Source organism: Microbacterium gorillae (assembly GCF_000826185.2).
GTDB lineage: Bacteria > Actinomycetota > Actinomycetes > Actinomycetales > Microbacteriaceae > Microbacterium > Microbacterium gorillae.
The window spans coordinates 1,464,330-1,689,368 of the sequence record NZ_LN648875.1; the positions used below are offsets into that span (position 1 = coordinate 1,464,330).

212 protein-coding genes, 3 tRNA genes, 2 pseudogenes and 1 riboswitch (2 of these 218 running past the window's edge) are annotated in these 225,039 nt (G+C 69.6%); of the genes and pseudogenes, 125 read left to right on the forward strand and 92 right to left on the reverse strand.

The features are described from left to right. Positions 1-672, forward strand: partial view of a sensor histidine kinase gene (locus BN1193_RS16495; protein WP_230206533.1) — the 3' portion only. 438 nt of this gene lie to the left of the window's left edge; 672 of the gene's 1,110 nt are visible here — the last part of the coding sequence; its start codon lies off the left edge, out of view; the stop codon is at positions 670-672. Here BN1193_RS16495 and BN1193_RS16500 read toward each other — a convergent pair. Further along, positions 657-1,106 (reverse strand): VanZ family protein, encoded by a 450-nt coding sequence (locus BN1193_RS16500; protein WP_040168050.1) that lies wholly within the window; start codon positions 1,104-1,106, stop codon positions 657-659. The genes BN1193_RS16495 and BN1193_RS16500 overlap by 16 nt on opposite strands. Before the next feature lie 260 nt (positions 1,107-1,366). Between BN1193_RS16500 and BN1193_RS16505 the strand changes: the two genes are divergently transcribed. Further along, a complete protein-coding gene (locus BN1193_RS16505) occupies positions 1,367-1,771 on the forward strand; it encodes a YciI family protein (RefSeq protein ID WP_040168051.1) in 405 nt (134 codons plus the stop codon). Next, positions 1,768-2,919, forward strand: coding sequence for an RNA polymerase sigma factor (locus BN1193_RS16510; RefSeq protein ID WP_230206534.1), 1,152 nt, complete (start codon positions 1,768-1,770; stop codon positions 2,917-2,919). Before BN1193_RS16505 ends, BN1193_RS16510 begins: the two co-directional genes overlap by 4 nt. A 343-nt stretch (positions 2,920-3,262) precedes the next feature. Here BN1193_RS16510 and BN1193_RS16520 read toward each other — a convergent pair whose 3' ends face one another. Both BN1193_RS16520 and BN1193_RS16525 read right to left on the reverse strand, forming a co-directional pair. Continuing rightward, positions 3,263-3,982 carry an alpha/beta fold hydrolase gene (locus tag BN1193_RS16520; protein WP_094770589.1) on the reverse strand — a complete coding sequence of 240 codons (720 nt, stop codon included), beginning with the start codon at positions 3,980-3,982 and terminating at the stop codon, positions 3,263-3,265. Continuing rightward, positions 3,979-5,076: an epoxide hydrolase gene (locus tag BN1193_RS16525; protein WP_052460894.1), complete on the reverse strand. Its 1,098-nt coding sequence runs from the start codon at positions 5,074-5,076 to the stop codon at positions 3,979-3,981. Before BN1193_RS16525 ends, BN1193_RS16520 begins: the two co-directional genes overlap by 4 nt. A gap of 47 nt (positions 5,077-5,123) precedes the next feature. Between BN1193_RS16525 and BN1193_RS16530 the strand changes: the two genes are divergently transcribed. Next, positions 5,124-5,567 carry a MarR family winged helix-turn-helix transcriptional regulator gene (locus BN1193_RS16530; RefSeq protein WP_052460895.1) on the forward strand — a complete coding sequence of 148 codons (444 nt, stop codon included), beginning with the start codon at positions 5,124-5,126 and terminating at the stop codon, positions 5,565-5,567. A 444-nt stretch (positions 5,568-6,011) separates the two neighbouring features. Here the strand turns inward: BN1193_RS16530 and BN1193_RS16535 are convergent, their stop codons facing one another. Next, complete coding sequence (locus tag BN1193_RS16535) at positions 6,012-6,659, reverse strand: isochorismatase family protein (protein WP_040168053.1); 648 nt, start codon at positions 6,657-6,659, stop codon at positions 6,012-6,014. Between the two features lie 111 nt (positions 6,660-6,770). Here BN1193_RS16535 and BN1193_RS16540 point away from each other — a divergent pair, with 111 nt between their 5' ends. From BN1193_RS16540 to BN1193_RS16555, 4 genes are all read left to right on the forward strand, one after another. Continuing rightward, positions 6,771-7,763: a GlxA family transcriptional regulator gene (locus tag BN1193_RS16540; protein WP_040168054.1), complete on the forward strand. Its 993-nt coding sequence runs from the start codon at positions 6,771-6,773 to the stop codon at positions 7,761-7,763. A gap of 74 nt (positions 7,764-7,837) precedes the next feature. Then, on the forward strand, positions 7,838-8,152 hold the full coding sequence (locus BN1193_RS16545) for a hypothetical protein (RefSeq protein WP_040168055.1): 315 nt from the start codon (positions 7,838-7,840) through the stop codon (positions 8,150-8,152). A gap of 82 nt (positions 8,153-8,234) precedes the next feature. Continuing rightward, complete coding sequence (locus BN1193_RS16550) at positions 8,235-8,702, forward strand: winged helix-turn-helix transcriptional regulator (RefSeq protein ID WP_040168056.1); 468 nt, start codon at positions 8,235-8,237, stop codon at positions 8,700-8,702. Continuing rightward, positions 8,699-9,982 (forward strand): MFS transporter, encoded by a 1,284-nt coding sequence (locus tag BN1193_RS16555; RefSeq protein ID WP_052460896.1) that lies wholly within the window; start codon positions 8,699-8,701, stop codon positions 9,980-9,982. The genes BN1193_RS16550 and BN1193_RS16555 overlap by 4 nt, the downstream gene beginning before the upstream one ends. 9 nt (positions 9,983-9,991) lie before the next feature. Here the strand turns inward: BN1193_RS16555 and BN1193_RS16560 are convergent, their stop codons facing one another. Further along, complete coding sequence (locus BN1193_RS16560) at positions 9,992-10,906, reverse strand: D-2-hydroxyacid dehydrogenase family protein (RefSeq protein WP_040168057.1); 915 nt, start codon at positions 10,904-10,906, stop codon at positions 9,992-9,994. 176 nt (positions 10,907-11,082) lie between these two features. On the opposite strand from BN1193_RS16560, the gene BN1193_RS16565 reads away from it, so the two are divergent. Next, positions 11,083-12,576, forward strand: a complete 1,494-nt coding sequence (locus tag BN1193_RS16565) for an MATE family efflux transporter (protein WP_052460897.1) — start codon at positions 11,083-11,085, stop codon at positions 12,574-12,576. Between the two features lies 1 nt (position 12,577). Here the strand turns inward: BN1193_RS16565 and BN1193_RS16570 are convergent, their stop codons facing one another. Then, on the reverse strand, positions 12,578-13,411 hold the full coding sequence (locus tag BN1193_RS16570) for a LysR family transcriptional regulator (RefSeq protein ID WP_052460898.1): 834 nt from the start codon (positions 13,409-13,411) through the stop codon (positions 12,578-12,580). A gap of 98 nt (positions 13,412-13,509) precedes the next feature. Between BN1193_RS16570 and BN1193_RS16575 the strand changes: the two genes are divergently transcribed. Beyond that, positions 13,510-14,499: a DMT family transporter gene (locus tag BN1193_RS16575; RefSeq protein WP_040168059.1), complete on the forward strand. Its 990-nt coding sequence runs from the start codon at positions 13,510-13,512 to the stop codon at positions 14,497-14,499. Then, positions 14,423-15,193, forward strand: coding sequence for a thioesterase family protein (locus BN1193_RS16580; protein WP_040168061.1), 771 nt, complete (start codon positions 14,423-14,425; stop codon positions 15,191-15,193). The genes BN1193_RS16575 and BN1193_RS16580 overlap by 77 nt, the downstream gene beginning before the upstream one ends. 6 nt (positions 15,194-15,199) lie before the next feature. Here the strand turns inward: BN1193_RS16580 and BN1193_RS16585 are convergent, their stop codons facing one another. After that, entirely contained in the window at positions 15,200-16,297 is a 1,098-nt protein-coding gene (locus BN1193_RS16585; RefSeq protein WP_052460899.1) for a DUF4349 domain-containing protein, read from the reverse strand. A 240-nt stretch (positions 16,298-16,537) separates the two neighbouring features. On the opposite strand from BN1193_RS16585, the gene msuE reads away from it, so the two are divergent. Further along, a complete protein-coding gene (msuE, locus tag BN1193_RS16590) occupies positions 16,538-17,161 on the forward strand; it encodes an FMN reductase (RefSeq protein WP_052460965.1) in 624 nt (207 codons plus the stop codon). 30 nt (positions 17,162-17,191) lie between these two features. On the opposite strand, the gene BN1193_RS16595 is transcribed toward msuE, so the two are convergent. Continuing rightward, positions 17,192-18,034 (reverse strand): SDR family NAD(P)-dependent oxidoreductase, encoded by an 843-nt coding sequence (locus tag BN1193_RS16595; protein WP_040168063.1) that lies wholly within the window; start codon positions 18,032-18,034, stop codon positions 17,192-17,194. A 92-nt stretch (positions 18,035-18,126) separates the two neighbouring features. Between BN1193_RS16595 and BN1193_RS16600 the strand changes: the two genes are divergently transcribed. The 4 genes from BN1193_RS16600 (at position 18,127) to BN1193_RS16615 (ending at position 20,956) form a co-directional block, all read left to right on the forward strand. Then, positions 18,127-18,927 carry an acyl-CoA thioesterase gene (locus BN1193_RS16600; protein ID WP_040168511.1) on the forward strand — a complete coding sequence of 267 codons (801 nt, stop codon included), beginning with the start codon at positions 18,127-18,129 and terminating at the stop codon, positions 18,925-18,927. Positions 18,928-18,960: 33 nt separating this feature from the next. After that, positions 18,961-20,136, forward strand: coding sequence for a trans-sulfuration enzyme family protein (locus tag BN1193_RS16605; RefSeq protein WP_040168065.1), 1,176 nt, complete (start codon positions 18,961-18,963; stop codon positions 20,134-20,136). Positions 20,137-20,228: 92 nt separating this feature from the next. After that, the gene (locus BN1193_RS16610; RefSeq protein WP_094770591.1) at positions 20,229-20,645 is read left to right on the forward strand and encodes a Fur family transcriptional regulator; all 417 of its coding nucleotides are present in this window, start codon (positions 20,229-20,231) and stop codon (positions 20,643-20,645) included. Between the two features lie 29 nt (positions 20,646-20,674). Beyond that, positions 20,675-20,956 (forward strand): YgaP-like transmembrane domain, encoded by a 282-nt coding sequence (locus BN1193_RS16615; protein ID WP_040168068.1) that lies wholly within the window; start codon positions 20,675-20,677, stop codon positions 20,954-20,956. Positions 20,957-21,093: 137 nt separating this feature from the next. Here the strand turns inward: BN1193_RS16615 and BN1193_RS16620 are convergent, their stop codons facing one another. After that, on the reverse strand, positions 21,094-23,034 hold the full coding sequence (locus tag BN1193_RS16620) for an AMP-binding protein (protein ID WP_040168512.1): 1,941 nt from the start codon (positions 23,032-23,034) through the stop codon (positions 21,094-21,096). Positions 23,035-23,246: 212 nt separating this feature from the next. Here BN1193_RS16620 and BN1193_RS16625 point away from each other — a divergent pair, with 212 nt between their 5' ends. Beyond that, entirely contained in the window at positions 23,247-24,017 is a 771-nt protein-coding gene (locus tag BN1193_RS16625; RefSeq protein WP_052460901.1) for a tyrosine-protein phosphatase, read from the forward strand. A gap of 61 nt (positions 24,018-24,078) precedes the next feature. On the opposite strand, the gene BN1193_RS16630 is transcribed toward BN1193_RS16625, so the two are convergent. Further along, positions 24,079-24,675 (reverse strand): TetR/AcrR family transcriptional regulator, encoded by a 597-nt coding sequence (locus BN1193_RS16630; protein WP_040168069.1) that lies wholly within the window; start codon positions 24,673-24,675, stop codon positions 24,079-24,081. A gap of 80 nt (positions 24,676-24,755) precedes the next feature. Here BN1193_RS16630 and BN1193_RS16635 point away from each other — a divergent pair, with 80 nt between their 5' ends. Next, the gene (locus BN1193_RS16635; protein ID WP_040168070.1) at positions 24,756-25,958 is read left to right on the forward strand and encodes a hypothetical protein; all 1,203 of its coding nucleotides are present in this window, start codon (positions 24,756-24,758) and stop codon (positions 25,956-25,958) included. A gap of 124 nt (positions 25,959-26,082) precedes the next feature. Here the strand turns inward: BN1193_RS16635 and BN1193_RS16640 are convergent, their stop codons facing one another. Beyond that, the gene (locus BN1193_RS16640) at positions 26,083-26,655 is read right to left on the reverse strand and encodes a TetR/AcrR family transcriptional regulator (protein ID WP_230206535.1); all 573 of its coding nucleotides are present in this window, start codon (positions 26,653-26,655) and stop codon (positions 26,083-26,085) included. A gap of 95 nt (positions 26,656-26,750) precedes the next feature. Here BN1193_RS16640 and BN1193_RS16645 point away from each other — a divergent pair, with 95 nt between their 5' ends. Beyond that, positions 26,751-27,752, forward strand: a complete 1,002-nt coding sequence (locus tag BN1193_RS16645; protein WP_040168071.1) for an SDR family NAD(P)-dependent oxidoreductase — start codon at positions 26,751-26,753, stop codon at positions 27,750-27,752. Between the two features lie 56 nt (positions 27,753-27,808). Here the strand turns inward: BN1193_RS16645 and gnd are convergent, their stop codons facing one another. Further along, positions 27,809-28,870, reverse strand: coding sequence for a phosphogluconate dehydrogenase (NAD(+)-dependent, decarboxylating) (gene gnd, locus BN1193_RS16650; protein WP_040168072.1), 1,062 nt, complete (start codon positions 28,868-28,870; stop codon positions 27,809-27,811). A 142-nt stretch (positions 28,871-29,012) separates the two neighbouring features. On the opposite strand from gnd, the gene BN1193_RS16655 reads away from it, so the two are divergent. Further along, positions 29,013-29,696: an acyl-CoA synthetase gene (locus tag BN1193_RS16655; RefSeq protein WP_230206536.1), complete on the forward strand. Its 684-nt coding sequence runs from the start codon at positions 29,013-29,015 to the stop codon at positions 29,694-29,696. Continuing rightward, on the forward strand, positions 29,689-30,057 hold the full coding sequence (locus BN1193_RS16660; protein WP_040168073.1) for a hypothetical protein: 369 nt from the start codon (positions 29,689-29,691) through the stop codon (positions 30,055-30,057). The genes BN1193_RS16655 and BN1193_RS16660 overlap by 8 nt, the downstream gene beginning before the upstream one ends. Positions 30,058-30,116: 59 nt before the next feature. On the opposite strand, the gene pnuC is transcribed toward BN1193_RS16660, so the two are convergent. The 4 genes from pnuC to BN1193_RS16680 form a co-directional block, all read right to left on the reverse strand. Next, the gene (pnuC, locus tag BN1193_RS16665) at positions 30,117-30,806 is read right to left on the reverse strand and encodes a nicotinamide riboside transporter PnuC (RefSeq protein WP_040168074.1); all 690 of its coding nucleotides are present in this window, start codon (positions 30,804-30,806) and stop codon (positions 30,117-30,119) included. Between the two features lie 77 nt (positions 30,807-30,883). After that, positions 30,884-31,011: riboswitch (FMN riboswitch) on the reverse strand. 110 nt (positions 31,012-31,121) lie between these two features. After that, entirely contained in the window at positions 31,122-31,964 is an 843-nt protein-coding gene (locus tag BN1193_RS16670) for a phosphotransferase (RefSeq protein ID WP_040168516.1), read from the reverse strand. A gap of 65 nt (positions 31,965-32,029) precedes the next feature. After that, positions 32,030-33,409 carry an adenylosuccinate lyase gene (purB, locus tag BN1193_RS16675; RefSeq protein ID WP_040168075.1) on the reverse strand — a complete coding sequence of 460 codons (1,380 nt, stop codon included), beginning with the start codon at positions 33,407-33,409 and terminating at the stop codon, positions 32,030-32,032. Between the two features lie 178 nt (positions 33,410-33,587). Next, positions 33,588-34,094 (reverse strand): low molecular weight protein-tyrosine-phosphatase, encoded by a 507-nt coding sequence (locus BN1193_RS16680; protein WP_040168076.1) that lies wholly within the window; start codon positions 34,092-34,094, stop codon positions 33,588-33,590. A 121-nt stretch (positions 34,095-34,215) separates the two neighbouring features. On the opposite strand from BN1193_RS16680, the gene BN1193_RS16685 reads away from it, so the two are divergent. Together BN1193_RS16685 and BN1193_RS16690 are read left to right on the forward strand one after the other, a co-directional pair. Continuing rightward, a complete protein-coding gene (locus BN1193_RS16685; protein WP_040168077.1) occupies positions 34,216-34,473 on the forward strand; it encodes a hypothetical protein in 258 nt (85 codons plus the stop codon). Then, complete coding sequence (locus BN1193_RS16690; RefSeq protein ID WP_141396717.1) at positions 34,473-35,729, forward strand: hypothetical protein; 1,257 nt, start codon at positions 34,473-34,475, stop codon at positions 35,727-35,729. The genes BN1193_RS16685 and BN1193_RS16690 overlap by 1 nt, the downstream gene beginning before the upstream one ends. A gap of 5 nt (positions 35,730-35,734) precedes the next feature. On the opposite strand, the gene BN1193_RS16695 is transcribed toward BN1193_RS16690, so the two are convergent. Together BN1193_RS16695 and BN1193_RS16700 are read right to left on the reverse strand one after the other, a co-directional pair. Continuing rightward, the gene (locus tag BN1193_RS16695) at positions 35,735-36,133 is read right to left on the reverse strand and encodes a phage holin family protein (protein ID WP_040168078.1); all 399 of its coding nucleotides are present in this window, start codon (positions 36,131-36,133) and stop codon (positions 35,735-35,737) included. Positions 36,134-36,235: 102 nt separating this feature from the next. After that, complete coding sequence (locus tag BN1193_RS16700; protein WP_040168079.1) at positions 36,236-36,877, reverse strand: alpha/beta fold hydrolase; 642 nt, start codon at positions 36,875-36,877, stop codon at positions 36,236-36,238. 71 nt (positions 36,878-36,948) lie between these two features. On the opposite strand from BN1193_RS16700, the gene BN1193_RS16705 reads away from it, so the two are divergent. From BN1193_RS16705 to BN1193_RS16730, 6 genes are all read left to right on the forward strand, one after another. Further along, positions 36,949-38,040 carry a histidinol-phosphate transaminase gene (locus BN1193_RS16705; protein ID WP_040168080.1) on the forward strand — a complete coding sequence of 364 codons (1,092 nt, stop codon included), beginning with the start codon at positions 36,949-36,951 and terminating at the stop codon, positions 38,038-38,040. Between the two features lie 101 nt (positions 38,041-38,141). Then, complete coding sequence (locus BN1193_RS16710; RefSeq protein ID WP_407662120.1) at positions 38,142-39,308, forward strand: thiamine pyrophosphate-dependent dehydrogenase E1 component subunit alpha; 1,167 nt, start codon at positions 38,142-38,144, stop codon at positions 39,306-39,308. After that, positions 39,305-40,285 carry an alpha-ketoacid dehydrogenase subunit beta gene (locus BN1193_RS16715; protein WP_040168081.1) on the forward strand — a complete coding sequence of 327 codons (981 nt, stop codon included), beginning with the start codon at positions 39,305-39,307 and terminating at the stop codon, positions 40,283-40,285. Before BN1193_RS16710 ends, BN1193_RS16715 begins: the two co-directional genes overlap by 4 nt. Before the next feature lie 11 nt (positions 40,286-40,296). Further along, positions 40,297-41,595 carry a dihydrolipoamide acetyltransferase family protein gene (locus BN1193_RS16720; RefSeq protein WP_040168082.1) on the forward strand — a complete coding sequence of 433 codons (1,299 nt, stop codon included), beginning with the start codon at positions 40,297-40,299 and terminating at the stop codon, positions 41,593-41,595. A 57-nt stretch (positions 41,596-41,652) separates the two neighbouring features. Further along, complete coding sequence (locus tag BN1193_RS16725; protein ID WP_040168083.1) at positions 41,653-42,036, forward strand: DUF2255 family protein; 384 nt, start codon at positions 41,653-41,655, stop codon at positions 42,034-42,036. Positions 42,037-42,141: 105 nt separating this feature from the next. After that, entirely contained in the window at positions 42,142-42,831 is a 690-nt protein-coding gene (locus BN1193_RS16730) for an aspartate/glutamate racemase family protein (RefSeq protein ID WP_040168084.1), read from the forward strand. A gap of 24 nt (positions 42,832-42,855) precedes the next feature. Here the strand turns inward: BN1193_RS16730 and BN1193_RS16735 are convergent, their stop codons facing one another. Beyond that, complete coding sequence (locus BN1193_RS16735; RefSeq protein WP_040168086.1) at positions 42,856-44,130, reverse strand: ATP-binding protein; 1,275 nt, start codon at positions 44,128-44,130, stop codon at positions 42,856-42,858. A gap of 189 nt (positions 44,131-44,319) precedes the next feature. On the opposite strand from BN1193_RS16735, the gene BN1193_RS18365 reads away from it, so the two are divergent. Next, complete coding sequence (locus tag BN1193_RS18365; protein ID WP_230206537.1) at positions 44,320-44,970, forward strand: hypothetical protein; 651 nt, start codon at positions 44,320-44,322, stop codon at positions 44,968-44,970. A gap of 21 nt (positions 44,971-44,991) precedes the next feature. On the opposite strand, the gene BN1193_RS18500 is transcribed toward BN1193_RS18365, so the two are convergent. Continuing rightward, positions 44,992-45,609 carry a TetR family transcriptional regulator gene (locus BN1193_RS18500; RefSeq protein WP_052460903.1) on the reverse strand — a complete coding sequence of 206 codons (618 nt, stop codon included), beginning with the start codon at positions 45,607-45,609 and terminating at the stop codon, positions 44,992-44,994. A gap of 112 nt (positions 45,610-45,721) precedes the next feature. Between BN1193_RS18500 and BN1193_RS16750 the strand changes: the two genes are divergently transcribed. Next, complete coding sequence (locus BN1193_RS16750; RefSeq protein ID WP_040168089.1) at positions 45,722-47,155, forward strand: DHA2 family efflux MFS transporter permease subunit; 1,434 nt, start codon at positions 45,722-45,724, stop codon at positions 47,153-47,155. Between the two features lie 25 nt (positions 47,156-47,180). On the opposite strand, the gene BN1193_RS18505 is transcribed toward BN1193_RS16750, so the two are convergent. The 3 genes from BN1193_RS18505 to BN1193_RS16760 form a co-directional block, all read right to left on the reverse strand. Next, positions 47,181-47,645: a GNAT family N-acetyltransferase gene (locus BN1193_RS18505; RefSeq protein WP_326845061.1), complete on the reverse strand. Its 465-nt coding sequence runs from the start codon at positions 47,643-47,645 to the stop codon at positions 47,181-47,183. 84 nt (positions 47,646-47,729) lie between these two features. Beyond that, entirely contained in the window at positions 47,730-47,972 is a 243-nt protein-coding gene (locus BN1193_RS18510; RefSeq protein ID WP_326845059.1) for a hypothetical protein, read from the reverse strand. A 55-nt stretch (positions 47,973-48,027) separates the two neighbouring features. Then, a complete protein-coding gene (locus tag BN1193_RS16760) occupies positions 48,028-49,374 on the reverse strand; it encodes a uracil-xanthine permease family protein (RefSeq protein ID WP_040168090.1) in 1,347 nt (448 codons plus the stop codon). Positions 49,375-49,559: 185 nt separating this feature from the next. Between BN1193_RS16760 and BN1193_RS16765 the strand changes: the two genes are divergently transcribed. After that, positions 49,560-50,237: a hypothetical protein gene (locus BN1193_RS16765; protein WP_141396718.1), complete on the forward strand. Its 678-nt coding sequence runs from the start codon at positions 49,560-49,562 to the stop codon at positions 50,235-50,237. Between the two features lie 25 nt (positions 50,238-50,262). Here BN1193_RS16765 and BN1193_RS16770 read toward each other — a convergent pair whose 3' ends face one another. Next, positions 50,263-51,153 (reverse strand): phosphoribosylaminoimidazolesuccinocarboxamide synthase, encoded by an 891-nt coding sequence (locus BN1193_RS16770; RefSeq protein WP_040168092.1) that lies wholly within the window; start codon positions 51,151-51,153, stop codon positions 50,263-50,265. A 35-nt stretch (positions 51,154-51,188) separates the two neighbouring features. Here BN1193_RS16770 and BN1193_RS16775 point away from each other — a divergent pair, with 35 nt between their 5' ends. Continuing rightward, positions 51,189-51,464, forward strand: a complete 276-nt coding sequence (locus BN1193_RS16775) for a hypothetical protein (RefSeq protein ID WP_040168093.1) — start codon at positions 51,189-51,191, stop codon at positions 51,462-51,464. Positions 51,465-51,487: 23 nt separating this feature from the next. Beyond that, positions 51,488-51,907 (forward strand): ASCH domain-containing protein, encoded by a 420-nt coding sequence (locus BN1193_RS16780; RefSeq protein WP_040168094.1) that lies wholly within the window; start codon positions 51,488-51,490, stop codon positions 51,905-51,907. A 7-nt stretch (positions 51,908-51,914) separates the two neighbouring features. Here BN1193_RS16780 and BN1193_RS16785 read toward each other — a convergent pair whose 3' ends face one another. Both BN1193_RS16785 and BN1193_RS16790 read right to left on the reverse strand, forming a co-directional pair. Beyond that, positions 51,915-52,244: a TfoX/Sxy family protein gene (locus BN1193_RS16785; protein WP_040168097.1), complete on the reverse strand. Its 330-nt coding sequence runs from the start codon at positions 52,242-52,244 to the stop codon at positions 51,915-51,917. Positions 52,245-52,405: 161 nt separating this feature from the next. Beyond that, positions 52,406-53,206, reverse strand: coding sequence for a siderophore-interacting protein (locus tag BN1193_RS16790; protein ID WP_040168099.1), 801 nt, complete (start codon positions 53,204-53,206; stop codon positions 52,406-52,408). Positions 53,207-53,302: 96 nt separating this feature from the next. On the opposite strand from BN1193_RS16790, the gene BN1193_RS16795 reads away from it, so the two are divergent. Both BN1193_RS16795 and BN1193_RS16800 read left to right on the forward strand, forming a co-directional pair. Continuing rightward, positions 53,303-53,896: a PadR family transcriptional regulator gene (locus BN1193_RS16795; RefSeq protein WP_040168101.1), complete on the forward strand. Its 594-nt coding sequence runs from the start codon at positions 53,303-53,305 to the stop codon at positions 53,894-53,896. Next, complete coding sequence (locus tag BN1193_RS16800; RefSeq protein WP_040168103.1) at positions 53,893-55,371, forward strand: MFS transporter; 1,479 nt, start codon at positions 53,893-53,895, stop codon at positions 55,369-55,371. Before BN1193_RS16795 ends, BN1193_RS16800 begins: the two co-directional genes overlap by 4 nt. A gap of 79 nt (positions 55,372-55,450) precedes the next feature. On the opposite strand, the gene purD is transcribed toward BN1193_RS16800, so the two are convergent. The 3 genes from purD to BN1193_RS16815 are packed head-to-tail and all read right to left on the reverse strand — an operon-like array spanning position 55,451 to position 57,835. Next, positions 55,451-56,719, reverse strand: a complete 1,269-nt coding sequence (gene purD / locus BN1193_RS16805; RefSeq protein WP_040168105.1) for a phosphoribosylamine--glycine ligase — start codon at positions 56,717-56,719, stop codon at positions 55,451-55,453. A gap of 22 nt (positions 56,720-56,741) precedes the next feature. Next, positions 56,742-57,482 (reverse strand): HAD hydrolase family protein, encoded by a 741-nt coding sequence (locus BN1193_RS16810; protein ID WP_040168107.1) that lies wholly within the window; start codon positions 57,480-57,482, stop codon positions 56,742-56,744. After that, positions 57,479-57,835, reverse strand: a complete 357-nt coding sequence (locus tag BN1193_RS16815; protein ID WP_052460904.1) for a sterol carrier family protein — start codon at positions 57,833-57,835, stop codon at positions 57,479-57,481. Before BN1193_RS16815 ends, BN1193_RS16810 begins: the two co-directional genes overlap by 4 nt. 48 nt (positions 57,836-57,883) lie before the next feature. Here BN1193_RS16815 and BN1193_RS16820 point away from each other — a divergent pair, with 48 nt between their 5' ends. Further along, the gene (locus BN1193_RS16820; RefSeq protein ID WP_040168109.1) at positions 57,884-58,987 is read left to right on the forward strand and encodes a variant leucine-rich repeat-containing protein; all 1,104 of its coding nucleotides are present in this window, start codon (positions 57,884-57,886) and stop codon (positions 58,985-58,987) included. 276 nt (positions 58,988-59,263) lie between these two features. Continuing rightward, positions 59,264-59,620: a hypothetical protein gene (locus tag BN1193_RS16825; protein WP_141396719.1), complete on the forward strand. Its 357-nt coding sequence runs from the start codon at positions 59,264-59,266 to the stop codon at positions 59,618-59,620. 141 nt (positions 59,621-59,761) lie between these two features. Here BN1193_RS16825 and BN1193_RS16830 read toward each other — a convergent pair whose 3' ends face one another. After that, a complete protein-coding gene (locus BN1193_RS16830; protein WP_052460905.1) occupies positions 59,762-61,408 on the reverse strand; it encodes a MinD/ParA family ATP-binding protein in 1,647 nt (548 codons plus the stop codon). Positions 61,409-61,569: 161 nt separating this feature from the next. Between BN1193_RS16830 and BN1193_RS16835 the strand changes: the two genes are divergently transcribed. The 3 genes from BN1193_RS16835 to purF all read left to right on the forward strand — a co-directional run bounded on the left by BN1193_RS16835 (position 61,570) and on the right by purF (position 64,650). After that, positions 61,570-61,890 (forward strand): hypothetical protein, encoded by a 321-nt coding sequence (locus BN1193_RS16835; protein WP_040168111.1) that lies wholly within the window; start codon positions 61,570-61,572, stop codon positions 61,888-61,890. A gap of 157 nt (positions 61,891-62,047) precedes the next feature. Then, entirely contained in the window at positions 62,048-63,166 is a 1,119-nt protein-coding gene (purM, locus tag BN1193_RS16840; protein WP_040168113.1) for a phosphoribosylformylglycinamidine cyclo-ligase, read from the forward strand. 26 nt (positions 63,167-63,192) lie between these two features. Next, entirely contained in the window at positions 63,193-64,650 is a 1,458-nt protein-coding gene (purF, locus tag BN1193_RS16845; protein WP_040168114.1) for an amidophosphoribosyltransferase, read from the forward strand. A 113-nt stretch (positions 64,651-64,763) separates the two neighbouring features. Here purF and BN1193_RS16850 read toward each other — a convergent pair whose 3' ends face one another. Beyond that, complete coding sequence (locus BN1193_RS16850; RefSeq protein WP_040168115.1) at positions 64,764-64,952, reverse strand: DUF3073 domain-containing protein; 189 nt, start codon at positions 64,950-64,952, stop codon at positions 64,764-64,766. A gap of 180 nt (positions 64,953-65,132) precedes the next feature. Between BN1193_RS16850 and BN1193_RS16855 the strand changes: the two genes are divergently transcribed. Next, a complete protein-coding gene (locus BN1193_RS16855; RefSeq protein ID WP_230206538.1) occupies positions 65,133-65,666 on the forward strand; it encodes a universal stress protein in 534 nt (177 codons plus the stop codon). Between the two features lie 95 nt (positions 65,667-65,761). Here the strand turns inward: BN1193_RS16855 and BN1193_RS16860 are convergent, their stop codons facing one another. Both BN1193_RS16860 and BN1193_RS16865 read right to left on the reverse strand, forming a co-directional pair. Then, the gene (locus BN1193_RS16860; protein ID WP_040168116.1) at positions 65,762-66,370 is read right to left on the reverse strand and encodes a PadR family transcriptional regulator; all 609 of its coding nucleotides are present in this window, start codon (positions 66,368-66,370) and stop codon (positions 65,762-65,764) included. 1 nt (position 66,371) lies between these two features. Further along, the gene (locus tag BN1193_RS16865) at positions 66,372-67,190 is read right to left on the reverse strand and encodes a DUF4097 family beta strand repeat-containing protein (RefSeq protein ID WP_040168117.1); all 819 of its coding nucleotides are present in this window, start codon (positions 67,188-67,190) and stop codon (positions 66,372-66,374) included. A gap of 203 nt (positions 67,191-67,393) precedes the next feature. On the opposite strand from BN1193_RS16865, the gene BN1193_RS16870 reads away from it, so the two are divergent. Continuing rightward, positions 67,394-68,152, forward strand: coding sequence for a MerR family transcriptional regulator (locus tag BN1193_RS16870; protein ID WP_040168118.1), 759 nt, complete (start codon positions 67,394-67,396; stop codon positions 68,150-68,152). A 92-nt stretch (positions 68,153-68,244) separates the two neighbouring features. Here BN1193_RS16870 and BN1193_RS18080 read toward each other — a convergent pair whose 3' ends face one another. Together BN1193_RS18080 and BN1193_RS18205 are read right to left on the reverse strand one after the other, a co-directional pair. Continuing rightward, on the reverse strand, positions 68,245-68,403 hold the full coding sequence (locus BN1193_RS18080) for a hypothetical protein (protein WP_154670792.1): 159 nt from the start codon (positions 68,401-68,403) through the stop codon (positions 68,245-68,247). A gap of 63 nt (positions 68,404-68,466) precedes the next feature. Further along, complete coding sequence (locus BN1193_RS18205) at positions 68,467-68,628, reverse strand: hypothetical protein (protein ID WP_195907887.1); 162 nt, start codon at positions 68,626-68,628, stop codon at positions 68,467-68,469. 112 nt (positions 68,629-68,740) lie between these two features. Between BN1193_RS18205 and BN1193_RS16875 the strand changes: the two genes are divergently transcribed. The 4 genes from BN1193_RS16875 (at position 68,741) to BN1193_RS16890 (ending at position 73,614) form a co-directional block, all read left to right on the forward strand. Further along, positions 68,741-69,133: a fluoride efflux transporter FluC gene (locus BN1193_RS16875; RefSeq protein ID WP_230206539.1), complete on the forward strand. Its 393-nt coding sequence runs from the start codon at positions 68,741-68,743 to the stop codon at positions 69,131-69,133. Next, positions 69,130-69,498, forward strand: a complete 369-nt coding sequence (locus tag BN1193_RS16880; protein ID WP_040168120.1) for a fluoride efflux transporter FluC — start codon at positions 69,130-69,132, stop codon at positions 69,496-69,498. Before BN1193_RS16875 ends, BN1193_RS16880 begins: the two co-directional genes overlap by 4 nt. A 76-nt stretch (positions 69,499-69,574) precedes the next feature. Beyond that, positions 69,575-72,802 carry an efflux RND transporter permease subunit gene (locus BN1193_RS16885; protein WP_040168524.1) on the forward strand — a complete coding sequence of 1,076 codons (3,228 nt, stop codon included), beginning with the start codon at positions 69,575-69,577 and terminating at the stop codon, positions 72,800-72,802. A gap of 5 nt (positions 72,803-72,807) precedes the next feature. After that, positions 72,808-73,614, forward strand: a complete 807-nt coding sequence (locus BN1193_RS16890; protein WP_040168121.1) for an acyl-CoA thioester hydrolase/BAAT C-terminal domain-containing protein — start codon at positions 72,808-72,810, stop codon at positions 73,612-73,614. A gap of 72 nt (positions 73,615-73,686) precedes the next feature. Here BN1193_RS16890 and BN1193_RS16895 read toward each other — a convergent pair whose 3' ends face one another. Beyond that, the gene (locus BN1193_RS16895; RefSeq protein WP_040168525.1) at positions 73,687-74,598 is read right to left on the reverse strand and encodes an aldose 1-epimerase family protein; all 912 of its coding nucleotides are present in this window, start codon (positions 74,596-74,598) and stop codon (positions 73,687-73,689) included. A gap of 82 nt (positions 74,599-74,680) precedes the next feature. On the opposite strand from BN1193_RS16895, the gene BN1193_RS16900 reads away from it, so the two are divergent. The 4 genes from BN1193_RS16900 to BN1193_RS16915 all read left to right on the forward strand — a co-directional run bounded on the left by BN1193_RS16900 (position 74,681) and on the right by BN1193_RS16915 (position 78,846). Beyond that, positions 74,681-75,511, forward strand: coding sequence for an LLM class flavin-dependent oxidoreductase (locus BN1193_RS16900; protein WP_040168122.1), 831 nt, complete (start codon positions 74,681-74,683; stop codon positions 75,509-75,511). Between the two features lie 157 nt (positions 75,512-75,668). Further along, on the forward strand, positions 75,669-77,681 hold the full coding sequence (locus BN1193_RS16905; protein ID WP_040168123.1) for a DEAD/DEAH box helicase: 2,013 nt from the start codon (positions 75,669-75,671) through the stop codon (positions 77,679-77,681). A gap of 65 nt (positions 77,682-77,746) precedes the next feature. Beyond that, on the forward strand, positions 77,747-78,145 hold the full coding sequence (locus BN1193_RS16910) for a nitroreductase family deazaflavin-dependent oxidoreductase (protein WP_040168124.1): 399 nt from the start codon (positions 77,747-77,749) through the stop codon (positions 78,143-78,145). 155 nt (positions 78,146-78,300) lie between these two features. Further along, on the forward strand, positions 78,301-78,846 hold the full coding sequence (locus BN1193_RS16915; RefSeq protein WP_040168127.1) for a YceI family protein: 546 nt from the start codon (positions 78,301-78,303) through the stop codon (positions 78,844-78,846). A gap of 126 nt (positions 78,847-78,972) precedes the next feature. On the opposite strand, the gene BN1193_RS16920 is transcribed toward BN1193_RS16915, so the two are convergent. Beyond that, entirely contained in the window at positions 78,973-80,010 is a 1,038-nt protein-coding gene (locus BN1193_RS16920) for an Rv2578c family radical SAM protein (protein WP_040168128.1), read from the reverse strand. A gap of 58 nt (positions 80,011-80,068) precedes the next feature. Then, the gene (locus BN1193_RS17960; protein WP_040168129.1) at positions 80,069-81,004 is read right to left on the reverse strand and encodes an NADP-dependent oxidoreductase; all 936 of its coding nucleotides are present in this window, start codon (positions 81,002-81,004) and stop codon (positions 80,069-80,071) included. A gap of 66 nt (positions 81,005-81,070) precedes the next feature. On the opposite strand from BN1193_RS17960, the gene BN1193_RS16935 reads away from it, so the two are divergent. The 6 genes from BN1193_RS16935 (at position 81,071) to BN1193_RS16960 (ending at position 87,087) form a co-directional block, all read left to right on the forward strand. Then, complete coding sequence (locus BN1193_RS16935; RefSeq protein ID WP_052460908.1) at positions 81,071-82,018, forward strand: M15 family metallopeptidase; 948 nt, start codon at positions 81,071-81,073, stop codon at positions 82,016-82,018. A 165-nt stretch (positions 82,019-82,183) separates the two neighbouring features. Further along, positions 82,184-83,341, forward strand: coding sequence for an acyl-CoA dehydrogenase family protein (locus tag BN1193_RS16940; RefSeq protein ID WP_040168130.1), 1,158 nt, complete (start codon positions 82,184-82,186; stop codon positions 83,339-83,341). Positions 83,342-83,418: 77 nt separating this feature from the next. Then, the gene (locus BN1193_RS16945) at positions 83,419-83,790 is read left to right on the forward strand and encodes a nuclear transport factor 2 family protein (protein ID WP_141396721.1); all 372 of its coding nucleotides are present in this window, start codon (positions 83,419-83,421) and stop codon (positions 83,788-83,790) included. 32 nt (positions 83,791-83,822) lie between these two features. Then, positions 83,823-84,692, forward strand: a complete 870-nt coding sequence (locus BN1193_RS16950) for an NmrA family NAD(P)-binding protein (RefSeq protein WP_052460909.1) — start codon at positions 83,823-83,825, stop codon at positions 84,690-84,692. Continuing rightward, the gene (locus tag BN1193_RS16955) at positions 84,685-85,308 is read left to right on the forward strand and encodes a nucleotidyltransferase domain-containing protein (RefSeq protein ID WP_040168132.1); all 624 of its coding nucleotides are present in this window, start codon (positions 84,685-84,687) and stop codon (positions 85,306-85,308) included. The genes BN1193_RS16950 and BN1193_RS16955 overlap by 8 nt, the downstream gene beginning before the upstream one ends. A gap of 357 nt (positions 85,309-85,665) precedes the next feature. Continuing rightward, complete coding sequence (locus BN1193_RS16960; protein ID WP_052460910.1) at positions 85,666-87,087, forward strand: HNH endonuclease signature motif containing protein; 1,422 nt, start codon at positions 85,666-85,668, stop codon at positions 87,085-87,087. Positions 87,088-87,263: 176 nt separating this feature from the next. Here BN1193_RS16960 and BN1193_RS16965 read toward each other — a convergent pair whose 3' ends face one another. The 7 genes from BN1193_RS16965 to BN1193_RS16995 all read right to left on the reverse strand — a co-directional run bounded on the left by BN1193_RS16965 (position 87,264) and on the right by BN1193_RS16995 (position 93,493). After that, complete coding sequence (locus tag BN1193_RS16965; protein ID WP_040168134.1) at positions 87,264-88,388, reverse strand: DUF4232 domain-containing protein; 1,125 nt, start codon at positions 88,386-88,388, stop codon at positions 87,264-87,266. A 37-nt stretch (positions 88,389-88,425) separates the two neighbouring features. Continuing rightward, entirely contained in the window at positions 88,426-89,250 is an 825-nt protein-coding gene (locus BN1193_RS16970; RefSeq protein WP_040168136.1) for an energy-coupling factor transporter transmembrane component T family protein, read from the reverse strand. Then, complete coding sequence (locus BN1193_RS16975) at positions 89,247-90,956, reverse strand: ABC transporter ATP-binding protein (RefSeq protein WP_052460911.1); 1,710 nt, start codon at positions 90,954-90,956, stop codon at positions 89,247-89,249. Before BN1193_RS16975 ends, BN1193_RS16970 begins: the two co-directional genes overlap by 4 nt. Before the next feature lie 87 nt (positions 90,957-91,043). Beyond that, on the reverse strand, positions 91,044-91,547 hold the full coding sequence (locus BN1193_RS16980; protein ID WP_040168138.1) for a GNAT family N-acetyltransferase: 504 nt from the start codon (positions 91,545-91,547) through the stop codon (positions 91,044-91,046). Next, the gene (locus tag BN1193_RS16985) at positions 91,540-92,091 is read right to left on the reverse strand and encodes an ECF transporter S component (protein WP_040168139.1); all 552 of its coding nucleotides are present in this window, start codon (positions 92,089-92,091) and stop codon (positions 91,540-91,542) included. The genes BN1193_RS16980 and BN1193_RS16985 overlap by 8 nt, the downstream gene beginning before the upstream one ends. A gap of 44 nt (positions 92,092-92,135) precedes the next feature. Further along, the gene (locus BN1193_RS16990) at positions 92,136-93,128 is read right to left on the reverse strand and encodes a pirin family protein (protein WP_040168140.1); all 993 of its coding nucleotides are present in this window, start codon (positions 93,126-93,128) and stop codon (positions 92,136-92,138) included. Continuing rightward, complete coding sequence (locus BN1193_RS16995; RefSeq protein WP_230206540.1) at positions 93,128-93,493, reverse strand: GNAT family N-acetyltransferase; 366 nt, start codon at positions 93,491-93,493, stop codon at positions 93,128-93,130. Before BN1193_RS16995 ends, BN1193_RS16990 begins: the two co-directional genes overlap by 1 nt. Positions 93,494-93,648: 155 nt before the next feature. Between BN1193_RS16995 and BN1193_RS17000 the strand changes: the two genes are divergently transcribed. Together BN1193_RS17000 and BN1193_RS17005 are read left to right on the forward strand one after the other, a co-directional pair. Then, positions 93,649-95,919, forward strand: a complete 2,271-nt coding sequence (locus tag BN1193_RS17000) for a carbon starvation CstA family protein (RefSeq protein ID WP_052460912.1) — start codon at positions 93,649-93,651, stop codon at positions 95,917-95,919. 1 nt (position 95,920) lies between these two features. Further along, on the forward strand, positions 95,921-96,148 hold the full coding sequence (locus tag BN1193_RS17005) for a YbdD/YjiX family protein (protein WP_052460913.1): 228 nt from the start codon (positions 95,921-95,923) through the stop codon (positions 96,146-96,148). A gap of 104 nt (positions 96,149-96,252) precedes the next feature. Here the strand turns inward: BN1193_RS17005 and BN1193_RS17010 are convergent, their stop codons facing one another. Continuing rightward, on the reverse strand, positions 96,253-96,894 hold the full coding sequence (locus BN1193_RS17010) for an HAD family hydrolase (protein WP_040168141.1): 642 nt from the start codon (positions 96,892-96,894) through the stop codon (positions 96,253-96,255). A 43-nt stretch (positions 96,895-96,937) separates the two neighbouring features. Beyond that, complete coding sequence (locus BN1193_RS17015; protein WP_040168142.1) at positions 96,938-98,110, reverse strand: benzoate/H(+) symporter BenE family transporter; 1,173 nt, start codon at positions 98,108-98,110, stop codon at positions 96,938-96,940. 172 nt (positions 98,111-98,282) lie between these two features. Between BN1193_RS17015 and BN1193_RS17020 the strand changes: the two genes are divergently transcribed. From BN1193_RS17020 to BN1193_RS17035, 4 genes are read left to right on the forward strand one after another with little or no spacing between them, the layout of a single operon-like run. Continuing rightward, positions 98,283-99,452, forward strand: coding sequence for a sensor histidine kinase (locus BN1193_RS17020; protein ID WP_040168143.1), 1,170 nt, complete (start codon positions 98,283-98,285; stop codon positions 99,450-99,452). 1 nt (position 99,453) lies between these two features. Next, entirely contained in the window at positions 99,454-100,164 is a 711-nt protein-coding gene (locus BN1193_RS17025; protein ID WP_040168144.1) for a LytR/AlgR family response regulator transcription factor, read from the forward strand. Then, positions 100,161-100,535, forward strand: coding sequence for a hypothetical protein (locus BN1193_RS17030; protein WP_040168145.1), 375 nt, complete (start codon positions 100,161-100,163; stop codon positions 100,533-100,535). Before BN1193_RS17025 ends, BN1193_RS17030 begins: the two co-directional genes overlap by 4 nt. Next, positions 100,532-101,986 (forward strand): sodium/solute symporter, encoded by a 1,455-nt coding sequence (locus tag BN1193_RS17035; protein ID WP_040168147.1) that lies wholly within the window; start codon positions 100,532-100,534, stop codon positions 101,984-101,986. Before BN1193_RS17030 ends, BN1193_RS17035 begins: the two co-directional genes overlap by 4 nt. 2 nt (positions 101,987-101,988) lie before the next feature. On the opposite strand, the gene BN1193_RS17040 is transcribed toward BN1193_RS17035, so the two are convergent. Continuing rightward, on the reverse strand, positions 101,989-102,498 hold the full coding sequence (locus BN1193_RS17040) for a GNAT family N-acetyltransferase (protein WP_052460914.1): 510 nt from the start codon (positions 102,496-102,498) through the stop codon (positions 101,989-101,991). A 107-nt stretch (positions 102,499-102,605) separates the two neighbouring features. On the opposite strand from BN1193_RS17040, the gene BN1193_RS18515 reads away from it, so the two are divergent. The 8 genes from BN1193_RS18515 to BN1193_RS17080 all read left to right on the forward strand — a co-directional run bounded on the left by BN1193_RS18515 (position 102,606) and on the right by BN1193_RS17080 (position 112,206). Then, complete coding sequence (locus BN1193_RS18515) at positions 102,606-104,951, forward strand: ROK family protein (RefSeq protein WP_052460915.1); 2,346 nt, start codon at positions 102,606-102,608, stop codon at positions 104,949-104,951. Between the two features lie 9 nt (positions 104,952-104,960). After that, positions 104,961-105,887, forward strand: coding sequence for an ABC transporter permease (locus BN1193_RS17050; protein ID WP_040168148.1), 927 nt, complete (start codon positions 104,961-104,963; stop codon positions 105,885-105,887). Then, positions 105,880-106,776, forward strand: a complete 897-nt coding sequence (locus BN1193_RS17055) for an ABC transporter permease (RefSeq protein ID WP_040168149.1) — start codon at positions 105,880-105,882, stop codon at positions 106,774-106,776. The genes BN1193_RS17050 and BN1193_RS17055 overlap by 8 nt, the downstream gene beginning before the upstream one ends. Further along, positions 106,773-107,771, forward strand: a complete 999-nt coding sequence (locus BN1193_RS17060; protein WP_040168150.1) for an ABC transporter ATP-binding protein — start codon at positions 106,773-106,775, stop codon at positions 107,769-107,771. The genes BN1193_RS17055 and BN1193_RS17060 overlap by 4 nt, the downstream gene beginning before the upstream one ends. Beyond that, positions 107,752-108,852 (forward strand): ABC transporter ATP-binding protein, encoded by a 1,101-nt coding sequence (locus BN1193_RS17065; protein ID WP_094770596.1) that lies wholly within the window; start codon positions 107,752-107,754, stop codon positions 108,850-108,852. The genes BN1193_RS17060 and BN1193_RS17065 overlap by 20 nt, the downstream gene beginning before the upstream one ends. Further along, positions 108,849-110,489 (forward strand): ABC transporter substrate-binding protein, encoded by a 1,641-nt coding sequence (locus BN1193_RS17070; protein ID WP_230206541.1) that lies wholly within the window; start codon positions 108,849-108,851, stop codon positions 110,487-110,489. The genes BN1193_RS17065 and BN1193_RS17070 overlap by 4 nt, the downstream gene beginning before the upstream one ends. A gap of 75 nt (positions 110,490-110,564) precedes the next feature. Then, the gene (locus BN1193_RS17075) at positions 110,565-111,644 is read left to right on the forward strand and encodes a DNA polymerase IV (RefSeq protein ID WP_040168151.1); all 1,080 of its coding nucleotides are present in this window, start codon (positions 110,565-110,567) and stop codon (positions 111,642-111,644) included. Positions 111,645-111,675: 31 nt separating this feature from the next. Continuing rightward, positions 111,676-112,206: a DUF1697 domain-containing protein gene (locus tag BN1193_RS17080; protein WP_040168152.1), complete on the forward strand. Its 531-nt coding sequence runs from the start codon at positions 111,676-111,678 to the stop codon at positions 112,204-112,206. Between the two features lie 21 nt (positions 112,207-112,227). Here BN1193_RS17080 and BN1193_RS17085 read toward each other — a convergent pair whose 3' ends face one another. Both BN1193_RS17085 and BN1193_RS17090 read right to left on the reverse strand, forming a co-directional pair. Beyond that, positions 112,228-114,228: an ATP-dependent helicase gene (locus BN1193_RS17085; RefSeq protein WP_195907889.1), complete on the reverse strand. Its 2,001-nt coding sequence runs from the start codon at positions 114,226-114,228 to the stop codon at positions 112,228-112,230. A 53-nt stretch (positions 114,229-114,281) separates the two neighbouring features. Beyond that, a complete protein-coding gene (locus BN1193_RS17090) occupies positions 114,282-115,517 on the reverse strand; it encodes a class I SAM-dependent methyltransferase (protein WP_052460917.1) in 1,236 nt (411 codons plus the stop codon). A 243-nt stretch (positions 115,518-115,760) separates the two neighbouring features. Between BN1193_RS17090 and recQ the strand changes: the two genes are divergently transcribed. Further along, positions 115,761-117,653, forward strand: coding sequence for a DNA helicase RecQ (gene recQ / locus BN1193_RS17095; RefSeq protein ID WP_094770651.1), 1,893 nt, complete (start codon positions 115,761-115,763; stop codon positions 117,651-117,653). On the opposite strand, the gene BN1193_RS17100 is transcribed toward recQ, so the two are convergent. After that, positions 117,637-118,830, reverse strand: a complete 1,194-nt coding sequence (locus BN1193_RS17100; protein ID WP_052460918.1) for a TetR/AcrR family transcriptional regulator — start codon at positions 118,828-118,830, stop codon at positions 117,637-117,639. The genes recQ and BN1193_RS17100 overlap by 17 nt on opposite strands. 581 nt (positions 118,831-119,411) lie before the next feature. Between BN1193_RS17100 and BN1193_RS17105 the strand changes: the two genes are divergently transcribed. Next, positions 119,412-121,517 (forward strand): acyl-CoA dehydrogenase family protein, encoded by a 2,106-nt coding sequence (locus BN1193_RS17105; RefSeq protein WP_052460919.1) that lies wholly within the window; start codon positions 119,412-119,414, stop codon positions 121,515-121,517. 775 nt (positions 121,518-122,292) lie between these two features. Continuing rightward, positions 122,293-123,684, forward strand: a complete 1,392-nt coding sequence (locus BN1193_RS17110; RefSeq protein WP_040168154.1) for an HNH endonuclease signature motif containing protein — start codon at positions 122,293-122,295, stop codon at positions 123,682-123,684. Positions 123,685-124,437: 753 nt separating this feature from the next. Here the strand turns inward: BN1193_RS17110 and BN1193_RS17115 are convergent. After that, positions 124,438-126,780 carry a YhgE/Pip domain-containing protein gene (locus BN1193_RS17115; protein ID WP_094770601.1) on the reverse strand — a complete coding sequence of 781 codons (2,343 nt, stop codon included), beginning with the start codon at positions 126,778-126,780 and terminating at the stop codon, positions 124,438-124,440. Between the two features lie 255 nt (positions 126,781-127,035). Here BN1193_RS17115 and BN1193_RS17120 point away from each other — a divergent pair, with 255 nt between their 5' ends. The 4 genes from BN1193_RS17120 to BN1193_RS17135 all read left to right on the forward strand — a co-directional run bounded on the left by BN1193_RS17120 (position 127,036) and on the right by BN1193_RS17135 (position 131,938). After that, complete coding sequence (locus tag BN1193_RS17120) at positions 127,036-127,614, forward strand: DNA-3-methyladenine glycosylase I (protein WP_195907890.1); 579 nt, start codon at positions 127,036-127,038, stop codon at positions 127,612-127,614. Between the two features lie 114 nt (positions 127,615-127,728). Beyond that, a complete protein-coding gene (locus tag BN1193_RS17125; protein ID WP_040168156.1) occupies positions 127,729-129,951 on the forward strand; it encodes an LLM class flavin-dependent oxidoreductase in 2,223 nt (740 codons plus the stop codon). A 38-nt stretch (positions 129,952-129,989) separates the two neighbouring features. Beyond that, complete coding sequence (locus BN1193_RS17130; protein ID WP_052460920.1) at positions 129,990-131,207, forward strand: RDD family protein; 1,218 nt, start codon at positions 129,990-129,992, stop codon at positions 131,205-131,207. Next, the gene (locus BN1193_RS17135) at positions 131,204-131,938 is read left to right on the forward strand and encodes a PP2C family protein-serine/threonine phosphatase (protein ID WP_094770602.1); all 735 of its coding nucleotides are present in this window, start codon (positions 131,204-131,206) and stop codon (positions 131,936-131,938) included. The genes BN1193_RS17130 and BN1193_RS17135 overlap by 4 nt, the downstream gene beginning before the upstream one ends. Positions 131,939-131,981: 43 nt before the next feature. Here the strand turns inward: BN1193_RS17135 and BN1193_RS17140 are convergent, their stop codons facing one another. Both BN1193_RS17140 and BN1193_RS17145 read right to left on the reverse strand, forming a co-directional pair. Continuing rightward, complete coding sequence (locus BN1193_RS17140) at positions 131,982-132,425, reverse strand: recombinase family protein (RefSeq protein ID WP_040168157.1); 444 nt, start codon at positions 132,423-132,425, stop codon at positions 131,982-131,984. Between the two features lie 56 nt (positions 132,426-132,481). Next, positions 132,482-134,221 (reverse strand): cation:proton antiporter, encoded by a 1,740-nt coding sequence (locus BN1193_RS17145; RefSeq protein ID WP_094770652.1) that lies wholly within the window; start codon positions 134,219-134,221, stop codon positions 132,482-132,484. A gap of 136 nt (positions 134,222-134,357) precedes the next feature. Here BN1193_RS17145 and ypfJ point away from each other — a divergent pair, with 136 nt between their 5' ends. Then, positions 134,358-135,221: a KPN_02809 family neutral zinc metallopeptidase gene (ypfJ, locus tag BN1193_RS17150; RefSeq protein ID WP_040168158.1), complete on the forward strand. Its 864-nt coding sequence runs from the start codon at positions 134,358-134,360 to the stop codon at positions 135,219-135,221. Then, on the forward strand, positions 135,218-136,189 hold the full coding sequence (pip, locus tag BN1193_RS17155; protein WP_094770603.1) for a prolyl aminopeptidase: 972 nt from the start codon (positions 135,218-135,220) through the stop codon (positions 136,187-136,189). The genes ypfJ and pip overlap by 4 nt, the downstream gene beginning before the upstream one ends. A 216-nt stretch (positions 136,190-136,405) precedes the next feature. On the opposite strand, the gene BN1193_RS17165 is transcribed toward pip, so the two are convergent. The 4 genes from BN1193_RS17165 to BN1193_RS17185 all read right to left on the reverse strand — a co-directional run bounded on the left by BN1193_RS17165 (position 136,406) and on the right by BN1193_RS17185 (position 141,253). Beyond that, positions 136,406-138,280 carry an aldehyde dehydrogenase family protein gene (locus tag BN1193_RS17165; RefSeq protein WP_230206542.1) on the reverse strand — a complete coding sequence of 625 codons (1,875 nt, stop codon included), beginning with the start codon at positions 138,278-138,280 and terminating at the stop codon, positions 136,406-136,408. Between the two features lie 24 nt (positions 138,281-138,304). Continuing rightward, complete coding sequence (locus BN1193_RS17175; RefSeq protein WP_040168160.1) at positions 138,305-139,723, reverse strand: MFS transporter; 1,419 nt, start codon at positions 139,721-139,723, stop codon at positions 138,305-138,307. Positions 139,724-139,873: 150 nt separating this feature from the next. Next, positions 139,874-140,137: a glutaredoxin family protein gene (locus tag BN1193_RS17180; protein WP_040168161.1), complete on the reverse strand. Its 264-nt coding sequence runs from the start codon at positions 140,135-140,137 to the stop codon at positions 139,874-139,876. Between the two features lie 63 nt (positions 140,138-140,200). Then, positions 140,201-141,253 (reverse strand): glycosyltransferase, encoded by a 1,053-nt coding sequence (locus tag BN1193_RS17185; protein WP_040168163.1) that lies wholly within the window; start codon positions 141,251-141,253, stop codon positions 140,201-140,203. Between the two features lie 283 nt (positions 141,254-141,536). Between BN1193_RS17185 and BN1193_RS17190 the strand changes: the two genes are divergently transcribed. Beyond that, positions 141,537-142,658, forward strand: coding sequence for a glycosyltransferase (locus BN1193_RS17190; protein WP_040168164.1), 1,122 nt, complete (start codon positions 141,537-141,539; stop codon positions 142,656-142,658). Positions 142,659-142,826: 168 nt separating this feature from the next. On the opposite strand, the gene BN1193_RS17195 is transcribed toward BN1193_RS17190, so the two are convergent. Next, positions 142,827-143,483, reverse strand: coding sequence for a GntR family transcriptional regulator (locus tag BN1193_RS17195; protein WP_040168165.1), 657 nt, complete (start codon positions 143,481-143,483; stop codon positions 142,827-142,829). Positions 143,484-143,568: 85 nt separating this feature from the next. On the opposite strand from BN1193_RS17195, the gene BN1193_RS17200 reads away from it, so the two are divergent. The 3 genes from BN1193_RS17200 (at position 143,569) to BN1193_RS17215 (ending at position 148,678) form a co-directional block, all read left to right on the forward strand. Next, positions 143,569-146,370, forward strand: coding sequence for an FAD-binding and (Fe-S)-binding domain-containing protein (locus BN1193_RS17200; RefSeq protein WP_040168166.1), 2,802 nt, complete (start codon positions 143,569-143,571; stop codon positions 146,368-146,370). Between the two features lie 343 nt (positions 146,371-146,713). Next, positions 146,714-148,084 (forward strand): HNH endonuclease signature motif containing protein, encoded by a 1,371-nt coding sequence (locus tag BN1193_RS17205; RefSeq protein ID WP_195907891.1) that lies wholly within the window; start codon positions 146,714-146,716, stop codon positions 148,082-148,084. A gap of 252 nt (positions 148,085-148,336) precedes the next feature. After that, entirely contained in the window at positions 148,337-148,678 is a 342-nt protein-coding gene (locus tag BN1193_RS17215; protein WP_040168167.1) for a hypothetical protein, read from the forward strand. On the opposite strand, the gene BN1193_RS17220 is transcribed toward BN1193_RS17215, so the two are convergent. Continuing rightward, entirely contained in the window at positions 148,675-149,259 is a 585-nt protein-coding gene (locus tag BN1193_RS17220) for a dihydrofolate reductase family protein (RefSeq protein ID WP_040168169.1), read from the reverse strand. The two genes, BN1193_RS17215 and BN1193_RS17220, sit on opposite strands and share 4 nt — an antisense overlap. A 57-nt stretch (positions 149,260-149,316) precedes the next feature. Between BN1193_RS17220 and BN1193_RS17225 the strand changes: the two genes are divergently transcribed. From BN1193_RS17225 to BN1193_RS17240, 5 genes and pseudogenes are all read left to right on the forward strand, one after another. Beyond that, complete coding sequence (locus BN1193_RS17225; RefSeq protein ID WP_195907892.1) at positions 149,317-149,922, forward strand: TetR/AcrR family transcriptional regulator; 606 nt, start codon at positions 149,317-149,319, stop codon at positions 149,920-149,922. 70 nt (positions 149,923-149,992) lie between these two features. After that, on the forward strand, positions 149,993-151,321 hold the full coding sequence (locus BN1193_RS17230) for an acyltransferase family protein (protein WP_052460923.1): 1,329 nt from the start codon (positions 149,993-149,995) through the stop codon (positions 151,319-151,321). Next, complete coding sequence (locus tag BN1193_RS17235) at positions 151,318-151,962, forward strand: hypothetical protein (RefSeq protein WP_040168171.1); 645 nt, start codon at positions 151,318-151,320, stop codon at positions 151,960-151,962. The genes BN1193_RS17230 and BN1193_RS17235 overlap by 4 nt, the downstream gene beginning before the upstream one ends. Positions 151,963-152,098: 136 nt before the next feature. Next, positions 152,099-152,158: pseudogene (locus BN1193_RS18390) on the forward strand (hypothetical protein); the annotation flags it as partial. Between the two features lie 144 nt (positions 152,159-152,302). Continuing rightward, positions 152,303-153,019: a hypothetical protein gene (locus tag BN1193_RS17240; RefSeq protein ID WP_040168173.1), complete on the forward strand. Its 717-nt coding sequence runs from the start codon at positions 152,303-152,305 to the stop codon at positions 153,017-153,019. Here the strand turns inward: BN1193_RS17240 and BN1193_RS17245 are convergent. The 4 genes from BN1193_RS17245 to ald all read right to left on the reverse strand — a co-directional run bounded on the left by BN1193_RS17245 (position 152,943) and on the right by ald (position 155,543). Next, positions 152,943-153,686, reverse strand: coding sequence for a DUF6596 domain-containing protein (locus BN1193_RS17245; RefSeq protein WP_040168174.1), 744 nt, complete (start codon positions 153,684-153,686; stop codon positions 152,943-152,945). The two genes, BN1193_RS17240 and BN1193_RS17245, sit on opposite strands and share 77 nt — an antisense overlap. Next, positions 153,626-153,976 (reverse strand): hypothetical protein, encoded by a 351-nt coding sequence (locus BN1193_RS17250; RefSeq protein WP_040168175.1) that lies wholly within the window; start codon positions 153,974-153,976, stop codon positions 153,626-153,628. Before BN1193_RS17250 ends, BN1193_RS17245 begins: the two co-directional genes overlap by 61 nt. Next, positions 153,973-154,350: a YciI family protein gene (locus tag BN1193_RS17255; protein ID WP_040168177.1), complete on the reverse strand. Its 378-nt coding sequence runs from the start codon at positions 154,348-154,350 to the stop codon at positions 153,973-153,975. Before BN1193_RS17255 ends, BN1193_RS17250 begins: the two co-directional genes overlap by 4 nt. 116 nt (positions 154,351-154,466) lie before the next feature. Next, the gene (ald, locus tag BN1193_RS17260) at positions 154,467-155,543 is read right to left on the reverse strand and encodes an alanine dehydrogenase (RefSeq protein ID WP_040168179.1); all 1,077 of its coding nucleotides are present in this window, start codon (positions 155,541-155,543) and stop codon (positions 154,467-154,469) included. Positions 155,544-155,677: 134 nt separating this feature from the next. Here ald and BN1193_RS17265 point away from each other — a divergent pair, with 134 nt between their 5' ends. The 4 genes from BN1193_RS17265 (at position 155,678) to BN1193_RS17280 (ending at position 158,937) form a co-directional block, all read left to right on the forward strand. Next, positions 155,678-156,184, forward strand: coding sequence for an Lrp/AsnC family transcriptional regulator (locus tag BN1193_RS17265; protein ID WP_040168181.1), 507 nt, complete (start codon positions 155,678-155,680; stop codon positions 156,182-156,184). Between the two features lie 74 nt (positions 156,185-156,258). Continuing rightward, positions 156,259-157,269 carry a YeiH family protein gene (locus BN1193_RS17270; RefSeq protein ID WP_040168182.1) on the forward strand — a complete coding sequence of 337 codons (1,011 nt, stop codon included), beginning with the start codon at positions 156,259-156,261 and terminating at the stop codon, positions 157,267-157,269. 285 nt (positions 157,270-157,554) lie between these two features. Continuing rightward, positions 157,555-158,112: a phosphorylase family protein gene (locus BN1193_RS17275; protein WP_040168549.1), complete on the forward strand. Its 558-nt coding sequence runs from the start codon at positions 157,555-157,557 to the stop codon at positions 158,110-158,112. Between the two features lie 216 nt (positions 158,113-158,328). After that, the gene (locus BN1193_RS17280; RefSeq protein ID WP_040168184.1) at positions 158,329-158,937 is read left to right on the forward strand and encodes an antibiotic biosynthesis monooxygenase; all 609 of its coding nucleotides are present in this window, start codon (positions 158,329-158,331) and stop codon (positions 158,935-158,937) included. 38 nt (positions 158,938-158,975) lie between these two features. Here the strand turns inward: BN1193_RS17280 and BN1193_RS17285 are convergent, their stop codons facing one another. After that, positions 158,976-159,839 carry a DsbA family protein gene (locus BN1193_RS17285; protein ID WP_040168186.1) on the reverse strand — a complete coding sequence of 288 codons (864 nt, stop codon included), beginning with the start codon at positions 159,837-159,839 and terminating at the stop codon, positions 158,976-158,978. A gap of 184 nt (positions 159,840-160,023) precedes the next feature. On the opposite strand from BN1193_RS17285, the gene BN1193_RS17290 reads away from it, so the two are divergent. From BN1193_RS17290 to BN1193_RS17325, 8 genes are all read left to right on the forward strand, one after another. Beyond that, positions 160,024-161,049, forward strand: a complete 1,026-nt coding sequence (locus BN1193_RS17290; protein WP_040168187.1) for a LacI family DNA-binding transcriptional regulator — start codon at positions 160,024-160,026, stop codon at positions 161,047-161,049. Positions 161,050-161,141: 92 nt separating this feature from the next. Further along, a complete protein-coding gene (locus tag BN1193_RS17295) occupies positions 161,142-162,014 on the forward strand; it encodes an ROK family protein (protein WP_052460924.1) in 873 nt (290 codons plus the stop codon). Then, on the forward strand, positions 162,011-163,849 hold the full coding sequence (locus tag BN1193_RS17300) for a class I mannose-6-phosphate isomerase (protein ID WP_230206543.1): 1,839 nt from the start codon (positions 162,011-162,013) through the stop codon (positions 163,847-163,849). The genes BN1193_RS17295 and BN1193_RS17300 overlap by 4 nt, the downstream gene beginning before the upstream one ends. An 83-nt stretch (positions 163,850-163,932) precedes the next feature. Then, positions 163,933-165,204: an ABC transporter substrate-binding protein gene (locus BN1193_RS17305; protein ID WP_040168188.1), complete on the forward strand. Its 1,272-nt coding sequence runs from the start codon at positions 163,933-163,935 to the stop codon at positions 165,202-165,204. A 4-nt stretch (positions 165,205-165,208) separates the two neighbouring features. Then, positions 165,209-166,084 carry a carbohydrate ABC transporter permease gene (locus tag BN1193_RS17310; protein WP_040168189.1) on the forward strand — a complete coding sequence of 292 codons (876 nt, stop codon included), beginning with the start codon at positions 165,209-165,211 and terminating at the stop codon, positions 166,082-166,084. A gap of 1 nt (position 166,085) precedes the next feature. Further along, the gene (locus BN1193_RS17315) at positions 166,086-166,970 is read left to right on the forward strand and encodes a carbohydrate ABC transporter permease (protein WP_094770607.1); all 885 of its coding nucleotides are present in this window, start codon (positions 166,086-166,088) and stop codon (positions 166,968-166,970) included. Between the two features lie 13 nt (positions 166,971-166,983). After that, positions 166,984-169,104 carry a glucosidase family protein gene (locus BN1193_RS17320; protein ID WP_040168191.1) on the forward strand — a complete coding sequence of 707 codons (2,121 nt, stop codon included), beginning with the start codon at positions 166,984-166,986 and terminating at the stop codon, positions 169,102-169,104. A gap of 33 nt (positions 169,105-169,137) precedes the next feature. Beyond that, complete coding sequence (locus tag BN1193_RS17325) at positions 169,138-170,289, forward strand: DUF4185 domain-containing protein (RefSeq protein WP_040168192.1); 1,152 nt, start codon at positions 169,138-169,140, stop codon at positions 170,287-170,289. 139 nt (positions 170,290-170,428) lie between these two features. On the opposite strand, the gene BN1193_RS17330 is transcribed toward BN1193_RS17325, so the two are convergent. Further along, positions 170,429-171,583 carry an AI-2E family transporter gene (locus BN1193_RS17330; RefSeq protein WP_040168193.1) on the reverse strand — a complete coding sequence of 385 codons (1,155 nt, stop codon included), beginning with the start codon at positions 171,581-171,583 and terminating at the stop codon, positions 170,429-170,431. Between the two features lie 94 nt (positions 171,584-171,677). Between BN1193_RS17330 and BN1193_RS17335 the strand changes: the two genes are divergently transcribed. Beyond that, positions 171,678-172,214, forward strand: coding sequence for a GNAT family N-acetyltransferase (locus BN1193_RS17335; protein WP_052460966.1), 537 nt, complete (start codon positions 171,678-171,680; stop codon positions 172,212-172,214). A gap of 134 nt (positions 172,215-172,348) precedes the next feature. Here BN1193_RS17335 and BN1193_RS17340 read toward each other — a convergent pair whose 3' ends face one another. From BN1193_RS17340 to pepN, 4 genes are all read right to left on the reverse strand, one after another. Then, positions 172,349-175,141, reverse strand: coding sequence for a DEAD/DEAH box helicase (locus tag BN1193_RS17340; RefSeq protein WP_040168195.1), 2,793 nt, complete (start codon positions 175,139-175,141; stop codon positions 172,349-172,351). A gap of 12 nt (positions 175,142-175,153) precedes the next feature. Next, positions 175,154-175,765 carry a GNAT family N-acetyltransferase gene (locus tag BN1193_RS17345; protein WP_040168197.1) on the reverse strand — a complete coding sequence of 204 codons (612 nt, stop codon included), beginning with the start codon at positions 175,763-175,765 and terminating at the stop codon, positions 175,154-175,156. A gap of 123 nt (positions 175,766-175,888) precedes the next feature. Further along, positions 175,889-176,908, reverse strand: coding sequence for an aggregation-promoting factor C-terminal-like domain-containing protein (locus BN1193_RS17350; RefSeq protein WP_052460926.1), 1,020 nt, complete (start codon positions 176,906-176,908; stop codon positions 175,889-175,891). Between the two features lie 196 nt (positions 176,909-177,104). After that, complete coding sequence (gene pepN / locus BN1193_RS17355) at positions 177,105-179,525, reverse strand: aminopeptidase N (RefSeq protein ID WP_052460927.1); 2,421 nt, start codon at positions 179,523-179,525, stop codon at positions 177,105-177,107. Between the two features lie 115 nt (positions 179,526-179,640). Here pepN and BN1193_RS17360 point away from each other — a divergent pair, with 115 nt between their 5' ends. Next, on the forward strand, positions 179,641-180,177 hold the full coding sequence (locus BN1193_RS17360; protein ID WP_141396724.1) for an NUDIX hydrolase: 537 nt from the start codon (positions 179,641-179,643) through the stop codon (positions 180,175-180,177). 291 nt (positions 180,178-180,468) lie between these two features. On the opposite strand, the gene BN1193_RS17365 is transcribed toward BN1193_RS17360, so the two are convergent. From BN1193_RS17365 to BN1193_RS17390, 6 genes are all read right to left on the reverse strand, one after another. Next, entirely contained in the window at positions 180,469-180,912 is a 444-nt protein-coding gene (locus tag BN1193_RS17365; RefSeq protein WP_040168198.1) for an adenylyltransferase/cytidyltransferase family protein, read from the reverse strand. A 148-nt stretch (positions 180,913-181,060) separates the two neighbouring features. After that, complete coding sequence (locus BN1193_RS17370; protein ID WP_040168199.1) at positions 181,061-181,996, reverse strand: glycosyltransferase family 2 protein; 936 nt, start codon at positions 181,994-181,996, stop codon at positions 181,061-181,063. After that, a complete protein-coding gene (locus BN1193_RS17375) occupies positions 181,993-183,018 on the reverse strand; it encodes a glycosyltransferase (protein ID WP_040168200.1) in 1,026 nt (341 codons plus the stop codon). Before BN1193_RS17375 ends, BN1193_RS17370 begins: the two co-directional genes overlap by 4 nt. Further along, positions 183,015-183,698, reverse strand: coding sequence for an acyltransferase (locus BN1193_RS18520; protein ID WP_052460929.1), 684 nt, complete (start codon positions 183,696-183,698; stop codon positions 183,015-183,017). The genes BN1193_RS17375 and BN1193_RS18520 overlap by 4 nt, the downstream gene beginning before the upstream one ends. Before the next feature lies 1 nt (position 183,699). Next, positions 183,700-184,434 carry a CDP-alcohol phosphatidyltransferase family protein gene (locus tag BN1193_RS17385; RefSeq protein ID WP_040168201.1) on the reverse strand — a complete coding sequence of 245 codons (735 nt, stop codon included), beginning with the start codon at positions 184,432-184,434 and terminating at the stop codon, positions 183,700-183,702. Between the two features lie 72 nt (positions 184,435-184,506). Beyond that, complete coding sequence (locus BN1193_RS17390; protein ID WP_052460930.1) at positions 184,507-185,556, reverse strand: glycosyltransferase family 4 protein; 1,050 nt, start codon at positions 185,554-185,556, stop codon at positions 184,507-184,509. Positions 185,557-185,625: 69 nt separating this feature from the next. Between BN1193_RS17390 and BN1193_RS17395 the strand changes: the two genes are divergently transcribed. The 5 genes from BN1193_RS17395 (at position 185,626) to BN1193_RS17415 (ending at position 195,038) form a co-directional block, all read left to right on the forward strand. Next, entirely contained in the window at positions 185,626-186,537 is a 912-nt protein-coding gene (locus tag BN1193_RS17395) for a glycosyltransferase family 2 protein (protein ID WP_040168203.1), read from the forward strand. Positions 186,538-187,076: 539 nt separating this feature from the next. Next, entirely contained in the window at positions 187,077-187,409 is a 333-nt protein-coding gene (locus tag BN1193_RS17400; RefSeq protein ID WP_096788229.1) for a hypothetical protein, read from the forward strand. A 14-nt stretch (positions 187,410-187,423) separates the two neighbouring features. Next, complete coding sequence (locus BN1193_RS17405) at positions 187,424-192,340, forward strand: PKD domain-containing protein (RefSeq protein WP_052460932.1); 4,917 nt, start codon at positions 187,424-187,426, stop codon at positions 192,338-192,340. Between the two features lie 53 nt (positions 192,341-192,393). Next, entirely contained in the window at positions 192,394-193,665 is a 1,272-nt protein-coding gene (locus BN1193_RS17410; RefSeq protein ID WP_040168205.1) for a hypothetical protein, read from the forward strand. Continuing rightward, positions 193,662-195,038, forward strand: a complete 1,377-nt coding sequence (locus BN1193_RS17415; protein WP_040168206.1) for a polysaccharide biosynthesis tyrosine autokinase — start codon at positions 193,662-193,664, stop codon at positions 195,036-195,038. The genes BN1193_RS17410 and BN1193_RS17415 overlap by 4 nt, the downstream gene beginning before the upstream one ends. 89 nt (positions 195,039-195,127) lie before the next feature. Here BN1193_RS17415 and BN1193_RS18090 read toward each other — a convergent pair whose 3' ends face one another. Further along, positions 195,128-196,426 (reverse strand): hypothetical protein, encoded by a 1,299-nt coding sequence (locus tag BN1193_RS18090; protein WP_154670793.1) that lies wholly within the window; start codon positions 196,424-196,426, stop codon positions 195,128-195,130. A 131-nt stretch (positions 196,427-196,557) separates the two neighbouring features. On the opposite strand from BN1193_RS18090, the gene BN1193_RS17425 reads away from it, so the two are divergent. Together BN1193_RS17425 and BN1193_RS17430 are read left to right on the forward strand one after the other, a co-directional pair. Further along, positions 196,558-197,214 (forward strand): arsenate reductase/protein-tyrosine-phosphatase family protein, encoded by a 657-nt coding sequence (locus BN1193_RS17425; protein ID WP_040168207.1) that lies wholly within the window; start codon positions 196,558-196,560, stop codon positions 197,212-197,214. Positions 197,215-197,298: 84 nt separating this feature from the next. Further along, positions 197,299-198,243: a DUF6492 family protein gene (locus BN1193_RS17430; RefSeq protein ID WP_141396725.1), complete on the forward strand. Its 945-nt coding sequence runs from the start codon at positions 197,299-197,301 to the stop codon at positions 198,241-198,243. Positions 198,244-198,302: 59 nt separating this feature from the next. Here the strand turns inward: BN1193_RS17430 and BN1193_RS17435 are convergent, their stop codons facing one another. Both BN1193_RS17435 and BN1193_RS17440 read right to left on the reverse strand, forming a co-directional pair. Continuing rightward, positions 198,303-199,523 carry a DUF1972 domain-containing protein gene (locus BN1193_RS17435; RefSeq protein ID WP_052460934.1) on the reverse strand — a complete coding sequence of 407 codons (1,221 nt, stop codon included), beginning with the start codon at positions 199,521-199,523 and terminating at the stop codon, positions 198,303-198,305. Beyond that, positions 199,523-201,058, reverse strand: a complete 1,536-nt coding sequence (locus BN1193_RS17440) for a sugar transferase (RefSeq protein WP_040168209.1) — start codon at positions 201,056-201,058, stop codon at positions 199,523-199,525. Before BN1193_RS17440 ends, BN1193_RS17435 begins: the two co-directional genes overlap by 1 nt. 318 nt (positions 201,059-201,376) lie before the next feature. Here BN1193_RS17440 and BN1193_RS17445 point away from each other — a divergent pair, with 318 nt between their 5' ends. The 6 genes from BN1193_RS17445 (at position 201,377) to BN1193_RS17470 (ending at position 208,185) form a co-directional block, all read left to right on the forward strand. Then, the gene (locus BN1193_RS17445; protein WP_040168210.1) at positions 201,377-202,180 is read left to right on the forward strand and encodes an IclR family transcriptional regulator; all 804 of its coding nucleotides are present in this window, start codon (positions 201,377-201,379) and stop codon (positions 202,178-202,180) included. A 154-nt stretch (positions 202,181-202,334) separates the two neighbouring features. Next, positions 202,335-204,002: an FAD-dependent oxidoreductase gene (locus BN1193_RS17450; RefSeq protein ID WP_040168211.1), complete on the forward strand. Its 1,668-nt coding sequence runs from the start codon at positions 202,335-202,337 to the stop codon at positions 204,000-204,002. Next, on the forward strand, positions 203,999-204,292 hold the full coding sequence (locus BN1193_RS17455) for a Dabb family protein (protein ID WP_040168212.1): 294 nt from the start codon (positions 203,999-204,001) through the stop codon (positions 204,290-204,292). The genes BN1193_RS17450 and BN1193_RS17455 overlap by 4 nt, the downstream gene beginning before the upstream one ends. A gap of 18 nt (positions 204,293-204,310) precedes the next feature. Further along, positions 204,311-205,669 (forward strand): MFS transporter, encoded by a 1,359-nt coding sequence (locus BN1193_RS17460; protein ID WP_052460935.1) that lies wholly within the window; start codon positions 204,311-204,313, stop codon positions 205,667-205,669. 51 nt (positions 205,670-205,720) lie between these two features. Then, the gene (locus BN1193_RS17465) at positions 205,721-207,436 is read left to right on the forward strand and encodes an FAD-dependent oxidoreductase (protein WP_040168213.1); all 1,716 of its coding nucleotides are present in this window, start codon (positions 205,721-205,723) and stop codon (positions 207,434-207,436) included. After that, the gene (locus BN1193_RS17470; protein ID WP_040168214.1) at positions 207,433-208,185 is read left to right on the forward strand and encodes a glucose 1-dehydrogenase; all 753 of its coding nucleotides are present in this window, start codon (positions 207,433-207,435) and stop codon (positions 208,183-208,185) included. Before BN1193_RS17465 ends, BN1193_RS17470 begins: the two co-directional genes overlap by 4 nt. A gap of 93 nt (positions 208,186-208,278) precedes the next feature. Here BN1193_RS17470 and BN1193_RS17475 read toward each other — a convergent pair whose 3' ends face one another. Genes BN1193_RS17475 through BN1193_RS17500 form a run of 6 tightly spaced genes read right to left on the reverse strand, consistent with a single transcriptional unit; the run spans position 208,279 to position 212,706 of the window. Then, entirely contained in the window at positions 208,279-208,530 is a 252-nt protein-coding gene (locus BN1193_RS17475) for a hypothetical protein (protein WP_040168215.1), read from the reverse strand. Then, positions 208,527-208,892, reverse strand: coding sequence for a hypothetical protein (locus BN1193_RS17480; protein WP_040168217.1), 366 nt, complete (start codon positions 208,890-208,892; stop codon positions 208,527-208,529). Before BN1193_RS17480 ends, BN1193_RS17475 begins: the two co-directional genes overlap by 4 nt. 1 nt (position 208,893) lies before the next feature. Next, positions 208,894-209,154 carry a hypothetical protein gene (locus BN1193_RS17485; protein WP_040168218.1) on the reverse strand — a complete coding sequence of 87 codons (261 nt, stop codon included), beginning with the start codon at positions 209,152-209,154 and terminating at the stop codon, positions 208,894-208,896. 14 nt (positions 209,155-209,168) lie between these two features. Next, the gene (locus BN1193_RS17490) at positions 209,169-209,627 is read right to left on the reverse strand and encodes a hypothetical protein (RefSeq protein ID WP_040168219.1); all 459 of its coding nucleotides are present in this window, start codon (positions 209,625-209,627) and stop codon (positions 209,169-209,171) included. Beyond that, positions 209,624-212,266, reverse strand: a complete 2,643-nt coding sequence (locus tag BN1193_RS17495; protein ID WP_040168221.1) for an FtsK/SpoIIIE domain-containing protein — start codon at positions 212,264-212,266, stop codon at positions 209,624-209,626. The genes BN1193_RS17490 and BN1193_RS17495 overlap by 4 nt, the downstream gene beginning before the upstream one ends. Further along, positions 212,263-212,706 carry a hypothetical protein gene (locus tag BN1193_RS17500; RefSeq protein WP_040168222.1) on the reverse strand — a complete coding sequence of 148 codons (444 nt, stop codon included), beginning with the start codon at positions 212,704-212,706 and terminating at the stop codon, positions 212,263-212,265. Before BN1193_RS17500 ends, BN1193_RS17495 begins: the two co-directional genes overlap by 4 nt. 276 nt (positions 212,707-212,982) lie before the next feature. On the opposite strand from BN1193_RS17500, the gene BN1193_RS17505 reads away from it, so the two are divergent. From BN1193_RS17505 to BN1193_RS17520, 5 genes are all read left to right on the forward strand, one after another. Continuing rightward, on the forward strand, positions 212,983-213,630 hold the full coding sequence (locus BN1193_RS17505) for a metallophosphoesterase (RefSeq protein WP_052460936.1): 648 nt from the start codon (positions 212,983-212,985) through the stop codon (positions 213,628-213,630). A gap of 60 nt (positions 213,631-213,690) precedes the next feature. After that, positions 213,691-214,347, forward strand: coding sequence for a DsbA family oxidoreductase (locus BN1193_RS17510; protein WP_040168223.1), 657 nt, complete (start codon positions 213,691-213,693; stop codon positions 214,345-214,347). Beyond that, positions 214,340-214,465 (forward strand): hypothetical protein, encoded by a 126-nt coding sequence (locus tag BN1193_RS18460; RefSeq protein WP_268259560.1) that lies wholly within the window; start codon positions 214,340-214,342, stop codon positions 214,463-214,465. The genes BN1193_RS17510 and BN1193_RS18460 overlap by 8 nt, the downstream gene beginning before the upstream one ends. Positions 214,466-214,573: 108 nt before the next feature. After that, positions 214,574-215,224, forward strand: coding sequence for a hypothetical protein (locus BN1193_RS17515; protein WP_040168224.1), 651 nt, complete (start codon positions 214,574-214,576; stop codon positions 215,222-215,224). A 96-nt stretch (positions 215,225-215,320) separates the two neighbouring features. Continuing rightward, complete coding sequence (locus tag BN1193_RS17520) at positions 215,321-216,082, forward strand: dienelactone hydrolase family protein (protein WP_040168225.1); 762 nt, start codon at positions 215,321-215,323, stop codon at positions 216,080-216,082. A 104-nt stretch (positions 216,083-216,186) separates the two neighbouring features. On the opposite strand, the gene BN1193_RS17525 is transcribed toward BN1193_RS17520, so the two are convergent. Then, the gene (locus BN1193_RS17525) at positions 216,187-217,323 is read right to left on the reverse strand and encodes an acyltransferase family protein (RefSeq protein WP_052460937.1); all 1,137 of its coding nucleotides are present in this window, start codon (positions 217,321-217,323) and stop codon (positions 216,187-216,189) included. 364 nt (positions 217,324-217,687) lie between these two features. Here BN1193_RS17525 and BN1193_RS17530 point away from each other — a divergent pair, with 364 nt between their 5' ends. Next, a complete protein-coding gene (locus BN1193_RS17530) occupies positions 217,688-219,007 on the forward strand; it encodes a hypothetical protein (protein WP_040168227.1) in 1,320 nt (439 codons plus the stop codon). 118 nt (positions 219,008-219,125) lie between these two features. Further along, positions 219,126-220,303, forward strand: a pseudogene (locus BN1193_RS17535) (IS3 family transposase). Positions 220,304-220,487: 184 nt separating this feature from the next. Here BN1193_RS17535 and BN1193_RS17540 read toward each other — a convergent pair. From BN1193_RS17540 to BN1193_RS17555, 4 genes are all read right to left on the reverse strand, one after another. Next, complete coding sequence (locus BN1193_RS17540) at positions 220,488-221,378, reverse strand: hypothetical protein (protein WP_040168229.1); 891 nt, start codon at positions 221,376-221,378, stop codon at positions 220,488-220,490. A gap of 232 nt (positions 221,379-221,610) precedes the next feature. Further along, a tRNA-Phe gene (locus tag BN1193_RS17545) sits at positions 221,611-221,683 on the reverse strand. Between the two features lie 66 nt (positions 221,684-221,749). Then, positions 221,750-221,823: transfer RNA gene (locus tag BN1193_RS17550), tRNA-Asp, on the reverse strand. A 22-nt stretch (positions 221,824-221,845) separates the two neighbouring features. Further along, positions 221,846-221,918: transfer RNA gene (locus BN1193_RS17555), tRNA-Glu, on the reverse strand. Positions 221,919-222,146: 228 nt separating this feature from the next. Here BN1193_RS17555 and BN1193_RS18395 point away from each other — a divergent pair. Both BN1193_RS18395 and BN1193_RS18400 read left to right on the forward strand, forming a co-directional pair. Then, positions 222,147-223,670, forward strand: coding sequence for a coiled-coil domain-containing protein (locus BN1193_RS18395; protein ID WP_230206545.1), 1,524 nt, complete (start codon positions 222,147-222,149; stop codon positions 223,668-223,670). Further along, complete coding sequence (locus tag BN1193_RS18400) at positions 223,643-223,927, forward strand: M23 family metallopeptidase (RefSeq protein WP_230206570.1); 285 nt, start codon at positions 223,643-223,645, stop codon at positions 223,925-223,927. Before BN1193_RS18395 ends, BN1193_RS18400 begins: the two co-directional genes overlap by 28 nt. 114 nt (positions 223,928-224,041) lie before the next feature. Here the strand turns inward: BN1193_RS18400 and BN1193_RS17575 are convergent, their stop codons facing one another. Together BN1193_RS17575 and BN1193_RS17580 are read right to left on the reverse strand one after the other, a co-directional pair. After that, a complete protein-coding gene (locus BN1193_RS17575; RefSeq protein ID WP_040168231.1) occupies positions 224,042-224,575 on the reverse strand; it encodes an inorganic diphosphatase in 534 nt (177 codons plus the stop codon). Positions 224,576-224,617: 42 nt separating this feature from the next. Continuing rightward, positions 224,618-225,039, reverse strand: the 3' portion of a protein-coding gene (locus BN1193_RS17580; RefSeq protein WP_230206546.1) for a TMEM175 family protein. The gene runs 250 nt beyond the window's last position; only the last 422 of its 672 coding nucleotides appear in the window; its start codon lies off the right edge, out of view; the stop codon is at positions 224,618-224,620.

Genomic DNA, 225,039 nt, shown 5'->3' on the forward strand with positions numbered 1-225,039 from the left:
GAGCGCCGCTTCGCTGCGAACGCCTCGCATGAACTGCGCACGCCGACCGCGATCATCCGCACGATGGTGGAGGTCGCGCAGGCCGACCCGGACCACCGCGATATCGACACGGTGCTCGCGCGCATCGGCGCGACGAATGACCGCGCCGCGGACATCATCGAATCACTCCTGGTCCTGTCCCGGGTGGAGCACGGTGTGGCGCTGTCCTTCGCGCCCGTGGACCTTGCCGCCGTCGCCGCGGACGCGTTCGATGACATCCACGTGGACGCGGACGCGCGCGGCATCAGCCTCGATCGTTCGGGGGAGTCGGCCGTGATCGCGGGCGATCGCCGGCTGGTGGAGCGCCTCGTCGGCAACCTCGCCCGCAACGCCGTCACGCACAACCACGAGGGCGGCGTGGTCCGGGTGTCCACCCGCATGACGTCGGGGGGTGGCGAACTGTCCGTGACGAACAGCGGTCCGATCCTGGCCCCGGCGCACCTGGCGACACTCACCGAGCCCTTCGTTCGCGGCGGCGGCAGGGTGCGACGCGGCGGCATGGACGGGGCCGGACTCGGGCTCGCGATCGTGGCGTCGATCGTCCGCGCGCACGGCGGCGTTCTCGACTTGGCGGCGCCGGCCGCCGGCGGGTTGCAGGTCCGGGTGACCCTGCCGGCTCACCCCGCGCGCTGAGTCGCGCGACGCTGCCGCAGTCCTCTGACGAGCATGACCACGAGCGCCCCGACCGTGCCGCCCACCGTGTTCCAGAGGATGTCCTGAACATCCGGTACGCGGCCCGGAATCCGGGCCTGCAGATTCTCCACCGTGAACGACAGCGCGAACGCCAGGACCGGCGCGAGGATCCACCAGCGCCGACCCACGAGCACGGCCAACGCGACGCCCAGCGGGACGAACATCAGGGCGTTGAGGCCGCTCTCCACTTCGGCGTAGCTCAGGGGCGCGGCGACCGAACCCGGGGCAGCGTGGAGCAGTTCCATGAACGCTTCGCGTGCCGGCGTGACGATCCACCACGGAGAGAGGGTGAGTGCGAGGACGGCGATGGCCGCGACGATCGCGACCCAGAGCCGCACCGCGACGGGTGAGGTGTTGCGTGAGGTGGACGTCATCCCTCCACTTCACCCGGCGCGGTGTTGCGTGGGCATATGCTCCGGACCAAGAACGCGTTCACCGCTCCACCGGCCATCGACCCCGCGCCCATCGCGACCATCAGCATCTTCAGCGTGTCCGGGGAGCGGATTCACACGCATTCCCCCGGCGAGTGAGAACGTCCGGAAGAATTTCTGGGGCCGATGTCGAGAATGCGGGATCGGCTCCGTCACCCTGAGGAACGCGGCGAGAACGGCCGCGTCGGACAGAAGGAGTCACCATGCCGAAGTACCTGATGCTCAAGCACTACCGCGGAGGTCGCGCGCCCCTGAACGACGTGCCCATGACGCAGTGGTCGCCGGCGGAGTTCGCCGCGCACGTGGCGTACATGCAGGACATGGAGCGTCGCCTGCTCAGCACCGGAGAGCTCGTCTCCAGCGAGGGCCTGGCGATGGACGGAGTGTGGGTCCGCTACGACGGCGAAGGCAAGCCGCCGATCACGGACGGGCCGTTCGCGGAGACGAAGGACCTCATCGCCGGCTGGATGCTGGTGGACGTGGAATCGTACGAGCGGGCCCTCGAACTCGCCGGGGAGCTGTCCGCCGCCCCCGCCGCCGGCGGACGTCCGCTCGGCGAATGGCTGGAGCTGCGCGAGGTGATGGACGCCCCGCCGGCCGACCTGTGACCCTCGACGCCGACGACCTCCGGACCCTGCGTGCGCAGATCCCGGTCGTCGTGGCGATCCTCGTCCGGCGCGGCGCCGATTTCGCGTCGGCCGAGGACGCCGTGCAATCCGCCCTCGTCGCCGCTCTCGAGAGCCCCACAGTGCCGCGAGACCTGCGGGCCTGGCTGGTGACCGCCGCCTGGCGGAAGTTCCTCGACGAGGTCCGCAGCGCCACCGCCCGCGGGGCTCGCGAAGCACGGGACGCGGACGCGCCCGCGGCGGGGGAGGTGTCCGAGCGGGACGACACCCTGTGGCTCTACTTCCTGTGCGCGCATCCGACACTGACGTCGACCTCCGCGGTGGCCCTCACGCTGCGGACCGTCGCCGGACTCACCACGCGCGAGATCGCCGACGCGTACCTCGTGCCGGAATCGACGATGGCTCAGCGCATCAGCCGGGCGAAGCAGCGGATCGCCGGTGTCCGGCTGGACGAACCGGGCGATGTGGCTACCGTGCTGCGCGTGCTCTACCTGATGTTCACCGTCGGGCATTCCGGATCGGTGGACCTGGCGCAGGAGGCGATCCGCATCACGCGACAGTTGCGCACGCTGCTGAACGAGCCCGAGGTCTCCGGGCTGCTCGCGCTCATGCTCCTGCACCACGCCCGCCGCCGCGCCCGCTCCGACGAGCACGGCCGGCTGATTCCCCTGGACGAGCAGGATCGCTCGCGGTGGGACCGGGCCCTCATCGCTGAGGGGGTGCACCTGCTGCAGCGGGCGCTCGGCCGGCAGCGACGGGGCCCGTTCCAGGTGGAAGCGGCGATCGCCGCCCTGCATGCCGACGCCGCCACGGCCGCCGAGACGGACTGGCCTCAGATCGTGGCCTGGTACGACGACCTCCTGGCTCTCGCGCCGACGCCCGTCGCGCACCTGAACCGCGCGGTGGCGGTCGGTCGGGCCGACGGTCCGCAGGCCGGACTCGCCGCCCTCGCGACCGTTGCGACGGATGTCCCGCGCCGCACGGCCGTCGCGGCGTACTTCCATGAACGCACCGGCGAGACCGCGCTCGCGGCCGAGGAGTACGCCGATGCCGCCGCCCGCGCGACGAACCTCGCGGAGCAGGACCACCTCGCCCGGCAGGCCGCCCGCCTGCGCGGGACATCGGGCTGAACGTGCGGGTGGGCGTCCGACCTTCGGACGCGCACCCCGGGGTCACTTCTTTTTGCCGCCCGTGTTCCAGATCGCGTCACGGATGTCGTGCGACTGCGCCTCGAGAGACTCGTTGACAGTGCGGTTCCCGACGCAGGAGTACTGCGCCTGATCCCCGTCGGAGCCGTGCGGGTGGGCTGGCCGTAGCCGGTGTTCGGGAAGACGTAGGAGCGGAAGAACTCCTGCGATCCGTAAGGCTGGGAGCAGTTCGCGGCAGAAGGGCCGCCGAAAGCGTCTACGAGCGCCGTCGTGGTGCGACTCCCTTGGTGCCCGAGGCTGAGGTTTCGGAACAGTGCGACGTAGTTCATGGGTTCTCGACCACCTCGATGATCTGTCGCGCCACGTCCTCGGGTGCGGTGATCATTGGCCAGTGGGAGCTATCGATCGTGCTCATCGTCCACCCGGTGCTGCTGCTCGTGTCCGGTGCGACGGGAGGACGCGTACGCAGGCACTTCACGTAGTGCAGGCGCACGCCTGTTGCGAGGGTCTGGATGGGCTGCTCGATCGCGGGCTCGGCGTAGGTGCCGATCGGTTGCGGGGTCACATGCTCATCGAGCCACGCGAGATCCCGATCGGTGATTCCGTTGCGTGGGTACATCTGGTCGAGCTGATCGCGCGTGAACCAGGGCGTTGTGCCGTCGCGAGCGATGCTGCGCATGAAGCTCTCGGTTTGCGCACCCATGACATCGAACCAAGATGCGCCGGGCTGCGGGAGCACCGCGTCGAGAAAGATCACCGAGCGCAGATGCTGGGCGATCCGGCTCAGCGCTCCGGCCGCAACATATCCGGCGAAGGAGTGCGCCACGAGGGTGGCGTCATCCAGACAGCTCACCTCGATGGCGAGGTCATCAATCCAGTCGGAGAGCGTGACGGAGGCAGGAGGAGTCTCGTCGTCGCCGGTAGCACGCAGTTGCGGCGTGACAACGGTCAGCCCACGTTGCTGGAGCAGCGGAGTGACCCGGCTCCATGCCCAGGGTCCGAGTCCGCCGCCACCGACAAGAACGATAGAGCCGGGGGTATTCACGAGTGTGCTCCTAACTGCGTTATCCGCTGCATGAAAACGCTGAGGTCGTTGACCAGTTCTGTCGGCGAGTCGAGTGCGGCCATGTGTCCGCCGGTGCCGTGCTCATACCACCCGACGAGGTTGTTGTACCGTTCCGAGACGGCGTGCGAAGCGAAGTCGGTCACGCCGAACCTGCTCACGGCAGTAGGCACCGGCGAGAAGACAGGAGTTGCGTCCGGCCTGCTCGTCGCGAACAGCCGCATACTGGTGGCCGCGCTGTTGGTGAGCCAGTACAGGGTGGCATTGGCGAAGATGAAGTCGTCTTCTATGCCGAAATCGGTTCCGAGCGCGGCCTGCCACAGGCTGTACTTGTCGAGTTGCCACGCGAGAATTCCTACCGGTGAGTCAGCGAGAGCGAATGCTAGCGAGTCCGGCCGCTCTGCCTGGAGACGGAGGTAGGCGCTACCGTTCATCGCATAGCGCTGTAAGTCGCGCCATGCTTGGTCCTCATCCGTGCCATCCGCGAGAAACCCGTGGAGCCCGGCGCTGACATGTACACCAGCGACTCGATCCGGGGCGAGGGTGCCCATGGCGCGGGCGACCACGGAGCCCCAGTCCTCGCCGTGCACCGCAAAGAGGTCGAATTCGAGCGCTTCCATCATCTTCAGCAGCAGCTTGGAAGAGTCCAAAGCAGACCAGGAGGCTCGCGGCAACGGGGATGTGCCGAAGCCCGGCATCGAGACCAGTACCAGCTCAGAACACACCGCGCGCAGCCCGCCGATGACGCGATGGAACATCAGAAACGATGTCGGCCAGCCATGAACAAGCAGCAGCGGGAGAACACCCTCACCCGAAATGCGCAAGACATGCAGGTCAATACCGTCGACTTGTACCATCGCGTGCGACTCGACTCCCGCGGCGCGCTCCGTTGGTTCGAGCCAGTCAATCCATCGCGTCACTGCCTCAGCAACGACGAGGTGGCTCGGACCGTAGTCGCCGTCGACCAGGGACGCGGTGGCGGGAAGCCGCGACGCGCGCAGCCGAGTGCGCAACTCGCCTGCCGCCCAGTCGAGATCGGGCAGAACGCCCGACAGGGATTGGTAGCATGCTGTCATATCTAGAGACTAACGCAGCATGACAGTATCCTGTCAATCGGAGGAGCATGGAGCAGGACATCGACGCAACGCTGCACGCCATATGGGAGGCCAATCGTCTACTCCGCGACGAAGGCGAACGCATGGCAGCATCGGTGGGGCAGACCCATGCACGCCGGATGGTTCTTCAGACAGCCGGGTCGGGCGCCACCGTTCCCGACATCGCCCGTCGATTACGCTTGCAACGCCAGAGCGTTCAGCGGGTAGCAGACCAGCTCGTCGAGGAAGGGTTCGCCTGCTACCAGGACAACCCCCGCCACCGGAGGTCAAAGCGGCTCCTGACGACACCAGCAGGTGATGACGTCCTGGGCCGGCTGGCAGACGTCCACGACGACTGGATTCGCGAGATCGGTGAGCTAGTTCCCTCCGCGCCCTGGGGCGATATGCGTCGAGGCCTCGAAGCACTGGTCGACGCACTCAAGACGAAGAAACCAGAAACGCAGAACGAATAGCACTCCGCCAGGCGGTTGCCCAGCTCCGTGGCGCGTCGGGCGGCGATCAGGGTTTCGACCAACGGCGCAAGGTGCGGGCGTCCGCTGAACTCCGCGACCCCCCAAGATGACGAGCGCACGCGTCCCAGCGCACAGCTCGCCACTGGTGGGCGGTTCTGGGGATGCAAGGCCCGCGCCGAGCAGCGCGCCGCGACCGAGCGTACCCGCGCCGTGGGGGCGCAGGTACGCGACAGTTGAGATGCTGAACCGCCCCACACCATCGAGGCGCTCCCCGGATGGGCAGCCCACGCAACGGCACGACGAGCCGAGAACGACCCCCGTCTGGCCGATGCTGGCCGCACCGTAGAGGGCGCCAACGCTGACCATGAGGCGATGGTGCATTGACCGTCGCGGGACCGCGATAGGTCTATGAGGCTCATGTGCCGCGTGCGAGCGTCGCTCCTTTCAGTCTGTGGAGCCCCGAGCGTCTGCATTTTCCCCGTAGCTGGCGGAGGAAATGAGGTTGCTCTTGGCGCAAGGAATCCCGTTGCGCACGTTTTTCGCCCACGCCGTGGTGGTGGTCACAGCCGCGAGGTTGGAGTGCAGCAGCGTCATGAGGGTCTCGTGCACCTGCCGGGCAGGTGCGGTGCCGATCTCGTTGCTCAGGTTGATCGCACCGGTCGCGTCGGAGAGCACTTCGATGGCGAGATCGTGCGGTCCGCCTGCTGCGGCGGTGGCGAGGATGCAGTTGTTGGTCATATATCCGACGAGAGTGAGCGTGTCGGCCTCACGCTCCTGACACCAGTTCGCCAGCGTCGTGCCGTCGAAAGCGCTGGCGAACCGCTTGACGATGCGCGTGTGCTCAGAGCGCAGTCGTTCAGCCAGCTTCGGATGGAGCTCTTGACGGGCGGAGCCAGAGGCGAACGCGGCGGCCTCAGCAGGGTTCTCGTGCTGGACGACAACGACAGGAATATCGCGCTCCTCGGCAATCCCGAGTGCGTCAAGGATGCGCTCGAGTGACTCTTCACGGGGTGGGTACTGGATCGTCAACGGACCGTGGAAGTATTCCTGTTGGACGTCGATAATCACCAGCGCGCGACGGGGTGAAGGCATGAGACGGCTCCTTGCGAAACGTGCGGATTGTCTGTCGTCATCGATCCTTTCGAGTCGGGCAGTAGGATCGTGAGTGGCCCTAATGACTACTTTCGATGAGATTAGGACAAAGTGCGGATTGCGATTTACGCCTTCGACGGCATCACGATGTTCCATCTCTCGATACCGTTGGCTGTCTTCGGAGAGGTCGCCCGCCTCGGCCTGGCTGACTGGGAGACGTGCGTGTGGAGTGAGGATGGCAAGCCCGTTCGGACGGAGGGCGGGCTGGAGATCGCGGCCCTGAGCGGCAGCGAGTCGGTCAGTAGCGCCGATGTGCTGGTGATACCTTCGTGGCCGTCCGAGTTGCCGGAGGCAAATGATCAACTCCTCGAGCTCATCCGACGGACCCATGATCGCGGGGCGGCGGTCGTCGGGTTGTGCCTCGGAGCCTTCGCGGTCGCTCAAGCCGGGCTCCTGGATGGGCGGAGCGCGGTCACGCACTGGGTGCGCACGGCAGACCTTGCCATCCAGTATCCAGGCCTCAACGTCGAGCCATCGGCGCTGTACATCGATCACGGCGATGTACTCACTTCGGCAGGCGCCGCATCGGCACTCGATGCCTGCGTGCATCTCGTGCGTGCCCGCCTCGGTTCGAGCGCAGCCGCTACGGTGGCGCGGCGACTGGTCATCGCACCGCATCGCGAAGGCGGGCAGGCCCAGTACATCGAACGCCCGGTTCCCACCGCGACAGGCGGGATCATCGGCGCTGTCACGGATTGGGCATTGACCCGTCTCGATCAGCCGCTCTCCGTGGAAGACCTCGCGCAACGGGCACAGATGAGCCCCCGCAACTTCACGCGCCGTTTCCGTAAGGCCACAGGAACAAGCCCGGCACGGTGGCTACTCACCCGTCGGCTCGACGAAGCACGACGTCTACTGGAAACCACGGAGCAGCCGATCAGCCGCATCGCCGAAGCATGCGGATTCGTCAGCCCCGTCACCCTCCGCCAGAACTTCATCGGAACCTACTCGACGACTCCAACGGCATACCGCCGACAGTTCAACGACAAAGAGACACCCCACCGCCGTGCTCCCGCCACGGCGGGCGAGAAACTCCACCGTTGACAACAGGACATTGCGGAAGAAGCAGCAATCCGCTCAGGTGGTGGACACGGACGTCCGTAGTCAGGGCTGCGGGCGTGGCTTCGGGCCGGACGGAACTCCGTGGGCCACCCGACGCACAGGCGGGTACCGATCACGCGCTCTTCGCCGCCATCCGGGCGCGCTGGGTCGCCTTCGTGCATGATCCGCGACGTGGTCTGGCATCGGCGGCCGTCGCCGTCGCGGTGCCGCGCGGGCCGGCCTTCGTCGCGCTCGTCATCGCCGGACGTCCGGACGAGGTGGCGGATCCGGAGGCACAGAGCGCGTTGTGCCGGATCGGCTTCGCGGCATCTGCCGCATTCGCGCCGCTCGGCACGCGGACGCCGGCTTCTGCCGCGCTTCGTCCGGCGTGAGCGAGCCACGTGGCCGGATCGCGGCGAACGATGGCCGGATGTCGACTTGACGGGAGCTACTTTCTTCAAGAAAGTAGTGCTCATGCCACTTCGCTCTGACTGGTCGCACTCGACCTGCTCCATCGCGCACGCCGCCGACGTGCTCGCCGACCCGTGGGTGCTGCTCGTCCTGCGCGAGTTGTTCTCCCATCGCACCGGGTTCGATGAGATCCGGGACGCCACCGGGGCCGCGGACAGCGTGCTCGCGCGGCGGCTGCGGACCCTCGCCGAGCACGGGCTCGTCGTGCGCCGCGTGGGCGGTGGCTACGACCTGACCGAGGCGGGGCGGGCGACTCTGCCCATCCTGCACGCGTACGCGCGCTTCACCGCCGCCACCGACCCGGACGGGCCGTGGGGCCTGCGCATCGCGTGCGCGCTGTGCGGTTCCGAGGCCGTCACGGCGGACTGGTGCCCGGCCTGCGCGGCGCCGTTGACCGCGGAGACGACCACCTGGTCCCGGCCCAGCATGGGCGGAGAACCGTTCCGGCTCGTCGCCGAGGTGGCCGCATGAGTCCGCGGCGCATCCACCCGGCCTGGTTCGTCGCGGCCGCCGCGCTCATCGCGCTGATCGGAGCGGCCGGCTTCCGGGCCGCGCCCGGTGTGCTGATGATCCCGTTGCACGAGGAATTCGGCTGGTCGATGACCGAGATGAGCATCGCCATCACGGTCAATCTCCTGCTCTACGGCCTGACCGCGCCGTTCGCCGCGGCGCTGATGCAGCGCTTCGGCGTGCGCCGCGTCACGACGGCGGCGCTGCTGCTGATCGCCGCCGGGTCCGCCCTGACCGTCCTGGTCGGTTCCGCCTGGCAGCTGCTGTTCACGTGGGGCCTGCTCATCGGTCTCGGGACGGGCTCCATGGCGCTCGTGTTCGCCGCCACGATCACGGACACGTGGTTCGTGAAGCGACGTGGTCTGGTTTCGGGCGTGCTCACCGCCGGCAGCGCCGCCGGACAGCTCGTCTTCCTCCCGATCATCGCGACCGCCGCGGAGACCACGGGGTGGCGGTGGGCGTCCCTCATCATCGCCGGGGGTGCCCTCGTCGTCGTGCCCGTCGTCGTGTTCCTGCTTCGCGACCGCCCGTCGGACATCGGCGTGCTGCCCTACGGTGCCGACCCGGCGCAGCCGCCGACTACGCCGGCTCCGAAGACCAACGCCGCTCGTACCGCCCTGACCGCGCTGCGCGAGGCCAGCCGCAGCCGGGCGTTCTGGGCGCTCGCGATCGGCTTCGCCATCTGCGGGGCCACGACCAACGGACTCGTCGGCACTCACTTCATCCCGAGCGCGCACGACCACGGCATGCCGCAGACCACCGCGGCCGGTCTCCTGGCGGTCGTGGGCATCTTCGACATCGCCGGGACCGTCCTGTCCGGGTGGCTCACGGACCGGGTCAACCCTCGTATTCTGCTCGCGGCATACTACGGCCTGCGCGGGGTGAGCCTGATGCTGCTGCCGAGCCTGCTCTCCGCCGCGATCCAGCCCAGTCTCGTCGTCTTCATCGTGATCTACGGTCTCGACTGGGTCGCCACGGTGCCCCCGACGATCGCGCTGTGTCGCGAGCTGTTCGGCGACCGCGGGCCCCTGGTGTTCGGGTGGGTGTTCGCCGCCCACCAGGTCGGTGCGGCGCTCGCGGCCACGCTCGCGGGCATCGTGCGCGACCAGACCGGGCAGTACACGGTGGCCTGGTTCACCGCGGCCGTGCTCTGCGTGGTGGCCGCACTCGTCAGCGGCACGATCCGGCGCCCCCGCACGCCCGAACCCGACGCCGACCCGGAGCGGGTCACCGTCCCCTGACCGGCGGGCTCAGGTGTCCAGGCGACGGATCGGCGCGCCGGCCCGGAAGGCGCGGATCGCCTCCGTCGCACCGGCGTAGAACGCGCGGAACGCGTCGACGGTCACGTAGCCGCGGTGGCCGCTCAGCAGCAGATTCGGCACCGCGAGCCACGGGGAATCAGGCGGGAGCGGCTCCTCGGGGAACACGTCCACCGCGGCGCGAGCGATCCGTCCCTGCGTGAGCGCCGACTCGAGTGCCCCCGGCTCCACCAGCGCGGCCCGAGCGGTGTTGATGAACCACGCGGACGGGCGCATGCGGCCGAGGTCGGCGGCGGTGACGACGCCCTGCGTCTCGGGGGTGAGCTTCAAGTGCACCGAGACGACGTCGGCTGCGGCGAAGAACTCGGCACGAGGGACATACGGCGCCGGTGCGTCATCACCCCGGCGAGGACTGAACGCGATCACGCGCATGCCGAGGGCCTCGGCCACCGCCGCCACGGTGCGACCGATCGAGCCGAGCCCGATGATCCCGAGCGTCCGCCCGGCCAATGTCACGCCCGCGGAATGCCCCCACCGACCCGCGCGCACGGCGGCGTCCTCGGCGCCGGCGCCACGCGCCATTTCCATCAGCAGTGCGATCGTGATCTCCGCCGCGGGTTGGGATGCGCCCGGGGTGCCGCACACCACCACACCGTGCTCCCGCGCCGCGGCCATGTCGATGTGCGCGGTGCCCAGGCCGGTCGAGACGAGCAACCGGAGGTGCGGCAGGGCGGCGAAGACATCCGCGGTGAAGCGCGTTCGTTCCCGCATCGCGACGACCACGTCGAAGTCCGCCAGAGCCGGCAGGGGAGCATCCGGGAAGAAGACGGTCTCCGCATCGAGGGCGGCCCAATCCGCACTGTCGGCGGCCAGCGCCTCCGTGTCATCGATCACGGCGATTCGCATGGCTGTCCCTTCGTCGCGGCGTCGTCGCGATGAGTCTACGGATCCCGGCGCGGACGGTGGATGTCCAGCCACCACGGTGTAATCTCGAATCGATTCGAACATCCCTCGACATCGAATCCCCGCCCCGCCGATGTGCGGGGCGCTGTCATTGCCGTCCTCGTCCCGGAGCCCCCACCATGTCCACCACCCTGACCACCGGCAGTGCCTGGCGCGTCATCCTGCGTTTCTCGGTCCCGCTGCTCATCGGCAACGTGGTCCAGCAGCTGTACCAGTTCGTCGACGCCGTCGTGGTGGGACGGACCCTCGGGGTGGACGCGCTCGGCTCGGTCGGCGCGACCGGGTCCCTGCTGTTCCTGCTGCTCGGATTCGCGTGGGGCATGACCAGCGGCTTCGCGATCCCGACGGCCCAGGCGTACGGCGCCGGCGACATGACGGCGGTGCGCCGCTCGGTCGCGTCCGGCGCCATCCTCTCGCTGATCACCAGCGTGGTCCTCACGATCGCGGCACCGCTGTTGGCCCGGCCCGGCCTCGAGCTCCTCGGCACCCCGCCGGAGCTGCTGGACGGCGCGACCGTGTTCGCGCAGGTCAGTTTCCTCGGCACCGCCGCGCTGATGCTGTTCAACTTCCTCTCCGCGGTGATCCGCGCGATCGGCGACTCCCGCACGCCGCTGGTGTTCCTCACGATCTCCTGCGCGCTGAACGTCGTGCTCGTGCTGCTGATCGTCGCGATCTGGAATGGCGGTGTCGGCGGTGCGGCCCTCGCCACCGTGATCTCGCAGGCCGTGTCCGTGATCCTCTGCCTGGTCTACGTCCGTCGCCGACTGCCGGTCCTGCACGTGCGCCGCGAGGACTGGAAGGTCACGCGCGGTGAGCTCCTGCTGCACCTGCGCCTCGGTCTGCCCATGGGATTCCAGGCTTCGATCATCGCGATCGGCGCCCTGGCGGTGCAGGCCGCGCTGAACGGACTCGGTGCGGACGCGGTCGCCGCCTACACGACCGGATCGCGCGTGGACGGTCTCGCCGTCGCCCTGCTGCAATCGCTGGGGCTCGCGGTGTCGATGTACGTCGCGCAGAACTACGGCGCCGGTCGCCCGGACCGCATCCGTCGCGGCGTCGTCCAGGCGCTCATCATGGGCGTCATCGGCGCGGTCGTCCTCGGCGCGCTGCTGATCGCGTTCGGCTCGTTCATGGTTCGGCTGTTCGTCGGCGACGGGTCGGACGAGGTCGTCGAGATGGCGCACCTGCTCCTGATCGTGAACGGCGCGACGTACGTGATCCTGGCGGTGCTGTTCGTGCTGCGCGGTGCGCTGCAGGGTCTCGGACGAACCCTCGTCCCGACCGTGACCGGATTCATCGAGCTGATCATGCGCGTCGGCGCCGCGGTGATCGCGGGCGGCCTGTTCGGCTACGTCGGCGTCGTGTTCGGCAACCCGCTCGCGTGGATCGGTGCGGTCATCGTGCTCATCCCGACGTACATCGGCGCCCGGCGCGCGCTCGCCGAGTTGCCGGTCACCCCGGCGGACGGTGTGATCACCGACACCATGCCGATCTCGATCGGACTGGTTCCGGACAACGAGGCCGTGGTCGGCACCATGCTGCCGCAGCCGGTCACCGGCGCGATCATGCTGACGCCGCCGTCCCCGCGGCGTCGTCCGCGCGCGAAGCGCTGATTCACCCGGCCGCGACTCGGACGGGTTCGCCCCGCAGCTCGCGAGCGAGCGTGCGGGTGGTCTCGCGGGGGACGCGCGAGGACACCACCATCGACAGGTGCAGATCACGCGGTGCGGGCAGGTCGGTCAGTTCGCGCAGACCGCTTTCGCCGCGATGCGTCACCGGGAGTGCGGTGATGCCGACGCCACTGCGCACTGCGGTGAGGACGCTCGTGAGGTCCAGGCACTCGCGCACCACCGCGCGCTGCCGACCGATGGCGGAGTCCACGATCGCCTCGCGCAGCAGGCACGGCGCGGTGAACAGGACGAGTCCGGGTCCGGAGGCCACCGTGGAGGACGCGAACCACGCCACCGGCACGTCGCCGAGCGCGATCGTGTCCGGGCCGAGCGGTCCCAGCCCGATGATGATGTCCATCTCGTGGGACTGCGCGAACTCGCGCAGCTTGTCCGTGCGGTGGAAGCGAAATCGGGACGGCTGGTCCGGGTGCAGCGTCCGCAGCACGCGGGACACGGTGTGCAGGGTGGCGGCGGATGCCATGTCCGTGGACGCCACGCGGAACGCGTCCGGCTCGGACGCCGCGAGATGGTCGATCGCCTCGTCGTGCAGCGCGATGAGGCGGTACGCGTCGCGGACGAGCTCCTCGCCGGCGGCCGTGAAGGCGATGCTGCGGCCGTGCCGGCGGACCAGAGCGACGCCCGTCTCCGACTCGAGCTGACGCAGGTGCGCGCTCACGGTCGGCTGCGCCAGGTGCAACGCCTCGGCGGCGCGGCCCACGCCCGCGAACGCCGCAACCGCGATGAGCGAGCGGAGCTCGGTGATCCCCAGCGTTCTCATCTCCCGATGATCCCATCGTCGGCCGCGCGCGTGACGTGATTCATCAGAGATCGTGATGGGTGCGTGCGACGATGGCGAGAACAGCGCATCGTGGCGGAATGTCACGGAGCTCTCGATCCCCCGTCGCCGTCACCGTGGTCGCGGCCTACGCGGCCAACTACGTCCTGACCACGCTGTGCCTGCACCAGGTCTCCCCCTTCCTCATGCTCACGATCCGCTTCGCCCTCTCCGCAGCGATCCTCTGGCCGATGGCGCTGCTGACCCGCCGTCGCCTCCCCGTGGGACGCGTGCTCGGGCACGCGATCGGCGCCGGACTGCTCGTCCAGGGTGCGCAGTTCGTCGGAACCTACTGGGCGGTTCACGCAGGCGTCGGCGCGGGGTTCACCGCGCTGGTGATCGCCATGAATCCGGTGGTCACGGCCGTGCTCACCGCGCTGGTGCTGCGGCGACCGGACTCCGCGCTCGGCGTCGGTTCGGTGATCGTCGGGGCTGCGGCGGTGATCATCGCCTGCGTACCGCGCATCATCGGCGACGCACGCCTGGGCCCTGCGATCATCGCGGTCGTCGCGGCGATGCTCGGCCTGGCGGTGGGTTCCCTGTGGCAGGCGCAGCGGCTCGGATCGGTGGATCCGATCTCGTTCACCGCGATCGGGGTGACGGCGTCGCTGCCGGTCTCGGCCGCCCTGATCCCGTTCGAGCACGTGATCATGCCGGAGGGACCCACGTGGTTCCTCGTCGTGGCGGTGGCCGCGATCGGAGTGGTGGGCACCGTCGGCTACGCCTCCCTCGTGCGATCCGTCGGGGCACGGTCGGCCTCGGTCGTCTTCGCCGTCATTCCGGCCGCCACCGCGCTGATCGCCGGGCTCGTCCTGGGAGAGCCGGTCACGGTCGCCGGACTGCTCGGGCTCATCGCGGGCGCCGCGGCCTGGGCGATGCGGTTCCGCGCCCGGCCGGCGGGACCGGAGGCCGCGGCGAGTGGGGGAGCCCACCCGGGGCGCATACGATCGAGGGATGACGACCTACTTCGAGCGGATCGACGAGCAGCGCTTCATCGCGACGGAGGCCGTGCAAGGGGCCTGGAACACTGACGAGCAGCACATCGCACCCGTCCTCGGGCTCATCGCCCATGTGATCGAGCGGGACCGCATCGCGCGAGCGGGCGACGGCCTGCGACTCTCGCGCATCTCGTATGACATCCTCGGGGTGCTGCCGATCGCCGAGGTCGAGATCGCGGTCCGCGTGCTGCGTCCGGGACGCACGATCGAACTCGTCGAGGCGACGCTCAGTCATGACGGCCGTCCGGCCGTGCTGGCCCGCGCCTGGTTCCTCGCCGCCGGTGACACCACGCAGATCGCCGGATCCGCGTTGCCGCCGTTTCCCGCCGACGGATTCCAGCCGTGGGATGGCAGCACGGTGTGGCCGGGTGCGTTCATCGGCGAGGCGCAGGTGGACTGGATTCCGGACGAGCCCGGGCGCGCGCGCTTCCGGGTGCATCCGACCGTGCCGCTGCTGGCGGACGAGCCGGTCAGCGCGACGGCGCGCACGCTGGGCTTCCTCGACATCGCGAACGGCATCTCGCCGCGCCTGCGACCCGAGGACGCGCACTACCCGAACGTGGACCTCACCGCGCACCTGTTCCGCGAACCGTCGGGCGCGTGGATCGGCTATGACACCGCCGTGTCCTTCGGGCCGGACGGACGCGGACTGACGCACACGGTGCTGCACGACGAGCACGGGCCGTTCGGGACGTCGTCGCAGAGCCTCACCGTCCGTCCGCGCTGACCCGGCTCACCCCGGCGGACGGGTCTCACCGCGCGGGGCATCGGGTGCCGGAGGCGCGCTCCGCGGCGCTGAGCCGGGTGCCGCGGTCGGACTCTGCGAAGGCGGAGGCGTCACTCGTGGCGCAGCTGCCGGCGCGGCAGCGGGTGTCGGTGTCGGTGTCGGTGTCGGTGTCGTTGTCGGTGCAGCGGTGGGTGCCGGGACGACGGGAGCGACGGTCGGTCGCATCCCGGCGGCCGGGACTCCGGCGACGGCCGGTGTCCGACGCCGATAACGGCGCATGAACCAGAGGGCCACGACCGCGAGCAGCGCGAGCAGGATGAGCCACGGCAGCGCCACGCTCAACCCCAGCAGCACGGCGTTCCAGAACGCGGCGAACCCGTTCCACCCCATCGCGAGAGCGGTGAGGACCGTGTCGGGCTTGTCCTCCTCCGGAGCTGCGGGCGTCGTCGAGATCGTCAGCGTGATGGTGGACATCGACACCTGGTCCTTGAGTTCGCGCAGCTGCGCCTCGATCTCCTCCAGCTTCGTCTGGCGGTCGCTCAGCGATTCCTCGAGCGAGACCAGGTCGGCCGGCTTCGTGGCGGCCTGCAGCCACGCCGTGTATCGCGCGAGCGACGCGCGGAGGGTGCCGGCGCGCGCCTCGAGGTCTCGCTGCGTGCCCCCGACCGCCGCGCTGTGCAGCGAGGTCTGATCGATCGAGGCGATCTTCGCGAGCTCGGCGCGCACGGCGTCCAGCTTCTTCGCGGGAATCCGCGCCACGAGGGCCGCGCGTCCGGTGCCGTGCCCGTCGTCGGCGTACTCATCGCGCCCATCGATGCGGCCACCGGCGTCGCCGACGAGCTTCGTCGCACGCTCGGCGATGGCGATCGGGTCCTTCCCGGAGAGCCAGATCTCGCCTGTGATCACGACGGCGTCACCCGGTGATTCCGCGGTTCCGTCCGCCGCGGACTGAGCTGTGCCGTCCGCGCTGCCCTGCGCCTCTGCGACGTGCTGCGGCTGCGCGGCGGAACCGCCCGCGCCGCCGGCGGCCGAGCACCCGGCGAGCAGGAGTGCGGCGGCGAGGAGAGTCGTGGCCCACGCGATCGTTCGTGACTTCGCTGTCATGGCGCCAACCTATGAGGCTCCCGTGCGCAGCAGAAGGGCTTCCGATCACGATCCGATGACCATCGGATCACGCTTCGGACACGGCCCTCCGGAGCGAGTCAGGGCTGGTGAGAGGCCGCTTTCGCGCGGAGCTCTCGGTCATGCCGCCACCCCGGGAATGCGCGGCGGACGGAGGGGACGTGTGTCGCCGCGTGACGCACGCAGATGGTGTCCGGACGCCGTCGGGCATACCGTCGTCGCATGTCCGACACGATCGCTCCGCCCGCCGCGGCCGCCTCCGGCACCGAGGCGCCCACGCCGCTGCGCGTCGTCGCGGTGTCCGGTTCCCTGCATGAGCCGAGCAAGACGACGGCGCTGGTGTCCTCGATCCTGGACGCGGTCAGCAGCCGGGCGAACGTCGAAACGCGGCTGATCGAACTCTCCCGTGTCGGACCGCTGTTCGCCGGAACGCTCTCGCGTGATCAGCTGCCCGCCGAGGTCGAGGAGATCCTGCAGGCCATCGAAGGGGCCGATCTGCTCGTCGTGGCGAGCCCGGTCTACCGCGCCTCGTTCACCGGACTGTTCAAGCACCTGTTCGACTTCGTCGGCCAATACGCGCTGATCGGAGCGCCCGTTCTCCTGGCGGCGACCGGAGGCGGCGAACGCCACGCCCTGATCCTCGATCACCAACTGCGGCCGCTGTTCAGCTTCTTCCAAGCGCTCACCCTTCCGCTCGGCGTCTACGCCAGCACGAACGATTTCGACGGTTACGTCCTACGCGAGGGCCCGGTGCGCGAACGCGTCGACGAGGCCGTGAACCGCGCGCTGCCGCTGATCGAGCAGGCCGCGCGGGTGCGGGTTTCCGACCGCGTGTCCGCCTTCTGACTCCGGTGTTCTGACTCGAGGCGTTCGGCCTCAGGCTCCGGGGCGCCCGGTGAAGTGATCCATCGACGAGTAGACGTGGAACACCCGGTCTGCGATGACGTCCCACAGCGGGGTCGGCAGGACGCCGCGCAGAGCCATCGCGAGCTTCACCGTCCAGGGCTTGGTGACCATCGCGCGACCCGCGATCATCCCGTCCCACGCCGCACGTGTGGCCTGACGCGGGGTCATGATCGGGGTCAGCAGCGGTCCGCGGGCGCCGGCGAACATGCCCGTGGAGACGTAGCTGGGGCAGAACGTGGTGACCTTCACGTGGCGGTGACCTTCACGACCGAGCTCCAGGCGGACGGAGTCGCTCCAGCCGATCATCGCCCACTTGCTGGCGGCGTACACGCTCATGTGCGGGTTCGCGAGGGTTCCGGCGGCGGAGGCGACGTTGAGGATCCGCTTCGGCCGGGACGTGTCGGCGATCATGCCGGGCAGGAGCTCGCGGGTCAGCCACATCGCCGCGAGGGTGTTGATCCGCATCGTGAGTTCGATGTCGCGCTCCGGGTCGTGCTCCCAGAACAGCGAGCCGCGCACGATGCCGGCGTTGTTGATCAGGACGTCGACGCGATCGAAGTCGGCCAGCGTCCGGGCGACGCCGTCGCGGACGTCCTCCGATCGCGAGACGTCGACGCGGTACGCGCGCGCATCCGTCCCGGAGCGGGAGAGCTCGGCCGCCAGTGCCGTGGCGGTCGCCTCATCCACGTCCCACAGGGCGATGCGTGCGGCGCCCGCTGCGACGGCACGGCGTGCGTACAGCTCGCCCATGCCGCGTGCGGCTCCGGTGATCAGAACGGTCGATCCGGCGATGACGTCGCGAGTGTTCGGCATGGTGCTCCTTGTTCGACCTCCCCATTGTGCACTCTGAGTCGCCATCGATGACACTCAGTCCCACGGGTCGGCGCGTCGGGCAGAATCAGGTCATGACGCTTTTCGACGACGCCATCGCCCTCACGCCGGACGGCGAGAACGCCGTCACCGCGCACACCCATCCGGCCTGGGGGAACATGGTCGGTCCGTTCGGCGGCATCACCGCCGCGACCGCGCTCGCGGCGGTGCAGGCGCACCCCGACGCGATCGGGGAGCCGGCGGCGCTCACCGTGAACTTCGCCGGGCCGCTCACCGAGGGTCCGTGGCGCCTGCGGGTTCGACCGGTGCGGACGAACCGCTCCAACCAGCACTGGTTGATCCTCGGTGAACAGGACGGGCAGACGGTGCTCACCGGAACGGCACTGCTCGCCCTCCCGCACCGCGGCTGGGAGGCACAGGATGCGGTGATGCCGGTCGTGGACGCCCCGGAGGCCTATCCGGTGGCGGAGATCGAACGAACGTCGGAGTGGCTGAACCGCTACCGGATGCGCTTCGTCAGTGGGGGACTGCCGGGACCGACGCCGACCGGCGACGCGGAGAGCATCTGCTGGCTGTCCCAGACCGAGCTCCGCCCGTGGGACCACGCCGCGATCGCCGCCGCGGCCGATGCGTCCTTCCCGCGGATCTTCCTGCACACCGGGATGCGAGCCGCGACCGGGACCGTGTCGATGACGACCTACTTCCACGACGACGCGGAGGTGCTGGCCGGCACTCCGGAGCAGCTGCTGCTGCAGGCCGCCGCGTCGCGGTTCTCGGAGGGGATGTTCGATCAGCACGCGCGACTGTTCGCTCCGGACGGACGACTGGTCGCCACCTCGCACCAGACGGTCTACTACAAGGTTCGGGAGCCCTGACGCCGCAGCCGGTCGGTGGGGCATGATCGGGGGATGATTCCGGACGACATGCAGTTGGACACCCTCGCCGTGCACGCCGGTCGTGCTGACCTCGCCGCGCAGGGTGTGCACGCTCCGCCGATCGACCTGTCCACCACGAATCCGCTGCCATCCCTGCTCGCCGGCGGAGACGCCTACGAGGCCCTCGCGACCGGCGGGCGTCCGCTCGCCGACGGCGGTCTGGTCTACCAGCGCCTGTGGAATCCGACCGTGGCGCGCTTCGAGGACGCGCTCGCCGCGCTGGAGCATGCCGAGGCGGCCGTGGCGTTCGCCTCGGGCATGGCGGCGATGACGGCCGCCATCCTCGCCGCCCGTGCCGACGGGCGCCCCGGCGTCGTGGCGGTCCGGCCGCTGTACGGCGGGACCGACCATCTGCTGGACTCGGGGCTCCTCGGCACCGACACCGTCTTCGTCGAACCGAGCGGTGTCGCGGACGCGGTCGGGCCGGGCACCGGACTGATCGTGATCGAGACGCCGGGAAATCCGACCCTTGAGCTCGTCGACATCGCCGCGGTGGTCGCCGCGGCCGGAGAGGTGCCGGTCGTCGTCGACAACACGTTCGCGACCCCCGTCCTGCAGAATCCGCTGGATCTCGGGGCCGCGATGTCGCTGCACAGCGCGACGAAGTACCTCGGCGGCCACGGCGACGTCATCGGTGGTGTCATCGCGTGCGCGGAGCCGATGGCCGTCCGGTTGCGTCAGGTGCGCGCGATCACCGGGGCGCTGATGCACCCGCTGTCGGCCTACCTGCTGCATCGCGGACTGCAGACGCTGCCCCTGCGGTTGCGGGCCCAGCAGGAGAGCGCGCGGATCATCGCCGCGCACCTGGCCGATCATCCCGCCGTCGCGGCGGTCCACTTCCCGGGCCTCGATCCGGACCCGGCCGGCCTCCTGCAGCGGCAGCAGCGCGGACCCGGCGCCATGCTCGCGGTCCGCCTCGCGGGCGGGTACGACGCCGCGGCAACAGCGGTGGAGCGCGTTCGTCTCTTCACGCACGCGGTGTCCCTCGGCGGGGTGGATTCACTGATCCAGCATCCGGCCGCGCTCACCCATCGGCCGGTCGCGCCGGAGGCCCGTCCGTCCGCCGACGTGCTGCGCCTGTCGATCGGGCTCGAGGCCGTCGAGGACCTCATCGCCGACCTGGACCAGGCGCTGGACGCGCGCACCTGAGGGAATTGTTCGACGCGATCCGGCAATTCGTGCCGACACGCCGCGAAAGAGGTTAATGACTTACAACGGTGAATGATTTACAGTGATGAATCATGAACAGTTCACCTATCATGGAGGTCATGTCGACCGTCCAGACGAGGGCTGTGCTCATGGCGCTGCAGCGCCTCGGCCACGCGACGAATCTCGAGCTCCACGAGGCCTTGGCCGCGGACCTGCCCGAGCTGTCGCTGACGTCGATGCACCGCATCACCGCCCGCCTGATCGAGAGAGGCGAGATCGGAACGGTCGCCACCGACGCACGCACGGTCGTGCTCGATGCCCGTCCCGAGACGCACGACCACTTCGTGTGCACGAAGTGCGGCGGCGTCGTCGACATCGAGATTCCGGACTCGGCGATCAACGCCATCCAGCAGCAGCTCGGCACCCACCTCGCAGACGCCGGAGTCGTCGTGCGCGGTGTGTGCGCGGTGTGCCGTACCCGCGAGGGGTCGGCGCAGCGCTCGTCGTAACGGGTGGACTCCGAAAGAAGGAGGACATCATGCGATTCGCACAGTTCATGGCGACGCCGTTCGGACGCGGCATCCGCATCGTGGCGGGGATCATCCTGATCGGGGCCGGCATCATCACGGTCGCCACGGGCGGTACCGCGGTGGTCGGGATCATCCTGGTCGCCGTGGGCGCACTCTTCGCCACCGTCGGGGCGCTCAACGTGTGTCCACTCGCGCTGCTGTTCCGTGGACCGTTCTCGGGCCGCGCGGCGTTGGCGGCACGGGACGCGGCGGACGGGGCGGCGCGCGAGACGTCGGCGGCGTCCGCCTGAGGCCACCCTGGACCGGGCCGGTCGACGCGAGGGGCCGCAATCGTGGGTTCGGGACTCCTCGCGTGGAGACCCCTCGGCCCGGACGCGGCGGACCCGCACCATCCGAGGATGCGTGCGGGTCCGCCGTGCTCCGCGGGTCAGCTCATCGAGGCGCGCAGGCGCTCGGACGCCTCGCGGATGTCGTCGATCACGGCCGGTTCCTCGATGGTGGCCGGGATCCGCACGTCCGGATCACCGTCCACGATCTGTCGGATCGTCTTGCGCAGAACCTTCCCCGAGCGGGTCTTCGGCAGGCGGGGGACGACCACCGCGTGCCGGAACGCCGCCACGGCACCGATATCGCCGCGCACCTGGGCCACGAGTTCGTTGACGAGCTGGTCCTCGGGGATGTCCACGCCGGCCTTGAGCACCACGAAGCCGACCGGGACCTGCCCCTTCAGCTCGTCCTTGGCGCCGACCACGGCCGCCTCGGCGAGGGCCGGGTGCTCGAGCAGCGACTGCTCCATGGAGCCGGTGGACAGACGATGCCCGGCGACGTTGATGACGTCATCCGCCCGCCCCATCACGAAGACGTAGCCGTCCTCGTCGACGTAACCGGAATCACCGGTGGCGTAGTAGCCCGGGATCGCGTTCGTGTACGAGCTCTCGAAGCGCTCGTCGCCGCCCCACAGGGTCGGCAGCGCGCCCGGCGGCAGCGGCAGTCGGATCGCGATGTTGCCCTCGGTGCCGGCCGGAACCGGCTTGCCGTTCCCGTCCAGCACCTCCACCCGGTAGCCGGGCACCGGAACGGACGGGGAGCCGGCCTTCAGCGGCATCGGGTCGAGCCCGCGCAGGTTGGCACAGATCGCCCACCCCGTCTCGGTCTGCCACCAGTGATCGATCACCGGCTTGCCGAGAAGGTCCCCGGCCCAGCTCCAGGTCTCCGGGTCCAGTCGCTCGCCGGCGAGGAAGAAGCTGCGCAGCGCGGACAGGTCGCGTCCGGCGGCGAACTCGCCGTCCGCGTCGACGCGGCGGATCGCGCGCAGCGCCGTGGGGGCGGTGAACAGGGCGTTCACGCGATGCTGCTCGGCCACGCGCCAGAACGCACCGGCGTCCGGCGTGCCGACCGGCTTGCCCTCGTACATGATCGTCGTCGCGCCGGCGAGCAGGGGGGCGTAGACGATGTAGCTGTGGCCGACGACCCAGCCGATGTCGCTGGCCGTGAACCAGACATCGCCCGGATCGATGTCGTAGATGTTCTTCATCGACCACTGCAGCGCGACAGCGTGTCCGCCGTTGTCCCGGACGACGCCCTTCGGGGTGCCGGTGGTTCCGGAGGTGTAGAGGATGTACAGCGGGTCCGTGGCGCGGACCGGGATCGCGGGGTAGGGCGTCGTGGGGATCGACCGGCTCGCCCAGTCCCACCACTGCGTGCCGGGGGTCGTGCCCTCGAACTCCGCCGCCGTTCCGGGGATCTCCGGGCGGTCCTTGACCACGACGGTCTCGACGCGGTGCTCGGCGGTCTCGATCGCCTCGCGCACGGTGGGCAGATACTCGATGACGCGGTTCGGCTCGATTCCGCCGGACGCGGTGATGATCACCTTCGGCCGTGCGTCATCGATGCGAACCTTCAGCTCCTTGGCCGCGAAGCCGCCGAAGACCACCGAGTGCACGGCGCCGAGACGGGCGCAGGCGAGCATGGCCACGACGGCCTGCGGGATCATCGGCATGTAGATCAGCACGCGGTCACCCTTGGCGACGCCGGCGTCGGCGAGCACGTGCGAGAAGCGCGCGACACGGCTGAGCAGGTTCTCGTAGGTGTACTCGCGCACCTTGCCGACGACGGGGGAGTCGTAGATCAGCGCGACCCGGTCACCGTGGCCGGCCAGCACGTGGCGGTCCAGCGCGTTGTAGCTGGTGTTGAGTTCGCCGTCCGGGAACCAGCGGCCGTAGGGGCCGGAGTCCGGGTCGAACGCCTGCGTCGGTTCGCGGTACCAGTCGATTCCCTGAGCGGCCTCGAGCCAGAAGCCTTCCGGGTCGGTCATGCTGCGTTCGAACGCCGCGGCATAGCGCGCGCCGGTCTGAGCGGTCGTGTTCATCTCCATCACCCTCGATCTCGACGTGAAACGTGGGGCGATTCAAGCACACCCCTCGGCGCTGTGTATCCATACAGGCGGTATCGACAGGGTCGAGTACCGACTTTCGGGGGTAAGTACATGCACAATGTATACGCTGTCCCGCCCCACACGAAGCGGGCACGCGATGCGGTCAAGCGATGCGCGAGCGCGCCCGCGATCGATAGCGTGGCGTCATGACACTGCAGCTGGATTCGATCGACAACTTCCGCGACGTCGCCGGAGACCCGCCGTACACGGCGGGCGCCACGCGTCTGCGGCCGGGAGTGGTCTGGCGCTCGTCCGCGCTCACGCTCGATGACGCCGATCAGGCGGCCCTCGAGGCGCTCGAACCGGCACTCGTGATCGACCTGCGCTCCGCGGCCGAGATCGCGCAAGCCCCGGACGTCGACGTCCGCGGCGCGGTGACGGCGCGCGTCGACATCATCGGCGAGGCGGAGGACTCGCGCCTGCTGGATGCGTCCCGAGCGGGCGGACTCGGCGCCGTCGGGCTGGCGGAGGAGCACGATGTCGGGCTCCTGATGTACCGGACCTTCGTCACCGACCCCGGGGCCGCGCGTGCGTTCGGTCGAGCGGCGCGCATGATCGCGGACGCTCCGGGTCCGGTCGTCATGCACTGCACCGCCGGGAAGGACCGCACCGGTTGGTTGGCTGCGGTCGTGCAGACCGTGGCCGGCGTTTCGGACGAGGACGTGATGCGGGACTACCTGCTCAGCAATGAGCGGTTGGCACGGGTCATCGCGCGGCTGCGCGAGCAGATCGAGGCGGCGGTCGGGCCGGAGAAGGCCGCCGCGTTCGCGGGCCTTCTCGGGGTCGCACCGCGCTTCCTCGACGCCGCGCGAGCCGCGGTCGCCGAGCAGTACGGTGACATGCGCGGCTACCTGCGCGACGGCGGCGGGCTCTCCGACGCCGACATCGATCGACTGGTGGCTCGCATCACCGTCTGAGTCGCTTCCGCTTCCCTCACCTCTGCAGCGTCACTCCCGCCGGGAACAGGAGGGCGTCGGGTCAGGAGCGAGGGTCGATGCCGAGCGCCAGATCGATGCCGTCGAAGTAGGCGTCCTGGTCGAAGTCGTCCAGCATCGCGCTGAACAGGATGAAGCCGGGACCGAAGCTCGCGATCGCGAGGGCGACGCGGGCGGACCAGTCCGCGGAATCCGGCACGCGGCCCGGATTCTGCGCGCCCCACATCTCGAGCGCCTCGCGGATCGTGCCGCGGAGGCGCTCGAAGACCTCGTGCACGGTGCTGCGGATGCTCGGGTCCATCGTCGCCTCCGCCCACAGCTGCACGAGGATCTTCGGTGGAACCTCCTTCGACACGGCGGTGAAGAAGGAGCGGATCACCTCGGACGGGCGCGGGGCCTGGCCCTCCGCCGCCTCGCGCAGCGCGCGACCCCGCTCGCCGAGCACGCGCTCGGCCGCCGCGCGCAGGAGATCCTGTTTGCCGCTGAAGTAGCCGTAGATCGCCCCGGCGGACAGTCCGGACTCGGCGATGACGTCCGCCATGGAGGTTCGCGCGTAGCCGTTGCGCGCGAACGCCCGCAGCGCGGCTTCGATGATCTCTCCGCGTCGCGCGGCTCGGTGCTCGTCCGTCACCTTCGGCATGTCGACCTCCCCGTGTTGACAACTCTAACCGCCCCGCGCACAATACAGAACGAATATTCGTTTTTCTAAAGAAGGTGTCCATGTCGTCGTCCGGCTCCGCGTCCGATACGCGTTTCCACACTCCCCTGGCGCGCGTGCTCGCCATCGCTGTCGCCCTCTCTGTCGTGGTGGGGGTCGTCCTGCTCGCCTTCGCGTGGCCGAGCGTCACCGCCTCACCGAAGGACATCCCGGTCGGCGTGGTCGGTCCCGCCGCACAGCTCGACACCGTGAAGAAGCAGGTCGCCGACAAGGCTGACGGTGCCGTCAAGCTCACCGAATACGATGACCGCGCAGCGGCCGTGACGGCGATCGAGAAGCGGGACGTGTACGGGGCTATCGTGCTCGGCACCGAGGCGACCGACGCCCCGGAGGTCCTGATCGCGACCGCCGCGAACTCCTCGATCGCGCAGATGCTGCAGGGCATCGCCACGCAACTGCAGGCGGGCATCGACGCACAGATCCGAACGCAGGTCGAGGCGGGTGTCGCGCAGGCGCAGGAGAAAGCCGCCGAGCAGATGAAGACGGTGCTGCAGCAGGCGCTCGCGGCCGCGGCCGCCGGGCGGCAGCCGACGATCCCGGACACCGGAGCCGCCGGCACCCCGTTCACGATTCCGACGGTCACGGTGAAGGTCACGGACGTGGTCCCGCTCGCGGACACCGACGAGCGGGGCACCGGTCTCGCCGTCGCCGCATTCCCGCTCGTCCTGGGTGGACTCCTCGGCGGCGTCCTGCTGTCGCTGCTGGTCAAGGGCGCGTGGCGTCGGCTCTTCGGCGTCGTCGTGTATTCGGCGGTCGCCGGATTCCTCCTCGCCGGTGTGCTGCAAGGCTGGTTCGGTGCGCTGCAGGGCTCGTACCTCGTCAACGCGCTCGCCCTGGCGCTCGCGGTCGGCGCGATCTCGGCCACGGTGACGGGACTGTACGGTCTGATCGGCAAGGTGGGCATCCCGCTCGGCGCCGTTGTCATGATGCTGTTCGCGAACCCCCTGTCCGCGGCGACCGTGCCGGTGGAGTTCTTGCTTCGGCCGTGGGGTGCGATCGGTCAGGCGTTCCCGCCCGGAGCGGCCGGTACGCTGCTGCGTGATCTGTCCTACTTCCCGGACGCGGACACCTCCGGTCCGTGGACGGTTCTCGTGATCTGGACCGTCGCGGGTCTCGTGCTCACCGTGCTCGCCGGTATTCGCGAGCACCGGGCCGCCCGTGTCGCCGTCACGGCGAGTGCGGCACCGGAAGCCGTCGCCGCCTGACCCGTGTCGCTCCCGCGATCTGCACTTCCACACGCCGGGATCTGCCGATCGTGGGAGCGACCCTGCGCTCGCTCTCGCTGGAGGCAGTTCCGGACCCCGGAAAGTGTCGGAGGTGGGAGCGAGGTCAGTCGGTGGTGATGCCGTGCAGCAGGGATCCCACGATGGCGTCGATGTGGGCTGTGGTGAGCGGGCGGCCCTGCAGCGCTGAATAGGACGTGATGGCGAGCAGGACGTCCGCCAGGGCCGTGGCGTCCGTGTCGGAACGCACCTCGCCGACCGCCTTCGCCGCTTCGATGCGTCGCGCGACGGCGGCGACGATCGGTCCGGCGAAGCGGCGGTTCAGTGACTCACCAACCGTGGGGTTGGTCGCCGTCACCGCGATGAGGGCACGGGCCAGTTGCGTGTTGGCGGTCATGGCCAGGTGATCCGTGGACATCGAGAGCCAATTGCGCAGGTCCGCTGAGAGATCATCGGTCGTCGCGAGGGCATCCGTGAAACCCGGCAGTTCGCCCTCGAGCAGTGCTTCGCCGAGGATCTCGGCCTTCGACGGCCACCAGCGATAGATCGTCTGCTTCGACACCCCGGCGCTCGCGGCGATCCCCTCCACGGTGATCGCGTCGTATCCGTCGCGCGCCAGCATCGTCCGCATCGCGCCGAGCACGGCCTGACGGGCTTTTTCACTGCGTGGACGGGCCATTGCTCCAGGGTAGTCCTGTACACTCGAAGATAAGTGGACGCAACGTTGCGTAACTTCTCGGCGGGTACCCCCGCCCCTGTCCGAAGGAGATTCAGATGGCACTGACCGCACAATCCAGCATCGGCGACTGGCTCGATGACCCCACCGGAGGTGAGCTCATCCGCGGACTGCTGGCGCAGACCGGAGCGAATCCGGACCAGCTCGCGCCCGTTCGCAACCTGCCCCTGCAGCAGCTCGTCGTGATGAGCCAGGGCGCGATGCCGCAGTCCGTCGTGGATGACCTCGTCCGCGCCGCCAACGGCGGCGAGATTCCGGAGGACGACGCGTCCGCCGGGTGGAACGAGCAGGTCACCGCGGGCCGCTTCGCAGGCAAGACCGTGATCGTCACCGGCGCCGCGTCCGGCATCGGGCGCGCGACCGCGTCGCGCATCGCTCGTGAGGGCGGCCGTGTCGTGGCCGTCGACATCGCCGCTGACAAGCTCGACGCCTTCAAGAACGCACTGCCGGACGCCGACATCGTCACCGTTGCCGGCGACCTCACCGAGCAGGAGTCCGTGGACGCCGTCGTGGCCGCCGCGGGCGAGCGCATCGACGGTCTCGCGAACGTCGCCGGCATCAACGACGACTTCTCGCCCGCGGGCGAGACCAGCGACGCCACCTGGGACCGCGTCATCGCGATCAACCTGACCGCGCCGTTCAAGCTCATGCGCGCGGTGCTTCCGGCGATGACCGCGGCCGGCCGCGGCTCGATCCTGAACGTCACGAGCGAGGCGGGCCTGCGGGGCAACGCATCCGGCAACGCGTACACGTCCTCCAAGCACGGCGTGGTGGGTATGACCAAGTCCGCGGCGTTCATGTACGGCCCGCAGGGCATCCGCGTGAACGCCGTCGCCCCGGGCGGAGTCGCCACCGGCATCCCGATGCCGCCGAACATGTCGCAGGCCGGCTCCGCTCGCCTGGCGCCGTTCCAGGGCGCGATCCCCACGATCGCGACCGCGGAGGAGCTCGCCGCGTCGATCACGTTCCTGCTCTCGGACGACTCCGTCAACATCAACGGCGCCATCCTCGCGTCGGACGGCGGCTGGTCCGTGCAGTGACCTCGCACTGACGAGGGGGCGCCGGACCGAGTCCGGCGCCCCCTCGTCGTGGTGCGTCAGCTCTCCGGTTTGTCGGCCTTCTTGCCACCGGCTTCCAGCACGTCACCTGCGGGAAGCTCCTGGTGGCCACCGAACTGCTGGCGCATGGCGGAGAGCAGCTGGTTGGCGAAGTGGTCCTCGCCGCGGGAGGCGAAGCGCTCGAACAGCGCCGCCGCCAGCACCGGAGCGGGAACGCCCACATCGACGGCGGCCTTCACCGTCCACCGTCCCTCACCCGAATCGGACACTCGTCCGGCGAGGCCGTCCAGCTCCGGATTCTGCTCCAGCGCCGCGGCGGTGAGATCCAGCAGCCAGGACGAGACGACCGAACCGCGACGCCAGAGTTCGGCGACCTTCGGCACGGGAATGTCGAACTGGTAGTACTGCGGCTCCTCCAGCGGGGCGACCTCGGCGGAGTGCTCGGTCTCGTCCTTTCCCGCATCGGCGTGCTCGAGGATGTTCAGTCCCTCCGCGAACGCCGCCATGATGCCGTATTCGATGCCGTTGTGGACCATCTTCACGAAGTGACCCGCCCCGGTCGGTCCGCAGTGCAGGTAGCCCATCTCCTCGGGGCTGAGGGGTCCGGAACGGCCGGGTGTGCGCTCCAGGTCGCCGGCTCCCGGTGCGATCGTCCGCAGGATCGGGTCGATGTGCGCGACGGCGTCGTCCGGTCCACCGATCATCAGGCAGTAGCCGCGGTCCAGGCCGAACACGCCACCCGAGGTGCCGATGTCGATGTAGCTCAATCCGTCCTTGGCGTACTTCGCGCCTCGGCGGACATCGTCGCGGTAGTTCGAGTTGCCGCCGTCGATGATGATGTCGCCGGGCGACATCAGTGCGGCGAACTGCTCGACGACCTGGCCGGTGAGTCCGGCCGGGATCATGAACCAGCTCACCCGCGGCGTCCGCAGTGCCGCGACGAACTCCTCGGGCGTCTTCGTGCCGGTGGCGCCTTCCGCCGCCAGTGCGTCCACGGAGTCCGCGTTCACGTCGTAGACGACGCACTCGTGACCGCCGCGCATCAGGCGGCGCACGATGTTGGCACCCATCCGGCCGAGGCCGACCATTCCGATCTGCATCCTGTCCCCTTTCAGACGTACCCATCTTGCTCCGCTTCGGAGCGCTGTGGGTGCTCGCGCGTGCACGACGTTCTCCCATCCGCCCCCCAGCGCACCGGACGATAGACTGAGTGGGTCCGCGCCTGCCGTTCTGAGGAGAGCCATGCCTGCCGCCTCGACCCCGACGTACACCGTCCGTCATGTCGCGCTCGCTCGTGCTCTGTTCGCGGCCATCGCCGCGATCATGATCACCTTCACGTCGGACCATTCCGCCGCCGTCGGGCTGTCGGTGTTCGGCGGTTTCGCCATCGCCACGGCGCTGGTCTGGGGGCTCGCGGTCTGGCTGGTCTATCCGGCCGGCCGCCGGACCGCGCCGATCCTGCTGGCCCTGATCTCCTTCGTCGCCGGCATGGTCGCCAGTGCACCGCTGCTGCGGCACGATGTGACGTTCTTCGTCGTGGTGATCTCGTGGGCGGCTCTGAGTGGCCTCGTCGAGCTGATCTGGGGGCTGCGCGAGCGCCGCATCGATGCGCTTCGCCCGCAGGCTCGCGATGCCGTGACGCTCGGTGTGATCACGCTCGTCCTGACCGCCGCGACGGCCGTGGTCCCGGTGGGGTACGACCTGCCGTACTACGTCAAGGACGCCGATCAGGAGTTCTCGCTCACCGGCATCATCATCGCGGTGGGCATCTTCGGTGGCTATGCCGCCGTCATCGCCGTGTACGAGGCGATCAGTGGTTTCTCGCCCCAGCGTCCGGCCGCGGTCCCCGCAGCCGACGGCGTCACGGCGGCGGACATCAGCGCGACCCACTCCGCCGCGCTTTCCGGGAAGGCGGACAATGACTGACGAGAAGAAGCCGACGACGCGTCGCGAACTGATGCGTCCGGCTCAGCTGCTGGGCCTGGCGTTCATCGCGGCCGTATTCGCGGGGGTCGTCACCGCGGTCTCCCTCGGTCTGTTCCAGGGCCGGGGAAACGCGAGTCAGAACGCGCAGACCGTGGCGCACGCGCTCATCGTCGGCGGCATCATGGCGGGCATCGTGTTCATCGTCGTACTGCTCGGCATCTCGATGCTGCTGCTGGCGATCAAGCCGGCCGACGTGACCAAGACCGTCGACCATCCGGTGCTCTACGACTCCGACCACAAGCACGACAAGCACGACAAGCACGACAAGCAGAACGGTGGGTCCGGCGCGTCAGCGCCGTGATCTGACACGCCGAATCAACGGAGCCCCGCGGACGCGTCCGCGGGGCTCCGTCGGTCAGCTCAGACGTTCTGAACGGCCGGGTCGCTCTCCCGCGATCGCCGAATGGTCTGCCGTGACCACACCACGAAGCCGATGAGGGTGAAGACGCCGTAGAACACGTACATCAGCCCGGTCGCGTAATAGCCGGCGCTGAACAGCAGCGGCACGCCGACGATGTCCACCGCCACCCAGATCAGCCAGAACTCCGTCCACCCCTTCGCCATGCCCCAGGTGGCCAGCAACGAGCCGACGAACGTCCAGGCGTCCGCCCACACCGGAGCGTAGGAACCGAGGGCGGCGAACAGCGGCGTGAGCGCGGCCGTCCCACCGAACAGGACCACGATCAGCACGATGCGCGTCGGCCAGCTGGCCCAGCGCGGTTCCACCGCTGCGCCGGTCTGCTCCTTGGTCTGACGCCAGCGCACCCAGCCGTAGATCGACACCGCGATGAACATCACCTGTCGACCCGCCTGGCCGAGCAGATGCGGCAGAGACGAGCTCGGGTCGATGATCGTGCCGAGGAAGACGCTCAGCAGCAGCAGGTTGCCGATGATGCCGACCGGCCATGCCCAGACCTTGCGCCGCATGCCGCCGAGGGCGGATGCCAGACCGAAGATGTTTCCGACCACTTCTCGCACCTGCAACGTCTGACCGTTGCCGAGTTCGATGTGCGAATTGAAGATGTCGATGAGCCACCGCAGGATATCCATGCTCTCCCTTTCCGTTTGCGGCGGCTCCGGGGGGAACATGGGGTGCGCTCATGCGTTTGCGAAAGCGTCACTCCACATCCGTGCTTCTCCCATCCAGACTTTGACTGTCGGTTCTGGAATTCCACCAGATCAACCTCGATCGCAAGGACCTCGGGTCGCGGACTATCACCGCCGGTTCGGACTTTCACCGACCCCGGAGCACGTTGTGTGTACAGGGACATCATGGCACCACTTTTCGGATCCGCGAACACGAATGTCACTCAGCGGAACAACGGGATGGCTCTGACCAGGTGCGAGGGTGGGGCGACGGGAGCGTCAGAAGCGGGCGAGGGCCTCGGTGAGCATGCGCAGTCCCTGGGCCTCGAAGGGCTCGTCGCCCACCTGGTGCGCCCAGACGGCCGTGCCGACCGCCTCGTGCAGCTGCGCATAGCGCCACATCTCACCCTCGCGAGGATCGGAGCCGTATCCCGCCAGGAACGCCGCCTCGAGGTCCGGACGTTCACGCCACTGCTGTGCGGCGAGGCGAACGAAGTCCGTGGCGGCCGGACGGAACGCGAAGCGGCCGAAGTCGATCACCCGCACCCGGTCACCGTCGATCAGCCAGTTGCGCGGCTGCCAGTCCCCGTGCGTCGGCACCAGGGTCGCCGGCTCGGCACGGCGATTCGTGAGCAGGCGCCGCACCCGAGCCGCGTCGGCGGACGGGACCCGGTGCTCACCGGCGAGCCAGGCCAGCGCCTTCGCGTCGGCGGCGCGGTCGTACTCGGCGTCCACGCGTTCGGGCTGGTCGTGCAGGGCGTGCAGCAGCGCACCGGCCTGCCGGTGGACCTCCGGCGACAGCTCCGCCTCGGTCCCTTCGACGAGCACGCCCGGTTGGAAGTCGAACACCAGCACGTTGGCGTCCCGATCCGCGTGCCGCAGGCGGGCGGCCGCGTCCCGCGCGAGCAGGGGTCCGGTCGCCGACTCGTGCGCGGTGAGCTCTCGTCGGATGTGGTGGTTTCCCTGCCCGCCGGCCTTCACCACGACCTCGCCTGCCGGCGTTCGAACGTGCAGCACGGTGGTGTCGATCCCGGGCCAGGACATGTCCGCGACGAGTTCCGCGTCCGGCAGCCACGACCGGACGGCCTCGGCCTGCGCAGGGGAGAGGCGGGGCAGGGTCATGAGGTCCGACACTACCGGGAATGACGATGGGGACGAACCGGCCGGTCCGTCCCCATCGCCGTGACTCAGATGCCGTGCGCGAGTGTCTCCGCGACGCCGGTGTAGGTCTGCGGGGTCAGCGCGAGCAGACGGGCCTTGGCCTCGTCGCCGATCTCCAGTCCCTGCACGAACGCGCGCATCTCCGCGGCGCCCACCTTGTGGCCGCGGGTCAGTTCCTTCAGCAGCGCGTACGGGTCCGAAATGGTGGACCGGCCCGCGACGACCTCGGCGCGCACGACGGTCTGGATCGCCTCGCCGAGCACCTCCCAGTTGTGGTCCAGGTCCGCCAGGAGCACGTCGCGGCTGAGGGAGACCTCGCCGAGGCCGCGGCGGAGGTTGTCGATCGCGAGCATCGAGTGGCCGAATGCGACGCCGATGTTGCGCTGGGTGGACGAGTCGGTGAGGTCGCGCTGCATGCGGCTGGTGACCAGCGTGGTGGACAGCGAGTTCAGCAGCGCGCCGGAGATCTCGAGGTTCGCCTCGGCGTTCTCGAACCGGATCGGGTTGATCTTGTGCGGCATGGTCGACGAGCCGGTGGCGCCCGCGACCGGAATCTGGGCGAAGTACGCCATCGAGATGTACGTCCACATGTCCGTGGCGAGGTTGTGCAGGATGCCGCCGGCGTGACGGACCTTGTCGTACAGCTCGACCTGCCAGTCGTGCGACTCGATCTGCGTGGTGATCAGGTTGAAGCCGAGCCCCAGACCCTCCACGAACTCGCGCGCGACGGTCGGCCAGTCCACGTCCGGGTCCGCCACCACGTGCGCGGACCAGGTGCCGGTCGCGCCGGAGAACTTGCCGAGGAACTCGTTCGCCTCGACCTGGCGCGCGACGCGGTCCAGACGCCAGGCGAACACGCCGAGCTCCTTGCCCATGGTCGACGGCGTAGCCGGCTGACCGTGCGTGTGCGAGAGCATCGCCGCGTCGGCGTGCTCGTGCGCGAGCTCACGCAGACGCTCGATCACCGTCCGCAGGGCGGGCAGCCAGACATCCAGGGCGGCGCGCTTGACGACCAGGGCGTAGGAGAGCGAGTTGACGTCCTCACTCGTGCAGCCGAAGTGCGTGAGCTCCGCGATCGCGTCCAGACCCAGCTGGGAGAGGCGGTCCCGGACGAAGTACTCCACGGCCTTCACGTCGTGGCGGGTGACCGCCTCGCGCTCGCCGAGCCAGTCGATCTCAGCCTGGCCGAAGTCACGGTAGGCGCCGCGCAGCGCCTCCTTCTGCTCGTCCGACAGCGCCTGCGTGCCGAACAGACCGCGGTCGGTGAGGGCGATGATCCACTCCACCTCGACCTCGACGCGAGCGCGGTTCAGACCCGCTTCGGAGAGGAATTCGCCGAGATCTGCGACGGCGGCGCGGTAACGCCCATCGAGGGGGCTGAGCGGCTGAGGAGGCAGAGAGGTCACGGCTTACTCCAGATCGTGTGCCAGGAATCGGTCGGAACACGCGCCAGAGCGCGGACGTCGACCCCTCGATCATACCGACCGGACGTCGCTGACCTTCGGCCGCGCAGGATGAGCGCCGGACTGACCGGCGACCGCATCCGGAGCCCGGTTCCGGCGAGTCAGTGCCGGACGCGGCCGCTCAGCGTCCGGAGCTGAGACCCGGGCGCACCTGCCGGAACAGGGCCGCCGTCGCGCTCTCGATCATGGTGAGCACCTCGTCGAACATCTCCGGACCGGCGTAGTAGGGGTCCGGGACGTCGGGGGTCCCGGCCGCCTGCGGGTCGAACGAGGTCAGCAGGACGACCGCGTCATGCTCCGCGGGGGTCGATGCCCAGTTCTGCAGGATGCGCTCATGGCTGCGATCCAGGGCCACGATGAGGTCGCTGCGCTCGAAGTCCTCAGTGGTGAACTGCCGCGCGCGGTGGGAAGACCCGTCGTACCCGCGCCGGGCGAGGCTGTCCAGCGTCCGGCGGTCCGCGCGTTCACCCACGTGCCAGTCCCCGGTGCCCGCGCTGCGCGACGCGACGCGATCGCCGTATCCGGCCGCCGCGACCTGTGCGCGGAAGACGACATCGGCCATGGGTGAGCGACAGATGTTTCCGGTGCACACGAAGACGACGCGGAACGGGTCGTCACTCGTGGCCATGGGTCCATTCTGCACACTCGGGGCCGCTGTGGTTCCTCCCCAGCGGTGGTCGACGCGGTGAGACCGTCCTCTCCGACCTCTCGCCCCGCGGCGTCGGCGATGCCGGCGCACAGTGATGGACATGACGACGACGATGGATGAGGCGATGGTGCGCGACGCGGCACATGCGGCGGCCTGGGCGGCGGAGCTTCTGGAGGGCGCGATGCGCAGTCTCGGCGGGCTGGCGGACGCGACGGCCTGGCAGTCCCCGACGGCCCTGACGTTCGAGGGCCGGGCGTTCGACCTCGCGCGGTCCGCCGGTGCGGCCGCGCGCCAGGCGGGGGACTACGCACGCACTCTGACCGGTGCGATCGACCTCGTCGCGGAGGGGTGCGCCTGATGGGCGAAGATCTCACGATCAGCTCCGGCGGGCGGCTGGCGGTCGACAGCGAGTCCATCCTGCTCGCCCATCAGCAGGCGCTCGCCTGCCGCGGGCAGGTCCGGCACGCGCGGAGCGAAGTCCACCGTGCGTTGGCCCAGGTGCGCGGCGTGTGCCTCATGGTGCGCCCGCTCGGGGGAGAGGAACTGGTGGCGCGGCTCGATCAGCTGGCCGAGCAGATCGACGCCACCGCGCGCGATCTGGCGACCGTCGCGGACATCTACGCGACCGTCGAACTGCGGCTCAGGATCGGCACCGCGGGTGCCGACGATGCCGCACTCCGCGCTGCGATGCATCGACTTGCTCAGAAGTATCCTCCGGGATTTCTGACCCTGGCCGCGACCACCGCGATGGGCGACCCGGGTCTGCCCGGCAACGCGTGGGAGCAGATTCCTCTGCTCGCCGGAGGGTTGGCGCTCGGCGCAGGCGTCGGCGGTGCCGTGCTGGCCATGCTGGGTGTCATCAACCGGCAGGGGCACCTTCCCACCGGTCCTGCGCTGGCCGGAGCGCTGCCCGGCGCGGCCGTCGCGGAGGTCTCCCGGACGAAAGTGACCGCGCCGTCCACGCTCGAGCAACTGCAGGTCCGCATCCCCGGGGGCGCAGGCGACGCGCGCGTGGTCGTGGAGCGGTACGAACGCCCGGGCCAGCGCCCCGCGTTCGTCGCGTACGTGTCCGGGACGGTGCTCGGCAGCGGCCCGCGGGAGGCGTTCAGCGGAGCCGCCGATGTCGATCTCTACGAGGGACGACCCACCGCGTCCTACGCGGGAACGCTGGAGGCGTTGCGCTCGGCCGGGATCAAGCCGGGCGACGACCTGATCCTCGCGGGCTACTCCCAGGGCGCGATGGTCACCGAGAACATCGCTCAGGTCAGTCCGTACCACGTGGTCGGGGAGTACGCGATGGGTTCGCCGGTCGCCGCCGCGCTCGGCAAAGGGGTCGTGCACGTCATGGTGCAGCACTCCGATGACCTGGTTCCGCAGCTGCAGGGCCCCGGTCTCGCCGGTCAGAACGGCGGCCACGGCAGTGTGATCATCGAGCGCGCGGTGCCCGACTCATCGGGTATCGACACCCACCGGGCCGACCACTACACCGAGACGGCGGCGATGACCGATGCGAGCCGGGATCCGCGCCTGGGCGAGATGAAACAGCAGCTGCGGGATCTCGGCGCGCTCGGTGAGGGCGTCGCGACCGCGTACAGCGTGCAGACCGAGCCGTGAGCGAGTCAGCGCCGCGCCTTCTTGCGCTGCGGGCGCAGGATGATGCCGAAGATCCAGTTGATCACCGTGATCACGAGCGCGGCCACGACCCCCCACCAGAAGTCGCCGATCGACAGACCCCAGCCCCAGAAACCGGTGATCCAGGCTGTGATGTACAGCAGCAGGCCGTTGATCAGCAGGCTGACGAGGCCGAGCGTGAGGATGTACAGCGGCAGTGCGATGATCTTGATCACCGTGCCGATGATCGTGTTGACCAGCGCGAAGACGGCGGCGATCGCGAGCAGCGTGATCACGAGCGGCACGCTGCCCTCGGCGTACGCGGTCACCTTCACCGTGAGCAGCGGGATGAGCGTCACGACCCAGATCGCGAACGCGTTGACGACGACACGGATGATGAAACGCATGGTCCGATCAGTGTCCCACGCGGGCCGCCGCGGAAGCATCAGCCGAGCGGATGACGTGGGCACCCGAATGCGCGGTCCGGGTGGTGCGTCGGAGCCTGCGTGTCAGGTGCCGCGGAACGCCGTGACCATGTCGGCGAAGTCCGGGTGGTCCTGCGCGCGGTGATCGTGTCCCGGCAGGGTCCGGTGGTGCGCTCCGAGACCGACGAGACGTTCCGCGATCGCCTCGTACTCCGGGTTCCAGCCACCGGTGATGACGAGCGTCGGCACACGGCCGATCACGGCAGTGGGCAGATCGTGACCCCACGGGAGCGTACGGGCGGCGAACGCCCGGGCGGCGGGCTCCTCCTCCGCCCACCTGGCGGCTTCCAGCGGGCCGCCGAACATCAGCGGACGCAGCACCTCCCAGTACCCGCGGATGTCACCGCCGGCGAGATGCCGGCGGGCTGCGGTGACGGTGTCGATGTGCTGGGCGACGGACGCGTCGTCCCGAGCGAGGTCGTAGAACGCCGGTTCCACGAGGACCAGCGCTGCGACCGGACGCCGGCCCGCGGCGAGCAGCGCCGGGACCGCCGTGTAGGAATGCGCGAAGATCGTGGTGTCCGCGGTGAGGTGATCCGCGATCACGGTGGCCGCATCGGTCGCCGGTGCGGTCAGATCGATGGCTGCGACGGAGCCCGGTCCGGCGAGGCGATGGGGCCAGGCCTGCTGCGGGTCGCGTCGTGCATTCGTGACGTAGACGTCCATGACCCGAGGGTAGGGCCGGACGGGCCGGTGGACGGTGCCATCCGGCACGACCCGGCCGTACAGTTGAGCCTGTGACCGACACCGCTCCCGCTCCCGTCCGCATCCGTCCGGAGATCGCCTCGCTGCCGCCATACAAGCAGGGCAAGCAGGCGGGTGCCGACGCGTTCAAGCTGTCGAGCAATGAGAACCCGTTCGACCCGCTGCCGTCGGTGGTTGAGGCGCTGCAGCGGGAGATCACGATCAACCGCTACCCGGACGCCACGGCCGCCCGACTGCGCGAGCGCATCGCGGAGCGGTTCGACACCACGCCGGACGGCGTGCACATCGCGTCCGGTTCCGTCGCGATCATCGCGCAGCTGCTGCTCGCCGTGACCGCGCCCGGCGACGAGGTCGTCTACGCGTGGCGCTCCTTCGAGGCCTATCCGGGACTCGCGCTGGTCGCCGGTGCCCGCAGCGTGCAGGTGCCGTTGACCGCTGATTTCCGCCACGACCTGCCCGCGATGGCCGCGGCCGTCACCGACCGGACGCGCGCGATCATCCTCTGCACCCCGAACAACCCGACCGGAGGCGTCCTCACGCGCGCCGAGGTCGAGGAGTTCCTGGCCGCCGTGCCGTCCGATGTCCTGGTGATCCTGGATGAGGCGTACGCCGAGTTCGTCACGGTCCCGGACGCCGTGGACGGTCGCGCGCCGGGCTTCCTCGCCGCGCATCCGAACGTCGTCATGCTGCGCACGTTCTCCAAGGCCTACGGCCTCGCCGGACTCCGCGTCGGCTATGCGGTCGGACACCCGCGGATCCTCGACGCCGCGCGCTCCACCGCCATCCCCCTGTCGGTCACCGCGCAGGCCGAGTCCGCCGCGCTGGCGAGCCTCGACGCCGAGGACGAGCTGCTCGAGCGCGTCGGCCACCTCGTCGAGCGTCGTGGTCGCCTGGTCGCCGCCCTCCGCGAGACTGGGTGGACGATCCCGGACACCGAGGCCAATTTCGTCTGGCTGCCCGCCGGGGAGGCGACCCTCGCGGTCGCGCAGGTCTTCGAGGACGGCGGCGTGGTGGTCCGCCCGTTCGCCGGCGACGGCATTCGCATCTCCGTGGGCGAGGACGAGTCCCTCGACGTGGTGACCGCTCTGGCCGCCCGAGCCCTGCCGCTGCTCACCTCCGCCTGATTCCCCGGGGGGCACTCCGGGGGATACGTGGACGTGCAAGCACTTTCGCGGGCGTGCGAGTGATGCGGGATGGTGCATGCGGGCGACCGTAGGCTGACGGGGTGACTGACATCCTGGACCCGTCGGATCGGACGGGAGCAGTACCGGAGGACACCGCCGACCTGGTGCGGATCCTGAACACGGACGGCACGCTGGCGCCCACCCCCGCGGGCGAGGCCTTCCTGTCGCTGATCGAAGCGCTGAGCGACTTCGACCTGGAGGAGTTCTATCGCGACATGGTGGTGAGCCGCGCCCTCGACGTGCAGGCCACCAACCTGCAGCGGCAGGGTCAGCTCGCCCTGTGGCCGCCCTCGTTCGGGCAGGAGGCCGCGCAGGTCGGGTCCGCGCACGCGGCCCGGGCGCAGGACCACCTGTTCCCGTCCTACCGTGAGCACATCGTCACGAAGATCCGCGGCGTGGACCCGGTGGACATCATCCGCCTGATGCGGGGTCTCTCCCACGGCGGGTGGGATCCGACGGATCCGAAGAACGGCAACACGAACATCTACACGCTCGTGCTCGGCAGCCAGACCCTGCACGCCACCGGTTTCGCGATGGGTCTGACCCTCGGCGGCCGTGCCGGAACCGGCGACCTCGAACGTGATGAGGCCGTCATCGTCTACTACGGCGATGGCGCTTCCAGCCAGGGCGACGTGCACGAGGCGATGGTGTTCGCCGCCAGTTACCGGACGCCGGAGGTCTTCTTCCTGCAGAACAACCAGTGGGCCATCTCGGTGCCGGTGCGGCGTCAGTCCCGGAGCCCGCTGTACCAGCGTGCCGCCGGCTATGGCATGCCCTCCTACCAGGTGGACGGCAACGACGTGCTGGCCAGCTTCGCCGTCACGCGTCAGGCGCTGGACGAGGCGCGCGCCGGCGACGGTCCGCGCGCGATCGAGGCGGTCACCTACCGCCGCGGTGCGCACACCACGAGCGATGACCCCACGAAGTACCGCACCTCGGAAGAGGAAGAGGCGTGGGCCGAGCGCGATCCGATCACCCGGATGCGGGCGTTCCTTCAGGCTCGCGGGGCCTCGGAGGCGTTCTTCGAGGACGTCGAGGAGGAGGGCCGGAGCGTCGCCGACGACCTCCGCACCCGCACCACGCAGCTGGAGGCTCCGGACGCGCCGTCCATGTTCACCCACGTCTACACCGACGACCATCCGCTGATGGCGGAGCAGCGCCAGTGGCTCGCGGACTACGAGGCGAGCTTCGAGGAGGGCCGAGCATGACCGAGCTGATGACCTTCGGCAAGGCCCTGAACGCCGGGCTGCGTCGCGCGATGGCGGAGGACGACCACGTCCTCCTGATGGGCGAGGACATCGGACCGCTCGGCGGTGTCTTCCGCATCACCGAGGGGCTGCAGGACGAGTTCGGTGAGAGCCGGGTGCTGGATACCCCGCTGGCCGAGTCGGGCATCGTCGGCACCGCGATAGGTCTGGCGATGGCGGGTTTCCGTCCGGTCGTGGAGATCCAGTTCGACGGCTTCGTCTTCCCGGCGTTCGACCAGATCACCAGCCAGCTGGCCAAACTGACCAATCGCCTGGGCGGTGCGCGCTCCTTCCCCGTCGTCATCCGCATCCCGTACGGCGGACACATCGGCGCGGTGGAACACCACCAGGAGAGCCCGGAGACGTACTTCGCGCACACGCCGGGTCTGCGCGTGATCTCGCCGTCCACGCCGAACGACGCGTACTGGATGATCCAGCAGGCGATCGCCGGCAATGACCCGGTGATCTTCCTGGAACCCAAGAGTCGGTACTGGCCCAAGGGTGAGGTCGACACGGAGGCTCCCGCGCTCCCGACGCCGTACCGGTCCCGGGTCGCGCGCTCCGGAACCGATGTCACCCTCGTCGGCCACGGTGCCATGGTGACGGTGCTGCTGCAGGCGGCCGCGCAGGCGGAGTCCGAGGGCATCAGCTGTGAGGTCATCGACCTGCGTTCGCTGTCGCCGATCGACTACGAGCCGGTGCTGGAATCCGTTCGCAAGACCGGACGCATGGTCTACGGCCAGGAGGCACCGGGCCATGTCAGCGTGGGCAGTGAGGTCGCCGCGACCGTCATGGAACGTGCCTTCTACTCCCTCGAGGCCCCCGTGCTGCGGGTGTCCGGGTTCGACACCCCGTTCCCACCCGCGAAGCTCGAGGGCGTCTATCTTCCCGATGCCGATCGCGTCCTCGACGCCGTCGACCGGTCCCTGGCCTACTGAAACGAGGCGCCATGCAGACGTTCAATCTCCCCGATGTCGGTGAAGGCCTCACCGAGGCCGAGATCGTGCAGTGGCGCGTCGCACCCGGTGACACGGTCGCCGTGAACGACGTGCTGTGCGAGATCGAGACGGCGAAGTCGCTCGTGGAGCTGCCCTCGCCGTTCGCCGGAACCGTCGGTGAACTCCTCGTCGAAGAGGGGCGGACCGTCGTGGTCGGCGCCCCGATCATCACAGTGGACGACGGCTCCGTCCCCGCCCCGGCACCTGCCGCGGCGCCTCCGGTTGAGGAACCCGGGGGCTCGGTCCTCGTCGGTTACGGCACCGGCGGCGAGGTGCGCTCGCGTCGCCGCAAGGTCGCAGCGCCCGTGGTGAAGGCCGTCGGCGTGGTGGCGAAGCCCCCGATTCGCAAGCTCGCTCGCGACCTCGGCGTGAATCTCGCTGACGTGAATCCGTCCGGCGAGGCGGGCGAGGTTCTGCGGGAGGACGTCATCAAGCACGCCGAGCAGGCCAGCGTCTTCCGCAACATCGAGACGCCGGAGTGGTCCGCGGTGCGGGAGGAGACCATCCCGGTCACGCCGCCCGCCTCGCCCGACCCGATCGAGGTGGGTGACCGCGAGGAGGCCATTCCGGTGCGCGGCGTGCGGAAGGTCACCAGCGCCGCGATGGTGCAGTCGGCCTACACCGCCCCGCACGTCACGGTCTGGAAGGACGTCGACGCCACGCGCACGATGGAGCTCGTCAAGCGGATGAAGGCGTCCCCCGACTTCGCCGATGTCCGCGTTTCGCCGCTGCTGATCGTGGCTCGTGCGGTGATCTGGGCCGCTCGGCGCACACCGATGGTGAACGCCGCGTGGGTCGAGGGCCCCGACGGCGCGTCGATCGTGGTGCGCAACTACGTCAACCTCGGCATCGCCGCGGCGACCCCGCGGGGACTGATCGTGCCGAACATCAAGGACGCGCAGGACCTGTCCATGCGCGAACTCGCTCGGGCGCTGGAGAACCTCACCCTGACCGCTCGCGAGGGGAAGACGACGCCCGCGGACCAGCAGCGCGGCACCATCACGATCACCAACATCGGGGTGTTCGGAATGGATGCCGGGACGCCGATCCTCAACCCGGGTGAGGCCGGGATCATCGCGTTCGGCACGATCAGTCAGCGCCCGTGGGTCGTCGACGGCGAGGTCCGTCCGCGCTACGTCACCACCGTGGCGGGCTCGTTCGATCACCGCGTCGTGGACGGCGACGGCATGAGCCGCTTCATCGCGGATGTGGCCTCGATCCTGGAGGAGCCCGCGCTGCTTCTGGACTGAGGGCGGTTCCGCCGGCGGCGACCGGCCGCTATCGTCGGTCGCGAGCGAGGGGATGACATGGCTTTCTGGGAACAGGACACGCTGGCGGCGCTGGATGGCGGCGACGAGATCGACATCACGCCACGGCGGACGGACGGCACGTTGCGAGCACCCGTCATCATCTGGGCGGTGCGTCTCGGTGACGGCCTCTACGTCCGGTCCGCGCGCGGTCCCGAGGGTGGCTGGTACCGCCATGTGCTGGCATCCGGCGAGGCCGTGGTGGCGGCGCGCGGCGCCGGCGCGGACGTGACCGTCGAGCACCTGCCGGCGGGCGACGCGCGCCACGCCGAGCTCGACGCGGCGTACCACGCGAAGTACGACCGCTACGGGCCCGCGATCGTCGGCGCTGTGGTGGGTCCGGATGCCGCCGAGGTCACCCTGCGTCTGGTTCCGACGGCGTGACCGCCGCGGAGGATGCGCTGCTGCCCGGATTCGAGCGCCTCGGGGTCAGCGAGCTGCTCGAGCCCGGACGCGGATCGGCCGTCGGAGACTTCTAGGCTGGCCGACATGAAGACCATCGGGTTGCTCGGCGGGATGAGCTGGGAGTCGTCGCTGGAGTGGTACCGGCGTGCGAACGAACTCGTGCGCGACCGGCTCGGCGGATTTCACTCCGCCCGGATCCTGCTGGACTCGCTGGATTTCGCCGAGATCGAAGCGCTGCAGGCCGCCGGTGATTGGGACACGGCCGGAGTGGTGCTGGCGCGGCACGCGGCGGCGCTCGAGGGCGCGGGCGCGGACCTGATCGTCCTCTGCACGAACACCATGCACCTGGTCGCGCCCCAGATCGAGGCGGCGATCACGATCCCGTTCCTGCACCTCGCCGACGTGACCGCGGATGCGGTCCGCGACGCGGGAGTGGATGCCGTGGGGCTGCTCGGCACGGCGTTCACGATGGAGGAGCCGTTCTACCGCGAACGGCTGGAGTCGCACGGGCTGACGGTTCTCGTCCCGGACGCCGCCGATCGCGCGACCGTGCACCGGATCATCTACGACGAACTCGTGCACGGTGTCGTCACGGAGGCGTCTCGCACGCACTACCGCGGCGTCATCGCACGCCTGGTCGCATCCGGCGCTCGCGGTGTGATCCTCGGCTGCACCGAGATCGAGCTGCTCGTCCGGCCCGAGGACAGCCCCGTGCCGATCTTCCCGACCACGGCCCTGCACGTCACCGCCGCCGTGGACGCCGCTCTCGCCTGACTCGCGCAGCTCGGCGGTGCGGGGCTACAGACGGGCGAGGGTGGCGATGTCGTCGGTGAACTCCGCGATGGCGTCCGGGGAGACGGTGGCGCGAGTGTTATCCAGTGCGCGGACGTAGTCGGCGGTGGACAGCCCGGTGCCGGCGTCCGTCTCGTCGCGCAGCGAACGCGCCAGCGCTTCCTGGGAGGCGCGCCGGGCGGCGTACTCGATGTCCGCGGGAGTGAGGCCGTCGCTCTCGCCGACCAGGAGGTCCAGGTCGATGCCGGCGGCGTCGTCGGAGGGGATGTAGCGACCCCAGATCGCCCGGCGAGCGTCGGCGTTGGGCAGTCCGATCGGCAGGACGTAGTCGAAGCGGCCGTGGCGCAGGAAGGCCGCGTCCAGGGCCCGCACGAAGTTGGTCGCGCAGATCAGCAGCTTGCCCTCGCTCTCGCGGAACTCGGCCACCTGCTTGAGCAGCTCGTTCGTCACACCCTGGGTCGGCGAGGGCGGGGTGCCGCCGCGCTGCGCCGCGATCTCCTCCACCTCGTCGATGAACACCACGGCGTGCTCCAGCTCGCCGATCGCCTCGAAGCTGGACCGCAGTGCGCCCGCGAGCCCACCACCGTCCGCCAGGCGGGAGGGGAACAGCTCGACGAACGGCCAATCCAACCGGGACGCCACCGCACGCGCGAACGTCGTCTTGCCGGTGCCGGGCGGACCGAACAGCATCACCGCGCGCGGTGGCACCACGCCGAAGCGCTCGGCGAGGTCCGGGCGGGACAGGGGAGTGACCAGCCGCTCCTCGAGCAGCGTCTTCTCGCGCGTCATTCCGGCGACCTTGCGCCAGAGGTTGCGCGGCAGGATGCGTCCGCCGACCTCCTTCAACGCCTCGAGCTCGCGGCGCTGCACGGGCATGTCCCGCTCCAGGTACCGGACCGCGTGATGCACGGCGAACGAGTTGTCGGTGAAGCGGTCGATCACGCCGTCCTCGGGGAGCAGGACGGACAACTTGGACAGCCCGAGGGACGCCATCCGTCGCTCCAGGGCGTCCAGCAGTGCGGCGTGCAGCGCACCGTCCTCGTCCGGCACGTCCACCCCGAAGAACACGATCCACCCCTGTGCGTGCGCCGCGCGACCGACGGCGGCGCCCACGATCTCGGTCCCGCGGACGGCGACGACGGCGTGATCGGCCTGGCAGGACGCGATCACCTCGGCGAGCGAGTAGATCGGAGTGTCGGCGTCCCGGGTGACGTGCCCCCAGAGCCGGACGAGCTGGTCGAGGTCATCACCGTGGAACTCACGGATGTGCGTGCGGGTCATGTCGTCTCCGGTCGTCGGGTCCCTCACTGTAACGAGGCCGCGCCGGCGGAATCGGTGGAACCGGCGCCCGGCCGCGAGAAATCCACACGTTCTTCTGCCGTTCGCAGAACTTCCGCTCCTTCGCCGTCTCGCGAAGCGTCCGGCAGGAAGTTCCGGACGCGGCGGGGGCCACGCCGCTACCATCGGGGCATGGACGCACCAGGACAGGGGGACGGCAACGGACCGCTGCCGTCCGCGCACTCGCCGTCGCCGGACGCCGCGCAGCAGCCGGGTTATGTGCAGCAGCCCGGCTTCCCGCAGCAACCCGCTTATGGGCAGCAACCGGGATATCCGCCGCAGCAGCATCCTTTTTCGCAGGGTCACCCGCAACAACCGGCGGGCTATCCGCAGTCCGGCTACCCGCAGCAGCCGGGTTACCCGCAGTACCAGGGTTCCGTTCAGCAACCGGGCTATCCGCAGCAGCCGGGCTATCCGCAGTACCAGGGCTATCCGCAGCCGGGCTACCCGATGCAGCCGGGGTACGCACCCCAGGCGACCTCCCCTGGCACGGCGCGTCCCGGCGGACGGCTGCCCGTGGGTGCGGCGATCGGTATCGGCATCGCGGTCGGCGTCGGGGCTCTGCTGTTCCTCGGTCTCGGCGGCCTCTATCTGTCGTTGGCGTTGGGCAGCAATCTGCCGGTGATCGTCGCGTTCGTCGCGTTCGTGGTGCTCGTGGTCGGACTGCTCGTCCTGCCCCGCACCCGCATGATGGGTGTCGGCGTGCTGATCCCCCTGGTCCCGGTGCTCGCGCTCTACGGGGTCTCCCTTCTCCGCGGGCTGGGGGCCGTCACCGGTTACTGACCCCGGAGCCCGTGGCCCGGGTCAATCGTCGGCGGCGAGGAAAGGGACGATCGCGAGGAACGCGTCGCGTGACGCGGCGAAGCTCGTCAGCGGTGAGGCGTCGTCATCGCGTTCCAGCTCCGTGCCCCAGTTCCACCAGGAGGTGCGCCAGACGGCGTTCAGCATCTCGATGAGCGCGCGCACGCGGACGGGCGACTCATCCGGCAGCGCCGCCGCCACCGCGTCGTGCAGGGTCTGGGCCAGCACGGCCTCGCGGGTCGCGGCAATGGCGTGCAGGTGCGGCGCGTCGTGGATCAGCTTGGCGATGCGACGATGGTCGTCCTGGACGTCGTCCTCTCCGACAGCGGCGCGCTCCATCAGGCCCAGGATCTCGGCGCAGACGCCGGCCAGGTCGGTCGCCGCCGGGGTGTAGGCGTCCACCGCCTCCTGCAGGCGTCGCTGGGCCGGGAGGGCGGCGGCCTCCTTGGAGTCGAGGTAGCGGAAGAAGGTCCGCGTTCCCACACCTGCGCGGGCCGCGATCTCCGGGATCGTGGTGGCCTCGAAGCCGCGCTCCTCGAACAGGTCCAGGGCCGCGCGCTGGATGGCGGCGGTCGTCTCGCGGCGCCGGCGCTCGCGCAGACCCTCAGGGTGCTCGGTCATGGCTTCATCCTACCCATGCCAACATGGCGTTTTGCGCCAAAATGGCATGGCGTGCCATAATGATGCGTTCCCTTCGACGGAACCCGCTCTCGTTTTCGAATGGTGTCTTCGCTTGTCGACTGATCTGTCCACTTCCCCCGCCTCGACCACCCTGTCCGCACCGCGTCCCCGCACCGGTCTCGTCCTGACCGCCCTCATGCTCGCGGCGTTCCTTGCGATCCTCAATGAGACGGTGCTGAGCATTGCCCTGCCGCAGCTCATGGTGGACTTCTCGATCACCGCCGCCACCGCGCAGTGGTTCACGACCGGGTTCCTGCTGACGATGGCGGTCGTCATCCCGACCACCGGGTTCCTCCTGCAGCGATTGAGCCGGCGGACCCTGTTCATCGTGGCGGTCGTGACGTTCCTGATGGGGACCGCCCTGGCAGCCGTCGCCACCGGATTCGCGATGATGCTCGTCGCTCGGGTGGTGCAGGCGATCGGAACCGCGATCATTCTCCCGCTGCTGATGAGCACCACGCTGATGCTCGTCGCCACGGAGCGTCGTGGCGTGATGCTCGGCATGAATCAGGTCGTCATCGCCGTCGGACCGGCGCTCGGCCCGACCCTGGCGGGCGTCGTGATGCACGCGCTCAGCTGGCAGTGGATCTCCCTCCTGATGCTGCCGCTGGGTCTTGCCATCCTGATCTTCGGCGCGATCGTCGTCCGCGTTCCGGGCGGATCCGGCGCCGGTGCGCTGGACATGCTCTCCGTCGTCCTCAGTGCGCTCGGCTTCGGAGGCCTGGTGTACGCCCTCGCCGGCATCCAGGCGATCGTCGCGGGGGACCTCGTCACGATCCTCGCCGCCGTTGTCGGCGCGATCGCGCTGGTCGCGTTCGCGTGGCGCCAGCGGAAGCTCGCGGCGTCCGGCCGTGAGCCGCTGCTGAACCTGCAGCCGTTCACCGTGCCGGTCTTCCGCCGTTCGGTCTGGGTCATCGCGTTCTCGTTCGGCACGATGCTCGGCATGGTCGTCGTGCTGCCGATCTACCTGCAGGACGGTCGCGAGCTCGATGTGCTGGTCGCCGGACTCCTGCTGCTTCCGTCCGGAGTGCTGCAGGCCATCGTCTCGCCCCTGTTCGGCGCGGTGTTCGACAAGTACGGTGCCGCGCCGTTGCTGATCCCGGGCGCGGTGCTGATGACGGCCGGCGCGTGGCTGCTGGCGTCCACCGACGTGGCCACCCCGCTCGCGCTGGTCGTGGTCTTCCAGCTCGTGTTCATGCTCGGGCTGGGCGGGGTCATGACCTCGCTGATGACCGGATCTCTCGGGGCGCTCCCGCCGCAGCTCTACGGGCACGGATCGGCGATCGTCAGCACCGTGCAGCAACTCGCCGGTGCTGCCGGCACCGCCCTGCTGGTGGCCGGACTGAGCATCGGCGCGGCGGGTGTGGTGCCGGCCTCGGCGGGCGTGGTGGCGGGTTCGCGGGTGGCTTTCGCGGTCGCCGGTGTGGTCACACTGATCGGCCTGATCGTCGCCTGCACCATCCGGATCCGACCCGTCCGCCACTGACGCGGTCCGGTGATCGCGCCCGGGGTCAGCGGGTCCAGGTCCAGGGGGTGGTCTCGGACACCTTCACCAGGCCGGAGCGCTCCAGGATCGGCCGGGAGTCCTCCGTCGAGTCGGAGTGGATGTACCGCACGCCGTGGCGCATCACGGATTCGACGCGAGCGGACGTGAGGGCGCGGTAGATCCCACGACCGCGGTACTCCGGCCGGGTCGCGCCGCCCCGGATCCCGGCGACGTCCGTGCCGGGGATCGGGTCGATCCGACCGGCGCTGACGATGTGTCCGTCCGCCTCTGCCGCCCACATCTCGAGCGGATCGCCGGCGGCGATGCGGCGCGCCAGGTCGTGGGCCAGGGTCTCCGCGATTCCCGGTCCGCCGAAGACCTCGTCCGCCATCCGCGCGGCCGCCAGCATGTCGGCCTCGTCGGTCAACCGGCGGATCAGAACGCCGTCCGGGGCGCGCACGCCCATCAGGCCGGCGGCCTCGCCGATCATCACGGACTCGGGCTCCGCCGGCGCGAAGCCGGCCGCGCGCAGTGCGTCCTCGAGGCCGGGAGCGTCATCGTGCGCGCGCGTCTTCTACTCGACCTCGGTCAGGTCGGGGTGCGCGGCGATCCACGCGGACGCGTGCGCGACCAGCTCACGCACGGACTGCGCCGTCGGTTCCGGACCGAGGTCGCGATACGTGATGAAACCGCGTGTGCCGGTCATCTCCGCCAGCAGCAGCGCTCCGATCCGGTCCACGTGCACAGCGGATCGCACTTCGGCGTCGGTGCGCAGCTGATCGTCGTAGATCGCGCGCAGGGTCATCAGGTCCACCACGGAGCCGAGCATAACCGTCGGCCCCGGTGCCGGAGCACCAGGGCCGACGTGGGACTCAGTCCTCCGGGTCGCCGCCGAGAGGACCGACGACCGGCAGCGGACCGCCGTCATCGGCACCGGTGTGGCGCAGGCGGGCGATGAGATTGCCCACGTGGTAGATCACCAGCACGGCGATGGTCGCGATCACGATCGCTCCGAGCTCGAAGCCACCGGGACCGGTGATGGAGAAGCCCGCGATCGCGATGACCAGACCGACCGCGGCGGTGAGCTGGTTGACCGGACGGGACAGGTCGATGCGGTTGTCCACCCAGATCTTGATACCGATCACGCCGATCAGGCCGTACAGCGCCGTCGTGACGCCGGCGAGAACGCCGCCCGGGATCGAGTTGATCACCGCGCCGATCTTCGGCGACAGGCTGAGCAGGATCGCGAAGATCGCGGCCACCCAGTAGACCGCGGTGGAATACACGCGGGTCGCGGCCATGACGCCGATGTTCTCGCCGTACGTCGTGGTTCCGGAACCGCCGAAGAAGCCGGCGACGGTCGTCGAGATGCCGTCGGCGAGCAGGGCGCGACCGGTGGTGTCATTCACCGAGTCATCGTTCGTCATCGCGGCGACGCCGCGGACGTGCCCGACGTTCTCCGCGATCAGCACGAGGACCACCGGCAGGAACATCAGGATGCCCGCCCAGCTCGATGCCGAGACGAAATCCGGGAAGTGGAAGTCGGGCAGGCCGATCCACGCCGCCTCGCCCACGGCGCTGAAGTCGATCTCACCGCGGATGAGGGCGACGAGGTAGCCCAGCACGACGGCCAGGAAGATCGAGATGCGGCCGAGGAATCCGCGGAACACGACACTGAACAGCACGACCGCGGCGAGGGTGACCGTTGCGGTGACCGGGAAGTCCTGGAAGCGTCCGCCGTTGCCACCGTTGTTCCACACCAGCGGGGCGAGGTTGAAGCCGATGAGGGCGACGATCGTGCCGGCGACGACGGGCGGCATGAGCCTGTTGATCCAGCCCAGACCGACGATGTTCACGATGAGTCCGACGATCGCCAGCAGCACACCGACGGCGACGATGCCCGCCAGAGCGGAGCCGAAGCCGCCGATCGCCATCGCGGCGGTGACGGGGGCGATGAAGGCGAACGACGAGCCGAGGTAGCTGGGCAGGCGGTTGCGCGTGATGATCAGGAACAGGATCGTCCCGACACCGCTGAACAGCAGCGTCGTGGGGATCGGGAATCCGGTCAGGAACGGCACCAGGAACGTCGCGCCGAACATGGCGATGACGTGCTGGGCGCCCATCGCGATGGTGGCGGGCCAGTTCAGGCGCTCGTCCGGCTTGACGACATCGCCGGGGGCGACCGTGCGTCCGTTGCCGTGGATCTTCCACAGGGGCATGGCGGAACTCCTCAGAGGGGTGTGGGGGCGGCGAGGACCGCCGGAGGACACGATACCGATCCTGTGCGTTGCCTGAATGCATTCGCGCACGTGTGATTCCGTTTCCTGCGCGGGTGAGCGAGCACAGAAACGAGGCGTAACGTGAAGAGGTGGTTTCCTACGCATCCCTCACAGACCATGCGGCCGTGGAGGCCGCATTCGCCGACTTCGACAAGCTCGGCCGCGAGCTCTTCCTCCTCAAGCATGGTTTCAAGCCCGTGAACGAGGCCTTCGTGCGCTTCGGCACCGGACGTTATGACGTTCGCGCCGTATTCGCCGCCGCCTACGCCAACGAGCATCCGGACGAGGAACCGCTGTCCCAGCGCCAGGTCGCCGGCGGCATGAACGGTGCAGCCGGCGCGCTCGCCGCGCTCGGCTTCGTCGTGGTCGGTGCCGGTGATCAGGCCGACGCGCAGCGTTTCGACACCTTCGAGGAGGCGCTCGGACGCATTGACTTCCCGATCGAGAACCTGCCCATCATCCGCGACTTCCTCAGCGTCCGGAACTACCGCGAGTTCTTCGTGCCGGCCAGCAAGGCCTACGTCGGTGCGAAGCCGCGCTCGGGCAAGCCCGCACACCTGATCGGACGCGGCTACATCTCCTACACCGAGGAGGACGGCCGCGTCCGCGGCATCGAGCTCCCCGTGCGCACGGTGCGACCGATCGCCCCGTTGCTGCCGATCCGCGAGCAGCCGGCGGCCCGGACGCGCACGCCCGCCGCGCCTCGCGCGGTCCGCAAACCCGTCGTGGAGCGTGAGGAGAAGTTCTGCCCGACGTGCTTCCTGGCGCTTCCCGCCACGGGTGTCTGCGCCAACTGCGGCTGACGCAGACCGCCGGCGTTCCGGGGCGTCAGCCGCGCAGGCGGGTGAGCAGCTCGCGGTAGCGGTCCGCGGTCCGCGTGACGATCTCCGCCGGAAGCTCCGGGGGCGTGCCGGTCTGGTCCCAGTTCGCCGCCAGCCAGTTGCGCACGATCTGCTTGTCGAAGCTGGCCATGCGGTCGGCCGGGTCGGTTTCTGACTCCCACGCGACCTTGTCCCAGTACCGCGAGGAATCGCTGGTGAGGACTTCGTCGCCGAGGGTCAGCACGCCGTCCTCGTCACGGCCGAACTCGAACTTCGTATCGGCGAGGATGAGGCCGTGCGCCTCGGCGGTGGCCGCCGCGCGACGGTAGATCGCCAGCGAGATGTCGCGGAGGTCCGACGCGAGCTCCTCGCCCACGAGCTCGGTGGCCCGCTCGAACGTGATGTTCTCGTCGTGCTCGCCCATCGGGGCCTTGTACGCCGGGGTGAAGATGGGTTCGGGCAGGCGGTCGCCGTCGTGCAGTCCGTCCGGGAGCTCGACGCCGCAGACCGCACCGGTGGCCCGGTACTCCTTCCACCCCGACCCGGTCAGGTATCCGCGCACGACGCACTCGATCGGGATCATGGTGAGCTTGCGGGCGATCGTGGCGCGTCCGGCGACGACGTCCGGGACCGTCGCACCGGTGAGGTGGTTGGCGACGGGCTCGCCGCCGTCGGCGCCGGAGAGCTGGTCGAACCACCAGTCGCTCAGGGCGGTCAGCAGTGCGCCCTTCTCGGGGATCCCGGGGGAGAGAACGACGTCGAACGCGCTGACCCGGTCGGACGCGACCACCAGCATGCGATCGGCCGGGCCGTCCGCGGGCTCGTAGAGGTCCCGGACCTTTCCGGAGTAGACGTGGTTCCAACCGGGGACCTCTGCGGGGTTGCTCACGCCCCCCATTATCCCGGCTCGCGCGCGGACGCGATAATGGGGACATGGCCGACTCCTCTCAGACCTCCTCACCCGCGCGGCGGCGAATCATCGCGATCGGCTGGACGCTGGTGGTGATCGTTCTCGTCGCGGTGCTCATGTTCCCGCTCATGCAGGTGGGCAACTGCACCGACGGCGCCACGAGCGGCAGCTGCGAAACCCTCACGACCTCGGCCGTCGGAATTCCGACGTCGATGACGGCATGGTTGGTGACGACCGGGATCGCGGTGGTCGCGCTGTGGATCGGCCTGCTCACTCGCGGGCCGCGCGCCACGCACTGACGCGCGCCGTCTACAGTTGCCAGGTGAGCGCCGTCGCAGACCTGCCCCGGGAGGAGTTCGCCTTCCCCGGACCGCTGCGCGACACCCTCGTCGCTGCGATCCTCTCCGGCGCCAAGACGTCCACGAGTTCGCTGGTGCGCGAGTACGAGCACGAGGGTGAGCCGCTGCCGGAGCCGCATCGCGGGGTCCTGATCGACTCGGACGGCCGCCCGGTCGCAATCCTCCGCTACTCCGACGCTGTCGTGGTGCGCTGCGGTGACGTCCCGCTCGCGCACGCGATCACGGAGGGGGAGGGCTACACGTCCGTCGCCGAGTGGCGGGCCGGACACGAGTCGTTCTGGCACTCGGCCGAGTTCCGCGCCGAACTCGGGGACCCGGACTTCCGCGTCACGGATGACGAACTCGTCGTGCTGGAGAGGTTCGTCCTGGAACGCGTGCTCTGACTCGGGGTCAGCGGGGCGTGATGGTGTCGACGTGATCACACGCCTCACGCATGAGGTCGCGCCACAGGTCGTGGTGCTCGATCTGGACCGACAGCCACTCGGACATCGGACGGCCCCGCATCACCTTCGCCTCACCGACACCGTCCGCGGAGGCGCTGGCCACGCGGTCCGCGCCGACCTTCACGACGAGGTCACCGGTGTTGCCGATGAAGGCGAAGATCTTGCCCCGGACGCCGAGGCCCACCGTGCCGAACATGCGCCCGAGCGCGACGTCCGGCAACGCCTCGAACTCGGGGGCCAACCCGTCGAAGAGGTGATGTGCGCGCTCGTGAACCATGGCCGAACAGTACGCCCCGACCGCCGTGCGGGGTAGGGGTGCGTCCGGCCTCTCATGCACACGGGCGGGTCCCGGAACCGAAGCGCCGTCGGGGCGGTCCTTCGGCGCGGCGTGGCGCGCCTCAGCCCCGCCGCCGTGCGTCGGGCAGCAGCGGGCGGCGGTCAGTCGGCGTCGGGTTCGGACGGGTCCAGGGGGGCGTGGTGGTCGAAGTCGGCGGCACCACGGCGCCAGTAGCCGTCCACGGACACCTGCTCCTTGGGCAGACCGAGCTCGCGGCGCAGGTAGCGGCGCACCGGGATCAGCTCGGTCGCCTCACCGGCCGCCCAGACGAACGTGTCCTCCGCGACGCCGAGCTCCGTCAGCACCGCGATGACCTCGTCGGCGGACCGGCCGAGCACCCGCAGATCCTCCGGGGCGCCGAGGTAGTCCGACACCCACGCACCGTCGTCGCCGACCATCGCGATGATCGTGGCGGGCACACCGGCGGCGAGTTCGCGCCAGCGGCGGACGGACGGCAGCGCGGTCTCGTCCGCGATCAGGATGAGTCGGCCGACACCGGACGGCACACCGCGCGAGCCGCGGGGGCCCGCCACGCGCGCCGCGTCACCGGGCTGCACCGACAGGGCCCAGGACGCCGCCGGGCCCGGGTTCTCGTGCGTGTAGAAGTCGAGGTCCAGCGAACCGTCCTCGCGGGGGAGGGGCGTGAAGTCGCGGACCAGGACCGGTCCGGTCGGCTCGGTGCCCGGCAGGCGCGTGTGGATGACGCCGGTCTCCGGATCGGGCAGGAAGAGCTTGACGTGGTCGGCCGGTCCCGTGCTGGTGAACCCGGCGAGCTCGTCGCCGGCCACGGTGACGCGGATCATCTCCGGGGCCACGCGCTCCACGGCGCTGACGATGAGGGCACGGCTGGCGAGCTCATGGCGCACGAGCGGGCGGTGGAAGCGAGGCGTGGGGTCGGTCATACGTCCACCTTAGGTCACCCTAAGTTCTCGAGATTCCACTCGCGCATCGATTGATCCTGTTGTATAGTCCATCTGGACTAATCGGAACGGAGCATCATGGACCCCCTCGCGATCCGCCCCCTCGGGATCATGATCCTCGCGCTGCTGCGTGAGGGGGACATGCATCCGTACGAGATGATGCGGCTCCTGCGCGAGCGTCGGGAGGACCGCCTCGTCACGATCCGCAACGGCACCTTCTACCACCAGGTGAGTGCGCTCGAGCGGGACGGATTCGTCGCCGAGGTCGGCATCGACCGCGACGGGAACCGGCCCGAGCGCACGAGCTACACCGTGACCGACGCCGGCCACGATGCCGTGTCGGCCTGGGTCCGGAACCGGCTGCCGCGGATCGATCGACCCGCCGAGTTCCCGGTCGCCATCGCCGAGGCGCACAACCTGTCCGCCACCGAGGTGATCGACCTGCTGACGCAGCGTGACCACACCCTGCAGGCACGGCTCGACGAATATCACGAGGGCCTGGCCGCGGCACTCGATCGCGGCGTCGAGCGGCAGTACCTCGTCGAGGTGCATCGAGCCATCGCCCTCATGACGGCGGACATCACCTGGAGCGCGAACCTGCGCTCCGACCTCGCGGACGGGTCCTTCCCCTGGGGCCGACCCGCGGACATCACCAGAAAGGACGACGCATGAGCGCGTCAGTCACCACCGGATCCCTCCGGGTGAAGAGCCCCTGGCCCGCGCTGTGGGCGCTGGTCATCGGCTTCTTCATGATCCTCGTCGACACGACCATCGTGTCCGTCGCCAACCCGGCGATCAAAGCGGCGCTGGATCCGACCACGAACAATCTCGACAACGTGGTGTGGGTCACCAGCGCCTACCTGCTGACGTACGCCGTTCCGCTCCTCGTGACGGGGCGCCTCGGTGACCGCTTCGGTCCGAAGAACGTCTACCTCGTCGGCCTCGTGATCTTCACCGGGGCCTCGCTCTGGTGCGGACTGTCCGACTCCCTCGGCATGCTCATCGCGGCCCGCGCCGTGCAGGGCCTCGGTGCGGCGCTGATGACGCCGCAGACCATGTCCGTGATCACCCGGCTCTTCCCGCCGCAGAACCGCGGAGCGGCGATGGGGCTGTGGGGAGCGACCGCCGGCGTCGCGACGCTCGTCGGCCCGCTGGCCGGTGGCCTGCTGGTCGACGGCCCGGGATGGGCGTGGATCTTCTTCGTCAACGTGCCGGTCGGCATCATCGCGTTCATCGCGGCCGTCGTGCTCGTGCCGAAGTTCCCCACTCACAAGCATTCGTTCGACATCCCCGGCGTGATCGTCTCGGCCGCGGCGCTGTTCCTGATCGTGTTCGGCCTCCAGGAGGGCGACCACTTCGACTGGGACGGCTGGATCTGGCTGATGATCGTCGCGGGAGTCGTGCTGCTCGTGGTCTTCGTGCTGCTGCAGCGGCGGACGAAGGAACCGCTCGTGCCGCTGTCGCTGTTCCGGGACCGGAACTTCTCGGTCGCGAACATCGGGATCGCGACCGTGGGTTTCTCGATCACGAGCATGACGGTGCCGCTGATGTTCTTCCTCCAGCTCGCCCGCGGCCTTGACCCCACGCACGCCGCCCTGCTCATGATCCCGATGGCGGTGCTCTCCGGCGTGCTCTCGCCGTTCGCCGGCAGGCTGCTGGACCGCACGGATCCACGGTTCCTGCTGGTCCCGGGACTGCTGCTGGTGTCGGTGTCGATCTTCCTGTTCGCCTGGACCATGAACGCGGACACCCCGATGTGGGTCTACCTGATCATCTCCGGCATCATGGGCATCGGCCAGGCCGGCATGTGGGGGCCGCTCGCGACGACGGCGAACCGCAACCTCCCGCCGCGGCTGGCGGGTGCCGGGTCCGGCATCTACAACACCACGCGGACCGTCGGATCGGTCGTCGGTTCCGCCGCGATCGCCGCGCTGATGCAGTCGCGCCTGACGGCGGAGCTGCCCGGGGCGTCCACGCACTCCGGAGGATTCGGGTCCGGCCAGCTCCCGGAGCAGATCGTGCCGCAGTTCTCCGCCGCCATGGGCCAGTCCATGCTGCTGCCCGCCGCCGCGCTGCTGGTCGGCGTCGTCGCGGTCATGTTCATGCAGCGTCCGACGAACCTCGCGACCTCCCCTTCCACTCCCTGACGCCCAAACACCCAGGCACGTCCGAGACACCCCGCATTGCGCGAGGTCTCGGCCGTGCCTGGGTGTTTCGCGAGGGCGCTCAGTCGGTGGCGACGCGGGCGGCGATGTCGTGACGGTAGTGCGAGCCGGCGAGCTCGATGCGCTCGATCGCGGCGTACGCGGCGTCGCGAGCGGCCGTGAACGTGTCACCGGTCGCGACGACGTTCAGCACACGGCCGCCGGTGGCGACGAGGGCACCCTGGTCACTCGTGGCGGCGTGTGCGATGTGAACTCCGGGAACCTCGGCCGCCGACGCGAGACCGTGGATCTCGCGTCCGGTGACCGGGTTCGTCGGATATCCCTCGCTCGCGAGGACGACGGTGACGGCCTTCGCGTCCGAGAACTCCGGACACGGCTCGTCCTCAAGGGTGCCGACCGCGGCGGCGAGCAGCAGCTCGGACAACGGCGTGACCAGGCGCGGCAGGACCACCTGCGTCTCCGGGTCCCCGAAGCGCGCGTTGAACTCGATGACCTTGATGCCGTCCTCGGTGAGGATCAGTCCGGCGTAGAGCAGCCCGATGAAGGGCGTGCCGTTGCGGTCCAACTCGCGGATCACGGGCAGCGCGATACGCTCGGTGACTTCGTCCACGAACGCGGCCTCGCTGCCGAACTGCTCGGCCAGCCACGGCAGCGGCGAGTACGCGCCCATGCCGCCGGTGTTCGGACCCTCGTCGCCGTCGCCGGCGCGCTTGAAGTCCTGTGCGGGGCTGAGCGGACGAACCGTGTCACCGTCGGCGAGGAAGAACAGGGACACCTCGGGCCCGGCGAGGAACTCCTCGATGAGCACCGGGCCGGACGGCAGATACGCCTCGGCGTGCGCGACGGCCTCGTCACGGTCGCTCGTGACGATGACGCCCTTGCCGGCGGCCAGACCATCGGCCTTCACGACGTACGGTGCGCCGAACTCGTCCAGAGCAGCGGTGACCTCGGTGACACTGCCGGCGCGCACGGCACGCCCGGTGGGGACGCCCGCCGCGTCCATGATCCGCTTCGCGAAGGCCTTCGAGCCCTCCAGTGCGGCGGCGGCCTTACCCGGACCGAACACGGGCACACCGGACTCGCGAAGCCGATCGGCGACGCCGGCGATCAGCGGCGCCTCCGGTCCGACGACGACGAGGTCGATGCCGTACTCCAGCGCGTAGGAGGTCACCGATGCGGGGTCGTTCGCATCTAGGGAGACCACGGTCGCGTCCTGGGCGATGCCGGCGTTGCCGGGTGCCGCGAACAGCTCGTGATCGGCCTCCTCGGCACGGAGGGCGAGGATGATGGCGTGCTCGCGGGCACCGGAACCGAGGACGAGGATCTTCACGCGCCCAGCCTATCCGGCCGTTTCAGAGCTCGCGGATGGCGGCGGCCGCGCCGTCCGGCATCACGGTGCGCGTCGCGAAGCGGAGCTGTGGATGCACTCCGACGCGGATGGACGGCCGTGCGCCGCGCAGCAGGGCGACGTCGTTCGCGTCATTGCCCAACGCGGCGTAGCCATCCGAAGCCACGCGGACCGCTGCCAGCGCCGACGCCTTGGTGATGCCGAACGGTGAGACGTCGATCGCGTCCTCATCCGGGTGCACGCTCATCGTCACCGGGAGGACGCGGACGGCGGCGACCACTTCCGGCGCGGCGGACAGGATCAGCACTTTCGCGTAGCCGTCCAGCTCGTCGAACGGCCGATCCCGCGCTGTCCGGAGCGGGTCGACGCCGGCACGCATCGGATGATCCGGGTTCCCGCTCCAGCAGTAGTCGCCGTTCGTGGCGCCGTCGCGCAGGGCACCGACGCCGAAGTCGGCGATGATGCGGTCCAGGCTCGCACGCACCTCGTCCGGAAACGTGGTTGCGAACGATTCACCCTCCGCGGCGCGCGTGAAAGCGCCGTTTCCTCCGATCAGGTCGACGTCGGCGAGCGCATCCGGCAGCGCCGGGACGAGATCGCGCAGCGGTCGGGCGGACGCGATCACGAGGCGTCCGCGTCGGCGCACGTCGACCAGCGCGTCCACGATGTCCGGCGCGATGGACACGCCGTCGAAGCAGATGGTGCCGTCGAGGTCGGTGACGAGGGTTCCGGTGAAGCCGGTCACGGGCGCACCGGCAGCAGCGGCGAGATGTCGGCGCGCACGCCGGACGCCGAGATGAGTCCGGCGTCGCGCAGCTCGTTCCACGTCTGCGCGCCGGTGGCGAGCGCGATCCACGTGTCCGCGTCCGTCTCGACCACGTTCGGCGGCGTGCCGCGCGTGTGCCGCGGACCCTCGATCACCTGCACCGCACCGAACGGCGGCACCCGGACCTCGACCGAGTTGCCCGGAGCCTTCTCGGCCAGCAGCTGCAGCAGGTACCGGACGGCGGTGGCGCGGTCCGGCCGCGCGGTGGACCCGTCCAGGACGGCGTTCAGCGCGCGGCGTCCGGTGACGGTGTCGATCTTGGGGAGGGGCACCCGTTCACGCTACTCCGCCGGATATCGGTCCTGACCTACCATCGAGTCATGACGGGGCCGGTGCACGATCTCGATCGGATGGCCGCGGGGGATCCGTCGATCGATCCGCGACGCCTGGCCGACATCGCCGCCCGGCGCTGGGATCTGCACGGGATCATCGACGCCAACCCGCGTGCGTATCCGGGACTGCGGAAGTGGATGGCGGACGTGCATCGCGCGCAGGCGACGCCCGCTGCGGCGGTGCAGCCGATGGCACCACGGCCCGTCGGTGCCCCGGTCGCCGTCCCGCCCCCGCGACGCAGCGGGCTCGGCTGGGTGCTCGGCGGCTGCGGCTGTCTCGGGGTGATCGGCGTCTTCCTCGTCCTCGCCGTGCTGGTCGGTGGGGTCGGAGCCGTCACATCGGGCAGTGGACGGCAGGATCCGCCCGCCACCGCGCCGGACATCCAGACGCATCTCGACACCATCGCCACCGAGGCCGCGGAATACCACCGGCTCGCCGCCCAGCTCGACGGCAACCCGGTCGCCGCGCTCGTGACCAAGCCCGCGCGATTCGCGTGGCTGGAGGAGAGCGTCGCGGATGAAATCACCTACGAGCCCGTCGCCGCTGACCTGGCGCAGAAGGCCACCGAGTACCGGCAGGAGCTCGAGCAACGGATCCAGGAGGCCGAGGGGCGCAAGGCGAACGCCTCGGGCACCCTCGCCGAGTCCCTGGTTGACGCGGCCGGCCAGGGGTTCATCGGGATCGACTGGGACGCATCCACGCAGTGCGCAAAGGCGACGAAGCCCGGACACACCACGGCCGGTTGTGTGTCCGACGACCCGATCGTGGTCCACATTCTCCCGGCCGGGACGCTCGGCGGCGGTGACTGGGGTGTCCGCCTGACCGTGCTCCACGAGCTCGCGCACCTGTACGTCCGCGCCGAGAACGATGCGCTGCCACCGAGCCAGTACGGTCAGGCCACACAGCTCGTCCAGCAGGGAATGTTCGAGGGCAGCTCGGAGAAGTTCGCCGACTGCTACGCCCTCACCTACACGAACGGGTGGACGCTGGAGGGTGGCGGCATCATCAGCGGTTACGGCTACGTGTGCAACGAGAAGGAGCGCCAGGCCGTCCGGGCCTGGGCCGCCGGCATCGGCGCCCCCATGCCCTGATCGCTCCCACCTTCCGCACTTTCCCGCACCTGAACCTGCGGAGTTCGAGAGCGAGCACGGTTCGCTCTCGAACTCGACAGAATGCGGCGCGCGGAAGTGTCGAAAGGCAGAGCGACGCGGGGTGGTCCCGCACAACGATTCGGACACCGGAGTTCCCGCGTGCGTCGGCGCGAGCGATGATCACGGCATGGGTCTTCGTCGGTGGGCGCTCGTGGTGCCGACGCTCGTCGCGCTCTCCCTCACCGGCTGTGCCGGCGCCGTGACGACAGCGCTCGGTTGTCCGGACTGGGTGGCGTAGCGGCGGACATCGTGGTGCTCGGACGCATCCAGGAGCAGGTCGGAACCACGGACGCCGCCGGTTTCACGGATCTGCGTGAGTACCGCGTCCGCGTTGACGAGTGGATCGTCCGCTCCGGTGCGAACTCCGTGACCATCGTGTCGTCGCCCCCGGGATGCGCCGATGCGCCGTATCTTTCGGGCGAGTACTTCGCAGACGCCGCGGCGGAGGGTCTCACCGTCGCCGTGTTCGCAGTAAGGGACGACAGCGGTGCGCTGATCGGCCTGGCCCCGGGCCGGCAGGTGATCGTTCTCGGCCCGGACGGCGCGATTCCGGACACCTGGCCCAAACCCTGATGCCGATCGCTCTCACGCTCAGCAGTTCCCGGCGCGTGGATCTGCCGCGGGTGGGAGCAATGCACGCGTCGCTCCCACCCGCGGCAGGAATCTTCGCGGGGAAGTGCCGGTGGTGGGAGCGACGAAAAGGGGGCCGGCGGGTTACAGCCCGGCGGCGACGGCGGAGGCGGCGGCGAGCCAGGCGCGCTGCGTGTCCGGCTCGAGGGCGTCGAAGGTCAGACGCCCGGCCCGCATCGAGCGGTCGAACGGGATCACCGCGGTCGCGCGCGCCATCGGACGGAAGCCGTCGGCCACGCGCTGGGCGGCCGCGACGCCACCCTTGTGGTCGGCCTGGGAGACCACCACGACGGCGTTGCGCGCGAGGTCCGCGGCGTGCTCGCCACGGTCGCGCAGCGCCTCCAGCAGCAGGGCGCCGGCCTCGGCGTGCTCACCGCGGGCGGTGGTGGCGATGACGATCTGGTCGGCACGGTCGATCATCCGCCGCCAGCGATCCGCCGACTCGTCGTTGCCGGAGTCGATGAACATGAGGCGGAAGTATTTCGCCGCCACCGCGTGGATGGCGTCGAACTCCTCCATCGTCAGGCGCTGGTCCTCGGCGAGGATGTTCGGGTTCGAGCGCAGCACGTCGTACTTGTCGGCGAGCTGGTGGTGCAGGAAGTTCGTCAGGTCACTGGCCTGTGCTTCGGCCGACATCAGCGTCTCGGCGTAGGGCAGGAGGTTCTGCACCGTCGCGTCATGCTGCGCCTGCTCGGTGCGCCAGCCCAGCGTGCCTCGAGTCTCGTTGTTGTCCCACGCCAGGACGCCGGACCCGCCGTTGCGGGCGAAGACAGCGGAGAGCATCGCGGTCGTCGGCGTCTTGGACGCCCCACCCTTGCCGTTCACGATCGCGATCGTGCGCGGGCCGGCCCAGTGGCGGCTGACGCGAGCGACGTCTTCCCGCTCGGCGGCCTCCGCAGCCGAGGGTGCGACGTTGAAGCCCATCTTGGCCAGCACTCCGCGGAAGCCCTGCTCGGCGCGGGCCTGCGGCGCGTCCTCCTCGATGAACGAGCGGCGCGGCGTGCCGGGGCGCTCGGTCGTCTGTGCAGCGGTCTCCCGCATCGGGCGGGCCTCCTCCGCTGCCGCGGCACGCGTCGTGGGAGTGACGCGGGGCGCCTCGGCGACGGGAGAGGGCGCGGGAGTCTCGACGGGGGCGGGGGCCTCGGTGACGCCGGCCGAGGGAGTGGTCGCAGCCCGCATCGGGCGGGCCTCCTCCGCTGCCGCGGCACGCGTCGTGGGAGTGACGCGGGGCGCCTCGGCGACGGGAGAGGGCGCGGGAGTCTCGACGGGGGCGGGGGCCTCGGTGACGCCGGCCGAGGGAGTGGTCGCAGCCGATCGCGGGGCGGGCGCCTCGGACGCTCCGCGCGGGCTCCACTCGCCGCGGGAAGCTCGCAGCGCCTCTTCGGCGGCCTCGGCGCGCGCGGTCGCGGCGGCCCAGGCGGCTTCACGGTCGGACGGGGAGATGGAACCCTCGAGAACGACATCGTTGGCCGTGGTGCGGGGCGCTTCGTGCACGCTGCCGTCCTTGTTGACCAGCAGCTTGGTCACGCCGGACGGATCCGTGCAGGTCATCGCGATCGGGGTGTCCAGCAGCGTGGCGTGCGCGGCGACCAGGCTGATCGCGGCAGCGCGGGCGCCCTCCACTGAGGACTCCCGGATCACCTCGGTGCGGTCGCCAACGACGATCTCCACCCGGCCGTCCGGGTCGATCGTGACGGTCGCGGTGGTGCGGTCAGAAGTGGTGGTTTCCATGACATCCCATCGGTGCTCTTCGGGCATCGCCGCTGCCGATCGGGCAGGGGAAGCCGCCGCTGAGTCTACCCGGCCCAACCTGCGTCTTTCCGGCGTTCCGCGGCCTGTCGGACGCGTTTCGTCGGGGCGAACGCTCAGGTCAGGAGTGCCAGAATGGAGCCATGGCCGACGAGAGTGTTCACCCCACCGTGTCCTCGGCCCGCGTCCGGCGGGTTCCGAAGTATGGGGTGTTCCTGGTTCTCGGCGGCGCGCTGGGCGTCGTCGCCGCGCTCATCCTGACCTTCGCGTTCGATAACGCCGGTAACCAGAGCGTCATCGGCGTGACCTACTCCAGCGGACAGGTGTTCGGTTTCCTGGCGCTGTTCTGCATCGTTCTCGGCATCGCCGTCGGCGCCATCGTGGCGCTGATCTTCGACCGTGCGATGGCCAAGCGGACCCGGAAGGTCACGGTCGAGCGCGAGACGATCATCACGCAGGACTGACGCGTCGTCGCGCTCGCACGATCGTCGTCCGGTGCTCCAGCCGCGTCGGTGTCCGCCGTCCGGTCAGGCCGCCCGCGATGCGCAGGCGAGCGGTGGTCGCGCAACAGCGCGCGCGTTCGCGGGCGAGCGCCCAGGTTCCAGCCAGTAGGCTGAGGGCGTGGCCGAAGATCTTGCCTCCGCTCCCCGAAATTCCTACGCAGCAGCCGGCGTTGACACCGCTGCCGGCGATCTCGCCGTCGAGCTGATGAAGTCGGCCGTCTCGGCCACGCACGGCCCCGAAGTGCTCGGTGGCGTGGGTGGCTTCGCCGGCATGTTCGATGCGTCCGCCCTACTCGGCTACCGCCGGCCCCTGCTGGCGTCGTCCACGGACGGCGTCGGCACGAAGGTCGCGATCGCGCAGGCCATCGACAAGCACGACACGGTCGGCCAGGACCTCGTCGGCATGGTCGTCGACGACATCGTCGTGGTCGGCGCCAAGCCGCTGTTCATGACGGACTACATCGCCTGCGGCAAGGTGGTCCCGGAGCGCATCGCGGACATCGTCCGCGGCGTCGCCGAGGCCTGCAGCGCCACCGGCACCGCCCTCGTCGGTGGCGAGACCGCGGAGCACCCGGGTCTGCTGGGGCCGGACGACTACGACATGGCCGGCGCCGCGACCGGGGTGGTCGAAGCCGACCGCATCCTCGGCGCCGACCGCGTGCGCGACGGCGACGCGGTCATCGCGCTCGGCTCCAGCGGACTGCACTCCAACGGGTACTCGCTCGTCCGCCACATCATCACCAATGCCGGCATCGCCTACGGACACCAGGCCGCGGACCTCGGCACGACGTGGGGCGAGGCACTCCTTGAGCCCACGTGGCTGTACACGCTGCCGCTGCTGGCGGTCATCGACCGTCTCGGCGATGCCGTGCACTCCCTCAGCCACGTCACCGGGGGTGGCATCGCGGCGAACCTCGCGCGCGTGCTGCCCGCCGGTTCCTGGACTGAGGTCGACCGCTCGACGTGGTCGCCGGCCCCCGTCTTCCGTGTGCTGAGTGACCTCGCCGGCTCCTCGCTGGAGTCCGCCGAGGGGACCTGGAATCTCGGCATCGGCTTCTTCGCGGTCGTCGACGGCGCGCAGGTGGCCGAGGCCATCGCGGCGATCGAGGCCGCGGGCATCCCCGCATGGCAGGTCGGCACCGTCCGCACCTCCACGCGCCCCGACGGCGAATTCGAACAGGGCGCCAAGGGCGTCGACGGCGGCGCGGTGCGCCTCATCGGCGCCTACGCCAACTGACAGACAACGAAAGCGACAGACACCCCATGTGCGGCATCGTCGGAGTGGTCGGGGCCGGCCCGGTCAATCAGGACATCTACGACTCGCTGCTGCTGCTGCAGCACCGCGGTCAGGACTCGACCGGTATCGCGACCGCTGAGGTCGGGGGCCACGTCCACGTCCACAAGGCCAAGGGCATGGTGCGCGAGGCGTTCCGGACCCGGGACATGCGGGGACTGCTCGGCAACGTCGGTCTCGGCCACGTCCGCTACGCCACGATGGGCGCCGCGAGCAACGAGGAGGAGGCCCAGCCGTTCTACGTGAACGCGCCGTACGGCATCGTCCTGGTGCACAATGGCAATCTCACCAACACGCGTGAGCTGTCCGCCGAGATCTTCGCCAGTGACCGTCGGCACCTGAACACCTCCAGCGACACCGAGATGCTCGTGAACGTGCTCGCCAGTGAGCTGCAGAACACCAAATCCGGCCCCGAGTTGGACACCGCGCAGATCTTCGAGGCCGTCAGCAAGGTGCACGAGCGGGTGCGCGGCTCCTACGCCGCCATCGCCGTGATCGCCGGCTACGGCCTGCTCGCCTTCCGCGACCCGTGGGGCATTCGTCCGCTCGTACTCGGTCGCCGCCGTGCCGGTGACCAGGACGAGTGGATCGTCGCCAGCGAATCGCTGGCCCTGGACAACGGCGACTACGAGGTCGTCCGCGAGGTCGCGCCCGGTGAGGCCATCTTCATCGACACCGATGGCGTCATGTCCGCACAGCAGTGCGCGACCGAGACGCACCTCACGCCGTGTGCGTTCGAGTACGTCTACCTCGCCCGTCCGGACTCCGTGATGAACGGCATCGCCGTGTACGAATCCCGCCTGCGGATGGGGGAGAAGCTCGCCGACACGATCGCCAAGCACGTCCCGGCCGGCACGATCGATGTGGTGATGCCGATTCCGGACTCGTCGCGTCCGTCCGCGATGGAGGTCGCTCGCAAGCTCGGGATCGAGTACCGCGAGGGCTTCTACAAGAACCGGTACGTCGGTCGGACCTTCATCATGCCCGGCCAGGCGGTGCGCAAGAAGAGCGTCCGGCAGAAGCTCAACGCGATGCCGAGCGAGTTCGCCGGCAAGAACGTGCTGCTGATCGACGACTCCATCGTGCGCGGCACGACGAGCAAGGAGATCATCCAGATGGCCCGCGACGCCGGCGCCACCTCGGTCACCTTCGCCTCCGCGGCGCCGCCGGTGCGTCACCCCAACGTCTACGGCATCAACATCCCGTCGCGCCAGGAACTGGTCGCCTACGGACGCACCATCCCGGAGATCGCCGAGGAACTCGGCTGCGACCACCTGGTCTACCAGGAGGTCGAGGACCTGCACGACGCGATCGTGGACGGCACCGACATCACCGAGCTCGACATGAGCTGCTTCACCGGCGAGTACGTCACCGGCGACGTCACCGACGAGTACCTGTCCTGGGTCGAGGTCGCCAAGACCAGCTGATCCGAACCCGGGCCGGTGCTGCCGGCCCGGGTTCGCTCACAGGGGACGACGAAAGCCGGGCGGACGCTGGTGTCCGGCCCGGCGGAACGAGTCTGGAATGACGACTCGAGCGATCAGGCTCGCTCGAGCTCGTCCTCCTCTTCGTCGTCGTACTGGTCAGCCCACTTGTCCACGTACTCGGGCTCGGAGTCATGTTCTGACCCGAGCTCACGTTCGAGCGCAGAGACGTTCAGCGACGGGCTGTACGACTTGAGTTCGCGGGCGAGCTTCGTGTGCTTCGCCTTCTGACGGCCACGACCCATGCGAGACCCCCTCACGAGTTCGACTGCGGGCTTTGATGCATGAGCCCGACGGATTCACAAGACCGGTTGCACGACCGGATAAGAGTAAATACCAGAATATCACGGCCCCCGCCTCTCCCGGCCAAGCGCGCGAGCGTGCACCATGGAACCAACACGTCCGCAACGGAAGGAATGACCACGATGTCGCAGAACGACCCCCGTGCGATCCGCTCGGATGAGGAACTGCGCGGTGCCGTCGTCGTCGGGCTCGTCGCCGGACAGAGCCCGCACGTCGTGCAGGAGGCGGCGCGGTTCGCGACGCTCTTCGCGACATCCCTTGTGGTGGTGACCGTCGATCAGGGGCGCTACCTCAGCTTCGACGATCCGACCGGGATGATCCCCAACGCCAGCGTGGAGCTGGCCAAGGAGGCCGTCGGTGCCGAGGTCGAGGCCATCGAACTGGAGACCGCGAACGCGCTCGTCGGCCACGACGTGCGCTGGACGATGCGGACGGCGGCGGGGGATCCGGCGATCGCGATCTCCGATGTCGCGAAGGCGGTGGACGCGTCGCTCATCGTCGTGGGCACCCGTCGTCCCGGCCTCGGCGAGACGCTGCGAGAGTTCTTCAACGGATCGGTGGCCGCTCGGCTGGCGCACCGGCAGTCCCGCAGCGTCCTGGTGGTGCCGACGGAGAAGCCGGTGCCGGCCGATCACCCGATCGTCCCCGAAGGCTGACACACATCCGCCGAACACCTAGGCACGTCCGGGACCCTGCGCAATGCGTGGTGTCTCAGACGTGCCTGGGTGTTTCGGACTTGTCGCCGGGGAGGTCAGCGGTGGAGGGCGGCGGTCACCGTGCGGGAGGCCTCGTCCAGAGCCGACTGCAGTTGATCGACGACGGCGGCGTCGAGCGCGCCGCCCTTGGCGACGTACGTGCGCAGGTCTGTCCGGACGCGAGCGCGGAACTCCGTGATCGCGCGGTCTGCGCGCTGCAGCTCGATTCGGCTGCGGACGCGGTCGTCCGGCTGACGCTCGTCCTGCGGGGTGGTCTCGCGTGCGGTCCGCGACGCGGCGGCGAGGTCGGCGTTCAGGGAGCGCATGGCTTCCTTGACGCTCGCGCGAACACCGTCGGCGATCAGGCGGACCGAGTCGGCGAGGCCGGCCTCGATACCGACGAGATCCTCGGCCCGCTCACGCACCTCGGCGCGTCCCGCGTCCGTGATGGCGTAGATCGTCTTGCGGCCGTCGACGGTCTTGGTGACCAGGCCCTCCTCCTCGAGCTTGGCCAGGCGCGGGTAGATGGTGCCGGCGCTCGGCGTGTAGGTCCCGCCGGTGCGATCCGACAGCGCCTGCATGATGTCGTAACCGTGCCGCGGTTCCTCATCCAGCAGCTGCAACAGGTACAGCCGGAGGTCGCCGTGGGAGAAGACGGGGGGCATTTCAGGCTCCCGTCTCGGCGCGGCGCAGGACGGTCACGTCGCCCGAGACGCCGTTCACGCGCAGATCCACGAAGCTGCCGCTGAGCTCACCGACCGAGTCGGTGATGTTGGACGGGCCGGACTTGGAGCGCATGACGCCGTCCAGCTGGATCTTGCCGCTCACCGTGCGCACGACGTAGTTCGCGGCGAGGTTCTGATCCAGGCGCACCGTCACATCGCCGGAGACCGTGTTGGCGCTGATCGCGTGCACGTTTCCGGCGCTGTCGATCAGGATGTCGCCGGAGACGGTGTCCACGACCGCACTGGTGATCTCTCCGGTCGCGGCGAGCGATCCGGAGACGGAGTTGGCGGACAGCTTGCCGAACAGGTCTCGGATCTGGACCTCGCCGGAGACGGCGTTCGCGGTCAGGTCGCCCCGGAGACCGTCGACGGTGATGTCGCCGGAGACGGTGTTGAGCTTGGCGTCGGTCTCCAGCCCGGTGACCAGTGCGTGAGCGCTGACGACGCCGAGCGTGAGGGCGACCCCGCGCGGCACGGCGACGGAGATCTCCGCCTGCGGACCGCCGGCGCCGAAGTTGCGGAACACTTCGAGGAAGTTGTCCCACCGCAACTGGGGGTGGTCGATCTCGAGCAGGTCGTGCGTGAGCTCGATGCGGAGGTCCTTCACGGACACCGAGTGGACCTCGATGCGGATGGTGTCCTCGTCGTGGGCGACGACGTCGATCTGGCCGCCGACCAGACCGATCTTGAGCTGGGGGACGGAGTCGACGTCGATGACGCGCGTCTCGCCCGGGTGGATGAGCCACTTCTCGTTGGCCATGTCGTTTCTCCCTTGTCGGAATGAACGCGATATATCGCGTAATGAGAAGCTAACACGATATATCGCGTTCAGGAACAGTGGATTCCGGCGCGCAGGGTCGAGGATCACCGCTGAGCCGCATCACGGTGCGGATCGCCGCCTTTCCTGAGAGTTTGATTCCGCCCGTTGACCTTGACGTGGCGTCAATCTCTAGCGTGGACCTCATGGATTGGTCGATTCAGGAGGTCGCGCGTCTCGCCGGCACCACGAGCCGCACGCTGCGGCACTACGACGATGTCGGACTGCTGACGCCGAGCCGCATCGCCGGCAACGGCTATCGGTACTACGACGAGGACGCGCTCGTGCGCCTGCAGCGCATTCTGCTGCTGCGCCAGCTCGGTCTCGGACTGACGCAGATCGCGGACGTCCTCGATCACGAGGTCACGGAGGCGGACGCGCTGTCCACCCACCTGGATCTGCTGAATGACGAGCGCGACCGGCTGGACCGACAGATCACGGCGGTGCGCGAGACGATTCGCGCCCGGAAGGAAGGAGAACCGCTCATGGCGGAGAAGGCATTGGACGGATTCGACCACACGCAGTACCGCGAAGAGGTCGAACGACGCTGGGGCGCGGAGGCGTACCGCGCGTCGGACCAGTGGTGGCGCGGTCTCGGCGACGCGGCTCAGGCGGATTGGAGAGCCGCCGTCGCCCAGCTCAATGCGGACTGGATCGCGGCGGCGGAGGCCGGCGAGAACCCGTCCGGCGAGCGGGCGCAGGCGCTCGCGGCCCGGCACGTCGCGTGGCTGCGCGCGACCCCCGGCACCCCCGCGGCGGACACGACGCGGTTGCGCGGGTACCTGCTCGGTCTCGGTCAGATGTACGTCGCCGATCCGCGTTTCGCGGTGAATTACGGCGGTGAGAGCGGTGCCGCGTTCGTCCGGGACGCGCTCGCGATCTGGGCGGACCACATGCTGGACTGACCTCGCCGCCGGGCGCTTCCGCGAGGCGTCAGGCGAGAACGACAGAGGCCTCCGGCTCCACGGGCGTGGACGGAGGCCTCTGGACGTGCGCGTCAGGTTTCGCGGCGGATGAACCTCATCAGGCCGACGATGACGGCGATGACGAGAATGACGATTCCGACCCAGAGCAGGAACTTGGCGGCTCCGACGAAGACGCCGACGAACAGCAGCACGAGTCCGACGATACCGAGGATGACGGCGAGCGTCACCATGGCTTCCTCCTTCATTCGTGGGCTGCGGCTCGACTCCCCCGCGAGGAGCCGCAGTCGGGGTGATTATTTGCGGGTGCCGGTGATGACCCGGAACAGGAACACGATCAGGGCGATGATGCCCACCACGATCGCGACCCACAGCAGCCACCCCAGCGAGGCGTTCAGCCCGCCGGTGATCGCGAGAATGATCGCGATCACGATGATGACGACAAGCAGAATGTTCATTCGTGCATCTCCTTTTCCGGCTCCCCGGCCGGTTGGGCTCAAAATAGCGACGCACCGTGCATGCGACAAGCCCCCTCGCTGACAAAGGGTCAACGCGGGGTAGCGTTGCCGTGTGTCCAGCGCCACACCGACGACCCGAGGCGGCGCCGTGCTGCGTGATCTCCTCCTGGTGTTCGTCGGCGGAGCGGTCGGAACGGCCCTGCGCGCGGTCGTGCTGCTGCCCGACACGGTGATCTGGCATCAGATCGGCGTGCCGACGGTCAACGTGGTGGGAGCCTTCCTGCTCGGGCTCGTCAACGGACTCCTCGCGCGGCGCGAGGAGACCGAGCGCACGCGCGCGGTGCGACTCCTGGTCGGCACCGGTGTGCTCGGGGGGTTCACCACCTACAGCGCGCTCGCGGTCCAGGCGACGGACGGTTGGTGGGTGCTCGCAGCGCTCGCCACCGTGGTCGTCGGCACGGCGGCGGCGTGGCTCGGTCTGCGCTGGGGCGGGGGAGCGCGATGACTCCTTCTCTGCTCCTCGCGGTCGCCCTCGCCGGCGGTGTCGGTGCGGTGCTCCGGTGGGGCCTGGAGCTGGCCGTCACGCGGTGGGCCGGGCCGGGCTTTCCGTGGGGGATCCTGTTGGTCAACGTCACGGGGTCCTTCGCACTCGGCGTGGTGAGCGGTGCCCTCGGATCATCCGAGCTCGCGACGGTGCTCGGTACCGGACTGCTCGGCGGCTACACGACGTTCAGCTCGGTGGCCGCCATGACGGCGCTCATGCTGCAACGGCGGCTGGTGGCGGCGGCCCTGTTCAACGCCCTCGGATCCCTCGTTCTGTGTGTGCTCACGGCGATCCTCGGCGTCGCACTCGGCACCGCGCTGCGCTGAGCCGCCGCGCAATTCCGCTCCAGGCGCGCGTGGGATACTGGCCGGGCGTGTCCGCGCCGCCGTTCGAGGGGATTCCGTGTTCAAGCTCGCTGTGCTCAGCCTCCGTAACCGTGCTCTGATCGCGCTCGTCACGGTCGTGGTCGCCGTCTTCGGCGCGTTGGCTCTGGTGAACCTCAAGCAGGAGCTCATCCCGTCGATCGAGTTCCCGGGTCTCGCCGTCATCACGACGTACCCCGGCGCCGCACCCGAAGTCGTCAACACCGACGTCTCCGGACCGATCGAGACCGCCGTGCAGGGCGTACCGGACCTGGAATCCAGTACCGCCACGAGCACCACCAACGCCTCCATCGTGCAGCTGTCCTTCCAGTACGGCACGAACCTGGCCACCGCCGAGCAGAAGGTGACGCAGGCGATCAACCGCATCTCCTCGCAGTTGCCGAGCGGCGTGGAACCCCAGGTGCTGTCGATCTCGATCGACGACCTCCCGGCGATCCAGCTCGCCGTGACCGCGGCGAGCGGCAACGCCGACGACCTGCAGGCACGCCTCGAGTCCGTCGTCGTGCCGAAGCTGGAGCACCTCGACGGGGTCAACGCGGCGCAGATCGTCGGTGGTACCAACGCGCGGGTGACGATCGTCCCGGATCCGGCGAAGCTCGGCGCGGCCGGGTTCAGTCAGTCGGCGATCACCGACGCGCTCAAGCAGAACGGCATCCTGTTCCCGGGCGGTCAGATCACGGAGGGGGACAAGACCCTCACCGTGCAGACGGGCGCGAAGCTCGACTCGGCTGACGACATCGCCGCGCTGCCGCTGGTCCCGACCTCGGCCCAGCAGGTGCAGGCCGGCGCGAAGACCGTCGGAGATGTGGCTTCCGTGAAGCTGGAGCGCGATCCGACCACCTCGCTGTCGCGCGTGGACGGCAAGGATGCGCTGACGATCGCCGTCACCAAACTCCCCGCCGCCAATACCGTGGACGTCTCCAAGGTCGTCACGGACGCGATCCCGGATCTGGAGAAGCAGCTCGACGGAGCGAAGATCACCGTCATCTTCGACCAGGCGCCCTACATCCAGCAGTCCATCGAGTCGCTGGCGCAGGAGGGGCTGCTCGGCCTGCTGTTCGCGGTGATCATCATTCTGATCTTCCTGATGTCGGTGCGTTCCACGCTCGTCACGGCGATCTCGATCCCGACCAGCGTGCTGATCACCTTCATCGGAATCCAGGCGTTCGGGTACTCGCTGAACATCCTGACCCTCGGGGCGTTGACGATGGCGATCGGTCGCGTCGTGGACGACTCCATCGTGGTGATCGAGAACATCAAACGGCACTACGTCACCGGCGCCGAGAAGCTCCCGTCGATCATCCTCGCCGTGCGCGAGGTGGCCGGTGCCATCACCGCGTCCACGATCACGACGGTCGCCGTGTTCCTCCCGATCGCGTTCGTCGGCGACATGACCGGCGAGCTGTTCCGACCGTTCGCCCTCACCGTCACGATCGCGATGGTCTCCTCGCTGCTGGTCGCACTGACGATCGTGCCGGTGCTGGCCTACTGGTTCATGCGTCCGGGCAAGCCGCTGCGGGACGCGGAGGGCGAGCCGATCGATCCGGAGCACCCCGACGCGCCGCCGTCGCGGCTGCAGCGGGGGTACCTGCCGATCCTCCGCTGGACCCTGAAGCACTCCTGGCTCACGCTTCTCATCGCCGTTCTGGTGCTCGGCGGCAGCGTCGCCCTGGCTCCGCACATGAAGCAGAACTTCCTCGGCGACTCCGGGCAGAACACGTTCACGATGTCGCAGAACCTGGGTCCGGCGGCGAGCCTGGAGAGTCAGGACGTGGCCGCTCAGAAGGTCGAGAAGGCGATCATCGACCTCAACGGCGTGAAGACCGTCCAGGTGTCGATCGGGTCCTCCGGCTCCGCCGTGCGGGACGCGTTCAGCGGGGGATCCTCGGGGGTCACCTACTCGATCACCACCGATCCGGACGCGGACCAGGAGGCCGTACGCGCACGCGTGCAGAAGGCGGTCGACAAGCTCTCCGACGTCGGGGATGTGACGATCGCGCAGGCCGCGGGGCTCAGCTCCAGCGACATCGAGGTGCAGGTCACCGCGCCCGACACCGCAACGCTGCAGAAGGCCACCGACGCCGTCGCGGCGAAGCTCACGGGCGCATCCGGGATCAGCCAGGTCGCCTCGAACCTGTCCGCGTCGACGCCGTACATCGCGGTCGTCGTGGACCGTGCGAAGGCCGCGGCCGCCGGGCTCAGTGAGGTCGCGGTCGGTGGCATCGTGAACGCGACAATGCAGCCGCAGGAGGCCGGCACGATCGAGATCGATGACAGCACCGTCAAGGTCTACGTCCAGACGGAGAATCCGCCGATGACGCTGCAGGCTCTGCAGGACCTGCAGATCCCGACGCTCGCCGGCCCCGTCAAGCTCACCGATGTCGCCTCGGTGAAGCAGGCGGACGGCCCGTCCTCGATCACGACCGATCGCGGACAGCGCACCGCGACGGTCACCGTGACGCCCTCCGGCGATGACCTGGCCAGCGCCTCGGCCACGGTCACCAAGGCGCTGGACGCCGTCAAACTCCCGCAGGGGGCGAACACCTCCCTCGGTGGTGTCGTCTCGCAGCAGACGGACGCGTTCCGTCAGCTCGGGATCGCGATGCTCGCGGCCATCCTGATCGTCTACGTGGTGATGGTCGCGACGTTCAAGTCCCTGCGCCAGCCCCTGCTGCTGCTGATCTCGATCCCGTTCGCGGCGACCGGTGCGATCCTGCTGCAGATCATCACCGGCGTGCCGCTCGGTGTCGCGTCGCTGATCGGCGTGCTGATGCTGATCGGCATCGTGGTCACGAACGCGATCGTGCTCGTCGACCTCGTCAATCAGTACCGGAAGAAGGGGCTGTCCGCCCACGACGCCACGGTCGCGGGGTCCTCCATGCGACTGCGTCCGATTCTGATGACAGCGCTGGCGACGATCTTCGCACTGACCCCGATGGCGCTCGGGATCACCGGCCACGGCGGATTCATCTCCCAGCCGCTGGCGATCGTCGTGATCGGTGGTCTGGTCTCGTCCACGGTGCTCACGCTGCTCGTGCTGCCCACGCTGTACAACCTCGTCGAGGGTGCCAAGGAGCGTCGGGCCGCCCGGCGCGCGGCGCGCGTGGACGCCGAGCGGGGCAGCGGACCGCTGCGCACCGGCGAGGTGGCCGTCGTGTCCGGCGAGGTGGCCGTCGTCTCCGGCGAAGCGTCGGCCGGTGCCGGGCAGCTGACGCGACGCGAGCTCCGCCACCGCGACGGAGTCTGAGGCTCATGCGAGCGATCCGCGAGCGGGATCGGGTCCGGTTCATCCCGGACGAGCACCGCGGGGCCGCCGTGCTCGTGCTCGCCGGATCGAGCGGACGTGTGGACTCGGCGCGTGCGGCCGTGCTCGCGCAGACCGGCGCGATCGCCGAGTCCATCCGGTGGTTCGGGGGAGACGGCCAGCACGAGGGGCCGTGGGAGATCCCGCTGGAGACCTTCGCGGCGCGGATCGATGACCTGCGGCGGGACAGTGATCGGGTCACCGTGCTCGGCACTTCGTTCGGTGCCGAGGCGGCGCTCGCGACCGCGTCGCTGATCGGCGGGATCGATGGCGTCGCCGCGTTCGCCCCTACGGACGTGGTGTGGGCCGGCTGGGACGGTTCCCGGTGGACGAGCCACTGGACGATCGGCGGCGAGCCGGTGCCGTTCGTGTCGTTCGATCCGGACTGGCACAGCGACGCGGACCCGCCGGCGTTCGTCGACCTGTACCGCTCCTCCCGGGATCGCTTCCCGGACGACGTGGTTGCCGCGACCCTGCCGGTCGAACGGATTCCGGACGTGCTGCTGGTCGCCGGCGGCGACGACCGCGTCTGGGCCTCGCATGATGCCGTGGACGCGATCGTGGCGCGCCGTGCCCAGCACCGCCTCGCGACGACCACGATCATCGATGTGGAGGCCGGTCATCGCGTCGTCCTGCCCGGCGAGGAGGCCGTCAGCGGCGGGATGACGATCGCGCGCGGGGGAACACCGGAGGCCGACGCACGCCTGGGCGCCGCCGCGTGGCCCGCGCTGATCCGCTTCATCCACGGCCGCTGACGTCCGGATCATCGCCCGAGACACCGTCGAGCGCGCGAAGCACCCGTGTCGTGCGGGCTTCGCGATGTTTGGTCAGGCGGCGGTGATGCCCCAGGTGACGACGAAGGTGTCGTCGGGGTCGACCCAGTGCAGGCCCGTGCCGCTGTTCAGGGCTTCGGCCGGAGCGGTCATCGGCTCGCAGGCCAGCGCGACGTCCCGGCCCGGGTAGTCGCGACCGGTGTAGAACTGCACGAAGTCGCAGTGCTCGTCCTGCCACACCGTGGTGCTGCGTCCGTCGGCGTCGGTGAGCGTGTGGCGCACGCGGCCGTCCGCATCGCGGGCGAGATCCGTGTACGCGGTGTCCAGCGTGAGGTCGGACAGGCGCCGACCGTCGCGCAGGTCGTTCTCGGGCGTGACCGGTGCGGCCCCGGTCGGGAGCAGGCGGTCGTCGACCGTGAGGTAGGTGGCACCGGGCGAGGTGATCGTCAGCTGGTCCGCGGGAGCATCGCCGACCGCGATGAACGGGTGCACGCCGACGGCGACGGGTGCGGCGGTCGCGCCCGAGTTCCGGATGCTGTGCGTGACGGTGATGCCGTCGACGGTGAGAGCGTAGGTCACCGAGGTCTCCAGCAGGAACGGGTAACCCGCCTGCGGCGGAACCGTGGCACGCAGGGTCACCGAACTGTCCGACGGACCCACCGTGTACGGCGTGTAGCGGAGCAGCCCGTGGATCGCGTTGTCGAGCTTCGGCTCGGTGATCCAGAGCTGCTGGGCCTCGCCCTCATGCGTCCACTGACCGTCGCGAACGCGATTCGGCCACGGGACCAGCACGACACCGGAGCAGCTCGGCGAGGGCGTGCCCTCCGGATACCGGGCGATGCGGTCCACGCCATCGACGGTGAGGCCGCGCAGGGAAGCGCCCACCTGTGCGATGTCGGCGGTGACGACGTGCCCGTCGCGCTCGAGGCGAAGCTGGATCTGGGTACCGGTGGGATCGAGACTCACCACCCCATGCTAGGGCCCGCGCGGGGCGACGATCGCCGTGTCCGTGGCCGGTGACATCATGTGCGGAGCGGGAAGGAGCGCCATGAAGTTCGGGTTCGTGTTGAGCTGGGTGGGGCCGAAGCAGGCCGTCGAGTACGCGCGCGTCGCGGAGGAGGCCGGTTGGGACGGCGTCTTCACGTGGGACGGTGTCTCTCTCGGGGGCACCCCGGTGTATGACCCGTGGTCCGTCCTGGCCGGGATGGCGCTGGTCACCGAACGTGTCACGCTCGGGGCGATGGTCTTCCCGCTGGCCCGCCGCCGGCCGTGGAACGTCGTCAAACAGGCGGTGACGATCGACCACTTCAGTGACGGACGCCTGGTGCTTCCGGTCGGACTCGGTAGCCCGGATGACGGCGGGTTCAGCCGGGTCTCCACGGACACCGTCGACCGACGCACGCGTGCGCAGCGACTGGATGAGACGTTGGAGATCCTCGCCTTGGCGCAGTCCGGGGAACCCTTCTCCTGGAACGGAGAGCACTATCGGGCCGACGACCTGCAACTCGCTCCGCGTCCGGTGCAGGAGCGCATCCCGGTCTGGGCCGTCGGAGCGTGGCCGCACGAACGGTCCTTGCGCCGAGCCGCGCGATGGGACGGCATCATTCCGACCGACCTGCGCCCGGGGCGCGATCCTTTCGACCCCCTGTCGCCGGCGGTGCTGCGCGAAGTGGTCGACGACATGGCCGCTCGCCGCGGTGGACGGCCGTTCGAGGTGGTCATGGAGGGACGAACCGACGGTCCGGATGACGCGGAACGACCGGATGCCTACGCCGCCGCCGGGGCGACGTGGTTCATCGAGAGCCGCTGGGATGAAGCGGACGACGCGACCTCTCTGCTGCGTCGGATCCAGGCCGGGCCGCCGCGCTCGCAGGCGTGACCAGGTATATCCCAGACGCAGCCGGTACCCTGGAGTGTCGGCTTCGAGCCCCGTGCGTCCGTCTGCGCGGGAAATGTGTGAGCTTCGGTGGCCGATGGTGAGCGCCCGTTGGCGTAGCAATCCCCACTGACGAACTTCATACGAAGGATCCACACGCATGCCCAAGCAGCGACAGGGCGGACGCGCGCCCAAGAATTACGACCCCCGCTACGGGGACCGCGCCAAGGCCAAGAAGAGCGGCATCGGCCGTACCCACCGCGGCTACCGCGACGCCTCCGAGACCGAGGCGCCCGCGAAGCGCCGCTGGAGCGCCGAGGACCGCGCCGGCCGCGACCAGGCCCGCGGCATCAGCCAGGGCCAGCGCGACCGTTCGGTGCGCGGCGACCTGCGCGGGGACGACGCCCGCCCGGCACGCCACGACCGGTTCGTCGACCGTCCCAAGCGCGATGACCGACCGGCTCGCGACGACCGCTTCTCCGACCGTCCGCGCCGCGATGACCGCGGTGGTCAGCGTGATGACCGCGGCGGTTTCCGTCGGGATGACCGTGGCCAGAACCGCGACGACCGCGGGGGTTTCCGTCGGGACGACCGTGCTCCGCGTCGTGATGACCGCGGTGACTTCCGTCGGGACGACCGCGGACCGCGCGAGGATCGGTCGTTCGACCGTCCGCGTCGCGACGACCGCGGCGACTTCCGTCGGGACGACCGCGGACCGCGTCAGGAGCGCACGTTCGACCGTCCGCGTCGTGATGACCGCGGTGACTTCCGTCGGGATGACCGCGGACCGCGTCAGGAGCGCACCTTCGACCGTCCGCGCCGCGACGACCGCTTCTCAGACCGTAACCGCCGCGTCCGCGATGAGCGGTCCCATGCCTCCCGGTCGGACTGGAAGGGCGAGAGCAAGCCGGCGTTCCAGGAGTCCGAGGACGTCGTGCTGGAGCGCCTGCAGGCGCAGTCCATCTCCGCCGATGACACCGCGGACACCTCGTTCGACGAGCTCGGTCTCGGCCAGAACATCGTGCGCGTGCTCGCTGAGCTCGGCGCCGAGAAGCCCTTCCCGATCCAGGCCGCGACCATCCCGGTGATCCTCGACGGCCGCGACACCCTGGGCCGCGGTCGGACCGGTTCCGGCAAGACGATCGCCTTCGGCGCCCCGCTCGTGGAGCGCATCCTGCGCTCGAAGGCCGGCGTCAAGCGCGAATTCGGACGTGCTCCGGCCGCGCTGATCCTCGCCCCGACCCGTGAGCTGGCGTTGCAGATCGACCGCACCGTCCAGCCCATCGCGCGCTCGGTCGGCCTGTTCACCACGCAGATCTACGGAGGCGTGCCGCAGGGTCGTCAGGTGGGCGCGCTGAAGAAGGGCGTTGACATCATCATCGGCACGCCCGGCCGCATCGAAGACCTGGTGGAGCAGGGCAAGCTCGACCTCTCGCAGGTGTCCATCGCGGTGCTCGACGAGGCCGACCACATGTGCGAGCTCGGTTTCCTCGAGCCGGTGCAGCGGATCCTCCGTCACACCGCCGCGGACAGCCAGAAGTTGCTGTTCTCCGCCACCCTGGACACCGAGGTGGAGGCGCTCGTGAAGGAGTTCCTCGTCACCCCGGCCGTCTACGAGGTCTCCGGTGAGGACCAGGACTCCGGCACGATCGACCACCGCGTGCTCGTGGTCGACCACCGCGAGAAGGCGGACGTGCTCGAGGAGCTCGTCTCCCGCGAGGGCAAGACGCTCGTCTTCACCCGCACTCGCGCGTACGCCGAGATGCTCGCCGAGCAGTTCGAGGACGCCGGAGTCTCGGCCGTCGCGCTGCACGGTGACCTCAACCAGGCCAAGCGCACGCGCAACCTGCAGAAGATGTCCTCCGGCCGCGCCAACGTGCTGGTCGCCACGGACGTTGCCGCGCGCGGCATCCACGTGGACGACATCGACCTGGTCATCCAGGCCGACCCGCCCATGGAGTACAAGACGTACCTGCACCGCGCCGGCCGTACCGGTCGCGCCGGTCGCGCGGGCACCGTGGTGACGCTCGTCTCCCGTGGTCGCACCCGCCGCGTGCAGGAGCTGCTCGCGCGTGCCGAGATCGACGCGCCGTTCGACGAGGCACGTCCGGGCGACGAGGTTCTCGAGGAGCTCGCCGGCCGCAGCCTGACGCTGGACGAGATCACCGCCTGATCTCGCCGTCCGAACGCCCTCTCGCTCTCGCGGGAGGGCGTTCGTCGTCGTGCCATGATGGCGACATGGCCGGGTCGCTGAAGCGCGGGTTCCTCTGGGTGCTGAAGAACACCCTGAACCGCGTCACGGTCCGCGCGGCCCGGCGCGGTCGAGGTCCTTTCAGCCTGATCCGACACGTCGGGAGACGCTCGGGGCAGACCTTCGAGACGCCGCTGATCCTCGCCGCCGTCCCCGAGGGGTTCATCGCAGAACTGACCTACGGACCGTCGGTGAACTGGTACCGCAACCTCGTCGCCGCAGGGCATGCGACGGTCGTGGTTCGGGGCGAGGTGCACGAGGTCGTCGGCGTCGAGCCGTACCCGACTGACGCCGGCCGTCGTGCCTTCGGTCCGCCGGCCTCGTGGGTCCTGTGGGCGCTCCGCCGCCGCGAATTCCGTCTGCTCCGCACCGACTCCGCGGCATAGCGTCCCGGTGCCGGCCGGTCTGTGGTGCTCGCTCAGCGGGTGAACGGACCTGAAGATCTGCTGGGGGATCTATTCATCGGAATAGATCGGACGTAATCTCGGTTTCATCACTCGTGCGTCGACAGCGGCGGACGCTTCGACCTCAAGGAGACCTCATGAGCTACGACATCGAAACCGTGCGCGGCACCTGGACCATCGACAAGGACCACTCCGTGATCGGCTTCTCGGCGACCCACGCGATGGTGACCAAGGTGCGCGGGACGTTCGACGACTTCGCCGGCACGGTGACCGTCAACGGCGCGGATGACGCCGATGTGAACGTGACGATCCAGACCGCGAGCATCGACACCCGCCAGGAGGGTCGCGACCAGCACCTGCGCTCGGCCGACTTCTTCGACGCGGACAACTTCCCGGAGATGACCTTCCGCTCCACCGGGATCCGGATCAAGGACGACGAGGAGTTCGTCCTCACCGGCGACCTCACGATCAAGGACGTCACCAAGTCCGTCGACGTTCAGGTCGAAGTCGGTGGCGTGCAGACCGACGCCTACGGCAACCTTCGTGCCGGCTTCGAGGGTGGCGTCACCATCAGCCGCAAGGACTGGGGCCTGACCTGGAACGTCGGCCTGGAGGCCGGTGGCTTCCTCGTCTCGGACAAGATCAAGATCACGCTGGACGTCTCCCTCATCAAGGACGCCTGAGCCGCTTGCTCTCACGTCCGGCAGGTCTCCCCGATCATTTCTGCCGGAACTGAGCACAAGCGCCGCATCGCTCCCATCCGTGGCAGGAATTCCTCGCGAAACCTGCCGCGGGTGGGAGCGATCTTGTCAGAACAGCATCGCCGGCTGCGGTACCGGACGGGGGACCAGTGGAGCCGACGCGCGCGGCCGCGGCGGGAGTTCGTCCTCGGCGCGGGCACGCAGGCCGTGGGCGGTCACGAGCGGCCGCATCCGCTTCGCCAGCCACTGGCGGTAGGCCTTCGGCGCGTACGTCGCCGCCCCCGGGAACAGCCCGCGGTACGACGAGACCAGCTCCGGGTGCTCGCGCTCCAGCCACGCGAAGAACCACGGTTTCACGCCGGCGCGCAGATGCAGGGGGCCCCAGATGACGCTGTGCGCCCCGGCCTCCTGGATTCGGGTGAGAGCGTCATCCAGACTCTCCAATGAGTCCGTCAGGTGCGGCAGGATCGGCATGAGGAACACCCGGACCCGGAACCCCGCCTCGGCCGCGGCGCGCACGGTCGCCAGGCGTGCCGCCGTCGAGGGCGTGCCCGGTTCGATGGACTGCTGCAGACGGTCATCGAAGATCGCGATCGACATCGCCAGCTCCACATCGATGTGCTCGGCGGCGTCCCGGAGCAGCGGGAGATCGCGCCGCAGGAGCGTGCCCTTGGTGAGGATCGCAAGGGGTGTGCCGCTGGCGGCGAGCGCGTCGATGATGCCGGGCATCAGCCGATAGCGACCCTCTGCGCGCTGATACGGATCGGTGTTCGTGCCGAGGGTGACCTGTTCGTGCTGCCAGGAGCCCTTGGCCAGTTCGCGGCGCAGGACGTCGGCGACGTTGAGCTTGACCACGACCTGCGAGTCGAAATCGCGCCCGCCGTCCAGGTCGAGGTAGGTGTGCGTGCCGCGTGCGAAGCAGTACACGCACGCGTGCGAGCACCCCCGATAGGGATTCACGGTCCAGTCGAACGTCATTCGGGACCCCAGCGGAACGCGGTTGAGGGCGGAGCGCGCCATCACCTCGTGGAACGTGATGCCCGCGAACTCGGGCGTGGTGACCGATCGGACGAGTCCGTTCAGCTGTTCCATCCCCGGCAGCGCGGACTCGTCCGCGACGCCCAACTCCTGACCCTGCCACCGCATGAGTACATGGAACAGAACTTCGACACTGAAGTCAACCCGGAATCGAAGAAGAATTCGATCAGCTGCCGGCCGGAGCGACGACGATCTTCCCGCCGGGGTGTCCGGTCTCCAGCAGGGCGAAGGCCTCGGCGACCCGGTCGAGTCCGAAGACCGCGGCGACCGGGAACATCACCTCGCCGGACGCGATCGTCGCCGCGACCTCGACCAGGCGCGCCGTCGAGCGGGTCGCGGCGGCCGTGGTGCGGACGCCGAACTCCGCGGCCACGTCGTCATCGGCGAGGGTGACCACACGCTGCGGCGGGACCCCGAGCTCGGCCGCGGCATCGAGCGTCTCTCGACCGACCGAGTCGAAGACCGCCGTGAGGGGGCGCCCGGCGGCCGCGGTGACACGTTCGGCGAGCCCCGGGCCGTACGCGACGGGAGTGATTCCTGCGTCGCGGACGCGTTCGGAATTGGCGCGCGACGTCGTGCCGATGACCTGGGCGCCGGCGCGCACGGCCCACTGCGACAGAAGGAAGCCGACGGTTCCACTGGCCGGAGAGACCAGCACGACGTCCTCCGCTGAGACCGGCACGGCGTCCCAGCAGGCTGCGGCCGCGAGCCCGGGTGTGGCCAGGGCGCCGGCGATCGAGAGGGGGAGTCCGGCCGGCACCGGAGCCACGGAACTCGTGCGGACCACGAGGCGCTCGCGCAACGTGTTCATCCCCCACCCGAAGACGGTGTCGCCGACGGTGACGGGCGTGCCGTCCGCATACGTCGCGTCCGGGCCGACGGCGGTGACGACGCCCGCGACGTCGGACCCGATGCCCCGGGGGAAGGGTGTCGTGCCAGGCACCCGGCCGGAGAGAACCTTGGCGTCGTACGGGTTGATGCCGACCGCGCGCACCTCCAGCAGGGCCCGCCCCTCGCCGGGCGTGGGCACAGGGACATCGGCGAGGCGGAGGACTTCGGGTCCACCGGTCTGGTCGTACTGCACTGCACGCTGATCCGCCATGCCCCCCATCGTCGCACCCGCGGACGGGGCGATGCACCACGCCGCCGATCGAGGGACAATGGAGCTATGGACCTCCCGACGACTCTCGCGCGCCATCGTGCGCGTGCACCGCGTCGCGCGGTGATGTTCGGGACGATCGCCGTGCTCGCGGCAGCGCTGGCCGGACTCGCCGTCGGCGCGGCGGGTCGCTCATCGACTCCGGTGGCGGACGCGCCGGCGGTGATAACTCTGCCGCGTCCGGAGCCCGTGTCGGCGCTGCCGGTGCCGGAGGTGTCCGCAGCAGTTCAGACCACCCAGCCGTGCGACCTGCCGACGGTGACCGAGGCCCTCGCGGCAGGCGATGGCGAAGGAGCGGTGGCCGCGGTCGGTGGTGGAGCGGCGTTCCGTGCGGCGCTGCTCGCCGATCGCCTGCCGTGCGTGTCGCTGTCCGACGAGAACGCGGTGTGGTTCGTGGTGAACAAGGCGCGGCCGTTCCCGCAGCTGGACTGGGCGCCGGGAGACCTGACGCCCGTCACGTCGTTGCCTGCGCTGAACTCGTCGGAGCTGCGGCGGAGCACCGCTGCGGCGCTGGATCGCATGGCCGACGGTGCGCGGGATGCCGGCGTGGGCGAGATCGCCCTGCTCAGCGGATACCGTTCGTTCCAGACGCAGGTCGCCAATCACGATGATCAGGTCGCCACGCAGGGCGACGCTGCGGATCAGTCGAGTGCGCGGGCGGGGTACAGCGAGCATCAGACCGGAATGACCGCGGACATCGTCGCGTGCAACGGTGGGTGCAGCACCATGGACGATTTCGGCGCGTCCGCACAGGGCCGGTGGGTGGCCGAACATGGCTGGGAGTACGGTTTCGTCATCCGGTACGAGGGTGCCGAGACGCCGGTCACGGGGTACGCGGGTGAACCGTGGCACGTGCGGTACATCGGGGTGGATCTGGCGCGCGCCTATCACGATGGCGGTTTCCACACGCTCGAGGACTTCTTCGGTCTCCCGGCGGCGCCGGACTATCCCGGGTGACCCACCTGGAGCGACACCTGGAGCCTTCCCACAAACCTGGTACTAAGTTTCTTGGAAACTGACACCTAATCTCACGAAGGTCTGTCGCCGCGAGTCGGGCGGTCGTAGGATCGCAAGCGTTGAGCGGGCGCGATCCGTCCGCCACCGTGAGCAGAAGGGACCGGCATGGACCGGAAGATCTACGACGAGGACCACGAGGCGTTCCGCGATGTGGTCAAGGAGTTCGTGAAGCGCTACGGCACCAACGAGGCGCGCGAGAAGTGGGAGGCCGACGGTCAGGTCGATCGCGCCACCATGCGTGCGGCGGGAGACGCCGGCATCATCGGCCTGTCCGTGCCCGAGGAGTTCGGCGGCGCCGGCATGCTCCAGGACTACCGCTTCCGCTCGGTCGTGCTGGAGGAGACCATCGGTGCGGGCCTCGGCTCGCTCGCCGGGGCGCTCGGCATCCAGGACGACCTGGCCGTGCCCTACATCGTGCACATGGGCACGCAGGAGCAGAAGCAGAAGTGGCTGCCCGGCATGGCGACCGGTGAGATCCTCGGCGCCCTGGCGATGACCGAGCCCGGGGCCGGTTCTGACCTCCGCGGCATCAAGACCACCGCGAAGAAGGTCGACGGCGGCTACATCGTCAACGGCGCGAAGACGTTCATCTCGTCCGGCGCGACGGCGGACATCGTCGTCACGTTCGTCAAGACGGGTGAGGGCAACCGTCCCGACGCGTTCAGCCTGCTGATCCTCGAGGACGGCATGGAGGGCTTCGACCACAGCAAGAAGCTGCAGAAGATGGGCTTCCACGGTTGGGACACGGCGGAGATGTCCTTCACCGACGTTTTCGTCCCGGAGGAGAACCTCATCGGCGGCAAGGAGGGCCTCGGCTTCATCCAGCTCATGATGAACCTGCCCCTCGAGCGCCTCTCGATCGGTGTGGCTGCGGCCGCCGCCGGCGAAGCGGCCCTGAAGTGGACGCTGGAGTACACGAAGTCCCGTGAGGCCTTCGGCCAGCCGGTCGCCGACTTCCAGAACACGCGCTTCCGCCTCGCCGACATGGACACCACCGTCGACGTCATGTGGGCGTACGTCGACCGCGCGATGATGCTCTACAAGGACGGCGAGCTGTCGGCCGAGGAGGCCGCGAAGGTCAAGTTCTGGGCCACCGATCGCGAGTGGGAACTCCTGGACACCGGCGTGCAGCTGCACGGTGGCTACGGCTACATCACCGAGTACCCGATCGCACGCGCGTTCCTGGACGCCCGCGTGCACCGCATCTACGGCGGCACCAACGAGATCATGCGCGATCTCGTGAGCCGCAAGCTCGTCAAGTAACGGACAGCGCGACGGCGGCCCGGGAGCGACGCTCCCGGGCCGTTCCGCATGTCCGGGGCCGGGTCTACCGTGACGGCATGGACGCGAGGACGGTGCTGCGCACGCTCATGGAGCGGATCGACGAGCGGCGGTGGGATGAGCTCGAACCGCTGCTGCACCAGGACCTTCGGGTCACTCTCGTGCACACCGGTGAGGTCTACGACCGTGTCGGCGGGATCCGGCTGAACGCCGAATACCCGGGCTTCGACCGGTTGCGCATCGAGGAACTGACCGGCGATGAGAAGACCGCGGCCTGTCGATCGCACGTCACCGGGCGGGACGGCGACGCGTTGCTGCAGTTCGGATGCGCGAGCTTCGCCACGGTTGAGGGCGGACGCATCCGTGAGCTGACCGAGGTGTGGACCGATATCGGGCAGGTCCCCCCGCCGGGAACGCGGCCGGAGTCGTGACGGCGGGAGGTGGGAGTGGGGATGATGGAGGAATGACCACTTCCACGCACGAACCTGCTGAGCTGCCGACGCTGGCGGTGACCGGTTCCACGGGCAACGTGGGCGGCGCGGTCGCGCGACTGCTCGCGGACGCCGGGGTGCCCCAGCGTCTCCTGACTCGCGACCCGGCGCGTGCGCCCCAACTCCCCGGCGCCGTCCCGGTCCTCAGTCGATACGCCGACGACGCCGAGACGCGGGCATCGCTCGCGGGTGTTCGCACGCTGTTCCTGGTGTCCGGCACCGAGAGCCTCGAGCGCCTCGAACAGCACCGTGCGATCATCGATGCGGCTGCCGCGGCCGGGGTAGCGCACGTCGTGTACACCTCGTTCTACGGGGCCGCGCCGGATGCCACATTCACGTTCGCGCGGGACCACTGGCACACCGAGCAGTACCTGCTCCGTTCCGGAATGGCGACGACCTTCCTGCGCGATGACTTCTACCTCGACGTGCTGCCGCACTTCGTCGGGGAGGACGGCGCCCTGCGCGGTCCGGCCGGCGACGGCCGCGTGGCGGCGGTGGCCCGGGCGGACGTGGCCCGGGTCGCCGCGACCGTTCTGCAGGACCCGGCCGCTCACGCGGGGCGGACGTACGACCTCACCGGCCCGCAGGCACTCACGCTGACCGAGGTCGCGGCGATCATCACGGAGGTGACCGGACGCGAGGTCCGGTTCGTGAACGAGACGACGGAGGAGGCGTACGCCTCGCGCGCGGGATACGGCGCCCCGGACTGGCAGGTGGACGCGTGGGTGTCGACGTACACCGCCATCCGCTCCGGGGAGCTGCAGCCCGCGACGGACGACGTGCGCGCGGTCACCGGTCGTCCCCCGATCAGCCTCGCCGAGCTGCTGCGCGCCGATGTCTGAGGGCCTCAGCGCCGAGGACGTCGAGTTCTTCCGCGTCTACGGGGCGTGGGCGCCGCGGACGCCGTCGGATGCGGCCGCGCTGATGGCGGGCTACGACGGCCTGTGGTGGATCGCGGGCGGCTGGGCGATCGACGTGCTCACGGGTGGGCACCGATCGCACCACGACATCGACCTCGGCGTCCTGCGTCACGATCTGCCGGCGTTGCGCACCCATCTGTCCGGGACCCTGGACATCTGGGCGGCGTTCAGCGGTGCGCTCAAGCCGCTGATCACCGGTGCCACCCTTCCGCCGGACACCGGCAATCTTTGGCTGCGTCGAGATGCGACCTCGCTGTGGGAGTACGACGTCCTGCTCTCGCCGGGGGATGAGCGCACCTGGGTCTACAAGCGCGACCCGACGCTGACGATGCCCATGTCCGATGCGATCGTCGTGCACGACGGAGTGCGATACCTGCGCGCGGAGATCCAGTTGCTGTACAAGGCTCGCGCGGGGCGGGCCCAGGACGAGGCGGACTTCGTCGCCGCGCTGCCACTGCTGTCTCCGGCGTCACGAGGGTGGTTGACGGAGGCCTTGGAGCGCACGGAGCCGGGGCATCCGTGGCTCGCGCGGCTCTGAGGCCGGTTGTCGCGGGGGCGCCGGTGCGGGACTTGAATGTCGAAGATTTATTCGATTGATTCGTGGATGATCGGCTCGCGTTTCGAGGGTGGTCCGGTTTAATACGCTGGGGAGGGTGGAGTCCGCGGGGTGGTTTGGATTCCGACAGCGGCTCACGTTTACGGTTGCGATTCCGCGGAACGGTGTCGGGTCGTTGTGTTGACGTGTGGCGTGAGCTGGCGGCGCGGAGTGGCTTTGGGTGAGGGGTGGCTGGGGCTGTGAGGGGTCGGGTGTCGGGTGTGCGTAGTGTCGACGAGATACTACGGAAAACGCACTGAGTCTCGTAACTATGTTCCCCTGTGGTGGGAGAATGGGGGCATGACATCAGAGACAGGCACCCCGGGGCGGGGCTCGGACGCGCGGTTGCGGGTCCTGGTCGCGGACGTCGTGCGGGTTCGGGCGGAGATCGCCCGGTTGCAGGCGCGGGACGCGTCCCAGTGCGCCGCGGTGCTGGATGTCGCGCAGGCGCGGGCCGAGGGGGCCGGCGGGTCGGGGCGGGAACATGACCTCACCGTCCGGGACGTGTCCGCCGAGCTCGGCACCGCCCTGCGGGTCAGTGACCGGGTCATCCAAAGCCAGCTGTCGGACGCGTTCACCCTGGTGCACCGGTTCCCCCTCACCCACGCGGCTCTCGCGGGCGGGCGGATCAGTCTGGCTCATGCCCGGGCCATCATCGAGGCGGGGTGTCCGATCGAGGACGAAGCCCGGCGGGGACGGTTCGAGGCCTCCTCGGTGACGATTGCGGAACACGAGTCGGCGGGACGGTTGCGGCGCCGGATCGCGATGACCGCGGACGCCGCCCGCACCGACAGCATCGACGAACGCCACCAGGCCGCCCGTGCGGCCCGGTGTGTGGAAGTGCGGGACGGGGAGGACGGGATGAGCGATCTGTACGCCCACCTACCCACCGTGGAAGCCCACGGCATCGCCGACCGCTTGCACGCCACCGCCCGCCGCATCAAAAACCGCCGCAAGACCGGTGGTCGCGAGGCCACCGCCACCGTGACCGTCGCCCCTGACGGCACGGACAGCGGTGACGGCACGGACAGTGGTGACGGCACGGACAGGAACCTCGAGCGCGATGAGCGGACGTTGGCGCAGATCCAAGCCGACGTGTTCGCCGACCTCCTGCTGACCGCCGACCCCACCGCCGCCGGCGACGGGCTCACCGGCATCCGCGCGCACGTGCAGGTGAATATCCCCGTCAGCATCCTCACCACCACCAGCACCGCCACCGGGACCGGGGCCGGGACTGGGGCAGAGGGTGGGGGTTCTCCTCCCACGGGTGGTCTTCCTGGTGTGGCGGAGTTGGTCGGGCACGGCCCGATCGACACCGACACAGCCCGTGCCCTGGCGGGGAATGCTCCCGGATGGGACCGGTTGTTCGTGAACCCGACGACGGGGCATGTGTTGGAGATCGACCGGTATCAGCCCTCCGCCGACCAACGACGGATCCTGCGGGTTCGGGACGAGCACTGCCGATTCCCCGGATGCCGGTACCCCGCCACCCGCTCGGACGCTGACCACACCATCGACGCCGCGCTCGGTGGGCCGACGGCGATCAGCAACCTCGGCCACTTCTGCCGTAGACACCACACGCTCAAGCACCATACGAGGTGGAAGGCCGACAACCTCCCCGGCGGTCTCATCCGCTGGACCAGCCCCCTCGGCGTCACCTACATCGACAAACCACCCCGCACCGTCGTCTTCACCACCCCCGAGGGCCCATGCCCCTTCTGACCCATGACACCGTCGTCGATCTGCCTGTGGGTCACCCGTCCCTCCCGCCTGTCCTTTGCGCCTCGCGCCGGAAGGCGACCGAAGTGTCCGTGTCATCTCACGTGGGCTCGTCCGCGACGAGAGCGCCTGCATCGTCACCGTGGCGTCCGGGCAGAGGCACTCTGCTCAATGACCGATCACTCGACGGCGGGAGATGCGATGCGCCAGGCGGTGACGCTGACGGTGGTGTCGGGGACGATGTCCAGGACGATCGGCCACGATCCGCGATCGGCGCCCGCCCGCGCGGCCGCGTAGACCGTGCTCGCGACGAGCGTGCCGTGGGTGCTGTTCGCGTCCCAGCCGATCGTCGCCGCCGCGTAGCCCTTCGCCGGGACCTCGACGCGCTGAGCGCCGGCATCGGTCGCCATGAACGAGCTCCCGTGCTCGATGGTGACCGACATCACGTGTCCGTTCTGATCGGCGAAGGCCAGGTCCGGGTAGCCGTCGACGACGCACGGCGCGTCGGAGAAGTTCATCAGCCGGATGGTCAGACTGCGGTGGCCGGTTGCGGCGTCCGGCTCGGTCTTCAGCAGCATGGAATTCTCTCCGGTGCACGCGTCGTCCGGGATGGGATCGGTCTCCGGTGCGACGGTCGGCACCGGGTCGCCGACGGCGTTCGGATCCGGCAGATCGATGCCGTTCTCGTCGGTGGTCGGGGCGTTCGCCGCCGCCCGGGCCTCCGCCTGCGCCACGTCGTGCGCGCCCTGCACGGTGAGACCCGCACCCACGAGAGCGAGGACGGCGACGCCGCTGAGGACGCCCGTCCATGTGCCGCCGATACCCGCCACCGGCTCGCCGGCCCGATCCTCACCGCGAGGGCGGAGGAACGCCAGCGCGGGTATCCAGCCGGTGGCCAGGCCCCAGACGACACTCGTCGGGTAGGACGAGAGGCTCCGCAACACCGAACCGGGGCCCCAGAGCGCATTCGGGGCGATGGCGAAACCGGCGAGTATCGCGCTCACCAGCAGACTCGTCAGAGCGGCCGCGAGCCACCCGGTCGTGACGGTGGCCTCGCGGCGTCGTGCGAGCAGCGCGGTGATCGCGACGAACGTGAAACCGGCGGCGACGGCGACGGCGACGGAGGACCAGTTGTCCGCGTTCGATCCGAACCGGCCCGTCGGGGTGGCGCCGGGCAGCGCGAACGCGAGCGTGCTGAGGCTGCCTCCGCTCTGACCCAGAAGGAACACCAGCGTCTGCCACCCGAGCATGAGCAGGGTGAGGATTCCGCCGCCGAGCAGCAGGCGTCGTCGTGGCGTCAACATCCGGGTCAGCTTAGCCGGGCCGGGCGGCGGAGGCGGCTCAGACGGTGAGGGCGAAGACCACCCCGGTGGTGACGACGAAGAGCGCGAGGAAGAGCCAATCCGTCCACCGCCACGGGACGCTGTGCCGCTCGGTCCGCGTGGGATGTGCACCGAACGCCCGCGAGTCCATCGCCAGCGCAACCCGCTCCGCGTGCCGGATCGCCCCCGCGAACAGCGGCAGCACGTATCCCCAACCGCGGGCGAACGCCGCGAACGGGCCACGCCCGCCGTTTCGTCCCCGCACCCGATGTGCGGCGCGGATCACGCCCAGCTCGTGCTGGAACCGCGGGATGAACCGGTAAGCAGCCAACGCCGTGTAGCCGATTCGGTACGGCAGGTGCAGATGCTCCACGGCGGAACGGATCAGGTCCGGTCCGGTGATCGTCGCACCCGCGACGAACGCCAACACGAACATCGCCGTGATCCGCAGTGCGGCGGACAATCCGGACGCCAGCGCGCCCTCCTGGACCACCCAGCCACCGATCCGCCACAGCACCCCGCCGGGGTCGGCGAGCGTGGCCGGGTCCGTCCACAGCGTCAGACCGAGCGCGATCGCAGCCACGGCGAGCGGAACGACGACGAACAGCACCAGCGCGAGCGAACGCGACATGCGCGCACCGAGCAGCAGGATGACGTAGGCCACGGCGATCAGCGCGAGCGGCGTCGCGATGTCACGCGTGAACAGCACGCCGACGATGGCGGGAACCGGTGCGGCCAGCTTTGCCAGCGGATTGACGTGGTGCAACCATCGCCACGCCGGAGCGGGAACGGCGGCCAGGTACGGGTCGGCCGCGACGGCCCCGGTGATCGGTGCGGCCGTCATCGCGACCCTTTCGTCGCCGTGCGGACGAGATCATCCAACGTCCACACGGCCTCGTACCCCGGCACACCTCGCACCATCCGCGGCAATGCCGGCAGCCGCAGCCCGATCTCGTTCACGCGATCGACCTCCGCGAAGACCGACCGCGGCGTGCCGGCCAGAGCCACTCGTCCCCCGGAGAACGCGACGACGTGGGTCGTGCTGTCGGCGACCAGCTGCATGTCGTGCGTCACGATGACGATCGTCGTCCCGGCGTCATTGAGGTCGTGCAGCAGTGACAGCAGCTCGGCAGCGCGCGCCCGGTCCTGGCCGAACGTCGGCTCATCGAGCGCGAGGATCGGTGCGCCGGTCATCAGCGCGGTGCCGACCGAAAGACGACGCTTCTGCCCGCCCGACAGCAGGAACGGGTGCGAGTCCGCGCGATCGGTGAGACCGAACCGCTCCAGCACCTCGTCCACCCGAGCCCGCACCTCGTCCTCAGGCAGGCGCTGCGCGCGCAGTCCGACGGCCAGTTCGTCCCGGACGGTCGGCGCGATGAACTGATGCTCCGGATTCTGGAACACGAATCCGATGCGCGAGGCGAGCGAGCGGGCCGCCACTCGGCCGGGGTCCACCCCGTCGAGGTCGATCGCGCGTTTCGGCGGCCGGACGACGCCCGCGATCGCCTGCAGCAGGGTCGTCTTGCCGGCACCGTTGCCACCCACGATGGCCGTGAACGAACCGCGCGGCACATCCAGGGAAACACGGTCGAGCACCGGTCGTGCCCCGCGCCGGACCGTCAGATCCCGGACCCGGATGATCGGTTCCGGAGCCGCCTCCGGTCCGCTCCGAACCCCCGCGGGTACGGCCTCCGGGAGACGGTCGCGCAGCTCGGTGACCGTGATCGGCAGGGGCGCGGACAACACCCCCGCGTCACGGAGGTGGAGGGCCGCGAGCGTCGCCGTCGGCAACCAGACGCCGAGCGCTGCGAGCTCATCGGCCCGATCGCGGAGGACCTCCGCGGCGGGGCCGTCGACGGCCAGGCGTCCGTCCGCGTCGAGCGCGATGATGCGCGTCGCGATGCCGATCGCCTCGTCGAGGTCGTGCTCCACGAGCACCACCGCACGGTCCTGCTCGTGCACGATCTCACCGAGCGTCGAGTAGACCTCCTCGACCCCGGCCGGGTCGAGGTTCGCCGTCGGTTCATCGAGCACCAGCAGCGGAGCGCCCATCGCCAGGGCGCATGCGATAGCGAGCCGCTGGCGGCCACCCCCGGACAGGGCGTCGGGGTTGTCGTGACGGCGGTCCCAGAGGTGCACGCGCCGCAGCGCCCACTCGGCACGGCGCAGCACGTCGGGAACCGGGAGCAGCAGGTTCTCCGGGCCGAAGCACACCTCGTCCAGCAGGCTGCCGGTGACCAGTTGGGCATCCGGGTCCTGGAACACCATCGCGACGTGCGGACTCAGCTCGGCAGGCGTCGCGGTCGCGGTGTCCAGCCCCGCGACGGTGACGTTTCCGGTCACCGTCGCCGGGACATCGTGCGGGATCAGTCCGTTCAGCGCCAGCGTCAGCGTCGACTTCCCGGACCCGGACGGACCGAGCAGCAGGACCACCTCGCCGGGCGAAACCGTGAACGACACCCGGTCTGGCGAAGCCGCCGAGTTCCCGTCGTGGGTGATCGTCAGGTCGCTCACCCGCAGCAGCGGGGCGGACGAATTCTCAGCGGGCACGGGCTTCCGGATCAGAGGGGACGGGTTGTGTTCTCAAACTACCCGCCGATATCGCCGCCGGGACCGGCGCCGGACCGTCAGAAAGGGTCAGAGCGTGCGGGACAGCTGGACGCGCGGAGCGATCTCGAGCAGCCCGAGGCGGCGCTCGACGTCCACGAGCTCGCGCAGGAAGTCGCTGTCCGGTTCTTCCTCGACGAATCCGCACGAGCGGTAGAACGGCGCGTTCCACGGCACGTCCGCGAAGGTCCGGAGCGTCATGCGGGTGTGTCCGCGCCCGCGTGCGGTCTCGATCGCCGCGTCCACGAGCGCGCGCCCGATGCCGCGGCGGCCGTACTCGGGCAGCACGGCGAGCTGCTCCAGGTGCGCGTGGCCGTCGATCTCGAGCACGTGCGCGAAGCCGACCACCTCGGTCCCGGAGTCCGCCAGCAGCACGAAGCCGTGCGCCGCCAGTCGGGCCGTGCCGGGCTCGACGTCCGGCCAGGACTCCGGCCTCAGCGCCTCGATCAGCAGTGCGTCGGCCCGGGTCTCGACGTCCTCGATCGCGGACGCGTCATCCGGCCCGGCGAATCGCAGCAGGATCTCGTCAGGCACGGTAGGTGCGGGTGAGTCCGGCGCGGTGCAGCGCGCGACCGATCGCCTCGGCGACCAGGGTCCACAGCACCCCGCCGACGACCGTGAGCAGGACCGACAGCATCGCTCCCCACCACGGCAGGTACTTCAGCCCGATGATGAGGCCGGCCGTGAGGCCGAGGACGGCACCGAGAATCGCGCCGCCGATCGCGAGCCAGCCGATGCTCCACCGCTGGTAGCGGCCGATTGCCGCCCACCCTTCCTGGATGCCACCCATCAGCACGACGGCGGACAGGTAGCTCAGCACGAACAGCGGGTTCACCGCGGATGCAACCAGCGCGGCCAGCAGGTGCGTGATGAGAGCGACCCACGGCTGGCGCAGCACCACCTGAGCGAGAATGCCGGGCAGCGCGTGGGCGGTCAGCACCAGGCCGTACAGCACCGGGACCGCGGCGATCGTCGGTCCGCTGACCCAGCCGGCGATGGCCGAGACGACCCCGGTGACGACGGCGAGAGCCGCGCAGATCAGGAGCGTGCGCGTCGACAGACGCTGGGAGGAAGCCACAGGACGATTCTAGTGATCGCGGGCCTAGGGCCGGCCGGGGAAAATCAGCGTCGGCGGCGCCGGGGAGTCAGCCGCACCGTCGGCATGGGCGGCGCCGGGATCCGCTCGTCGCCGTGCCCGAGCACATGGCCGAAGCGGTCGGAGTCCTCCGCCCAATCACGCTGGGCCTCCGCGATCTCCTCGTGCGAGCGGCCCACGAAGTTCCACCACATCACCAGGTCCGCCTCGAACGGCTCTCCGCCGAGGAGGAACAGCGTGGTGTCGCTCTCCGCTGCGACCTCGACGTGATCCCGCTGGATGCCGAGGTAGAGCAGCTGTTCCGGCCCGACCACGGTGGTGGGGTCCGCCTCGACGACGATCTCACCGGTGATCGCGACCAGTGCGTGCTCCCACTCCGGACGCAGCGGCACGCGTACGCGACGACCGGCCGGCAACCGGATCTCCGCGCCGACGATCGGCGTGTACGACCGAGCGGGGGAGGACACTCCGGCGAACTCGCCGAGCACCACGGTCACCTCCGCGGTGGCGGCATCGCCGGTCGCGTGGTCTGCGGCGTCCAGACGCACGACCGGGAGGTCCTCGACGCGTTCGAAATCGGGTGCCCCGTGCCGGCGCGACTCCGGAAGCGCGACCCAGAGCTGCAGCGCGTCCAGAGCGACGGGACTGTCCCCGACCGAGTACTCGGAGTGCGCGATGCCGGCACCGCTGGTCATGAGGTTCAGCACGCCGCGGCGCACCACGACGTCGTTGCCGAGAGTGTCCCGATGGCGGACTTCGCCGACGAACGGCCACGTCACCGTCTGCAACCCGATGTGCGGGTGCGGCTCGACGCGCATGACGGCCTCCTGCGGACCGAATCGGTCCAGGAAGCACCAGGCTCCGACGGTGGGCAACGGACGCTGCGGCAGCGCGCGATGCACCTGCATGCCGCGGATTCCGCCGAGCGGCACGTCTCGGGCGTCGTACAGTTCGGCACGAGGACTCGTGCACCGTCGGGGCAGCTCCTCGGTCTCGACCCCGACGTCGAAGCGCGACATCACGCGTCCCGGAAATCGACCTTCAGACCCGGGACGTCGTGCGTCCGGACCCATTTGTTCACGAACGGGCACGCCGGGATGACCTCGTCGCCGTTCGCGGCGGCGTCCTTCATCGCCTGTTCGACGAGGCGTCCGCCGAGGCCCCGTCCGCCGTACGCCGGATCGATCGAGGTGTGCGGGAAGAGCAGGCGTCCGTGCGGCGTGCGGACGAACTCGGTGAAGCCGGCCACCGCACCGTCCACCGTGATCTCGTAGCGTCCGGCGGTGTCGTCGCGACGGACCGCGATCTCCTCGGTGGGCTCGGCCATGACCTGCTCCTTCTCGTCGACGTTCGTCACCGACAACGATGCCGCGTGAGAGGGCATTCCGCCAGGGTGCGCGTGCCCCTCGTCCGCCGTTCGTCGCAGGGATGACACCGCTGGTCGCGCGACCTGACACCTCATCGGAGAGGCTGGGAGAACGCTGAACGGGACTTCTAGGCTGGCGCTTCCGCAATGACGCGATGAAGGAAGGAACCCCCATGGCCGTACGCTCCGGCACCGAAGCCGACGACGGGTCGCTGATCACTCAGGATCCCGCGCTGCCCCCGACCGCTGTCCCGGAGGAGGTCCGTGCGGACGCCGCCCGCTGGACGCTGCCGAAGATCCTCCTCTGGGCTGCCATCGCTCTCCTCGGCGGCGTCGCCTGGGTCATGCTCGCGCTCGTGCGCGGGGAGACGGTGAACGCCATCTGGTTCGTGTTCGCCGCGGTGTGCACCTACCTGATCGGGTACCGGTTCTACTCGAAGGTGATCCAGAAGTACATCACCCGGCCGGACGACCGTCGTGCGACGCCCGCCGAGTACAAGAACGACGGCAAGGACTACGTTCCGACCGACCGTCGCGTGCTCTTCGGCCACCACTTCGCCGCCATCGCCGGCGCCGGACCGCTGGTCGGCCCGGTCCTCGCCGCGCAGATGGGTTATCTGCCCGGCACCCTCTGGATCATTCTCGGCGTCGTCTTCGCCGGTGCGGTCCAGGACTACGTCGTGCTGTTCTTCTCGATGCGCCGCGGCGGCCGCACCATCGGTCAGATGGCGCGCCAGGAGCTCGGCAAGATCGGTGGCACGGCTGCCATCATCGCCTCGCTGCTGATCATGATCATCATCGTGGCGATCCTCGCCCTGGTCGTCGTCAACGCCCTCGGGGAGAGCCCGTGGGGTGTCTTCTCCGTCGCGATGACGATCCCGATCGCCCTGTTCATGGGCCTGTACCTGCGCTACCTCCGCCCGGGCAGGATCACCGAGGTCTCGATCATCGGCTTCGTGCTGCTGATCCTCGCGATCGTCGCCGGTGGCTGGGTCGCCGGCACCGACTGGGGTGCCGCGATGTTCCACCTCCCGCGTGAGGTCATCGCGTGGGGCATCATCATCTACGGCTTCGTCGCCGCGATCCTCCCGGTCTGGCTGCTGCTGGCCCCGCGTGACTACCTGTCCACGTTCATGAAGATCGGCGTCATCGTCGTTCTCGCCGGCGCGATCATCATCGTCCGCCCGGAGATCAGCGTCCCGGCGTTCTCGCAGTTCGCCGGCGGCGAGCTCGGACCGGTGTTCGCCGGACCGATCTTCCCGTTCCTGTTCGTCACCATCGCGTGTGGCGCGCTGTCCGGATTCCATGCGCTGATCTCGTCCGGAACCACCCCGAAGCTCGTCGAGAAGGAGCGCCAGACGCGCTTCATCGGGTACGGCGGCATGCTGATGGAGTCGTTCGTCGCGATCATGGCCCTCGTCGCCGCGATCTCGATCGATCAGGGCATCTACTTCGCGATGAACTCCTCGCCCGCCGCCACCGGCGGCACCGTGGAGGGGGCCGTCGCCTGGGTGAACTCGCTCGGCATCACCGGCGTTCACCTCACCGCGGACACCCTGAACACCACGGCGGCGAACGTCGGTGAATCCAGCATCGTCTCGCGCACCGGTGGCGCTCCGACGCTGGCGCTGGGGCTGGCGCACATCATACATCAGTTCATCGGAGGCACCGCGATGATGGGCTTCTGGTACCACTTCGCGATCATGTTCGAGGCGCTGTTCATCCTCACCGCCGTGGACGCCGGAACCCGCGTGGCGCGCTTCATGCTGCAGGACTCGATCGGCACGTTCATCCCGAAGTTCAAGGACGTCACCTGGCGTCCGGGCGTCTGGGTCTGCACGGCGATCATGGTGGTCGGCTGGGGAGCGATCCTCATCCTCGGCGTCACCGACCCGCTCGGTGGCATCAACACCTTCTTCCCGCTGTTCGGTATCGCCAACCAGCTGCTCGCCGCGATCGCCCTCGCGGTGGTGATGGCGATCGTCGCCAAGCGCGGACGCAGCTACATCAAGTGGCTGTGGATCATCGCGGTCCCGATGGTGTTCACCGCGATCATCACGATCACGGCGTCCATGTACAAGATCTTCTCGCCGGTTCCGGCGGTCGGATACTGGGCCAACAACGCCAAGTACGCCGCCGCGAAGGCCGCCGGTGACGGCGCTCTCGGCGATGCGGCGACCGTGGACGCGGTCATCCGCAACACCGCGGTCCAGGGCACGCTGTCGATCATCTTCGTGGCGCTGACCATCGTCGTGGTGATCGTGTCGATCCTGTCGACGCTGAAGTCCATTCGCGACGGGGGCGGCGAGGACCACGAGGATCCCGCGGTGCCCTCGCGTCGCTTCGCTCCGGACGGCTTCATCGCCACCAGGGCCGAGCGCGAGATCGAGAAGGAGTGGGAGTCTGTTCCGGACGACCTGCAGCCGGCGCGAGGCGGACACTGAGATGACCGTGGACAGCCCGCTCGGAACGCGAGCGATCGCGTCCCGAGCGGGGACCGCGGCGCGTCAGGTGTGGTGGTACCTCACCAACCTGATGGGCGACACCGCCTACCGGACGTATGTGGAGCACCAGCGCCGCACGCACCCGGACGCCGCGGTGATGTCGGAGCGGGATTTCTGGCGCAAGCACTACGCCGACCAGGATGCGAACCCCGGCTCCCGCTGCTGCTGAACACACGAACGCCCGAGCTCACCGAGCTCGGGCGTTCGCTGTGTCGGCAGAGGGAACTCGCTGGGTCAGGAGAGGGCGTTCGCTGTGTCAGTAGAGGGAACTCGTCATGCCAGGAGTGCGGGCACCTCCGTCATGTCCGTGAACACCGTGGCGCCCTCATCGGCGAGCCAGGCGGCGGGGGTGAGGCCGCCCGCGTAGCCAAGCACGCGCATGCCTGCGGCTCGCGCGGCGCGGACGCCGCTGCGGCTGTCCTCGATCACGACGCAATCCTCCGGTGCAGCGCCGAGCGAGCGCGCGGCGTGCCGGAACAGGTCCGGAGCGGGCTTGCCGTGCGCCACGTCCTGCGCGCTGAAGATGTGCTCGTCCGGGAAGTGTTCGAGGAGCCCGGTGAGCCCGAGGGAGTGGCGGATCTTCGCGTGCGAACCGTTCGAGGCGACGCAGAACGGGGCGTCGATTCCGGACAGCACGGACTCGATTCCGAGCACCGGTTGTAGCTCGGCCTCGAACGCCTCCCGGTACCAGGCGACGTATGGGGCGTCCCAGTCCGGCGGCAGCGGGCGGCCGAGATGCGCCCCGAGCTGCGCGACGAACGCCTCCTCCGTCCCGCCGAGGAAGCGGTCCACGATCTCATCGATGCTGAGGTGCCAGCCGAACTCGGCGAGGATGCGGCGGTCGATCTCGACGGCGATCACCTCGCTGTCCACGAGCACGCCATCGCAGTCGAAGATGATCAGATCGTGCGACATTCGTCCCCCTCGCGAAAACGGCATTCTCGCACGGGCGGATCAATCAACGCCGGTGCAGGGCCAGGTGCACGAGGAGGCCGGCGAGCAGGGCCCAGAACGCCGCCGCCACACCCAACGGCGAGATTCCGGACGCCGCCACGAGGAACGTCACGGCGGCGGCGATGCGCAGGTCCGGGTCCGCGAACGCCTGCTGCGCGGCCCCGACGAAGGACGCGATGAGCGCGAGCCCCGCCACCGCCGGGATGACGCCCGCGGGGGCCAGCACCACGAGCGCGGCGAACAGGGCGGAGGCGACGCCGAGCACGAGGTAGGACACCCCGGTGGAGACGCCCGCGATCCACCGGCGCTTCGGATCAGGATCAGCCTCCTCGCTCGCGGCGAGGGCGGCGCTGATCGCGGCCAGGTTGATGGCGTGGCTGCCGGCCGGCGCACCGAGCATCGTGCCGACGCCGGTGGTCACCATCGACAGGCGCCACGGCACCTCGTAGCCGTAACCGCGCATGACCGCGACCCCGGGGATGTTCTGCGAGGCCATCGTCACGATGAACAGCGGCAGCGCGACGCCGATGATCGCGCCGGGGGTGAAGGTCGGCATCGTGAACTCCACGTGCGGCAGCAGCGATGCCACCGGGACGGCCGCGTCGGCGGTCACGACGGAGGCGATCACGACGATCGCCGCGGTCGCGAACGCGGCCGGCACCGCCCAGCGTGCGAAGAATCGCAGTCCGACCAGCCAGACCAGCACGACCGGGAGCACGCCCCACGGGTTCTGCGCGATGCCGGTCACCGGTGCCACGCACAGCGGCAGGAGGACCCCGGCGAGCATCGCCTGGGCCAGCGGCGTCGGGATGCGCCGGATCAGCGCGCCGATCACTGGGAAGACCCCGGTCAGCACGATGAGTGCGCCGACGATGAGGAACGCACCGACCGCCGCCGGCCACCCGCCCTCGATCGTGCCCGCGCCGGCGAGCAGCGCGGCGCCGGGCGTGGACCAGGCGGAGGTGAGCGGCATCCGCGTCCACAGGCTCAGCACGATGCAGGCGAGACCCATCGCGACGCTCGCGGCGAGGAGTCCCGACGCCGCCTGACCGTCGGTCGCGCCGACGGCGTGCAGTCCGGTCAGCACCACCGCGAATGAGGAAGTGAAGCCCACGAGCGCGGTGACGATGCCGGCGATCACGGGCCGGGCGGGCGAGGTCCGTGGGTTCTCCGTCACGTCGCGATCGTATCGGGATCGCGAGCGCCGGCGTCGCTCTCGCCTTCGGCACGTCCGGGTCCGGGTTCCTGCCGGACACGGGAGCGACCTGAGGTTGCTCTCGAGTGAGGCAGGTCTGGGGGCCTACACCTGTCGAGGGTGGGAGCGACCGGGGATGAATAGTCTGGGACGTATGCCCGATGCCGTGCTGCTCGTCCTCGGCGCCGTGATCGGTGCCGGGCTCGTGCTGCTGCTGTGGGGTGCGCGGCGCCTCGCGTTCGGGGCCCGCGAGCTCGGCTCGGACGAAGACCGCGCCACGTACCGCACCCTGCACACCGCGCGCCGGGCGGCGGCGGACCTGCGTTCGTCCGGGGCCACGGACACCGCGCGGGCGGTCAAGCACGTCCGGGCACTCCTCGGTGCGCACGCCGTCGCGATCGCGGGGCCCGACGGGGAGGTCGTCTTCGACGGTCCGCACGCCGGCCTCGCCGAGGTCGCCGAGCGCATCGCTGATCAGGTCGCCTCGGCCCGGCGACGTCAGGTCTTCCCGCGGGTGGACGGCGTCACCGGCTCCGCCGCCGTCGGCGCACCGATCGAAGTCGACGGCGAGGTGTGGGGCGTGGTCATCGCGTTCGGGACCGCCGTGCGCGCACCGCTCGTGCGTGCCACCGGCGAGGTCGCGGCCTGGGTGTCCGGACAGCTCGAGCTCGGCCGCCTGGACTCGTCGCGGGCCGCGCTCGCGGAGGCGGAACTGACCGCTCTGCGCGCGCAGATCAGCCCGCACTTCATCTACAACGCCCTGACCGCGATCGCCTCCTTCATCACCACGGACCCGGCCCGCGCCCGCGAGCTGGTGCTGGAGTTCGCCGACTTCACGCGGTACTCGTTCCGTCGGCACGGGGAGTTCACCACGCTCGCCGAGGAACTGCGGTCCATCCACAGCTACCTGGAGATCGAACGCGCGCGCTTCGGCGAGCGGCTGGAGGTCCGGTTGCGGATCTCTCCGGAGACCCTGAGCACCGTGATCCCGTACCTCGCGGTGCAGCCGCTCGTGGAGAACGCCGTCAAGCACGGACTGGAGCCCGGGGAGCGCGGCGGCCGCCTCACGATCGGCAGCGTGGACCTCGGCAGCCACACCGAGATCACCGTTGAGGACGACGGCGCCGGGATGGCACCGCAGCGCGCGAAGACCCTGCTGGAGTCCCCCGACGGCGGCGAGCACGTCGGCCTGCGCAACGTCGATCGGCGCCTGCGACAGATGTACGGGCCGGGCGGGGGACTGGTCGTGGAGACGGCGGAGGACGCCGGTACCATGGTGCGAATCCGGGTCCCGAAGAGCCAGCCCGGACACGAGACGGGGTGAGATGACGGTCGACGTGCTCGTCGCCGATGACGAAGCGCCCGTGCTCGAGGAACTGGCCGCCCTGCTGCGAGCCGACGAGCGCGTCGGTGAGATCCACCGTGCTCGCACCGGCGCCGACGCCCTGCGCATCCTGACCGAGACGACGGTGTCCGTCTGCTTCCTCGACATCCACATGCCCGGGCTCGGTGGGCTGGACCTCGCCCGCGCTCTGCAGCAGTTCCAGGTGCGTCCGGCGGTCGTCTTCGTCACCGCGGATGACGCCCGAGCGGTCGAGGCGTTCGACGTCGCAGCGGTGGACTACCTGCTCAAGCCGGTCCGTCCGGCCCGCCTCGCGCAGGCACTGGGTCGCGCGATCGAAGCGTCCGCGCCACAGCAGCCCGCCGTGACGGACGAGAAGATCCCGGTGACCGTGGGTGCGGAGACGCGCCTGGTGCGCCGCAGCGACGTGCGCTGGGTGCAGGCCCAGGGGGACTACTCGCGGCTGTTCACCGCGCAGGGCGACCACCTCGTGCGCACACCGATCTCGGACCTCGCCGAACGGTGGGAGCCGGTCGGCTTCGTGCGTCTGCACCGGTCGTACCTCGTGCGTGCCGACGCCGTCACCGCCGTGCATCTCAGTGGCTCCGCGCCCACGGTCTCGCTCGCCGAGATCGAGCTGCCGGTGAGCCGACGGATGGTCGCGGAGGTGCGGGAGAGGTTGCTGCGGTCGTGAGCGAGCGTCGCCGCGTTCGCGTCACGGTCGACGCCGGCTCGCTCTCCGCGCCGCTGCGTTACCCCAGCGCCCGGACCGAGCCGCGTGCCGCGGACGAGGCGGAGGAGATCTACCTGCGCGGTCTGATCCGCGCTCAGCTGCGGCTCGCGCTCGGCTGTCTGCTCGGTTTTCTCGTCGCGGCGGGTGCGCTCACGGTGCTGCTGGTGGCGGTCCCGGCGCTGAACGCCGTCGTGATCCTGGGTACGCCGCTGCCGTGGCTCCTGCACGCCTACGGCTACTACCCGATCATCTTCGTCTTCGCGCTGCTCTACGCCCGCTCGGCGCGACGCAACGAACGCCGGTACCGGTTGCTGCGGAGCGGAGGCGAATGAACGGCGTGCTGAACATCGCGGCCGTCGGACTGCTCATTCTGGTCACCCTCGTGCTCGGCTACCGAGGGTCACGGATCTCGCGCACGACCAGTGACTTCTTCGTCGCCTCCCGCAGCGTGCCGCCGCTCGGGAACGCGGCCGCGATCAGTGGCGAGTACCTCTCCGCGGGAACCTTCCTGGGCCTGGCGGGCGCGGTGCTGCTGGTCGGTGCGGACGGGTTCTGGTTCCCGATCGGGTACGCGGCGGGGTACCTGCTCGTGCTGCTGTTCGTCGGGGCGCCCTTGCGACGGTCCGGCGCGTACACCATTCCCGATTTCATCCAGGCGCGCGTGGGATCGCGGACGGCTCGTCATCTGACCTCCGTCGTCGTGGTGGTCATCGGCTGGCTCTACATCGTGCCGCAGCTGCACGGCGCGGCGATCACGATGAACGTCGTCGCCGGGCTTCCGCTGTGGGTCGGAGCGATCGTCGTCGCTCTCGTCGTCGGCGGTGCGGTCGCAGCCGGAGGCATGCGCGCGATCACCGCCGTGCAGGCGTTCCAGTACTGGGTCAAACTCACCGCTCTGCTCGTCCCGGTGGTGCTGCTGATCATCGTGTTGATCGGCGACGACGTCCGCGTGGACCCGCAGCTGGTCTTCCCGCCCGAGCGGGGTCCGGCCGGCACCGGCCTGTACACGACGCTCTCGCTCATGCTCGCGCTGCTGCTCGGCACGATCGGCCTGCCGCACGTCCTGGTGCGCTTCTACACGAGCCCGGACGGCGGCTCGGCACGGCGTGCGACAGTCCTCGTGATCGTCCTGATCAGCGCGTTCTACGCCGTCTCGTCCACGATGGGCCTCATCGCCCGCGTGGCCGCCCCCGATCTCGCCGAGTCGGGAACCGCCGACACCGTCGTGCTGACCCTCCCCTCACGCCTGCTGCCCGGGATCTGGGGCGATCTCGTCACCGCGCTCGTCGTCGCGGGGGCGTTCGCCGCATTTCTGGCGACCTCCTCGGGACTGGTCGTCTCCCTCGCCGGCGTGGTCAGCCAGGACCTGTTCGGAGGCACCGTTCGCTCATTCCGGCTCGCGGCCATGCTCTGCGCACTGGTCCCGCTCGCGTTCTCGTTCCTGACCGTGCCGGACGGACTCGTCTCCTCGGTCGGGCTGGTGTTCGTCTTCGCCGCGTCCTCGCTGTCGCCGGTGATCGTGCTGTCGGTGTGGTGGCGTCGCCTCACCGCGCGCGGGGCGATCGCGGGGATGGCCGTGGGGGCGGCGCTGTGCGGTGGGGCGCTGATCGCGTCCGCGGTCATCACCGCGCCCGGCTGGTGGACGCCCCTGCTCGCGCAGCCGGCGGCATGGACGATTCCGTTGGCCACCGCCGCGGTGGTCGTGGTGTCGCTGATCGATCCGCGCGGCCCGCACCCCCGCAGCGCGCGGTACGTCGCGCGGTTGCATCAACCGGAGGTCTGAGCTCAGAGGGATCGGATCAGGACGGTCGAGTCATAGGTCTTGCCGTGCCAGTGCACGGTGTCCGCGCGCGTGAATCCCCAGTGCTCGTAGAGCCCCACGAGTGCCGTCGCGGGCTCCGCCGTGTCGACGCCGACACTGCGCGCGCCCGCGTCCCGCGCCCACTCGAGCGCGCCGTGGAACAGCACCGACGCCAGCCCCGTGCCGCGCAGTTCCGGGTGGACGGCGACCTGGTTCAGCCATGCGCGTCGGGGTTCGCGGGCGGCGGCGGTGAGCTTCTGCAGCGACGACGACGGCGGCAGGGACATCGTGGCCGTGGCGCGGATGCCGCCCGGCGCGACGACCACCCACGATCCGCCGCCCGCGCACCGGTGTCGTGTGGTCTGGACGGACTGCGTCGCGGCGGTGAAGTTCAGGCCTTCGACCAGGTGCTCACCGTAGGCGAGGTGGAGCAGCTCCGTCAGTTCCTCGGCATCATCGGCGGTGGTCGGCCGGACCGAGAAACGTGCGTCCATGCATCCATTCTCTCCTGTCGGGTGCGGAGGCGTCGTTGACACGACGCAGCGATCAATGCTAGAAACCTCTTTCGTAAGTCATTACGAAAGTGACTTAGGAAAGGTCGATGATGACGCCGGAGCTCAGCCCGCTCGCTCAGTGCCTGATCGCGCTGCGCGAGGTCGAGCACGCCACGATCAGCGACCTGGCGTCCTCGAGCGGTCTGTCCCGGCCCACCGTCACCGCTGCGCTGGATGAGCTCGAATCGCTCGGGCTGGCCTCTCGCGACGCGGCTCGCGTGGCCACCGGCCGCCCCGCCCGCACCTACACGTTCGTGAAGGGTCGCCGCGTCGTGGTGGGGATCGACCTGAGCGTCGACCCGGTGCAGCTCGTGGTCGCCGATCGACGCGGACGCGTCCGGGCGAACGCCGCCTACGACGTCCGTCCCCCGACCACCGCGAACCCGGACCTCGAGCCCGTCCGAGCCCTGCTCGTCGCCACCCTGGAGAGTCTGACGCTCACGCTGCAGGATGTCGCCGGAATCGGCTTCGCCGTCGCCGGCCTCATCGACGAACGCGGCCTGATGACCTCGGCGCCGCAGGTGACCACGTGGCGCGGTCTGCACGTCGCCGATCATCTCTCCGCCGCGATGGGCGTGCCGGTCACCGTGGATAACGATCTCACCCTGTGCGCCGATGCGGAGTCACGTTTCGGTGCACTCGCCGGCGTTGACACCGGTGTCTACGCGCTGACGTGGCACCACGTCTCCGCTCGCCTGACGAACCACGGCTCCGTGATCCGCGGTCGCCGGGGTCGCGCCGGTGAGGTCGGCATGCTGCGAGCACTCGGACCGTCCGGCGGGCCCCAGGGCGAGCTGCTGAACACCGTGCCGGAGGTCGCCGCCGCGCTCCGCCGACTCCGCGACGATCCCGCCGACGCCGCCAGCCTGAAGGTCCGCGACGAACTCGTGGCCGGGATGGTTCCCGCGCTGGCGGCACTCACACTCACGCTGGACCCGGACGTCATCGTCCTGGGCGGCGCGCTCGCGGCGGAGTCGGCCGCGCTCGCGCCGGCGATCTCCGCGCAGCTGCGCGACTACGTGGCAGGACTCGAGGGTGGCACCGGGCTCGTCCGGGCCGGCGACCTCGGCGGACGGGCGGGCGTCATCGGCGCGCTGTGCCTGGCCTTCGAGGGCTTCGCCTCGTCCCTCTACGGGGTGGACGACATCCCGTCACCGACCATCGCCGACAGCGAGGAGGAATCGCACATGCAGGATTCAGATCAGACGAACACCCCGGTGCGGGTGGCCGTGATCGGCGTGGGGGCGCGATCCGGACTGGCTCTGAACGTCGAGGCGGTGAACGGGCGCGTGGTGGCGGCCGTCGACCCCGCCGAGCAGACGCATGAGCGAGCCCACCGGCTGTTCGGCGATGTCCCCGTCTTCGCCTCGGTCCGCGACCTCGTGGACTCGGGCGAGGAGATCGACGCGGCGTTCGTGACGTCCCCAGACTTCACGCACGCCGAGATCACGATCGAGCTGCTCGAGGCCGGCATTCCGGCCTATGTGGAAAAGCCGCTGGCGATCACGATCGAGGACGCCGACCGCATCCTGGTCACCGCCCACCGCACCGGCACGAAGCTCTACGTCGGCCACAACATGCGGCACATGCGCGTGGTCACGATGATGAAGGAGATCATCGACCGCGGCGACATCGGCGAGGTCAAGGCGATCTGGACGCGCCACTTCGTCGGCCACGGCGGTGACTACTACTTCAAGGACTGGCACGCCGAACGCAGCAAGGGCACGAGCCTGCTGCTGCAGAAGGGCGCGCACGACATCGACGTGATGCACTGGCTCGCCGGCACGAGCTCCCGCACCGTGGTCGGCATCGGCGACCTCGCCGTGTACGGGCAGGTCCAGTCCCGTCGCGACAACAGCGACCGCCGCATGGGCGACTGGTTCTCGATGGACAACTGGCCGCCGCTGGCCCAGACCGACCTCAACCCGGTCATCGACGTCGAGGACATCTCGATGATCATGATGCGCACCGACAGTGGCGTGCTGATGAGCTACCAACAATGCCACTTCACGCCCGACTACTGGCGCAACTACACCGTCATCGGCACGGAGGGACGCATCGAGAACTTCGACGACGGTGCGGGCGGCGAGATCCGCCTCTGGAACCGTCGCAGCGACTACCTGGAGCGGGGCCACGAGCGCTTCCCGATCGAGGACAGCGGTGAGGGCGGCCACGACGGCGCCGACCCGCGCACGGTGGCGGAGTTCATCGGTCTCGTCCGCGAGGGGGCGCCGACCGCCACCAACCCGCTGGACGCGCGCGATGCGGTGGCCGCCGGTGTCGCCGGTGCAGCCTCCATCCGGGGCGGCTCGGAACCGCAGACGATTCCGCCGCTGCCGGCCGAGGTCGTCGACTATTTCCGTGCCGGACAACCCGCTCGTACGGCGGACTGAGGACCGCCCGTGCTGAGGTACGCGATCCGCCGGATCCTGCTGATGATCCCGACACTGATCGGGTCCACTCTGCTGGTCTACCTGCTGGTCTTCCTGATCCCGGGCGACCCGGTCCTGGCGCTGGCCGGTGACAAGCGCCTGTCAGCCTCGACGATCGCTTCGATCCGGGCTCAGTACAACCTGGATGATCCGTTCTTCGTCCAGTACATCAAGTACCTCGGCAACGTGCTGCACGGCGATTTCGGTCGGGACTTCAACGGCAACGCGGTGTCCACGTTGATCGGCACCGCGTTGCCGTACACGGTGGTGCTGGCGCTGTCCGCGTTCGTGCTGAAGATCGTCATCGGCGTGTGCCTCGGCGTCTGGGCGGGCATGAACCAGGGCAAGTTCCCGGACAAGTTCAACCTGATCTTCACGATCTTCTTCCTCGCCGTGCCGGGCTTCATCATCGCGTACTTCGCGCAGTACATCTTCGGGATCAAGCTGCACCTGCTGCCGATCTCGGGCGTGCGAACCGGCTTCCCGATGGCGTTCATCATGCCCGCGCTGGTGCTGGCTCTGGAGACGGCATCGCCGCTGGCACGTCTCACGCGCACGAGCCTCGTGGACGTCCTGCGCAGCGATTACATCGTCACCGCGCGGGCCAAGGGGCTGGCACCCGGCCGGATCATGTGGGTGCACGCCCTGCGCAACGCGCTCATGCCGGTGGTGACATATCTCGGTCTGAGCCTGGCCAGCCTGCTGGGCGGGTCCGTCCTGATCGAGACGATCTTCAACCTGCCCGGCCTCGGCGGCACCCTTGCGCGTGCCATCGACGGGATGAACGGCCCGGTCGTCGTCGGCGTCTCCGTGTTCCTGCTGCTGTTCTACCTCGTGGCCGCCCTCGTGGTGGACCTCCTGTATCCGATCATCGACCCGAGGGTGCGTCATGTCTGAGTCGACGACGAGCATCGCGCTGAAGCGCGTCGCGCCGCGTCGCCGTCGCCGCGGCGGGGGACTGCGGGCTCTGTGGCGCAGTCCGATCTTCCTGATCGCGATCGCCATCATCACCGTGGTCGTGCTGATGGCGATCTTCCCGGGGCTGTTCACCCAGATCGATCCCCGCTCGTGCGATCTGACCAAGTCGCGCGTCGGGCCGGAGCCCGGGCACCTCATGGGATTCGACATCCAGGGCTGCGACTACTGGTCCAACATCGTCCACGGCGCCCGCACGTCGCTGGAAGTGGGCGTGCTCACCGCCCTGCTCACCTTCATCGTCGCCCTCATCGCCGGGTCGCTCGCCGGCTACTTCGGCGGCATCGTGGACACCGCGATCTCCTGGCTGTCGAACATGATCCTCGGCATTCCGAGCATGATCGCGAGTCTGGTCATCCTGTACCAGTTCCGCGACCGGACGGTGTGGACGATCGTCCTCGTCCTCGTGCTCTTCGGCTGGGCGGGCACGATGCGCTACATGCGCAGTTCGGTGCTGCAGGTGAAGAACCTGGAGTACATCCAGGCCGCTCGTGGTCTCGGAGTGGGCAAGTGGACGATCTTGCTGAGACACGTCATCCCGAACTCCGTCACGCCGCTGGTGGTGATGTCGACGCTGTCCATCGGCGCCGGTATGGCCGCGGAGTCCGGCTTCTCGATCCTCGGCGTCGGTCTGCGCCTGCCCGCGATCTCCTGGGGAATCCAGATCGCCCTGGCCGGACAGGACGGCAACTGGCAGATCGCCCCCCTGCTGATGCTGTTCCCCGCCGCCATGCTCGGCCTGACCACGCTCGCGTTCGTGGTGCTGGGTGAAAGTCTACGCGACGCGCTCGATCCGAAGGCCCGCCGATGAAGCCCCTGTTGGAGGTCCGAGACCTCACCGTCGATTTCGGTCCCCGTCGGGGAGGTGCCGTCCGGGTCCTGGATGGCGTCGACCTCACGATCAATCCCGGCGAGACCCTCGCCCTGCTCGGCGAGTCCGGTTCCGGCAAGTCCGTGACGGCGAAGGCCGTGATGGGTCTGCTCCCGAAGGATCAGTCGCGGGTCATGAAGGGCAGCATCCGCTTCGACGGCACCGACCTGCTCACACTCAGTCCGAAGCAGCTGCGCACCGTGCAGGGGTCCCGGATCAGCATGGTGTTCCAGGACGCGCTTTCCGCGCTGAACCCGGTCCAGACGGTGGCGACGCAGATCGGTGAGCTGTACCGCGTGCACCGTGGATTCAGCCGCAAGGAGGCGCACGAAGCTGCGATCGAGATGATGCGTGCGGTCCGGATCCCGGACGCCGCCCGGCGGGCCGACGACTACCCGTTCCAGTTCTCCGGCGGCATGCGCCAGCGCATCATGATGGCGATGGCTCTCGCGCTGGATCCGGACCTGCTCATCGCGGATGAGCCGACCACGGCTCTGGATGCCACGGTGCAGGCCCAGATCCTGGATCTGCTGGCCGAGCAGCAGGAGGCGCGCGGGATGGCGATGATGATCATCACGCACGACCTCGGCGTCGCCGGCCAGCTCGCCGACCGGGCTCTCGTGATGTACGCCGGCCGGCCCGCGGAGACGGCTCCGATCGACGAGCTGTTCGACCGCCCCGCGCACCCGTACACCGTGGGTCTGCTCGGATCCATCCCGGATGCCCGCCACGCGGGGAAGGATCTGCCCACGATCCCCGGCCTGCCGCCGGACATCGCTCACCGCCCCGCCGGGTGCAGCTTCCACCCGCGGTGCCCGTTCGCCACCGACATCTGCCGCGAGCAGACTCCCGCCTACGAGCTCGTCGCGGCCGAACGCCGCTCGGCGTGCCATCACGCGAAGGAGGTGATGGCCGATGCCGTTGTTGGAGCTTGAGGGCATCCGTCGCCACTACCGCCAGAACCGGACGCTGTTCGCCGGGAACAAGGACGAGAACGCGCACGCTCCGGTGCGCGCCGTCGATGGCGTCGACCTCGCGATCGAGGACGGCGAGACGCTGGGCCTGGTCGGCGAGTCCGGCTGCGGCAAATCGACCCTGGCCCGCATCATCTGCGGCCTGGAGGAACCGAGCGAGGGCGTGGTCCGGTGGCAGGGTGAGGACCTCACCGCCATGGATCCCGTCGCCCGCGCCGGACTGCACCGGAACGTGCAGATGGTGTTCCAGGACCCGCACGCCTCGTTGGACCCGCGACGCTCGGTCGGCGAGTCGATCGCCGAGGGGATCCGCACCCACAAGCTGCTGCCGAAGGCGGCGATCCCCGATCGGGTGGCCGAACTGCTCGAGCAGGTCGGGTTGAATCCGGAGAACGCGGACCGCTACCCGCACCAGTTCTCCGGCGGACAGCTGCAGCGGGTCGGTATCGCGCGTGCGCTCGCGGTGGAGCCGAAGCTGCTGGTCTGCGATGAGCCGGTCTCGGCGCTGGATCTGTCCGTGCGCGCGCAGGTGCTGAATCTGTTGAACCGCCTGAAGCGCGAGCTGGGGTTGGCGATCATCTTCATCGCGCACGACCTCGACGTGGTCCAGCACATGTCCGATCGCATCGTGACGATGTACCTCGGCAAGATCGTGGAGTCCGGGTCGGACGCGGAGGTCTATGACCGCACCGCCCACCCGTACACGCGGGCGCTGCTGTCCGCGATCCCGCGCAAGCTCGCTCCGGGGGAGTCGCTGGAACGCATCGTGTTGCAGGGTGACCCGCCCTCGCCGATCGCGCCGCCGCCCGGATGCCCGTTCCACACGCGGTGCTACACCGCTGTGGACAAGTGCCGGACCGACGTGCCGGTCCTTGACAGCGTGCCCGGGGACGGGCCCGACCATCGATCGGCGTGCTTCCTCGCCGCCGAGGTGAGCGTGTCCGACATCGGACGCGTCACCACCACAGCCCTTCCCACACCATCCGTCCCGCAGCGCGAGCCGCACGGTTCCGCGGCGGATCTCGAAAGGAACAACCCATGACACGCAAGGCACCCCGCATCGTCGCGGGGCTCATGATCGCCGGACTGAGCGCGCTCACCCTGACCGGCTGCTTCGGCTCACTCAACGGCTCTGATTCCGGATCGGGTGGCACCGCCGGAGCGGACGGTGGCAAGCAGACGAGCTTCATCGCCGTCAACAACGGCGAGATCAAGCGCGTGACCGGTGCGCAGAACCCGGGCTCGCAGATCGCCATGGCGATCTGCGAACCGCTGACCGGCATCAAGGAGGACGGCTCCGTGTTCATGCGTGGTGCGAAGTCCGTGGAGAGTGACGACCAGAAGCACTGGACCGTCGTCGTCGCACCGGACCACACGTTCTCCGACGGCACCAAGATCGACGCGCAGACCTATGTCGACACGTTCAACTTCATCGCGACCGGCAAGAACGCGATGCCCTCGAACTACGCCTACGGGCAGATCGCGGGCTACGACGAGATCAATAAGCCCGACGACACCTCCGGCGGGGACACGCTGTCCGGCCTGAAGGTCGTGGACGCGAACACGTTCACGATCGACATGAAGACGCCGAACAACGATGTGCCGTACATGCTCTCCACCCTGCCGTTCTGCCCCGTGCCGGCCAGCGGCCTGAAGGACATGACGGCGTACGACAAGAAGCCGATCGGCAACGGCGTCTACACGCTCGACTCGCTGGACCCGCAGGTCGAGGCCGTCCTCACCAAGGACCCGAAGTACAAGGGCTGGGTACCGGACGGTGCCGCGGACAAGATCACCTTCCGCGTGTACACGGACACGAACACCGCGTACCAGGATGTCGCGGCCGGCAACGCCGACGTGCTGCGGAGCCTGCCGCCGGGACTCATCGCCCAGGCGCGCAACTCGCTCGGCGACAAGGGTCTGACCGCGATCGACCGCAACACGCTGGAGACCTACGTGCTGTGGCCGACGTACCTGGACAAGGAATTCCCGATCGAGGTGCGCCAGGCGTTCTCGATGATCATCAACCGCGCCTCCATCGCGAAGGACCTGTTCAAGGGCGCCGTCGCTCCGGCGACCTCGCTGATGCCGAACTCGGTCTCCGCCTACCGTGAGGGCGCCTGCGGCGAGTACTGCGAGTACAACCCGACGAAGGCGAAGGAGCTGCTGGCGAAGGCGAACTTCACCGGCACGATCCCGTTCAACTACTCCGCGGACAACACCACCGACGCCGCTCTGGCGCTCGCGGTGTCCAACGCGGCGAAGGAGATCGGCCTGAACGTCGAGCCGCGTCCGACGCCGGCGGCGAACCTGTCCGAGAAGATCAACGACTACAAGCTGGACGGCCCGTCGACGTCGCTGTGGGGATCGTCGTTCCCGGCCGCCTCGGAGTGGATCGCCTCGATCACCGTCGACGCGAACTACCACCTCAAGTACACCAACGACTCCGCACAGGCCGACATCGTCGCCGCCTGGGGCTCGAAGGATGAGGCTGCGGCGAACAAGCTGTGGCAGTCCGCCGAGGACAAGATCCTCGCTGACCAGGTGATCCAGCCGCTGTACGAGCAGGTCATGTACATCGCCCACACGCCGTGCATGAAGCCGCACGCCGCCGGTGGCGACATGCAGTTTCTACCGCACCGAGGTGACCTGCACGGAATGAGCCGCGCGCATCACTGACATCGGCCCGCCGGAATCCGTTCCGGCGGGCCGCTCTGTGTTTCGGACCGGAGGGTCGGAGGTCACAATGGGGTCATGGCTGACTCCGCAACGGCGTGGGTTCTGCACGTCGACCTCGACCAGTTCATCGCCGCTGTCGAGGTGCTCCGGCATCCCGAGCTCGTCGGGAAGCCGGTGGTCGTCGGAGGCCGTGGCGACCCGACGAAACGCGCTGTCGTGTCGACGGCGTCATATGAGGCACGAGCGTTCGGCGTCGGGTCGGGGATGCCGCTGCGCATCGCCGCGCGGAAGATCCCCGACGCCGTCTTCCTGCCCGTCGACGCGCCCGCCTACACGGCGGCCTCCGAAGAGGTCATGGCGACCCTGCGGGCCTTCCCCGGCGCCACCGTGCAGGTGCTCGGCTGGGACGAGGCGTTCGTCGGAGTGCGGACCGTGGATCCCGAAGCGACGGCCAACGAGATCCGTGCGGCGGTGCTTAAGCGCACGCGTCTGCACTGCAGCGTCGGGATCGGCGACACGCTCGTCCGGGCGAAGAACGCCACCGATCTCGGCAAGCCGCGCGGCGTCTTCCGGCTCACCCGCGAGAACTGGCTCGACGTGCTCGGCGATCGGCCGACGCGCGACCTGTGGGGGATCGGCCCGAAGATCTCGCAGCGGCTCGCGACGCTCGGCATCCGCACGGTCGCGGAACTCGCTGCCGCCGAGGATCAGGTGCTCGCGGCCGAGTTCGGGCCCAAGATGGGCCCCTGGTACGGATCGCTCGGTCGCGGGGACGGGGCCGCCGTGGTCGATGACACTCCGTGGGTCGCGCGGGGACACAGCCGGGAGACCACCTTCCAGCAGGACCTCACCGAGCGCACCGCGATCGAACAGGCGGCACGGGACATGATCGCCCCCGTTCTGGACGACATCGCCGCGGAGGGACGCCCCGTGGTGGGCGTCGGCCTGAAGGTGCGCTACGCGCCGTTCACCACGAAGACGTTCGTCCACAAGGTCGCCGCGACGACGGACCGTGCGGTGGTGACCGCCGAGATCATGGCACTCGTCGAGCGGATCGAGCCCGAACGCGCGATTCGTCTGCTGGGCGTCCGGGCCGACATGGCGATGCCCGACGGCGCCCGGGAAGGCCACACGCCGACGCGAGGCGGGTGGTGAGCACCGTCGTCGGCTCGGATAGCGTTTCGGCATGATCGAGTCGATCGTTTTCCTGCGGGCGATCAACGTCGGCGGACGCCATCCGTTCCCGGCTGCGGACATCCGCCGTGTGCTCGGCGTGGTCGGGGGCACCGACGTCGCCACACATGCGGCGTCCGGCAACGTCTTCCTCCGATCCGACATCGCCCCCGCGGACCTCGACGCCACGCTGGAGGCGGCGTTCGCGGACGACCGGGGATTCGACGTGCCCGTGGTGTCATTCACCGTGCCCGAGTTCCGGGACCTCGCTGCGGAGACGGCCGCGCTCGCGGAACCGGGCCTGGCGCGCCACTACGTCAACCTGCTGCAGACGCCCCTCGACGCCGAGACCACCGCGGCGGTGGAGGCGTTGACCGATCCGGCGAAGGGGCGGATGGTCGTTCGGGACCGCGCCGTCCACGCGCTCCTCGGTCCGGAGTACACGCCGGGGGAGACGGACCCGCTGCGCGCCGGCCGGCTCCTCGGGGTCACCACCAGCCGCAACGCGAACGTCATCGCGACCCTCGCAGCGAAGTGGACCTGAGCATCAGCGAACAGCTCAACCTCACGCGAACAGGTCGTCGAACGCGTCGACGCGGACGCGCGCAGCGGCCGGACGCGCGGGCGCGATGGGGGTCGAGACGCCGGTGTCCACCACCTCCATGCGCTCGCGGGCGGCGTCGGTGAGGAAACGACTGGGCTTGGCCATCACGTGCCGGGCCAGGAACGACGTCGGGTGCGTCGGCAGACGCGCCGGGGCGTACACGTCCAGCGAATCGCGCGCCCGGGTGAGCGCGACGTAGAACAGCCGCTGCTCCTCGGCGAGCCCGTCGTCGCTCGTGAGCGCCATGTCCGAGGGCATCGCGCCGTCGCAGGCCCGCAGCACGTGCACGTTGTCCCACTCCAGACCCTTCGCGGAGTGGATCGTGGACAGCGTCACCCAGTCTTCATCGAGGTGCGGCTTGTGTGCCCAGTCGCCGGACACGTTCACCGGGTCGATCGCCTGCTCGCTGACGAACGTGCGCAGGTCACGCTGCCGAGCGGCCGCTTGCGCGATGCCGTCGACGTCGGTGACGCGGCGCTGCCAGTCCGGGTAGTGCGCGCGCAGCAGCGGGTCGATCGCACCGTGGCACGCCTCGACGAGTTCGGTCACGGCGGTGGTCGCGTCGACGGCGCCGAGGAGGGACAGCGTCGAGGACAGCCCGGTGCGCGCCCGCGCCGGGGCGGCGGCCACCACCTCTGCGGCCCGATCGATGCCGCCGTCGGCCAGCATCGCGGCGAGGGTTCGGGCGGTGGCCTTGCCGATCGCTCGGTGACGGGTCAGGACGCGGTACCAGGCGACCTCGTCCGCCGGGTTCAGCACGACGCGGAACGTCGCCAGGAGATCCCGGACGTGCGCGGTCTCCAGGTACCCGATGCCACCGAACTTGTGGAACGGAATGTCCCGGACCTTGAGCTCCACCTCGAGCAGGGCGCTGTGCGTTCCGGTGCGCATCAGGACAGCCTGTTCGCGCAACGGCCGACCGTTGGTGTGGGCGGTGAGGATGCGGTCGGCGATCGTCCGTGCCTCGTCGTCGGCGTTGTCGCACACCACGAGGGCGGGGCGCGGTCCGGTGACGGCGCGATCAGCGTGCAGCGTCAGCTGCAGCTCACCGGGACGGACGACGTTGGCCACATCGAGGATCTGCTGCGTGGAGCGGAAATTGCGCTCCAACCGGACCACCGTGGAGTCCTGGAACGCCTTCGCGAGTTCGAGCAGGTGCCCGGCGTTCGCCCCGCGGAAGCCGTAGACGGCCTGGGCGTCGTCGCCGACCACGCACAGACCCTTCCCGTCCGGGCAGAGGCCGCGCACGATGTCGACCTGCAGGCTGTTCACGTCCTGGTACTCATCCACCAGCACCCAGTCCCACCGGGCGCGCAGGCGCGCACCCACGTCCGGGTCGGCGACGAGCGCGCGCCACGCGACGAGCAGGTCATCGAGATCGAGCAGTCCGCGCTCGCGCTTGCGGGCTGCGTAGGCGCGCAGCAGCGCGGTGATGGCCTCGGTGTGCTCGAGCGCCCACGGGAACTGCGCCTCGATGACCTTGCGCGCCGGCGTCCCGGTGTTGATCGCGCGGGAGGCGATGTCCGCGATCGTGCGGGTGGTGGGCAGCCGAACGTCCGTGCCGGTCAGCCCGTGCTCGCTGCGGAGCAGATCGATGAGGTCGGTGACGTCATCGGGGTCGAGGACCGTGACGTCAGCCAGCCCGAGGTGCTGGGCGTGCTCGGCGACGATGCGGTGCGCGACCGCGTGGAAGGTGCCGCCGTTGATCCGCTGCGCGGCCTGGGTGTCGCCGCACAGCGCGGCGGCCCGCGCGATCATCGCCGCGGCCGCACGGCGGGTGAACGTCAGCAGCAGAATGCGCTCCGGTGCGGACCCGGACTCGAGCAGTCGCGCGACGCGTGAGGTGAGCACGCGCGTCTTCCCGGTCCCGGCACCCGCCGCGATCACCAGGGGTCCGTCGCCGTGCATCACGGCGGTCAGCTGGGGCCCGTCCAGCCCGGCGAGGGGATCGTTCTCGGTCACGTCCGCGACGCTATCCGGGAGCACCGACATCGGCCCCGCGTCCCGGGAAAGGGTCAGCGCGAGGACGGGTGTGGCTCGTTGAGGGGAGTCCAGCGGAGGAAGGTGTCGTCGCGGTCGAGCCGGGCGGCGGGGAGCCAGCCGTCCGGAGTGGGGTCTGCGGAGTGCGGGCGGATGAGGATCTCGGGCTTCGCATCGTCGCCACCGATCGCGTCCCATGCCCGGATGTGTGCGGCGAGCCGCTCGGCGAGCTCATCACCACGCGGGCCGTAGGCGTGGACGATCAGGTCGAGATGCTCGTCGTCGATCCAACGGGCGGCAGGAGCCGCGAGGGACAGCCCGCCGTCGGTGTCGATCGCGACCGGGGTGCCGAACGGACTGCCCGCGGTGAAGCCCTCCGGACGTGGCGTCGTCGCGGACCAGGTGGCAGTGGGGAAGGGTGCGGCGCCGATCCAGAGGAAGAGGTTGAGCCAGAGGATCGGGCCGATCTGGACGCCGGTCTCGTGCACGCGAGACGACTCGGCGATCATCGCGTCGAACGCCTCCGTGGACACGGAACCGGGTGCTGTGCCGGTCAGCCAGCTGTTCTCGTCCGTGTTCACCACCGCGGGACGCTCGCCGGCTTCTCCCTCGCCCTGCGCTCCGACGAAACCCCCGGTGAGGGGAATGCCGCCGATCAGTGCGTCGCCCCGGCGGCGGGTGAGCACGCACGTGCCGAGCCCACCGAGGCGCATCGGCGCCAGGAACGTCCCGCCGTCCCTGAGGGCCGAGACGAGTGGCCACGGGACATGTGCGACGTCAACCGTGAGCATGATGCGGTCCGCCTCTTCCTCGCCGAGGCCTCGCCAAGCGTCGGCGACCCGGACCTCGATGCCGGACAGATCCACATCCTGCGCCGCGATGCCGACACGGGCGCGATCGATCACGGACGGGTCGATGTCGACGCTCAGCACCGAACCCGTGGGTCCGGCGAGCTGCGCGAGGAGCGCGGCGTTGTAGCCGCCGGAACCGACCTCGATGATCCGGTCGCCGGGCTCGACGGCGAGCGCCGTCGCCATGGCGGCCTGCAACCACCCCGCTGACACGGTGCTCAGCCACCGGCCGTCCTCATGAGCGATGATGCGGATGGCGTCGTCGCTGTACACCGCTTCGAGCGCGGCGTCCGGAGCGAACGCGGAGCGATCCAGCGATGCGACGGCCGACCGGACGCGCGGATCATCCAGGTGACCGTCCCCGGTCAGGCGGGTGACGAACTCCTCCCGAGCGCGCTTTTCCGCCGTCTTCTCCACCATGACATCCCCCTCGTGCGTGCGTTTCCGGAGCCTACGGGCCACCATCGACAGAGCTCAGTGTCCGTGCCCCCGACTACACTCGACGGGGTGACGCCTCCCGCCTCCTTCCCCCGCGAATCCGCAGCTCCGGGACGGTCGGCGTCGCACGATCCCTACGCCGACGTGCCCTTTGACGACGTGCCGTTCGATGACGTCCCGCCGTACGACCCGTACGAGGACGTCCCGTTCGATGACGAGCCGCCGATGGACCTCGACTTCGCCGGCGGTGCCCCGCCGCCGGACGCGGGGTACGCACCGGCTCCGCCGCGCGCGCGAGCGTCGCAGTACGCCACCGCGGCCGAGGCCCTGCGCACCGTGTACGGCTACGACGCGTTCCGCGGTGACCAGGCCGCGATCGTCAATCAGGTCATCGACGGCGGCGACGCGATCGTGCTGATGCCCACGGGCGGCGGCAAGTCCGTCACGTACCAGGTGCCGGCGCTCGTCCGTCCCGGAACCGGACTCATCGTCTCGCCATTGATCGCCCTCATGCACGATCAGGTGGACGCCCTGCGCGCCAACGGCGTGCAGGCCGCGTACCTGAATTCCACACAGTCCGCTTCCGAGCGCAGCGCCGTGGAGCGGGCGTACGTCGCCGGCGAGCTCGACCTGATCTACGTCGCGCCGGAGCGGCTGTCCAGCCCCGCCACGCGCGCGCTGCTGCAGCGCGGCTCGCTCAGCGTCATCGCGATCGACGAGGCGCACTGCGTCGCGCAGTGGGGCCACGACTTCCGGCCGGATTACCTCGCCCTCGGCGATCTCGCCGAGGTGTTCCCCGGCGTCCCGCGGATGGCGCTGACCGCCACCGCGACCCGCGCCACGCACCAGGAGATCACCGAGCGGCTGAGTCTCGGCGACGCCCGGCACTTCGTCTCCAGCTTCGACCGACCCAACATCCAGTACCGCATCGACGCGAAGGCAGAGCCGCGGCGGCAGCTGGTGGACTTCATCCGCTCGCAGCCGGAGGGCTCGGCGGGCATCGTCTACGCCCTCAGCCGCAAGGCCGTCGAGCAGACCGCGGAGGCCCTGGCCAAGCAGGGCATCGACGCCCTGCCGTACCACGCGGGCCTGCCTGCCGAGGTGCGCCAGCGCAACCAGTCGCGGTTCCTGCGCGAGGACGGCGTCGTGATGGTCGCGACGATCGCGTTCGGCATGGGCATCGACAAGCCGGACGTCCGCTTCGTCGCGCACATCGACCTGCCCAAATCCGTCGAGGGCTATTACCAGGAGACCGGGCGTGCGGGTCGAGACGGCGAGCCGAGCGTCGTGTGGATGGCGTACGGGCTCGGCGATGTCGTCCAGCAGCGCCGCCTGATCGACCAGGGTGACGGCGATCGGGCGCACAAGATGCGCCAGCAGCGGCACCTGGACGCCATGCTCGCGCTGTGCGAGACCGTGCAGTGCCGTCGCCAGAACCTTCTGGGGTACTTCGGTGAGCAGTCCGCCCCGTGCGGCAACTGCGACACCTGCCTCACGCCGCCGGAGACCTGGGACGGTCTGGTCGCCGCGCAGAAGCTGCTGTCCACGATCGTGCGGCTCAAGCGCGAGCGGAACCAGGCGTTCGGGGCCGGTCACCTCATCGACATCCTGCGCGGCGCGTCCACGGACCGGATCCGGCAGTACCGTCACGACGAGCTGTCCACGTACGGGCTCGGCGCGGACCTGTCCGATGCGGACTGGCGCTCGGTGGTGCGGCAGCTCCTCGCCCGCGGCATCCTGGTCGCCACGGGGGAGTACGGCACGCTGGCGCTCGGTGACCCGGCCGCCGCGGTGCTGCGCGGCGATGCGCCCGTGCCTCTGCGCCGGGACGTCCTGGGTCGCACCGGGGGAGGATCCGGGCGAGCGAAGAAGGCAAGCGCGGCCGCGGACCTGCCCGACGACGCTCGTGAGCTGTTCGAGGAGCTGCGCGTCTGGCGGGCCGGTGTCGCGCGGGAGCAGGGCGTGCCCGCCTACATCGTCTTCGGCGATGCGACGCTCCGGGCGCTCGCCGAGCACCGTCCGTCGTCCGCGGCAGAACTGGACGGCATCAGCGGCATCGGTGCCAAGAAGAAGGACGCCTACGGCGAAGCCGTCCTCGAGGTCATCGCGCGGGGGTGACGGGCGCGAGCATGCCGGCGACGTAATCCGCGAAGAGCGTCCCGGCGTCGACCAGGTCCGGTTCGTAGAGCGCTTGGACGCGCAGACCCAGCCAGAGTCCCGCGAGCATGGTCGCATCGACGCCGTCCGTCGCTTCCGGCGGGAGTGAGCCCTGCGTCCGGGCGAGGTCCAGCAGCGCGCCGAAATGCGCGCGCAGTGCGGCCAGCCGCAGCGCGACGATCGGGTGTGCCGGATGCGACGGCGCGGACGCTTCGTGGCAGATGAGCACCGTCGCGTCGTGGAACACCCGGGCGGAGTGCGTCGCCGTGGAGCGGCGGGCGGCCAGGACGAGGGCGTCGCGGACCGACGTCGCGGCGGCCTCGGCGAGCTCGACCTCATTGGAGGCGTCGCGCGAAGCGAGTACCGCTTCCAGCAGGGCTTCCTTCGAGGAGAAGTCTTCGAAGATGCTCGACTTCGCCACGCCGGACGCGGCAGCGATGTCGCGCATCGCCGTGTCGCCGAATCCGGACCGCGCGAACAGATCGATGGCCGCGGCGAGCACTCGGCCTTCGCGGTCGGTCGGCGCCGGGGGCTCGGGCTGCGGCGGCAGCGTGGCGCCGGGCTCCCGATTGTGCGAGCGAGCGAGGCCGCGGGAGTACTGGCCGACGAGGTCGACGATGTCGATCTCGTCCGGAGCGAACAGGCTCATGACCTGCAGACCGTGCCAGGTCGCGATGAAGACCCGGGCGTCGATCAGCGGGTCTCGGTTCGCACCGAGGTCGGACCGGCCGAGGAAGTGCCCTTCGGACACCTTCATGCGCCGCTGGTGCCGCGCGAGCATGTACGCGTGGGCGGGGTGTTCCGGTGCGCTGGCCTCGCCATACGCCGTGGCGATCAGGGCGAGCGCCGCCGGCGCGGCGGAGAGTTGGCGGGCGTACTCCTGCAGCGGCTCCATGGTGGGTGCGCCGCGTTCGCGGCCGGCCGGCATCCGCTGGTCCAGGACCGTCAGCACCGCCTCGAGCACCGCGGCCTTGGACGGATAGTGCCGCAGCAGTCCCGCGTGCGTGATGCCGCTGTGCGCGGCGATGTCGCGCAAAGAGGTCGCGTGGTAGCCCGGATCGAGGAACAGCTCGATGGCCGCGTCGACGATTCGCGTACGACTGGCCCGTCCGCGGGGGGTCCGAGCGTGTGAGGGCACGGGATGCCTGTCTTCAATAGGGGTCGGACCGCGGTTGCATGTTACCAAACGGTCGGGGTACTGTGGCCGAACGGTCGGGCGCCGGGGGGCGCACCACCGTACCGCACTGCAGGGAGGAGCTCACGTGGACGCCACGCTGAACCCATCCTGCACCATGCATGATGCATCGGCCGACCGCTGGGGGGCTGTCGCCGTACGTCATGCAGTGATCGACGCGTTCTCGCGCTGGGGGGCATGAGAGCGGCCGCGGTCCGAACAGAGTGCGGAACTCGCTGCAATGGAACCCCATCTCGCACCGGGGGGCGTGGGATGGGGTTCCGCAGCCCGGGACGGGCGCCGTGGCGAGAGCCGGGCGCCTGTCTTCGTGGTGCGCCCGCGGTTCGCCGACGGCCGCGTGCCGGTCGGCGTCGTCCGTGACGGCTTCTGAGGCTGGACGTTGGCTCCGAAGCTGTGGGACTCCCACAACGATTTGGTGAGACTCAGTGTCACGCGATTGTGGGCATCGGCCACCCATCTTGGCGACCAGGTGTCGAAGTTCTAGCGTGTAGACATCCCACCGTGCGATCTTCCGAGGGGCATCAATGTTTTCATCCGACGTGTCCGCACACGCCTCCCACACCACCACCACGCCGCGCATCGACATCGACGGCGTCACCGACATGCTGCTGGGCACCTGGAGTGATGTCCGTCGCCAAGCGCGCGCGATGGTCAAGGACCCGGCCTTCTGGCGGGACGGTGACCTCGGCAAGGACGCTCACCGCGAGCGAGTGCTCGAGCAGCTGAAGCTCCTCGTCGAGCGCAAGGCGATCCACCGTGCGTTCCCGACGCGTCTGGGCGGTCAGGACGACAACGGTGGCAACATCGCCGGCTTCGAGGAGCTCGTCACCGCCGACCCGAGCCTGCAGATCAAGGCCGGTGTGCAGTGGGGACTCTTCGGTGCCGCCGTGCTGCACCTCGGCACCGAAGAGCACCATGACACCTGGCTGCCCGGCATCATGGACCTCTCCATCCCCGGCGCGTTCGCGATGACGGAGATCGGACACGGCTCGGACGTCGCGGCCATCGGGACCACCGCGACGTACGACCCCGCGACGGAGGAGTTCGTCATCAACACGCCGTTCCGCGCGGCGACCAAGGAGTACCTCGGCAACGCGGCGCTGCACGGGATCGCGGCGACGGTGTTCGCCCAGCTGATCACCGACGGCGTGAACCACGGTGTGCACTGCTTCTATGTCCCGCTGCGTGGCGAGGACGGCGTCGATCTGCCCGGCATCGGCCGCGAGGACGATGGCCTCAAGGGTGGCTTGAACGGCATCGACAACGGCCGGCTGAGCTTCGATCACGTCCGGGTGCCGCGCACGAACCTGTTGAACAAGTACGGCGACGTCGCGGTGGACGGCTCGTACACGAGCCCGATCGCGAGCCCGGGTCGTCGCTTCTTCACGATGCTCGGCACCCTCGTTCAGGGCCGCGTGTCGTTGGATGGTGCCGCGTCGTGGGCCTCGGCGCTCGGCCTGGACATCGCGATCACCTACGCCGGTCAGCGCCGCCAGTTCGATGCCGGGTCCGGCACGGACGAGATGGTGCTGCTGGACTACGGCAAGCACCAGCGTCGCCTGCTCCCGCGCCTGGCGACGACGTACGCGTCGATCTTCGCGCACGACGAGTTCCTGAAGAAGTTCGACGGCGTCTTCAGCGGCAAGGCCGCGTCCGACACCGATCGCGAGGACCTCGAGACGCTCGCCGCCGCGCTCAAGCCGCTGTCGACGTGGCACGCGCTGGACACGCTGCAGGAGTGCCGCGAGGCCTGCGGCGGGTCGGGTTTCATGTTCGAGAACCGCTTTGTCGGACTGCGTGCGGACCTCGACATCTACACGACCTTCGAGGGCGACAACAACATTCTGCTGCAGCTGGTCGGCAAGCGGCTGCTGACCGACTACGGCACTCAGCTGAAGGAGAAGGACCAGCGCCAGCTCGCGGCCTTCGCCGTCGGCCAGGCGGCCGGCAAGGTCTTCCACGGCGCCGGGCTGCGTCGCCTGGGGCAGGCGTTCGCGGACATGGGGTCCACGGCCCGGTCCGTGGAGTTCGGCCTGCGCGAGCGGGACCAGCAGGAGCTGCTCGCGGACCGCGTCCAGCAGATGGTCGCGGACATCGCAATGCGCATGCGCCCGTCCGCGAAGCAGACACCGGACGAGGCGTTCGCGACGTTCAACGAGAACCAGTCCGAGCTGATGGAAGCCGCGCGCGCTCACGGTGAGCTGCTGCAGTGGGAGGCGTTCACCGACGCCGTCCGCACCGCGCCGGACGACGGAACCCGCGAGGTGCTGACCTGGCTGCGCGACCTGTTCGGCCTGTCCCTGATCGAGAAGCACCTCGCCTGGCACATCATCAACGGTCGGCTGTCCACCCAGCGTGCGGCCTCGGTCTCGCGCTACATCGACCGCCTCTGCCAGCGCCTGCGTCCGCACGCGCAGGACCTCGTGGACGCGTTCGGCTACGAGCCGGAGCACCTGCGAGCTCCCATCGCCTCCGGCATCGAGGCCGCCCGCCAGGACGAGGCGCGCGCCTACTACGCCGAACTCCGCGCCTCCGGCAACGCCCCGGTCGAGGAGAAGGTCATGTACAAGAAGGCCAAGGCCGAGGAGAAGGCCCGCGCCAAGGCCGCCAAGGCTCGCGCCAAGTCCTGAACTCTCCCTCGGCATCAGCGCCCGTCCCGTTCGCGGGGCGGGCGCTTTGTCGTCGGTGTGGTCGGGGGCTGCGGTGGTTGGGTCGGGTGCGCTCGTCTTTGCGGGTTCGCCTGTCGCCGCGCTTCGGGGGCTGGGGTGGCTCGGTTTCGGCTTAAGACTGCCCGGTGGATGGTTGCGTTCCGGACGCCGTCTCGCGATCCACGTGAGCGGCTCTCTCGCCGGCTCGGGTGCGCTCGCGTGTCCGAACGCTGCGGGATTCGGCTCGGTTGGGTCGTCGGTTGACGACGACGTGGGGGATGTGGTCACCTCGCGTTCCAGCGTGCTGGGGTTTCTTGGCTTAAGACGACACGGGTTCTCGGGGTGGTGGGGTTCTTCCGTCGGCGCGCGGACCCGGGGGTGGTTGGCTCGGGTGCGCTCGTCCCGGCGCGTTCGCTTGTTGCCGCGCTTCGGGGTCTGGGGTGGCTGGGTTTCGGCTTAAGACTGCCCGGTGGGCGGTTGCGTTCCGGACGCCGTCTCGCGTTCTGTCCCGGGGCCCTTCCCACTGGCCGTCTCGCGTTCAGCGTCGGCACCCCTCAACTCGGTCGGGCGGGGCCCGTGTCGGGTGCCTTCCGACCCTCCCATCACCCGGTCGTTGGGCGAGCGTTGGCGAGACGAAACGGCGTGAGGTGCGGGGCGGGGTCGGGGTGAGAGAAGCCTCATCTCCACAGGCTGAAATCCATCCACAGCCTGGGATATTCAACGTCCAATGTCGGAGGCCCAGCGTAAAATATGGCTTATGAACACGACGATGGAACGGACCCGGGAAGCGATGGCTTACGCCGTCGCCGACCTCCGCTCCATCCTGTCTTCCGGCACCCTCGACACGGCCGACCGGGACGATGTTCTCGGGTTCCTGATCGGGGTCGGAGACCTCTACCGGCAGGTCGAAGCCACGCTCGTGATCGGCACCGGTGTCATCGAGAAGCGCTCCGCATCTGCGGAGCGCTTCGACGTTTCCGCCGACTGCCGCTCCGCCAACGAAGTGATGCAGCGCACCACCGGTGCCGCACCCACCACCGTCAAGCGATGGAGCCGCCTGGCCGCGACCATCAAGCCCGCACGGGTGTTGCCCTCTGGCGAGGAGAAGCCGGCAGAGTTCCCGGCCCTGCGCGAAGCACTCACCACAGGAGCGATCGGGGCGGACGGTCTCGAGGCCGCCACCCGGCCCCTGCGGGAGATCAAGGACCGCGTGGACGCGACTGATTTCGCGGAGGTCGATGAGGTTCTCGCGGCGATGACGACGACGACCGGTGCTCCGGTGATGTGCGACACGCTCCGGGATGCTTCCCTCCGTTTGGCCACCGACCTGAACATCACGGGTGCCGAGGATGAAGAAGAGAAGGCTTTCCGGGGCCGGGCACTGCGGCTCGGCGTCAAGCGCAACGGGCTCGTCCCGATCACCGGTCAACTCGTCCCGGATGTGGCCGGTGCACTGTCGGTCCTGTTGGATTCGATCAACAACCCGCACGGTCAGCCCGCGGGCGTGAAGTTCCGACCGTCGGACGAGTCCGACGAGAACGCGGATGTGCGGAGCATGGCTCAGCGCAACCACGACGCCCTCGGCACGATCCTCGCCGCGGTCCCCAACGCTCCCGACATGCCGACGAACGGCGGCGGCGCACCCGTCCTGATCATCCACGCGACCGAAGACACTGTTCGTGCCGGTGAAGGGTGGGCCACGATCCCTGGGGCCGACGCGACCGGCACGGATGTTCCGGTGCCGTTCGCCGCGGCGAAGCATGTCGGATGCTGTGGCACGGTCCAGCACCTCACGTCCGCGAAGAACGGGCGGATCGTGAAGCTCACCATCGACAAGCGGGTGTTCAGCACTGACCAGCGGCGAGCGATCGCCGTCCGGGACCGGTCCTGCGTGATCCCGGGATGCCACACCCCGGCCCGGTGGTGCGAGATCCACCACGTGAAGGAATGGTCCAACGGCGGTCAGACGGATGTCGATAACGGGGTGCTGATCTGCTGGCACCACCACCGCTTCGTCGACCGCATGGACTGGGATATCCGGATGACCGACGGCGTCCCCGAAGTGCGACCGCCCGACTGGATAGACCCCACGAAATCCTGGCAAGCCACCGGCCCACGGGTCCCGGGCCGGCCGAAGCGGGGTGCGTGATGTCCGGGGAGAACTCCGCCCATACCATGCCCACCCCGCACCGTGTGACGTTCCGCCTCGCCGACGATCGTCCAACGACCGAGAAGGGGGTCGCCACCGACGTGACGAACCGTATCGGCGCGGCGCTCGGCGCGGCGACACGTGACGGCGCGCCGACCCGTGGTGTGGCGGAAATCGGTGACGGGGTGGCGGCCGGCGAGGCCACGTCCATCTCAGCGACGCAAGTCGGCGACGAGAGCCGATCCGTGACGGGCGGTCTTAAGCCGAAAACACAACCCCGCCGGAACCCGCAGCGCCGAACGCAGCGCACCCGCGGCACCTCAAGCGCACCCGACGCAACCACCTCGACATCCGCGCGCCGACACGTGAACAGCCCCACCCCGACAACCCGTGTCGTCTTAAGCCAGAAGAACGCAACCATGCTGGAACGAGACACGAGCACCCTCCCCACACACGTTGCGACGTTCGTCTCTCTGGCGCTCGATCAACGACGGGGTCCGCGGCCATGCTGGAACGAGACACGAGCACCCTCCCCACACACGTTGCGACGCTTCGTCAGGCCGGCGCTCGCTCAACCACCGGGGTGGCGACCGGCCGCGTTGCCCGCGACAGTGCGACGGCCGACGATGCCTGGCGCCGACCACGGGACCGGAGCCAGGAGCGCCATCACCCCTGCCTCCCCGTTCGCACGTGCGAGGAGCGGCGGACATGTGTGAGGCCCGCCCGGACGTCCGGGCGGGCCTCACTGCTGGATCAGGCCGAGCGCGCAGCGCGGGCGTGGTTGACCCGGTGTCCGATCCAGAACCCGGCCGCGATGAGCCCGAGCAGCGCGATCCCGCCGAGCCACGGCAGCAGCGTCGGGATGAGACCGCCGGTCGCGGACGCGAGCTCACCCGAACCCGCCGACACCTGGCCGTTGCCGTCCGCGAGCTTGGTGGCGCCGGCGGACAGGTCCGACGCGCCCGAAGCCAGGGTCTGCGATCCGTCCGCAAGCGAACCGGCGCCCTCGTTCAGCGTCGTCAGGCCCCCGGAGAGATCCGAAGCGCCACTGGCCAGCGTCTTCGTGCCCTCCGACAGCGACTGCGCACCGGCGTCGAGGCTCGCGGCCCCGCTGCTCAGCGTCGACGTACCGGACGCCAGCGAGAACGCGCCGGAGGCGAGACGCGAAGCGCCGCCGCTCAGCGTCGCCGTGCCGTCCGCGAGAGAGGACGCACCGTCCGCCAGGCTCGACGCACCATCGCTGAGCTTCGCGTTGCCGTCCGCGAGGGCGGACGCGCCGCCGCTCAGCGTGGAGGCACCCGTGCTCAGTTTCTTGGTTCCGTCGGCGAGCGCGGACGCGCCACCGCTCAGCGTGAACGCGCCCTTGCTCAGCTTGGTCGCGCCGTCGGCCAGCGCGGACGCGCCCCCGGCGAGGGTGGAAGCTCCGCTGCTCACCGCGGCCGTTCCGTCGGCGAGGGAGGACGCGCCACCGGCGAGGGTGGAAGCTCCGCTGCTCAGCGCGGCGGCTCCGTCGGCGAGGGAGGACGCGCCCCCGGCGAGGGTGGACGTGCCATCCGCCAGAGCGGACGTGCCGTCGGCGAGCGTCGACGCGCCCCCGGCGAGCGACGACGTGCCGTCCGCGAGGTCGGTCAGTCCGGACGCGAGCGCGTCAGCGCCCGCACTGAGCTCGGCCGTCCCCTCACGCAGGCCCGCGGCGCCGGAAGCCAGTGCCGGGGCGCCGGCAGCGAGCGCGGAGGTCCCCGGCCACGAGGCTCCGTCACCGTTGACGAGCGCGTCCGCACCGCCGGCGACCTGCGCCGCACCATCCGCGGCTGCGATCAGTCCACCGGCCAGCGCGGACGACGCCACCGCCGGGGCCGTGAGACCGTCGACCTCCTGGCTGAGGCCGTGCGCGAGCGCCTGGAGCTGGGCGTACGTGGCATTGCTCGGGTCGGCGGCGACGAGGCCGTCGGCGATCTGCACCAGCGACGCAGCGTGTCCCGGAGCCGCGTCCGCGACCGCCGCGATCTGCGACGCCGTGCCCGGGTCGGCGAGCAGGTGGACCTGGTCGGTGACGCTCGAAGCGAGCGACCCCGCGAGCGAGTCGGCACCGTCCTTGACCATGCCGGACACCTGGTGTGCGCCCGCGACACCCGCGGCCAGCGAAGCGGCACCGTCGGCGACCGACGCGGCACCGGCCGCGGCGTTCTTCGCACCCGCTGCGAGCTGCTGCCCACCGGACGAGGCGTTCCGCGCACCGGCGTCGATCCGTCCGGCTCCGGCCGCCACTGAGGCTGCACCGTTCGCCGCGGTGGCCGCGCCGTCCTTGAGAGCGCCCGCACCGGCCGCCACCGAGGCGGCACCGTTCGCTGCGGTGGCAGCGCCGTCCTTGAGCGAACCGGCGCCCGCGCTGAGGGTTGCGGCACCGGAGGCGGCGCTCGCAGCGCCGTCCTTGAGAGCGCCGGCACCCGTGCTCAGGGCCGTGGCCCCGGCGTCGAGCGTCCCGGCGCCATCCTTCAGCGTCCCGGCACCTGTGCTGAGGGCTGCGGCACCGGAGGCGGCGCTCGCAGCGCCGTCCTTGAGAGCACCGGCACCCGCGCTCAGCGCTGCGGCCCCGGAGGACGCGCTCGCGGCGCCGTCCCGCAGAGAACCCGCCCCGGCACTCAGGGCTGCGGCGCCGGTGGCTGCGCTGGCGGCTCCGGCGTCGAGCGTCCCGGCTCCGTCCGAGAGCTCAGCGGCACCGGCCGCCGCCGATGCCGCTCCGTCGGCGAGGGACGTGGCACCCTCGGACAGCGCGCGTGCGCCACCGGCCGCGGAGCTCGCGCCCGTGGACAGCTTGCCGGCACCGGCCGCGGCGGAAGCCGCCCCGGTCCGCAGCTTCGCCGCTCCCGCCGCGAGGTCATCCGCGCCCCCGGAGAGCGTGCCGGCGCCGTCCGCGAGACTCTGCGAACCGTCATTCGCCTGATCGGCGCCGTCATTGAGCTTGGCCGCCCCGGCCGCGACCGCCGAGGTCGTGACCAGGTGGAAGACGAGCATCGCGGCCAGCAGGAGGCCGAGAATGATCGCGGCCAGGCGCATGCCCAACCCGTGTCGGTGTGTTGTCGGGGTGCTCGTCATCGAGGTACTCCTGTTCGCCCGGGCGTGGGCATGGCTGGGGACGAAGGGCAGTTCAGGGGTCGGACCGTGTGCGCGGGCCACCGTTGGACCGCACAACGCGCGAGGCGTCTCGCCGATCGTAGGGACCCGCGCGACCTATCCGACAGATCTTGGAGATCGGCACTAAGTCCCGTCCCGGGTGGGACTGGGTCGCGTTGTCGGTCCTGCACAATGCGCCCGTGCGGCGACGTCGTCGGCGGCACGTAGGCTTCCCGCATGCGCTTGACCGATGTCGTCACCGGACCCGACGGATTCGACCGCTGCGGATGGGTGGGAGATGACGCCGAGTACCGCCGCTACCACGACGAGGAGTGGGGGCGTCCGCTGCACGGTGACCGGGCCCTGTTCGAGAAGATGTCGTTGGAGGGCTTCCAGGCCGGACTGAGCTGGATCACGATCCTGCGCAAGCGGGAGAACTTCCGAGCGGCCTTCGGCGGATTCGACCCGGTGACGGTGGCGGAGTTCACCGAGCCGGACGTCGAACGGCTGATGGCCGACGCCGGGATCGTCCGCAACCGGGCGAAGATTCTGGCGGCGATCGCCAACGCCGCGCTCGTGCGCGAGATGGCCGAGGGCGAACTCGACGCGCTGATGTGGTCCTTCGCCCCCGCACCCCGTCCCCGCCCGGAACACCTCGCCGACATCCCCGCGGAGACGCCCGAATCCGTCGCCCTGAGCCGCGCGCTGCGCAAGCGCGGCTTCCGCTTCGTCGGCCCGACGACGATGTACGCCCTGATGCAGTCGTCCGGGATGGTCGATGACCACGTCGTCGGATGCCGTCGCGCCGTCGGCTGACCCCCTGTTCCGCCGGTCCGAGCGGGGCTACGCTGACGCGCAGTCACGGTCGGCGCTGACGGCCCGCGGGAATGCCCCTACCGGCCCGCCCGTTGACGTCCCTCGGAGGCACACGTGGACTACGGACATGACCTGATCTTCGGGTCTTTCATCACCCCGATCGCACAACCGGCGCAGAATCCGGTCGCCCTGGCGCGGATCTCGGAGGAGGCCGGCCTCGACCTGGTCACGTTCCAGGACCACCCGTACCAGCCGGCGTTCCTGGACACCTGGACGCTGATGTCCTACGTCGCCGCGCAGACCGAGCGCATCCACATCTCCGCGAACGTCATCAACGTGCCGTTGCGCATGCCGACGCTGCCGCGCGCGGCCGCGAGCCTCGACATCCTCTCCGGCGGCCGGTTCGATCTCGCCCTCGGCTCCGGCGGGTTCTGGGACGCGATCACCGCGATGGGCGGCCCCGCCCGCACCAAGGGCGAGGCGTTCCAGGCGCTGGAGGAGACGATCGATCTGCTCCGCGCGACGTGGGACACCTCCGAACGCGGGGGCATCTTCACCGACAACGAGATCTACCCGGTCCGCGGCGCGAAGCGGGGCCCGCGTCCGGCGCACGAGATCCCCGTGTGGCTCGGTGCGCTCGGACCTCGGGGCCTGCGCCTGATCGGCAGGAAGGCCGATGGCTGGCTCCCGAGCGAGGGATACCTCAAGCCCGGCCAGCTCGCCGAGGGCATGGCGAGCATCGACGCGGCAGCCGGTAAGGCCGGACGCGACCCCCGCGAGATCCGACGCCTGCTGAACATCCAGCCCGAGGCGGACCCCACCGCGTGGGCGCACCGCCTCGCCGCGCTCACCCTCGAACACGGCGTCAGCGCGTTCATCGTCGCCACGGACGACCCCGGGATGATCCAGATGTTCGCCCAGGAGGTCGCGCCCGCCGTGCGGGAACTCGTCGCCACCGGCCGCACGGAAGCCGGCACGGAGTCCGGGGGCACCCGCTCCGCCAGCGCACTGGCGTCGCGCATCGACGGCATCGCCTACGACGATGTCCCGGCCGGTCTCGAGGCGATCGAACCGGGCGATTTCGCCTACGCCGACGTCCGGGACACCTACACCCGCGGGGGTCGCCCCGGCATCGTGCTGATGCCGACCGACACCGCGCAGGTGGCCGAGGCGGTGCGGTTCGCCGGCCTGCACCCGGACGTGCCGCTGTCGATCCGCAGCGGCGGTCACGGCATCTCCGGTGCCAGCACGAACCACGACGGAATCGTCATCAACCTGCGCCGGCTGAATGCGATCGAGGTGCTCGACGAGGACCGCCGCCTGGTGCGGATCGGGCCCGGCGCGCGCTGGGGCGAAGTGGCGGCGGCCCTCGCCGAGCACGGTTGGGCGCTCGGGTCCGGCGACATGGGCGCGGTCGGCGTCGGAGGACTGGCCACCGCCGGCGGCGTGGGCTACTTCTCCCGCGAGTCCGGCCTCACGATCGACCATCTCGTCGCGGCGGAGATCGTGCTCGCGGACGGATCCGTCCGGCGCGTCGATGCCGAGCACGAACCCGACCTGTTCTGGGCGGTGCGCGGCGCCGGCGGCAATGTCGGCATCGTGACCTCGTTCGACTTCGTCGTCGACGAGGTGGGCCCGGTCGGCTACGCGCGGCTGTACTTCGACCTCACTGATCTCGAGAACGCCCTCGTCACCTGGGGTCAGGCGGTGGAGGCGTCACCGCGGGACACCACCGGCTTCCTCACCGTCGCACCCCAGCGGGACGGACGCATCATCGGCATCGGGATCGTGGTCATCGATCAGTCCGACCCCGACATCGTGCTCTCCCGCCTGCAGTCCTTCGCGCAGGTCGGGCCGCTGCTGGATCAGTCCGTCACCATCACCAGCTACGCGCAGGTGGTCGCTGCGGGGGTGGACGGTGCCCAGCACGCCTACGGTGCGCCGGCCACGCGGTCCGGGTTGTTCGATCACCTCACCCCGGAATTCGCGCGTGCGGCGGCGGACCTCGTGCGCAGCGGTGCGACGTACTTCTTCCAGATCCGTGCGGTCGGCGGTGCTGTCGCGGACGTCGCGGATGACGCGACCGCCTACGCGCACCGAGAGGCGAATTTCGCCGTCGTGGCCTTCGGGGCCGCGCGCGAGTCGCTCGATCATCGGTGGGCGCCGCTGGCCACGATGTCCCGGGGGCTCTACACCAGCTTCGAGGCGTCGGACCGGCCCGAACGGATCGGCGAGGCCTTCCCGCCCGAAACGCTCGACCGTCTCCGGCGCATCAAGGCGCAGGTCGATCCGGGCACGCTGTTCCGGGACAACTTCGCCGTCGGGGCCGCGGAGTGACCCTGGAGTGCACCTGAGGACTTTCCCGCCGACGCCGGATGCGTGCGAAGATCGTCGCGGCGGAATGGAAGTTCACGATGGCTGAGGTGGTGGCTGCCGCGGTGTCGGCGCGGGTCTTCGCATGCCTGCTCGATGCGGTGCCGCCGGTGCTCGTGGGAGCGGCGGGCTGGGGCATCGCGACCCTCCTGAGCCCCGTGCTCGGTGAGACCGGGGCCGGTGTGCTCGGCGGGCTGTGGCTGGTGGCCGTGCTCATCACGACCTGGGGCGTGTACGCCGCGCAGCAGGGATCCCGGGGAACCCTCGGCATGCGCATGAACCGGATCTCCCTCGTCGACGGGCGCACCGGTGCCGCGATCGGGATCGATCGTGCCGCCTTCCGTCTCCTGATCTGGTCGCTGCTGTGCACGGTCGTGATCGGGTTCTTCACACCGCTGTTCGATCGGACGGGCGAGCGCCGAGGGTGGCACGATCGCCTCGTCGGAGCGCGAATGGTGTCCGGCACGAGCGCCGACGTCCGCGACCTGATCGCCGCCGATCACGCCCCCGGACCGCGTCGGACCGGTGTCGTTCACACCCGTCCGGACGCCGATCCGCCGTCCGAGCCGCTCACGTTCACCGGCCTGCTGGCGCCGCTGACGGCGGACACCGGTGCCGCCGACGTTCCCGCAGCCCCGAAGTCCGCAGCCCCGAAGCCCGTGGCCGCGGAGCCTGTCGCCGCGGTCGTTCCGGACCCCGTGCCTGCCGCGGCTGGCGAACCCGTCGCTCCGGCGCCGAGCGAGCCGCCCGCCATCGTCGAGGCCACCGAGTTCCGCTCCCGGCGGGCCGCGCGAGAGTCGCGCGCGCAGAACGCCGCGGGCGAACCGCCGATCGTGGACGCCGCACCGCTCGCTCCGCCCCCGTTGCGCCGCCGGGAACGCCGACCCCCGGCCACCCTCGCCCTCGAACTGGTCTGGGATGACGGCACGAGCACGGTGGTCAGCGAGAGGTCGGTGATCGGGCGCAGCCCCCGCCCGATTCCCGGAGTGCGGACGGTCGTCGTCGTGGACGATTCGCTGTCGCTGTCCAAGTCGCACTTCGAGCTCACGCCCGAGGCGGGCGGAGACGTGACCATCACGGATCTCGCCTCGACCAACGGGGTGGTGCTCTCCCGCGACGGACGTTCGCGCCGCCTTCCGCCGGGTGTCGCGGTCGCGCTCGCCTCCGGGGATGTGCTGGAATTCGGATCACGCCAAGCCCGTGTGGAGGTGCACTCATGAACAGTCCGATCGTCGTCCGCAGCGGCGCCGCGACCCACGCCGGTCTGCGCCGCCCCATCAACGAGGACTCGCACCTGGCACAGGCTCCGCTCTTCCTCGTCGCCGACGGCATGGGCGGTCACGCCGCCGGGGACCTGGCCAGCGCCGCCGTGGTCGAGGAGTTCGGTGCCCTGTTGAACCGCGGCCGCATCGCCGTCGACGACATGAGTGCGGCGCTGGAGCGCTCGAAGGCGCGCGTCGACGCCCTGCCCAGCGGCGCGCGACCCGCCGGCACGACCCTGTCCGGCGTCGCCGTCAGCGACGTCAACGGCGCCGCCTACTGGCTCGTGATCAACGTCGGCGACTCCCGGACCTACCGATACGCGGACGGGGCGCTCGATCAGATCACGATCGATCACTCGATGGTGCAGGAGATGCTGGACAACGGCGAAGTCGAGCTCGCGCAGCGGGTCCGGCGCAACGTCATCACCCGGGCGATCGGGGCCGGCAGCACGGGCATCGCCGATTTCTGGATGATCCCCGCGGAGGTGGGCGATCGCATCCTGGTGTGCAGCGACGGACTGACCAACGAACTCGACGACGAGCGTGTCCGCGAGGTCCTCGAGGACGAGGCGGACCCGGAGTCGGCGGCGCTCCGCCTGGTCCGCGAGGCGATGGCGAACGGCGGTAACGACAACATCACCGCCGTCGTGGTCGATGCGGTCTCCGTGGCGGTCGAAGCACCCGCCTGAGCCCACGCCCGGTTCTGGCCGCGACGCTGCGGCGAACGGAGACTTACGGAGCGGCGGCGAGGTGCCGTGCGCCGTGCGCCAGGACCTTGATGACGATCCCGCGGCGCTGCAGCTCGTCGATGGTCCGCCGCTCTTCAGCGAGGTCGCGTCCGAGCGCGTGCACCGAGGAGATCACGAGCACATCGCCGTGCACGAGCGTGCCGAAGAACCGCGTGAGGCGGTGCTCCCACGACTCCAGTGTCTCCGGAGCGGGGTGGCGGAACCCTCCGATCGGCACGCCGAAGCGCGTGAGGTCCTCACGCTGCTCGACGACGGAGGGCATGTCGTCACGGGTGACCACGAGACCGACCAGACGTGACCCGGCCGGACGCGCGCGCCACCAGGTGCTGTCGGTCTGCATCTCCTCGAAGCACTGCGGGCAACCCGCGGCCTCGTGCACGACGGGAGCGCCGCCGGTGGGGGCGGGCGAAGCGACGGTGTCGGACATGGGACCTCCTGAAGACGATTGTGCCCGAAACCGCGGACGTCGGCGCGTATCGAGCGTCAATCCGCGAGGTGCGCGCGGATGCTGAGTTCCTCGGCGTCCAGGCCCTCCAGCACGCGCCGCAGCGTCGCGGTGCTGTACTGGCCGTTCGAGCGCGCCGCGCTGAGCTTCTGCCGCTGGGCGGCGATCGTGACGAGGCGCAGCTCGCGCACCTGATCGATGCGGTCGCCGCTGCCCTCCTCGAGCGGCACGGAGAGACGGTTGCGCGACTGCGCGACGATGTCCGGCTCGAACGGCTTGCCGTTCTCGCGGTGCAGGTTGGGCGCATCCAGGGCGGTGGCCGCGGCCTGACGGAGCGCGACGTTGAGTTCGGCGAGCTCTTCGGCCGCGGGATCGTCCTCGCCGGAGGAGTTCAGTCCGAGGAGTCGCACCAGGGGTGCCAGCGTCGAACCCTGCAGCAGCAGCGTGCCGACGGCGACGAGGAACGCGACCAGGATCAGCAGTGATCGGTTCTCGCCATACGGCAGGGTCTGCGCGGCGGCGAGGGTGACCGCACCGCGCATGCCGGCCCAGACGATGATCGTGCCTTCCCGCCAGCCGAGACGGGACTGCTGCAGGTACTGGGCGTCACCGAGGGAGCGGGCGAGGCGCCGGCGAACCAGGCGCATCCGCCGCTCCGGGTTGCCGCGCCCGTTGGTGTGCTCGGCGAACTGGTCGACGGTGGCCGATTTGAATCTGTCGCGGGCTTTCTCGAGGTGCGGCTGGACCACTTCGGCGCGATTCGAGCGCCGCGACTGCATCCAGATCAGCGGGATCACGTAGGCGGTGCGCAGCACCAGGATGATGGCCACGGCGGCGAGCGCGAGCAGCGCGGCGTGGGGCACGGCGCGCCAACCGTCGGGGGCGTCCGCGATGATGCTCTGGATCTCCAGACCCATGATGAGGAAGACCGCGCCCTCCAGCACCAGCTCGATCGTGCGCCAGTTGACGCGGTCGCTCAGCCGCTGTTCGGCGGTGAAGTACTTCGTCGCCCCCTGGCCGGTGACGATGCCGGCCGTCACCGCCGCCACCAGGCCGGAGCCGCCGAGGTGCTCGGTGGGCAGGTAGGCGACGTACGGCACCACGAAGCTGATGGCCGTCGCCGCGGTGGTGGAGGGGATCCAGGCGCGCACGCGCAGGTTCACCCAGCCGACCACGAGGCCGATCGCGACGGCGATGATCACGGCCAGGCTGAAGTCGCCGACGCCGGTCCAGATCGAGAAGGCCCCGGCGCCGGCGGCGGCGGCGGCGATGGCGGTACGCAGCAGGACGAGGGCGGTGGCGTCGTTGAGGAGGCTCTCGCCCTCGAGCATCGTCAGCACGCGTGGCGAGATGCCGAGCTTCTTCACGACCGAGGTCGCGACCGCGTCCGTGGGACTCAGCACGGCGCCCAGCGCGATACCCAGCGGCAGGCCGATGCCGGGGATCACGGCCGAGAAGAACAGGCCCAGTACGAGCGAGCTGATCAGGACGAGGAGGACGGAAAGACCGCCGATCGCGCCGAAGTCTCGCCGGAACTCCATGGCCGGCAAGGACACGGCGGCGGCGTAGAGCAGGGGTGGCAGGATGCCGACGAGGATCCACTCCTGATCCAGCGTGAACACGGGCGTGAAGGGCAACAGGCTGAAGCCGATGCCGAGCAGGAGGAGCACCAGGGGGCCGGCGACCCCGACCTTCGGGGCGAGGGCCGTCGTCACGGCGATCACGATGACGCCGGCCACCACGATGAGGACGAGATCGATGAGGTCGATGGTGATCATGAGCGCCTTCCGCGGCACGCCGATCCGCCTCGACTGCGCCGCCCCGCCCAGCCTATCGGGCTCCGTGATGTTCCCGCCGCGGCGAGCAACGCGCCGATCGCGCACAAAACGGTGAGGTTGGCGGTATTTTTGCCAAGTGACCTTCAACCCGAACGCTGACATCAGCGGAAGCAAGGCCGAGCGACGCGGCGGCAGGGGCGCCGTCGTGGGTGGCGGCATCGCCGGCGTCGGCGGCATCCTCGCCCTCGTCTTCGCCCTCCTCACCGGTGGCTCCTTCGACCCGAACGTGATCTTCGGCAACCAGGACCAGGGCTCCGAGGCCCAGGCGACGGACGGCGCCACGTGCCTGACCGGCGTCGACGCGAACGAGAACGACGAGTGCCGCCTCGCGGGAGCGCAGATCCTCCTGGATGACTTCTGGTCGAAGCACGTCAAGGGCTACGTGTCCCCGACCGAGGTGATCTACAGCGGCCAGACGCAGTCCGCGTGCGGCACCGCGGACAACCAGGTCGGCCCGTTCTACTGCCCGACCGACCAGAAGCTGTACGTCGATCCGTCGTTCTTCCAGCTGATGCGCCAGCAGTTCGGAGCCTCCGCCGGGAACCTCGCGCAGCTCTACATCGTCGGCCACGAGTGGGGTCACCACATCCAGAACATCACCGGAGTCTTCGAGGAGCACCCCAACGACGGCACGGGTGCGGAGAGCAACTCCGTGCGCACCGAGCTGCAGGCGGACTGCTTCGCCGGCGGGTGGCTGTCTCAGGTCACCGACACGAAGGGCTCGGACGGCAAGCCGCTCCTGGAGCCGATCACGCAGGATCAGCTCAAGGACGCGTTGAACGCGGCAGCCTCGGTCGGCGACGACAACATTCAGAAGCGTTCCGGCTACGTCAACCCGGACTCGTTCACCCACGGCACCAGCGCCGAGCGCCAGAAGTGGTTCTCCACGGGCTACAACGAGGGCATCAACGCGTGCGACACGTTCTCGGGAGCCCTGTGACGAGCACTCTGGACGACGACCTCTACCCGGCGATCGAGCCCTACGACACGGGGCTGCTGCTGGTGGGGGACGGCCACCGGATCTCCTACGAGCAGTCCGGCAACCCGGACGGCAAACCGGTGGTGTTCCTGCACGGCGGACCCGGGGGTGGCACCTCTGCGTGGAATCGGCGGTTCTTCGATCCGGCGAAGTACCGGATCATCCTGTTCGACCAGCGCGGCTGTGGCCGCAGCACCCCGCACGCGAGCGATCCGAACGCGGACCTGAGGCACAACAGCACGTGGCATCTCGTCGCCGACATGGAGCTGCTGCGCCGCAATCTCGGCATCCGGCAGTGGCAGGTCTTCGGCGGATCGTGGGGTTCGGCGTTGGCGCTGGCGTATGCGCAGACGCACCCGGACGCCGTGTCCGAGCTGGTCCTGCGCGGCATCTTCACGCTGCGCCGCGAGGAGCTGGAGTGGTTCTACGAGGGCGGCGCCGCGGCGATCTACCCGGACCTGTGGCGCGCGTTCGAGCAGCAGATCCCGCCGGTCGAGCGCGGGCACATGATGGAGGCGTACCACCGCCGCCTGTTCGATCCGGACCCGCGCGTGCACGTCCCGGCCGGGGTGGCCTGGACCTCATGGGAGAGCGCGACCGTCACGTTGCGCCCGGACCCGAAGGCGGTGACCCAGAAGGCCGACCCTCACCACGCGGTCGCCTTCGCCCGCATCGAGAACCACTACTTCGTCAACGGCGGGTGGTTCGAGGAGGGGCAGCTCATCGCGAACGCGCCCCGCATCGCGCACATCCCGACGGTGATCGTGCAGGGGCGTTACGACATGTGCACGCCGATCATGACCGCGTTCGCGCTGCACGAGGCGCTGCCGGACGCCGATTTCGTCGTCGTGGACGATGCCGGCCACTCCGCCACCGAACCCGGGATCCGCCGCGCCCTCCGCGCCGCCACCGATCGCTTCGCCGCCTGAGCTCACCGTCATCGCGTTGTGTTTGTCGCTCTCACCGATCTCGGCGAGGGCGAGCTGCTTCGCAGGGGTCGTCAGTTGCTCGATCTGAGAGCTGGAAGACGATTCGGTGCGCAGCAGGATCGCCGCCATCGGCCCGAGTGACGGAGAGTCAGCGCCTGACCAACACTTGACACATCAAGTGTTGGTAGGACGTCGGTGTGACCGCAGCTGTTCGGATCAGGAGCGCAGGGCGGCGAGCAGGGTCTTCACGAGGCCGACCGGGTTGCCGTCGATGCGGAAACGGGTGAAGCCCTCACTGACGGTGTTCGCCGTGCGGCTGGTGACGAACCACGGCGGCTTCGGCAGGATCGTCCACGTGCCCCGGCCCACCGAACGCGGGAAGGGCCGGAACGGACCGCGCAGGACGGACCGCTCCACGTGGTCCAGCAGCAGGCCGTTGTGAACGATGCCGATGCCGCTGCCGACATCCGCGAGCGTGTGCCCGGGGAACGCGCCCCAGGACAGCGTCGGGGCGGTGAAGGAGAATCCGGTCCAACCGTTGATGGCGATGTTGCCGTAACGGAGATCCTGGATGGCCCGCTCGAAGCGGTCTCCGAGCCGCTTCTGCGTCACCGGGTCGATGAGCACGTTCGCCCCCAGCGTCCCGACGAGCTCGTCGTTGGCGTAAGCGACGGCGGTGTCCAGGAAGCCCTGACCGGTGCCGTCGAGCTGCACCACCCCGAGCACGGGGGAGAAGTACTCCGTCGTCTGCAGGTCGTGGGGGTCATCGCCGGGCTCGATCTCCACCAGCACCCGCTCGCCGAAGCGCAGCGCGTCCGGGTAGGACGTCTCGGCGGCGGCGAGTTTCGGCGCGCTGTTCGGATACCAGACCGGCCGCCGCGGAGCGGACGCGTACGCCCGCTCGAGGGCGGCGAGGAAGTCGTCGCGCTGGTCCCAGTCCTTGGAGATGACCACCACCTGACCGGCGATGCAGTTGTGTCCGCTGTTCTGCAGGCGCATCGTGACGATGTGCTCGGCCTGGTAGTCCAGGTCGGCTCGGGTCCAGGGGCCCGGCACCACGATGATCGGCGAGACCCCGCCGAGCTCGCCGGTGATGGGCTTGTCCAGCAGCGGCGCACCGGTCTGCTTGCGCTTCTCGCCCGCGGCTCCCGGTCCCCACACGATCGCGTCGAACGTGGCCGCGGACCCGGTGATGTGCACGTGCGAGAACGCGTCGCTCGCGGTGAGGTACGCCCCCACATCGCCCCCGCCGGAGATGATGCGGACGAAGCCCGGCTCGATCAACGGCAGGAGTGCACGGCGGAAGATCGGCACCAGCCGGTCCTGCGTCGGGTTGACCTTCAGCAGCACGACGCGGTTGTGCGCGAGCAGCTCATAGATCACATCCAGCACCGGAATCGAGGTGATGTTGCCGGCTCCGAGCACCAGGCCGATGCCGCCGGACTCGCCGGGGGTGAGCTGCGCGAGACCGGCGTCGCGGCGCGCCTGCTCCGCGGTGACGCCGCGCTCCAGCCAGACCTCTCCGGTGAAGCCGCTGAGCAGATTCGCGTCGACAGCGTCCGCGGGGAACACGTGCGCGGCCACCTGTCCGGACGGCGTGATCGACGTCTTCGTCTTCGCCAGCGGGGAGACGCCGTCGGCGATCGCCGCCAGAGTGCGCTCGTAGACGCCGAGGGCGGACAGCGTCGCGTAGGGGCCGCTCAACCACTCTTCGCCGCGCAGCGGACTGTCCGCCGCGAGCTGCTTGCTGTCGGCCGCGACGTTCGCCCACTCCTCGGCGGCATCGCCGACGGTGCGGCGCAAGCGGCTCAGCAGGGTGCGGCGCTGCGCCACCGACAGGGAGGACCACACGGCCGAGCCGGAACGCAGCGCGGCCAGGGCCGCGTCGATGCGTTCGCGGGTGGAGGCGTCGATCTTGGGGGTCGGCGCGCTCTTCGTCTCCGCGCTCTTCTTCGCCACGCTCTTCTTCGCTGTGGTGGTCGACTTCGACGGCGGGATCACCGGCTTCACGGCGCCGGCCCTGCGGCTCGGGGTCTTCTTCGTCGGCTCGGCCGCGCGGGACGCGGTCTCGTCGGATTCGGGTGTGCTCACGACGTCCTCCTCGGTGGAACCAGCCTACGGCGCGGGATCGATGGTCGGTTCGGTGTCGGCGTTGGCGTCCGTGTCGATCGCCGGTTCGGTGTCGGTGTCGGCCCGGGTCAACCGGTAGCGGGCCAGGGTGACCAGGCTCAGCACCGTCAGGACGGCCGGGACGATGCTGAAGGTCACCACGATGCCATCGATCGCCGCGGCGGGTTGGACGCTCTCCCCTCCCGCCGTGCTGGACACATAGCCGGTCACGGCGAGAACGAGGGTCAGTGCGGACGCGGAGAGTGCGAAACCGACCGTCTCCCCGGCGGTCCAGACGCCGCTGAACGCTCCCGCATGATTGTCGCCGTGGCGGGCCTCGTCGTGCGAGATCACGTCCGGCAGCATCGCCATCGGCAGCGCTTGCATCCCGGCGTACGCGACGCCGGCGAGTCCGACGGGGACGTAAAGCCAGGCACCGGGTGCCCAGATGGCGACCGTGATCGCGAGCGTGGCGACGACGAACAGCAGGCTGGCGAGCCGGAAGGAGCGCGTCTTGCCGAGCCGACGGCTGACGAGATTCCAGACGGGGGCGGCCAGCAGCGCGGGAGCGATGAGGGCGAGGAAGAGCAGGGTGACCGCGTCCTCGGAGCGCATCACGTACTTCGCCACGTACTGCGCCCCGGCCAGCATGAGCCCGGTGGCGAGGGCCTGCAGGACGTACGTGGACAGCAGTGCCCGGAAGGGGGAGCTGCGACGCAGCGCGTGCAGTCCGGCGGCGTAGTGGGCGCGGATGTCCAACCGATCCGCCGTCGGAGCCTCGACGGATCGTTCTCCCCGATGCGCGACGGTCGTCGCGACGAGCATGCCGACGGCGATCACGACGCCGGCGACGGCACCCATCAGCAGGTAGCCGGACACCGGGTCGCCGGTGAGCGAACGCAGTTCCGGTCCGCCGCCGCCGAACAGCAGGATCGCCGCCGTGAGGACGATGACGCGCCATGTCAGCAGGCGGGTGCGCTCGTCGTAGCGGCTCGTGAGTTCCGCCGGCAGGGCGATGTAGGGCACCTGGAAGAGGCTGAACGCGGTCGCCGTGGCGGTGAACGCGATGAGGACCCAGATGCCGCCCACCACCGGGCCGAGCGCGGGCGGCACGGCGAACGTCGCGGCGAACAGGAATGGCAGGGTGAGGGCGCCGAGCAGCATGTACCCGCGGCGAGTGCCGGTGCGCCGCAGCTGTCGGTCGGTGAGCGCGCCGATGACGGGGTCGATCACCACGTCCCACAGCTTGGCGACGGTGATGACCACGCCCGCGAACAGCGCCGCCACGCCGAGGTTGTCGGTGAGGTAGTAGGTCAGCACCAGGCCGGGGAGTGTGGCGAACCCGCCGGTGCCGAGGGATCCGGCGGCGTAGCGCGCGATGGTGCTCGGACGGAGCCTGGTCGTGGGGGGAGCGCCGTTGCTCATCGCGCCAGCATAGTGGGGCCGGGCGCGGGAACCAGCCCGTTCTCCGTGAGCGCTTCGCCCGATCTCTCATGAGCCCGCCCCCGGCGAGCGAGGGGGACGCTCACCGGGGGCGCGCCACGCTCACCGGGGGCGGGGTTCGGGGGAAACGCCTCAGATCAGGTTGAGCTCGCGCAGCTTGGCCTCGACGTCGGCGTTGCTCGGTTCGACGTGGTGGCTGGAGTCCGGGTAGACGACGACGGGGATGTTCGTGCGGCCGGAGATGTCCTTGGCGACATCGGCTGCGGCCGGCTCGGCCTCGAGGTCGACGTAGGTGTACTCCACACCCAGTTCGTCGAGCTGCTTCTTGGTGCGTCGGCAGTCGCCGCACCAGGCGGCGCCGAACATGGTGATGGTGTCGGTGGCAGGCGTGCTCATGGCCTCAGGTTACGTCCTCACGAGGGTGGTCCGGGCCGTCGCGAGGGCACATGCAGGGCGGATTCAGGCGTGCGGGAGAGCGGTTCGCAGCGCACGGACGACGTGCGGCCAGCTGGAGCGCTCGATGATGCGCGTCCGAGCGCTCTCATCACCCGGCGCGTTCCAGGCGTCATCGATGACCGCGGCGATGAGGCTCGGGGGCGCGTCGACCGGAACCATGCGCGCCCACCCACCCGCCGTCTCGCGGTGGGCGGGCAGGTCGGTCGCCACCAGGGGGGTGTCGAACCAGGTCGCTTCCAAGGCCGCGAGACCGTAGTTCTCGTCGCGCTCCAGCGCGAGAGCGACCGCCGCGTGACGGTACAGCCAGGACAGTTCCGCTCCACGCAGGCCCGCGACGATGCGGGCCGGGGCTTCGGACTCCAGCCGCCGCAGCGCCCGCAGTCGCCGCTCCTCGGACGAGACCGCGATGATCAAGGGTGTGCGGGCGCTGATGCGCGCCGACTGCCGAGCCGCGGCCGCGAGCCGGTCGTGGTCCGATCGTGCCCCCCACCGTCCGACCGCGAGAGCGAAGCCCTCCAGTCCCGTGGTGACTCCCGGCCGTTCGGGCGGCACCGCCGTCAGGGCTGTTCGCGGAGCCGTGCCGAGCGCCGTCACCGGAGCCAGCTCCCACGCGTGGCGCTCGATGCGCGCAGCCTCGCTCGCGGTGCCCGTCGCGACCACGGCTGCGAGTCGAGCGGAGGGCAGCACGGCCCGCAGGTTCAGGCGCTGCTGCCACGAGTACCAGTCCGGGTGATCCAGGAACATCGCATCATGGACGAAGGTGACCGCCCCGGAACGCGCCGGCGTGAAGCTGTCCGCGATCACCGCGTCCGCGCGCCACCGGCGCGCGATCCGGCGCAGCTCGAACGTGTTCGACAGGGCGTGCGGCCGCAGGTGCGTGCTGACGCGTTCGACGCCGACGGGGAGCTCCGGCTCCCGCGCGGATCCGCGGATCGCGACGGCGATGCGATCGTTCGGGAAGGACCGGTGCCACGCGTGCACGAGTTCGCGCTGCAGGTCGCGACTGCTGGGCGGGCCACTCGTCCACCACCAGCCGTCGAACAGGATCCGCATCATTCTCCCGGGGGTCGACCCACCCTAACCAGCCGGCGCGCCCGTGCCCGGAGGCCTCGCCGAGGACGCGTGTCACAGCGGGCGCAGAGACGCCTCGAAGCGGCGTCATCAGCTTGCCCCGATATAGTGCGGGGGCGCCGGAGTGGTCGGCGACGTGTCCGGTGGGGGGCGTGAGCAGGACGAGTCGAGGACGAACGGCGGTCATGACAGCAGTGTGCGAGACGGGTCGAGGTGTTGATCCGGTCCGACGGCCGGCGCCCATGTGTCGGCGAACGGGAGGACGAGGATGAGCGTCACGCCGTCGGCGGTGACCGTCATCGTGCCCACGTTCAACGAGTCCGGCAACGTGAACGAGCTGGTCCGACGTGTCGGGGACGCCCTGGCCGGAACGGGGTCGGAGATCCTGTTCGTGGACGACTCGCGTGACGACACGGCGGACGTCGCCCGTGCGGCCGCGCTGACCTCAGCGATCCCCGTGCGGGTGATCCACCGCGAACGCCCGGAAGGCGGCCTCGGTGGCGCTGTGCTCCTGGGGCTGCGCGAGGCCGAGAACGACCTCTGCGTCGTGATGGACGGCGACCTGCAGCATCCTCCGGAGACGATTCCGGAGCTGGTCGCGCGCCGCGACGAGGGCGGCTTCGACGTGGTCGTCGCCTCCCGCTACACCGGGGACGGTGACGCCTCCGGGCTCAGCGACCGCGCTCGCGTGTTCGTCTCCCGGCTGTCGACGCTCGTCACGAAGTCGATGTTCCCGATCCGGTTGCGCGAGGTGTCCGACCCGATGACCGGCTTCTTCCTCGTGGATCGCCGGTCCATCCAGCTGGACAGCCTGCGCCCGCGCGGATTCAAAATCCTGCTCGAGATCCTCGCCCGCCAGAACCTTCACGTCGCCGAGGTGCCCTTCTCGTTCGCGGAGCGCGGGGCGGGGGAGTCCAAGGCATCGCTGTCCCAGGGTGTGAAGTTCCTCCTGCAGCTCGGGAACCTGCGCTTCGGTCGGATGTCCGTGTTCGCCATCGTCGGCATCGTGGGCGCGATCGCGAACCTGATCATCATGGCCGGCCTGCAGGCAGTCGGCGTCGAGTACGTCTGGGCCGCCATCGTCGCCTCCGTGGTGACGATCATCGGCAACTTCCTGCTCATCGAGCAGTTCGTGTTCAAGGATCTGCGCGCCACCGCCACCACGGTGTGGACGCGGTTCGCGAAGTCCTTCTCCTTCAACGCCGTCGAGGCGGTCGTGCGCATCGCGGTGCTCTACCTCGTGGTCAGCACCTGGCACGTGCCGAGCGTTCTGGTCGCGGCGGTCACGCTCGTGCTGGCGTTCATCGTCCGCTACGTCTTCCACGCGATGGTCGTCTACGCGCCGCGCAAGGAGACCGAAGCGGCGCTCGAGGACTCCACCGGCGTCTGAGCTCGGGTCGGGGTCTTCGCCGGAGCTCGGCTCGGCGACTTCACCGGCGTCTGAGTTCGGCTCGGGGACTCCACCGGCGTCTGAGCTGCGCTCGGGGTCTTCGTCTGAGTTCGGCTCGAGGACTCCACCGGCGTCTGAGCTCGGCTCCGGGACTTCGCCGGAGCTCGTTCAGCCGCCCGCGGCGACGTGCGCGACCAGGCGGGTGCGAGCGCGGCCGAGGTGTTCCCGCAGCACGCTGACCGCGCCCTCGGCGTCCCCGGCCGCGATGCGGGACAGCAGCGCTGCGTGCTCGGCCGTGATGTCGGCGACGGAGAGCAGGTCCGCGCGCTGAGTGCGGCTCATGCACAGACGCATCTCGTCGGCGAGCAGCCCGTAGATGCGAGACGTTCGAATGCTGCCGACGGCGTCGATGAGGGACAGATGGAAGCGCATGTCCAGATCGACGACTTCGTGCGCGGGGGCGTCGGCGAGCGCGCGGATCGCATCGTTCGCGGCGTCGGCGTCCGGCACCACCGCCGCGGCGAGGGCGAGCTGTCGCACCACCTCGGACTCGATGTGCTCGCGCGTCGTGTAGACGTCGGCGATGTCGTCGGCGGTGAGTACGGTGACGCGGGCGGACTTGTGCGTCCCACGGGTGAGGAGACCGGCGGAGACCAGCGCTTCGATCGCGGCGCGCACGGTGGGACGGGCGACGCCGTAGTGCGCCGCGGTGTCCACCTCGCCCAGGGGGCGTCCGGGTTCCAGGTCTCCGGCGAGGATGCGCGTGCGGAGATCGGCGGTGACGGCGTCCACCACGGTGACGACGCCGAGGGTCGGTGCGCTCACGACGCTCCCTTCATCGGCTCGACTGTAGCAACGCTCGCCGGTACTGCATACTTGTCAGACAATTCATCGTCGTCCCCGGAGAGTCATGTCCGCCGTCCCCGCTGTTCTGCCCACCGCCGTCCGAGAGGCGGTGCCGGACGCCGAACGCATCCGCACCCGGGCGATCGACCGCCATGCCTACGCCAGCGACGCCTCGCACTACCTGCACGTGCCGGACGCCGTGGTCATCGCGGCCGACGCCGCAGAGGTCGCCGCGATCATGCGCGCGTCGGCCGGGGCCACGCACGTGACCTTCCGCTCGGGCGGCACGAGCCTGTCCGGTCAGGCGTCCGGTGACGGCATCCTCGTCGACGTCCGCCGCGGTTTCCGCCGCATCGACGTGCTCGATGGCGGCAAGCGGGTGCGCGTGCAGCCCGGTGCGACGATGCGCGCCGTCAACGCCCGCCTCGCCCGGTACGGGCACCGTCTGGGTCCGGACCCGGCCAGTGAGGCGGCGTGCACCATCGGCGGTGTCGTGGCGAATAACTCCAGCGGGATGGCGTGCGGCACGGCGGAGAACTCGTATCGGACGATCGAGTCGCTGGTCCTGGTGCTGCCCAGCGGCACGACCGTCGACACCGGTACGCCGGATGCGGACGCGCTGCTGCGGGCGCGCGAGCCGGCGCTCGTCGCGGGACTGGAGCGACTGCGCGATCGGGTCCGCGCGAACCCCGCGTCGGTCGCGATCATCGAGCGACAGTTCGCGCTGAAGAACACGATGGGCTACGGAATCAACGCGTTCCTGGACTTCGACCGGCCCGCCGACCTGCTCGCGCACCTGGTGATCGGTTCGGAGGGGACGCTCGCGTTCGTCGCCGAGGCGACGTTCCGCACGGTTCCGCTGCATCCGCTGATCGCCACGACGCTCGCCGTCTTCCCGACGCTGGATGACGCGACGCGCTCGCTGCCGGACCTCGTCGGCACCGGCGCGGCGACGCTCGAGCTGATGGACGCCACCTCGCTTCGCGTCGGTCAGGAGCTGCCCGGTGTCCCGGACGCGATCCTCGGATTCGAGGTCACCGACCAGGCGGCGCTGCTGGTCGAATACCACGCCGACGGCACCGATCAGCTGGCCGCCGGCGTTGCCGCGGGCGAGGCTGTGCTCGGGGGATTCGACCTGCGCGAACGCGCGCGGTTCCGGTCCGATGCCGCCGGTCGCGCGGCGGCGTGGAAGTTCCGCAAGGGCCTTTACGCGTCGGTGGCCGGCGCACGTCCGTCCGGGACGACCGCGCTGCTGGAGGACGTCGTGGTCCCGGTCCAGCGCCTCGCTGCGACGTGCGCGTCGCTGCAGGAGCTGTTCGCGTCGTACGACTACCGCGACAGCGTGATCTTCGGTCACGCCAAGGACGGCAACATCCATTTCATGCTCACGGACCGGTTCGGTGACACGGAGGCGGAGCGACGGTACCTCGGGTTCACCGAGGAGATGGTGCAACTGGTGCTGGACGCGGAGGGCAACCTCAAGGCCGAGCACGGCACGGGACGGGTGATGGCCCCGTACGTGCGGCGGCAGTACGGTGACGAGCTGTACGACGTCATGGTCCAGCTGAAGCGGTTGTGCGACCCGCGCGGCGTGCTGAACCCCGGCGTCATCATCACCGAGGACGCCGTGCACCTGCACGACATCAAGCCGGCGCCGTCGATCGAGGCTGAGGTCGACCGCTGCGTCGAGTGCGGGTACTGCGAGCCCGTGTGCCCGTCGAAGGATCTCACGCTCACGCCGCGGCAGCGCATCGTGGTGCGGCGAGCGATGGCGGTCGCGGAGGAGGCGGGGGATACGGCGCTGGTCGCCGAGCTGGAGCGGGAATACGACTACGACGGCGTCCAGACCTGCGCCGTGGACGGCATGTGTCAGACGACCTGTCCGGTGCTGATCAACACCGGGGCTCTGGTCAAGCGGCTGCGGCGCCAGGATGCGAACCCCGTGCTGGCCGCGGGATGGAAGGCGGCTGCACAGGGATGGGGGCCGGTCAGCTCGCTCGCCTCCGCGGCGCTGTCGGTCGCGAATGCGGTCCCGGCGCCGCTGGTGACCCGTGTGACCGACCTCGCCCGCACCGTGATCAGCGACGACGTGATGCCGCGGTACACCGGGGATCTGCCGCGAGGTGGCGGGTCTCGGCGTCGGCATCGCGGCGTGCGCGGCTCCGGTGAGGTGCGGGGTGTGTATCTGCCGGCGTGCGTGAATGAGATGTTCGGCGCGGAGGACGGCGGGTCGGGTGCGACCGACGCGTTCCTCCAGCTCCTGGACCGCGCGGGTGTCGCGGTCGTCGTGCCGGACGGCATCGGCGCGCTGTGCTGCGGAACGCCGTGGTCGTCGAAGGGGTACGCGGGTGGCCTGGATGTGATGAGCGCTCGTGTGCTCGCGACCGTACGGGAAGCGTCACACGACGGCGAGCTGCCGATCATCTCGGACGCGTCCAGCTGCACGGAGGGGTTCCATCGGATGCTGGACGGCGCGGGGTTCCGGATCGAGGACGCCACGACGTTCATCGCACGGGAAGCGCTGCCGCGCCTGTCCGTCCGGGAACGGATCGACTCGCTGACCCTGCACCCGACCTGCTCCTCGGTCCAGCTCGGCATCGACGCGGACGTGCAGGCGATCGCGGCTGCGGTGGCCGAGACGGTCAACGTGCCGGTGTCGTGGAACTGCTGCGGCTTCGCCGGAGACCGCGGCATGCTGCACCCGGAGCTGACCGCGTCCGCGACCGCCGCGGAGGCGGCGGAGGTGCGGGCTCTCGATGCCACCGAGCACGCGTCCTGCAACCGCACGTGCGAGCTCGGCCTGGCCCGCGCCACGGGCAAGCCCTACCGTCACATCCTGGAGCTGCTCGCCACCGCCACGGCGTGATGCGCTCGGCTGCCGATCGGCCGTCTTCAGTTTTGATCGTACATTCATTCGGTTTCTGGGCAGGGCTCTTCGGGTCGCGTTCCAGGGGTGGTCCCGTTCAGAACGCTGGAGATGCGCGGATTCCGTGGATGGTTCGGCGTTCCTGCGGGCGGCGTTTCGGCGCGATTCTGCGCGGACGCGTTAGCCGGGTGAGCGGTGCCGACATGGGTGGTCGTGCGGCGAGCGGGGTGCGGTCGCGGTCTGCGGCCCCGGGTTGGATCGACCGCACCCGGCCGGTATGGACGACGACTGTCTCCGTACTGAGTTTCGTAGTTATGTTCCCATTTCGTGGGAGAATGTGGGTATGGCATTCGATGGCGAAGCACCCGAGGAACCCGACCGGCCGGACCGGCCGGTGCCGGTGGGGTTTGATGCGCGGCGGCGGGCTCTGGTTGACGCGGCGGTCGCTCTGGCGGCTCAGCTGGCGGGGGTTCAGGCGCGGCAGGCGAGTGTGCTGTCGGCGGTGTTCGAGCTCGCGGAGGAGATGACCGCCGGGTCCCCGACCCGGGTGCGGGACCGTGACCTGGCGATCCGTGACCTGTCGGCGGAGGTCGGGGCGGCCCTACGCGTCAGCGACCGGACCGTGCAGGCCCGGATCTCGGATGCCTGGGAGCTGGTGAACCGGTTCCCGGCCGCTCATGCAGCGCTTGCGGGTGGGCGGATCAGTTGGGCGCATGTGCGGACGATTATGGATGCCGGGTGTGCGATCAGTGATGACACCGCCCGGGGACAGTTCGAAGCGTCCTCGGTGACGATCGCGGAACACGAGTCGGCGGGACGGTTGCGGCATCGCATCGTGATGGATGCCGAAGCGGCCCGCACCGACAGCATCGACGAACGTCACCGGGCCGCCCGCGCCGCCCGGTGCGTGGAGGTGAGGGACGGGGCGGACGGGATGAGCGACCTGTACGCCCACCTGCCCACCGTGCAGGCCCACGGCATCGCCGACCGCCTGCACCGGTACGCCCGCCGCATCAAGAACCACCCCAACCCCGACACAGACGGCGACGCAGGTGGGGATGTGGTGTGGGAAGAGCGGACGTTGGCGCAGATCCAAGCCGACGTGTTCGCCGACCTCCTGCTCACCACCGACCCCACCACCGCCGGTGACGGCCTGGCCACCATCCGCGCACACGTCCAAGTGAACATCCCCGCCACCATCCTCACCGGCACCAGCACTGGCACCGGGGCCGAGGGCGGGGGTTCTCCTCCCACCGGTGGTCTTCCTGGTGTGGCGGAATTGATCGGGCACGGTCCGATCGACACCGAAACAGCCCGCGCTCTGGCGGGGAATGCTCCCGGATGGGACCGGTTGTTCGTGAACCCGACGACGGGGCATGTGTTGGAGATCGACCGGTATCAGCCCTCCGCCGACCAACGTCGGATTCTGCGGGTGCGGGATGAGCACTGCCGGTTCCCCGGATGCCGGTACCCCGCCACCCGCTCGGATGCTGACCACACCATCGACGCCGCCCACGGTGGCCCGACCGCGATCAGCAACCTCGGCCACTTCTGCCGGAGACACCACACGCTCAAGCACCATACGAGGTGGAAGGCCGACAACCTCCCCGGCGGACTGATCCGCTGGACCAGCCCCCTCGGGGTCACCTACACCGACAAACCACCCCGCACCGTCGTCTTCACCACACCCGACGACACCCCACCACCTTTCTGAACCACCGCGGAGGGTCTCGTGAGCAGATTGCGATGGTGTTGACGGTCGAGCTCATCTCCTGGGGCGCGGCAGGAGGGATGGCTTTGGCCTCCGTGGTGATGGTGCTCACGCCAGGCCAGGGCATGATCTACCTGCTCTCCCGGAGTATCACCCAAAGGCGGACGGCGGGGCTGATCTCCCTCGCCGGCACCGGTATCGGCGTGTTCGAGGCCCGCGATCTCGCCCTGGACTCCAGACGGCTAGCCTGTCCGGATGGAGTCGGGAGAGAACGAGGCCAGACCTCGGGTCGTGTGCCTGTGCGGCTCGCTGCGCTTCGCGTCGCTGTTCGAGCTCGAGCGCCGACGTCTCACCGCGGCGGGTGTGATCGTGCTGGCTCCCGAATCGATCGACGCTGACCTGACACCTCGCCGGCGAGCCGCACTCGCTGAACTGCACCTGCGACGCATCGACCTCGCGGACGAGGTGCGGGTCGTGAGCGACGGCGGATACGTGGGTGAGGCGACGCGACGGGAGATCGCCTACGCCTGGCGCTGGGGGAAGACCGTCACTGCGACGGACCCCGCCCTGGCACTCGGAGCGGAGCCGGGCGCCTAACGGGCAACCGCATACTCCGCGAGCAGCACGCCGGACGTACTGACCTCGGAACGCTCGAGAGTGAGCGTCGCGAGGTCCCCCGGCTCGAACAGCCGCATCCCGGTGCCGAGGATGAGGGGATGGATCTGCAGGACGTAGCCGTCGATGAGCCTGGCGCCACGCAATGCCTGGACCAGTTCGCCGCTGCCGAGCACCGTGAGTGAGCCCTCGATGGAGGACACCAGCTCCGCGACGGTCTGCGCCGCCTCACCCGCGAGGAGGGTGGAGTTCGGATACGCGAGGACCGTGTCCGCGCTTCGCGAGACGACGTACTTCTGGGCGTTCGTGAACACGTCTCGGAACGGATTCGGCTCGTCGCCGGCCGTCCAGTGATGCAGCAGGTCTTCGTACGTGCGTCGGCCCAACAGCATCCCGGTCGAGCGTTGCATCGCCGGACCCATGAAGCGTCCGATGGACTCGTCGGCGTACGGCGCCGCCCAGCCGCCGAGCGAGAATCCTCCGCGAGTGTCCTCGTCGGCCCGTCCGGGTGACTGCATGACCCCGTCCAGGGTGACGCCCTCGGTCACGATGATCTTCGCCATGTCCTCCTCCTTTTCATACTGCTCAGTCTTGTTTCTCCGGACTTTAGACTCATGAGTATGGATTCTCAACAAGGGGACCTCCGGCCCAGCTCGGTTCTCAAGCGCGACGCCATGCTGAGCGCGGCGCGGGACCGCTTCCTGACGGCCGGGTTCGATCGCACCTCGATGGACGAGGTCGCGGCCGCAGCGGGAGTCGCGAAGCAGACGGTCTACTCGCGGTTCGGCAGCAAGGAGAACCTGTTCCTGGCTGTCGTGCAGGCAGCGACCAGCACCGCGTTCGCCGCCGCCGACGTCGTCCCCGGGAGTGAGGAGTCCCTCGACGACTGGCTCTCCGCATCCGCGGCGCGGCTGGCGGAAGCCGTCGTGAACCCGGACCTCCTCCGGCTCCGACGCCTCGTCATCGCCGAAGCCGAGCGGTTCCCGGCCCTCGCTGAGGCCTTCTGGGCCGGCGGGGCCGAGCGCACGGTGCGCGCTCTCAGCGTCCGAATCGCCGCGTTCCAGGAGTCCGGCGCTCTGCGTGCGGGGGACCCCCTGGTCATGGCTGAGCACCTCAACTGGCTCGTCCTCGGGCGGGCATTGAACGAGGCGATGTTCCGGGATGTGGCCACGCCGAACCCGGACCTCGCGGTCGCCGCGTTCCACCGCGCCTACGCGACCCCCTGAACCGTGCGGCGCAAGCGGGGTCTGGGGATGGCGGTGCGGGGGCGTGGCGCCGGGGCGGTAGCGTGACGGGATGACGCAGGGGGAGAGCGCAGTCGGAGCCGCACCGCGGGTGCCCGCCGAGCGCGACCTGACCCTCGACCTCACCCGGGTCTCGTGCGTCGTCCTGGTCGTGCTCGTGCACGTGCTCTTCACCGGCGTCGGCCGCGCCCCGGACGGGGCCCTCGTCATCGAGCGCACGGTGGAGGCGACCGCATGGTTCGGTCCTCTGAGCTGGGTGCTGAACATCATGCCGCTGTTCTTCGTGGTCGGCGGGTTCGCCGCCCGCGTGGGCTGGACGTCCGCGCAACGCCGCGGTGCGACGGCGGCGGACTTCGTCCGGGTCCGGTTGCAGCGCCTGGCTCGGCCCGCGCTGCCGCTGTTCCTCTTCTTCGCCCTCATCCTGGGCGTTGCTCGACTCCTCCCGCTGGATGCGGGCATGCGCGCCATGGTCGACACGATCGCAATCGGGGTCGGCTCGCCGCTGTGGTTCCTCGCGGCGTACATGCTGACCCAGGCCCTCGCGCCCCTGATGATCCGCTTCCACGAGCGCAACGCGTGGGCACCGATCGTCGTCCTGGCCGTGCTCGCGCTGGTGGTGGACCTGTTCGTGCAGCGGATCGTCACCGAGTCCTGGGGCATGCCCCGCATCGACCTGACCACCTGGGACATCGGCTCGGACCTGTTCGGCCTTCCCAACGTCGTCTTCGTCTGGTTGCTCGCTCAGCAGATCGGATTCGTGATGGCGGACGGCTGGTTCGCGCGCCGTCGCCGGTGGCAGCTGGTCGGCATCATCCTCGTCGGCTACGCGCTGATCTGGGCGCTCGTCGCGCTCGTGCCGTACGCGACCGGAATGCTCCGCAATCAGTGGCCGCCGACGCTCCTGATGGCGATCCTCGCGGTGATCCAGGCGGCCGGACTCACCCTGCTGAAACCCGCGCTGGCCGCGCTCATGCGGACGCGTGTCGCTCAGGGATTCGTGTTCCTGGTCGGGTCCCGTCTGATGACCACCTACCTCTGGCACCTCCCGATGATCATGGTGCTGACCGGGCTGGAACTGCTGCTGCCGTTCCCGATGCCGTTCCCGGGCAGCGCGCTGTGGTGGTGGACACGGCCGCTGTTCCTCCTCGTGGTGCTCGCGTCCGTCTGGGTGTTGTCGCTCTGGCTGGTTCGGTACGAGAGGGTGCCGACCGGTGCCCCGCGTCTGCCCGGCCCCGCGCCGGTGATCATCGCGGTCGTCCTGTTCGTGCTCGCGCCCCTCGGCATCACCGCCTACGGCCTGGATGCCGGATGGGCCCTGCTCGGAGCGATCGCCACGGCAGCCGCGCTGTGGCTGACCCGTCCCGTGAAGGAGGCACCGTGAAACGTGGCGAGGCTCCCGAGCCGGGCGACGTCCGCTGGACGAGCGATGACGCCCGCTATCGCGTCTTCTGGCAGACGGCGCCGGACGAACCGGTGCAGTCCATGGACATTGTCGGCGTTGATGCGGCCGAGGCGATCTCGGATGCACGGGATGTGTTCGGTCGCACCGGGCCGCTGTCCCTCGCGCTGGTGGTCGACCCGCCCGGTGGCGAACGGGGTCTGGTCTGGTTGCTGGGCACTGATCTCGCCGTCTCCGCCCCCACGCGCCGGCAGGCGGAAGCGCAGTTCCGGCAGCGGCAGGACTACCTCAGCGCGAGATCGCACACGCTCGGGCCCGGGGAGGAGCTCCGGTTGCCGGACGGGCGACGACTGCTGCGATTCTTCCCGGATCACGGCGGCCTGCCGGTTTGGGAGAGCTTCACGGAGAACTACCCCTTCACCCGCGCGGGCCTGATCGCTCTGGGGGTACCCGAGGCCATGGTCGCGGATCTCGCGGCATGGGACGACGCCAACCGATCCTTCGAGGACGATTGGGTGGACGGCGCGGACGGGCGCGCCTGGATCGCCGCCCGGATTCCGCTCATCCGGGCCCTGCGTTCGGTCCTGCCACCGGACGTCATCCTCTACGCGGGCGGCGACTGAGGCGCACCCGGTCGGGCCGAGCAAAGTCCCTCCTGGGCCCCTGCCCGCCACGGCCCCCGCACGATGAATCACTCGTCCGACCCGCGAGGCGGGGTAGGCTCTCCCCGCCAGATGCGGCACGACGATGGGGGATCGCATGAGCATTCCGGCAGGATGGTACGACGACGGTTCCGGGCGGCAGCGCTGGTGGGACGGTCAGCGGTGGACGGGCCAGTTCGCTGACGCGGGCGGTACGCCCGTGCAGCCATACGCTGTGACACAGCCACAGCCACAGCCACAGCCACAGTACGGGGCATCCGCGCAGGCACAGCACGAGGTTCAGCCGCAACGCGGGACGCCGATGCCGCAGGGGCCGCAGCCGGGCACGCCCGCGCAGCCGCTGTACGGCGCGCCGGCCCAGCTGCCGGGATCAACGGCGACGACGCCGACGACTCCGGCGCGAACGTCGGTGCTCGGGATCATCGGGATGGCGCTGGCGGTGCTCGGCACCATCCTGGCGTGCATTCCGACGGTGGTGACGGGGGTGATCGCACTCGCGCTGCTGTTCGTCGCGTTCGTGGTGTCCGTGATCGCGCTGTTCGCGAAGAACACCAAGAAGTGGCCCGCCATCGTCGGTGTGGTCCTGGCGCCGGTGGGCGGCGCCCTCGGCGCGGTCGTGCTGTTCTTCGTCCTCTGGGCGAACTCTCTCCCGCCCTCCCCGAGTGCGGCGGAGGCGCCCGTGCCGGCACCCACCACCACGCTCGAGGAATCGCAGACCTCCGATACGCCGGGTGCGGACGGAGGCACCCGACCGCTTCCGGAGGAGATCGGCCTCGGCTACCAGGAGTTGCTCCACGAGGGCGACATCTATGAGTACGACTCCATTGCGGGATACTTCACCTGCATGGGGCAGGAGTTCTATGACTCCCCACTCAGCGACGAGAGCGTTCAGCTCCTCGCCGACGGCCAGGACCTCGACGGGTCGGAACGCGACTTGGCCATCAGCGTCGGGGTGCCCGCCGGTCTGAAGTGCGACCCGGATGCACTCGGGCTTTCCGGAGAGTCCCCCGGGAACTGAGAAGGGCGCGGATCGCGGGATCCCACCCGTCGGCGTCGGCGGTGTCCACGAGCGCGCGGTAACGGGCAGCGGCGGCGTCGCGGTCGCCTGCTCGCCAGGCCAGGTCGGCCAACGCGAGAGCGGCGTCGCGCCGGACGTACGCCGGCTCGCCGGTGGCGAATCGGCCGAGCCGTGCGATCGCGTCCACGTCACCCGCCAGCGCATCGGCGATCGTCGCGGCGAGGTCCCGGGCGGGCGACGGATCCAGCCGCCGCAGCGCCCGATGAGCGGTGCGGATCGCCGTCCAGTCCGGGCGCGCCGGATCCGGTGCGGTGGCGTACAGCACCGCGATCGCGGCCTCGATCGCCGCCGGACTGGTCGGGTCGGCGCAGCGCGCGGCGGTGGCGTCGGCGATGCCGTCCGCGAGCAGCCGTCGGTCCACCCGCGCAGGGTCGATCTCGTCGAAGGGCACCGCAACGCCGTGGACGACCCGAGCCGGCCGCCGCGCGAGTGCGATGCGGATCACCGCGCGCAACCCGAGTGCGGCGGCGTCAGCACGCTCCGCCACGACGCCGTCAGCCAGGGTGAGAGCGGCCAGACCCAGGTCCTCGGCAGCGTCCGACGGTGTCAGAGCACCACGCGCAGCGCGAGGGTGAGCTGCGACGTCGCGCTGAGCGCCGGATCGCACACCACCATCAGCAGGTCGAGGCGGTCATCGCGCCCCGAATGCGTCGGCGCCTCGGGGATCTCGGCGATCAGCTCCTCGCCCCGGACCTTCCGGCGGAGCCCGTCGATCCACAGACGCAGCCCCACGCTCACGCACCACGCGGTGAGGTTCTCGATGTCGTCGGGTGAGGCCGCGGCCCGCGCGAAAGCCTCAGCCGCGGCCTCCTCTGCACCGTCCAGATCGTTCGTTCGTGCGGCGAGAATGCGGACGACGGAGGGCCAGGACGAGCGGAACTGCTCGGGTCGGATCATCCGGTCGGGAAGATCTCGCGCCACTCGCATCGGCTCGTCGGCGCGGCAAGCGCGATCAGTCGCGCCTGTTCCGCGTCGCAGCGCACGATGTAGAAGCCGCCGATGACCTCGGTCGCCTCCATCGCCGCCCCCTCCGTCCACACGGCGTCCTCGGAACGGCGACCCTCCGGACCCCGCCGGACCGACCCGCCATGGGCCAGGGAGTGCAGGGCTTCCCCGCCGAGGATCTCGGCGCCGAGACCCGCGACGTAGGCGGCGAACTCCCCGTGCACCGCCATCTCGTCGGCGAGGTCCTCGGCGTCCTCTCCGGCCGCGGCGGCATCACTGTCCCAGTCGCCGCCGTAGAGCAGGAAGAGGTACTGGCTGTCGGTCATGACGAGCTCCTTTCACGCGTCGTGTCCGGAAGACGAACGCGTGCGCGGGAAATCGACATCGACCCCCACACCCGATCTCATCAAGACCGAGGCGTGGGGGTCAAGAGCGCCGAGACTCAGGCGGTGAAGGCCGCCGCGACACCGTCGTTCGTGATCGCGCCGCTCTGCACGTTCAGGCCCTTCGCCAGGGCCGGATCGGCGGCGAGCGCCGACTCCCATCCCTTGTCCGCGAGAGCGGTGAGGTAGGGGAGGGTGGCGTTGGTCAGCGCGCGGGTGGAGGTCTCCGGAACCGCGCCGGGCATGTTGGCCACGCAGTAGTAGACCGTGTCGTGCACGGCGAACGTCGGGTCGTCGTGGGTCGTGGCGTGGGACCCTTCGAAGCACCCGCCCTGATCGATCGCGATGTCCACCAGGACCGCGCCCTTCTTCATCCGCGACACCATGTCGTCGGTGACGAGCTTGGGCGCGGAGGCACCCGGGATCAGCACGGACCCGATGACGAGATCGGCGTCCAGGACGGCCTCGGAGATCTCCCAGCGGTTCGAGACGCGCGTCTCAATGCCGACGTAGCGGCGCTCCAGGTCGCGCAGGCGCGGCAGGGAGATGTCGATGACGGTGACGTCGGCGCCCATTCCGAGCGCGTTCGCCGCCGCGTGCTCGCCGGCCACGCCGCCACCGATCACGACGACCTTCGCGTTGCGCGTGCCTGCGATGCCGCCCATCAGCACGCCGCGACCGCCGGACGCGCGCATCAGCGTGTGCGCACCGACCACGATGGACAGGCGGCCGGCGACCTCGCTCATCGGCGTGAGCAGCGGCAACGAGCGGTCCGCGAGCTGCACGGTCTCGTACGCGATCGCCGTGGTGCCGGCGTCGATCAGGGCGGCCGTCAACGGCTTGTCGGCCGCGAGGTGCAGGTAGGCGAACAGCGTCTGATCCCGAAGGAACCCATACTCGCTCGCGATCGGTTCCTTCACCTTCACGACGAGGTCGGTGTCCCAGACGTCTGCGGCGGAGGGTGCGATCGTCGCTCCGGCGAGCGTGAACTCCTCGTCCGTGATTCGCGATCCCGTCCCGGCGCCGGACTGCACGAGCACCTCGTGACCGCGCTGGACCAGCGCATCCACTCCCGCGGGCGTGATCGCCACGCGGTTCTCGTTGTTCTTGATCTCGGTGGGGACTCCGACCTTCACGGCGCTGGCTCCTTCGTCATCGCTTCGTCCGTATGCGGACCTGTCGCACGAGAATCGCAGAACCTTCGCGTGAAGTGAAGATGTGCTGAAGAAGATTCGGCAAGGTGCGTCGTTCGCGGCCTACACTGCGTGATATGGATGCCAAGATCACCGATTCGCCGAATCCTGTTCGAGCCGTCGGGCTTGATGATCTCGATCAGCGGATCGTGGAGCTGCTGAGTCGCGACGGCCGCATGACCAACGCGGAACTCGCCGCGGCCGTGGGAGTCGCTCCGTCGACCGCCCACACGCGCACGCGGTCGCTCCTCGATCGTGGCGTGATCGCCGGTTTCCACGCGAGCCTTGATCAGCAGGCACTGGGCCGGGGCCTCCAGGCCGTGATCGGGGTCACGTTGCGCGGCGGATCGCGCCACGATTCGATCACCGCCTTCGCGGAGACCATCCGGGCGCTCCCACAGGTGATCCAGGTGTTCTTCGTCGGCGGGACGGACGACTTCCTCGTTCACATCGCCGTCGCCACGACCGCGGACGTTCGCGACTTCGTCGTCAACCACATCTCCGCCCAGGCGAGCGTGGCGACCACGCGCACGAGCATCATCTTCGACTACCACCGCAACGCGGTCGCCGCGTCCTTCGGCTGATTCGCTCAGACTCGCCCAGCCCACGCGCGTCGGCACGGGATCCGATCCGGGTCGGCGTGGTCCAGAGTGGGGGAATGAGCTTCTCCGTCGCCGGCTTCGTGCGAACCACCCTGCCCGGGCTCGCGCTCGCGGTCGCCATCGCAGCGGTCGCGACCGTGATCGGACATCTCGTGCCGGTGATCGGCGCGGCGGTGCCGGCGATCGTGATCGGCGTCGTGATCGCTCTCGTCCGGCGCCCGGGCGCGGTGCTCGCCCCCGGCCTGAAGTTCGCCAGCAAGCTCGTCCTGCAGAGCGCGGTCGTGCTGCTGGGCACGCAACTCTCCCTCGCCGAGGTCGCCTCGGTCGGCGTGCAGTCGTTTCCGGTGATGATCTCCACGCTGCTGGTGTGCCTGGTCGCCGCGTGGTTCCTCGGGCGGGCGTTGCGCATCGACGCGGAACTGACGACCCTGATCGGCGTCGGCACCGCGATCTGCGGCGCGTCGGCGATCGCCGCCGTCTCGCCGGTGATCCGCGCCCGCAACGAGTCGATCGCCTACGCGGTCTCGACGATCTTCCTGTTCAATGTGCTCGCGGTGCTCCTGTTCCCGCCGCTCGGTCACGCGCTCGGCTTCTCGCAGCACGAGTTCGGTCTGTTCGCCGGCACGGCGGTGAACGACACCTCGTCCGTCGTGGCGACGGCGGGGATCTACGGTGCCGCTGCGCTCAGTTTCGCCGTCGTGGTCAAGCTCGTCCGGACGCTCATGATCATCCCGATCAGCATCGGCCTCGCGCTGCGGACCGCCCGTCGCGACGGTTCCGGCGGTCCGCTCACGTTGCGCGGCGTCGTCGGACTCGTGCCGTGGTTCCTGATCGGGTTCCTCGTCGCGTCGCTGATCCGCTCTCTCGGGTGGATTCCGGACGCCGCGCTCGCCCCGATCAGCGTCGTGTCGATGTTCTTCATCGCCACCGCCATGGCGGCGATCGGTCTGTCCACCGATCTCGCCGGCTTCCGCCGCGCGGGAGTGCGCCCGCTCCTGCTCGGCGGCATCCTCTGGCTCGTGGTCACCGCCACCGCCATCACCGCCATCCTGCTGACGCGGGCATGAGATGGTCGGGCTGGTGGTCACCGCCACGGCCACCCCGGCCACCTTCCTGACGCGCGGGTGAGAGGGTCGGGGCAAAGCGAAGGCCGGCTCGTACACGGTGTGTACGGCCGGCCATTCGTCGCATCCCCCTGGGAATAGTGCCTCCGGATTCCCCCTCGGACCTTCGGCGTCCCCTGCGACTTACCTCAGCCTACGGACGCCGTCCCCTCCGGTCTGTAGGACTTTTGGGGGACACTCTCGCGGCGACGATTCGTCGTGTCCGACCCCGGATGGGACGATGGTCGCATGAAGCTGCTCGTCGCCGCCGTCCCGGTCGAACTCGTCGCCTTCCCGGAGGAGATCCCGGGATTCGATCGGGTGGTGACCGGACCGGGAAAGCTCAAGGCCACGTACGCGCTCACCCGTGCGCTGGAGCGCGGACAGTACGACGAGATCGTCGTCGTCGGCACGTCCGGCACCGTTGACCCCGGTCTGCACGGCGGCGTTCACGAGATCGCCGCGGCCGTGCAGCACGACGTCTGGGACGGTGAGCACGTGGTCGGTCAGCACGTCACTCTCCCGGCCCGCGTCGAGACGGGGCGCGAGGGAATCGTCGTGGCGACGGGAGATCACTTCGTGGACACCGCGGCCGGCGTTGACACCGTGCGCTCGCTCGGCGGCTCGCTGATCGACATGGAGACGTACGCCTACATCTGGGTGGCGCAGCAGTACGACGTGCCGATCCGCGTGGTGCGATGCGTGTCCGACGATGCGGACGAGGGCGCATTCGCCTCCTGGGATGAGGCAGCCGCGGCGTGTTCTGCCGTGCTGTGGGATTGGTTCCGCGCCGAGTTCGCAATCTGACCACACGGCTCTCGTGGGCTACGGCTGGTGCTCATGCATGGCAATCTGACCACACGGCTCTCGTGAGCTACGGGTGGTGCTCATGCATGGCAATCTGACCACACAGCTCTCGTGAGCTACGGGTGGTGGTCATGCCGCATGGCTCATCCCTCACAGCAATATGACCACACAGCTCCCCGTAATCTGCGCGTCATGCTCATCCCTCACAATTGAGACATGACAGAAAGCGCGATCGAGCCGATCACCGTCGCCATCGAGCGCCGCATCGACCCGGAGCGTGCGATCGAGGCCACCAGTTGGATGCAGGCCGGCACCGATCTCGCCGCCGGCTTCTCCGGGTTCCTCGGGTCCGGATGGGTGCGCGCGGGTGAGGGCAGCGACCTCTGGTACATGCTCTACCGGTTCCGGGACATCGAAACGCTGGAGGCCTGGGAGGCCTCATCCCAGCGGACGTGGTGGCTGGATTCCGGCAGCGCGTTCGCGCGCGAAGTGCGCGTCGAGCGCCGCACCGGGATCGAGGGTTGGTTCGACGCGCACCTCGCCACCGGCGTCGACGTGCGCCCCGGTGCTCCCGCGACAGGTCCGGTGCGGGCGCCGGTGCCGCCCACCCCACCGCGGTGGAAGCAGGCCGTCACGATCTGGCTCGGCTTCTTCCCGGTCAACCTGGTCGCTTCGCTGCTGCTGGGGCTGATCCCCGGGTTCGCCGAGGTGCCCGTGGCGTTGCGCGTGCTCATCACCACGGTGATCCTGACCCCAATCATGACGTACTGGGTGCTGCCGGGCATCACCCGGCTCCTGCGGCCCTGGCTCACCCGCGGGGTCTGACGCGGGTTCGCCGCAGCCGGTGGGGTGCGGGGAGCGGGTCAGTTCTTCCCGGTGCGGATGAACTCCGTGGCGTCGGTGGTGCGATCCCACCGCACGTCGTTGACCACCAGGGTCGGCGTGGAGAATCCGGTGCCGCCGCCGGCGAGCGGACCGTTCAGAGCGGCGGTGCCGGTGATGCGCTGAGTGGACACCGACACCCAGTCGCTGAAGGTCCCCCCGGTGACGCAGGCGTCGACCGACGCGGGAACGCCGGCGCCGTGCAGCACGTCCAGGATCTCCGTGTCGCTCAGCCCTGCGGAACCCTCCTCCGGCTGCGCGGCGTACATCGCCTTCTGCGCGTCGAGGAACGCGTCCGGCGCCGTGTCGGCCACGCACGCCGCGGCGTTCGTCGCCCGCAGCGAGAAGTCGGTGGAGTAGGCGTTCCCGAGGATCGAGATCGGGAACACCTCGAGCGTGGCGGAGCCGGACGCGACCCGGCTCATGATCGTATCGAGGTTGTCCTCCTCGAACGACTTGCACGCCGGGCAGGTCCAGTCGACGTAGAGGCGGATGTGGTCGACCTTGCCCGTGCCGGGCCACTGCCGCGCCGTCGGCAGGGTGTTCGCCGCGAGCGCCGGCGTGCTCACCGGCTGGACGCCGCCGTCGGGCACAGCCTGGAACGCGATCCCGCCGGTGTTCATGTTCGCGGGACCGGCGGAGGCGGACACCCGCTCGGTGGCTGGTCCCGGCTGGTTGATGACGATGACCGCGATGATGACGGCCACCACGGCGATGGCGGCGGTGACGATCGCCGGCACCAGAATGCGGCGGCGCTTCAGGCGCTTCTGGGCCTCGGCATGCGCGAGGCGGTCGGCCTCGCGCGCAGCCGCGAGTCGCTGCGCCTTCGTCGGTCGCTGTGCCATTTCGTCGTGCTCCTTCGTCGTCCCGGATCCAGTGAACCATGTCGCTCCTGGACGGGCCCGGTCGGCGGGATCAGCCGGGGGAGACGCCGGCGCGCCCCCACCCGGACGGTGACCGCCTTTCCGCGAAATCCGCGTGTCGGCGCCTGCGTGATAACGTTCCCGGCACAGGAGAGACGGAGCGGAGATGGGTCGAGCTGAGCGACGTCTCACGGTGAAGGACGTGGCCGAAGCGGCCGGAGTGAGTCCGATGACCGTCTCGCGCACTCTCGCCGGCGGACAGAACGTGCGCCCGGACGTGCAGGAGCGGGTGCGCGCTGCGGTCCGCGAGCTCGGCTATCACCGCAACGAGAACGCGCGCAGCCTCCGGCCCGGACAGAGCAGCGGACTGGTCGGCGTCGCCATCACGAACATCTCCAACCCCTACTACAGCACCTTCGCGCTGGGCGTCGAGGAGGAAGCCGCGTTGACCGGACGCCGGATTCTGCTCGGCAACACCGGGGAGGACCCCGAGCGCGAGGACCAGCTCCTGCGCGATTTCCTCGGGCGTCGGGTCGAGGGACTGATCATCGTCCCGACCACGACCACGGCCGATCACCTGCGCGGTGCCCCGGATGTGCCCCTCGTGCTCGCCTCCCGCGTCGTGCCCGGGGTGGAGGCCGACCACGTCGTCCTCGCCGATTGCGCCGGCGCCGAAGAGGGGACCGGCGCGCTCCTGGACGCCGGACACCGTCGCATCGGGTTCCTCGGCAACCTCCCCGGGATCTTCACGAGCTCGCGGCGCCTGCGCGGCTTCGAACGCGCGCACGAGCTGCGCGGCCTGAGCGTCGACCCGGCCCTCATCTCCACCGGTCAGCAGGACACCGAGACCGCCGCCGTGGCCATGGGCCGACTGCTCGCGCTCGCGGACCCGCCCACAGCGGTGTTCTGCGCCAACAACCGCAATGCGATCGGGGCGATGGCGGAGATCGGTCGGATTCTCGCCAGCGGTGAGCGGACCGCGGCCGAGATGCCGGAGCTGATGAGCTTTGACGACTTCGAGCTGTCCGAGCTGATGCCCGTTCCGGTCAGCGTGATCCGCCATGACGCGCGCGAGATGGGGCGCCGAGCGGCGCGACTTCTGCTGGACCGGCTCGACGGCGGCGGCGATTCGGCGTCTCACGGGTACCGCAGCATCGAGCTGCCGGTCGAAGTCGTCCGACGCACGCGCTAGCGCGCACCATCCGCTCGGACGGAGGATGATTGACGCTGTCCCTCGCCATTGATATCGTTACCAAAATTCAGGGCGCGCGAAGAGGAGCGACGGTGGAGCTGGCGATCGACTTCGGCGGAACCGAGGTCAAGATCGGGTTGATCGAGGCGGGTGAGTTCATCCGCACGTTCGCGATCCCGGCCGAGACCGGCTCCCGGGACGTGCTCGAGCGCGCTGCCGCCGCGGTCGCCGACGTCGCCGGCGTGAGCGCCGTCGGCATCGCGGTGCCGGGTGTGCTCGCGCCCGGCGGCCGAGCGATGCTCGCCGCGAACGACAAGTACGAGCCCCTCGTCGGCGTCGACCTCATCGATTGGGCCGGCGCGACGTTCGGACTCCCGGCCGTGGTCGAGAACGATGCGCGCGCGGCGCTGCTCGGTGAGCTCGCCCCGGGTGGGTGTGCCGACGGAGTGCGCGACGCGGTGCTGCTCACGCTCGGTACCGGGATCGGAACGGCGGCGGTCATGGGCGGGGTGCCGATCCGGGGTGCCCACGGTCATGCCGGAATTCTCGGTGGTCACGTGACGGTCGACATCGACGGTCCACCCTGCCCGTGCGGAAACATCGGGTGCGCGGAGCAGCTCGCCTCCAGCCGCACGCTGCGCGAGGCGGGAATCGGACCGGAGCAGTGGGCGTCCGCCGCCGCCGGGACGGCGACCCTCGCGGTACGGCGCGCAATCGAGGCGCATCTGCGGGTGTGGGGCGCGGTGGCGGTCACGATGTGCCACATGTACGACCCGGACGTCGTCGTCCTGACCGGCGGGATCCTGCGAGCGGGGGACATCGTGCGCGAGGGGATCGAGCGCTGGCTGGACGCGCACCTGTGGTCCACGGCGCACCGCCCCGAGGTGCGGGTGCCGTCCGCACCGGAGCATTCCGTCCTGCGTGGCCTGGCCGTCCTGGCCGCCGATGTCGAAGGGAAATCATGACCGCGGATCGAGACATGTCGCTGGTGTCCGGAGACCATCGTCCCGGTGCATACGATCTCCAACCCACGGTGCCGCTGCCGCCGGGGGAGCGGGTGCGTCATGGTGCGGACGCCTGGCGTGATGTCGCTGCGGCGGGGTCGCGCATCGTGCTGGTCGACGCCTACCCGGGCACGAACCTCGTCGCCCTCCACGCCGAGCTGACCGCCGCTCTGCCGGACTGGCGCCTGATGGATGTCGAACGCGCAGCGCGCCCGATCGCCGAGATCGATCGGATGATCGCCCAGAACCTCACCGACGACCGGGTGTTCGGCGTGCTCTCGCACCAGAACCTCCCGGACTTCTACGACGGCGAGGCGCTCGCCACCCTGGCTCGCCAGATCGCCGCGCTGGACGGGCCGGTCATCGTGACCGGATGGGGTGCGGCGCTGCTGGAGCCGCTGCTGGCGGAACCGGTGACCCTCGTCCTCGCCGACCTCGCGCGCTGGGAGATCCAGTTGCGACAGCGCGCGGGCGCGCCGAACTGGCACTGCGACAACGGCGACGAGGATCCCCTGCGCAAGTACAAGCGCGGCTTCTTCGTGGAGTGGCGCGTGGCCGATCGGCACAAGCGGGGCCTGTTCGATCGCGTCGACTTCGTCTACGACTCCGCCGCCCTCGCTCCCGCGCGAGCGCGCCCGGACGAGCCGGGCATGATCACCGGGGCCGCGTTCCGGGGTGCCCTGGCCGCCGCGACGGAGGGTCCGTTCCGCCTCGTTCCGTTCTTCGATCCCGGGGTCTGGGGCGGTCAGTGGATGAAGCAGCTCATCGATCTGGACCGGTCCGAGCGGAATTACGCCTGGTGCTTCGACTGCGTCCCGGAGGAGAACTCGCTGCTGCTCGAGGGGGACGGCGGAGTCGTCGAGATCCCCGCCCTCGATCTCGTCCTGACGGAGCCGCGACGGCTGCTGGGTCAGAAGACCTTCGCCCGCTTCGGGGCCGAATTCCCGATCCGGTTCGACTTCCTGGACACGATGGAGGGTGGCAACCTCTCCCTGCAGGTTCATCCGCTCACGGACTACATCCAGAACACGTTCGGCATGCACTACACGCAGGACGAGAGCTACTACCTCCTGGATGCGGAACCCGGGGCGGTGGTCTACCTGGGCCTGAGAGAGGGGGTCGACCCGGACGCGATGATTCGCGATCTGGAGGCGGCTCAAGCGGGTGATGCCCCGTTCCCGGCGGAGCGGTACGTCAACACCTTCCCGGCACGCAAGCACGACCACTTCGCGATCCCGGCCGGCACCGTGCACTCGTCCGGGGCGAACTCCATGGTGCTGGAGATCTCCGCGACACCGTTCATCTTCACGTTCAAACTGTGGGACTGGGGGCGAGTGGGGCTGGACGGCCGTCCGCGCCCGGTGCACCTCGAGCACGGCGTCCGCAACATCCAGTGGAACCGCGACACGGCGTGGACGCGGGAGAATCTGGTCGGTCGTGTCGAGCTGATCGCCGGTGACGGTCCGGACCGGGAGGAGCGCACCGGCCTGCACGAGCTCGAGTTCATCGAGGTCAGGCGGCACTGGTTCACCGCGTCCTCGGACCGGCACACCGACGGCACCGTGCACGTGCTGAACCTCGTCGAGGGGGACGAGGCGCGGGTGGTCAGCCCGACCGCGGCGTTCGCGCCGTTCCTGGTCCACTACGCCGAGACCTTCGTCGTTCCCGCGGCCGTCGGGGCGTATCGGCTCGAACGAACCGCGGCCTCCCGAGCGGAATCGATCGCGACGGTGACCGCGTACGTCCGGGGCACCCGGAACTCGGACGATCGGCGCGACGGCGACGAATCTCCGTGAGTACCTTGCGCAGATCCCAGCGCATTGCTACGGTGTGCGCTAATTGGTAACGATACCACCACCAGTGAGACAAGGGAGTCCTCATGACATCGCGACGCATGGCCGCCATTGCGCTGGTGGCCCTCTCGGCCATCGGCGTCACGCTGGGCGGTTGCTCCGGATCGGGATCGCCGAGCTCGACCGCCGGCGCCACCGGAACGCTGAACTTCTACACCGACAAAGCGGCGTGGAAGCCGGACTTCGAAAAGCTCAACGCCGCGAGCAAGTCCGCGACCGACATCACCCTGTCGGTGACGGGGTACTCGGACTCCAACCAGTACAACGCGTTCATCAAGCAGTCCTTCCGCACGAGCAAGACCCCCGGTCTGTTCACCTGGCACACCGGCGACGACCTGAAGAGCCTCGTCGATGACAACCTGCTCGCGGACACCACGAGCATCTGGGACAAGGCGATCTCGGAGGGCTGGGCGAGCGAGGATCTGCGCAAGACCTACACGTTCGACGGCAAGCAGTACTGCGTGCCGATGAACGTCGCCTACTGGGTGATGTTCTACGACAAGAAGACGTTCGCGAAGTACGATCTGCAGGTTCCGACGACGTGGGATGAACTGAACACCGTCGCCTCGACGCTGAAGAGCAAGGGCGTCACCCCGTACAACCAGTCGAACGTGCTGTTCACCTTCCAGTGGTTCCAGCACCTCGTCGCCACGACCGACCCCGCGCTGTACTCCGGACTCGAGGACGGCTCCGTGAAGTACACCGACCCGCGGATCGTGAAGATCATGGACCTCTGGCTCACGGAGCAGAAGGCCGGCTGGTTCAGCGACCCGGGCAGCACGGTGGACCCGGCGGTCGGCCTCAAGCAGGGCGACTTCGCGATGATCGACATGGGCACCTGGTTCGCCGGGAACCTCGCCAGCGCCGGGATGAAGGCCGGGACGGACTACGGCATGTTCATCATCCCGCCGGTGAACTCGTCGTTGCAGACGACCCCGGTCGCGGTGGAGTCCGGCCCGATGTGCACGGCGGAGAAGTCGCCGCAGAAGGCTCTCGGCCTCGCGTACTCCGAGTGGTGGATGTCCCCCGAGGGGCAGACGCAGTGGAACCAGGCGCACCCGGATGTCGCGTTCAACCCGAAGGCGACGGTGAGCGATCCGAGCCTGAAGGCGATCGGCAGCGAGGTGACGACTGACAAGTACTCCCAGTACGAGCGGTTCTACGAGGCGATGCCGACGTCGGTGGTCACCGTGGCCGTCGAGCAGTTCGGCGCGTTCAACACGAACCCGGGCGACCCCATGCCGTTCTTGCAGAAGATCCAGGACGCGGCGGACACCTATTGGGCGACCCAGAAGTAAGAGCATGGCCGCGCGTGCGACGAGCTACCAGTGGTCGGCCCGGGGCTTCATCGCCCCGGGCGTGATCCTGGTCGCGGTCCTTCTCTACCTGCCCCTGCTGTGGACGGTGTTCCTGAGCTTCACCACGTATGACGGGCTGAGCGACCCGAAGTGGGTCGGCCTGTCCAACTACGTGACGATGTTCACCGACAGCGGCTTCTTCGGCTCGGCCGGGAACACCCTGCTGTGGGTGATCGGGACGCTGGTCATCCCGGTGGGAGTGGGACTGGCGATCGCGTTGCTGACGTGGAACCTCGGCGGCGGGATCTGGCTGCGGTTGCCGTTCCTCATCCCGTACGCCCTTTCCGGTATCGGCGTCGGCGTGATCTGGTCCTTCATCCTCTCCTCGAACGGAGCACTGGACCAGGCACTCGCGGCCATCGGCATCAGCGACCCGCCCCGGTGGTTGCTGGACACCCCGTTGAACACGGTGATGATGATCATCGCGTCGGCGTGGCAGGGGGTCGGCGTGAACGCCCTGCTGTTCACGATCGGGCTGCAGTCGATTCCGGCCGAGCCCCTCGAGGCGGCGCGGATCGACGGCGCGGGGGGTCCGCGGCTGTTCGGCAGCATCATCTGGCCGATGCTGCGTCCGCTCACCGCGGTCGTGGTCGGGCTGTCCATCGTCGCGAGCCTGAAGACGTTCGACATCGTCTGGAGCATGACCAACGGTGGTCCGGGCACGGCGAGCGAGACCCTCGCGCTGACGATGTACAAGGACACCTTCGTCAACAGCAACTACGGGCTCGGGTCCGCCGTGGCCGTCTTCCTCTCGGTCGTGACGCTCGTCGCCTCCGTCGTGTACCTGCGTCAGCAGCTGTCGCCGAAGAACGAGGTGTGAGATGAGCCAGACACGCACGATCCTCACCGGCACCGGTTCCCACCCAACCGCGCTCCGGCACCGCCGCACGCACCCGTCCACCGTGATCCGCGTCGTGGTGCTGGTGGTGCTCGGCATCATCTGGCTGCTGCCGACGTACCTGCTCATCGTGAACGCGGCCAAGGACCCGACCACCTTCACCTCGAAGACCGCCTGGGCCGTGACCGACTTCCACCTCTTCCAGAATTTCGGCGCCGCACTCGAGCTGTCCGGGCTCGCCGGCAGCGTGCTGAGCACGCTGCTGTACGCGATCCTCTCGCCGGCGATCGCGGTCCTGGTCGGCGCGGCCGCGGGCTTCGCGATCGTCGCTCTCCACCTGCGACACGGGTTCGCGTGGTTCGTCTTCATCTTCGGCGGCACGATCTTCCCCCTGCAGATGATCCTGCTGCCGCTGTTCGACGGCTATTCCCGGACCGGGCTGTTCGACACCCGGACGGGCATGGTGATCGTCTACACCGCCATCTCGATCCCGTTCTCCGCGTTCGTGATGCGCAATTTCTTCACCGGCATCGCGCACAGCATCTTCGAGGCGGCCGTGCTGGACGGGGCCACGACCTGGCGGATCTTCCTGCGGATGTACCTGCCGATGGCCTCCAGCGCGCTGGTGGCGATCTTCATCCTGCAGGCGACCTTCGTCTGGAACGACCTGCTGCTGGGTCTGACCCTGAGTCAGTCCGACGACATCCGGCCGATCATCACGACCCTCTCGGGCATGCAGTCCACATACGGCGGCGCGCAGATGTCCACCGTGCTGGCCGCCGCCGTGCTGGTCTCGCTGCCGACCGTGATCCTCTTCCTGGCGACGCAGCGCTTCTTCTCCCGTGGCCTCGCGCTCGGACAGACCTGACGAAAGGACGGGCGTGCACCCGCAGACCCCCACCCTCGACGAACTCGCCGCCGATCCGGTGACGCACCACGACGACGACATGATCGCCCCGACCGGACTGACGAACTTCCTCGGCACGGTTCGCGTCGATCACGATCTCACCGCGGTGAGTGTGATGCAGTTCCCGCCGGTGTCGCAAGGGGCCACGCGGACCGCCGCGCTGTTCGTTGACGGACGCCTGTTCGCCTCGCTCGGGGTTCCGGTCACGCACGAGTGGCGTCCGGATCGTGAGCGACGCACCGCACGCTGGGACGGGTGGGAAGTGGAGACCACGACGGTGTGCGTCCCGGGCGAGACCGCCGTGGCGATCGAGATCCGGGTGCGCAACACCACGGCGGCGGAGCGCACCGTCACTCTCGCGCTGTCGCTGTCCGCGCGCGTGACGGTGACGCCGGAGGGCTGGCGTGCGGCGGAGTCGCCGGCCGCTGCGAACCTCGTCGAGGTCGCCGACGATCGCGTGGTCTTCCGGGACCCCGACGGGACGGCGTGGAGCGTGCAGGGGCTGGATGTGCCGGCGCGTTACCGGCCGAGTGGGGTCGTCAGCGCGGAGGGGTTCGACCTGGGCATCGGTGGCAACGGCCGCGGGGCGGAGGTGAGTGCACAGCTCGTCGTTCCGGCCGGGGGACAGGCCCGGTGCGGATACGTGGCGGCGCTGGCGACGGACGCCGCGGCCGCCGGGGCGATGTATGACCGGGTGATCGCCGACGTCCCGGCGGCGGTCGTCGGCGCGCAGCGCTTCTGGCAGGAACAACTCGTCGCGGCGTTCCGGGCGGATGACGAGGCGTTCTCCGGTCACCTGCCGACGCTGGAGACCACGGACCCGGTGCTGCGCCGGCTGTACCACTGGGCCGTGCTGGGAGTGGTGTGGTTCCGGCGCGACCACGCGGGCAACGTTCTCGGCCGCACGTACGACACCCTGATGCCGAACTACTGGGGGACGACGACCTTCATCTGGGACTACAGCCTGTCCTCGCTCACGCACGCGCTGCTCGATCCGACCGAGATGCGCCGACAGCTGCTGCACTGGGTGGACCGCGACATCCACACCCACTTCGGCACGTCCTCGCTGACCGGGGAGCCCGTGGGCAACTGGTACTCGGTGAACGATTACGCGATGACCCGCCTCGTCCATGACTACATCCGCATCACCGGGGACGATGCGCTGCTGGATGAGCCGGTCGGTGACGGGACGGTTCTGGACGCGCTGCACGCGTGGGCGACGGCCTGGCGGGGGCGGCGTCGGGGGAGCGCGCTCGCGGATTACGGCGAGATCGACAACCTCCTCGAGTGCGTGAGCTCGTACACGCACGAGGTCGCGAGTCTGAACGCCGCGAACGTCTGGGTGATGCGCACGGCGGCCGAGCTGCTGCGGCTGCGCGATGATCCCCGGGCCGCGGACCTCGAGGACGAGGCCGAGCGCCTGGTGCCCGAGATCATCGACCGCTACGTTCCCGGCACCGGGTACTTCACCGCGGGGCAGCCCGACGGGACGCGCCTGCCGGTGCGGCACTGCTACGACTTCAGCGTGGTCGGCACGACCATCGCCGCGGAGCTGCCACCCCGGACACGACGGGAGATGGTCGCCTTCTTCCAGCGGGAACTGCAGACGGAGAACTGGATGCGCGCGCTGTCACCGTGGGATCCGGATGCCAGCTACTCGGTCCGTCCGGACCATCAGTGGAACGGTGCATATCCGGCGTGGCCCGCGGACGCAGCCCGCGCCCTGATCGACCTCGGCGCCGCCGAGGTCGCCCTGGATTGGCTGCCGGGCCTCGCCCGATCGGCCAATCAGGGCCCGATGGGGCAGGCCCACTTCGTGACGGAGGCGCAACCGTCGATCAACGGCGGCGCTCGCAAAGCGCCCCCGCAGCTGCCGTACATCATCGACTGGGCGTGCTCATCCTCGGGTGCCTGGGTGGAGTTGATCCTCACTGGGCTGTTCGGACTGCGCGTCGACGCCGCCGGCTCGGTGCGTGCGGGTGGCCCGATCGCGACCCGTGACCCCGGTGCTGTGCTGCGCGATGTCCGGATCGGAGATCGCCGGGTGGACGTCCACGCCGATGGACGCGTGAGTGAGCATGTCCCCTCGCCCTGACGGGCGATCGTCGAGAAGCGAAGGAGAGCGGCGATGAACAGGATGATCCGTGGACTGGGCGTCGTGGGGCTCGGGGCACTGCTGACGCTCGGGATGGCCCCCGCCGCGCACGCCGCGGCCCCGACCGGCGGCCATCGGACCTGCTCGCTCGCGAGCGGAACGCTGACGGCCGCCGCGAGCACGGACACTGCGCTGACCGACATGTTCACCACCTACGGCGACACCGGCGGCGGATGGACGGGCGGGGACAGCACCTTCTCGCTCCGGCTGCGCGGAAACACCACGGGGTGGTTCTTCTCGGACACGTTCCTGGGGAAGGTGAGCGACGGTGCACGGCCGAAGGATTCCCCCTTCGTGAACAACTCGATCGTCGTCCAGGGCAAGAACGGCCTGCGCACGGTGACCGGTGGGACCCCGAGTGCACCGGAGGGCGTCATCCCGCCGGAGGCGAACGGGGACTGGTACTGGATCGGCAACCCGATCGACGGCACCGGTGGCACCGTCCAGATCCCGGTCCTCCGCTTCCACCGCACCGGAAGCGGGTCGTTCGATTTCGCGTGGGTGGCCAATCGCCTGGCGACCCTCGACGGCAAGACGCTCACGCTGCGTTCGCTGACCGACCTGCCCTCGGCCACCGGCATCAACTGGGGGTCGTGGACGATGCGCGATCACGGCTCGACCTACGTCTACGGCATCAACGACGTCGCCGGCGTTCGCAGCGCCTACCTCGCCCGTGTCTCCGGCAATGACGGACTGCGCGGCACCTGGAGCTTCTGGAACGGCACCGGATGGTCGGCCGCAGAATCCGCGGCGGTCCCGGTCGCGCCTTACGTGTCCAACGAGTTCAGCGTCGCGCCCTACCAGGACGGGTACCTGATGATCACCCAGGACACGTCCGAACTCTTCTCGACGCGCATTCTGGCCCGGGTGTCGTGCTCCTTGACCGGGCCGTTCTCCACCGGAGTGGCGGTGTACCGCACGCCGGAGACCGGAGCCTCCGGCAGCTACCACGACGCGAACGTGTGGACATACAACGCGCACGAGCACCCCGATCTCCGTCGGGGGAACCACCTGGTGGTGACCTACAACGTGAACACCTTCGACAACGTCAACAGCGTGTACGACGACGTCACGATCTACCGACCGCGCTTCCTCGATGTCACGCTGAACTTCACCGGCAAGTGAGGCGGAGGAGCGGGATCACTCCACGGTGAACGACGCGTCCGGGCTGGCGCAGCTGCCGGACCCACCGCCGGACGCGGAGACCCGGCGTGATCATGGCAGAGGCCGGCCCGGACGGGGACGTCCGTGGCCCGATCGAGACTCAGGCGGTCGGTTCGCCGGGGTGCGGCTTGGCCCAACCGGCCGGCTCGTTCGGACCGTTCCAGACCTGCACGATGCCCCACGCGACCGCGGTCAGCGGCACGGCCAGCACGGCGCCGATCACACCGCCGAGGACGGTGCCGATCGTCAGCGCGACCAGGATGACCAGGGAGTGCAGCTTCAGCGTGCGTCCCATCAGGACCGGCTGGAGGAAGTTGCCTTCCAGCTGGTTCACGAGGATCACGACGCCGACGACGAAGATGGCGTTCACCGGACCGTTCGCGACCAGGGCGACCAGGGCGGCGAGGATGCCGGCCAACGTCGCACCGACGATGGGGATGAAGGCCAGGACGAACACCAGCACGGCCAGCGGCAGCGCGAGCGGCACCTGCAGGATCCACAGGCCGACCCCGATGCCGATCGCGTCGACCGCGGCCACGGCGGCGGTGCCGCGGACGTAGGACCCGAACGTGCTGACCGTCTTCTCCCCGATCCGGTCCATCCGGGCGAGGGCGGTGCCGTTGAACGGGCGCTTCAGGAACGCCCACAGTCGCGGGCCGTCCTTCAGGAAGAAGAACAGCACGACCACCATCAGCACGAGTCCGGTGATGAAGCTGGCCGCTGCGCTGACGCCGGCGATCGCACCGGAACCGAACTGCGCACTGGTGAGGAAGTGCTGCAGCGACGCCCACCACTCCTGCAGCTGCTTCGTGTCCGGCGCGAAATCGGTGGTCTGCACCCACGCGATGACCTTGTCCACACCGTCTGACGCCTGGGCGTACAGCTCACCCCATTGGCCACGAACGGCGACCACGATGAACCAGACCACGAGACCGAGGACGATGACGATGGCCAGAAGCGCCAGGACCGTGGCCCACACGGACGGGACTCCGCGACGGCGGAGCCAGCTCATCACCGGGGCGAACGCGCACGCGATGATCAGGGCGAGCAGCACCGGAATGACGACGACGCTGAGGTAGCGCAGCCCGATCACCACGGCGGTCGCGAGCACGAGGATCGCGATGATCTGGATCGATCGTGTGGCGATCAGCCCGAGCGAATCCTGCCATGCGCCCGGGGCTCTGGTGGCCGTCGCCGGGGCGGGGGCCACAGGCGAGGCGTCGTTCTTGCTGGCGGACCGGCGCTTCTTCGTCATCCCTCGACCGTATCGGCCCGGCTCTGACGACGGGCCACCGATCCCACGCGTGCCGGGAAACACTCCGGAAACGCGGCCGTTCTACGATGCTCACGTGACTTCCCGAGTGATCCGTCCCGCCACCACCGCCGATGTCGCACCGTGCGTCGCGATCTACGCGCCGTACGTGACGGACACGCTCGTGACGTTCGAGGAGACGGTTCCCACCGCGGGCGCGTTCGCGGTGCGCATCGCGACCGCACAGCAGCAGCACGCTTTCCTCGTCCTCGAGGAGGGCGGTGTCGTCCTCGGCTACGCGTACGCGGTGCCGATGTACGACCGGCCCGCCTACCGCTGGGCGTGCGAGGTCAGCGTCTACCTCGGTGCGGACGCCGTCGGCGGCGGCCGCGGGCGGGCGCTGTACGCGGAGCTGCTCGCGCGCTTGCGGGAACGCGGCTACCGGCGGGTGTTCGCCAAGGTCACCCTGCCGAACGAGGCCAGCATCGGATTGCACACCGCATTCGGCTTCCGCTTCGCCGGGACTCTGGAACTCGCCGGTTTCAAGCACGGCACCTGGGCGAGTGTGGCGATCCTCCAGCTCGACCTGGACGACACGACGGATCGCGCGGCCGCACCGGCGCCGATCGCCTGAGCGCGCGCAAGCACGAGGGCGTCTCGTGTTCAGTCCGGCTGCGCGCAGTGATCAGTCCGGCTGCGCGGGGACGTCGCGTGATCAGTCCAGCCGTGCGCGCTCCGTGTCATCAGCCCGGGCCCGCGTCCGTCGGATCAGTCCAGCAGCGCGCGCACCTCGTCGGCGGTGAGAGCGCCGGAGAACAGGTCGCCGTCGTCGATGACCTCGTCGAACAGGGCCCGCTTGCGCTCACCGAGCGCGAGCACCTTCTCCTCGATCGTGTCCCGCGCGACGAGGCGGTAGACGAACACGCGCTCCGTCTGACCGATCCGGTGCGTGCGGTCGATCGCCTGGGATTCCGCGGCGGGATTCCACCAGGGGTCCAGCAGGAAGACGGAATCCGCCTCGGTGATCGTCAGCCCGACGCCGCCGGCCTTGAGGCTGAGCAGGAACACCGGCGCATCACCGGAGCGGAACCGATCGATCACCTCCGGGCGCCGCCGCGTCGAACCGTCCAGGTACTCGTAGCGGACGCCCCGCGCCTCCAGGCGCTCGCGGACCAGCGCGAGGAATGACGTGAACTGGCTGAACACGAGCGCCCGGTGGCCTTCGGCGGCGAGATCCTCGATCCGGTCGATGAGCTCGTCGAGCTTCGCCGAGGGCACGGCGGACTCCGGAGCGGCATCGATCAGCCGCGGGTCCAGGGCCAGCAGCCGTAGCAGCGTCAGCGAGCGGAAGACGATGAACCGGTTGCGGTCGAGGTCCTCGACGAGGCCGAGGAGCTTCTGCCGCTCGCGCTGCAGGTACCGCTCGTAGAGGGCCCGGTGCTCGCGGGACAGCTCGATCGAGACCACCTGCTCGAGCTTGTCCGGCAGTTCGCTCGCGACGTTCGCCTTCGTCCGACGCAGCAGGATCGGCTTCAGCCGCCGCCGCAGTTCGGCCACGCGCTCGGCACTGTGCGCCTTGACGTAGCGGTCGGTGAAACGGATCCGCGAGGCGTACATCCCCGGCGCCACCAGCTGCAGGATGGCCCACAGATCCAGCAGCGTGTTCTCCATCGGCGTGCCGGAGAGGGCGTACACGGCCCGCGCGCGGATCGCCGCGGCCGCCTCGTGCACCTGCGCCGTGGCGTTCTTGACGTACTGCGCCTCGTCGAGGACGAGCCCGTCCCACGGCGGCACCGCGAAGCGGTCCGCCTCCAGCCGCAGCAGCGGGTAGGAGGTCAGGACCACATCGACGTCGTCCGGGATCGGGTCGCGGGTCGCGGCCACGGTCGCCACGGTCAGCTCCGGCGCGAAGCGGGCGAACTCGTCCGTCCAGGCTCCGACGACGGACGTGGGTGCGACCACGAGGAACGGCCGGCGCTCGGCGCGCGGGGCCCGGTTCGCGGCGTGCCGGATCAGCGCGATGGCCTGCAGCGTCTTGCCGAGCCCCATGTCGTCGGCGAGGATGCCGCCGAGCCGGTGCTCCCACAGGTGAGCCAGCCAGCGGAACCCGTCCAACTGGTACGGACGCAGGTCGGCGTGCAACCCGGCCGGCGGGTCGATCGGTGGCGGGACGTCGGTCAGCGCGGCGGCGGTCCGCCGCCAGGCGAGGGCCTCCGGGGACACGTCGGACTCGTCCTGGAACGGCTCGAAGATCGGCAGCGCCGACGGCGGGACGCGGGCCCCGGTCTCCCACTCGTTCAGCATGGTGCCGTCCTCGATGAGCTCGCGCAGCGCGTCGAAGAGGGGATGTTCCAGTTTCAGGTAGGTCTTGTCGACCATCAGGAGCTTGTCGCGTCCCCGGCTCAGCGCCCGGAAGACGTCTGCCAGCGCAACCGTGTACTCGCCGATCACGAGGACGAAGCCGAAGTCGAACCAGTCGTTGTCGCCGTCCTGGGGCACGGCGACGATGCGCAACTGCGGTGGTTCGGCGAGGTCGCGGTAGTCCGGGCGTCGTCCGACCTCTTCGAGCTCGACCTCGGCGGCGATGATCGCGGGCAGATCGTGCAGCACGAACGCGGCGGCGTCCGCTCCGCTCAGCCGTGCGGGCGTGTCGAACGGCGGGTCCGGCAGCGGCTCCAGCCGAGACCCGAGGCGGGTCGCCCACCTCGTCAGGAGCACATCGCGCGGTCGGTACTCGATGATCAGCACGACGCGCGGGGTGGCGGTGGGCAGGTCGAGGCCCGCGCCGCGGACGTGCACGCGGTGGGCGAGGACCGGATAGTGATCGCGCCAGAACTCGGCCACCTCCCCGGCCGGCACGCGCAGCGACGCGCGATCCCAGCCCAGCATCGCGACGTCGGCGGGCGCCGCCGTCGCCAGCGTCACCTGCAGCCCGTCCTCGAACTCGCAGGCGTAAAGGCCGTGATCGCCGATCGTTCCGGTCACGGCGACCGGGGCGTCGGCGACGGTGACGCGCGGTTCCAAGCGCAGGGCGCTGCTGCCGGGGTAGGGCGAGATGTCCACCGCCACGGACGCTTCGCCGATCGTGACCGATCCGTCCCGCTTCCCGGCCACGAGGGAGATGCCGACATCGGACGCGCCGCGCAACGCCGGCCAGAGGAGCGGACTGGCGAAGTCATCGAGGTACAACCAGTCCGCCTCGGACGCGCGATAGCCTTCCGATCCAGCGCGATGCAGAGCGGTGAACTGCCCGAACCAGGCCACCTGGCGCGGGTCCAGACGCAGTCGCTCGATGCGGTAGGGCAGGTCCCCCCACGTCACCTCGGCGGTCACCCAGTTGCCCGACGTCGAGCGCACCGCGGGGCGGACGGCGAGGCGCTGCGTCCCGCGCGGGCGCACGGAACGCGCCGTTTCCGCCCGGGGCGCGACCCACTGCGACCCACCGCGGGTCAGGGTGCGGAGCTGGAAGAGCAGCGCCAGGGACGCTCGCTCGTCGTCCGATCGTGCGGCGCCGGTCCCCAGTTGCGCCCTCCAGCCGGAGGCATCGGACGAACTCGGCATGCCTCCATCATCTCAACCGGCGGGGACAGTCGGACCGCCGGTCCCCCACTCGTCCGCGAGCAGCGCGTAGTTCATCCCGTCCATCCAGACGCCCGACCGGTGCAGCGCCGTCCGCCGGCTGTGCTCTTCGCGGCGCATGCCCAGTCGTTCCATGACGCGCCAGGACGGGGTGTTCTCCGCGAAGCATCCGGCGTGCACCCGCCGCAGCCCCGCCTGCGTGAAGGCGGCGTCGATCATCGCGCGGACCGCCTCGGTCGCGTAGCCGCGGCCGGCGTACGCCGGGTCGAGCACCCAGCCGAGCTCGGCTCCGGTGCCCGACGCTGCGGCGGCGACCTCGGCCTGCGCCCACTCGTCCTCGACTTTGAGCATGAGGTCGCCGATCACGACCGGTTGTGCCCCGGCCAGCTCGATGATCAGCGTCGTGGCCAGTCGGTGCGGGGCGTGGAAGTACGTCGAGAACGCCTCGGCGCTCTCCGGTGCGGCACCGAGCCAGCGCGAGACCACCGGGTCGCTCCGGTACGTCCACACCACGGCGTCGTCCGCGGGGCGCGCGCGGCGGATCGTGAGGCGGGGGGTCCGCAACGGCCAGGCGATCGCGGTCAGCGGGTCGGAGGATGCGGTCATCCGCACAGCGTATGCCCGGCGATCACCGGGGCGGACCTCCCGGGGCGCGCGTCCGTGCCACGAACGCCGCGGCCGCGGCGACGAGGAATCGTCAACGCGGCCGCGGGGAGAGTGGGGCTGGTGTCAGTACCAGCCGGAGGACTCGGAGTGTCCCCACGCACCGCACGGGGTGCCGTACGTGTTGGAGATGTAGCCCAGGCCCCACGCGATCTGCGTGGCCGCGTTGGTCTCCCAGTCGGAGCCGGCCGAGGCCATCTTCGAACCGGGCAGAGCCTGCGGGATTCCGAAGGCGCCGCTCGGGTTGTAGGCCTGGTAGTTCCAGCCGGACTCGCGGTTCCACAGGGATTCAAGGCAGCCCCACTGGTCATCGCCCCAGCCGTAGGAGCTGAGCATGCCGTAGGCGGTGGCCTTGGCACCCGACGGGGAGTTGTCGCCACTGCCGGACGGGACCGGAGCGGACGGGTTCGAGTTGCCGCTGGAACCGGAAGAGTCAGAACCCTGATCGTTCTGGTCCTGGTTCTGGTTCTGGTTCTGCTGCGCTTCCTCGTCAGCCTTCTGCTTGGCCTCTTCCGCGGCCTGGCGCGCGGCTTCCTCCTCGGCGGCCTTCTTCTCGGCGGCCGCCTTCTCCGCTGCGGCCTTCTCGGCGGCCGCCTTCGCGGCGGCGGCCCGGACGGCGGCGTCGTGCTTGGCCTGGGCGGCCGCGATCCCCTCGCGGAGGGAGGTGGTCTTCGCCTCGACGGCGGCGGTCTCGTTCGAGATCGCGGTGGTCGCCTGCGTCAGCAGGAAGCCGGGGATGCCGCGAAGATCCTGGTTCTTCTCGACCAGCTGGCTCAGGGTGCTGGTGTCGATCGTCTTCTCGACGCCGGTCAGATCCAGGGTCGAGCGGGCGGCCTCGGACACCGCGGAGGCGGCATCCGAGATGGCGCCCTGCGCGTCGGTGAAGACCTGATCAGCGTCCTGAGTCTGGGCGGCGATCGTCTCGACGGCGGCCGACGCGGTGGCGGAGTCGCCGGCCGTGATCGACTGGGCGGCGAAGGCCGGGGTCGCGCTGGCCGCGCAGGCCAGAACGAGGCCGAGGCCGACGGTCAGGATCGAACGAGTGGGGGTGGACAGACGCGTCGGACGCTTATTCGTGGGGGTCATGATCTCCGTGGGCAGGGCTGATGCACCGTGGGGGTGGTACAGCTTCGGGTATTCGCTTCGGGCGACGAAGCCCCTACCTTCGGCCCCGGACCTGGGCGAAACCTCCGCATTCCCTGTGTGCACCGCCCCGCTCAGGGCGGTCCGGACCCCTCGCGATCGGCATCCTGGTGCGGATCGCAAGGGGTCGCGCACATCGTTATGAATTCGTTTGAATTCGTGTCGCGCGGGCCCGCTCAGCGTCGTCGAGGAGGTCGTTGAAGCCGCGTGCGGCCACCGTGGGAAGCCCGCCGTCGATGGTGGAGCGAAGCGCCGAAACGAGGGCTGCGCCGTCGTCCGGGGTCGGGATGGTCGGGAGCGCGCGACCGATCAGCTGCCCCATCGCCTGCCCGGATCGGCGGGCGAGATCGGCCAGGTCGCCGGGGGCCCGAGCGACCCACTCCGCCACGAGCGCCCCCTGTTCAATGCCCCAGAAGCCGGCGGCGACCGCGGAGAATTCGCGGTTGGACAGTTCACCGCTGATCAGTCGCGTCCACCACTGCGCTTTCGCATCCGGCGTGCCCACGGCCGCGCCCGCGGAGAGCGCGGCGTGCGCACCGGAGGTGGTGCGGTCACGGTCGGCCTCGGTCGCGATCAGATCCGGACGGCCGAGTTCGGCGAGACGCCGCACGATCATCCAGCGGACGGCCTGGTCGGTGGTGGTGCGCAACCGCTCCTGGAGCACCTCGACATCGGCGCCGACGTGCGCGAACAGGCGCTCGGCCGCCGGCGCGAGTTCCGGATTCCCGCCGTCGAGGATGACGGTCGCGAGGTCGGCGAGGGCCGCGAGCCGCGCACCGATCTCCGCCGTCGAGCTGTGGCTGATCGTCACGCGGAGCACGAGGGCGATCGCTCCCTCGAGCACGGTCGGGTCGTTCTCGACCGCGAGCTGGGTGCGCGCCAGGTCGACGACGGATCCGACATTGCGCCGGCCGTGTTCGACATCGGCCACGGCGGTGGCCCAGAGCAGCGCGCGCGTCAGCGGAGATGCGACAGCACCCAGCGCGCGGTCCAGGACCCGGCGGGACACCGCGTCCATGTCCAGGGCGGCATATGTCTCGTCCGCGGAATTCGGCAGGACCGCGAGCCCGGCGAACTCGTCCAGCCGGATCGGCCCGTCGGCCAGGTCGACCAGGGCCTCGCGCACGACGGCGCCGCGGTCGTCATAGCCCGTGACCGTGAAGCGGTGGGGGCGCGACCCATCGCGGACGAGCACCGGCACGTCGCCGTCACGGGTGACCCGGATGGTGTCATACCCGGTGGTGCGCAGCCACGACGCGGCCCAGGAACGGACATCACGGTCGGTGGCCGAATCGAGGGCATCCAGGAAGTCCGCGAGCGTGGCGTTGCCGAACGGGTGCGCGGACAGGTGCGCGTTCACCCCGGTGAAGAAGTCCTCCTCGCCGAGCCACGTGACCAACTGGCGCAGGACAGCATTGCCCTTGGCGTACGTGATCATGTCGAAGTTGGCGAAGGCCGTGTCGACGTCCGGCAGGTTCTCGGCGTCCTCGGCGATCGGGTGGGTCGAGCGGCGGGCGTCCGCGCGATACGCGGTGGGCTTGCGGCCGAGCGCCGCCGCCGTCCACAGCGACGAACCCGTCGCACGACCGCCGACCTCGTAGCCCATGTAATCGGCGAAGGACTCGTTCAGCCAGGAGTCCTCCCACCAGCGGAAGGTGACGAGGTCGCCGAACCACATGTGCGCCATCTCGTGGGCGATCACGGAGCTCATCGCGTGGCGCTGCATCGCGGTCGGCGGGGCGGGGGTGAGGTACTCGTCCCGGAAAGCCACACAACCGGGGAACTCCATCGCGCCCCAGTTCAGACCCGGCGTGAACACCTGCTGGTAGTCCTCGAACGGGTACGGCTCGGTGAATGTCGACGTGTAGTACGCGAACGCGGCGGAGGTCGTGGCCTTGAGACCATCGATCTCCCGGCGCAGCTCCGGCTCCTGAGAAGCGCGCGCATGCCAGCCGAACGGGAGGGTTCCGCCCGCGTACGGCTCGTCCCAGGTGATCGAGACGTAGGGTCCGCCGCAGAGGAAGAAGATGTACGAGGAGAACCGCGGGGTCTTCCGGAAGTGCCAGGTGTCACCCTCGCGCCGGTCCAACCGGCCGTTGGCGAGCACCGTCCAGTGCGACGGCGCGGTGACCGAGACCGTGAAAGAGGACTTGAGGTCCGGCTGATCGAAGCACGGGATGACCTTCTGCGCGACGTCCATCGCGGTGTACGCGCTGACGTACCGCTCGCCGTCGGCGGGGTCGGTGACCACGGTCATCCCGTCGCCGTCGGTGACGTAGGGCATCGTCGCGCGCACCGTCACGGAGTTCTGCGCAGCGAGGTCCGTCAGGGCGATGCGCGCGCCGTCGTAGGTCGCGGTGGTGTCGCCGGACGTGGTGATCTCGACGTCTTCGGCGCCGGTCAGCTCCAGGAACGAGGACGCTCCCGGTGACGAGCACGCGAACGTCACCGTCGCGTCGAGGACGAAGCGATCCTCGGGTCGGAGATCGAGGTGGACGACGGTGTCGACCTCCCGGATCAGGTCGGCACGGACACGGGCTTCCTGCAGAGTCAACGACACCCACCCACGCTACCCCCGCGCTGTTTGACCGCGAGACACCCAAGCACGTCCGAGACGCCCCGCATCGCGCTGGGTATCGGACGTGCCTGGGTGTCTCGGACGCTAGCGTGTGGGGGTGACTTCACCGAGGCCGTGGACCGTGACCGACACCCGCCGCATCATCGATGACCGGTGGGTGCACCTGCGGGCGGACGACTGCCGCGACGTGCTGGGACGGGAGATCGCGCCGTACTACGTGCTGGAGCAGGCGGAGTGGGTTAACGTCGTCGCGCTCACGGCGGACGGGCGGATGCTCATCGTGGACGAGTACCGCCACGGCGCGGGCGAAGTGATGCCGGGGTTGCCGGCGGGAGCCCTGAACCCGGGCGAGGAGCCCGCCGTCGGCGCCGCGCGGGAACTCGCGGAGGAGACCGGCTACGCGGGCGCCGCACTCATCGACCTCGGCTGGGTGTGGGCGAACGCGGGTAATCAGAACAATCGAGCGCACTACTTCCTGGCGACGGACTGCGTGCGCACGGGCGAGCAGCGCCTGGACGCGAGCGAGCTGATCGATGTCCGCCGGGTGCCCTTCGCCGAGGCCGGCGCGCAATTGCGGCACGGTCTGGCTCTGATGGGCTGGTACAAAGCGCAGGACTGGCTCGCCACGCACTGACGGGATGATCCTCGGCCTCGATCGGCCGACGCGCGCACCGCGCAGCGGGTCAGGCGGCGGAGCTCGGGCTCGTCAGGGGGCCGTGGCACGGTGGGCGGACTGGGGATGCTGGGGATGCGCCTGCCGTGCCACGGCGCGTCCGGAACATCCGGGCGGGGGGTATCGGTCCCCATCCCGGACATGTGCGCACGAGGCGCTTCCGGACGTCGTCGACGTTCCTGCTCCGGCCGCAGCCGGTCGAACGTCGATCTTCGACCGGGGACGCTGCCGCACGCGGCCCCGGAAACATGGTCACACCAGCCCGCGCGCGGCGGGCACCTCGATGAGTGCGTCGAGTGTGCGACGCAACTGGGTGCTCGAGGTGTGCACGGTGTACGGGAAGTACACGACCTCCACGCCGACCGCGCCGAGTTCCCGCTCCAGACGGAGCCCCTTCTCGGTGCCGCGCCAGTCGTCACCCTTGAAGAAGTGCGTGAACCCGACGGCGCGCCAGGCGTCGATCTTGCTCGGGGTGGTCTCGACGTGCACGTCATCGACCCAGCGGATGGCGCGCACGATCTCGGCGCGCTCCATGGTGGGGATGACCGTCTCGATGCCCTTCACCTGCAACAGCATCTCGTCGGAGACCACTCCGGCGACGAGCACGTCACAGTGCTCCTTCGCGTGGCGAAGGATGTTGAGGTGTCCGACGTGGAACAGGTCGAAAGCACCTGCGGCATAGCCGATTCGAGTCATTGCGCCCTAGCATCACCAACGACGCGAGCACTGCTCGCGTATCCCAGTCCAGTCCGGTCCGCACTGGACCGATCGACGACTCCCACCACCGTCGTGGTCAGCATAGCCCCCGTACAGCCTTGGACGCCACCAAAAGTTGGACTGATGCTCAAATGTGGTGGACGGTGTGCCGTCCGCGATACTCGCGGTACGTCACTCCCAGCGCTCCCGCCACCATTCCCGCGCCCCGCGCGGTCAGCCTCGCGCCGCGCGCATCGTGGGTGATGTCGCGGCGGACGAGGCCCCAGGCGCGCCGCGCCAACCCGGCGCCGACGCGGGCCGCGCCGACACCCGCGCCGCGCAGACGCACCGCGATCGCGCGCGCGCCGGTCGCCGTCGCCACCTGTCCTCGCACGGCTGTCGTGCCCACGCGGAAGGCCCGTCGCAGCACCCAGGCACGCGTCATCCGGTCCGCCGGAACGACGTCGTACACGAGGGCATCCGGGCAGGAGACGATGCGCGCGCCGCCGGACACGAGTCGCCGAGTGAGGTCGATGTCCTCACCCCCGGACAGACCGAACTTCGCGTCGAACCGGACCCCACTTGCGCGGACGGCGGCCACATCCAGCAGCAGGTTGTTGGTGGCGGCGAACGGCATCGCCGCACCGGCGTCGAAGCGGACGCGACGGAAGAAGCCACCGGCTTCGATCCACGGGTCCGCGTGGGGGAACGTGGACTCGACGCGGCCGGAGACCACCTCGGCCTCGCCGCGCACCCAGGGTCCGGTGAGGGCGGCGAGCCAGCCGTCGGCCGGGACCTCGTCGTCGTCGATGAAGACGAGGGCGTCATCGACGGTGGCGGCGTCCAGAGCCGCATTCCGGACCGCGGCGAGACCCGGAGCGGGAACGGCGACGCATTGCACGCCGTGTCGCTGCGCCACCTCGGCGGCCGACGCGTCCGGGTCGTTGTCGAGTACGATGACGCGTCCGGAGACGTCGTGCTGCGCGCTCAGTGCGTCCAGCTGCGAGGGCAGCGCGCTCAGCAGGCGATCCAGCAGCGCCGGGCGGCGCAGGGTCGGGATCGCGATGACCAGGGAGCGGGTCATCGCTTCCTCGTCGCCGCCCGGGCCGCGACGGCGCGGCGGAACGCCTCGCGATGCCGCGCACCCACGCTGTCCCAGGTCCGCGCCGACAGGTCGGGCGCGCTGACGCGCTCTGCGCGGACGGCGGGCAGGAATGCGGTCAGATCGTCCGCGTCCAGTTCGCCGTCGTACATGAGCACCCACCCCGGACCGACCTCGGCCGCCAGGTCGGCGTTCACGTCATTGCGCGGCACCAGGACGGGCCGCTCCAGGGAGAGCGCGGCCAAGACGGACCCGGAATTGTGCATGAACCGGTAGGGCAGCACGACGCCCTCCGCGGACCGGATCGCGGAGGCGAATTCCGCCTCGTCGAGGAAGCGCAGGTCGGTGGAGATCCGGGCGTCCCCCGACGCGAGAGCGCGAACCTCATCGGCGAGTTCTGCGCTGGTCGGGTTGCCGGAGATGTGCAGGCGGAGATCCGCGGCGGTGGTCGCGCGGAACGTCTCGATGAGGTGTTCGACGCCCTTGTATCGCCGCACCAGTCCCACGAAGCCGAGGCGGCCGGCGACCGCCTCGCCACCGGTCACGCCGAGGTCGGCGAACCAGGACCGGAAATCGCCGTGCGGGATCATCGCGGTCTCGGCACCGGGGTCGGTCACGGTGTGGTCGTTCAGCACGATGCGCAGGTCCGTTCGGCGTTCGATCGCCTCCAGCAGGCGCCGCTCGAACGGCGTGACGTCGCGGGGCAGGTCGACGTTGTGGGCGGTGCGGACCACCGCGATACGGGAGAAGCGCAGACGCAGCACGAGCGCGGCCACGTACGCGCGGCGGGCGAGCGCACGCGCACCGGCGGCACCGCCCAGCAGGGTCTCCGGCCAGTGCAGGTGCAGCACGTCGTAGCGTCCGAGCAGCGCCCGCCGACGGTCGAACCGCAGGTGCGTGATGCCGTCCGTCCGCGCCAGCGCACCATCGAGCAGGTGGATGTACGGATTCGTCGTCGCACGCGGCGCGCCGAAGGACTGCATGACGCGCAGCGGGGTCGTCACCGGGCGTCTCCTGCCGCCGTGCGCATCCGGATCACGCGCGCCGGAGCACCGGCGGCGATCGCACCGTCCGGGACGTCCTTGGTCACCACACTGCCGGCGCCGATCACGACGCCGGACCCGATCGTGACGCCGGCGGTGATGATGGCGTTCGCGCCGATCCAGACGTCATCGCCGATCGTGATGAACGACCGTTCCACGCCCTGCGACTTGATGGACGCCGCGCTGTCGTCGAACCGGTGGTTCTCGCTCTGCAGCTGCACTCCGGGCCCGCACATCACGTCCGCGCCGATCGTGATCGTCCCGGAGCAGCCGATGAAGCAGCCGGTGGCGAAGCTCGAGCGATCGCCGACCGAGAGGCCCTCGCCGACGTCGCCGCCGTAGTACGACGATGGGCGCACGACGGTGCGCGCGCCGATCGACACGTCCGAGCCGAAGCGGAGACCGTCCCGGGAGGTGCCCTGCAGCTCCACGCCGTCCTCGATCACCAGGCGTCCGGTGTGGGAGAGGAAGCGCAGCCCGCTCACCCGAGTGCGGCGGCCGATGAACAGCGGGCCGGTCGAGGCCCGCAGGAACGGTTTGCGCACGAGACCGCGCAGCAGCATCGGCACGACGCGCAGGACGAATCCGACCTCCGCCGCGCGGGCGTCGCGGACGGAGCTCAGACCGCTGAAGCGCCCCACGTCAGCTCCGCTCCAGTGCGGCGACCGAGCGGTACCAGCGCACGCCGCTGGCCAGCAGCAGGAGGGCGTTGATCGCGGCGAGTGCCGTGTACAGGAAAACGAAGACCGGCGTCAGCCAGAGGGTGAGGAAGACGATGCAGAGCAGGCCGTAATCGGCGGGCACGACCGCGAGGGAGTACAGCGCCGAGGTGCGTCCCCCGGTCGGTGCCGGCGGGGCGCCCGGGGTGGACAGACGGTGGATGCGCCGCAGCAGGTCGGCTCCGACGACGCCGAAGAAGAACACGCTGGCCACGGCCGTGAACCCCAGGGGCACGAGCAGCCAGACATCGGCGAGATCGGTGAAGCGGTACCAGTTCAGCAGCACCGCGATGTGCACACCCACGGCCTTCGCGGCGTCGAAGAAGTGATCCAGCCACTCCCCGGCGAGGGAACCGCGGCCGGTGAGGCGCGCCAGTTGCCCGTCCGCGGAATCCAACGCATACCCGAGCACGAGCAGCGCGGCGACCAGCAGTGAGGACCACCAGGTCGGCGGCAGCAGTGCGATCGCGAGGATGCCGCCGAGCGTGGCGACGCCGCTGAGCAGCGTGACCTGCGTCGGCGTCAGGCCCGCGACGTAGGCCGCCGCCGCCATCGGCCGGCCCAGCGGACGGTTCACGAAACGTGAGTAAGCGGGTGCGCCGCGTGAGGACTTCTGCGCCTCGCGCAGCCTCGTCATGGCCGCACCGAACTCGCTCACAGCTCTCCCCTGCTCTCTCCCGGGCCGATACCGCTGAACTCAGATGATATCCAGCCGCGGGACCGGCCAGGATCACAGTTCAGTGCGTAGAGCTCGCACCGCCCGGTCCCAGGTCCACCGGGCGCGCACGGCGGCGCTCGCGGTCTCGGCGGGGCGCGCCCCCCAGGAGGCATCGATCGCGGCGCCGATCTCGCCGGCCGGAGCGTCCGGATCGACGAAGCGCGCGTAGTCACCGACGGTCTCGTGATGCACCGGGATGTCGGACACCAGCAGCGGCGAACCGAAGTGCGCGGCCTCGATCGGCGTCATTCCGAAACCCTCATCGCGGGTGAGGCTGACGGTGAGGTCGGCGTGCGCGTACAGCCAGGCCAACTCCGCATCGCTCAGGCGTCCGAGGAAGCGCACGCGTCCGGAATCGCGCAGCGCATCGATGGCCGGCGGCAGCGTGCCGGACACGCCCGAGTGCTCGGAGCTGCCGACGACGAGCAGCGGCGTCCGTGCCGTGATGCGCTGCGCCTCACCGGCTCCCTCGATCAGGCGCTCGAGGTTCTTGCGCACGTTCAGCCGCCCCACCGTCAGCGCGAATCCGTCCACGTCGAGATCGATCGGACGGGCCGGAACCGCCTCGGCGAGGGCGGGCGGAACGGCCAGTCCGGTGACCGTGATCGGAGCCAGTCGCGGGGCGAGGCGTGTGATGCGGTCCGCTTCGGTGCGCGTGGAGGTCGCGACCACCGCGGCCCGTCGCGCGCTGGGCAGCATGGCGGCGAAGTAGGTGCGTTCGAAGCGCGTGAACCATGCGGGGTGGTCGACGAACATCGCGTCGTGGATGAACGACACGGAGCGCCCGAGCAGCGGCGCGAAGTTGTGGGCGACGACGACGTCGGCCCGTGCGCGACGGGCGAGAACGGGCAGCTCCACCAGGTTGGCCACGGCCTGTGGCCACAGGCGGGTGCGCACCACCTCGACCGAGGGGGGCACGGGGGAGTGATCGTCGCGGCGAACCGCGAGCACGATCTCGTCGTCGGGGAACGCGGCGTGCCAGGCGAGCACGAACTCACGCTGAACGGTGCGGTTCGCCGCCGGGCCATCCGCCCACCAGAAACCGTCGAACAAGATGCGCATCGAGCCTCCCGCGGACCGCGCCTATACTAACCGGGCGCCGCACCCTCATCGCGGACGGAGGGGGTGCCCATGCCGGGCCGACTGGGAATCGTCGTCGTCAACTACGCCTCGACGACCCTCCTCGCGACGAATCTGGTACGCGTCGCAGCACAGGTTCCGGACGCCCTCGTGGTGGTGGTCGACAACCTCTCCACTGCCGACGAGCGCGCCGTCGTGACGTCGCTGTGCGTCGCGCACGGGTGGGAACTGGTCGCGCCGGCGGACAACCTCGGCTTCGGTGCCGGGGTGAACGCGGGCGTGGCTCGGGCGCTGGATGTCGGATGCACCGACCTGCTCATCCTGAACCCCGACGCGGTGGTGGACGGCGACGCCGTGCACGCTCTCCGGGCCGCGGTCGCGGAGGACCGTCTGACGCTCGTCTCGCCGATCGTGCGCGCCGCGGACGGACGGGTCTGGTTCGGCGGCAGCGACCTCTACCTCGCGGACGGAGAGACGCGCGCGCGGCGGCGCCGCCCGGAGCATCCCGGAGCGGAGCGCGTGGAGTGGCTGAGCGGCGCCTGCCTGATGGCGACGGCGGAGCTGTGGCGCGCGACCGGCGGCTTCCAGGATGACTACTTCCTCTACTGGGAGGACGTCGACCTGTCCCGACGTGTGGTCGCCGCCGGGGGAACGCTGCGTGTGCTCGAAGACGTCGAGGCGTTGCACGATGAGGGCGCGACCCACCGTGCGGCGGGCCAGGTGAGCGAGGCGAAGTCGCCGACGTACTACTACTTCAACATTCGCAACCGCCTCCTTTTCGCCGTCCACCACCTCGACGCGAAGGGCATCGCGCGGTGGACGCGGGGCACCCCGCGCCACGCGGTGCGGGTGCTGCTGCGCGGCGGCAAGCGGCAATTCCTGCATCCGGTGGCGCCGTTGCGTGCAGCCTGGCGGGGGATGCGGGACGGCCGCCGGATCGTGCGCGACGCGCGCCGGGGCTGATCCCTACCACGGCCTGGGTGCTGATGCCAGGGGTTCGGGAGACGCTCTCACGGCGTCGCGCGCGGCGTCGTCCCCGGGGCCCGCTCAATCCCGCGGAAAAAAGACGTTCATGAATATTCCTTAATGTCCAATTTTGCCCTAGTATCCAGGCTGGGGAGCCGGGATGCGACCCGATGCTTCCCGGGTGATCACAGCACCATCGAGGTCCTGTGACGCCGTAGCCCCGAGGGAAACAGGATTCATGGTGCGTGGAAACGCGCTCCGTCGGCGTCTCGTGACGCGCGGTGGAGCAGCAGCGGTGGCGGTCGTCACGATCGCGACCCTCGCGCTCGCCGGTTGCACGCCGGCGGACTCCGCTCCCGGTGCGTCCGCCTCGCCGAGCTCGTCGGCGTCCGCGGGTGCCGCCGCTCCCGCGGGACCGCTGCCGACCCCGACGGGAACCTGGACCCCGCCCACCCCCGGTCGAGGCCGCGCCCCTGCCGACCACGACCGCCTCGGCCGCCGACCCCGTCACCTTCGGCACGGGCGCGGAGGTGTCGGTGGTCAAGCTCGCCGCGATCACGGTCAAAGCCGAGACGCCCGGCGAAGTGGACGGCAGCGCCGTCGCCCTCACCGTGCGCATCCGCAATGACGGGCCATCACCCCTGCAGGTGGACTCCGCCGTCGTGACCGTGACCGCGTCGGATGGGACCTTCGCCGTGGGCACCACCGCCGGTACCAACGTTCCCCTCGCGGGCACCATCGCCCCCGGTGCGTCCGTCGAGGGGCAGTACGTCTTCATGTTGAAGGACGCCGCCGGCCGCGACGTCTCCGTCAGCGTCAACTATGCGGCGGGAGAACCCGTCGCCGTCTTCACGGGCACCGTCTCGTGAGCAAGGAGCCCCCCATGAGCGCAGCGCCCGGTCGCCTCCGCCGTCTCATGGCCGCAGGCGTCACCGCGCTGATGTTCGCCGTCGGGTTGACCTTCCTCCCTGTCACGGCCGCCTCCGCCGCGGTTCCGACCACGAAAGCTCCGCTGCTCGAGCGTGATGACTCGGTGGTCACCGCCGATGCCCTGCCGACGCTGCAGATCAATGACGGCTACGTCTGGGCGCAGACGACCATCGGCACCACGGTGTACGCCGTCGGATCCTTCAGCGGTGTCCGTCCGGCGGGGGCGGCGGCGGGAACCGGCACGGTGGCGCGATCCAACGTCCTGGCGTACGACATCACGACCGGTGCTCTGAACACCAGCTTCGCCCCCACGGTCAACGGTGTGGTCAAATCCGTCGCGGCATCCCCGGACGGATCGCGGATCTACATCGGCGGGTCGTTCAGCAGCGTCAACGGTCAGACACGCTGGTCCTTCGCGGCGCTGGATGCCAAGACGGGCGCCCTCGTGTCCGGCTTCTCGCCGTCGGTCGGCGGATCCGGCGTGTACGGCATCGCGGTCACCGGGAGCACCGTGTACGTCGGCGGGCTGTTCACGCAGGCCAACGGCGTCGCGCGCAAGAACCTCGCGGCGTTCGACGTCACCAACGGCGCCCTGATGCCGTGGGCTCCCACCACGGATCTCCAGGTCGACGCGATGGTGATCGAACCCGGCACCGGGAACCCCATCGCCGCCGGACGCTTCTACGCGGTCAACAGTCAGGTCCAGCGCGGCCTCGTCGCGCTGGACCCGACCAGCGGTGCGATCCTCACCGACTGGGCGGCGCCGAAGACCGTGATCAACGGCTGGAACTCCGGAACGAACGCCGGCAAGGCGGGAATCTTCGGACTGGCCACCGACGCCAGCGGCGTCTACGGCACCGGTTGGGTCTTCGCCGACGTCGCCACCGGCAACCTCGAGGGCACGTTCGCCGCCGACGCCGGTTCCGGAGCCATTCGCTGGGTGGCGGACTGCCACGGCGACCACTACGGCATCTACTCGACCGGCAAGACGGTCTACTCGACCAGCCACACGCACGCATGCGAGACCGTCAACCTCGCCCCGGAGCAGGACCCGCGGACCTACCGGTACATCGAGGCCGTGACGGCGGACGCTCGCGGCACGCTGAGCCGGTCCGCCGGCGTGAGTGACATCTACAAGGACTGGAGCGGCACGCCCTCCCCGAGCGCGTACGCCTGGTACCCGGACTTCACGGTCGGCAACACCTCCGGGCTCGGCCAGGCGGGGCTGTCCATCACCGGCGCGGGCGATTTCATCTCCGTGGCCGGAGAGTTCGGGACCGTGAACGGTCAGGCACAGCAGGCCATCACCCGGTTCTCCACCAAGCCCGCGACGGGCGCGAAGCAGGGTCCGCGCATCACCACGTCCTGGACCCCGACGGCGGCATCCCAGCTGGCGGGCATCGCGACCGTGCGGATCGCCGGCAACTGGGACCGCGACGACCTCTCCCTGACGTACGACCTGCTCCGCGCCGGCACCGCCACCCCGGTCGCCACGCGGACCGTCGATTCGACGTGGTGGAGCCAGCCGACCGTGGCGCTGACGGACACCACCGCGACGCCGGGATCGACGCAGAGCTACACCGTGCGAGTGAAGGACAAGGACGGCAACACGGTGACCAGCTCCGCGGTCTCCGTGACGATCGCCTCCGGCACCACGTCGGCGTACGGCGCCGCCGTGCTGTCCGACGGCCCCTCGGACTACTGGCGCATGGGCACCGACACGGTCAACGTCGCGGGTGGTCCGGCCATCAGCTACGGCTTGCTCACGAGCCGGGTCGCGGGTGCGATCAGCGAGACCGGTTCGTATGCGACGAGCTTCAGCGGCTCCTCGAGCAGCCGCGCCTCGACCTCCACGTCCGTCGTCGGTCCGCAGACGTACTCCACGGAGTCCTGGTTCAAGACGAACACCTCGCGCGGCGGCAAGATCGTCGGCTTCGGCAGCTCGTCCACCGGCTCCTCCTCCAGCTACGACCGCCACGTCTACATGACCAACGCGGGCAAGCTGATCTTCGGCGCCTACGACGGCGCCACGCGGACCGTGACATCGCCGGCGTCCTACAACGACAACGCCTGGCACCACGTGGTGGCGACGCAGGACGCGTCCGGAATGAAGCTCTACGTGGACGGTGCTCTCGTCGGCAGTGACGCGACCGCGACCGTGGCGCAGAGCTTCACCGGCTACTGGCGGATCGGCGGCGACTCGATCGGCAGCTGGCCCTCGGCGCCGAGCTCGCAGTGGTTCACCGGCGCGATCGATGATGTCGCGATCTACCCGCAGGCCCTCACGGCGGACCAGGTCATGGCGCACTACGCGATCGGGCGGAACCTGCAGCTGCCCACGGCGGCCTTCACCCCGACGGCGACGGACCTGTCCGTCGCGTTCGACGCCTCCGGGTCCTCGGCGCCGTCGCCCCGTACGATCTCCTCGTACACGTGGGACTTCGGCGACTCCTCCACCGGAACCGGCGCGTCCCCGTCGCACACCTACGCCGCCGCCGGCACCTACACGGTGACCCTCACGGTCACGGACAGCACCGGGCTGTCCGCGTCGGCGTCACAGACCCTCACGGTGCTCGCGCCGAACGTCCCGCCGACCGCGTCGTTCACCTCCACGGTGAGCGGACTGACCGCCTCTGTCAACGGTGCCGGTTCGAGTGACTCGGACGGCACGGTCGTGGGCTACAGCTGGGACTTCGGTGACGGCTCCGCGGCGGTGACCACCCCCACCGCGCAGCACGCGTACGCCACGGCCGGCACCTACACGGTGACCCTCACGGTGACCGATGACCGGGGCGCGACGGGGACGAAGACCGCTGACGTGACGGTCGCGCACGCGGCTCCGGTGGCGCAGTTCACCGCGACCCCGGCGGGCCTGTCCGTCGCGGTGGACGCGGGAGCCTCCACCGCATCGGACGGCGCCACGCTGTCGTACGCCTGGGATTACGGCGACGGAACGACGGGAACCGGCAAGACGGCCTCGCACACGTATGACGCCGCCGGTTCGCACACGATCACGCTCACGCTCACCGACAGTGCCGGGGGCACGGCGTCGGCGACGCAGGAGGTCTCGGTGTCGGCCGTGGTTTACGCGGCCGCGGATGAATTCTCGCGGTCCGTCACCTCGGGCTGGGGAACGGCCGACACCGGCGGTGCGTGGACGGCCATGTATGGTGCCGCCTCTGCCGCCTCCGTCGCGAACGGCGTCGGCACCATGACGCTGGCCGCCGGGCAGACGCGCAACATGACGCTGAGCGGCGTCAGCCTCACGGATTCGGCCTCGCGGATGTCCTTCACGGTCGCCTCGACCCCGGCGTCGGGCAGCGGGTACGTCGGACTCGTGTCGCGGCAGACCGCCACGCAGGACTACACCCTGCGCGCCTGGATGCGCAACGACGCCACCGTCTGGCTCGTCGCGCAGGCGTCCGGGACGGTCATCTCCTCGGTCGCCGTGAGCGGTCTGACATGGGCGGCGGGCGACACGTTCACGCTGGCCACGGAGGTGACCGGCACGTCGCCGACCACCGTGTCGGCGAAGATCTGGAAGGCGAGCGCGACCGAACCCACGGCCTGGCAGCTGACCAAGACCGACGCGACGGCCGCTCTGCAGGCCGCCGGTTCACCGAGCGTGCACGTCGCGCGAGCCGGATCGGCGACCTCCGCGTACAGCGTCTCGGTGGACGACTTCACCGTTCGCGATCTGGGTACCGCGACCAATCCGGCCGGAAACCAGGCGCCCACGGCGTCGTTCACGGCCACGCCGACGGACCTGTCGGTGGCGGTGGACGCGTCGGCGTCGTCCGATCCGGAGGGTACCGCGCTGACGTACGCGTGGGACTTCGGTGACGGTTCGGCGGCGGGGTCCGGCAAGACGGCGACGCACGTGTACACGGCGGCGGGGGAGTACACCGTGAAGCTCACGGTGACGGACGCCGGCGGTGCGACGGGCTCGACGACGCAGAAGGTCACGGTCACCGCACCGGCGACGAATGCGGCACCGACGGCGTCGTTCACGGCCACGCCGACGGACCTGTCGGTGGCGGTGGACGCGTCGGCGTCGTCCGATCCGGAGGGTACCGCGCTGACGTACGCGTGGGACTTCGGTGACGGTTCGGCGGCGGGGTCCGGCAAGACGGCGACGCACGTGTACACGGCGGCGGGGGAGTACACCGTGAAGCTCACGGTGACGGACGCCGGCGGTGCGACGGGCTCGACGACGCAGAAGGTCACGGTCACCGCACCGGCGAGCGCCGCGATCGCCTCGGATGACTTCAGCCGGACGACGAGCGCGGGCTGGGGCACGGCGCCCATCGGCGGCGCGTGGACGGTGCAGTACGGCGCGGCGTCGGCACTGAGCACCGACGGCAGCGTGGGTCGGGTGTCCATCGCCGCCGGGCAGACGCGCAACATGCTGCTCAGCTCCGTCTCGGCTCAGGACGTGCGGATCACCACGAAGCTCTCGCTCGCCGAGGCGCCGGCGGAGGGGGCCTCCTACGCCGGTGTCGTGGCGCGCCAGACCGCGACCGACAATTACCAGGTGCGCGTCTGGCTGCGCAACGACGCGACCGTCTGGCTCGTCACTCAGCACGGCTCGACCGTGCTCAATGCCGTCCAGGTCCCCGGCATCACGCGCGCTGCGGGCGACACCTACACGCTCGTGGCCGAGGTGGTCGGCGACGGCACCACGACCATTCGCGCCAAGCTGTACCCCGCCGGCGGAACCGAACCCACCGCCTGGCAGGTCACCTCCACCGACGCCACCGTGGATCTGCAGGTGGCCGGCGCGGTGGGTCTGCACGCGAACCGGGGAGGGGCCGCGACGACGAACGGGACGTTCACATTCGACGACTTCAGCGTGGTCGCGGCTCAGTGAGATTCTGCACCACGCTAGGGTGACGAGCGAGGAGTACAGACGGGACAGAACGCATGACCAGCATCGCCACGGTCGGCATCGTGCTGTTCGCGCTCTGCGCTCTCGCGGTCGTCGTGATCATCGGGCGGGCCATGCCGCGCGGGACCTTCGTGATCTGGGCGCTCGTGCTGTTCTTCGTTCCGGTCTGGATCGGCGCGACCGCCGGGCTGTACTTCTCCGCCTTCACCGCCATGACGATCGTCGCGATGGCGGCGTGCGGCCGGCGCATCCGCCTGGTCCCCGCTGACGCGGTCGCGCTGGTGTTCGTGGTGCTCGTGTTCGCCATGTTCGCGCTCAAGCTCGCGAACCTCACCACCGCGGTGGAGGCGAGCCTGGAGTGGATGCTGCCGTACGCGTGGGGCCGGATGGCGCTGGCCAGAGTCGGACGCGAGCACGTCGCCGCCACGATCTCCGTGGTCGCGACGGTCGCCGCCGCCCTGGCGATCATCGAGGCGATCACGCACACCAACCTGTTCGTGGAGCTGCCCCCGCTCGGTCCGTCCGCCGCCACCTGGCGGCCGTTGCAGTACCGCGGCGGGGAACTGCGGGTGGAGGGGGCGTGGGGGCATTCGATCGCCCTCGGCGCGGGCCTGGCCATGAGCTCGGCGTTCGTGCTCGCGGCACGCTGGCGAACGACGATCAAGCTCCTGATGCTCGCGGTGATCGCCGCGGCCACGGCGCTCACCCTCAGCCGGATCGGGCTGGTCACGCTGGTCCTCACCGTCGCGGTGAGCATCGTCACGCTCCCGGGCCTGACCCGCATGACGCGATTCGTGGTGGCGCTGCTCGGTCTGCTGACGGCGGTGGTCCTGGTCCCGATCCTCAGCAGCGTGTTCCTGGAAGCCGGGGATGAGGCGGGTGGCAGCGCCGACTACCGCGGCGACCTGTTCGTGCTGTTCGGCCAGGTGCGCCTGTTCGGGGGCGCGCCGGATTGGGCGGGCCTGACCGTCGGCGGAACGTACCTCGGGACGTACGCGGACTCCGTGGACAACGCTCTGCTGGTGATCGCGCTGCGGGTGGGATGGATCCCGATGCTGCTGACGGTGGCGCTGATCCTGATGGCCGCCCTGCCGACCCTGCGGCCGGGGCAGGCGAACCCGGCCGGCATCGCCGTCCTCGCCCAGATCCCGGCCCTGTTCGCCGTCGCGCTCATCACGCAGTTCGGCATGTACTTCTGGTTCCTGGTGGGTCTCGCCGTCACGTGGCACGCGACGCGCGATGAGCCGCCTCTCTTCCCCGTGGCGGCCGACACCGCCCGGGACGCCCTCGTGAGGAGCACGACATGACCACGAGCCCCGGCTCCACCTGGACGCTCGGACGCGTCTTCGACGCCCTGAAGAAGTGGTGGCTGCTCATCGTGGCCGCCGCCGTCCTCGGTACGGGCGTGGCCTATGCCGCGTCCGCGACCGTCACCCCCGTCTTCCAGTCGACGGCGAAGCTGTTCTTCACGCTGAACCAGGGCACGACGGCCATCGACCTCGCGCAGGGGTCGAACTACACGCAGTCGCAGATGCTCTCCTACGCGCAACTGGCGACCTCGTCGCGCGTCCTGGAGCCGGTGATCGCCGAACTGCACCTGAACACGTCCTCGCGCGACCTCGCCCGCTCGATCGACGTGTCGATCCCGCAGAGCACGTCGATCCTCGAGGTCCGCGCCTCATCCGGGAGCGGGGAGGAAGCCGCCCAGCTCGCCAACGCCGTCGCCACCAGCCTCACCGCCGTGGTGGGCGAGATCATGCCGACCGCGACCGCGACCGAACCGCGGATCACCGCGGAGCCGATCGACGAAGCGGTCGTGCCGACGGTCCAGGCGCTGCCGAACAAGACCCGCGACGCCGCCCTCGGCGGGGTGGTGGGCCTCGTGCTCGGGGTGCTGGTGGCGCTGCTGATCTCGCTGCTGGACACCCGCGTGCCGACGGAGAGCGTGCTCAAACAGGTGGTCTCGGTGCCGGTGCTCAGCTCGGTCACCCGGCTGCCGTCGGCGCGTCGCCGACTGCAGGTGGCGCAGGAGCCCCTGGGGCGGACCTCGGAGGAACTCCGGCGCATCCGCTCCGCGCTGGCGTACGTCGGTGTCGACGAACAGGCGCGCCTGCTGCTGGTGATCAGTGCGAACCCGGGAGAGGGCAAATCGACCGTGGCGTCGAACCTGGCCCTCACTCTCGCGGGTTTGGGCTCCGAGGTGCTGCTGATCGACGCGGACCTGCGTCGTCCCCGGGTGGCCGACCAGTTCGGCCTGGAGGGGGCGGTGGGCCTCACGACCGTGCTGGTGGGAGACGCCACGCTGGATGAGGCGAAGGTGCGCCGACCCGGCACCACGCTGGACATCCTCACCTCGGGTGAGATCCCCCCGAACCCGGCCGAGATCCTCACCTCGCACGCGATGAGCGCGCTGCTGGATGAGGCCAACCGACGCTACGACTTCGTCCTGGTGGACTCTCCGCCGGTGCTCTCGGTCGCGGATGCCGAACTCATGGCCCCGCGCATGGACGGCACGATCCTCGTCGTCGACTCCACGTCGACGCGACGGGGCGCACTGACCGACACGATCGCGCGCGTGCGCGATGCCGGTGGACGCGTCGTCGGTGTCGTGCTGAACAAGACCCGTCCCGGCCGGCGCAAGGCGTCGTACTACGCGGAGAAGCCGACGCACCGAAAGTGACGCTCACTCCCGCGAGGTCAGCAGGCGTGCGCGGTGACGCAGGATGTAGACCGTCCTATGTCGAGAAGCAGGTGCACCGGAAGTGACGCTCACTCCCGCGAGGTCAGCAGGCGCGCGCGGTGACGCAGGATGTAGATCGTGTAGGGGATGATCTGGCAGACCACCATGGCGATCGCGTTGCCCAAGGGCGGCCCGGCGGCGCCCATCGGGGCACTCAGCACGAGGGAGAGCCCGAGGCTGCCGAACGCCATCAGCAGGGTCGGGATCACCTGGAAACGGATGCCCTCCCGGTCCATCAGGTACATGCCGAGCGGGTTGAGCACGGCTGTCGCGGTGATCATGGCGCCGAAGGTCAGCATCGTGGTGAGGGAGACGACGACCGCGCCGTCGGAGACGAAGGCGAACAGCAGCGGTCCGACCAGGCACACCACGCCGGTCGCGGCCGCTGCGGCCAGGCCGAACACGGCTGCCTGCGGCCAGGGGCCGCGGCGCAGCGTTCCCTCGTGGCGGCCCTTCGCGTAGATCGGCCACAGCGCGACGCCGGCGGCCGTGACGAGGGTCTGCAGCGCGAAGAACACCTGTCCGGCGACGCCGTACTGCGCCACGTCCGCCGGGGTGCCCTGCTGGGCGAGGACGAAGCGCTGCGTGCTGATCGCGATCGGCGGCGTCAGCAGCTGAGCGAGCATGGGCCAGCCGATGTCCATCACCCGTGCGCCGCGATACCGGCGCACCTGGAAGACGTGCCGGACGGCGGTGCCGAGGGCCGGCCTCAGCAGCCACGAGGCCAGCAGGAAGCCGGCGAGGGCGGTCAGGGCCGTGGCCAGGAAGGAGCACACCGCCAGGAGCGGATACAGCGTGGCCGGAGCGAGCTGCAGCGTGAGCCAGACGAACAGCAGCGTCAGCGGCGAGATGAGCCCCTGCACCAGGATCACGATGTGGTTCTTGCCGAGGCCGATCAGGACGCGGATCCACACGCCCAGGGGGATGGCGAGGCAGAACACGGTCATGCAGACGAAGGCCGCGACGTCCGCTCCGGGCTGATCGCCGACGCCGAGCAGCGCCCGCCACCCGCCGCTGACCAGCAGCCCGGCGTTGATCGCCATCGCCACGGCTGCGAAGCCGAGCTGGATGCGGCCGACGCTGGTCAGCCGTGCCACCAGCAGGCGGGAGTGACCCGGGTCGCGCGACGTGGCGACGGTGTTGACGATCACCGCGCCGGAACCGAGGTCGGTGAACGACAGCAGTGCGGGCAGGCCGAGCAGCACGGTGTACAGGACGTACTGATCGACCCCGGCGCCGGAGATGACCAGGCGCGTGGTGAGGACTCCGCACACCAGGGACACGCACATCGTGCCCATCCGTGCCAGAAGTGCCAGCAGCGCGCTCATGCCGACCATTCTCCGTCTCGGGCTCCGTGCGCCACGGGACGTGCGCATGCTGGCGGGTCCCACGCAGGGAATCTCGCTTCGATCAGGTTATCCTCAAAGCTCACGGAGGGAGCCGGGGTATGGGAGCTGGGGTGGCATTCGTGTGCGCCGCGAACGTCTGCCGGTCTCCCGTGATGGAGGTCGCCTTCCGCCAGACGGTCCGGGACGCGACGGCCTGGGACATCGTCAGCGCCGGCACGCAGGTCACGCGCGCGGACCGCATGTGCGCGGTGGCCGCCCGGCATGTCGGGACAACCGCGGTCGGCGCGACCTTCGCCGCCGGCCACCGCTCGCGGGCGGCGACACCGGACCTGCTGCGCTCGCGCGACATCGTGCTCGGGGCGACCGTGGCCGAACGCCGACGACTGGCGGTCCTCGTCCCCGCCCTGCGCGAGCGGACGTTCACGGTCCGTGAAGCCGTTCTCCTCGGAGCCGAGGAGGCCACGATCGACGAAATCGCGGCGGCCCGAGCCGTCCACGGTGCGGACCTGTCCGGCCTGGCGCTCTACGCCGCCGTGCTGGACGCCCGACGGGGCGTCGTTCCGATGCCCGAACCGTCGCGAGGCATCCTGCCCTGGCGGGCGGGTCCGGACCCTCGCGACATCACGGACCGCCACACCTCGCGTCTCGCCCGGCACCACGGCGCCATCCGCCTGGCCGAGTCCTCCGCTCAGGAGTTCGCCCAGCAGGCGCAGCGCTTCCTGGACATGCCCGGAAACCGCCGCGGGCGACGACCGTCGCACGCCTGACGGTCCCCGAGAACGGCGACCGGGATCTGCCAGACTGAACGCGAGGTCCGCGGCATCCGGGACCGGAAAGGGCGGGTCTGAACGATGGCCCCAGGGCTTACGGCCGTCACGGTGACCTTCCGTGGTGAGGACGATCTGCTGCGCCTGCAGGCGCGCTCCCTGGACCGCTTCGCGCCCGACGACCTGTTCTCGCGGATCATCGTGGTCGACAACGATCGTCGCCCGCTCTCGCCCGCCGGCCGTCGTATGCTCCTCGCGGAATATGGGAATCTCGCCTCGAGAGTGACGATCGTTCGCGGCGATGACGTCGCCGTCGTTCCCCCCGCTTCGGGATGGATGGCGCAGCAGGTGCACAAGCTCGCCGTGTCCCGCCTCGTCGAGACCGACCACTACGTCCTGTTCGATGCGAAGAACCACGCCATCAGACCGCTGCGCAGGGGCGACCTGTTCGGCCCGGACGGGCGTGCCCGCGGCGGGTTCCACTCCTACCTCACGCACCCGCTGCTGCCGCGGCTGCACGCGACCTTGGACTACCTCGGGCTCGGTCACGAGGCGGCGGAGATGTACCCGCCGACCGCCACCCCGTTCATGATGCCCACGGACGCTGCTCGTGAGGTCGTCGCCGAGGTCGCCCGCCGCGGCGGCACGGACTTCGCCACGGAGTTCGTGCGTGCTGACCTGACCGAGTTCCTGCTCGCCTCGGCCTGGATCCTGCGCCGGGACGGGGGGTGGGAACGTGTCTATGACGGCGTCCCCATCGAAGCGCCCGCCGTCTGGGGTTCGACCGCAACCGTCGACGGTGTGCGCAGCGCGGTCCGCACCGCCGCCGAGCTCGACGCGCCGTTCTTCGGGGTTCATCGCCGGGCGCTGGCGCGTCTGCCGCGGGACGGACGGGACGTGCTCGCCGCCCACTGGCGCGAGCGGGGACTCGTCCCCGACGAGCGGGAGTTCGGTGCGCTCGTGCGCGCTGCGCGCCGCCGTTACCTCGTCGCGGCGGTGCGTGAGAAGGTCGCGACGGCGCGACGGTGACACCTGAGCCGGGTGCCGGCGCGGTGCACTGAGAGGGAAGGGGCCACGCGCCCCTGACCTCAGAAATCCCACTCGGTCGTGGACCGGGTCGCCCGGCGGGCGTCGCGGTGAATGCTGTGGCCTGAGCTCAGTCGCAGCGCGAGGTCTTCGTACTGCGCCGCGACCTCGTCCCAGCGGAAGGCGGTGGCGGCACGATCGCGCGCTGCCCCCGCGAGCCGCGCGACGAGTCGGTCGTCCGACTCGACCGCGGCGAGGGCGTCGGCGACACCCGCGGCATCGCGGAAGAACCGGCCCTGCCCGTCCAGGACGTCGCGGTTGAAGTTCACGTCGTAGGCGATCACAGCCGTCCCGGCCCCCATGGCGCGCAGCAGCGAGGGGTTCGTGCCCCCCACCGAGTGCCCGTGCAGATAGGTCGACGCGTGGTGGTACAGCGCGTCCAGGAGATCCTGGTCGTACACGCCTCCGATCAGGCGGATCCGGTCATCGCCGTCCGCGGCGGCCTGGATCTGCTGCGTGTAGGTGGCGGCGTACGGGGCCGAACCCACCACCACCAGCGGCTTGCGCGCGCTGCTGTCCCGGTATCCGCGGACGATCTCCAGCACGTGGTTCTCCGGCTCGAAGCGCGCCACCACGAGGTGGTAACCGCCGGGTTCCAGGCCGAGCGCGCGGACACCGTCCGTCGGGGCGTCATCCAGGAGCGGGGCGCCGTAGCGGATCATCTCGGTCGGGACCGAGAACTGCTGCGCGTAGTAGTCCGCGATGCCGGGGGCATCCGCGATCAGCGCGTCGGCCGTGCGCACGCCGAACTGCTCCGCCCAGCGGTAGTACGCCTTCCCGCGCGGTCCCCACTTCGAGCGGCGCCACTCCAGACCGTCCATGTGCAGGGCGGTGCGGATGCCGCGCGCGCGCAGAATCGGCAGGAACGGCGAGTTCGCCGCGTTGAACACGAACGCCGCATCCGGCCGATGCCGGGTCACCGCGTGGAGCACGCTCACGCCCGTGTGGCTCAGTGTCTCGATCTGCTTCTGCGGCACCGCGGGAAGGTGGACCACCCGCATCCCCAGGTACTCCTTCGCCCGACTCTGCGACCCGCGCGTGTAAACCGTCACGCGGTGACCGCGATCGCTCAGTCGCCGCCCGACCTCTTCCACGGCGGTCTCGAATCCGCCGTACGCGGCCGGTACGCCGCGCGTGCCGATCATCGCGATCTCGAGCGTTCGGGTGGCCCGCTCCGGTGCACCGGTGACGCCCGGCGTGCGATCCGTGTCCGGAGCCACCATCAATAGGCTCCCTGCGCCTGCGGAGAGACCATCATCCGCGCCGTGCGCCACATGATGATGACGTCATTGACGATGGACCAGTTCTCCACGTACCGCAGGTCCAGGCGCACGCTCTCGTCCCAGCTCAGGTCGCTGCGCCCGCCGATCTGCCAGGGACCGGTGATGCCGGGCTTGATGAACAGCCGACGGTGCACGGCCGCCTCGTACGCGTCCACCTCGCGGATCAGCGGCGGACGGGGGCCGACGATGGACATGTCGCCGACCAGCACGTTCCAGAACTGCGGCAGCTCGTCCAGGGACAGGCGGCGCAGGAACCGACCGACACGCGTCACGCGCGGGTCCTCGCGCAGCTTGAACAGCGGGCCGGCGCCCTCGTTCTGCGCCACGAGCGCCTGCAGCTCGGCCTCCGAACCCACGCGCATCGTGCGGAACTTCAGCATCATGAACGTGCGTCCGTCGCGGCCCACGCGCTCCTGGCGGAAGAACACCGGCCCGCGTGAGTCGACGGCGATGGCGATGGCGATCGGCACGGAGATGATCGCGATGACGAGCAGGGCGAGCGCGGAGACCACGACGTCCAGGGCGCGCTTGAGGGCGTACTGCGCGCCGTCGAAGGTGGGGATCTTGACCTGGATCAGCGGCAGGCCGTCCACCGGGAGCAGGGAGATGCGGGGGCCGGCGACATCGGTCAGCCGGCTCGAGAGCACCAGCTGCGCGGCTGTTCCCTCCAGCTGCCAGCCGAGACGCTTGACGAAGTCGGGGTCATCGTGCGGCTGGCTCGCGACGATGATCGTGTCGGCGCTCAGCTGCGCGGCTGCGGTGGCGGCGCTCGCGATCGTGCCGAGCACGGGGTAGCGGCGGCCGCGGACGACGATGGGCGCGGAGGAGGAATCCGTCAACGCGGTTCCGACGACCAGGTAGCCGAGCTGTCCGGTGCGCTCCAGCGTGTCCAGCACGTACTCCACGTCGCTGCGGTCGCCGAGCACGATCGTGCGCGAGACGAAGTGGCCGAACTGGCGCTGGCGCACGAGCCACCGGCGCGAGAGCCAGCGCCCGAGGAGCAGGGCGAGCGTTCCCAGGGGAAGGGTCAAGAGGATCTGCGCGCGCATTCCGCTCAGCTGCAGCAGGACGGCGAGGACGGCGAGCGTGCCGAAGGCGGCACCCGTGGCGTGCAGCACGCGGCGGTACTCACCCGGCCCGGCGCCGAACAGGCTCGCATCGCGCGTGCGCAACGCAGCGAGGGCGAAAACCCACGTGACCGCGACCGTGGCGTCGGTGAGCGGCCGACCGGCGGAGGACTCCAGCGCCGGTGCCAGGGCGTAGGGCGCGGCGACGGCCAGCACGATGAGCGTGGTGTCGATCACGCGCAGCCGCCAGCGGTATCGACGTTCCCACTGCCGTCGTCGGGTCAGCGTGGCCGTCGCGCGAGGCGAGGTCGCCGGTAGTGCGATGAGCGCCGGTCGTGGGGTTCGGCGCACCGAAGTACGTCGAGGCCTCACGCGCGCGACGGTCGCCGTGTCGTGCGCCGCAGTCATATTTTCGTCACCTTGTCCTCACGGAGCATCGCCGATACCGATTCCCCATGAACATCCCCGCTCGTCCCTCGGCGAACGCCGAAGGACCTGCCCCCAGGCGCGTCCGTTCACACGGGCACGCCTGTCTCCGGACCCCCATCCAGTGACTTCTCCGCGGCTGCGGAAGAGCATGAAGTGACTCTAATACTTCACACAGTCCAATGGAAGTACAATTCAATACTGCATCGCGTCCAAAATTAGGATCGACGCGCCGAGGAGTCGACATCGGTCTTCGCGGCCCTCGATCGCTGCGACGTAGGATCGCGGAGAGGGAGCGTGATGCCGAACTCCGTAGCGGGCGAATCGATCATCCAGCGCGTCGCGCGCGTGCTCGCCGCCTTCGACGCGGACAGCACCGGGCTCACGATCGCCGAGATCTCCCGACGTGCCGATCTGCCCGAGTCCACCGCGCGGCGCATGGTCGGTGAGCTGATCGACGAGGGCATTCTGGCGCGGCAGGACGCCCGACTCGTCGGCATCGGTCACCGCCTGTGGGCTCAGGTCTCGCGAACGTCGCCGACCCTGAAGCTCCGCGACGCGGCGATCGGGTACATGGATGACATCCAGACGGTCGTCGGCCATCACACGACGCTCAGCGTGCTGGACGGAGACGAAGCGCTGTACATCGAGCGCCTCGGCTCACGGAACTCCACGACGTCGATCGCGAATGTCGCGTCGCGGTTGCCGTGGCACACCGTCTCCGCCGGCTGGGTGCTGGTGGCGAACGACGATCGGAGCGAGGAGGAGCGTCGACTGCGTCGACGTCTGATCGCGCACACGGACGCCACCATCACCGATCCGGCGGTGCTGCGCGCGAAGCTGGCGGACGTGCGCCGGACGGGGTACGCCGTGTGTGCCGCGATGAGCGTGCCGGCCTCCACCGGCATCTCCGTCCCGGTCCGCGGGGGCACGGGGGAGGTGGTGGCGGCTCTCGGCGTCATCGTGCCGGTCGCCGAGAATCGCGTGCCGTCCGCTCTGCCGCTGCTGATGGCCGCCTCCCGCGGCATCTCCCGCGCTCTGGGGTGGGCCGGTGGATCGGAGGCGCCGGGCCACTGGCGTTCGTCGCATCCGATGAGCTCCTGAGCCGGTGACGCGCCGGTAACCGCCATTCAATGGCGGTTTCGCTTGTCGCGCCCGGCGGCCGGTCTGAGGGTGGACGAGTGCCTGACGGCACCGGTTCCGATCACAGCCGATCGAAGCCCCTCCGCGACGCAGCGGCAGACAGGAAGGCCAGCACATGCGAATCCTCACAGGCGAAGAGCGATCCCGGTACGACGTCGTCGTGGTCGGGTCCGGCGCGGGAGCCCTCACCGCCGCGGCGACCGCGGCGGCGGAGGGACGGACGGTCCTGGTGCTGGAGAAGTCATCGCTGCTCGGGGGCACCTCTGCGGTGTCCGGCGGCATGCTCTGGATCGTCGATAACCACTACGCCCAGGCCGCCGGACGCACTGACTCCATCGAGGAGGGCCGGCGCTACGTCGAGTCCGTCGCCCGCGGCCGTGGCCGCAGCGAACTGCTGCACGCAGCCCTGGAGCACGGGAGCCAGATGCTGCGTTACGTCGAGAGCGCGCTCGGGGTGCGCTTCATCCTGCTCGATGACTTCCCGGACTATCGCCAGGACCTCCCCGGTGCCGCCACGGGTGGACGAACCGTCGAACCGCAGCTGTTCAACCAGCGCGCCGCCCTCGGCGAGCTCGCCGACCACGTCCGCTCGGACGGCCGCGCGCCCTACACGATGGCAGAGTACGAGGACTGGGGTGCCTTCACGAACTTCCCGTGGGCCGAGCTCGCCGCGCGCACCGAAGCCGGCGAGACCGCCAAGGGCCACGCGCTCGTGTCGATGCTGATCACCGCGGGCGTCCGCGCCGGCGTCACGTTCGCCGTCGATGCCCGGGTCACCGCTCTGCTGGGCGACGCGTCGGGAGTGCACGGCGTCCGACTTGAGGACGGCGCCGAGATCGAAGCGTCCACCGGGGTGGTCATCGCCTCCGGCGGCTTCGAGTGGGACAAGGCGCTCGCGGACTCCCTCCTCGCCTCCCGGCTGTACACGATGTGCTCGCCGCCGTCGAACACCGGGGACGGCCTGCGGATGGCGCAGCGGATCGGTTCCATGACCCGCGGCACCCGCGAAGCGTGGTGGGCGCCGATGTCGATCACCGGCACGCTCCGCGACGGCGAGAGTGTCGGTTCGCTGCTGCGCTTCGAGCGGCAGGGGCCCGGCTCGATCATGGTCAATCGCCACGGAGTCCGCTTCGCGAACGAGGCGCAGAACTACAACGACCTGGCTCGCTGCCTGCAGTCGTGGGACTCACCCAACAACCAGACGTTGAACACCCCGGCGCACGTGGTCTTCGATCAGGCATACCTGCGCTCGTACGGCATCCTTGACCACCGCGCCGGTCAGCCCACCCCGGACTACCTCATCGAGGCACCGACGCTGGGCGAGCTGGCCGTCAGGATCGGCGTTCCCGCGGATGCCCTCGAAGCCACCGTCGCCCGCTTCAACGAGAACGCGCGGGCGGGCGTGGACCCGGACTTCGGCCGCGGCGAGTCCGCGTACGACCGGTACTGGGGCGACGCGGCGAACGCCTGGCCGAACCCGTCGCTCGGTCCGCTGACGGAGGGTCCGTTCTACGCGATGGAGGTCGTCAACGGCGCCTTCGGCACCAATGGTGGTGTCGCGACGGACGGTCAGGCGCGCGTGCTGACCGTGGACGGTGAGCCGATCCCCGGCCTGTACGCCGCCGGCAACGTGTCCGAGAACGCCTACGCCGCCGGATACCCCGGAGCCGGCGCCACGCTCGGCCCGATCATGACGATGGGCTTCGTGGCCGGCTGCGGTCTCGCCGGCGTCAAGCCCGGTCCGACCGCCGAGCGCGCGGCCTCTGCGGAGGTTCCGGCATGATCCGCCACGTCGTGATGTTCACGTTCCGTCCGGACTTCCCGGCCGACCAGCGCGCCGCCTGGGAGGCGGGCCTGAACCGGATGCGCGGCAACATCCCCGGGATGCTCAGCATCACCCACGGTGCTGACGTCGTGCGCGCGGAGCGCTCCTGCGATTACGCCATCGTCGCCGACTTCGAGACGCTCGCCGACATCGAGGTCTACAACACCCACCCGCTGCACGAGCCGCTCAAGGCCTATTCCTTTCCCAACAGCAGGTCCATCACCTCGGTCGATTTCGTCCTCGACTGACCCATCCAGGAGAACACCATGACTTATCAGGACAACGTCGTCCCTGCCGTCGCTCCACCGCGGCCGGTCGAACCGCGCAAGACACCCGGCAAGGCCGCCCTCGCGTCGTTCCTCGGCGGCACGCTGGAGTACTACGACTTCTTCATCTACGGCACGGCGGCGGCGCTGGTCTTCCCGTCGCTGTTCTTCCCCGGCGACAACCCCACTGCGGGCCTGGTCGCCGCGTTCGCCACCTTCGGTGTGGCCTACGTCGCTCGTCCTCTCGGCGGCATGGTGATGGGCCACTTCGGTGACCGCATCGGCCGCAAGCGCGTGCTGCAGTTCACGATCGTGCTGATGGGGCTGGCGAGCCTCTCGATCGGCCTCTTGCCCACATACGCGGCGATCGGCATCTTCGCGCCGATCCTGCTGACCCTCGCGCGGCTCGTGCAGGGCTTCTCCGCCGGGGCGGAGTCCGCGGGCGCTTCCTCGCTGACGCTGGAGCACTCCCCGCAGGACAAGCGGGGCTTGTTCACCTCGTCCGTGATGATGGGGTACGCCGGCGGCATGGTGCTGTCCACGCTGGTGTTCATCCCGATCACCGCACTGCCGGAGGATGCCCTGCTGAGCTGGGGATGGCGGGTGCCGTTCCTGCTCTCGATCGTCGTGCTGGCGTTGGCGTACTGGGTGCGTCGCCACCTGGACGAGACGCCCGTGTTCGAGGAGGCCAAGGAGGAGGGCGAGCTGAAGAAGGTTCCCCTCCGCGACGTCCTGCGTTTCCAGGCTCTCGATGTGGTGCGCGTGCTGTTCATGTCGATCTTCTCGGTGATGCAGACGATCTTCACGGTGTTCGGACTGTCCTACGCCACCGAGGAGGCCGGCTTCGGGCGCGCCGAGATCCTCACGGTCAACGCGATCGCGATCGGCCTGTCGATGATCACGATGCCGCTGCTGGCGAGCCTGTCCGACAAGATCGGTCGCAAGCCCGTGATCGGCACCGCGATGCTCGGCTGTCTGCTGACGCTGCCGGTCTACTTCCTGGCGCTCGGCACCGGGAACATCGTTCTGGTCTTCCTCGCCGCGCTGCTGTTCATGACGGTGCTGTACTCGGGCTTCAACGGACTGTGGCCGGGATTCTTCGCCGAGCAGTTCGCGACCCCGATCCGCTACAGCGGCATGGCTCTGGGTAACCAGCTGGGTCTGCTGGTCGCCGGGTTCGGTCCGATGATCGGCGGACTGCTGCTGGGTACGGGCGAGTTCGGCTGGGTGCCGGTCGCGATCTTCGGCGGCGTGTGCGCCGCCCTGGGCCTGATCGCCCTGCTGTCCTCGCGGGAGACCGCTCACACACCGATCGAGCAGCTCGGCGAGCCGTACTGGCGCAAGGTCGGCCGGCGCTGACGCAGACGTCCCCGCCCGCAGTGCGGGCGGGGCGATGACAAGGAGAAACACGTGAAAGACATCCAGTGCGACGTGCTCGTGATGGGTTCCGGGGTCGCCGGAATGGCCGCGGCGCTGAAGGCGGCGGCTCAGGGCCTGAGCGTCATCGTGGCCGAGAAGGAGCCGTACTTCGGCGGCACCACCGCGATCTCCGCGGGGTGGGCGTGGGTGCCCGGCAACAAGGCCGGGGTCGCCGCGGGTGACACTCGTACGGAGCAGCTGGCGTACCTGAAGGCGCTCGCTCCGGACACGTTCAACGAGCGCGGGGTCACCGAGTTCCTGGACACCGTGCCGGAGGCGCTGGAGTTCTTCGAGACGGAGACCGCGGTCGAATTCGACTACCCCGAGAAGGCTCCGGACTACCAGATGGATCTGCCCGGAGCGAAGCTCGGCGGGCGTGCCATCCTGCCGCGGGACACCGATGCGCGGATCCTCGGTGAGCACCGCCTGTTGATGCAGCCGTACATGTCCTCCTACACGGTCTTCGGTTACATGCCCCAGGTCGGCAACGACATCCAGCAGTTCTTCCGGGTGAACCAGTCGCTCGGTGCGTTCACCTACGTCGCCCGGAAGCTCCTGCGCACGTGGTTCGACGCGGCGCGATACCAGCGTCCGGTGCTGCGCTCGAACGGCAACGCCCTGATGACCCTGATGGTCCGCAGTGCCCTGGACGCCGGGATCCGGCTGTGGCCGGGCACCGCGGTCGCCGAGCTGACGCAGGACCCGGACGGCACCGTGACGGGTGCGCGCCTGACCGGCAAGCACGCCGGGACGGTGAAGGCCCGCCTGGGCGTGATCCTCGCCGGCGGCGGCTTCTCCGGCGACGCGGAACTGCGCAAGCGGTACTTCTCCCACGACCGCAACGGCGGTCAGCACTTCACCCCGACGGTCGGTCACGGCGGGGACCCGGCGCGGCTGGCGATGAAGGCCGGGGGGACCATCGATGACTCGGTGTTCTCGGTCGGGTCATGGGCGCCGGTGACGGTGTTCAAGCACCTGAAGGGCGGCGCGCAGCGGCTGTTCCCGCACCTGCGGGCGATCGGACTGCCGGGCCTCATCGCCGTCGACCGGCACGGCGAGCGGTTCGGCAACGAGGCGCTGAGCTATCACGACTTCGGTGGCCGGATGATCGAGCACAACAAGGACGAGAAGGACACCTTGGGCTGGGTCGTCGCGGACGCGAAGACGATGCACAAATACGGCATCGGGTACGCGAAGCCGTGGCCCATGCCGCGCGACTACTTCTACCGCACGGGGTACCTCGTCAAGGGGCGGACGCTCGCCGAGCTCGCCGAGAAGATGGGCGTGGACGCGTCCGGACTCGAGCGCACGGTGCGCGAGTTCAACGTCGACGCCGTCCGCGGTGAGGACACGAAGTTCGGCCGCGGTTCGACGGAGTACAACCACTTCCGTGGGGACATCAAGCACAAGCCGAACCCGAACCTCGCACCGCTGGATCGAGGTCCGTTCTACGCCGCCAAGATCCAGATGGGTGACCTCGGCACGTTCGCCGGCATCGCGGTGGACGACCGCGGGCGCGTCACCGATGCCGACGGGAAGCCGATCCCCGGACTCGTGGCCGCCGGTGCCGCCGCGGTGAGCGTGTTCGGCGGCGGGTACCCCGGGTACGGTTCGCACATCGGTCCGGCCATCGTGTTCGGTTACCGAGCCGGACGGGACATCGCGGCGTTGGCCGCGGAACGCGGAGTGGAGAAGGTCGAAGCATGACGAACGGACGTGTCGCAGGGAAGGTCGCGCTGATCACGGGCGGCGCTCGCGGGATGGGGGAATCGCACGCGCGGGCTCTCGTCGCCGAGGGCGCGAACGTCGTCATCGCCGACCTGCTCGAGGATGAGGGTCGCGCGCTCGCGGCCGAACTGGGGGAGGGGCGGGCACTGTTCGTGCCCCTCGACGTCACCGACGAGGAGTCCTGGAACGCCGCCGTGGCGGCGACCGTGGACGCCTTTGGGAAGCTCGACGTGCTGATCAACAACGCCGGGATCTTCACGCGCGGGTCGGTCGTGGATGCGTCCGTGTCCGATTTCCGGAAGACCATCGACATCGACCTGACCGGGGTGTTCATCGGCATGCACGCCGCCGCGGCCGCGCTGGAGGCGTCCGGCAACGCGTCGGTGATCAACATCTCTTCGATCGCGGGCCTGGTCGGCTTCAAGAACCGCGCCGCTTACGCCGCCGCCAAGTGGGGCGTGCAGGGGCTGACCAAGACGAGCGCGATGGACCTCGGCCCGCTCGGCATCCGGGTGAACTCGATCCACCCGGGCTCCGTGCGGACCCCCCTGACGGCCGGCCTGAAGCGCGGCTTCGGCCAGATCCCGCTCGGCCGCGACGCCGACTCCGCCGAGATCTCCGCCCTCGTGGTGTACCTCGCCTCGGACGAGTCCCGCTTCGTCACCGGCGCCGCCATCGCCATCGACGGTGGTGAGACCGCCGGCAACAACCTCCGCGAAGACGCCTGAGTCCCGGCGTGGATGCCGGCCGGTCGTTGACCCCGCGGCATCCGCGCTCGCGGTCGTGGCGCTCGCGGTCAGCGAGCGAGCGCCGAATCGGACTCAGCGACGTCCGAGGGAAGCGGCGTAGGTCCGGGCGGCATCCGCGGCTGCGCGGGCGGCGTCCTCGATGGCTGTCCAGGCGCCCATCGCCGCGGTCATCTCCGAGATCGCCCCGCCGGCCTCCGGGACGTGTCCGACGGCGAGCCGCGCGGCGCGAAGAGCGGCGACCGCGCCGGTGCGGTCAGCGCTGAGCGCCGTCGCCGAGGCCGCAAGGGCATCGACGTCCGCGGACAATCGGGTCAGGTCACTCATCGTCGCCTCGCCGCCGCTGCCGCCCGTTCGGCCTCGATCCGCTGGATCTCGGCCCGACACCAAGCCGCTTCCGCACGCAGACGGTTGGCGGCGAGGCTGAGTTCACCGAGCGCGCGGTCCACGGCCCCGGCGAATCGGGCACCCCCGGCCCCGACCGTGCCCATCTGGCCGGCGATGGTGTGATCGACGCCGGTCGTGCTGCCGCCGACCAGGCTCTGCGCGACCTGGCCGACTCCGCTCGCTCCCGCGACGAGGCGTCGGCCCGCGGCGGAGAGGCCGCTGAGGGTGCCCTGTGCGGTCGCGACACTGGACAGGTTCGCGTTGATCGCCGCCAGGCGGGCGCGCAGCACGGACTCGTCCATGTCAGAGGGATCGTCCGTACTCGGAGCACACCTTCGCGGCTCGTTCCAGCGCCGCGCAGGCGTCACGAACGCGACGGGACGCCTCCTGCAGGGTCTCGACGACCTCCTGGTCCTTGCGTTGCGCAGAGCCCGCGATCGTCGCCTGCACCTCCTGCGCGTGCCCCTGGAACGTCCGCTGGAACGACTCCAGGCTCGTGGCGGTGCGCTTGGACTCGTGCGCGATGTTCTCGATCCGAGACTTCAGTTGGGAGAGCTGGGACATGCTGTCCTTTCGACTCAGCTGCCGGCGAGCAGGTACGGGATGGCCAGGATCGCGGCGGTGCCGACCACCGTGACGCCGAGCCAGACGAAGCCGAGGATCCGACCGGGCAACGCCGCTTGACGGGCCGCTTCGAGCACCTGGTCGGCACCGTTCAGCGCGTCGAGGTGCGGACGCTCGTCGCGCAGTTGGCGCAGTTTCCCCTCGAGGTCCGTGGCGGCGGGCAGACGGTCCTGCGTCCACGGCGAGGGCTCGACGTCGTAGGGAGCCGCCAGGTCCTGCACGGCGCGACGGAACCCGGACGCCCGTTGCAGCCGTGCGTGCTGCTCCTCCTGCGCCTGACTCAGCCGTGAGCCGTGTTCGCCACTGCGTGCGGCCCGTTCCTGGGCGAGGCTCGCGTCGAGCCGCGCCTGGTCATGCTGACGTTGCGCGAGCGTGGTGACGGCCTGAGCCGCCGCGTTCCAGTCGATGGTCATGCGGTCCGTCCTTCCGCCGGAGCGTCGAACGGCACGGCCGTCTGCGCACCCGGATAACCGGCCCTGACGTACAGGAATCGCGGTGACGAGCGCGGGGCTTCCGCCTCGAAGCCGATCAGTTGGCGCAGGTCCGCGGTGGGAACTGATGCCAGCGCGTAGGCGGCGATGCCGTCGGCTCCGTCACGGCTCATGCCGATGGCGCGATCGATCGGCGTGAAGTTCGCACTGGTGAGCACGACGTCTCCGGCCGAGCGCGGATCGACCACGGCGTCTCGCAGCGTGCCCGCCGCGGTGGGCGGCTGGCTGAGGAAGTCATTCGGGTCCGCTTCGCCGCGCGGCTCGGACAGGCCTCCGATGCGCTGGAGGTCGGAGACCACGGTGAGGGTCTGCGCCGCCCGGAGCTGATCCGGGTGGGTCGCGATCCACTCCGCGGCGTCGGCGAGCGATACGGTGATGACGTCCACCGGGCCGTCCGTCAGCCGAGCAGCCCAGCTCAGCAGCGGCGAATCGCCGATCACCACGACGGTGCGGTATTCGCCGCCGGTCACGGCGCTGTACACCGTCGCGCGGGTCAGCTCGGAGCGCACCTCCTGGTCGGTGCCGACGATCGCCAACGATCGCATCGGATCGGCACCGAACTCGTGGAGGACCGGACGTCCGACGGTGTCGACCGCGGCACCGAGTGCCACATGGCGCCCGGGCGGGAGGTCGTCAGGCCACGGCTCGGGCTGCGTGCCGACGAAGGTGCGCTGGGTCTCGTGCTGCGGATGATCCTGCGCGAGACGCTCCTGCAGGCGGACGGTGAAGCTCACGTCGGCGAAGGTGGACATGCCGAACACGTTCTTGCCGGGGTCTTCGCCCATCGCGTCGTTGATGACGACCTGGCCGCGGAACTGCAGTTCGGAGGGCGCCTTGTTGCCGGGCGCGAAGATGGTCTGCGCCTCCGCGGCCGTGTTCTGCAACCCGATTCGCAGCGGGATCTGGGACAGGATCGCGTCGAGCTTGGTCGCGAGGCTGCGGATTCCGCTGAGCGTCTGCGTCGCCAGGACCAGGTGGATGCCAGCTGCTCGTCCGCGGCGGACGATCATCTCCAGCAGGGAAACCGCGCGCGCGGCCAACTCGTCATCACCCTTGAGCATCACGTCGAACTCGTCGATGAACAGCATCAGGCGCGGCAGCTCCTGACCCTGCGCACGGTAGGAGTCGTAGTCGTTCACGCCCGCGCTTTTGAACAGAGCACTGCGCTCCTGACGCGTTCGCTCGAGGTGTTCCAAGGTTGCGACACCGAATTCGCGGTCGCTCTCCAGGGCGATCGTGCGGGCGTTCGGCAGTCGCGACGCACCGTCCTCGCCGGCGAATCGACGGAACTCCAGACCCTCCTTGAAATCGAGCAGGAGCATCTCGATCTCGCTCGGCGGGTACTTCGCCGCGATGGCGTAGATGAGGACGGCCAGCAGATTCGATTTGCCGCGTCCGGTCGCGCCGCCGATCAGTGCGTTCGGGATCGGGGGGTTCTGCGACCGGAAGGCGATGGTCAGCGGCTTGCCGTCCGAGCGCTCGCCGATCACGACCTCGACGCCGTCCGCGCTCGATGCGGTGCCATCGGGTGGAAGCAGCGCTTCCGGGCCGACGACGGGGCCTCGTGCTTCGCTGGCACCCGCGATGACCTCGCGCAGCAACCGTTGAAGCGCATCGTGGTTCGGCCGTTCGAGCGGCTGGAGCAGAAGCTGTGCGTCCCCCTCGCCGAGGGTGGCCGACCCGGCGGAGGAGAAGGCGATGACCGAGGCGCGTCCGCTCGGGGACAGCGCCGCGCCGGATGCGCGTGCGGACTGCAGCAGGACCACGATCACACCGCAGGCTGGCCCGCGCACGGTGATGCGATCGATGCCGCGCCAGGTCTCCTCGTTGATGGTTCCGGGGACGTCATCGATCACCACGACGTGCAGTGAGGGTGTCGGCGTCGCGTCCTGCCAGATGTCCAGGACGGACCCTCGGCCGCGGGCGCTGAGCTGTTCGGCACCGCGCTGGACGTCCGCGGTGATGTCCTCGAGCCGCTGTCGGAAGCGGTATTCGTCGGTGTAGGCCGCCGGGAAAGCCGCGCCGAGCGTGTGGTTGCGCAGCTCGGAGAACGCGCCGAGCAAGCCGCGCAGTGAGGGGTCGAACACGGACACCCGCAGCGAGGACAGCGGGACCGTGGCGAGAATGCGCGCGAAGACGGCTTCCACGAATGCGTTGGCCGCGTCCGCGTCGCCGCGCAGAACGAGGCCGGCGTGGCTGGCCAGCGGCACCGGCACCGGGACCCCGTCGACGCTGCCGACGACCAGTCCGTCCGACGGTACGGGAAGGGGAGCGTGAACGATCTCCGGGTCGAGGGACCCGAGCGCGCCGGGGATCTGCGCCGCTGTGTCATCGAGGGTCCGCTGAGCGGAGCGCACGCGGTCCTCGATGTCGTCCTGTCCGGTCGACCGCTTGCGCCCGAAGTATTCGTCCAGCCCGCGGATGGCGGCCGTGTGAGTGTCGTTCGCGGACTGGAGGGCCTCGCCCGCCCCGTGTTCCGTGGCGGCGTGCGCGGCGTCGGCCGCGCCGAGCAGCCGACCGAGATCGTCGCGGAATGTCGCGCCGAACGGTTCCGCGCTCATCGGCGTGCTCCGATCGCCCAGGCCACGATGAGGACCACCAGCGCCGTCGCGTACGCGAGAACGGAGGGCACGGCATCGATCCCGAGGGCGTTGCCGAACATGACCGCGGTCATGACCATGAGATCAGCGGCGCAGAGGAGGCCGGCGATGCCGGCGAGGACGCGGACCGTCGTGTGCGACCGGATGGACAGGAGGGCGATCGCGACGAAGAGCACGGCAGCCGGCAGGATCAGCCAGGGTGCGGCCGCGCTGAGCGCGGTCGCGCGGTCCGCGCCGGCCTTCAGCAGCGTGGCGGCGGGAATGTCCCGATAGGCCTCGGCGAGTCGGACGGTCGCGAAAACCACGGGAATCAGGCCGAGCACGACCAGCACGAGCGAGCGGGTGCGCACGAGAGAGATGGACCCGCCCCGGCGGAGGCTGCGCGCGTAGGTTCGAAGCATGGAACGCGCCCGCGTGGTCTCGGTCGGGCCGAGACGCTCAGCGTTGGCGGCCGTCCAGTCGCGGAGATTTTGGATCTGCTGCTGTGTCGACGGCGCATTGCGCCTGACATCCGACGTACTCGACAATGCTGACTCCCCCAGTCGTTGCGGCGAGGCTATCACGACCCTGAGAGGAAGCTGAGTTCACCGAAATGCCGCGCGATCGGCCGAACGTGGCGTCGGGTGGACCCTGAATCGCCGCGCGTCGCTACGATCGGCAGGCATGGAGGGGACGAGATGACCACTGCCGAGGTGCCGTTCGACTTCGATTCCGTGGCGTTCGTGACGAGCGATCACCACTTCGGGCACGCCCGCATCATCGAGCTCGCCGGTCGGCCGTTCGCATCCGTCGAGGGGATGGACGAGGAGATGATCGCCCGGTGGAACGCCGTGGTGGCTCCGGGCGATGTCGTGCTCCACCTCGGAGATCTGGCCCTGGGTCCGATCGCGGACAGCGTCGCGCGTACGGCGGACCTGCACGGGCGGCGGTTCCTGGTGCCGGGCAACCACGACCGGGTGTCGCCGGCGACGCAGACCGTGCGCGGCATCGAGCGGTTCCGTCCGATGTACGAGGACGCCGGGTGGAGCGTCCTGCCGGAGATCCTCGTGGGTACGCGGCGCGGGCGGTCACTGCTGGCCTCGCACTACCCGTACGCGGGTGACAGCACGGGCGTCGAACGGCACAGCACCCACCGCCCGGATGACACCGGCATTCCGCTCATCCACGGCCACACGCACGACCGCACGTTCGGCCCGCACGCGTCCCACGAGTTCCACGTCGGCGTGGACGCCACCGAGTTCGCGCCCCTGCCTTTCTCGGTGATCGATGCCTGGCTCGCGGGCCTCCCGACCAGTGAACAGTCGGACATCGGGAGCGGGGAATAGCCCGCGATTCACGGGAGTTGCACCCTTTATCTGTACTTACAGCGAATGAAGGGAAGCCTCATGAAGGTGGAGATGTGGGCGGACATGGTCTGCGTCTGGTGCGGGATCGCCGCGGACCGGATGAACCGCGCGATGGAGCAGTTCGAGCACAGCGATGACGTCGAGCTGGTGCACCGCTCGTTCCGTCTGCTGCCGGACATGCCGGAGGGCCGCAGCTGGGAGTTCGGCGAGTTCATGACCCAGTTCCGCGGCTACTCGCCCGAGCAGGCCGCGGCCACCGCCGCGCGCGTCGAGGGCCTCGCTGCAGCCGACGGGATCGACGAGTACTACGTGACCGGCAACTCGGTCGGCAACTCGACGCTGGCCCACGAGTTCCTCGCCTGGGCGAGCGATCAGGGCAAGCACCACGAGGCCTGGGACCTGGTGTTCCACGACAACTTCGCCGAGCGCGCGGACATCTGGAGCGTCGACGACCTCCTCGTCTTCGCCCGACGTCTGGAGCTCGACGAGGACGCCGCCCGTGCGGCGCTGACCGACCGTCGGTACAAGGCGCAGGTCGAGGCCGATCACGCCGAGGTCCTTGCGATCGGCGGGCAGGGTGTTCCGTTCTTCGTCATCGACGGGAAGTACGGCGTCTCGGGAGCGCAGTCCCCGGAGGTGCTCGTGCAGGCGATGCAGCAGGCGTGGAATGAGCAGGACGCGGTGGCGCGTGTTTGACGAACGCGCTCCGCTGGCGGGTCTGACGTTCCTCGGCGCGTCGGACCCGAGCCTGGACATCTGCGGCCCGGACGCGTGCTTCCTCCCGACCGCTCCGGCCACAGAACCGGAGGTCTGAGCGTCCGCATCGGCGGACGATCGCGCTGTCCGGTTGATGGGCCGGGGCTCTCCTCCGGGCGTCGCGCGGCCGGGACCGGGTGTCGGTGGCCGCGCGCATACTGGGGCGATGAGCGTGGAGCCGGGGGATGAGTTCAACGCCTACATGGCGATGCTGGAGTGGGGCCGCGAGAACGTGACCGCGACGCTCATCGATCGTGGGTGGAGTGCGCTCGACCCGCAGCTGGCCGCGGAGCGGCCGGTCACCTGGGTGTGGCCCCCGACGACCGTCGATGGCGGCATTCCCGGTGGGTACACGGATTTTCCCGGCGGCCGGATCTTCACTCGACCGCCCCGCCCCTGGACGCTGCCCACGCGCGTTTCGACGCGGGACGATGGCTGGCTCGTCGAGTTCGGGCGGACGGCGACGCTGCCGCCCGCTCCGGCGCGAACCTTCGCCGATCCGGCGGCGCTTCTCACCGCCCTGGAGGAGATCGAATGGTGGCCGCTGTCGGTCGCCGAAGCTCGCGAGATCCAGTACGACCGCATCATCGCGAGCGTGCACGCCGCCGCCTACGACCAGTTCATGGAGGGCGGCGAGATCACCGAACCCTACGCGAGCCGCCTCACCGAGTTGCGGCGCCCGGATCGGCATGGCTCGCCCGCTTCGCCGCCATGGGTCTCGCGCTTCGAGGGCAACGTGAACGCTGTGCGCACCCTCATTGAGGCCGAGGCCTGGGCATCTGATGTCCGTACTGGCCGCGCGGCGAACGGCGGCTGAGCGCCGAAGGCGGCGACCGCGCGGCGATGGGGAATGCTGACTCCCTCCTTCCGCCATTCCGATACGGTGATGCGCATCCAGACCAAAGGACCTTCGATGACACACCCCGCCTCCGGCCGATACCTGACCCTCACCACGGACGGTGGTGAGGCCGAGGCGTATCTGGTCGGTTCGCCGGACCGTCCGGGCGTGCTGCTGTTCATCGACGCGATCGGCCTGCGTCCGCAGATCGAGCGGATGGCCGATCGCATCGCGTCCTGGGGGTACACCGTGCTCGCCCCGAACGTCTTCTGGCGAGACGGGACCGCCGCCGAGCTCGCGCCGCGGACGGACCTCCGCGCGCCGGGAAACCGGGAGGCCTTCATGCCCGGCGCGATGAAGCGTGTGGCCGCACTCACACCGGCCCAGGTGGCCGCCGACTTTCCGGTCTGGCATGCTGCGCTGCGCGAACACTCCGCCGCGGACAGCGCGATCGGGGTGACCGGCTACTGCATGGGCGGACGTCTCTCGCTGCGGTTCGCCGCGACCTATCCGGCCGAGGTCGCCGTGACGGGGATGTTCCACGCGGGTGGCATCGTCGTGGACGGTGCGGACAGCCCCCACCTCGTCGCACCTGACGTCGCGGCGCGGGTGGTGGCCGGCTTCGCGGACAACGACCGCTCGGCCACGCCGGAACAGGTGGCCGCCTTCAACGCGGCGCTGACCGCCTCCGGCGTCACCTTTACCTCGGTCATCTATCCCGACGCCCCGCACGGCTACACGATGGCGGACACCTCGACGTACCAGGAGGCCGGCGCCGAGCGCCACTTCACCGAGCTCCGCGGCGCCCTCGACTCCGGTATCGATTCGGCCCTCTAGGACTGTCCGGGACGGCGGTGGCAACGCAGGTGGACGGGGGCCCGGAGCCGGCGATGGAGATCCTGGGCCACGGTTCCCGGGGGCGCGAACCAGCGCACGGGCGATCAGTTGGGCGCGTCCGCCGATTCCCGTCGTGCTGTCGCGCGACGTTCGCGTCGCACGCGGAGCCGCAGGAAGCTCTTCTCGACGAGCTGGTAGGACAGTTCGGCGGCGAGAAACATCGCCAGCAGTCCACCGATCGTGAGTCCGCCGAACCAGGTGGTGTTGTGCGTCGTCTGGAACAGCTGTTGGTAGAGGTACAGGCTGTACGAGATCAGCCCGATGTGCACCATCACGCGCGTGTTCAGCAACCGGCCGAACGGCGACTGCGGGCGCCGCATCATCCACAGCATGACGGTCGCGATCGCGAGCGCGTCGCCGAGATAGCCGACGGTGTACAGCCAGACGCCTTGCAGCTTGGACGTCATGATCCATGACACGGGCAGCCAGACCACGACCCACCACTGCAGGTGGTGGTCGAACACCCACGCCGCGAAGCGTTCGAATCGCTCCGTGCCGACGCTGAAGGCGAGGAGGCAGCCGATCATCAGCGCATCCGCGCGCGTGTGGAACATGAACGTGACGGCGGCGTCGGGAACGAACGGCAGGAGGTACGTGCCGATCCGGATGAACGGCGACAGCACGATGCCCACGATGAGCACGCGCACGGCCACGCGCCGCGGCAGGAGCAGCACGAGCAGTGGCCACAGGATGTAGAACTGCTCTTCGACGCTGAGTGACCAGAGGTGTCCCGTCCACCAGGCGCCGTCGAGAGGCCAGTAGTCGCGCAGGAAGAGTGCGGGGGAGATGATGTCGCGCGGGCCGACGCCGTTGATCACGCCCGTGAGAGCCAGCACGGTGACGATGAGAAGGAAGAGGAAGAGGGCCGGCAAGATTCGATACGCGCGGCGCCGGTAGAAGCCGCCGAGGGAGATGCGTCCGTTCTTGGACTGTTCGCGCAGCAGAAGGGTCGTGATGAGGAATCCCGACAGGACGAAGAACACCTGCACGCCGAAATATCCGCCCGGAAGGAAGGCACGCAGCTGTTCGACAACCGGCGTCTGCGGCAGCGTGGCCGCGCCGTGGCCCCAGATGACGAAGATGACGGCGAGCGCCCGGATGCCGTCGAGCGAGGGGATCACCCGATGCAACGCCGGGTCGGTGGCGCGGCGTTCGCCTCGGCGCCAGAAGCGCATCGACATCGTGCCTCCCCATTGCGGCATCGGTTCCGTCCGCGCGCCCCAGAGCGCGACATGCCTGAGCCTAGAGGCCCGAACCCCGGTGGGGAAGCACGAGTTCCCGAGCTCCGCCCGGCCTTCGCCGGCAGGTGGGGCGGCGATCGGGGTGAGGTGCGCGCGGACGGGGAAACCGACTCGCACCAGGGCAAAGCAAAACCCCCGCCATGTAGAAGCTAGGCGAGGGTTCGTCTTGGTTGGTCTCGGCTGGTTTGGGGTGGCTTCAGCGGAGCTATCGGCACAGAACCGGCACGGATGCTCGCGTATCTCGCGTGCATGCAGTGGATGCGTCCGATACCGTGGGGCAAGCTGCTGAAGGACTGGAGATCGCGTGACTAAGAAGAAGCTCGTTGAGGTGTTCGGGATCGGCGTGGGTAGTTCGACTCCGGCTTATGTCGACCGCGGCGCCCTTGACGAGAAGTTTCGCGACAGCTTGGCGGCGAACCGACATGTGAGCGTGCATGGTGGTTCGAAGCAGGGGAAGACATGGCTTCGCAAGCGGTCGCTCGATCCAAGTGAGGCGGTCGTCGTTCAGTGCACGATAACGTCGACCGCGGCATCGGTTCTCGAAGAGGCGTTGAGCCAACTCGGCGTGCGCGCCACGTTGTCTCGCACTGAGACGGGAAACCTCGGCGGGCATATCGATGTATCCGCAACGGCGACTGGTAAGGCGGGATTGCCCTTCTTGGCCAAGGCGTCCGCTGAGCTCGGCATCGAGGTGGGCCTCACCGGCGAGCGGGGGTTCGAGGAACAAGAAAAAGTTCTGGGTCAGACAGTAGCTAACTTGCACTGGGTTGCCGCGAGCATCAACGCTTCGAGCAAGCAGCTCGTGCTCGAGGACTTTCACTACCTGCCCGAGCCTGAGCAGCGGATATTTGCGTCTTGGATGAAAGCACTCGGCGAGTACGGTTGCCATGCGGTGATCATCGGTGTGTGGGCCCAAAGCCACCTCCTCACGTACTTCAATGGTGATCTCGACGGCCGAGTGGACGACATTCATCTGAAGTGGGAGGATGACGAGTTGCGGACGGTGCTTCGTCGTGGGGCGACTGCGCTTGAGATCAAGTTTACGAACGCTCTTGTGGACGCGATTGTCGCCGATGCTTATGGGAACGTTGGCCTAGTGCATCGACTCGCTCTCAGCTTGCTCAAGCTTGAGAAGGTAGACGAACTTCCCGCGTGGACCCTAGTAGACGTTAGCGACAAGTTGACTGTGGCTCGGGCTGCTGTCGCGGACCAGATGTCAGGGAGATTCGACACGTTCGCATCTAACTTCGTGGGTGGGATGCGGCGGATGTCAGAGGGCCTCGTCGTCTATCTGCACCTTCTCCGAGCGATCACAGCGAGCGACGACGCAAGCCTGGTCGGTCAAGGTGTCGACGCCCGCACCCTTCTCGCAAACATTGGGAGTGACGGAATTCGCCTGAGTGATCTCACGCAAGCTCTCGAGCGAATCGATCGGCTTCAGGTGAAGATTGATATCTCGCCGCCCGTGCTCACGTACCATCGTGCTGGAAAGCGCGTGCAGCTGGTCGACCGCTCTTTTCTCTTCTACCGTAGGTACGGTAACCCGACGTGGCCGTGGGACGACGATGAAGATATCCAGAACGACTTGTCGGGCGCGGCCCCTCTGGACATATTCGAAGACTAGCTTCCGGGTTGGTTGCTGCGATGGGCATCGAGACGCCCAAGTCGCGATCAGCAGGGGACTGGTGCAGGTTCTGGTGACAACTGACCTTTGAGGCAATCTGCCTCTGGGAGATGTGATCATGCCTGGACCGTTTCGAAGGAGTTCCGTGACGATGTTGTCGCGGTCGCTCGTGCCCGTGAGGATGGGGTGTCGTTGAAGATGATCGCGAAGGATTTCGGGATCTCGGAGGGCACGCTCACGAACTGGCTGAAGCAAGCCGATGTCGAGGACGGGCGAAAGCCCGGGCAGACGCGCGAAGAGGCCGCGGAGGTTGGGGAGTTGCGGTGCCGGAACCGTCTGCTGGAGCAAGAGAACGAGGTGATCCGGAAGGCAGCGGCGTATCTGTCGCAGGCGAATCTACGCCTGGGGGCTCCCCAAAATGATGTACCCGCTCGTTCGCGAACTCGCTGAGACCGGGGTCCCGGTGTCGGTGTCGTGCCGGGTATTGAAGCTCGCTCGCCAGCCGTACTACCTGTGGCTTCGCTCCCCGGTCGCGGACGCGGAGATGGTCCGTGCCCGGCGCATCGATGCGCTCGTTGACGCACATCGGGAGGATCCCGAGTTCGAGTACCGGTTCCTGCATCACCAGGCCCGCCGTGCCGGGGTGCGGATGAGTCGCCGCACCGCGTGGGCGCTGTGTCATGCGGCGGGGATCTCTTCCGAGGTGCAGCGGCTGCGGCGGCGCGGGAAAGGGCGCCGGCCGGGCCGCCGGTTTTCGATGACTTCATGAAGCGACAGTTCGTTTCCGACGCTCCCAACCGGGTCTGGCTCACGGGCGTCACCGAGCACTGGGCGAGTGAAGGGAAGCTTTACTGCTGCGCGATCAAAGACGTCTTCTCGAACCGGATCGTGGGGTATTCGATCAGCGACACGATGACGTCACGATTGGCCGTCGATGCTCTCGCCAGTGCTGTTCGGCGGCGCGGTGACGTCGCTGGGTGCATCCTGCACGCGGATCGTGGATCGTAGTTCCGGTCGCGGAAGATGGGGCACGCCCTCGCCCGGCACAGCCGGGTCGGATCGATGGGCAGAGTCGCGTCAGCGGGTGACAATGCCGCGATGGAGAGCTTCTGGGCGCTGCTGCAGAAGAACGTCCTGAACCGGCAACCCTGGGCCACCCGAGCTGACCTGCGCATCGCGATCGTGACCTGGATCGAGCGGACCTACCACCACCGCCGACCCCAAGACCGCCTCGGCGGGTTGACGCCCATCGAATACGAAGCCAAACTCAACACCACTACGGCCCTCGCGGCTTAGCCACACCTGTCACCACAACCTGCACCAGTCCCATGTATGGGCCAGCGGTGGTTGAGGCGTGGGACACATCGATTGATGTGTCCGTGCGCGGTATGTGTGAACTTACGACGGCGAACGTCGAGTGGATCCTAGAAGTCGTCGAGGCGGCGCCGCGCTGACGCCGCAACCGCGATGCCGAGCACGGTCAATCGGCGACGTCGCTGGCAAATGCGACCGTGGGCAAAGCGCGGGTGTTCATCGCGACGCGCTCGACGGCGGCAACCAGGTGCGGTCGGGCGGCGTCAGGGCCAGAGAGCCACGTAATGTACTGGTCGCTGGCGAGTCTGATTGCGCCAATGAGCTGATAGGTCGCCGCCGTGACTACAGGGAGGGGCGCTTCAAGTCGTGGTGCCGACAGGCCTCCTGACGAGATCACGAAGGCATTTAGAGCCCCGAGCTGGCCGTGCGCAATACCGGAGTAGATCGAGTAGAGCCGTTTCTCATCGAACAGCCCCGACGTCTCCGCTACGAGGTCTCGCACCATCGCAGATAGGTTTGGCCTGGTCGCAGCTGGGAGTCCCATACGGTTCAGCTCTGCTGCGTAGAAGCTCCGTCTTTCGGCCGCGTCGACCAACTGGCCAGTTGTGCGGGATTCGAGTGCGTCGGGTACGTCGACGTCATGCCGGAGATCGGCACGCAGCATCGACAGAATTCTGTGCAGATACGCGTCAATGTCCAGAGAGCTGGTGAGCCAACGAGAACGTCCAGCTGCTTCAAGTGCGCCGCGCGCAACGGTGATGAGTGCGGTGGAGGGCCTCTTCTCGGCGCGTATCAAGAGGGCAAACGCTCGAGCGTGGTCGCAAGCGCTGAGCAACGCACGTTCCGCCAGTCGTGCCGCCTCGATGACGTGTTGGCCGCCGCCGCGTTCATCTGCTGCCGCAAAGACGCGGATGGATGCAGACTCGGGGGAGAATCCAATGGTCTTCTCGCTGGGGAGAGACGCGATCGCTGCTGCGCACAGATCGAGCAAGCTCGACGACAAGTTCTTCGCGGACCGGGACTCGTCATTGTCATTGAGTCTGGGATCGGCGAGCATTCGGCCAGGCTATCGATGGGGACAGCCGGCACAAAACCGGCACAATTTCCAGGAGCGGTCGTTGGCCGACCAGCAAAGCCCCATCAATGATGAGGCCTCGCCAGCTGGTGCGAAGGGATGATCCGCGGGTAGCGCAACAGCTCAAAACCCGCGGAATCATGCGGCAAAGCAAAACCCCCGCCATGTAGAAGCTAGGCGAGGGTTTCTGGGACCGTTGTAACGACGGTCCGTGTGGCTCCGACCGGCATCGATCCGGTGACCTTTCGATTTTCAGTCGAACGCTCTACCAACTGAGCTACAGAGCCGCGCGGCATCATGATGCCGCGTCCGACACGAAAGGCCCTCTCAGAGAAAGGGCCCGTCGCTTGGAGCGACCCTGACGGGACTTGAACCCGCGACCTCCGCCGTGACAGGGCGGCACGCTAACCAACTGCGCTACAGGGCCATGATGTATTCAATTATAGGTGTGACCCCAACGGGATTCGAACCCGTGCTACCGCCGTGAAAGGGCGGCGTCCTAGGCCACTAAACGATGGGGCCGAGAGCGGTTCCGAAGCCCCGCACCTGCCGACGATCAAGCATAAGCGGAAACTTCTTCAAAATCCTAATCGGCCGCCCGCCCGGCCGTGTTGCGCGGCGCGGCGGCGCGAAAATCGCCGATCGCGGGTGGAAGATGAGCCGCAGAAGTCTGCTCCTACCCGTTGCAAATGTGACTGATGTTGTTACTGTGTTACGAGTGACTGGCCCCGCAGTCTGGAGGATTTCATCGTGCCCAAGCTCGGAAGCGCACCTCTGCGCCCCGTGCGAGTCGACCGTACGCACCGATCTGCGACGGCCACCCGCTCCGCAACATCCCTCTCCCGCCGCCTGATTCTCAGCACCGCCGCCATTGCGATCGCCCTGGTCGGCATCGTCGTGGCCCCGCAGCAGTCGGCACCGACCTACGCCGCGTCGTACCCCAGCTGGGACGACGTGCAGAAGGCGAAGGACAACGAGTCGTCCAAGGCGGCCGAGATCTCCCGGATCGAAGGACTCATCGCCTCGCTGGCGACGAACGTCCAGGTCACCCAGGCCGCGGCCGTCGCCGCCGGCGACGCGTACTACGAGGCGAACCAGGCCTACCTGGTCGCCGCGGACCGCGCCGACCAGCTCCAGAAGCAGGCTGACGACCAGACCAAGGCCGCCGATGCCGCCGCGAAGAAGGCCGGCGAAGTCGCCGCGCAGCTCTACCGCAGCGGAGGCGACGACACCGCCCTGCAGCTGTTCTTCTCCGACTCCGCGAAGGACGCCGACCAGATCCTGTCCCAGCTGGGACAGATGGACCTGCTCCTCTCGCACAACAAGGCGGTCTACGACACCGCCGTCACCGCCCGCAACAACGCCGCCTCGCTCAGCGAGCAGGCCGCCGTGCAGCGCACCGAGCGGGACAAGCTCAAGCAGGAAGCCGAGCGCAAGCTGCAGGAGGCCCAGGCGGCCGCCGCGGCGGCCGAGGCCGCCCTTGCCGAGCAGGAGTCGAACAAGATCACCCTTGAAGCCCAGCTGGCAGCCCTCAAGGACACCACCACCAAGGTGGTCAAGGACTATCAGATCGGCGTCGAGGTCGCACGCAAGGAAGAAGAGGCGCGCAAGCAGCGCGAGCGTGAAGAGGCCGAGCGCCGTGCCCGCGAGCAGGACGAAGAGAACCGCCGCAACCAGGAGAACAACAACAACAACGGTGGCGGTGGCTCCGGCGGCGGCGGCAACGAAAGCGGCGGCGGTGGCGGGGGCGGCACCGGTGGGGGGGGGGGGAACGGGGGGTGGGGGCGGGCCCGGCCCCGGCGGGGGGGCCCCCGGCTACGGCCCCGCGCATTTCCCAGGTGGCATAGGCTACTTCCCCCCCCGATTCCCCAAGGGGGGCGTCCCGCTTTAGGGGGGACAAGGACTATCAGAGGGGCGGCGGGGGCGCACGCAAGGAAGAAGAGGCGCGCAAGCGGCGCGGGCGGGAAGAGGCCGGGCGCCGGGCCCGCGAGCAGGACGAAGAGAACCGCCGCAACCAGGAGAACAACAACAACAACGGTGGCGGTGGCTCCGGCGGCGGCGGCAACGAAAGCGGCGGCGGTGGCGGTGGCGGCACCGGCGGGAGTGGTGGCAACGGCGGTTGGGTCCGTCCGAGCTCCGGCTGGGAGACCTCCGGCTACGGCCCGCGCTACTCGCAGTGCGGCAACGGCTACTGCGCCTCCGGATTCCACGAGGGCGTCGACCTGGCTTCCGGTTGCGGCAACGGCATCTATGCCGCCCACTCCGGAACCGTGACCTACTCCGGCTACAACGGCGGATACGGCAACTACATCCGCATCGACAACGGTGACGGCGTCGGCACCGGCTACGGCCACATCCAGTACGGCGGACTGCTCGTCGGCTCGGGACAGTGGGTCAATGCCGGGCAGATGATCGCCCTGGAAGGTGACACCGGCAACTCGTTCGGTTGCCACGTCCACTTCGAGGTCTACGTCAACGGCAGCACCGTCAACCCGGTCCCGTTCATGGCCCAGTACGGCATCTCCGTCTGATCGGACGCACGAGACCCCCGGAACCGCTCGCGCGGGTCCGGGGGTTTCGTCGTTCCCGACCCGGAAACGCGGAACGGCCGCCCCGAGGGACGGCCGTTCCGGAAGCGCTGCGGCTCAGCGGGTCGAGGGCATCTCGCCCTCACCCTGCGACTTGGTGGAACCCTCGTGCTCCTCGAAGCGCGCGAACGCCTCGGTCACCAGGCGCTCGGCCTCGGCGGCACCGGCCCACTCGTCGACCTTGACCCACTTGTTGGGCTCGAGGTCCTTGTAGTGCTCGAAGAAGTGCGCGATCTCCTTCTTCGTGTACTCCGCGATGTCGTCCACATCCTGGATGTGGGACCAGCGCGGATCCTTCGCGAGCACGGCGACGACCTTGTCGTCACCGCCGGCCTCGTCGCTCATCTTCAGCACGGCGACCGGCCGGACCTCGGCGGCCACACCCGGGAACAGCTGCTGATCCAGCAGCAGGAGGACATCGAGCGGGTCGCCGTCCTCGCCGAGGGTGTTGTCGAAGAAACCGTAGTCGGCCGGGTAGCCGAACACCGTGTACAGCACGCGGTCGAGGAAGACGCGTCCGGTGCCGTGGTCGACCTCGTACTTCACGCGGCTGCCGCGCGGGATCTCGATGGTGGCGGTGTAAGCGCCCATGCGTGTGCTCCTTGAAAGTCAGGACGGAGGAATGCGATAAGCCTACTCGGAGGGTTCCGGCGCCACGTGCGCCGTCGTCACGCGACGTTCCAGCAGTCGGCGGTACCCACGAGCCAGGAACCCGGTCAACATGCAGATGAAGAAGACGTAGTACCCGGGACCGGGCCAGATCAGACTGGCGATGAAGGTGATGCCGAAGCAGGTGATCATGGCGAGATCGATCGAGATGCCCATGACGACCGCGTCATCAGCGGCCGCCCGCATCTCGGGGTGCCGCAGGAGATACACGCGCATCGCCAGCATCAGTGCGCTGGTGAGGACGAGGGAACCCACGTAGAGCACGACCTGCAGGCGGTCGGTGCTCATCTGCCCCAGCATCGCCGTCGCGACCGGGAGCCACACGATCGTGAGCAGCCACGCGAGATTGATCACCATCAGTCGGGATGTGATCCGCTCGACGCCGT

Coding starts and splice junctions, on each gene's coding strand:
- BN1193_RS16500 (WP_040168050.1), bottom strand. CDS start 1,106: ATGACGTCCACCTCACGCAACACCTCACCCGTCGCGGTGCGGCTCTGG.
- BN1193_RS16505 (WP_040168051.1), top strand. CDS start 1,367: ATGCCGAAGTACCTGATGCTCAAGCACTACCGCGGAGGTCGCGCGCCC.
- BN1193_RS16525 (WP_052460894.1), bottom strand. CDS start 5,076: ATGACAGCATGCTACCAATCCCTGTCGGGCGTTCTGCCCGATCTCGAC.
- BN1193_RS16530 (WP_052460895.1), top strand. CDS start 5,124: ATGGAGCAGGACATCGACGCAACGCTGCACGCCATATGGGAGGCCAAT.
- BN1193_RS16535 (WP_040168053.1), bottom strand. CDS start 6,659: ATGCCTTCACCCCGTCGCGCGCTGGTGATTATCGACGTCCAACAGGAA.
- BN1193_RS16550 (WP_040168056.1), top strand. CDS start 8,235: ATGCCACTTCGCTCTGACTGGTCGCACTCGACCTGCTCCATCGCGCAC.
- BN1193_RS16555 (WP_052460896.1), top strand. CDS start 8,699: ATGAGTCCGCGGCGCATCCACCCGGCCTGGTTCGTCGCGGCCGCCGCG.
- BN1193_RS16560 (WP_040168057.1), bottom strand. CDS start 10,906: ATGCGAATCGCCGTGATCGATGACACGGAGGCGCTGGCCGCCGACAGT.
- BN1193_RS16565 (WP_052460897.1), top strand. CDS start 11,083: ATGTCCACCACCCTGACCACCGGCAGTGCCTGGCGCGTCATCCTGCGT.
- BN1193_RS16570 (WP_052460898.1), bottom strand. CDS start 13,411: ATGAGAACGCTGGGGATCACCGAGCTCCGCTCGCTCATCGCGGTTGCG.
- BN1193_RS16575 (WP_040168059.1), top strand. CDS start 13,510: ATGTCACGGAGCTCTCGATCCCCCGTCGCCGTCACCGTGGTCGCGGCC.
- BN1193_RS16580 (WP_040168061.1), top strand. CDS start 14,423: ATGACGACCTACTTCGAGCGGATCGACGAGCAGCGCTTCATCGCGACG.
- BN1193_RS16585 (WP_052460899.1), bottom strand. CDS start 16,297: ATGACAGCGAAGTCACGAACGATCGCGTGGGCCACGACTCTCCTCGCC.
- msuE (WP_052460965.1), top strand. CDS start 16,538: ATGTCCGACACGATCGCTCCGCCCGCCGCGGCCGCCTCCGGCACCGAG.
- BN1193_RS16595 (WP_040168063.1), bottom strand. CDS start 18,034: ATGCCGAACACTCGCGACGTCATCGCCGGATCGACCGTTCTGATCACC.
- BN1193_RS16600 (WP_040168511.1), top strand. CDS start 18,127: ATGACGCTTTTCGACGACGCCATCGCCCTCACGCCGGACGGCGAGAAC.
- BN1193_RS16605 (WP_040168065.1), top strand. CDS start 18,961: ATGATTCCGGACGACATGCAGTTGGACACCCTCGCCGTGCACGCCGGT.
- BN1193_RS16610 (WP_094770591.1), top strand. CDS start 20,229: ATGAACAGTTCACCTATCATGGAGGTCATGTCGACCGTCCAGACGAGG.
- BN1193_RS16615 (WP_040168068.1), top strand. CDS start 20,675: ATGCGATTCGCACAGTTCATGGCGACGCCGTTCGGACGCGGCATCCGC.
- BN1193_RS16620 (WP_040168512.1), bottom strand. CDS start 23,034: ATGAACACGACCGCTCAGACCGGCGCGCGCTATGCCGCGGCGTTCGAA.
- BN1193_RS16625 (WP_052460901.1), top strand. CDS start 23,247: ATGACACTGCAGCTGGATTCGATCGACAACTTCCGCGACGTCGCCGGA.
- BN1193_RS16630 (WP_040168069.1), bottom strand. CDS start 24,675: ATGCCGAAGGTGACGGACGAGCACCGAGCCGCGCGACGCGGAGAGATC.
- BN1193_RS16635 (WP_040168070.1), top strand. CDS start 24,756: ATGTCGTCGTCCGGCTCCGCGTCCGATACGCGTTTCCACACTCCCCTG.
- BN1193_RS16640 (WP_230206535.1), bottom strand. CDS start 26,655: ATGGCCCGTCCACGCAGTGAAAAAGCCCGTCAGGCCGTGCTCGGCGCG.
- BN1193_RS16645 (WP_040168071.1), top strand. CDS start 26,751: ATGGCACTGACCGCACAATCCAGCATCGGCGACTGGCTCGATGACCCC.
- gnd (WP_040168072.1), bottom strand. CDS start 28,870: ATGCAGATCGGAATGGTCGGCCTCGGCCGGATGGGTGCCAACATCGTG.
- BN1193_RS16655 (WP_230206536.1), top strand. CDS start 29,013: ATGCCTGCCGCCTCGACCCCGACGTACACCGTCCGTCATGTCGCGCTC.
- BN1193_RS16660 (WP_040168073.1), top strand. CDS start 29,689: ATGACTGACGAGAAGAAGCCGACGACGCGTCGCGAACTGATGCGTCCG.
- pnuC (WP_040168074.1), bottom strand. CDS start 30,806: ATGGATATCCTGCGGTGGCTCATCGACATCTTCAATTCGCACATCGAA.
- BN1193_RS16670 (WP_040168516.1), bottom strand. CDS start 31,964: ATGACCCTGCCCCGCCTCTCCCCTGCGCAGGCCGAGGCCGTCCGGTCG.
- BN1193_RS16680 (WP_040168076.1), bottom strand. CDS start 34,094: ATGGCCACGAGTGACGACCCGTTCCGCGTCGTCTTCGTGTGCACCGGA.
- BN1193_RS16685 (WP_040168077.1), top strand. CDS start 34,216: ATGACGACGACGATGGATGAGGCGATGGTGCGCGACGCGGCACATGCG.
- BN1193_RS16690 (WP_141396717.1), top strand. CDS start 34,473: ATGGGCGAAGATCTCACGATCAGCTCCGGCGGGCGGCTGGCGGTCGAC.
- BN1193_RS16695 (WP_040168078.1), bottom strand. CDS start 36,133: ATGCGTTTCATCATCCGTGTCGTCGTCAACGCGTTCGCGATCTGGGTC.
- BN1193_RS16700 (WP_040168079.1), bottom strand. CDS start 36,877: ATGGACGTCTACGTCACGAATGCACGACGCGACCCGCAGCAGGCCTGG.
- BN1193_RS16715 (WP_040168081.1), top strand. CDS start 39,305: ATGACCGAGCTGATGACCTTCGGCAAGGCCCTGAACGCCGGGCTGCGT.
- BN1193_RS16720 (WP_040168082.1), top strand. CDS start 40,297: ATGCAGACGTTCAATCTCCCCGATGTCGGTGAAGGCCTCACCGAGGCC.
- BN1193_RS16725 (WP_040168083.1), top strand. CDS start 41,653: ATGGCTTTCTGGGAACAGGACACGCTGGCGGCGCTGGATGGCGGCGAC.
- BN1193_RS16730 (WP_040168084.1), top strand. CDS start 42,142: ATGAAGACCATCGGGTTGCTCGGCGGGATGAGCTGGGAGTCGTCGCTG.
- BN1193_RS16735 (WP_040168086.1), bottom strand. CDS start 44,130: ATGACCCGCACGCACATCCGTGAGTTCCACGGTGATGACCTCGACCAG.
- BN1193_RS18365 (WP_230206537.1), top strand. CDS start 44,320: ATGGACGCACCAGGACAGGGGGACGGCAACGGACCGCTGCCGTCCGCG.
- BN1193_RS18500 (WP_052460903.1), bottom strand. CDS start 45,609: ATGACCGAGCACCCTGAGGGTCTGCGCGAGCGCCGGCGCCGCGAGACG.
- BN1193_RS18505 (WP_326845061.1), bottom strand. CDS start 47,645: ATGATCGGCGAGGCCGCCGGCCTGATGGGCGTGCGCGCCCCGGACGGC.
- BN1193_RS16760 (WP_040168090.1), bottom strand. CDS start 49,374: ATGCCCCTGTGGAAGATCCACGGCAACGGACGCACGGTCGCCCCCGGC.
- BN1193_RS16770 (WP_040168092.1), bottom strand. CDS start 51,153: ATGGGGGGCGTGAGCAACCCCGCAGAGGTCCCCGGTTGGAACCACGTC.
- BN1193_RS16775 (WP_040168093.1), top strand. CDS start 51,189: ATGGCCGACTCCTCTCAGACCTCCTCACCCGCGCGGCGGCGAATCATC.
- BN1193_RS16785 (WP_040168097.1), bottom strand. CDS start 52,244: ATGGTTCACGAGCGCGCACATCACCTCTTCGACGGGTTGGCCCCCGAG.
- BN1193_RS16790 (WP_040168099.1), bottom strand. CDS start 53,206: ATGACCGACCCCACGCCTCGCTTCCACCGCCCGCTCGTGCGCCATGAG.
- BN1193_RS16795 (WP_040168101.1), top strand. CDS start 53,303: ATGGACCCCCTCGCGATCCGCCCCCTCGGGATCATGATCCTCGCGCTG.
- BN1193_RS16800 (WP_040168103.1), top strand. CDS start 53,893: ATGAGCGCGTCAGTCACCACCGGATCCCTCCGGGTGAAGAGCCCCTGG.
- BN1193_RS16820 (WP_040168109.1), top strand. CDS start 57,884: ATGACGGGGCCGGTGCACGATCTCGATCGGATGGCCGCGGGGGATCCG.
- BN1193_RS16830 (WP_052460905.1), bottom strand. CDS start 61,408: ATGGAAACCACCACTTCTGACCGCACCACCGCGACCGTCACGATCGAC.
- BN1193_RS16835 (WP_040168111.1), top strand. CDS start 61,570: ATGGCCGACGAGAGTGTTCACCCCACCGTGTCCTCGGCCCGCGTCCGG.
- purF (WP_040168114.1), top strand. CDS start 63,193: ATGTGCGGCATCGTCGGAGTGGTCGGGGCCGGCCCGGTCAATCAGGAC.
- BN1193_RS16850 (WP_040168115.1), bottom strand. CDS start 64,952: ATGGGTCGTGGCCGTCAGAAGGCGAAGCACACGAAGCTCGCCCGCGAA.
- BN1193_RS16855 (WP_230206538.1), top strand. CDS start 65,133: ATGTCGCAGAACGACCCCCGTGCGATCCGCTCGGATGAGGAACTGCGC.
- BN1193_RS16860 (WP_040168116.1), bottom strand. CDS start 66,370: ATGCCCCCCGTCTTCTCCCACGGCGACCTCCGGCTGTACCTGTTGCAG.
- BN1193_RS16865 (WP_040168117.1), bottom strand. CDS start 67,190: ATGGCCAACGAGAAGTGGCTCATCCACCCGGGCGAGACGCGCGTCATC.
- BN1193_RS16870 (WP_040168118.1), top strand. CDS start 67,394: ATGGATTGGTCGATTCAGGAGGTCGCGCGTCTCGCCGGCACCACGAGC.
- BN1193_RS18080 (WP_154670792.1), bottom strand. CDS start 68,403: ATGGTGACGCTCGCCGTCATCCTCGGTATCGTCGGACTCGTGCTGCTG.
- BN1193_RS18205 (WP_195907887.1), bottom strand. CDS start 68,628: ATGAACATTCTGCTTGTCGTCATCATCGTGATCGCGATCATTCTCGCG.
- BN1193_RS16880 (WP_040168120.1), top strand. CDS start 69,130: ATGACTCCTTCTCTGCTCCTCGCGGTCGCCCTCGCCGGCGGTGTCGGT.
- BN1193_RS16890 (WP_040168121.1), top strand. CDS start 72,808: ATGCGAGCGATCCGCGAGCGGGATCGGGTCCGGTTCATCCCGGACGAG.
- BN1193_RS16900 (WP_040168122.1), top strand. CDS start 74,681: ATGAAGTTCGGGTTCGTGTTGAGCTGGGTGGGGCCGAAGCAGGCCGTC.
- BN1193_RS16905 (WP_040168123.1), top strand. CDS start 75,669: ATGCCCAAGCAGCGACAGGGCGGACGCGCGCCCAAGAATTACGACCCC.
- BN1193_RS16910 (WP_040168124.1), top strand. CDS start 77,747: ATGGCCGGGTCGCTGAAGCGCGGGTTCCTCTGGGTGCTGAAGAACACC.
- BN1193_RS16915 (WP_040168127.1), top strand. CDS start 78,301: ATGAGCTACGACATCGAAACCGTGCGCGGCACCTGGACCATCGACAAG.
- BN1193_RS16920 (WP_040168128.1), bottom strand. CDS start 80,010: ATGCGGTGGCAGGGTCAGGAGTTGGGCGTCGCGGACGAGTCCGCGCTG.
- BN1193_RS17960 (WP_040168129.1), bottom strand. CDS start 81,004: ATGGCGGATCAGCGTGCAGTGCAGTACGACCAGACCGGTGGACCCGAA.
- BN1193_RS16935 (WP_052460908.1), top strand. CDS start 81,071: ATGGACCTCCCGACGACTCTCGCGCGCCATCGTGCGCGTGCACCGCGT.
- BN1193_RS16940 (WP_040168130.1), top strand. CDS start 82,184: ATGGACCGGAAGATCTACGACGAGGACCACGAGGCGTTCCGCGATGTG.
- BN1193_RS16945 (WP_141396721.1), top strand. CDS start 83,419: ATGGACGCGAGGACGGTGCTGCGCACGCTCATGGAGCGGATCGACGAG.
- BN1193_RS16950 (WP_052460909.1), top strand. CDS start 83,823: ATGACCACTTCCACGCACGAACCTGCTGAGCTGCCGACGCTGGCGGTG.
- BN1193_RS16955 (WP_040168132.1), top strand. CDS start 84,685: ATGTCTGAGGGCCTCAGCGCCGAGGACGTCGAGTTCTTCCGCGTCTAC.
- BN1193_RS16960 (WP_052460910.1), top strand. CDS start 85,666: ATGACATCAGAGACAGGCACCCCGGGGCGGGGCTCGGACGCGCGGTTG.
- BN1193_RS16965 (WP_040168134.1), bottom strand. CDS start 88,388: ATGTTGACGCCACGACGACGCCTGCTGCTCGGCGGCGGAATCCTCACC.
- BN1193_RS16970 (WP_040168136.1), bottom strand. CDS start 89,250: ATGACGGCCGCACCGATCACCGGGGCCGTCGCGGCCGACCCGTACCTG.
- BN1193_RS16990 (WP_040168140.1), bottom strand. CDS start 93,128: ATGTCGCGCTTCGACGTCGGGGTCGAGACCGAGGAGCTGCCCCGACGG.
- BN1193_RS16995 (WP_230206540.1), bottom strand. CDS start 93,493: ATGCCCTCTCACGCGGCATCGTTGTCGGTGACGAACGTCGACGAGAAG.
- BN1193_RS17000 (WP_052460912.1), top strand. CDS start 93,649: ATGGCCGTACGCTCCGGCACCGAAGCCGACGACGGGTCGCTGATCACT.
- BN1193_RS17005 (WP_052460913.1), top strand. CDS start 95,921: ATGACCGTGGACAGCCCGCTCGGAACGCGAGCGATCGCGTCCCGAGCG.
- BN1193_RS17010 (WP_040168141.1), bottom strand. CDS start 96,894: ATGTCGCACGATCTGATCATCTTCGACTGCGATGGCGTGCTCGTGGAC.
- BN1193_RS17020 (WP_040168143.1), top strand. CDS start 98,283: ATGCCCGATGCCGTGCTGCTCGTCCTCGGCGCCGTGATCGGTGCCGGG.
- BN1193_RS17025 (WP_040168144.1), top strand. CDS start 99,454: ATGACGGTCGACGTGCTCGTCGCCGATGACGAAGCGCCCGTGCTCGAG.
- BN1193_RS17035 (WP_040168147.1), top strand. CDS start 100,532: ATGAACGGCGTGCTGAACATCGCGGCCGTCGGACTGCTCATTCTGGTC.
- BN1193_RS17040 (WP_052460914.1), bottom strand. CDS start 102,498: ATGGACGCACGTTTCTCGGTCCGGCCGACCACCGCCGATGATGCCGAG.
- BN1193_RS18515 (WP_052460915.1), top strand. CDS start 102,606: ATGATGACGCCGGAGCTCAGCCCGCTCGCTCAGTGCCTGATCGCGCTG.
- BN1193_RS17055 (WP_040168149.1), top strand. CDS start 105,880: ATGTCTGAGTCGACGACGAGCATCGCGCTGAAGCGCGTCGCGCCGCGT.
- BN1193_RS17060 (WP_040168150.1), top strand. CDS start 106,773: ATGAAGCCCCTGTTGGAGGTCCGAGACCTCACCGTCGATTTCGGTCCC.
- BN1193_RS17065 (WP_094770596.1), top strand. CDS start 107,752: ATGCCGTTGTTGGAGCTTGAGGGCATCCGTCGCCACTACCGCCAGAAC.
- BN1193_RS17070 (WP_230206541.1), top strand. CDS start 108,849: ATGACACGCAAGGCACCCCGCATCGTCGCGGGGCTCATGATCGCCGGA.
- BN1193_RS17075 (WP_040168151.1), top strand. CDS start 110,565: ATGGCTGACTCCGCAACGGCGTGGGTTCTGCACGTCGACCTCGACCAG.
- BN1193_RS17080 (WP_040168152.1), top strand. CDS start 111,676: ATGATCGAGTCGATCGTTTTCCTGCGGGCGATCAACGTCGGCGGACGC.
- BN1193_RS17090 (WP_052460917.1), bottom strand. CDS start 115,517: ATGGTGGAGAAGACGGCGGAAAAGCGCGCTCGGGAGGAGTTCGTCACC.
- recQ (WP_094770651.1), top strand. CDS start 115,761: ATGGACCTCGACTTCGCCGGCGGTGCCCCGCCGCCGGACGCGGGGTAC.
- BN1193_RS17105 (WP_052460919.1), top strand. CDS start 119,412: ATGTTTTCATCCGACGTGTCCGCACACGCCTCCCACACCACCACCACG.
- BN1193_RS17110 (WP_040168154.1), top strand. CDS start 122,293: ATGAACACGACGATGGAACGGACCCGGGAAGCGATGGCTTACGCCGTC.
- BN1193_RS17115 (WP_094770601.1), bottom strand. CDS start 126,780: ATGACGAGCACCCCGACAACACACCGACACGGGTTGGGCATGCGCCTG.
- BN1193_RS17120 (WP_195907890.1), top strand. CDS start 127,036: ATGCGCTTGACCGATGTCGTCACCGGACCCGACGGATTCGACCGCTGC.
- BN1193_RS17130 (WP_052460920.1), top strand. CDS start 129,990: ATGCGTGCGAAGATCGTCGCGGCGGAATGGAAGTTCACGATGGCTGAG.
- BN1193_RS17135 (WP_094770602.1), top strand. CDS start 131,204: ATGAACAGTCCGATCGTCGTCCGCAGCGGCGCCGCGACCCACGCCGGT.
- BN1193_RS17140 (WP_040168157.1), bottom strand. CDS start 132,425: ATGTCCGACACCGTCGCTTCGCCCGCCCCCACCGGCGGCGCTCCCGTC.
- BN1193_RS17145 (WP_094770652.1), bottom strand. CDS start 134,221: ATGATCACCATCGACCTCATCGATCTCGTCCTCATCGTGGTGGCCGGC.
- BN1193_RS17175 (WP_040168160.1), bottom strand. CDS start 139,723: ATGAGCAACGGCGCTCCCCCCACGACCAGGCTCCGTCCGAGCACCATC.
- BN1193_RS17180 (WP_040168161.1), bottom strand. CDS start 140,137: ATGAGCACGCCTGCCACCGACACCATCACCATGTTCGGCGCCGCCTGG.
- BN1193_RS17185 (WP_040168163.1), bottom strand. CDS start 141,253: ATGATGCGGATCCTGTTCGACGGCTGGTGGTGGACGAGTGGCCCGCCC.
- BN1193_RS17190 (WP_040168164.1), top strand. CDS start 141,537: ATGAGCGTCACGCCGTCGGCGGTGACCGTCATCGTGCCCACGTTCAAC.
- BN1193_RS17200 (WP_040168166.1), top strand. CDS start 143,569: ATGTCCGCCGTCCCCGCTGTTCTGCCCACCGCCGTCCGAGAGGCGGTG.
- BN1193_RS17205 (WP_195907891.1), top strand. CDS start 146,714: ATGGCATTCGATGGCGAAGCACCCGAGGAACCCGACCGGCCGGACCGG.
- BN1193_RS17215 (WP_040168167.1), top strand. CDS start 148,337: ATGGAGTCGGGAGAGAACGAGGCCAGACCTCGGGTCGTGTGCCTGTGC.
- BN1193_RS17220 (WP_040168169.1), bottom strand. CDS start 149,259: ATGGCGAAGATCATCGTGACCGAGGGCGTCACCCTGGACGGGGTCATG.
- BN1193_RS17225 (WP_195907892.1), top strand. CDS start 149,317: ATGGATTCTCAACAAGGGGACCTCCGGCCCAGCTCGGTTCTCAAGCGC.
- BN1193_RS17230 (WP_052460923.1), top strand. CDS start 149,993: ATGACGCAGGGGGAGAGCGCAGTCGGAGCCGCACCGCGGGTGCCCGCC.
- BN1193_RS17240 (WP_040168173.1), top strand. CDS start 152,303: ATGCCGCAGGGGCCGCAGCCGGGCACGCCCGCGCAGCCGCTGTACGGC.
- BN1193_RS17250 (WP_040168175.1), bottom strand. CDS start 153,976: ATGATCCGACCCGAGCAGTTCCGCTCGTCCTGGCCCTCCGTCGTCCGC.
- BN1193_RS17255 (WP_040168177.1), bottom strand. CDS start 154,350: ATGACCGACAGCCAGTACCTCTTCCTGCTCTACGGCGGCGACTGGGAC.
- BN1193_RS17265 (WP_040168181.1), top strand. CDS start 155,678: ATGGATGCCAAGATCACCGATTCGCCGAATCCTGTTCGAGCCGTCGGG.
- BN1193_RS17270 (WP_040168182.1), top strand. CDS start 156,259: ATGAGCTTCTCCGTCGCCGGCTTCGTGCGAACCACCCTGCCCGGGCTC.
- BN1193_RS17275 (WP_040168549.1), top strand. CDS start 157,555: ATGAAGCTGCTCGTCGCCGCCGTCCCGGTCGAACTCGTCGCCTTCCCG.
- BN1193_RS17280 (WP_040168184.1), top strand. CDS start 158,329: ATGACAGAAAGCGCGATCGAGCCGATCACCGTCGCCATCGAGCGCCGC.
- BN1193_RS17285 (WP_040168186.1), bottom strand. CDS start 159,839: ATGGCACAGCGACCGACGAAGGCGCAGCGACTCGCGGCTGCGCGCGAG.
- BN1193_RS17290 (WP_040168187.1), top strand. CDS start 160,024: ATGGGTCGAGCTGAGCGACGTCTCACGGTGAAGGACGTGGCCGAAGCG.
- BN1193_RS17300 (WP_230206543.1), top strand. CDS start 162,011: ATGACCGCGGATCGAGACATGTCGCTGGTGTCCGGAGACCATCGTCCC.
- BN1193_RS17305 (WP_040168188.1), top strand. CDS start 163,933: ATGACATCGCGACGCATGGCCGCCATTGCGCTGGTGGCCCTCTCGGCC.
- BN1193_RS17310 (WP_040168189.1), top strand. CDS start 165,209: ATGGCCGCGCGTGCGACGAGCTACCAGTGGTCGGCCCGGGGCTTCATC.
- BN1193_RS17315 (WP_094770607.1), top strand. CDS start 166,086: ATGAGCCAGACACGCACGATCCTCACCGGCACCGGTTCCCACCCAACC.
- BN1193_RS17325 (WP_040168192.1), top strand. CDS start 169,138: ATGAACAGGATGATCCGTGGACTGGGCGTCGTGGGGCTCGGGGCACTG.
- BN1193_RS17330 (WP_040168193.1), bottom strand. CDS start 171,583: ATGACGAAGAAGCGCCGGTCCGCCAGCAAGAACGACGCCTCGCCTGTG.
- BN1193_RS17340 (WP_040168195.1), bottom strand. CDS start 175,141: ATGCCGAGTTCGTCCGATGCCTCCGGCTGGAGGGCGCAACTGGGGACC.
- BN1193_RS17345 (WP_040168197.1), bottom strand. CDS start 175,765: ATGACCGCATCCTCCGACCCGCTGACCGCGATCGCCTGGCCGTTGCGG.
- BN1193_RS17350 (WP_052460926.1), bottom strand. CDS start 176,908: ATGACCCCCACGAATAAGCGTCCGACGCGTCTGTCCACCCCCACTCGT.
- BN1193_RS17365 (WP_040168198.1), bottom strand. CDS start 180,912: ATGACTCGAATCGGCTATGCCGCAGGTGCTTTCGACCTGTTCCACGTC.
- BN1193_RS17370 (WP_040168199.1), bottom strand. CDS start 181,996: ATGACCCGCTCCCTGGTCATCGCGATCCCGACCCTGCGCCGCCCGGCG.
- BN1193_RS17390 (WP_052460930.1), bottom strand. CDS start 185,556: ATGCGCATCTTGTTCGACGGTTTCTGGTGGGCGGATGGCCCGGCGGCG.
- BN1193_RS17395 (WP_040168203.1), top strand. CDS start 185,626: ATGCCGGGCCGACTGGGAATCGTCGTCGTCAACTACGCCTCGACGACC.
- BN1193_RS17405 (WP_052460932.1), top strand. CDS start 187,424: ATGAGCGCAGCGCCCGGTCGCCTCCGCCGTCTCATGGCCGCAGGCGTC.
- BN1193_RS17410 (WP_040168205.1), top strand. CDS start 192,394: ATGACCAGCATCGCCACGGTCGGCATCGTGCTGTTCGCGCTCTGCGCT.
- BN1193_RS17415 (WP_040168206.1), top strand. CDS start 193,662: ATGACCACGAGCCCCGGCTCCACCTGGACGCTCGGACGCGTCTTCGAC.
- BN1193_RS18090 (WP_154670793.1), bottom strand. CDS start 196,426: ATGAGCGCGCTGCTGGCACTTCTGGCACGGATGGGCACGATGTGCGTG.
- BN1193_RS17430 (WP_141396725.1), top strand. CDS start 197,299: ATGGCCCCAGGGCTTACGGCCGTCACGGTGACCTTCCGTGGTGAGGAC.
- BN1193_RS17435 (WP_052460934.1), bottom strand. CDS start 199,523: ATGGTGGCTCCGGACACGGATCGCACGCCGGGCGTCACCGGTGCACCG.
- BN1193_RS17440 (WP_040168209.1), bottom strand. CDS start 201,058: ATGACTGCGGCGCACGACACGGCGACCGTCGCGCGCGTGAGGCCTCGA.
- BN1193_RS17445 (WP_040168210.1), top strand. CDS start 201,377: ATGCCGAACTCCGTAGCGGGCGAATCGATCATCCAGCGCGTCGCGCGC.
- BN1193_RS17450 (WP_040168211.1), top strand. CDS start 202,335: ATGCGAATCCTCACAGGCGAAGAGCGATCCCGGTACGACGTCGTCGTG.
- BN1193_RS17455 (WP_040168212.1), top strand. CDS start 203,999: ATGATCCGCCACGTCGTGATGTTCACGTTCCGTCCGGACTTCCCGGCC.
- BN1193_RS17460 (WP_052460935.1), top strand. CDS start 204,311: ATGACTTATCAGGACAACGTCGTCCCTGCCGTCGCTCCACCGCGGCCG.
- BN1193_RS17470 (WP_040168214.1), top strand. CDS start 207,433: ATGACGAACGGACGTGTCGCAGGGAAGGTCGCGCTGATCACGGGCGGC.
- BN1193_RS17475 (WP_040168215.1), bottom strand. CDS start 208,530: ATGAGTGACCTGACCCGATTGTCCGCGGACGTCGATGCCCTTGCGGCC.
- BN1193_RS17480 (WP_040168217.1), bottom strand. CDS start 208,892: ATGGACGAGTCCGTGCTGCGCGCCCGCCTGGCGGCGATCAACGCGAAC.
- BN1193_RS17485 (WP_040168218.1), bottom strand. CDS start 209,154: ATGTCCCAGCTCTCCCAACTGAAGTCTCGGATCGAGAACATCGCGCAC.
- BN1193_RS17490 (WP_040168219.1), bottom strand. CDS start 209,627: ATGACCATCGACTGGAACGCGGCGGCTCAGGCCGTCACCACGCTCGCG.
- BN1193_RS17495 (WP_040168221.1), bottom strand. CDS start 212,266: ATGAGCGCGGAACCGTTCGGCGCGACATTCCGCGACGATCTCGGTCGG.
- BN1193_RS17500 (WP_040168222.1), bottom strand. CDS start 212,706: ATGCTTCGAACCTACGCGCGCAGCCTCCGCCGGGGCGGGTCCATCTCT.
- BN1193_RS17505 (WP_052460936.1), top strand. CDS start 212,983: ATGACCACTGCCGAGGTGCCGTTCGACTTCGATTCCGTGGCGTTCGTG.
- BN1193_RS17510 (WP_040168223.1), top strand. CDS start 213,691: ATGAAGGTGGAGATGTGGGCGGACATGGTCTGCGTCTGGTGCGGGATC.
- BN1193_RS17515 (WP_040168224.1), top strand. CDS start 214,574: ATGAGCGTGGAGCCGGGGGATGAGTTCAACGCCTACATGGCGATGCTG.
- BN1193_RS17520 (WP_040168225.1), top strand. CDS start 215,321: ATGACACACCCCGCCTCCGGCCGATACCTGACCCTCACCACGGACGGT.
- BN1193_RS17525 (WP_052460937.1), bottom strand. CDS start 217,323: ATGTCGATGCGCTTCTGGCGCCGAGGCGAACGCCGCGCCACCGACCCG.
- BN1193_RS17540 (WP_040168229.1), bottom strand. CDS start 221,378: ATGCTCGCCGATCCCAGACTCAATGACAATGACGAGTCCCGGTCCGCG.
- BN1193_RS17575 (WP_040168231.1), bottom strand. CDS start 224,575: ATGGGCGCTTACACCGCCACCATCGAGATCCCGCGCGGCAGCCGCGTG.